This window comes from Paludibacterium yongneupense DSM 18731, from assembly GCF_000422925.1.
In the GTDB taxonomy this organism is placed as follows: Bacteria; Pseudomonadota; Gammaproteobacteria; order Burkholderiales; family Chromobacteriaceae; genus Paludibacterium; species Paludibacterium yongneupense.
On record NZ_KE383957.1, the window covers coordinates 197154 to 423544 of the forward strand.

The window sequence follows — 226391 nt, forward strand, 5'->3', positions numbered from 1 at the left end:
GACAGACACGATGGCAACAAGCAGGCTGCGCGCCAGTATCTGGACTGGGAGGTCGGGCTGCTCGCCCAGCTCGACGAGCGGGACCGCGCGGTGTTTCGTCCTGGCGATCTCGCCTGAATCAAGAACTTTTACTCTGGAATCCAACTTCATGTCCGAAGCGCCTCACCTTGCCACCCGCTTGATCCTGAATGGTCGCGATATGGCCATTGGCCCCGGCCGGCCGGTTAATCCACCTTTGGTCCGCGCGAGCACCATCCTGTTCGACAGCGTCGCTGCATTGCGCGACGCGCGTGCGCGCCGCGGCAACGAGCGCATTCTGACCTATGGTGCACGCGGTAACCCTAATGCGTTTGCGCTGGAGGATATGATCACCGATCTGGAGGGCGGCTATCGCACGCGCCTGTTTCCGACCGGCCTGGCGGCTATCGCTCAGACTCTGATTGCCTTTCTCCAGCCCGGCGATCATGTGTTGATCGCGGATTCGGTATACGAGCCCGTCCGTCACTTTGCGCGTGAGTTTTTTGATCGTTATCGTATCGATTACAGCTTCTTTGCCGCCGACGGCGAGGGAATGCCGGACGGCCTGCGTCCGAACACTCGTCTGGTCTATGCCGAATCGCCTGGCTCTCTCGTGTACGAAGTGCTCGACCTGCCGGCGCTGGCCCGGCTTGCCCATGCCCACGGCGCTTTGCTGGCGGTAGACAATACATGGGGGGCTGGCGTGCTGTACCGGCCGCTGGAGCTGGGGGCGGATATCGTCGTCTCGGCTCCGACCAAATATTTGTGCGGGCATTCTGATGTCGTGATGGGGGCGGTCACCACGAGCGAAGCGGTTTGGCCACGACTCAATGCTTCCGGCGACGCACACGGAATGACGGTCAGCCCGGACGACGCCTGGCTGGTTCTGCGCGGTGCCCGCACGCTGGCGGCGCGCCTGCCTGTGCATGCGGCGGGCGCCATCGCCGTTGCCGGCTGGCTCGCGTCGCACCCTGCCGTCGGCCGCGTCTATCACCCCGCCTTGCCTGACGATCCCGGTCATGCTCTGTGGCAGCGTGATTTTTACGGGAGCAACGGCTTGTTGTCGTTTGCCTTGCGCGATCAGCGCGAGGCCAGCGCCATTGCCGTGATCGACGCCTTGCGCTTGTTTGGCATCGGCGCATCGTGGGGAGGTTTCGAGAGTCTGGTCACGCTGGCCGATATGCGGCACGCCCGGAGCGTGACCGACTGGAGCGGTCGTTCTGCAGTCATCCGCTTGCATATCGGCCTCGAAGCCGTCGATTCTCTCATCGGGGATCTGGAGCAGGCACTGGCTTCCCTGACCGCGCGTTGAGCCGCTTGCCGGGTCGGCGCGAAGCGCGATGCAAGGCCCTGCGTTGTCAGAGGGCCTTCAGATGCTCGGGGTCGAGAATGCGGCGGCTATAGCTCTTGGCGGTATACAAGGCGGCGACCGGGTTATGACCGTTGACTCTGTCCTTGGTGACCAGAGCCTCCGAATATTTGGTGAACAGCGAGTCATGCCCGACGCACAAGCCCATTATCACGTTGAGGTGGGTTTTCTCCTCATTCAGCAGCTGTGCTTGCAAGACCGGATTGCAGCAGGCCTCGAAACTGCCGCAACGGATTTTGAGCGAGTCGGGAATGCCGACCTCGGTTTTGTCGACCGATCCGACTTTGCATAATACGGTGTAGGGTTCGAAACCGGCGGCGCGCAGGACTTTGACAAAAATCTTGGTCTCCTCGATCAGCCCCAGGCAAGAGGCTATGCCGATGCGTGTGGCATCGATCCGCTTGGCGAAGGCGACGATTTCTTCCACTCTCGATATTTTGCAGTAATACAGCCCCTCGACTTCGGCTGCCGCGCGCGATGCGCGCGCGTCGACCGAGTCGCCGCGGTAATGAGCCGTGCTGTCCGCGATTTGTTGCTCGCTGGTGGTTTCGGTCAGGCAATGGTCCGGGAACTTTTTGTCGCGCCGGCCGCAGTGCAGCTGCCCGCATTCGGAGCAAGACAGGTTTTCAATTTTCGCCATGGGTTAAAAGCCTCGTTGAATAGGGGTCAGATCAAGATGCCGACATTCTTCGTCGCAGACAACGAAGAAAGGAATCTATCCATAGTCATGCGAGCGGAGGGTCCGCTGTCGCCCGGTTGGCCTTGACCACGTCGCACAGCAGCGCCTTGTACACAGGAAAGCCCGAGATCGGATCGCGGTTGTCGGCATCCGTCAGTTCGTTGATATTTTGCTGCCACGCCGGAACCGCGTCGGGGCTGCCGCCTCCTGCATTGGCTTCAATCACGCCCCGGACGATGTCGGGGGTGATCGTGGCCACGTAGCGGACTTTGCCGCGAGGCGAAACGATTTCCACGACGTCGCCGTTGGCGATGCCGCGAGCGGCGGCGTCCTCGGGGTGCAGGCTGACCAGCGGGTGGGGCTGCAGCTTGAGCAGGGAGCCGATGTTATGGTGTTGCGAACGGAAATCGGAATGGATGCGTGCGCCCGAGTTGAAGACAAGCGGGTAGATGCGGGCCAGTTCCGGGGTGGAAATCGGGCTTTCGGCCGGTTCGACGTACTCCGGCAGCGCCGGATAGCCGTGCTGCACCAGCAGGCTGGAGGCGATTTCGAACTTGCCGGAGGGCGTGTCGAAGCCCGCTTGGCCATCGGGACGCAGCAGACCCGACTCCCATTTTCGATAGCGCAGCGGCGGCGCCGGGCGATGTATGCCGCTGCCTGCCCCACGCAGGTCGGCGGTGGTGACGCCACTGCCCGCCAGTGCGCGTTCGAGCATTTCATCGCTATTGGCCGGCAACAGCGCGCCGTAGCCGAGCCGTTCAGCGATGGCGCGGGCGATATCCCAGTCGGAGCGCGCCTCGCCCTGCGGTTCGATCACGCGGGCGCGCCAGTGCAGCGAGTCGGGGTAGAGTGAGTAGGACTCGTTCTCGAACAGGGTGGTCGAGGGCAGAATCAGGTCCGCATACTGAGAGTCGGCGGTGCGGAAGCGATCGATGACCGCCAGAAAGTCCAGAGCGGCGAAGCTGCGGCGCCATTGTTCCGGATTCGGGTAAGAAGTGATGATGGATGAGCCGGTAATCAGCATGCCCCTGACCGGGTAGGGGTCGCCGTGCAGAATGGCGCGCGGCAGTTCCATCGCATGCGCTTCCTTGCGGAAATGGTGATAGAGCGGATACCGGCTTTTGCCTATGGGGTCGACGCCGGTTGGCGCTTCCAGCCGCGTGGAACGATTGATGGCAACGGTGCTGGGCATCCTGACGACATTGCCGCCGGGGACGTCGAGATTGCCTGTGATCGCCCACAGCGTCAGTATCGCGCGGATATTCTGCGTGCCGCTATTGGTGTATTCCAGTCCGGTATAACTGACCAGAGCCGCACCGCGCGCGCCGGCGATGGCACGCGCGGTGCGCACGACTTCGTCGGCGGAGACGCCCGTGATCGCCTCAACCCGCTGCGGCGTGAATGGCTGTACATAGGTGCGCAGGGCGTCGAAACCGAGCGTCCAGCCGGCGACGAAGTCATGGTCGTAGCGTTCTTCTTCGATCACCACCCGGATCATGCCCAGTGCCAGTGCCCCGTCCGTTCCCGGCCGGATGCCGAGCCAGCGGCCAGCGGTCGCCTTGACGATGTCGATGCGGCGGTGGTCTATCGCCACGATCTCGGCACCCCGCTGCCGCGCCGCCTTGATGCGGGCCACATTCGAGGAGGGCGAGTCCGTGCTCGGATTGGCGCCCCAGATCACGACCAGGTCTGCCTGTTCGATATCGGCAAAGGTGTCGGCGGCGTAAACGCCATAAGTGGAAACGGGTGCGATCATGCCATGGGCGACATAGCAGATCGCCCCGACGCCGGTGGTGTTGGGCGACCCGAACGGGAATAGCAGGCTCCAGGCCGATGACAGGTGCACGCCCGCCGGAGTCAGCAGGTCGCATAGGGACTGTTCGAATGTGCCGCGCCCTGTGTACATGCAGACCGCCTCGGGACCGTGCGCGGAGGCAATGTCGCGCAAGCCTTGCGCGAGCAGATCGAGCGCCTCGTCCCACCCGATGCGCTCGAAGCGGCCGGCGCCTCTCGCGCCGATGCGCTTCATCGGATAGAGCACGCGGTCGGGAGAGTAGACGATCTCCGCCGCGCGTGAACCGCGCGGGCAGCAAATGCCCTTGGGATGGTCCTTGCGCGGCGACAAGCGGGCGATTTTGCCGTTGTCGAGTTGAATGTCGACGCCGCAGTCGGCCGGGCAGACTCCGCATATCGCCGCGAGGGTTCGGGTGGCGTGGCGGCTCATGGCAGCGTCTGCGCGAGCTCATCGTGCGCCCCCACCGCGGGTGCGCTCCCCTCATGACGCCAGCCGGTCAGTGTGCATTCGAGGTATTCGAAACCGCTGTCTACCGCGATGGCGAGCAGACCGACCAGTGATGCACCTTGTACGATATAGGCGGTGTTGAACCCATTGAGGCCGACGATGATGGGCGAACCCAGTGTCTTGGCGCCGGCGGCGGAGGCGACAGCGGCGGTGCCGATATTGATGATGATCGATGTCCGGATTCCCCCCAGCATGGCCGGCAGGGCGAGCGGCAGCTCGATTCGCCATAGGCTCTGGGCGGCGCTCATGCCCAGCCCGTCTGCAGCCTGGCGGATGTCATCGGGTACCGCGTCGAGCCCGGCCAGCGTGCCCTGCACTATTGGCAGGAGCCCGTATAGCGCCAGGGCGAGCACGGCGGCCGGCATGCCGAAGCCCAGCAGCGGCACGACGATCGCCAGCACCGCAACCGGCGGGATGGTCTGGCCGATGGCCACCACCCTTTCGAGCAAAGGGCGGAACTCGCTGCCGCCGCGCCGCGTGGCCGCGATGCCGGCGGCGACGCCGAGCAGCAACGCAAGCGAACTGGACAAGGCCACCAGTTCGATATGCGCAGCCAGCAGAGTCAGGAAGCTGTCGAGCGGGTAGAGCGGGCTTTGCAATTCGGGAAAGACCCGGGCAAACAGCGGTTCGAGTGCCGGCATGCCGGCGGCCAGCCCGAGCAGCAGCGCCCATATCGGCAGTGCCGGACCGCCGGGGAGGGCGGTGCGTTCACGCGATTTCATCATCCTGTCGTCCCCAGTAGATCGGCAAAGTGCAGTACGCCTGCCGGCTCACCCTTTGCGTCCACGACCGGCAGTGTCCGAACCTGACGGGTGACGAAGGCCGACAAGGCTTCGCGCAAGGTGGCACTCGCGGGCAAGGGGTCGCCGCCCGTCGTTTCGCCAGGACGCGCACGGTCGCGCACCACACCGAGTCCGAGCAATCTGATGCCGATATCGCTGCGCCCGATGAAATCGCGTACGAAGTCGTTGGCGGGAGCGGCAAGCAGGCTGGCCGGACTGCCCTGCTGCACCAGGTGGCCGCGGTCGAGCAGAACGATGCGCGAGCCCAGACGCAAGGCTTCGTCGATATCGTGCGTGACCATAACGATGGTCTTGCCGGACAGGCGGTGGATGCGCGTCAGTTCGGCTTGCAGCGCGAGACGGGTGACCGGGTCGAGTGCGCCGAACGGTTCGTCCATCAGCAGTACGTCCGGGTCGGCAGCCAGCGCCCGCGCTACGCCGACGCGTTGTTGCTGCCCGCCGGACAGCTGGTGCGGGTAGCGCGCGGCAAAGGCGTCCGCCGGCAGGTGCAAGAGTTCCAGCAACTCGTGCGTGCGTTCGCGGATGCGTGCTTTTGTCCAGCCGAGCAGGCTGGGGACCGTGCCGATGTTCTGTTCCACCGTCCAGTGCGGAAACAGCCCATGCGACTGGATCGCATAGCCCATGCGCCGGCGCAGCGCTTCCGGCCGGAATTCGCGGATGTTCTTGCCGCCGAACAGAATGCGACCGCCATCGTGCTCGATCAGGCGGTTGATCATCTTCAGCGTGGTGGTCTTGCCCGATCCGGACCGCCCTATCAGCACGGTGAATTCGCCGGCTTCAATGGTGAGGTCGAGTCGGTCGACGGCGGCGTCGCCGGCAAACGATTTGCTGACCGCTTCGAATCGAATCATGCGTGCGATGTCTCCAGAAAAGCGATGCCGACTTTGAACAAGGCATCGGCCACGATGGCCAGGGCGACGACGGGAATCACGCCGAGCAGCACCAGATCCAGCGCACTGCTGAGCAGTCCCTGGAACATCAGTGCGCCAAAACCGCCGGCGCCAATCAGCGCGGCGACCGAAGCCAGACCGATGGCCTGTACGGCGGTGACGCGCGCACCGGACAGCATTGACGGCAGGCAGAGGGGAAGTTCGATACGCCAGAAGATCTGGCGCGCCGTCATGCCCATGCCGGCGGCCGCTTCTTTTGCCGTCGCCGGAACCAACTGCATGCCGGCGCAGGTGCTGCGCGCGATCGGCAGCAAGGCATACAGCGTCAGAGCGATGACCGCCGGGGTCATGCCGACACCGGCGATGCCGAGTGCCGGCAGCCGCGCGGCCAGTGCGGCCAGCGGAGCGATCAGCAAGCCGAACAGGGCGATGGATGGAACCGTCTGGATCAGGTTGAGCACGGAGAAGATCGCGCGTCGCAACGAGGCGCGGCGAAAGGCGGCGAGCCCGAGCGGCACGCCTAGCAGCAGGGCGGGAACGACCGTCAGGACGACGATCTGCAGATGCTGGAGCAGTGCGTCATCGAACGCTTCTTTGCGGTTGGCGTATTCACGCAGGATCGATGTCTGATCCAGTTGCCCGCTCCACACCAGCCAGGCCGCGGGGAGCGATAGCAGCGAGAGCAGCAGTGTCCGCCGCGGGGTGGTGGCGGCGTAGCGGGCCGCGGCTTCGGCGCCGAGCAGACCGAGCAGGAGGATGGCCAGCCAGAACCCGCCACCGAACGAGGTGCGCCCGAATGGGGTGTCGGGGCCGACGCGGTGTGCGGCTTCGCTACCTGCGAGCGCCAGGAGCGAGAACAGTGCGAGCGCGACAGCCAGTAATGTCAGTCCGGCTCCGCGCCGGCCCGGGCGCAGCCAGGGAAGGAGCGGCAGAACAAGCAGCGGCAGGGCCAGCGCTGCCCGTTGTCCGTGCAGCAAGGAAATCAGGCTGATGCCATGTCCCGTCAGCAGGCGGTTAGGGGCATGCGAAAGCAGGGGCAGACCGGCCAGTGACAGTGACAGGGCTGCGACAAGAAACGCGGGCACCCGCTGCGGGTGACCGAGTCCTTGGGCGATCGTGGCGGAAGCGATGCTCACCGGATAAAGCCTTTGCTCTTCAGATAGTCGTGCGCCACCGTTTTTGCATCCTGCCCCTCGATCGCGATCTTCGCGTTCAGGGTTTGCAGGGTCGGGCCGTCCAGCGAGGCGAATACAGGTCTCAGCGCGGCCTGGATTGCGGGGTGGCGGGCCAGTGTGTCGGCGCGGATGATGGGGGTCGGCGCATAGATGGGCTGCACCCCTTTGGGATCGCTCAGGGTGACCAGCCCCAGGGCGGCCACCGGGCCGTCGGTGCCGTAGGCCATGGCGGCGTTGACACCCGACGTGCGTTCGGCTGCAGCCTTGATGGTGACGGTGGTGTCGCCGCCGGCCAGCGTCAGCAACTGGTCCTGCTTGAGAGAGAACCCGTAGGCCGTTTCGAAGGCCGGCAGGGCATCCGGACGTTCGACGAATTCGGCCGAGGCCGCCAGCTTGAATTCGCCGCCCGCGCTGACCCATTTGGCGAGGTCGGCCAGCGATTTGAGATGGTGGGCGTTTGCCACATCCTTGCGGACGGCTATCGACCAGGTGTTGTTGGCAGGGGCGGGGTCGAGCCAGACTATCCTGTTTTTTGCGAAATCCAGCGCTTTGACCCGGGCATAGCCGGCTTTGGCGCTTTTCCAGACCGGGTTCGATTCTTCGGAGAAGAAGAAAGCCCCGTTGCCGGTGTACTCGGGATAGATGTCGATTTCGCCGGCGGCGATGGCGCTGCGCACGACCTTGGTCGTGCCCAATTGCACCTTGCTGCTGGTTTTGATGCCTTTGCTCTCCAAAACTTGCTGAATGATGTTGCCGAGCAGCGCGCCTTCGGTATCGATTTTGGAACTGACCCGAACCGGAGTTTGTGTCGCGGCGTACGCGCTCGGGGTCAGCATCAATGATGACGCCAGCAGAAGAACTGCCAGCGGGCGTGTTCGTATGCTCATGAGATGCCTTTCGTTTGGAGCCGGGTCCGACCTGCGGCGGGACGAGTCGGCCCGGGATGATGGTCTCCGAGTCTAGTGGCGGCCTCTTTATTACTGCAAGTAAGATAAAATTATTCAAATAGCAGAAATTCGAATAACGAGACGAGCCGAATCCGGCCGCTTCGAGGCTGCCGCGCGTCATGTGCGATCGGTCGGGGGAAAGGGCGTCGCCGCCCGCGTCCCGATTCCGGCAGGGGGGGGCGATGAACATGCCTCTCTGCCGGGGGTGGGGCGAACGCGGAAACGAAACGATCTGTGATAGTATTTCGCGAAATCGCCGGGTGAGCAGTCCGACTCGCGGCGGCTTTGGGGGCGTGCCTCCGCGCGTTTCCCGACCATGATCACGCCATGCGGCGCCGGCCCGAAAACCGACTCCCTGTCTTCAGGAGTCTTTCGTGCCCGCGCGGCTCGCACGGGAAGGATATCTGCTTGTGTCGAATACGACTTCAGCCCGATTCGGTCGCTCCGGGGCCGACAATCGCCCAAGCGATCCGGTTGCCGGGAAATACCGGGTCCAGAATGCTATCTGGGAACAGGAATATGCGGTAAAAGTCCTGGATAAAAACGAGTGGCGCCATGCGGCGCTGGCGTTCTCTGTCTTTGTCTTGATTCTCATCGTCTCCGGCGTGCATTAAGCGCTTGGCGCGGGCCAGCTGCGTGTTCGTCCATCTGTCTTCCGATCTGTGCATACCGATGCGCGATTTTGCCTCCCAGCCACAGGCAGTGCGCGCCCAGCGCCGCGCTGGCAGCGGCAAACGGCAGCCGCAGGCTCTCCGGGGACAGGCACCATGCCGCACCGCACGCCAGCCAGATTGCGTGCGTCAGCCCCAGGCGCGCTTGCGCGTTTTCGGGCAGGAAACCGTGGGTCGACGGCAACATCCCGCGCGGCGGTTTACGCGCTTTCAGGTGCAACCAGGCCAGAAACGGCACGATCTTGCCCAGCATCGCCAGCATGACGCCGAGTCCCAGTCCGCCCAGCCACAATAGGCCGGCAAGCAACGGCAGGCTCTGCCGTTCGGGGGCGTAGCGGCTCGCCATCGCACACAGGGCGGCGACGATCAGATAGAGCATGGCCAGTCCCCATTGCCGTCGCGCCGGATCATCGGCACGGCGGCTCTGCCCGAGCAGGTGCAGGGTGAGGCCGGCATAGCCGCTCGCCGCCAGCCACAGCGCCCCGTCCAGGGCCGCGCCGACGAAGGGCGGCAGCCCATCCTGCAGGCTGTCGAGCCATAACAGCGGAAGCAAGGCGCCGGCAATCCAGGCGATCGGCCGTGGATAGGACGGTGTGATCAGGAACATCGGCACCACGGTCTGACTGATGGCTATCAGCAATAGCAGCAGCCAGCCGATGCCGGCCCAGATCACATGGGCAGAAAGGAGGGGGGTGAAGGGCAGGGCGACATGTCCGGCCAGAGTCGCGACCATGCACAGCCCCAGACCGACCGCCACGCCCAGCCCTGCGAGCGCGCGCGCCATGCCGCGGCTGCTGGCGTCGCGAGCCGGACTGCGCCATAGCCCGTTCAGACCGTGAGCGAGCAGTACGATCGCTGCCAGCGTCAGCAGGCCGGCCCCCGTCTGCAAGGCCACCGCGTCCATGCCATGGAAAAAGCCGCCGACCAGGGCGCCGGCCCCGATCTGCCACGGAACAAAGATACCCAGCATCAGCGCGCGCGGCCTTGCGATGGGAACGCCGGCCAGCACCGCCAGCAATTGCAGCAGGGCGCCCAGCATGATGTTGCCGAGCACGCCCAGAGCCAGCAGGTGCGTTGCCGCCAGGGCTTGCGGATGGAAACGCGCGGCCACGTTCATGTCGCCGGCGGCCAGCAATCCGGCCAGCGCGGCCAGCCACAGCATCGCCGCCAGAAAGAAGCCGCAGGGCAGCCAGATCGGCGGCGCATGCTCATATGACAACCAGCTTGGGCTCATGGCCGGGTGATATGGACAATGACCCCGCCATCGCCCGACAGTTCGCAGCGGTATTCAAGCTGCTGCGCGCTCAGCATGGGGAACAGCGGCGCCGGATGGTGGGGCAGCACATAGGCAAGGCTTTGCCCGCGGGGGAGCGATTCGGCAGCATCCAGAATCACTTCCATCGGCTGCGGCGGCGGCAGATGGCGCAGATCGATCGCGCTCATGCCGCGCTCGCCCGCGAGACCAGTGCATCGACATCGGCGACATGTTGCGCACACATCGGATACAGAATGTTTTCTTCTTTCATATTGTGCTGTTGCATCAGGATCAGCAGCGTTTCGCTGTGGCCGAGGTAGTCGGCGCCAGACTCGGCTTGCAGGGCATCGCGCAGGTCAAGAAAGGTTTCCCGCATTTCGGCGTGCTCGTTGCGCATCACGACGGTCGGGCCCATGCTCATTCCGGTCGCCGTTTCAAAGGCGGGGAAGAGCTGTTCCTCTTCCAGTGCGAAATGGGCGAGCATATCGTGTTCGAAGCGCTGAAAGGCCTGATTGGCCGCCAGCCAGTCGCCTTGGCGCACCGCGCGTTCGGCTTGCACCAAGCTCGTGTCGCAGTGGCGGTGTTGACGTGTCAGTTGTTCGATGGCATTCATGGCTTGCTTTCGCGTGTGAGTGTCCGTAAGGGGCGAGGGCCCGCTGTCAGGGAGCAGTATGGCGGCGCGCGCCAGGCGGTTTGAATGATTTGAATCAAGAAATCCGGGACGCGCCGCCGTGGGCGGCGCTGATGTCCGGGCATGAGGGAACAGGCGATGTCCAAGGTCGATATTCCGGCTTTTCTGCGTCACCAGCCGATGTTTCAGGAACTGGCGCCGCCGCAGATCGAAGCGCTGGCGCCGCATACGCGTGAAGTGCGCGGCGAGAAAGGGCAGATCGTCTTCCAGAAAGGCGACCCCTGCGCCGGGATGTTTCTCGTGGTATATGGCCGGGTCAAGCTGTCGTTGTTTTCCGCCCAGGGAACGGAAAAAGTGGTGGAGGTCATCGAGCCCGGGCAGAGTTTTGCCGAAGCGGTGATGTTTCTTGGCTACCCCTATCCGTTGACGGCACAGTTTCTGGAAGACGGCCTCTTGCTACAGGTCGGGGCGGAGGCTATTTTCCGGGCGCTGGACGAGGAGCCAGGATTCGCCCGCCGCCTGCTGGCCGGCATGTCGCTGCGCCTGCACGGCCTGGTGCGCGATGTCGAGCGCTACTCCATCGAGAGTTCGATGCAGAGGGTGTGCGGATACCTGTTGCAGGCGCAGGCCGGGCAGGATGGCGACGCAGCGGCGCTGACGCTGCCATTGAGCAAGAGCCTGATTGCCTCGCGCCTGAATCTGACGCCGGAGACCTTTTCGCGCGTGCTGCAGCGGCTGAGCGCGGCCGGCTTGATCCGCGTGGATGGGCGCGAAGTCGCGGTGCTGAATTCGGCGGGCCTGCTCGAATTCTCTCGCTGAGGGCGGGGTTGACATATAGGGTCTCTTTTTGTAACGTATCATTTTGATACGTTATGAGGAGGCCGGCATGCATTCCCGATTCGACCGTTTCCGCTCGACCCCGCTGGGGCGGCAGCTCGAAGCGCTGATCGACAGCCCTGAACGCTATATCGAGTTTGCCGCCTTGTCGCGGGTCGGCGTCGCGGCCATCGCGGCGGTGCAGGACGAGATCGGGAGCAAATTCCCCGAGATCGCGAACGATGCCACCGCCCGCCAGTTCTGCGGCGCCATGTCGGCCGAGATCATGCGCCGCCACGGGCACGAACTGGTGCAGGCTCGCGGGCGGGTCGCGGGACCCTTGTTCAGCTATGGGGCCGTCTTCAGCCCTGCGCCGAAAATTCTCAGCTTCGAACACATGCTGCTCGAGCTCGCTGCGATGCCCGGGCGACTCGCCGGCATCGTCGCGCGCACGCCAGCCGCCTTGTGGGGGCGGCGGGAGGAGGGGACCGGGTTTTCGCTGCTCGAGCATGCCTGCCACTTGCGCGATCTGGACGAGGTCTATCGGGAGAGGGTCCGTGCCGTGGCGACCTTGCCGCTGCCTTTGCTGGCTTCGGTCGACGGTTCCGCGCTGGCGGTGGCGCGCGACTACCCGCATCAGGACATGGAGGCAGCCTTGGCGGCATTCCGGTGCGGCCGCGAGGCCTTGTGCGCAGACCTCGCCGCGCTGGCGCCGGAGCAGTTGTCGCGCTGCGGTCTGCGCGACGGGGTCAGGCGCCAGACCTTGGCCGAGCTGGTCGGCGAGATGCTCGACCACGACCGGACCCATGCGCTGGAACTCGACGAGTTGCTGGCCGCCATCGGCGTGCCGCCCTGCGCGCGCCCGGACTGAGCGCCGCGGGCAGCGTTACTCCTGCTGCGCGTCGATGGCGAGCAAGACCTTGACAGCCGGCGGCTCGCTCAGCCAGTCGGCCATTTTGGCGCGGTAAGCGAGAAAATGGGCGCTGGTGCGGTGTGCATCGATGGCGGCCTGGTCGGCATAGGCTTCGAACAGATGAAAGCCCGCTTCGCCATCGGCCTGGCGGAACAGGTCGTAGCGGCGATTGCCGACCTCGGCGCGCGTTGCGGCGACCATGCGCTTCAGCTCGGCTTCGACGTCGGCCACATGCTCGGGTTTCGGTACTAGGCTGGCAAATACGGAAATCGTCATGTCGCATCCTTGAAATGGTGAGGATCAGCGCAGCTTGAACGCCCGTTCGGCCAGCGCTTCGCGCAGACGGTCGCGGCCGCCGAGTGACTGCGGGCCGCCGACTCGGTCGACAACGGTGGCGCTCCAGTGGTCTCCATTCGCGCCGCGTTCGCGCAGATAGTCTGCCACGCGCCTGTCGTAATCCGCAATCAGACCGGCTTCTTTGCCGCTGTCGTAGCGTTCGCGATGCAATACCGCGGCCAGCGGCAGGCGTGGCTTGATTCCGGTCAAGTGCGCCTGATCGGGGTAGCCGACGCACATGCCGAACAAGACCATGCTGCCGGGAGGGAGCGCGAGTTCCGCTGCAACCTGTTCCGGGTGGTTGCGCATGCCGCCGATGTAGACAATGCCGAGCCCGAAGGATTCGAAGGCGACGGCCGCGTTCTGTGCGGCCAGCGTGGTGTCGACGGCGCCGACGACGAAGGTTTCCAGATAGTCCAGACCCTCCGTGGGCTTGCCCTGAGCCTCGCCCAGGCGGCGCAGGCGCGACTGGTCGAGCACCCAGGCGAGAAACAAGGGCGCCTGTTCGATATGCTTCTGCCCGCCGGACAGGGCGGCAAGACGCGCCTTGCGCGCCGGATCCGCGATCGCGATCACGCTCCACATCTGCAGATTGGACGACGTCGACGCCGACTGTGCGGCGGCGAGTGCCGCGGCAAGAACGTTCTCGGGAACCTCCTCTGCGAGATAGGAGCGGATCGAGCGGTGGGCGAGCAGGCTGAGCACGGTTTCGTTGCCGGCCAGCTGCGCGTCCGGGCAGGCGTCGCGGTAGCGCGTGTTCCAGAGCTCGCGGATCGGGTCCTGACTGGAATCTGACATGAACTATCCCTTTCTGTGGTGGTGGCCGCTCCGGAGGCGGCTTCGCGATGATAGTCTCAATTAGACCGGTCGTCTAACTGACGGCCAGGCCGGAGAGGCGATTTGCGGTCACGCGACCCCTGCCGCTGTTGGGGGGGCGGCGCCGTCGGCGGGGCGTTTCGGGAGGGATTGCCGGCCTGCCCGGCCATTTGCCGCGACGGGCGGAGCGACGGGTGCCGGCCCGGCCGCATCGTACAACCGTGCAACTTTTCGTCGCGGGTGCCGTCGAAGCGATTCGCTTGTCCGTTCGTGATGTCTCCTGACGTCGGCAAGGGTCGACGCCGTGAGCGTCCCACAACGCGGAGACTGTCTGCCATGGATGCCTCGCTTTTTCCACCCGGCCTGACCTGGCCTTATGTCCTCCTGTTCGCCTGGCTGGCCGGGGAAGTGGCGCAGCGCGTATTGCACCTGCCGCGCCTCGCGGCTTATGCGACGGCCGGCTTCGCCCTTGGCGGGGCCCAGTTGGGCGTATTGCCCTGGCCCGGCAATACCGTGCTGTACTGGCTCGCCAATATGGCTTTCGGACTGATCGTGTTCGAGTTCGGCTACCGCGTCCACTTGCGCTGGCTGTGGAGCAACCGCTGGCTGGGCGCGAGCGGCGTCGCCGAGTCGTTCGTCACCTTTGGTGCGGTCTGCATCGCCATGCGCGCCTGCGGCCTGTCCGGCGCTACCGCGGTGCTGCTGGCCGCCATCGCGATCTCCACCTCGCCCGCCGTGATTCTGCGCGTCATCGACGAGCAGAAAAGCTCGGGCCAGGTCAGCGAGCGTGTCCTGCACCTCGCCGCGCTCAATGGCCTGATCGCCATCGTCGTGTACAAACTGGCCAGCGGCGCGATCGTGTGGCGCGACTCCGGCCGTATCGATCTCGCGCTCTATGTCGGTCCCGGCATCTTGCTCGGCTCGGCGGCGATGGGTGGGGTCGCCGGCGTACTGATGCCGGTGCTGATGCGGGCTCTGCGCCGCGTGACGACCGACGGCACGCTGGCGTTCTCGCTCGCGACGCTGTGCCTGGTGGCGCAGGCCCATGCCTGGGGAATGTCTCCGGCGCTGGCCGCCCTGTGCTTCGGGCTCACCGCCCGCCATCGTCGCATCGTGCTGAACCCGGCGCAACGCGGTTTCGGACCGCTCGGCGAGCTGCTGACCCTGTTTTTCTTCGTTTTCGCTGCGTCGACGCTGGATTGGCACCAGATGCGGGCCGGCCTCGCCGTCGGGGGCGTTTTGTTCGGTACCCGCTATGCGGTCAAAATCGCATGTGCGACGCTGTTTGCCCGCCGCGCCGGCCTGTCCCGGCGCAAGGGGGTGCTGACCGGCCTCGCGCAGGCCCCGCTGTCGGCCTTCGCCTTTCTGGCGCTGGAGCAGGTGACGGTGCCCGGCGCGGGTCTGGGAGCGCAGGTCGCCGCGTTGGCCGCCGCGCTGGTCGCACTGGAAATCCTCTCCGCGCTACCGACCCGGCTCGCGCTGGTCTGGGCGCGGGAGAACAATACCGGAGACTGATATGCCACTGGAACCATTCAAGACCTCGTCCGCGCTGAGCATGGGCGTGGAGCTGGAGCTGCAACTGGTCAGTCTCAGCGATCTCGATTTGACGGCGGCCAGCCCCGACCTGCTGGAACTGCTGCAGCACTCGCCGTTTCCCGGCAATGTGACCCCGGAAATCACGCAGAGCATGATCGAAATTTCGACCGGGATACACTTTCGTCACGACACCCTGCTCGATGAGCTCGGTCGGCAGCGCGATACCCTGGTGCGGGCCGGCGAGCGTCTGAATGTCGGCATCTGCGGCGGTGGCACCCATCCGTTCCAGTTCTGGTCCGAGCGCAAGATTTTCGCCAAGCCCCGCTTCGAAGAGGTCTCCGCCCTGTACGGCTATCTGGCCAAGCAGTTCACGGTGTTCGGGCAGCATGTCCACATCGGGTGCACGAGCGGTGACGACGCCTTGTACCTGCTGCACGCGCTCAACCGCTATGTGCCGCATTTCATTGCCTTGTCCGCCTCCTCGCCGTACATGCAGGGGCGCGATACCCTGTTTCACTCTGCGCGGCTGAACTCCGTGTCCGCCTTTCCGCTCAGCGGGCGGGCTCCGTTCCTGCTCGACTGGGGCGCTTTCGAACACGATTACTTCGCCAAGATGGAACGCACCGGCGTCGTGAGCAGCATGAAGGACTTCTACTGGGATATCCGGCCCAAGCCCGAGTTCGGCACGCTGGAACTGCGCGTCTGCGATACGCCGTTGAGCATTGAAACGGCCGCCGCGCTCGCCTGCTATCTGCAAGCGCTGTGCGGGTCGCTGTTGCGGCGGCGGGAGGCGCCGCCCGCGGAAGACGACTATCTGGTCTATAACTACAACCGTTTCCAGGCCTGCCGCTTCGGCCTGGATGGCGAGATCGTCCATCCCGCGACGTACGCGTCCCTGTCCTTGCGCGACGACATTCTGGATACGATTCATCGCCTGGCGGAGACGGCGGACGAACTGGGGGGCACACGGGCGCTCGACCTGCTCGTGCATCGCGTCCACTCCGGGAACGACGCGGTTTTCTTGCGGACCGAGTTCGAGGCCCGTGGCGGCATGGAGGGGGTGGTGGACGCGGCCCTTGAGCGCTTTCGCGGCAGCGGCGCCGTGTAGCGTGTCGCGGAATGCGCTTCGCCGTCACGGCGGCGCCATGCTACATTCCGGCCATGGCGTGCGGGACTGGTCCCGTATCGCATCGACCCTGCTCCAAGGAGAGTCATGGCTGGCCCCGGAATCATGCTTGCGCGTGCGCTTGCGAAACTGACTGCGCTTTTCGGGCGCGGTCTTGTCGTCTCTATTGCCGTCATCGTGGCCGTCAGTCTGGCGCTGGCGCTGGCGGTATCCCTGTTCGTCAATTCGGCCACGCCGGCGGCAATCACGATTGCCAGTGGGCCGAAAGGCAGTTTTTTTCAGAAAACAGCAGAGAAATACCGCGAAATCCTGGCAAAAGAAGGGGTGAAGGTGACCATTTTGCCCTCTCAAGGCGCGCTCGACAATCTCAGGAAACTGGCCGATCCCCGGCTCGAGGTGGACGTCGGTTTCGTTCTGGGTGGCGAGCTCGACGGCATGAAGACCGACAGGCTGATGTCGCTGGGGAGCGTGTCCTACCAGCCGCTGATGATTTTTTACCGCGGCGCGCCGAAAACGCTGCTGTCCGATTTCAAAGGGAGGCGGCTGGAGATCGGTGAACCGGGGAGCGGTACGCATATGCTGGCCCTGGCCTTGCTCAAACTCAACGGCATCGAGCCGGGCGCGGACACGGTGCTGCTCGATTCGCTCAAGGGGGATTCGGTGCGTGCCTTGCTCGAAAACCGGATCGACGCGATTTTTGTCATGGGCGACTCCACCTCCACCGATCTGATGCGGCAGTTGCTGCATACGCCGGATATTCACCTGTTCAGCTTTGCCCAGGCCGACGGCTATGTGCGCCGGGTCAGCTATCTGAGCAAGCTGGAATTGCCGCGAGGCGCGCTCGATTTCGGTCGCGACATTCCGCCGCAGGCGACGAATCTGGTCGGTCCGACGGTCGAACTGCTCGCCCGCGACAGTCTGCATCCTGCGCTGTCCGATCTGTTGCTGGATGCGGCGCGGCAGGTGCATGGCAAAGCCGGTATTTTCAAAAAGCGCGGCGAGTTCCCGTCGCCGACCGAACATGAAATCCCTCTCAGCCCGGATGCCAGTCGCTACTACACCTCGGGCAAGAGTTTTCTGTATCGGACCTTCCCCTTCTGGCTGGCCGGTCTGGTTGCCCGCGTGCTGGCCCTCATCGTGCCCTTCGCCCTGTTTTTGATCCCCGCTCTCAAGATGGCACCGGCCATTTATCGCTGGCGGGTCGAGTCGAGCATTCATCGCTGGTACCGGGTGTTGCTCGACCTGGAGAGCGAGGCGGCCAAGCATGCGGACGACCCGAAACGGCAGCGCGAGTTTTTGCGCCATCTGGATCACATCGAGAACACGGTCAGCAAAATCGTGGTGCCGGCTGCTTTCGGAGATTTGTTGTACGGCCTGCGCGGGCATATCGATTTCGTGCGCGACCGTCTGCTGGCCCGCCCGCACGAAGAACATGCCCCGGCCCCGGACGGGCGCTGAGCCGCTCTGGCGCGCACGCGGCCGCGACGAGAACGTCGCGGCCGCTCCTCCCCTGTCTCAGCCGTGCGCGGCTTCTGCGGCCAGCCAGCGGCGGAAAGCCTGGAATGCCGGTTTTTCTTCGACCTCGTGCGGAAAAATCAGGTAGTAGTACAGACAGAGTGAGACCTCCACCTCCAGCGGTTTGACCAGGCGGCCGGCGGCAATGTCGTATTCCACCAGCATTTCCTGTCCCAGCGCCACGCCTTGCCCATCGATCGCTGCCTGCATGGTCATCGTGGCATCGGAAAACCCGAGCGCCTTCTGAATTTCGACCCCACTGACATTGACTTCATCCAGCCACTGCTGCCAGGTGGGGTGGTGCGCGAGGCGCTGCGCGCCGCGTTCGTGCAGCAGGGTGAGCCGGGTCAGATCCTGGGGCGTCTGCAGGCGATGCTGCAATGCGGGGCTGCAGACGGGAAAAAAGCGGGTGCTGGCGAAGCGTTCGACCGTCAGATGTTTGTCGTTGAGGCGACGATCGTCGATCACGACATCGAAGTCGCGATACTCGACGACGCGTTCGGTCGAGACTTCGATCCGTATGTCGGGGTGCAGGTTGATGAAGCGGTATAGCCGCGGCACCAGCCATTTCGCCCCCAGCGTCTGCGGCACTGCCACGTGCAAGACCGCGCTTTTGTCGCCCAGCAGCATCTCGGTGGCCTGCTGCAGCGCGCGGAAGGCATCGCGTACGCGCGGCAGGTAGTTCTCGCCGGCGCTGCTCAGCTGCAGCTGGTTGTTGCGCCGCTCGAACAGCTTGAGATCGAGGTACTGCTCGAGCAGTTTGATCTGGTGGCTGACCGCCGCATTGGTCACGCACAGCTCGTTCGCCGCCTTGGTAAAACTCAGGTGACGGGCGGCGACTTCGAATACGCGAAGTGCATTTAGGGGTGGCAGGCGTCTTGTCATGGTCTTTCGTTAAATAAAACTTAACAACGAAGATAGAATATGTAGTTTGCCATAGTTTATGGCGGGAGGAACAATGCGTTAAACCAAACAGCGGCCCAGAACCATGAACATTCTGACAATTGATACCGGCACTACCAATACCCGCGTGACCGTGTGGAAGGACGAGATCGCCTGTGCTCATGCGGCGCGCCAGGTCGGTGTGCGCGATACGGCGATTACCGGAAATGTGTCTGCGCTGCAGGCCGGGGTGACCGCCACCATCGAAGCGGCGCTCGCCCGCGCCGGGATGACCATGGACGCCATCGATCTGGTGCTGGCTTCCGGCATGATTTCATCCAACGTCGGCCTGCGCGAAATCCCGCATCTGCTGGCGCCGGCCGGGCGTCGCGAACTCGCTGCCGGCATGCAGCCGGTGCAGATTCCCGAGGTTTGCAACAAGCTGATCTGGTTCGTGCCCGGTGTGCGCAACATGACCGGCGAGATCGGCCTGCACAACTGCGAGAGCATGGACATGATGCGCGGCGAGGAAGTGGAGACGATGGCCTTGATCGAGCGGCTGGCCATCACCGAGCCCGCGCTGGTGGTTCTGCCCGGTTCGCACTCCAAATTCGTGCATCTGGACGCGCGCCAGCGCATCACCGGCTGTGTGACCACACTGGCGGGCGAGCTGCTGCACGTCATTACTCACAACACGATTCTCGCCGGTGCGCTCGACAGCGATTTCGCGACCGAGATCGACGAGGAAATGCTGCTGGCCGGTGCGCGCTCGGCCAGCAAGATAGGGCTCGGCCGGGCGTGCTTCATCGTGCGCACGCTCGATCAGTTCACCATCTACGACCGCAGCGCGCGGGCCAACTTCCTACTCGGGGCCGTACTCGGAGCGGATCTGCTGACGTTGAAAAACAGCAGCGCGATTCGCATGAGTCCGGGCATTCAATATGTCGTTACCGGTAAACCCATCCTGCGGGAAGCCATTGGATTGCTCGTCCGGGGGGACGACTTTTTCTCGGGCAAGGTAACGATCGCCAGCAATGAAATCCAGGCCGATCTGGCGGGCTACGGCGCCATCGTCGTCGCCCGCGAACGCGGTCTGCTTGGATGACGTTATCGAAATCGGCGGCGCTCAGCCGCCGACAACGGGCCGCTGCCTATGAGCCCGCGACACCTCGCCCATGAGCGGGAACCTTCACAACGCAAGGAGAGACATTCATGAAACAACTTCACAAGGTAACGACGGCTGTCGGGCTTTTGCTCGCGCTCGCCGGCGGTGTTGCGCATGCAATGGATGAGATCAAGATCGGTTTTCTGGTCAAGCAGGCGGAAGAACCGTGGTTTCAGGACGAATGGAAGTTCGCGGATCAAGCCGCCAGGGAGAAGGGTTTCAAACTGGTCAAGATCGGCGTGCCGAACGGCGACAAGGTCCTGACTGCCATCGATAACCTGTCGGCGCAGCATGCGCAAGGCTTCATTATCTGTGCTCCGGACGTCAAGCTCGGCTCGGCCATCGTGGCCAAGGCCGCACAGTACAAGCTCAAGGTCATGAGCGTCGACGACCGTCTGGTCGACGGCGCGGGCAAACCCATCGATTCGGTGCCGCACATGGGCATCTCGGCTTACAAGATCGGCGAGCAGGTCGGTTCGGCCATGGCGCAGGAAATGAAAAAACGCGGCTGGAAAATGAGCGAGGTGGGCGCGATCCGTCTGTCCTTCGATCAGTTGCCGACGGCCAAGGATCGCACCGATGGCGCCATGGCGGCATTGGTCGCGGCGGGTTTCCCCAAGGCTAACTTCATCAATGCCCCGCAGGCCAAGACCGATACCGAAAACGCGTTCAACGCCGCCAATGTGGCGATCACCCAGAATCCGAAGTACAAGCACTGGCTCGCCTTCGGTCTGAACGATGAGGCGGTGCTGGGCGCGGTGCGTGCGGCCGAGGGGCGCGGCGTGAAGTCCGACAGCATCATCGGCATCGGCATCGGCGGCAGCCAGTCGGCGATGAACGAGTTCGCCAAGGCCGGCAAGACCGGATTCTTCGGTACCGTGCTGATCAGCCCGAAACGGCACGGCTATGAAACCACGCTCAATATGTACCAGTGGATCAAGGCCGGCAAGTCGCCCGACAAGCTGACGCTGACCACGGGGATGTTGATGACTCGCGATAATACCGCCGCCGTGCGCAAGGAAATGGGGCTGTAACGCTCGCATTCCCTGGTTTCGACCAGGCTCGTCACCCAGGTGGCGCAATGATGTCGAACATGCCGTCCGGCGGCGCCGGACGGCGCAGGAGCAGGAGTACTAGCGTGAGTTATCTCGAATTCAAGCAGATCGGCAAGGTCTTTCCCGGGGTTCGCGCCCTGTCGGACATCAGTTTTCAGGTCGATAGCGGTCGGGTGCATGGCTTGCTCGGCGAGAACGGCGCCGGCAAGTCGACGCTGATGAAGATTCTCGGCGGCGAGTATCGGCCCGAGGAAGGCGAACTGATCATCGACGGGCAGGTGCGCAGCTTCGGCCGCAGCCGCGAAGCCATCGACGCCGGCATCGCCATCATCCATCAAGAGCTGCAATACGTGCCGGATCTGAGTGTGATGGAAAACCTGCTGCTCGGGCACCTTCCCAGCCGCTTCGGCTTTGTCAGCAAGCGCGCGGCACTCAAGCAGGTCGGCGCGCAGTTGCAGCAGCTGGGGGTCGATATCGCCCCCGATGCCTTGCTCAAGGATCTGTCCATCGGCCAGCGGCAGATGGTTGAAATCTGCAAGGCCATTTTTCGCGATGCCAGGATCATCGCCCTGGACGAACCCACCAGTTCGTTGTCGCATCAGGAAAGCGAGATCCTGTTCCGGCTGGTGCGCGAACTGAAAGCCAAGGGCAAGGTATTGATCTATATCTCGCATCGCCTCGAAGAAGTCTTCGCCTTGTGCGACAGCGCGACCGTGTTCCGGGATGGCTGCAAAGTCGCCGACTACCCTCGTCTGGCCGATATTACGCGCGAGGAACTGGTGACGCGGATGGTCGGGCGCGAGATCAAGGATGTTTTCGGCTATCAGCCGCGAACGCAGGGCGAGACGCGACTGGAAGTCGAAGGCATGAGCGGCCGCAAATTATCCGAAGCAGCCAGCTTTTCAGTGCGCGGGGGCGAAATCGTCGGCTTCTTCGGTCTGGTGGGTGCCGGGCGCAGCGAACTGATGCAACTGGTATATGGCGCCGACCGGCGCGACGCCGGAGAAGTGCGCATCGACGGCCGGCCGCTGAAAGGGCGCGGCATACGCGATTCCATCGAGTCCGGGCTGGTGTTCTGTCCGGAAGACCGTAAGGAAAACGGCATCATCGGCTGCTTGTCGGTGTCGGAAAACATCAACATCAGTTGCCGCCGGCATTACCGGCAGGGGTATTTCTTCGTCAACGACAGCTCCGAGGCCAGAACGGCCGAAGGGTATATCAAGTTGCTGCGCATCAAGACCCCGGGGCGGCAGCAGAAGATCCGCTATCTGTCCGGCGGCAACCAACAGAAGGTGATTCTCAGCCGCTGGCTGGCCGAGCAAGACCTGCGCGTGCTGATCATCGACGAGCCGACGCGGGGCATCGATGTCGGCGCCAAGAACGAAATCTACTCCGTTCTCTTCGAAATGGCGGCCAAAGGCGTGGCCATCGTGATGGTGTCCAGCGAATTGCCCGAGGTGCTCGGCGTCTCCGACCGCGTCGTGGTCATGTGCCAGGGGCGCATTACCGGGGAACTGCGCCGTGGCGAGGCCAATGAACAAAACGTGCTGAGTCTGGCCCTGCCGGCAGGTAAAACTGCCGACCGCGCCGCCGCATAAGGAATCCGACAATGACGACCACTACCCAAAACGTTCCTGGAAAGACCATGGCGAAGAGCAAGACCGGAATCATCAAGTATCTCGACGAATACAGTCTGATTCTCATCTTCCTGGCCCTGTTCGCGTTGCTGAGTTTCAGCGTCGAGTACTTCTTCTCGCTGGACAATATGATAGGCCTTGCCTTGTCGGTGTCCCAGATCGGCATGGTGGCCTGCACCATGATGTTCTGTCTGGCCTCGCGCGACTTCGACCTCTCCATTGGCTCCACCGTGGCCTTTGCCGGGGTGTTGTGCGCGATGGTGATCAACCAGACCGGCAGCATCGTGACCGGCGTGGCCGTCAGTTTGCTGGCCGGCGCCGCCATCGGCTTCATCAACGGCGTCGTGATCGCCAAATTGCGCGTCAATGCGCTGATCACCACGCTGGCGACGATGGAGATGGTGCGCGGGATGGCCTTTATCGCCTCGGGCGGTCAGGCGGTCGGCGTCTCCAATACCGCGTTCTTCACGATCGGCAACACCATGATTCTGGGGATACCCAGCCCGGTATGGATCACCATCGTCTGCTTCGTCGTCTTCGGGATCATGCTCAACAAAACGGTATACGGCCGCAATACGCTGGCCGTGGGGGGGAATCCCTCCGCCTCGCGCCTGGCCGGTGTCAGCGTCGAGCGGACCCGTATCTATATCTTTTTGATCCAGGGGGCGATCGCTGCGCTCGCCGGCATCATTCTGGCCTCGCGTATTACCAGCGGCCAGCCCAACTCGGCGCAGGGCTTCGAGCTCAATGTCATCTCGGCCTGCGTTCTGGGAGGCGTCTCGCTGATGGGGGGGCGCGCGACGATCAGCGGAGTGATTGTCGGCGTCCTGATCATGGGGACGGTCCAGAACGCAATGAATCTGCTGAACATCGATGCGTTTTACCAATACCTGGTGCGCGGCGGCATCTTGCTGACAGCGGTATTGATCGACCAGTTGAAGCAGCGCGAAGAAAACGATTAACACGGGAAGAAAATAATGACTAACTTTGCTCGTTATCCCAGTCTGGATGGAAAAAGCGTCTTCGTCAGCGGAGGGACCACCGGCATCGGTGTGTATTTTGTCACGGCCTTTGCCCGTCAGGGTGCAAAAGTGACCTTCATCGGCCGTAATCGCGAGGCAGCGGCCGAGGTGATCGCCGAGGTGAGTGACGTCGCCCACCGTCCCCTGTTCATCGAATGCGACATTACCGATGTCGCCGCCTTGCAGGGCGCGATCGCACAAGGCCGCGCGGCACACGGCCCGATCACGGTGCTGGTCAATAATGCCGCCAACGACAAGCGGCATACCACGCAGGGCATGACCGTCGCCGAGTGGGATGCGGCCATCGCGGTCAATCTCAGGCATCAGTTCTTTGCCGCGCAGGCGGTGATCGAAGACATGAAATCGGCCGGCGGCGGCAGCATCATCAATCTCAGCTCGACCAGCTGGAAAATCAAATCGCCGGAATACCCGGCCTATGCGACCTGCAAGGCGGCGATCAACGGGCTGACGCGCAGTCTGGCGCGCGAATTCGGCATGCATCGCATCCGCGTCAATACGCTGACGCCGGGCTGGGTGATGACGGACAAGCAGTTGCGCATGTGGGTGGATGCGGCCGGGCTGGCCGAGCGCGACCACAATCAGTGCTTGCCCGGCGATCTGACCTCGATGGATTGCGCAAACCTCGCTCTCTTTCTCGCGGCCGATGATAGCCGCATGTGTACGGCACAGGAGTTTGTCGTCGACGGCGGCTGGACCTGAACCGTCGCGCGGGGGAAAGGGCGGCCCCGGACGGGGTCTTTCGGGCGGGCAGCATGGAGTCATGGCAATGCCGAATTTCGCAGGGATAAACACGTCGCGCTATACCCTGGGCGAATGTGCGATCTGGGATGAACGCGGGCAGTATCTGTGGTGGACCGACATTCTCGCGCGGCGACTGTTGCGCTTCGATCCGGCGACCGGGGACGGGCGCGAGTGGCCCATGCCGCAGCGGCTAGGCTGTTTTGCCCTCACGCAGCAAGAAGGGCTGCTGCTGCTGGGGCTGGAGAAAGGGCTGGCCCGTTTTGATTACCACTCGGGCGAGTTGACCCACCTGTGTGCGATCGAACCCGAGCGCCCGGGTACGCGCATCAACGACGGGCGCTGTGACCGTGCCGGCAACTTTGTGTTCGGCACACTGAACGAGGCCGGCGAGAGCGCGATCGGCTCATGGTATCGCTACAGTCGTGACGGCGTGTTATTGCGCCTCGACCTGCCTGCCTGCCGCATTCCCAACAGCCTGTGCTTCAGCCTCGATGGCGCCACGCTGTACTTTGCCGACTCGGCCAGCAAACGCATCATGTGCTGCGATTACGATGCCGGCAACGGCGCAACCCGCCATATCCGCCTGTTTCATGACTTGGCCGCGAGCGAGCCTGCCGGGGCGCCGGATCCCGATGGCTCCATCATCGATGCGGCAGGGGGGCTGTGGAACGCACAGTGGGGCGCGGGGCGCGTCGCCCGCTACTTCCCGGACGGGCGTCTCGACCAACGGTTCGACGTGGGGGCCGCGCAGCCAAGCTGCCCGACTTTCGGCGGCAGCGGGCTCGATACCATGTACCTGACGACGGCGCTGACGGGGCTCGGCGATGCGGTCGGACCCGCCGATGGCGCGGTACTGGCCTGGCAGGACAGCCCCTACCGCGGCGTGGCCGAATCCCGTTTCGGTTGAATCGTCTATCTGCGCGAGCGACTCATGACCCCGACTCCCATCACATTGCAAAACGAACACCTGCGCGTGCAACTGCTGCCCGAACTGGGGGGCGGCGTGGCCCGCTTCGATCATCTTGCGCACGGACGCGTGCACGCGATATTTCGTGCGCGTGCAGACAACGCTGGCGCGGATCCGAACACGCTGGCCTGTTATCCCTTGCTGCCCTGGTCCAACCGCATCGGCGGCGGCGGCTTCGACTTCGATGGACGCCGCCGCGAGGTCGGGCTGACGCGGCAGGACGAGCCCCTGCCCATTCACGGGTTTGGCGCCTTTTGCGCCTGGGACGGTATCGAAGCCGAAGACGCGTCGGCCATTCTGTCCTTGCGCTTGAATCGCGACGGCTGGGATTTTCATGCCTGGCAACATTTTCAGCTCGGTGACGACCGGCTGGTCGTCACCGCGACCGTGCATAACCACGGGCCGCGCATGCCGTTCGGGCTCGGCCTGCATCCGTTTCTGCCGCGCACGGGCTCGACCCGGCTTTGGGCTCCGGCGACCGGTGTCTGGCTGTCCGGCTCCGATAGCCTTCCAGTCCGGTTGCAGTCGCCGCAGGGCGAGCGCGATTTTGCGAGTCGCCGCACCTTGCCGTCCACTTTGACGCTGAACAACGGTTTCACTGGCTGGGATGGCCATGCGCAAATCGAATATGAAGACTGGCGGCTGGATATTCGCGCCGATGCCGGTTGTTATGTGCTGTACGCGCCGCAGGGCGAGGATTTTTTCTGTTTCGAACCGGTGGACCATCCGGTGGATGCATTTCATCTGAGCGGGGGTGCTGCCGCCAACGGCATGACGATACTGGAGACGGGGCAGACCCTGTCACGCCGTTACCAATTCGCGGTGCTGGCATCATGAGCGGCCGTCTGGCGGGTAAGGTGGCCCTGGTGACCGGGGGCGCGCAGGGCATCGGTGCGGCCATCGTCCGCCGCTTCGCCGCCGAAGGCGCCCGGGTGCTCATCAATGTCCGGCGACACGACCAGCGTGCTCAGACCCTGCTGGACGAAATCGGCGGGGGCGGGAGGGTTCTTGAGGCCGACGTCGCCGATCCGCTTGCGGTGGCCGGGATGGTGGCTGCCGGCGAGCGTGCTTTCGGCGCGCTCGACATTCTGGTCAATAACGCCGGCATCAATGTCTTCAACGATCCGCTGGCACTGTCCGACGACGAGTGGGAGCGCTGCTTCTCGGTCGATCTCAAGGGGGCGTGGCACTGTTGCAAGGCTGCGCTACCGCTGATGCTGGCGCGCGGCGCGGGCAGCATCGTCAATATTGCCTCGGTGCACGGGCACAAGATCATTCCCGGCGCTTTTCCCTATCCGGTCGCCAAGCACGGGCTGATCGGGCTGACGCGTGCGCTCGGCATTCAGTACGCCGCGGAGGGGATACGGGTGAATTCGATTTCTCCCGGGCTGATCCGCACCCCGCTGGCCGAAGACTGGCTGGCTACCCTGACGCCGGAACAACGCCAGCGCCAGATCGACATCTTGCCGTGCAAACGCATCGGCGAAGCGGACGAGGTCGCCTACACCGCGCTGTTTCTCGCCAGCGACGAGGCTCGCTTCATCAATGCCACCGATATATTGATCGATGGCGGTCGCAGTCAACTTTACCATGAGTGAAACCATGATGTGGCCCACTAAACTCCCTCTGATCGCCATCTTGCGCGGCATTCGTCCCGACGAAGTCCTGGACCATGTCGGCGCCCTGGTCGACGCCGGATTCGACGCGATCGAAATTCCGCTCAACTCGCCCGACTGGCAGGAGAGCATCCGCCTTGCTCTGGCCGAGTATGGCTCGCGCGCCTTGATCGGCGCGGGCACCGTGCTGCAGGCCGACGACGTCGACCTGCTGGCCGGTCTTGGCGCCCGCCTGCTGGTGTCGCCGAATACCGATGTCGATGTGATCCGGCGTGCGGTCGGCCACAAGCTGGTGACGTGCATCGGCTGCATGACGGCGACCGAAGCCTTTGTCGCGATCAAGGCCGGAGCCCGGAACCTGAAATTCTTTCCCGCCGGCGAACTCGGACCGAACTATCTCAAGGCGGTATTGACCGTATTGCCCAAGTCGGTTCCCGTTTTTGCCGTCGGGGGCGTCACGCCAGAAAACCTCGCGCAGTATCTTGCAGTCGGTTGCATCGGCGCGGGGCTGGGCAGCGATTTGTATCGGGCCGGGCAGCCGCTGGAGCGGACCCGGGAGAAGGCGCGCGCCTTTGTCGCCGCCTGGCACAACTTTCAGGAAGCCACGGTATGAAAATCACCAAACTCTCGACCTGGCGGGTTGCCCCGCGCTGGATGTTTCTGAAGATCGACACCGACGAGGGCATCAGCGGTTGGGGCGAACCCGTGCTGGAAGGCCACGCCCGCAGCGTGGAGGCTGCCGTGCACGAGATGTCGGCGCTGCTCGTCGGGCAGGACCCGCAGCGTATCAACGATCTGTGGCAGATGATGTATCGGAGCGGATTCTACCGCGGCGGCGGCGTCTTCATGAGTGCGATTTCCGGCGTGGATCAGGCCTTGTGGGACATCAAGGGCAAGGCGCTCGGCGTCCCGGTCTATCAGTTGCTGGGAGGATTGGTACGGGATCGCGTCAAAACCTATAGCTGGGTCGGCGGCGATCGTCCGGCCGACATCATTCGCGATATCCGGCTGCGGATGGAAGTCGGCTTCGATACGTTCAAGATGAATGGCTGCGAAGAAATGGCAATCATCGACAATAGCCGCGCCGTGGACGCTGCCGTGGCCAAAGTGGCCGAGATCCGTTCGGCCTTCGGCAATTCGATCGAGTTCGGTCTCGATTTTCACGGCCGGGTTTCGGCGCCGATGGCCAAGGTTCTGATCAAGGAGCTGGAGCCCTATCGGCCTCTGTTTATCGAGGAGCCGGTGCTGGCGGAACAGGCCGAATACTACCCGCGCCTCGCCGCGCAGACTGCGATTCCGATTGCCGCCGGCGAACGCATGTACTCCCGTTTCGAATTCAAGCGGGTGCTGGAGGCCGGCGGCCTGGCCATACTGCAACCGGACCTGTCGCATGCGGGAGGCATCAGCGAATGTTTCAAGATCGCGGCCATGGCCGAGGCCTACGATGTCGCGCTCGCACCGCATTGCCCGCTGGGACCGATCGCGCTGGCCTCGTGTCTGCATGTGGATTTCGTCAGCTGGAACGCCTTTATCCAGGAGCAGAGCATGAGCATCCACTACAACCAGGGAGCGGATGTCATGGACTATGTGCTGAACAAGGACGATTTCAAGCTCGACGACGGGTATATCCGGCCGTTCCCGAAACCGGGGCTCGGCGTCGAGGTCGACGAAGAACGGATCGTCGAGGCCTCGAAATCGGCGCCCGACTGGAAGAACCCCTTGTGGCGGCATGCGGACGGCAGCGTGGCCGAATGGTAGGGTCGGATCTGCCTGGGGGCGACGAAAAAAAACCCGCTCGTGGCGGGTGAGTAAGGAGATGGGAAATAAACCAAATGTAATGGGATCGCCATTTATTTGGTTGCGACAGCATAGCACGAAATCGTGTCGAATCAAGTCATTGATTTTATGGATAATCTTTATGTGAAGAATTATGATGTAGCTGTAATGAATACGCTTCCGACTGGTAGATTTAAATTAAATACCGGGTTGAAAGTTTCAATTGCCATGCTTATTTATTGGATTGATGCCAAATAAAGACGATTTTATAGGTTTGACGGTGATTTATTGCGTGGCAGTTGTAGTGCCGCCATGGCGCGAGCTGACGGTGTGCTCGGTCAAGGAGCGGCTAGAAGTGTAAAACGCACGCTAGCCGCCCGTGTGGGCGCGAACGTGGCCGATGGTGCACGTTTGCCGTGCCGGACAGTGATTTTGCCTTCCCGCGCGAGCGCAGGCATCGAGTCGAAGAGCGCTTCCCGGTGTCGTGCCGGGGCGCGCGCGGACGTCAATCCAGATGGTTGAGCAATTGCAGGGGGTGGTCGACGCGAAGGTCGGCTCCCCAGTTTTCGGCATGGTCGCTGGCGTCGAAATAGCCCCAGTTGACGAGGGCGGTACGCATGCCCGCGGCCCGGCCGGCCGCCATGTCGCGTTCGGCGTCGCCGACATACAGGCAGTCGGCGGCGGTCAGTGCGAGGCCGTGCGCGGCGTGGTGCATCGGCCGCGGATCCGGCTTGGCAACCCCGACGGTATCGCCGCTGACGACCACGGCAGGCGGAAGCGGGAAGGGCAGGGCTGGCACCAGGCGGTCGGTGAAACGGCTCGGTTTGTTGGTGACGATGCCCCAGGCGCATCCGCGTGCGTCCAGCGCGAGAATGAGTTCCGCGATGCCGTCGAACAAACGGGTCTCGTCGGCGAAGCCGCGCTCGTATTCGTCGAGGAAGCCCAGCCGCAAGGCTTCGAAGTCGGGGTGTTCGCGCCCGAAGCCGAGGCCGACCAGGCCGCGCGCGCCATGCGAGGCGAGCGGCCGGATCGCGCTATATGGCTGCGGTGGCAAACCGCGCGCGGCCAGCATGCGGTTGAGGGCGGCGCCCAGGTCGAGCGCGGTGTCGGCCAGGGTGCCATCCAGATCGAACAGTACGGCTTTGATCATGCGTTTTCCGGCGGGGTGGTGAGGGATTGCTTGCCAAGAAACAGCTTATACGCGGGGTTGTCGGTTTCTTCAATCCACGGGTAGCCCAGGTGCTCGAGGAAGTCGCTGAAGGAGCCGCCATCGGTCGCCGGCACCTGGATGCCGACCAGAACGCGTCCGTAATCGGTGCCGTGGTTACGGTAGTGGAACAGGCTGATGTTCCAGTCCGTGCGCATGGCTTCCAGGAAGCGCAGCAAGGCGCCCGGACGTTCCGGGAACTCGAAGCGCAGCACCCTCTCGTCGCGCAGCGCAGGTGCATGGCCGCCGACCAGATGGCGGATGTGCAGCTTGGCCAGCTCGTTGTCGGTCAGATCGATGGCCTCGAGCTTGTTGTCGCGCAACTCGGTCAACAGCCGGGTGAGGTCCTCGCGCCGCGCGATCTGCACCCCGACGAAGACATGCGCCGTCGCGGCATCGGCATAGCGGTAGTTGAATTCGGTGATATTGCGGCCGCCTATGACGGCACAGAAGGTCTTGAAGCTGCCCGGCGCTTCGGGAATGCTGACCGCGATCACCGCCTCGCGCCGTTCTCCGAGTTCGGAGCGCTCCGAAACATGGCGCAGGCGATCGAAATTCATGTTCGCGCCGCAGTTGATCGCCACCAGCGTTTCGCCGCGCAGATTTTCGCGTTCGACATAGGCCTTGGCGCCGGCTACCGCCAGTGCGCCGGCCGGCTCCACGATGGAACGCGTATCTTCAAAGATATCCTTGATCGCGGCACAGATGGCATCGGTGTCGACCAGAATGATTTCGTCCAGCAATTCGCGGCAAATGCGGAAAGTTTCTTCTCCGACCAATTTGACGGCAACGCCGTCGGCGAAAAGGCCGACCTCTTTCAGTTCGACGCGATGGCCGGCCTTGATCGACTGGTTCATGGCATCGGAGTCGACGCTCTGCACGCCGATCACCCGGATTTCAGGCTTCAGGCGCTTGATGTACGAGGCCACGCCGGCCGCCAGTCCGCCCCCGCCTATGGCGACGAAGACGGCATGCAGCGGAGCGGTGTGCTGACGCAGGATCTCCATCGCGATGGTGCCCTGGCCGGCGATGACATCCGGGTCGTCGAAAGGAGGAATGTAAGTGGCGCCACCGGCGGCGACCAGTTCCATGGCCTTCGCGTAAGCATCCGAGTAGGACTCGCCGGAAAGGACGACCTGACCGCCGCGGGTGGTGACGGCATCGATCTTGATCTGCGGCGTGGTGACCGGCATGACGATGGTCGCCTTGCAGCCGAGCTTGCGCGCCGACAGCGCCACGCCCTGGGCGTGGTTGCCGGCCGAGGCGGTAATCACGCCCAGGGCGAGTTCTTCCGCCGTCAGGCGCGACATCTTGTTATATGCGCCGCGCAACTTGAACGAAAACACCGGCTGCAGGTCTTCTCTTTTAAGCAGGATGGTGTTGCCGGTTCGGCGCGACAAATTGGGAGCGGGTTCCAGCGGTGTTTCCACCGCCACGTCGTAGACGCGCGACGTGAGGATGCGTTCTAGGTAGTCTTGATGCGGCATTCTTTTGTCCTGGTCGTTTTGTCTTTTCAGGCTATCAGCCCGGGACGCTCAAGGGAAGGGTTTGCATGCCGCGTTTTGTTGCGCCGCGCCATGCGAGTACTGCCGCGTCGGCGCCTCACGTGTAATCCATGCGGGCAGGCCGGGCGGGGCAGTGTATAATTGGCAACTTGTTTTTACCACGCCGCGTCGTGAATGCTATTGATCAAGACATGAAAAAAATGAACCGATTTGTTGTTGCCGCAGCGTTTGCGCTGCCCGCTGTTTCTTTTGCCGCCGCTTTTGTCCCCCCCGTCCCCCAGATCGCAGGCAAGGCCTATTACCTGCTCGACTACAACAGTGGCCAGCCGCTGGCCCAGCAGGACCCCGACGCGCGCGTCGAACCGGCGTCCCTGACCAAGCTGATGACCGCCTACCTGACGTTCAAGGCGCTGCGGGAGCATCGTCTGCGCCTCGACCAGCAACTGACGGTGTCCGAGCGCGGCTGGAAGACCGAAGGTTCGCGCATGTTCCTCGATCCCAAGCGTCCGGCCCCGGTGTCCGAGCTGATCAAGGGCATGATCGTGCAGTCCGGCAACGATGCCTGTGTCACGCTGGCCGAGGCGATTGCCGGCAGCGAAGACGTGTTTGCCCAGATGATGACTTCGCAAGCGCGTCAACTGGGCATGATGCATACCCAGTTCAAGAATGCGACCGGTTTACCGAACCCCGAGCATTATACGACGGTGCATGATCTGGCCATTCTGTCGGCCGCGATCATTCACGACTACCCCGAGTTCTATCCGACGTACTCGATCAAGTCCTTCACCTATAACAACATCACCCAGCCCAACCGCAACCTGTTGCTGTATCGCGATCCGAATGTCGACGGCATGAAGACCGGCTTCACCGACCGCGCCGGCTACAATATGATCGCCTCGTCGCACCGCGATGGCCGACGTGTCGTGTCGGTGGTGGTCGGGACCGCGAGCCCGGAGGCGCGGGCGGAAGAAAGCGCGAAGTTGTTGAATTACGGCTTGCAGTTTTTCGAGACGCCCAAACTCTATCAGGCGGGCAAGCCGCTCAGCGTGATCCCGGTCTACAAGGGCGCCAGCTCGAAGCTGGACATCGGCTTCGCCCGCGACGTCTACGCGACCGTGGTCAAGGGCGAGGCCGGGCGGATCAAAATCGATCTGAGCACGCGCCAGCCGGTGCTTGCTCCGGTCAAGGCCGGTCAGGTTGTCGGGCAGTTGACGGTTTCGCTCGACGGCAAGGTCCTCGAACAACAGCCCGTGGTGGCCTTGCAATCGGTGGACGAGGGCGGCTTCTTCAGCCGGTTGTGGGACAGCATCAAGTTGCTGTTGAAGTGGAAGTAAGATGAAGGGATTCCGCGCGGGTTTGCTCCCGCGCGGGCGCTAGCGAGGTGAGTCGTCGATGAGTGAAGATCGTAAGGACATAATGGAGTTCCCCTGCCGCTTTCCGCTGAAAGTGATGGGCGAACGGCATGAGGCGTTTGCCGCCACCATTATCGAGGTCGTGCGCGAGCATGCGCCCGACTTGGCGGAGCACGATGTGGTGGCGCGCGACAGTTCGGGGGGGCGCTATATTTCGTTGACGGTGACGGTGACGGCCGTGTCGCGCGAGCAGCTCGACCGCATCTATCTCGCATTGACTGGCCATGCCATGGTCAAGGTGGTGCTGTAGATGGACTGTCGGGTCAAGCATCTCGGGCGGGTGGCCTTCGAGCCGGTGTTCGACGCCATGCAGGCTTTCACGTCGGCACGCACGCCGCAGACGATCGATGAAATCTGGTTTCTCGAGCACGAACCGGTGTATACGCTGGGACTGGCCGGCAAGACCGAGCATGTCTTGCGCGAAACCGATATCCCGCTGGTGCGCACCGACCGCGGCGGGCAAGTGACCTACCATGGCCCGGGCCAGCTGATCAGCTACCTGCTGATCGATTTCAAGCGCATGCATATCGGTGTGCGCGAGCTCGTGCGCCGTATCGAACAATCGGTCATCGACCTGATGGCCGACTTCGAAATCGCCGCCCATGGCGACGTCGATGCGCCGGGAGTCTATGTCGGCAGCGCCAAGATCGCCTCGCTGGGGCTGCGCATCCGCAACGGGGCCGTCTATCATGGCCTGTCGCTGAATGTGGACATGGACTTGACGCCGTTCGACTGGATCAACCCCTGTGGTTATCCCAACCTGAAAGTAACGCAAATCAAGGATCTGGGGGTGTCGCTGAGTGTGAGCGAGGTCGCCGAACGGCTGCTGCCGCATCTGCGCGCCAACCTGTCCATGGCAAAGGAGACAAAATGAAGGTGGACAACCAGGCGGGTGTGAAACACAAGGGAGCGGCCAAGACGGCGCGCATCCCGATCAAGATCGTTCCGCTGGACGAAAAGCTGAAAAAGCCGGAATGGATACGCGCCAAGCTGCCGAACGGCCAGCGTTTCCAGGAAATCAAGAGCATCCTGCGCGAGCAGAAGCTGCACACGGTGTGCGAAGAAGCCACCTGTCCGAATATCGGCGAATGCTTCAGCAAAGGGACTGCGACCTTCATGATCATGGGCGATATCTGCACCCGTCGCTGCCCGTTCTGCGACGTCGGGCACGGTCGTCCCAATCCGCTGGACGCGGCCGAGCCGCGCAATCTGGCCGAGACGGTGGCTGCGCTCAAGCTGCGCTATGTGGTGATCACCTCGGTCGATCGCGACGACCTGCGCGATGGCGGTGCCGACCATTTCGCCGAGTGCATTCGCGAAGTGCGCACGCTGTCGCCGGGAACCCAGATCGAAGTCCTGGTCCCCGATTTCCGCGGCCGCGTCGAGATGGCGATCGGGATTCTTGGCGCGACCCGTCCCGACGTGATGAACCATAATCTGGAAACGGTGCCGCGCCTGTACAAGCAGGCGCGTCCGGGGGCCGATTACGAGCATTCGCTGGCCCTGCTCAAGGCCTACAAGGCGAGCAACCCCGAGGTGCTGACCAAGTCGGGTCTGATGGTGGGGCTGGGCGAGACCGACGAAGAGATCCTGGACGTCATGCGCGACATGCGCGCGAGCAATATCGACATGATCACCATCGGCCAGTATCTGCAGCCATCGGACGGTCACTTGCCGGTGCTGCGCTACGTCCATCCGGATACCTTCCGCATGTTCGAGGAGAAGGCGCTGGAAATGGGCTTCAAGCATGCGGCGGTCGGCGCGATGGTGCGTTCGAGCTACCATGCCGACGAGCAGGCGCATGGTGCGGGGGCGTGATGACGATTTCAGCGCAAAAATGGATTGATCAGCGCTGATTTGTGCGTAACATCGTTTAATTGCATTAAAAAGCCGCAGCAACGCTGTGGCTTTTTCTATTTGTCAGAATTCTCGCCCATCGCTTTTTCGAGAAGGGCCATTCCGGCCTCAATCTGACCTTTTCCACGAGCAGCCCGGACCTGAAAGCGGGTTTCTGCGTCGAATTCGGCCAGCATCAATGTGGCCATTTCATCTACCAGCCTGTTGACGCTGGTGCCGCGGGCATGGGCAAGTGCTTTCAGGCGTTGATACTTTTCATCGGCCAAACGAACGGTCAAAGCGGTCATCGATGTAACTCCTGCAAGATTACTTCCGGTCCGATGATTCGGAGGTGGGGGAAATTTAGTTCCATGTTCGCGACATCCCGCAGGTTTCGCGTCACGATGGCTTGAGCTGACCCGGCAATCGCAAGTTCCACCAAGTGATTGTCGCCTTCGTCGCGAAGATTGGGGCGCCACGCGTAGTAGATGCGCACCCATTCGCAGCACGACAGAAAAACATCCAGCAATATTTCGCGTTCGTCGGCATTCAAGCGGCTGCGCTGAAACAAGTCAGGCCGATGGAGTACGTCCTCGTACTCGTTAAACAGCGTCGTGCCTATCAGCGGGGTCAGTTCGCCGCGCAGGCAGGCTGCAACCGTCTGGTTGGCGGCGCCCAGGCCCAGGCAAGCGCCTAGAAAAATAGTGGTGTCCAGAACGACTCTCATGGTTTGATGGTAGCATATTTGCCACCAATGTGCGTTGTCGACCGTGCTTAAGGATAAGGGGTGGGTTCGCGCCATCACCTGATGTCGATGAGTGTGTGCCGAGTTTTTCGGGCAGATTTCCAATCTTGGTACACGTGATCCTTGTAAATGGCTATTCGGTACAAAGGATCGATGTATGACAGTACAAAATATTGGCTGATTTGTGCGTAATATCGTTTAATTGTATTAAAAAGCCGCAGCAACGCTGTGGCTTTTTCTATTTGTCAGAATTCTCGCCCATCGCTTTTTCGAGAAGTGCCATTCCGGCCTCAACCGCATGGAGCGAAACGCCGCCGAAAACGGCGCCATGGCCGCTGCCCGCGGCGGCAGCCCTGCCATGGCCACGATCCGGACGGGGGCGCCGTCGCGATGGGTGTGCTCGTGCGCGCTCAGACCAGCGTGCCCAGGGCCGTACGGTCGAAAGGCTTGAGTTCGTCGAAGCGGCCCGCGCCGACCTTGCGCGCCCAGTCCGGGTCGACGATCAGGGCGCGTCCGACGGCGATCAGGTCGAATTCTTTGCGCTCCAGGCGTTCGAGCAGCCCGTCGATCGAGGCGGGCGTCGAGCTTTCTCCGCCGAAGGCCGAAATGAAGTCGCCCGACAGTCCGACCGACCCGACGCTGATCGTCGGCTGGCCGGTGAGTTTCTTGGCCCAGCCGGCGAAATTGAGCTCCGAACCGCTGAACTCGGGTTCCCAGAAGCGGCGTTGCGAGCAGTGCAGGATGTCGGCGCCCGCCGCGACAAGCGGCGACAGCCAGCTTTCCAGTTCGTGCGGGGTATGCGCCATGCGGGCGGTGAAATCCTGCCCCTTCCACTGCGACAGACGCACGATGATGGCGAAGTCCGCCCCCACTTCCGCGCGTACGGCCTGGATGATTTCAGCGGCGAACCGTGTGCGCTCGCGCAGGGTCGCGCCACCAAAGCGGTCCTGGCGCGTGTTGGTGGCGTCCCAGAAGAATTCGTCGATCAGATAGCCGTGCGCACCGTGCAGTTCGACCGCGTCGAAGCCGAGCCGCTTGGCATCGCCGGCGGCGCGGGCAAAGGCCGCGATCGTGTCGGCGATGTCCGACTCCGACATCGGTTCGCCAACTTTCTTGCCGGCGAGCAACAAACCCGAAGGGCTGTCGATCGGGGTCGGCGCCCAGCCGGCGGTTTGCCCTGGAACGGCGCCCACATGCCAGAGCTGGGGCGCCATCACGCCGCCAGCGGCGTGTACGCGGTCTATCACCTGTTTCCAGGCGGCCAGTTCCGCTGCGCCGTGAAAGCGCGGAGCATTCGGTTCGTTGAGCGACGCCGCGCGCGCCACGCCGGTGCCTTCGGAAATGATCAGGCCCACGTCGCCTGCCGCGCGCAGGGCATAGTAGTCGGCCACCGCCTCGTTTGCCACCCCGCCCGGCGAGAACATGCGTGTCATCGGCGCCATCACGATGCGGTTTTTCAATGTCAGCGATTTATATTCGAATGGGGAAAACAGGGCTTGGGTCGGCATGCTTGGTGACTCCGAAAGGGTGGGGGGGCAGACGCGCTGTTACGGGTGATGCTCAGGCTGTATACTTTATGTAACGATCGTTACGATATTAACCGTCTGTCTGGAAGAATTCAAGAGTGACCGATACAGAAATAAACATGTCTCCCGGCCGCGGCCGGGGCCGTCCGCGCGCCTTCGATCGCGATCAGGCACTGGACACGGCCTTGCAGGTTTTCTGGCGACTTGGTTACGAAGGGGCCTCGATCAGCGACCTGACCCAGGCAATGTCCATTTCCCCGACCAGCCTTTATGCCGCCTTCGGTTCCAAATCCGGCTTGTATCGCGAAGCGCTCGAACGCTATGGCTCGGGCGAGGGGGCGTGTTCGGTCGGGCCTTTGCGACCGGACGGCAGCGTGCACGACGCGGTGTCCGCCGTGCTGCGCGAGTGTGCGGTCCGCTTTGTCGACCCGGCGCACCCGCCCGGGTGCATGATTTCGACGGCCGTACTTGCCTGCGCCGAGGAAAACGATGCCGTGGCCGACCATCTGGCCGAGTTGCGGCGGCGGGCAATGGCGGCATTTGTCGCACGGGTCGACAAGGGGAAGGTCACGGGCGAACTATCCGCCGCAACCGATTGCCTGGCGATTGCCCGTTTCTACGGCGCCATCATCCAGGGCATGTCGGTTCAGGCCAAGGATGGAGCGGGAGCGGACGAGCTCGCGCTTGTTGCCGAGATGGCGATCGGGGCCTGGGACGATGTCTGTGCCCGCGCCATGGCAGCGGGCAGTGTCTGAAGCGACACGTGCCGGCGCGCGGATGGTGCGCGCGCCGGCACGGGGAGCTGACGGGAAAGGGTTACGGCGTCTGTGTGGCGCGCGCGGGAGCCGGCTGTGCCTTGTTCTTCATATAGAAGCCGACCCAGAGCAGCAACACCCACAGCGGCAGCACGTAGACCGAGATCGCCGCCCCCGGCGTAAACAGCAGGATGCCGAGGATCATGATCATGAAGGCCAGGCAGATCCCGTTGGAGAGCGGGTACCAGAGCGCGGGGAAAACCAGCTTGGCGCCGCCCTTGGCCTGCCGGAACTTGAAGTGGGTGAGGCTGATCATCGCCCAGTTGGTCACGAGTGCTGCGACCACCAGCGACATCAGGATGCCCAACGCTTCGCCCGGCAGTACATAGTTGAGAATCACGCAGGTAAACGTGGCGAGTGCCGAGAATAGCGTGGCATTGGCCGGTACGCCGCGGCGGTCCAGTTTTTTCAGCGCGGCCGGTGCGTTGCCTTGTTCGGCCAGGCCGTACAGCATGCGGCTGTTGGCGTAGACGCAGCTGTTATATACCGACAGTGCCGCCGTCAGTACGACGAAATTGAGGACGTGGGCCGTTGCGCCGGCTCCGATTTGCCGGAAAATCATCACGAAGGGACTGCCGCCAGCGGCAACCTTGCTCCATGGGTAGAGCGACAGCAATACTACCAGCGAGCCGATGTAGAAAATCAGGATGCGATAGATCACTTGATTGACGGCCTTGGGAATCGCCTTCTGCGGATTGGCGGCTTCGGCCGCGGTCATGCCGATCAATTCCAGCCCGCCGAAAGAGAACATGATCACCGCCAGCATCATGAACAGGCCGCTGAAACCATGCGGGAAGAAACCGCCGTCGCGCCACAGATTGCTGACTGTTGCCTGCGGGCCGCCCGCGCCCGACCACAACAGATAGCCGCCGAACAGGATCATCGCCATGACGGCGACCACCTTGATCAAGGCGAACCAGAATTCGGCTTCGCCGTACGATTTGACGTTGGCGAGATTGATGCCATTGATGGCGATGAAGCAGACCAGTGCGGTTATCCAGGTCGGCACTTGCGGCCACCAGAACTGAACATACTGTCCTACCGCCGTCAGTTCGGCCATGCTGACCAGAACATAGAGCACCCAGTAGTTCCAGCCGGACAGAAAGCCGGCGAAACGCCCCCAGTAGCGATAGGCGAAGTGGCTGAACGAACCGGCGACCGGTTCTTCGGCGACCATCTCTCCGAGTTGGCGCATGATCAGGAAGGCGATGAAGCCGGCGATGGCGTAGCCAAGAATCATGGACGGGCCAGCCGCTTTCAGTACGCTGGCCGAGCCCAGAAACAAGCCGGTGCCGACGGCGCCGCCGAGGGCGATCAACTGGATATGCCGGTTTTTCAGCTCGCGCTTCAGTCCGGAGGAGGGGGGGGTGTCGCTCACGTTGGTTTCTCCATGTGTTGAGCTGCCCGCGCGGCTCGTACGCGCGACAGGCCGCCATCTAACCATCGTCGCCCGCAAGCGTCAAACGTGTTTTTGCAATATTAATTCTAAAAAATCCATTTTTATTTGTATTTTAACCAGATTTATCCGTTATATTTGGCACACAATTTCATTGTGTTGCCAAATGATGGCACCATGCCTCAAATTGCGCCTATGCACCAATTCGGATCGTGATTTGATGTGTATCAGGCGGGTTGACGGCTGGTGCTGATGGGCGTTTCTGCTTAGACTCAGAACGGGCTGGAGGTGCTCATGCGCAAATTGCCACGTGTTCTGCTGTTTGTCCTGGGACTGGCTGCTGCCGCTTGCCAGGCGGCGCCCCGCGTGCTCGACATCGTCTTGTCCAATCCCGAATATCCCCCCTATCTGGGCGAGTCTCTTCCCGGCTACGGGCTGCTGTCGCGTATCGTCAGCGCGGCATTCGGGCTCGAGCATGTCAGGGTGCGTTATGTCTTTTATCCTAACAACCGGGCTTTGCAGGCGGCCCGCAACGGTGTGGTGGATGGCAGCCTCGGCTGGGCGGTGACTGCCGAGCGCCAGCAGGATCTCTTGTATACCGACCCGGTCATGCGGTTGCGCATGGTTTTTTTCCAGCGCGCCGAGCGCTCGATTCCATGGAGGTCGTTGAATGATCTCGGCAGCTACCGCATCGGCGTGACGACGGGCAACAGCTATTCCGATGAGTTTGCCCGGCTGCAGGATATCGGGATGCTGCATACCGAAGCGGCGGCCGACGATCTTTCCAATTTCCGCAAACTTCTGGTCGGGCATATCGATCTGTTTCCCATCGATGCCGAAGTGGGGGAAATGCTGCTGGCACAGCATTTCAGCGCTGCGCAGCGCTTGCGGCTGACTTATTCGCCGCACTCGTTCTGGAGCGCCGATATGCATGTGGTCATATCGCGCAAGCAGGCGCAAGGCCCCGAATTGGTGCGCCGCTTCAATCTGGGTTTGAAGCGGTTGCGCGCGAGCGGCGAGGCGCAGCGCCTGGTCGAAAGCATGCGCCGGGAAATCGCACTCGCGGCCGGGCGCTGAAGGCCTGTCTGGTCGCAGGGTACCGTCCCTGGGGGCGATGCCGTGCCGCTGCGGTCTTGGTCGATGGGCCCGGCCGTCCGTGTCATCCCGGTCTCGTCTCTTGCCTGTCTGTCGGTAGCGGGAGCGGGCGTGTAGCGGGTATCCTTGAGCCGGGAGCACAAGGTGCCGTTTGTCAGAATTGATCGAAGCAGGCAGGAGTCGATACATGGTTGAAGCCGACCGCAATTTATTGCAACAGATCGGGCGTACCGGGCGCGCGTTGGTGGCCGCTTTCGAATTCAGGGTCGGGCACCCTCTGCCACGCTGGCGCATACTGCGCGCCATGTCGGCGGAAGACGGCATGACGCAGAAGTCGCTGGCGAAAATATTGATGATGGACCCGGGCTCGCTGACGCGGCAGATGAAGCTGCTCGAGGCCGAAGGCCTGGTGCGCCGGCGCACCGATCCGGACGACAACCGTCTGACCCGGGTGGCGTTGACCGAGGAGGGACGCGCCGTGATCGTGGAAGGCGAGCCATTGCGGCAGGCGTTTTTCAACGAAGCGCTGGGCTGCGTCGAGCCGGAGCAGCTCGAAGCGGCCATGTCGGTGCTGCAAACGCTGGAAGCGCATTTTGGCCATGTTGCCGTGGTGCAATGAGCGGCGCGGCGAACGAGGAGGGATGATGGAGGAGCGTGAAGTCACGGTATGGGATGTGCCGACCCGTCTGTTTCACTGGACGATGGTATTGCTGCTGGCGGTGATGGCGGCGACAGGGAAGATCGGCGGAGGCTGGCTGGCATTGCATCTGCGCTGCGGGGAGGCGCTGGCGGTGCTGGTGCTGTTCCGGCTGCTTTGGGGGGTGATCGGCAGCCAAAGCGCGCGCTTTGCCGATTTCGTCGGCGGCCCGTCGACCGTGCTGCGATACCTCAGAAGCGGCGACGCGCCGTCGGCTGGCCACAATCCGCTCGGGGGCTGGATGGTGCTGGTTCTGCTGGCCTTGCTGGGGGGGCAGATTTCGAGCGGCTTGTTCGCCGCCGATGTCGACAGCTATCTTTTCGACGGCCCGCTGGCGCATCGTATCGCACCGGCGCTGGCCGAGGCCGTGACTGGCTGGCATAAGCGCCTGTTCAATCTGCTGCTGCTGCTGTCCCTGTTGCATGTCGTCGCCATTGCCGGCTACCGCGTGCTGAAAAAGCAGAATCTGCTGTTGCCCATGGTGACCGGGCGCAAGCGCGTACCGGCCGCAGCCGGCGTGCCATTTCTCGCGTCATGGCGGCTGGCGCTGGCGAGCCTGCTTCTGGCCGTATTGCTGGTGGTGGGAGCCCTGCTGGCGCTGGGCTGACGGGGCGCGTCGCCGCTCAGCGTTCCGGGCCGCGGAAACTGTCGTGGCAGGATTTGCAGCTTTGGGCGACGACGGCGTAGCTTTTCTTGATCGCGGCGAGGTCGCCGCTTCTGGCGACGGTGTCCAGCGCGTCGACGGCGGCGAAGAAGCGGGTCTTCTCAGCAGCGAAGCGGGCGGGTTGGCTCCATATTTCCGGTTTGGCCCGGCTCTTGCCGTCGATGCTGTTCGGCGGAAACAGGGTGAAGGGCTGGCGGGCCGCCAGCTTGAGCGCATCGGCGTGCTGGATGAACGCGCCTTTTTTGTACGGGTCGCGTTCGCGAACCATCAAGCCCATCGGTTCGAAGTCGAGCAGGACCTGTTTGAAGGCGTGCTGGCGCTCCGCGCCGCCAGGCGCCGCCATGGCCGGCATGGCGACAAGGGCAGCGAGGCCGGCGGTCAGTATCAATTTCATCGTGGTTGTTTCCAGGCTTGTTGCCGCGCTCGGGAATCCGGGTCCCGTCTCGCGCAGGGCCGAATCAGAAATCGAGCATGTCGATATGGGCTGAGAACTTGGCCAGATCGTCGCGATCGCAAGACGCATCGCCACCGGCCGGCGAGCCGGAAGCCGCCGTCCATTGTTCATTGCTGGCCACGCAGGCGGAGGCGGATTCGGCGGCGAAACTTTGACTGGTCGCAAGGGCGGCCAGAATTGCTATGAGCATGTATTTCATGCAGATAATCCTCACGGCTTTATAGGAGTATATGGGGATGCTATCACAGTCTGAGAGGGAATCGGTACGGCGAGCTGTTAAGTCTTGTGAATGACTTATGTTATACTGTAACGCTAATCCAACATCGGAGTCCGGTATGGACGCTGTCAGCTATCTGTCTCAGGCCGAACGCCACTGCGCCCAACGCGGGTGCCGACTGACCGAGCTGCGCCGGCGTGTGCTGGAGCTGGTCCTGCGCCATGATGGTGTGGTCAAGGCGTATCAGGTGCTGGCGGATCTGCAGCGCGAGCGGGGACCGGCGGCGCCACCGACCGTCTATCGCGCCCTCGACTTTCTGGTTGAGCAGGGTCTGTTGCACCGGGTCGAAGCGCTCAACGGTTTTATCGTGTGCGAACATTTCGAATGCCATCACGATGGCCTGTTCCTCGTGTGCCAGGATTGTGGCCGCGTATTGGAGCTCGATGCGGCGCAAGGGCTGTCGTCCTTGTGCGCCGCCACGGCGCAGCTGGGGTTTACCATCGCGCCGCAAAACCTGGTGTTGACCGGTACCTGCAAGGCGTGTCTGGCATGATGAAAAAAACGGTAGTCAATCTGTTTTCGGGTTTTCTCGGGGTCGGGAAAACCACGGCGCTGCGACATCTGATCGCGCATCGGCGCCCGGGCGAAAAATGGGCGGTGATCGTCAACGAGTTCGGTGAAGTCGGTATCGACGGCGCGGCCCTGAGCGATGGCGAGCTGCCGGTGGCGGAAATCGCCGGCGGCTGCCTGTGCTGCGTCGCGGGTCCGCAGATGACTGCCACCGTGGCGACGCTGCTGCGACGCGAGCGGCCGGACCGCCTGCTGATCGAGGCCAGCGGCCTCGCACATGCCGCCGGCGTGGTCGACGAACTGCGGCGCAAGCCGCTTGGCGATGCCCTGACCCTGGGCGCGGTGCTGACGCTGGTCGATGCCCGCCAGTTCACCAATCCCGACTACTGGCGACAGCCGTTGTATCGCGATCAGGTCGCGCTGGCCGATGTTTTGATCGCCAACAAGATCGATCTGGCCGACGTGGCGACGCTGGAGGCATTCCGGTGCCAGGCGCAGGCGCTGTTCCCGGCCAAGGCCAGGATTGCGGAAGTCTGCCGTGGCGAAGTCGATGCGGACTGGCTCGATCTGGCGGTCGGCCGTGTCGATACGCGATATCGTCCGGCGCTTGAGCGTGCGGCCATCGCTCCCCATGCGGCGCAAGGCTGGGTATTTCCGCCTGAGACCGAATTCGAGGGCGAGGCGCTGGTGAGCTTTTTCGAGCGGCTGCCGGCGCTGGTGCCCGGCCTGGTGCGCGCCAAGGGCGTGTTTCGCGTACAAGACAGCTGGGTCTGGCTCAACTGGCTCGAAGGGCAGTGGAATGCGGTCGAGGTTGCCTGGCGGCGCGACAGCCGCTTCGAAGCGATAGCAGAGGGCGAGGTCGATGCCGTCGCGCTCGAGGCGGCGCTCTGCGCCTGTCGGCAACGGTAACCGTCTTAGAAGATGAATATGAACGATTTGCGAGAACGCCGCATCAGCCTGTTGGCGATGTCGGCCGGTCAGCGCCTCGCGCTGGCCCTCATTGCGGCCGGTGTGCTGTGGGCGCTGGTGGCTTGGGCGCTGGGAGCGCGGTCATGAACGTGATCCTGGATAATGTGACGGTGTCCTACCAGCGGCATCCGGCCGTGCATCATGTCTGCGGCGAGTTCGCCGCGGGCGAGGCCACCGCGATTTTCGGCCCCAATGGCGCCGGCAAGAGCACCTTGCTCAAAACCATGATCGGGGCGCTGGAGCCCGACTCCGGGCGTGTCTTGCTCAATGGGTTCAAGCGGCAGCAGATTGCGTATCTGCCGCAGCAGTCCGAGATTGACCGTAGCTTGCCGGTCAACGTGCTGGATCTGGTCAGCACCGGACTGTGGCAGCGCACCGGCCTGTTCGGCCGAGTCGGATCCGCCGGCTGGCGCGCAGCGCGCGCGGCCCTGGCGATGGTCGGCCTCGAAGATTTCGCCGAGCGGCCGATTTCCGCGCTGTCCAGCGGGCAGTTCCAGCGTGTGCTGTTCGCCCGCATCCTGGTGCAGGACGCGCGCCTGATTTTGCTCGATGAGCCGTTTAACGCCGTTGACGCGCGCACGACCTACGATTTGCTTGAACTGGTGCGCGCGTGGCGCGAACAGGGCCGTACCGTGATCGCCGTGCTGCACGACTACGAACAGGTGCGTGCCTTTTTCCCGCAGACCTTGCTGCTGGCACGTGAAGTGGTGGCCTGGGGGCCGACCGACAAGGTGTTGTGCGAAGCCAATCTGCGTCAGGCTGTCGACAAGGCGCACCATTGGCATGAGCATGCTGCGGTGTGCCATGTAAAAGCGGAGGCCGCATGATAGGGCATCTCTATGGCTTGCTGGTGCAGCCTTTCATCGAATTCGGCTTCATGCGCCGGGCGCTGGTCGGCTGTCTCGCCCTCGCGCTTGGCAGCGGCCCCATCGGCCTGTTCCTGATGATGCGCCGCATGAGCCTGGTTGGCGACGCGATGAGTCATGCCGTGCTGCCCGGGGCGGCGGTGGGGTTCATGCTGGCCGGTTTGAGCCTGCCCGCGATGAGCCTGGGCGGCTTTGTCGCCGGCGTCAGCGTCGCCTTGCTCGCCGGGCTCGCGACGCGCTTTACCACCATACGCGAAGACGCGAGCTTTGCCGCGTTCTACCTCGTCTCGTTGTCGCTTGGGGTGCTGATCGTATCCAAGAGCGGCAACAATATCGATTTGATGCATCTGCTGTTCGGTTCGGTGCTGGCCGTCGACGATGCCGCCCTCTACCTGGTGGCCGGCGTCGCCACTTTTACCTTGCTGGCGCTGGCGCTGATCTATCGGCCCTTGCTGCTTGAAAGCCTCGATCCTGTCTATCTGCGTGCGATCGGTGCCTATGGCGGTATCTGGCATATGGTGTTCCTGGTCCTGGTGGTGCTGAATCTGGTTTCCGGTTTCCAGGCGCTCGGCACGCTGATGGCCGTGGGTTTGATGATGGTGCCCGCCATTGCCGCCCGGCTGTGGGTCAATTCGGTCGGCGCGATGCTGGCCATGTCGGTGTCGGTGGCTTTCGTCTCCGGCCTGGGGGGCTTGTTGCTGTCCTATTATTTCGATCTGCCGTCGGGCCCCGCGATCATTCTGTTTGCCGGTGTGTTCTATCTGTTGTCCCTGCTGCTCGCGCGTCAGGGGGGGGCCTTGCCGCGCTACTGGCGCGCGCGTCATCTGGAGAGTTGATGAAAAGATCGATGCAATGGGGGCTGGCGGCGCTGCTGGCGTGTGCGCTGTCGACGGCGCTGGCCGGAAAGCTTCCGGTGGTGGCGAGCTTCAGCATGGTGGCGGATATGACGCGCCAGGTGGGGGGCGACAGGGTTGACGTGACTGCGCTGGTGGGGGCCGACCAAGATGCGCATGTGTTCCAGCCGGCTCCGGCCGATGTCCGGCGCCTGTCGCAGGCGCGCGTGTTCGTGGTCAACGGCCTCGGCCTCGAGGGCTGGCTCGGGCGGCTTACCGGTTCCGCCGGCTTCAAGGGGGTGACCATTGTGGCGAGCCGCGGCGTTACGTCGTTGAAGGCGAGCGGCGGCGATGAGGCCGGGGGCCTGGATCCCCATGCCTGGCAGGATCCGCAGCGGGTCCTGCGCTATATCGCCACGATCCGCGACGGTTTGATTGCCGCCGACCCGGACGGTCGCGCCGGCTATACTGCCCGCGCGGCGGCGTTTTCCGCGCGCGTGGCCGCGCTCGATCGCTGGGCCGCCGCCGCCTTTGCCGCCGTGCCGCCCGAGCGGCGCAAGGTGTTGACGTCGCACGATGCCTTCGCCTACCTCGGTGCGCGCTATCAGATCCGCTTCCTGGCGCCGCAAGGGGTCAGCACCGATGCCGAGGCCTCGGCGCGCAAGGTGGCTGAGCTGGTTCGCCAGATTCGGCGCGAACGGGTCAAGGCGGTCTACTTCGAAAACATGAGCGACCAGCGGGTGCTGCGCCAGATTGCCAACGAAGCCGGGGTCGCTGTCAATGACAAGCTGTATTCGGATGCCCTGTCCGATGCCCGCGGCCCGGCCGCGACATGGGAGGCGATGTTCCGCTACAACGTGTCGACCCTGCTCAAAGCGCTGAAGTAAGCGCCAATCGCGTCAGTTGCACCGCGCCGAGCGCGGCGACGGCCAGTCCCGCCAGCAGGCGGACTGGCCGTTTCTGCATCCACTGGCGCAGGGTCGTCGCGAAGGCGCCCATGGCCAGCAGATTGGGAAGCGTCCCCAGTCCGAAAGCGGCCATGCAAAGCGCCCCTTGCATGGCTCCGCCGCTGGCTAGCGCGGACAGGCTGGCGCTATAGACCAGGCCGCAAGGCAGCCAGCCCCATATGGCGCCGGCGCCGAGTGCGCGCCACGGCGAACGCAGCGGCAGCGAGCGGGCTGCCAGCGGCTGCAGCCGACGCCATAGCGGCCGTCCGGCGCTTTCCACCAGCCGCACCGCTGAAGACAATCCGGCCAGATACAGGCCGAGCGCGATGATCATGATGTTGGCCAGTGCAAACAGGACGATCTGTCCCGGTCGCGCCCACTGCGGCGTAAGTCCGAGCTGAGCCAGCCCGCCGAGCAGTGCGCCGATCGCGATATAGCTGGCGATGCGCCCGAGATTGTAGGCGAACAAGTAGGGCCAGCGCGACGAACCCTGCGGCAGGCCGAAGGTCAGGGCGGTGACGATGCCCCCGCACATGCCCACGCAATGGCCTCCGCCGAGCAGGCCGGTCACGAACAATACCCAAAAACTGGTTTCTATCATTATCGTCGCTTGCCATGCCACGGATTCGCGGCAGAGTCCCGCGTCACGCCGGATGGCATGCGCGCGCCCATTTTAGCAGCCCTTTCCGCATCGGCGTAGCCGGCATGCCTGTGGCAAGGCGGTGGTCGGTGCTTATTTTGTTGGCATTGTGGGACGCTCGGGGCTAGAACGGAACAGAGACGTCGGTACACGACGCGCGATGTTCGGGGTTGTTGTCAGGGAGCCATAATGGGCCAATTTTTGATGCAGGAGCAGTTGGGGCTGGCTGCGATCGTGACGTATCGGAATCCTCCGGGCAATGTGTGGGTGCTGGAGGCGGTATGCGAGCTGGCCGAAACGGTGACGGCGCTCGGCGCGCGCAGCGATATCCGCGCGCTGGTTCTGACCGGTGCAGGCGATGCCTGTTTCAGTGTCGGCAGCGATTGCGCGGCACTGAGCCTGGGCGGCGCCGCGTTTGCAGAACGCTGGGCGGCGGCCTGGGAGGCGGCGCTGGGCGCGCTCGATCGCTACCCCGGGGTGACGGTGGCCGCGCTCAATGGCGATGCCATGGGTGTCGGCCTCGGTTGCGCGCTCGCGTGCGACTTCATGGTCGTCGAACGCCGTATCAGACTGGGGATGCCGGAGACGCGGATGGGGCTCGTTCCCCTGGCCGGATGCAGCAAGCGCCTGGTCGACAAGGTCGGGCAGGCGTGGGCCAAGCGGATTTTGCTCGGTGGCGAAGAGGTGGATGCCGAGCTGGCCTGCCGCATCGGTTTGGCTGAGGAGCTGGTCGATCCCGGCTGCGCCAAGATCGTTGCCCTCAGCCTGGCGGGCAAGGCGGCGCGGCAGGGGGCTCAAGCGGTCGCGGCGACGCGCGGGCTGTTGCGCGAAGCGGCCTCTTCAACGCTTGCCCGGCAGGCGCAGCACGAGCACGAGTTGTATCTGCGCTTGCTGGCGGGCGAAGAGGCGCGCGAGGGGCTGGCGGCACTGGCGGCCGGTCGCGTGCCCGGGTGGGTTCCGGACGAGGATTGAAAACGGCGCAGCGCGGAAGTCGTGCTTCCGCGCTGCGCCGTCGTTTCCGCTGTCGCTTATTGCAGCTTGATGCTGGCTTTGGCCTTCAGGTCGGAAATGTACTTGTCGATGCGTTGTCCCAGGATGCGCTGCTCGAGCTGCGGGCGCAGCGAATCGAGAGACGGCGCTTCTTCGGTGCGGATGTCGTCAAGCTTGATCACATGCCAGCCGAACTGGGTCTTGATCGGTTGCGGCGTCACCTGGCCCTTGGACAATTTGACCATGGCCTGGCTGAATTCCGGGACGAAGCTTTCCGGGTCGTTCCAGCCCAGATCGCCGCCATTGGCCTTGCTGCCGGTATCCAGCGATTTTTCGCGAGCCAGGCGTTCGAACTGGCGGCCTTTCTTCAGCGCGACGATGATCGCGCGTGCTTCGGCTTCGGTCTTCACCAGAATATGCTCGGCATGGTAGCTTTTCTTGACCGGCATCTGGGCCTTCAGCTTGTCGTACTCGGCCTTGAGGTCGCTTTCGGTAACCGGGTTGGCCTTCTGGTAGTCCTGGATCAGGTGGCGGGCCAGCGTCATGGCCTGCAGGTTTTCAAGCTCGATGCGAACATCGGGCTGCTTGTCCAGACCCTTGCGTACCGCTTCCTGGCGCAGGACTTCGGCGGTGATCAGTTGATCGCGCGCCTGGTCTTGCGGCTTGCCGGCGCTTTCGTCCGCCTGGCCTTGACCCTGTTGTCCCTGCATCATGGCGGCGACGGCGTCGATCCGGGCCTGCGAAATGGTGGTCCCGTTTACCGTCGGATCCGCCGCCATCGAGGCGGAGGAGAGTACGGCGGCGACGAGCGTGCTGATCAGCAGCTTTTTATTCATGGTTGTCCTGTCGGTTGAAGTTTACTGAACCTGCGCCTTGCTGCGCAGTTCGGAAACGGCCTTGTTGATTTCCTCGTCCACCAGCTGACGCTGGAGTTGGGGCTTGACCTGCTCGTACGGCGGGATTTGCGCCGGGCGTACATCTTCGACCTTGAAGACATGCCAGCCGACATTGGTGCGTAACGGCGACGTCGATGCCTGGCCTTTCTTCAGGTCTTTCAGGGCATTGGCCAGGGCCGGCGGCACCATGTCCAGATTGTTCCAGCCGATATCGCCGCCACTCTGCTTGGCCGACGGGTCGAGCGAGCGCGTACGGGCAAGCTGGTCGAAGCGCGAGCCTTTCTTCAGGTCGGCGATGACTTTCTCGGCTTCGCCCTCGGTCGAGGTGACGATCTGGAAGGCGTGAACTTCACGCGAGTTCTTGTACTTGGCCACCAGGCTGTCGTAGCGCGCGCGGATGGCCGTTTCGGCGATCGGCTCGTGCTTGACGATGTCACCGAACAGGGCATCCTGCAGGATGTTCATGTTGGCTTCGGCGATTGCATTGATCACGTTCGCATCCTTGTCCAGGCCGCGACGGCGCGCTTCCTGCAGGATGACTTCGCGGTTGATCAGCCGGTTTTTCAGGTCTTCGCGCAGTTGCGGCGTGTCGGCGGTCTGGCCGTTGCTGCTCTGGATGACGGTGTTCACTGCACGGTCCAGCTCTTTCTTGTCGATGGAAGAGCCGTTGACGACGGCGATCGATTCGGCGGCGGCAAGCATGGGAAGTGCGGCGGCAAGACTGATGACGATCGTGGACAGACGGGAAATTCGCATAAGAGTCCCTTGGGTAAAATTAGATTTCTTCCGGAGATTTCACGTTGATGACCAGCGCGTGAATCCGGTTCGGCATGAGGTCGGCCAGGGCCTGGTGAACGAGGCGATGGCGGGCGACGCGGTTCAGCCCGGTAAAGCGCGGGCTGACGAGGGCAAGACGGTAGTGGCCGCCACCGGCGCGCGCGCCGGCATGTCCTGCGTGGGCGGCGCTGTCGTCGATCAGCTCGATGTGCGTGGCGTCCAGCGTGGTCAGGCGACTGAGGATTTCGTCCCGGATGTCGCTCATGCCGGATACACCTGCCGTATCGGCTTGACCTCGACGTCGGCATAGACGCCAGCCGCCCAGTACGGGTCGGCATGGGCCCATTCGCGCGCGGCCTCGAGCGACTCGAATTCGGCGACGATCAGGCTGCCGGTGAAACCGGCGGGACCCGGGTTGGCGGCGTCGATGGCGGGCAGAGGCCCCGCCAGCGCCAGCCGACCGTCGGCTTGCAGCGCGTCGAGCCGGGCCAGGTGTTCGGGGCGGACCGACAGGCGGCGCTCGAGCGAATCGGCGACGTCGCGGGCGTAGATGACGTAGAGCATCAGTTTTCTTCCTCGACAATATAACGTCCGAGCACCAGACTCTGCGCCACGGCAAAGACCACCATCAGTCCGAGTCCGCCAAACAGTTTGAACTTGACCCAGATGTCTTCGCTGAAGTGGTAGGCGACGTACAGGTTGAGCGCACCCATCAGCGCGAAAAAGACGATCCAGGCGTAGCACAGGCCGCGCCAGACCGGTTTCGGCAGCGCGATCTGCTTGCCCATCATGGCCTGTATGCCGTTTTTGCCCAGCCACTGTCCCACGAGCAGACCGCCGCCCATGATCCAGTAAAGCACGGTCGGCTTCCACATGATGAAATGCTTGTCATGCAGCAGCAGGGTCGCGCCGCCAAGCACCACGACCAGGCCCAAGCTGACCCATTGCATGGTATCGATGACGTGGCCGCGCAACCAGGCATATCCGACCTGGAGTACCGTCGCGACGATGGCGATCGCCGTCGCCAGGAAAATGTCCTGGCGAATGGAATAGACTGCGAAAAACAGCAGTACCGGGAAAAGGTCAGATAGAAATTTCATGCGGGTGATTATGCGGGCGAGTGGGCCGCAATTCAAGACACCATGCGCCAGTTGTCATTAACGGGAAACCTGTTTCACTACCGAGAGTGCACTGGCGACCAGGCTGCCCACGTCGGCGACGTTGGCGGGCAGGATCACCGTATTGCTCTCGCGTGCCAGGTTGGAGAAGGCGGCGACATACTGTTCGGCGACTTTCAGGTTGACGGCTTCGATGCCGCCTTCCTGCCGGATGGCGCCCGCCACGCGGGCCAGGGCATCGGCCGTGGCGTCGGCGACCAGACGCAGCGCATCGGCCTGTCCCTGGGCGCGGTTGACGGTGGCGAGCCGTTCGCCTTCGGACTGGTTGATATTGGCCCGCATCTCGCCTTCCGATTTCTGGATGGCGGCTTCGCGTGCGCCGTTGGCCAGATTGATCTGCTCCATGCGCCGCCCCTCGGATTCGGCGATGCGTGCGCGTTTCTCGCGTTCGGCGGTGATCTGCTGCTGCATCGAGTGCAGGATTTCCTGCGGCGGCACCAGGTCCTTGATCTCATAGCGCAGGACTTTCACGCCCCAGCTGACGCCTGCCTCGTCGAGCACCGCCACGACGGTGCGGTTTATCTCGTCGCGTTCTTCGAATGTCTTGTCCAGCTCCATCTTGCCCACGACCGAACGCAGGGTCGTCTGCGCGAGCTGGGTGATGGCGACGATGTAGTCGCTCGCGCCGTAGGACGCGCGTTGCGGATCGGTGACCTGAAAGTAGATGATGCCGTCGACCTTGAGCTGGGTGTTGTCCCGGGTAATGCAGATCTGGCTCGGCACGTCGAGCGGGATTTCCTTCAGTACATGGCGATAGGCGATACGGTCGATGAAAGGAATGATGATGCTCAATCCCGGCGGCAATGTGGCGTGATAGCGGCCGAGCCGCTCGACGACGAAGGCATGCTGCTGCGGCACGACCTTGACCGCCTGGATCACGAAAATCACGAAGGCGGCAAAAAACACGAGTGCAAATTCCATTATTCGTCCCTGTCCGGTTTGTCCAGCGTAAGCAGCAACAGATTGCCTTCCTTGCCCGCGATGAAGGCGGAGCCTCCCGGCAAGGGCGGGGTGCCTTCGAGGCGGGCGTCCCACTCTGTGCCGCGGAAGTGCACTCGCAGGCGGTCGCCGCCTTGTGTATAGAGAATGATCACGCGCTGGCCGATGTCGGCGTCGTCCGGCCCGGGCAAGGGCATGCGCTTCAATCGCCGCCGCCAGCGGGTGACGAGCAGCAGGGCGGCCAGACCGACTATCACCGCCGTCCCCAGCTGCAGCGGCAGCTGTTCGGTGTAGCGGGCGGCAAAGCCGCCGCCCGTCAGTGCGCTGGCCACGACCAACAGATAAAACGTCCCCGAAAGAAATTCCGCCGCCAGTGCGAGCACGGCAAGGACGAACCACAGGGTGGGGCTTGCGCTCATGAGCTCCGTTCCTTCGGATTGTGCGGCATAGGTGCCCATTGTGGGTCCAGTGCCGGATGATGACAAGTGGAAGCGCAATGCCATCGCCGCGGCTCGATTTGAGTCTGGGGGGCGGATGCCACACAATATATGCCTTCATACGACAGCGACTATTCGAAAATGTTCCAGCTGGACGCGCCGGTGATGGCCGAAATCGAAATCCGCAAGAGCCGCTTCATCGCCTTGCTCCACCCGGTTGCTTCGCGTGCCGAGGCCGAGACGCTGATTGCGGCCGCGCGGCGCGACTGGCCGGATGCGAGGCATTACTGTGTGGTGCTGCTGACGGCATCGGATTCGATGCTCAACGATGACGGCGAACCGGGCGGAACGGCCGCACGACCGATGTACAACGTGTTGCAGCACAAAGGTCTGGTCAATGTGCTGGCGGTGGTGGTGCGTTACTTCGGCGGGGTAAAGCTGGGCGCGGGCGGCCTCGCGCGCGCCTACGGGCAGGCGGTGAGCCAGGCGCTGGGCGAGGCCCGGCTCGTTGCGGTGACGCCGATGCGGGAGCAGCGGATCGGGGTGCCGTTCGCCATCGAGTCGGCGCTGCGGCGGCGCTGCCAGCAGGCCGGCATCGCCATCGGCGCCGTGGAGTACGGCGATGCGGTGACCGCGACGCTATCGCTGGAAGTCGCGCGCGCCGACGCGCAGCTTGCCGAACTGGCCGATGCCTTGAACGGGGCGCTGACGCTGCTGGCCGACCCCGACTGAACTCAGTGCCCGGCGCGGCGCGCGCGGGCGACGGCGGCGTGGATTTCGTCGCCGATGACGGACAGGGATTTCAGGCGACCTTCTTCGTCAAGGCAGCCTATCCGTGCCCAGCCGCGTTCGGCGGCCAGATGGCGGAAGTTTTCCAGCGCGATCTGCAAATGGTCTTTCGACGCTTCGTGCAGGTCGTGGCTCTTGTCCGTGTAGGCGCGCTTCTCCTTTTGCGCGACCAGTTCCTGTGATTTCTTGACGTCCATGTCGAGAAACACCACCAGATCGGGCGCGGGGATGTGCAAGATGTCTTCCTCGACTTCGACGATCCAGGATGTCAGCGCGGCGCGCTCGTCGGCCGGGACGCGCGCGGCCTGGTGCGCGATATTCGATCCGGTGTAGCGATCGCAGATCACGTCTTCGCCGCGGGCCAGCGCGGCGCTGATGCCTTGCAGTGCCTGATAGCGGTCGAGCGCATAGAGCAGGGACGAAAACTTGACCGGGACGGTGTCCAGAGAGCCGTAGTCGCCGTTCAGGTAGCGCCCGACTTCGCGCCCGAAGAAGGTGTCCTGATACTGGGGGAAACGGATCAGCGTGACCTGCCGCCCTTCGTTCTGCAGTTTTTCGGCCAGTGCGGCGGCCTGGGTGCCCTTGCCGCTGCCATCGATTCCTTCAATTGCTATCAGCACTATATTTCCTTGGATTGGACCCGGTCCGTGACGGTTCTCGCCGCCCGCGCCGGCGCGGGCGGCATCGTGCGCATTGTACACTGACTGCGGTCGACCCTGAACCGCGTCAGCCGGTCGGCCACAGGGGCTCGCGCATCGAATCGCGCATGGCATCGATGAAGCGGCGCAGTTTGGCCGGATAGAAGCGGGCGTAGGGATAGAGCAGGTATACCGGCAACGGCGCGGCGCGCCAGCCGGGCAGCACATGGATCAGATCGCCGCGTGCGACATCGTCCTCGACCAGCCAGCCGGAAACGACGGCCACGCCCAAGCCCTGCATGGCGGCATTGCGCAAGGCATAGACGCTGTCGGTATACAGGCGCGGGCGCAGCGTCAGCGTCTGTGTCGCACCGCTGGCGTCGCGCAGTTCGATCTCGTTGCGATAATACGTCGAGAAGGCGAGCCAGGGCAGGGCCGCGAGCGCGGCGGGCGAGGTGGGGGCGGGGACGCCCTGCAGCAGGGACGGCGAGGCGACCATGACCCGCGGCACGTCGGCGAGCTTGATCGCCACCAGCGCGGGGTCGACGCCCTCGCCGACGCGTATCTGGCAATCCAGCCCTTGTTCCACCAGATTGGGCGCACTGTCGGTCAATTGCCACTCCACCGACAGAGCGGGGTAGCGGCGCAGAAACTGCGCGAGCGGGGCGAGCAGGTGCTGCTGGCCGAATGCGTGCGGTACGACGACGCGCAGCAAGCCTTCCGGCTCGTCTATCGCCCCCCTCAGGTCGGACTCGAATGCGCCCCACTCATCGATGAAGGCGCGCGCCTGCTCGTAATAGCGCGCGCCGGCCTCGGTCAGTGTCATCGTGTGCGTCGAGCGTTGCAGCAGCCGCAGGCCGAGCGTGCGCTCCAGCGTTTGCAGCCGGCGGCTGACGGTCGGCTGCGTGGTGCCAAGCTGTTGGGCGGCAGCGGAGAGATTGCCGGCTTCGACGATGCGGATGAATGTTTGCATCAGTGCGAAGCGGTCGGGAGGCGGTGTTGTCATACGCTTAGTGTATAACCATTCTGTTCGCAGTGCGTCTACACGCGCCAAATGAAGAACGGCAAACTCAGTTCCGTTCTCCTACTGATTTTCGGGTACCTGTCATGACCACATTGTCCAATACTGTCGCCGACGACCAAGGCGGCTTGTCTTCCAGCCTCATCATGCTGCTTGCCGGTGGCGCCGGTCTTGCGGTGGCTTCGCTGTACTACGCGCAGCCGATGCTCGGCATTCTGGCGCACGACTTTCACGCCACGCCATCCGCGATCGGGCTGGTTCCGACTCTGACCCAGCTCGGATATGCGGCAGGTATATTACTGCTCGCGCCTCTCGGCGATCGCTACGACCGGCGCAGCATCATCGTAGGCAAGGCGCTGGCGCTGGCGTTCGCGCTGGCCCTGGCTGCGCTCGCGCCGGGCCTCGGCGTGCTGTGCATCGCCTCGGTCGCCATCGGTCTCGCCGCCACGCTGGCTCAGGACCTTGTCCCGGCCGCCGCCGCGCTGGCGCCCGAAGCCCGGCGCGGTAAAACGGTCGGCACGGTGATGACGGGGCTGCTGACCGGCATTCTGTTGTCGCGCGTGATCAGCGGAACCCTTGCGCAATCCTTCGGCTGGCGGATCACCTTCGTCGCGGCGGCGGCAAGCATCGCCGTGTTGGCGCTTCTGCTGGCCCGGCGTCTGCCGCGCTTTGCCGCGACCACGTCCCTGAGCTATACCGCCTTGCTCGGTTCTCTGCTGACGTTATGGCGGCGCTACCCGGCGCTGCGCCGCGCAGCGTGGGCGCAGGGCCTGCTCAGTGCCGCATTCAGCGCGTTCTGGTCGACGCTGGCGGTGATGCTGCAACATGCGCCTTATCACCTGGGCGCGGCGGCGGCCGGTGCTTTCGGTCTGGCCGGTGCGGCGGGTGCCCTGGCTGCGCCGCTGGCTGGCCATGTCGCGGACCGGCGCGGGTCGGAAGGGGTCGTGCGTGCCGGAGCGGCACTGGTGCTGGTCTCCTTCCTCGCGATGGCCTTCGGACCGCATGGCCTGTGGCTGATTGCCGCCGCCACCGTTCTGTTCGATCTTGGCATCCAGGCCTCGCTGATCGCCCATCAAAGCCAGATCTACGGGCTCGAACCCGCCGCCCGCAGCCGTCTCAACGCCGTTCTGGTCGGTGCGATGTTTGTCGGGATGGCTGCCGGCGCGGCGATAGGCAGCCAGGTGCTAGACCATGGGGGCTGGAGCGCGCTGTGCCTGTCGGCTGCGCTCGCCGCACTCGCCGCGCTCGGCGTCAGGCTGTGGCCGGGCAAGAACTGAAGCCCGGTGCGCAGCTCAGAGCTGGCGAATCATCTCGAGTGCCTGGTGCAGGTCGTCGCAGATGCGAAACGCCAGCGCCGCCTGCTCCGCGGACGGTGCGATCAGATCCGGAACCATGATGACGCGCATGCCGGCGGCGTGGCCTGCCATCACGCCGTAGGCGGAATCCTCCAGTACCAGGCAACGTGCGGGGTCGATGCCGAGCCGCCCGGCCGCGCCGAGAAACAGGTCAGGCGCCGGTTTGGTGGCCGCGACTTCGTCGCCGGCGACGACGGTGGAGAAATAAGGCGCCAACCCGCTCTTGTCGAGCTTGATCTCGGCTTGGGCACGTTTGGTCGACGTCGCGACCGCCCGCACGATACCCTGTCCGACCACCCAATCCAGCAGTTGAACAATGCCCGGCATCAAGCCGATGCGCCCCTGCTCGAGAGTCTGCATATAGTAGCTGTTGCAACGCTCGCGCAGGGCGTCGGCGCGTGCGACGTCGCCACCGAGATGTGCTGCGACGTAGTCGGTGCAACGGGCGGTGGCCAGCCCGACCATGCCCAGCAGAAAAGCCTCGTCGCAGGCGACGCCGAGATCGGCGCAGGCCATGCGCCAACATTCGATCGCAGCGGCCTCGCTGTTGATCATCAAACCGTCCATATCAAACAGGATGGCGTCAAAACTCCGTGTCATAGCATTCCTAATCTGTAGTGTTGGCGCGGGAGCTGGCCCATTATTCTGCAAGCGATGGCGCCTGTGCAATGGCGAAACCGGGCAGTAACAGGGGCGAGGTGACAGAAATGCCTTGAACCCGAAGGACGACAAGCCGGTTCGGAAGCAGAAAATTCATATTGGCGCGGACCCGGTGGTATTGCACCATGGTCCCGGATCATTTTCTCCGCCACGCGGAGGGGAAGGGCTCCCGTGACCGGGCGAAGCCGTTCTCGCCATGCCGAATGCCGGGAGGGGCTGCGATGAAAATATTGATGCATGTGGCGGTACGGGTCGTCTCTGTTGCCGGCAATCGATCGGGGCCGCACCCGTTCGGCCGCTACCTCGCGCACGGCATGCTGGCCACTGGAACCCTGGTCTTCTTTGCCCTGTCCGCTTTCGAAACCCTGCACACCGGCCGTTTCGACGAACTGCCTTTTGTCGAAGGCGTCCTCGGGCTGGCCTTCGGCCACGTCCTGGCCCGGCTCGACGCCCCGGCCGCCATCGCGAGGCCGCCCTCCGTCTGAATGTCGGTCCGTCGTCAGGCCGCCACTTGCAACGAGGCCCACAGGTGGGCCGCCACCAGCGCGCGCCAGGGGGCGAACGCTTGCAGCCAGAGTCGGGCTTCCCTGTCCGACAGGGGAGCGTCCTGCTTGAGTAGCTGTTGAATCCCGCGGCGCACGGCGACATCGCCATGTAAAGAGCCATCGAGCCAGGCATAGGCGCGCAGCAGGGTGTAGCTGATGGTCCACGGGCCTATGCCCTTGATCGAGGACAGCCGTTCACGCATGAGGGCGATCGGTGGTGCGGCCAGCCAGTCGTCGAGGGGGAGTTCCCCTGCCGATTGCATCCGGCTGATCGTCAGCAGGGTGTGCGCCTTGCCGGCGGAAAAGCCGCAGGCACGCAGATCGTCTTCGGTCAGTTCGGCCACTCGCGCGGCATCGGGGTGGCAGTACAAGCCGCCGCTGTGGCGAACGCCGCATCTCTGAATCAGCCGCCGCCGCAGGGATACCGCGACGGCGACGCTGATCTGTTGTCCGGTGACGGCCCAGGCGATGGCCTCGAAGGGCGAGGCCGTCTGGGCAACGCGCAAGCCGGACTGGCGGGCAATCAAGGCGCCAAGCTCGGGGTGGGGGCCGAAGGTGCGCTCGAATTCGTCTATCGGCTGGGTCAGTCCCAGCATCCTGCGCACTCTGTCCTCCAAAGCGGGGCGGTCATCGTCGCTGACGCTGCCATCCACCTCCAGCACGGCTTCGGCTCCGTCATCGCGGCAGAGTATCCCGAGCCGGGCCGGCGCCCCTTTCCATATCATGCCCTTGTCCAGGCGCGTGTCGTCGGCCCGTTCCGACAGTTGTTGCGTGTCGCGGCGGTGAAACGGCAGTATGACGTCGCGCCGGAAACGGGGCGGCAGATCGATGTGGCAAGATACGGCGGTGACGGGCATGCGCGGTTACCGGCAAGGGCGGACAAGGGAGAGCGAGTGTCACACGGGCGCTGCCCGGTCGGCAATCCGGATCTTGCTGTCGAAGTGCGGGTGCGGCCCGCGCCCGCCCAGTCAGATGGAAAAGCGCAAGGGCAAGCATGCCGCGACGGCCGGCGCCCGGGTGCGCTCGACCCGCACGCGGGCATTGCCGGCGACGGCTTGCACGAGCAGGCGCTCGCCGTGGCGGGCATCCTGGCTCCAGCTTTCGCCGGCGTGCAGCAGAATGTCTTCGCCGTCAAAGCTGATCCAAACCATGCCGGCTTCGCACAGCAAACGACGTGCCACGGCGCCGTCGAAGGATGAAAGTTGCTGGTCGTTCAAGGGGAGTGTGTACATGAGCGTTTTCCTTTTCTGCTGGGTACCCCGGTAGATTAGTTGTGCCCCCGACGGTGCAGTAGCCACACAGTTCACTTTTTTTGGGCGTAACAGCGCAGCTTTTCGAGCGACTGTACCGGTCGTGCGCCGGGTTAACTGTACATGGTGGCTTTGTCTGCATCGGTTATGATGGACTGATGAAGAACAACGATCTCCCCCTGTACCAGCAACTGGCCGATGCGATCGCGGTCCAGATCAAAGACGGCATCCTGCGTCCGGGCGAACGGCTGCCCTCTCTGCGCGAAATGCGCATGCGGCGCGGCTTGAGTCTGAGCACGGTGCAGGAGGCGTTCCGGCGTCTGGAAGACCGCGGTCTGGTCCAGGCGCGGCCGCAGTCCGGCTATTTCGTCAGCCCGCGCGCGGTGTTCGAGCCGGTGCCGCACCCGACCGCGCCGGGCGAAGTCGAGGTCGACGCGCTGCTGTGGAACTATGTGAAGGATCTGTACGAGGTGGCCCCGGGGCATGTCGACGGTTTTCGCAACGCGCATGTCCTGCCCGGGCTGTTGCCGGTGGCCGCCTTGCAGAAACTGACGATCGATTGCGTGCGCAGCCGGCCCGGGCTGTTGAGCGACTACGGTGTTCCGGCGGGCGATGCCGGTCTGCGCCGCCAGATCGCGCGTCAGGCATTGGAGTGGGACGGCCAGATCTCTCCCGATAATCTGATTATTACGCAAGGCACGATCGAGGCCCTGAATCTGGCCTTGCGCGCGTTGACCCGGCCCGGCGACGTGGTGGCGGTCGAGTCGCCCGCCTATTTCTCCTTGTTGTACTGTCTGAAGGCGCTCGGCCTGCGTGTGGTCGAAATTCCGACCGACCCGGTGTGCGGCATTTCAGTCGATGCGCTGGAGCTGGCCACGCGCGACGGCGCGGTGCAGGCGGTGATCCTGGTCGCCAATTTTTCCAATCCGCTCGGTTCGCTGATGCCGGACAGCGCCAAGCAGCGGGTTGCGGATCTGCTGGCCAGCCGCGATATTCCGCTGATCGAGGACGACGTCTACGGCGAGTTCTATTTCGGGAAGCACCGGCCGCGGCCGATCAAGGCCTTCGACCGAAGCGGCAATGTGCTGTACTGCTCATCCATGACCAAGAGCGTCGCCCCCGGGCTGCGTGTCGGCTGGATAGAGGCCGGGCGCCATCAGGCCAGCATCGAAGTCCAGAAGTACATCGGCACCCATTCGACGCCCCTGCTCAACCAGGTCGTGCTGGCGCGATTCCTGGAAGATGGCGGCTATGCCCGCCATATGCGTCGCATGCGCCGCACCCTGGCCGCACAGATGCGGGCGGTGGCGGCTGGCGTGGAGCGCTATTTTCCGGAAGACACCCGTTTTTCGCTGCCTGGCGGCGGTTGCGTGCTATGGCTGCAACTGCCGTCCCGCTTCGATAGCATCGCGTTTTACCTGCGTGCGCGCGAAGAAGGCATCGGTGTGGCGCCGGGCCCTCTTTTTTCTCCGCGCGGCGGTTATCGCAACTGTGTGCGCTTGTCTTACGCCGCGCCGTGCGATGCGGTGCAGCTGGCCCGCCTGGCCCGTCTCGGCGAGCTCGCGCGGATGCAGCTCGATGGCCGTCTCTGAGTCGGCCCATTCTCGTCATTCCTCCCGTTTTTCACCGATGCAGACCTGCCGCTATTTTGTCAGGCGGGCACCGGTGTTTTTATTCCCTATTCCAGATATTTCACTTTTCTATGGCTGTATTTTCAGAACGGCCTATTTAATAGGTGTCAGATATTTATTCGTTCGGATTTCTGGATAAAAACCCATTATTTCGTTCGGTTTTTCGGAAGCGGCGCATCCTGTGTTTGGCTCCCTTGTGGCATGCTTGTGCTGCCGTTAAATCCTTTTGTCATTTCCGTCGTGGCGCCAATTTATTGGATAATATATTGATATATATGCGTATTATTTCTGTTTCTCTACTTGGCGTGCCAGCGGGTGAGCCGTGCCCGGGCCGCCGGCAGCGGGCGGGAGTCATGATATGGCAAGGCGCGGCCGGATAGGCCGTTCGGTTTTTCGGATAAGGTGAAACGGATGTGAAATTTTGAATGGGGTGCAGTGTTATTTAAATGTTACAGCGGGCATTGTCGGGGTTTGATTGTTCTGGACGCTGGCTAAATTAATATTCTAGACTCGGCGCCATCATGGCTGGCTCAATTCGGCTTTGATGCTTTGTCTATCAATACGCTCGATGTGGAGATAATAATGAATAAAATGATCAAACCCTTGCTCGCCACGTGTGTCCTGGCTGTCGGACTCGCGCTCCCTGCCCAGGCGGCTCCCTTGCCGCATGTCGTGATTCTGGCCACTGGCGGTACGATAGCCGGTACCGGCGCCAATACCACGACCACGGTCGGCTATACCGCGGCCAAGCTGGGTGTCGACCAGATGATTGCGGCCGTACCCGAGTTGCAGAAAGTGGCGGAGGTGCGCGGCGAGCAGGTGGCGCAGGTAGCCAGCGAGAGCATGAATAATGCGGTCTGGCTCAAGCTGGCTCATCGCGTCAACCAGCTGCTCGCGCAAAAAGATGTCGACGGCATCGTCATCACCCACGGGTCGGATACGCTGGAAGAAACCGCCTATTTCCTCGATCTGGTCGTCAAAAGCAAGAAGCCGGTGGTGATGGTCGCCTCGATGCGTCCTTCCACCGCGATCAGCGCCGACGGCCCGATCAATCTCTACAACGGGGTCATCCTGGCCGGCAGCAAGGAGGCGATCGGCAAGGGGGTCATGATCGCGATGAACGATCAGATCAGTTCTGCGCGCGATGTGAGCAAGTCCAACACTTCGACCGTGGATACCTTCCGTAACCCGGACCTTGGCTTCCTCGGCTATATGCAGGATAACAAGGCGCACTTCTACCGCATGTCCACGCGCAAGAATACGGCCGATACCGAATTCAACGTCGATGCACTCGATGCCCTGCCGCGCGTGGACATCGTCTACGGCTATGCCAATATGGATCGCGTTGCGATGGATGCCGATATCGCCGCCGGCGCCCAGGGCGTGATACAGGCCAGCGTCGGCGACGGCAGCGTCCCGGCGCAGATGATGCCGGCGTATCGCGATGCGCGGCATCGCGGGGTGATCGTTGTGCGCAGTTCGCGCGTCGGCAGCGGCATTGTCGCCCGCAACGGCGAGGCGAACGACGACAAGGAAGACCTGGTTGTCAGCGACACGCTCAATCCGCAGAAGGCGCGCATTCTGTTGATGCTGGCCCTGACCCGTACCCGCGATACCCGGGAGATTCAGCGCATGTTCTATACCTACTGAGCCGACGCGCCGCCCGGCGCGTGTCGCGCCGGGCGGCTCAGACCGGCTCAGGCCGGATGTGCGGGCGGGGAGGACAGCCGGTCGGCAAAGCCGTGATTGACGTCGCGGTGGCCTGCCTCGTCGTCGCGTACGGCGAGGATGACCTCGCGCAGACGCGCATCGGGTGCGAGTCGCCAGTAGTCGATCGCGATCGCCGGCGCGGCGACATTGGCGTATATCCCGCTGTCGACGCCGGCCAGGTATTCGGTATAACTGTAGACTGCTTCTTCTTCGAAGTAGCCGACCAGGCGATGGGCGGTTTTGGGAGATAGCAGATACAGCATGAAGAAGAAATTATAAAAAACGCCCTGTGCAATCAGGATCAACAGCCTTTCCAGTGGCGACGGGTGCGCGATGTGGATGAACGTCATCAGATGCATGCGCTCGTTTTCGGCCTCTTCGAGCAGGGTCCGGATCCAGCCGCCGTCGGCCGAGAGGCGGCGCAGGGCGCGCAGATGCTGCAAGGTCGCGCCGACCATCCCGGGGACGGCGGCAACCGTTTCCAGAACGATCGCGCGATGACCGTAGCGGCGGGCGAAAAACAGATCGGCGAAGAAGCGAAGCGTTTTGCAGGTCGCGTAGGCGAAGCTGTCGGAGAAGCCCCGCGGGCGATGGTGTGGTGAGGATGTCATCGTATTTTTCCTGAGTGGACGCTTAGCGCAGGTGGTCGAGCAGTTCCGGCCCGAAAACCTCGCGCCGCATGCGCGCCGGACTGATTTTTTCCGTCAGCAGGCTCTGCCATTGCGCCTGCATGAAACCGAGGGGGCCGCATAGGTAAAAATCGCCGTCGCGGTCTCGTGCTTCGAGAATGCGTTGCATCTCTACGCGCCCGGCGATCTGGAAGTCGCGGCCGATGCGGTCGCTGTCTTGCGCACATTCGTATGCCACGATCACGCGCAGATCGGTGTGATGCGCGCGCGCGCGCTCAAGGTCGGCCCGCAGCGCGTGCCGACTGCCGTTGCGGGCAGCGTGCACGAACAGTACGGGCCGCCTCGAACCGGTCGCGAGCAGTGTATTGAGTGCGCTGATCATCGGCGTGACGCCGATGCCGGCCGATAGCAGGACCAGCGGCGTTTCGCCTTCCAGCTGCACCGTGAAATCCCCGAATGCCGGGCTGACCTGCAAGCTGTCGCCAGGTTTGACATTCGTGTGCAGCCAGTTTGAGACCCGTCCCTTCGGCTCGGCGCTTTCGCGCTTGACGCTGATGCGCCACCATGGTGCGGAGGGCGCATCCGACAGGCTGTACTGCCGACGCTGGCGCCAGCCGTCGGCACCGACCTCGACACTGATATATTGACCGGGTTGAAATCCCCCCGGACTGTTGCCATCCGCGGTTTGAAGCAGATAGGAGCGCACGTCCTCGCTTTCTTCGCGGACCTCGGCCACCCGTACCGCGATCAGTTCGCCGGCCTGGGTGCCTGTGCGCTGGTAGAGCCGGGCTTCGGCAGCGATCAACTCGCCGGCCAGCAGCCAGTAGGCTTCGTCCCAGGCGGCCAGCAGCCCGGGTGTGGCCGCATCGCCGAGAACCGCCGCGATGGCGCCGAGCAGATGGCGGCCGACGACAGGATAGTGTGCGGGTCCGATTCCGACCGCCGCGTGCTTATGGACAATGCGCTCGATCACCGGTGCCAGTGCCGCCGCATTGTCGATATTGGCCGCATACGCGAACACGGCGGCAGCCAATGACTGCTGCTGTGCCCCATTGGCCTGGTTGCCCATATTGAACAGGGTTGTCAGCTCGGGGTGGGCGCGGAACATGTCGGCGTAGAAGTGCCGGGTGATGGCCAGTCCGTGTTCGCGCAGCACCGGTACGCTGGCCGCGATGTAGGGACGGGAGGAGGGAGACAACGTGGCTTTTCCTTTTTTATGATGCATTTTAAATGCATTAATTTGGGTGCGACTCCGTGTCGCCGTCGCTCGCGCGCCCCCAGGCACGCGACGACACGGCATGTGCATCCAGTATACGAAAGATGTATATTAAATACAATTTACCGGGCAGGCACTCCAGCCTGCGCAGGAAGGCCCGGTCGGCAGCGGAAGAGCGCGCAGGCGCTAGCCGAGCGCGAGCCTGTCATGAACCTCGGCGAGGATGATCGCCGCGAGTTGCTTCACCGGCGCGGCGGGCTCGGATTCGGCCCGATGCAGCACGAGTCCTATTGCGGGCAGTTCGGGTAGCCCCTCCACGACGGCCAGATCCGCAGGGAGTTCCACTTTCGTCCGGACCGTAATGCCGAGGCCGGCACCCACGGCAGCCCATATTCCGCTCAGGCTCGGGCTGGTGAATGCCAGCCGCCATGGAATGGCCGCGCGGTCCAGCGCGTCGATCGCGGCGCTGCGCATCAGGCACGGCGCTTCGAAGGCCGCGAGGGGAAGGCGCTCGCCCGCGTCGATTGCCACTCCGGTTTTTCTCCCTATCCAGTACATCGGAAGCTCGGCGATGTACTGACTGTGCGGGGTCCGGTTGCCGGAATCCCAGGCCAGGGCAAGGTCGAGACGACCGCTGCCGACCCCCTCGAGCAACTCGGCGTTTCGCGCCACTCTGACCTCGACTTGAATGCGCGGATGGGCCCGGGCGAAAAGGCCTAGCGTCCCGGCAAGGAGATGAGCACCGAAATCTTCTTGCAGGCCGAGCCGCACACAGCCCTGAAGTTCATCGTCCCGTACGGCGGCCACGGCTTCGTCGTTGAGTGCGAGCAAGCGTTTGGCGTAACCGAATAAAACCTCGCCGCCAGGGGTGAGCGCCATGCCGCGTCCGGATTTGCGCAGGACCGGTGTGCCGGCCTGCTCCTCCAGTTTCTTGAGCTGCGCGCTGATCGCCGAGGTCGAGCGCCCGAGGCGATGGGCTGCTTTGGCAAAGCTGCCCAGTTCAATGCCCAGCACAAAGCCGCGCAGCACATCCAGATCAAGCACGATGCGTCGCATTGTTATCGTCCGTTTTTTTGGGATTGTATATTAAAAAAATCCTGATTTTCAGGATTATGTTTGCCTGTTATCGTGATGCCGTCAAGCCTGCTTTCACTAACGGAGGGTTTCATGAGTACAGAACAAAGCTATGGACAACGCGCGATGGGGCGGGATATGCCAAAGCTGGCCGAACTGACCGACACGGTGCTGTTCGGGGATATGTGGGAACGGGCCGAATTGTCGAAACGGGACCGCAGTCTTGTTACCGTGGCCGCCTTGCTTGCCCTGTACCGGCTGGAACAGCTGCCGTTCCATCTCGAGCGGGCTCTCGAAAACGGCGTAAGCAAGGACGAATTGACCGAACTCATCACCCATCTGGCCTTTTACGCCGGCTGGCCTGCCGCCGCCTCGGCCGCCAGCTTGCTGCAAGCCGCGACGCGCCGGGGCTGATCGATGGTCGTGACGTCCTTTTTTTACCTGGTCATGGAGTTTTCATCTTATGCCCTACGTCCGAATATCACTGCTTGAAGGGAAGTCCGCCGACTATCTGGGCTCCCTTTCCGACACGCTCCACCAGGCGATGGTGGAGACGTTCAACGTCCCGGCGAAGGATCGCTTCCATATCTTCCACCAACTGGCGTCGGAGGCGTTTGTGTTCGACCGCGAGTATATGTGCGGTCCGCGCAGCGACGACTTTGTGCTGATTGCCATTACGACCGGGCGGACTCGTGATGCGGCGACCCGACAAGCCTTTTTCCGACGGCTCGCCGACTTGCTGGAAATCGCGCCGGGAATTCGACGGCAGGATGTCATGGTGGTGATCACGAACAGCGAAATGGGGGAGTGGTCATTCGGCGATGGTGTTTCGGCCCTGCCTGTTGCGGTGTAACGAAGGAAACGGAGGCTCAGATGTTGGCAATGCAATACAGCTTTTCACTTCCGGCTGACTACGATATGTCGGTCATTCAAGATCGAATTGCAAAAAACGGGCACCTGATGGACGGGTTTCCCCTGCTGCTGTTCAAGACCTTCCTGTATGCGCGGCGGGACCCGACGCGGCGAGATGCTCGCGAGAACCTCTACGCGCCATTCTATCTATGGGAACGTAACGAGGGAATGAATGCCTTCCTTGGAGGGCAGGGCTTCGCCGCCCTGACCGAGGCTTTTGGCTGGCCTGCGATCAAAACCTGGTCGGTGTGGGATGCTATCGTGCCGTCGGCACTGGGCGCGGCGAGCTGCGCCACGCGCGAGATCCTCCCCATTGCACCCCATGCCTCTCTTGCGGAGCTTCAGAAACGGGAAACCGATGGCCTGCGCTTCGATATCGATACCCACGGCGCGCTGGCGGCGGTAGTCGGGTTCGATCCCGGCACTTGGAGCCTGGTGCGCTTCCGGCTCTGGCCAGCGCCGCGCATGCGCGCGGCGCGAGAGGGCGTACAGGTCTATGACATCGGCCATATCTCTACCGGCGTCGCCAGCCGCCTCCCGCAGTAGCGGGGAGGCTCAGGCCCTGGGCAGCCGGATCAGGCGCTGATTGGCCGAACCGCGCCAGGGCTCGCTGCTGGGCTTGTCCTGCTCGTACTTGCCATCGATCACGACGTCGACCAGGCCGAGTATGTCCAGTTCTGCGACGTCTTCGAAACGGTAGCCTGTCCACAACCAGATGTCTTTGTCCGGGTAGCGCTGCTTGAATGCGCGGCACAGAGCCAGTATTTCGCCGCGGTTGTGCGGGTGCAGAGGGTCGCCGCCGCTCAGGCTCAGCCCATCGTGTGTGGCGCAGGCATCCAGTATCCGTTCGCGGACGTCGGCAGTGAACGGGGTGCCGGCTTTGCGGTCCCAAGTCGAGCGGTTGTAGCAGCCCTCGCAGGCGTGCAGGCAGCCGGTCACGAACAAGGTGACGCGGATGCCTTCGCCGTTGACCAGATCGCAGGTGTAGAAACGATCGTAATTCATCGCATTCAGTGCGCGCTGTCGCCGAAGTGCTTGACGCGGCGCATCATCTCTTTCTGCTTGCCGGCGTTGAACGGGCGCGAGTTGGGGCTGCCGAGGTAACCGCACACGCGGCGGGTCACCGACAGCGAGCTACTGTCGGTATTGCCGCACTCGGGGCAAGTGAAACCGTCTTCTGTCGCTTTCGTTTCGCCCATGAAGCCGCACTTGCCGCAGGAGTCGACCGGCGTGTTGGTGCCGAAATAGGGGACGTGCGCGACCGCGTAATCCCAAATCTGCTCCAGCGCCTTCAGGTTGTGGCGCATATTCGGCAATTCCACATAGCTGATATGGCCGCCGCTCGCGTGGTCGGCGAATCCCGCCTCGAAATCGATCTTCTCGAAGGGATTGACCTTGCGGAACACGTCGAGGTGGAAGGAGTTGGTGTAATACCCCTTGTCGGTGACGTTCGCGATCGTGCCGAAACGTTCCTGGTCGAGTTTGCAGAAGCGGTTGCACAGCGATTCGCTCGGCGTCGAGTACAAAGAGAAGGCAAAGCCGGTTTCGCGGCTCCAGACCTTGGTTGCCGCACTCATGCGTTTGACGATCTCGTGCAGGAAAGTCTGGCATTCGGGGCTGTCGAACGGATGTTGACCGAACATCAGCACCCCGACTTCGTGCAAGCCGATATAACCGAGCGAGATCGAGGCGCGACCGTTCTTGAACAGCGCCATGATCTCGTCCTGCGGGTCGAGGCGGGCACCAAATGCCCCTTCGGAATACAGAATCGGCGCCACATTGGCCTTGACGCCTTCCAGGCGGTGGATACGGTTCATCAGCGCGCGGAAGCACAGTTCCAGTCTCTGCTCGAACAGGGTGTCGAAGCGTGCGCGATCTCCCCCCGATTCGATCGCAATGCGCGGCAGGTTCAAGCTGACCACCCCGAGATTATTGCGGCCATCCAGCACTTCCTTGCCGCTTTCGTCGTGCCAAACCGACAAAAAGCTGCGGCAGCCCATCGGCGACACCGGGGTGCTGGAGCCGGTGATCTTGCGATTGAGGCTGGCCGAAATGATGTCCGGGTACATGCGCTTGGAGGTACATTCCATCGCCAACTGCTTGATGTCGTAGTTCGGGTCTTCCGGCCGCAGATTGATGCCGGCTTCCAGGAACAGCACCAGCTTGGGGAAGACCGCGGTGATGCCGTCCCGTCCGAGCCCCTTGATGCGGATCTGGAGGATGGAGCGCTGGATCGCGCGCTCCTGCCAGCTGGTGCCCATGCCGAAGGAGAAGGTTACGAATGGCTGCTGGCCGTTAGAGCTGAACAGCGTATTGATTTCGTACTCGCACGCCTGCATCCCGTCATAGGTTTCTTTCTCGGTCCGCTCGCGGGCGTAATCGTCGGGTTTGGCGATGCCGTATTGGCGCGCGACCTCAAGATTTTTTTCGTACGTTTTCTGAACGTAGGGTGCCAGTGTCTGGTCGATATTGGGAATGGTGGTGCCGCCGTACTGGTGGCTGGCGACCTGGGCGATGATCTGCGAGGTGACCGCGCAGGCGACGCCGATCGAGCGCGGGCTTTCTATCTTGGCGTTGCCGAGGCGGAAGCCCTTGCCGAGCATGCCCTTCAGGTCGACCAGGCAGCAATTGGTGAACGGCAAGAAGGGGGAGTAATCGAGATCGTGGAAATGAATCTCGCCTTCGCGGTGCGCTTCCTGGATGTCCTTGGGCAGGAAGTTGCCCGCGAACTGCTTGGAGACGATGCCGGCCATCAGGTCGCGCATGACCGGAAAGACATTGGCGTCCTTGTTGGCGTTCTCTGTCGTGGCTTCCAGATCGGTCTTGTGCACGAGTCCCATCAGCTTGGCGTGCAGTTCGGAACCGCGCGCACGGATGGTGTCGCGGTCGTGCCGGTACTGAATATAAACCCGCGCCACTTCCGGGCAGTCCTTCATCAGGGCGTTTTCGACCATCTCCTGAATGGTGGGAATATCGAGCGCATCGCAGGAGCAGGCCAGACATTGTTGCTCGACTTGACGGGCGATGCTGCGCGCGAGATCGCGCGGCGCGGGGTAGCTCGCCGCGCGTGCCGCGCGTTCGCAGGCGGCCGCAATTTTCGCGCTGTTGTATTCGACGATGGCGCCATCGCGCTTGGTGACTTGCAGCATCAGGTACTCCTCTGTTCCGGGCCGGGTATGCTCCGCAGTGTCCGGGCTCCCCAAAACGAAAGGCGCCGCTGTGTCGGGGCGCCCCTGCCGTAATTCATGCCCGTAATGTATTCGATTCGCTGCATGCTGGGGGTGCTTTTTTTCGTAAATGTAGCGATGGAATTTGTCTTTCATCAATATCTAGTGTTTTTGCGCGAATGATACACCCTGTAGTGGCGGCAATTGCCTTGTGCTTCAATATCTTGTGTCACGACGGAAAGGCGGGGCTTGACAGGGCGGCGGGAGAGGCGGCCGGCAGGGGACCGGCCGCGCGAGTTTCGGGCTGCTGCGGCTCAGGCCGGCATCTTGCGGAAGGCGATGGCGAAACGGTTCCAGGCATTGATCGTGCCGATCAGCAAGGTCAGGTCGACGATCTGTTCCGGGCTGAAATGCGGGCTGACCGCGTCCCACACGGCATCGGGTACCCGGTCGGCCGCAATCAGGGTCAGTGCTTCCGTCCATTCAAGTGCCGCCCGCTCGCGCTCGGTGAAAAATGGCGTTTCGCGCCAGGCGACGACGGCGGCCAGCCGGCGCTCGCTTTCGCCGTTCTCACGCGCATCGCGGTGATGCATATCGACGCAGAAGGCGCAGCCGTTGATCTGCGAGGCGCGCAAGCGGACGAGCTCGGCTAGCGCCGGTTCGACCGTCGAGCGGGCAATTTGTTTTTCCAGTGCCCCCATGGCCGCATAGGCGGCAGGGCTGGCGGAGATGAAATCTAGGCGGGCTTGCATTGGGTTTTCTCTTTTCGGGCTGGGGCGCCTTATGGCGCGACATGGACAGAGTAAAACTGAAACTGGCCATATCATATGGCCAATTTATTCAATTTTTAGCTAGCCACTATGGTTGGCCTCCGTATCCGCCGACATGCGGCAGGATCGTCGCCAGTGTGCTCAGCGCCGCGTCGATTTCGTCGTCGGCCATGCCGCCATAGCCAAACAGCAGACCGGCTTGCGGCGGGCCGGCGCGGTAGAAGCCCGCAATGCCATACAGGCCAATCGACTGCGCGGCGGCGGCGGCGAGCAGGCCGCTTTCCGATATTCCGGGTTTCAGCATCGCACTCAGATGGATGCCGGCGATCGGAACGATGGGGGTCAGCCAAGGAGAAAGATCCTGCCGAAGGTGGCTCAACAGAATCTGTCTGCGCGTGCGATAGAGGCCATGCATGCGGCGCAGATGACGGGCAAAGTCCCCATCGAGCATGAATTTGGCCAGCGCCGTCTGTGTAAGGCTCGCGCTGTGCCAGTCGGCGAGTTGTTTGCTGCGGCGCAGGGAAGGATTCAGTGTGCGCGGCGGGACGAGATAGCCGATGCGCAACTCGGGGAAAATCGTCTTGGAAAAGGTGCCGACATAGACGACGCGGTCGGCGCGATCCAGATTTTTGAGCGCTTCCAGCGCCCGCCCCTCGAAGCGGAATTCGCCGTCATAGTCATCCTCTATGATGATGGCGTCCCGCTGCTGCGCCCACTCCAGCAGGGCGATGCGCCGCGGCAGGCTCAATGGCATGCCAAGCGGAAACTGGTGCGAGGGCGTGACGTAGACCAGGCGCGCCTGGGGGGGCAGATGGTCGACGACGATGCCCTCGTCGTCGACCGGGACGCCGACCACGGCGGCGCCGTGTGCTTCGTAGCAGGCACGGGCTGGCGGGTAGCCGGGGTCTTCCATCGCGACCACGTCGCCAGGACGCAGCACGATGCGGGCGATCAGGTCCAGCGCCTGCTGTGCGCCGTGAGTGATGATGATGTCATCGGGCGTGCAACTCAATGCCCGATGAAAGCCCAGATAGCGCGACACGGCCAGGCGCAGCTCGTCTTCGCCTGCCGGATCGCCGTAGTGGCCGCGGTCACGTGCCTGCACTCGCAAAGCGTGGTTGACGCAGCGCCGCCAGGCGGTAAATGGAAACACGCGCTTGTCGGTTACGCCGCCGCGAAACTCGAGCGAGTGCGCGGGGACGGCCTCCGGCTGCAGCCAGTCGCCGGCGCCATCCGCCGCGATGGCCGGATTCGGCACGGCGGTACGCGCGATCCCGGGGGCGACAAAAGTGCCGGCGCCCGGACGCGGGCACAAGAAGCCTTCTGCGCTCAGGCGCTCGAAGACGTCGAGCGTGGTCTGGCGCGATACGCCGAGCCGGTCCGCCAGTTCGCGTGACGACGGCAGACGCTCGCCCGCCGCCAGGCGGCCGTCGACGATTCCGGCGCGCAACTGGCGATAGATCTGGCCGCTCAGGTCGCGCCGACCCTCTAGTCGGAGATGAATGTCCATGCCGGTCTTCCTTGGCTGTGGCGTGGAAAGAAGCGCATCGTCTCAGCCATCCAGTGCCGTGTGCGAGGCGGCCGCCCCGCGTTTCCAGTAGCTGGCGACGCGGACGCGCGACTTGTCCAGGCCGCGCTCGTCGATCAGATGCGAGCGCAGTGCCTGCGCCAGTCCCAGTTCGCCGGCAGCCCAGGCATAGCCTTCGCCGGCGGGCAGATCGAGCTTGCGCAACGCGCAGAGCAGGGTGTCGGATGCGGCGTCCTGCGGGTCCCGGCAGACCCAGCGGATGTCGACGGCGGCGGCGCTGGGCAGGTCTATCCTGGCATCTTCGCTGTCGGTGTCGATCAGCACCAGAGCGCGCTTGCCTGCCGGCAGTTCCTCCAGACGGCGGGCTATGGCGGGCAAGGCGCTGAGGTCTCCCGCCAGCAGATGCCAGTCGAAAGCCGTCGGCACGATAAACGAACCGCGCGGGCCGCCGATACCGATGCAGTGGCCGGGCCGGGCTTGTGCGGCCCAGGTGGCGGCCGGGCCTTCGCCATGGAGCAGGAACTCGATGTCCAGTTCGCCGCTTTCCGCATCGAAACGGCGTGGCGTGTAGTCGCGGGCAATCGGGCGGGGGCCGTCGCCGCCGACGGCCGGGGTGCCGTCCGGGTTTTGCTCGGGCAGGTGCGGCATCGTCTCGCCCGGCAGGGGGAAAAAGATCTTGATGTGATCGTCGAAGGCATCCGATGCGAAGTCGGCCATATCCGTGCCGACGAAGGTGATGCGCAACTGGAGGGGGCTGAGCGCCCGGATGCGCAGCACGTGCACAAGGCGCAGTTTGAGTGGATGCCGTACCCGGCGCACGGCCAGCGTGTCAGTGCCGCCGCTCATGATGAAGCGCCTGTCTGGAAGGAGGAGGGCGAGCCGGATTCGATTTCGGCTGTTGCCCGCGCCAGGATGGCGGCAATGCGGCGCTGCTCGTCGGCAGGGGCATCGTCTCTAAGCAGCAAGGCCTTCTTTAACGCCCTGCGTGCGGCGACCAGTTCGGGCAGCCACGCCTCGGGATCGGCGGATGGGTCTTCGCCGGCATAGGCCCGGCGCACGCTATCCATCTTGCGCGCGATGTGGCTGAGTCGTGCCAGCATCAGTTGAGCGTGCTCGCGGTGAGCGGCCAGATAGTCGCGTCCAGCCGGCGCCAACCGGTAGCATTTGCGATTGCCGGTGGCTTCAACCGTGGCGTAGCCGACATCCTCCAGCCAGGTCAAGGCCGGGTAGACCATACCTGGACTCGGGCTGTAGAAGCCGTTCGAGCGGGCGGCAAGCAATTTGATGAGTTCATAACCGTGGCGCGGGGCCTCCTCCAGCAGCGCGAGCAGAAGCAACTGCAGATCGTCCGACGAAAACTTGCGTCCGCGGTGCATGCCCCCACCGTCGCCCATCCCGTCGCCGAAGCGGCCGTCGCCGAAAGGCATGCCGCCATCGTGGCGATGGTGGGATCCGGCCATCGCGTGCCGGCGGTCCGAATGGCGCCCATCTCCCGCGCGGCAGCGGTGGGCGGCGTGTTCATGATCGAACATGGTGAATCCTTATCTTAAGTTATGTCTTAAAATATATCTTAAGATAATATTCCGCTGAAAGCAAACGATAGCGGCAAGGGTGTCAGACCAGGCCGAGCAGCTCGCGCAGCACAAAAGGCAGAATGCCGCCGTGACGCAGGTAGTCGATCTCGACCGGGGTGTCGGCGCGAAGCCGCAGGCCGACCGCGTACCGCGAACCATCCGGTCTTGTCACGTGCAGGACCACATCCTGCTGTGGGTGCAACTCGCCGCTCAAGTCCGGGATGTCGAAGCGCTCGTCGCCGACGATGCCAAGCGAGGCCGCGCTGTCGCCATCCTTGAACTGCAGCGGCAACACCCCCATGCCAACCAGATTGGAGCGATGGATCCGTTCGAAGCTGACCGCGACGACGGCACGAACGCCGAGCAGGCGGGTGCCCTTGGCGGCCCAGTCGCGGCTGGAGCCGGTGCCGTATTCTGCGCCGGCAAAGATCAGCGTTGGCGTCCCTGCAGCCTGGTAACGACCCGCCGCATCATAGATGGGGAGTATCTCGCCGCCCGGCTGGTGGCAGGTCAAGCCGCCTTCGATGCGTGCCCCGTCGGCTGCCGGCGCGAGCATCAGATTCCGGATGCGGACGTTGGCGAAGGTGCCGCGCACCATCACTTCGTGGTTGCCGCGCCGCGATCCGTAGCTGTTGAAGTCGGTCTTGCCTACACCGTTCTCGCGCAGCCAGGCGCCGGCCGGCGAATTTTCGTCTATCGAGCCCGCCGGGCTGATATGGTCGGTCGTCACCGAATCGCCGAACAGGGCTAGCGCGCGCGCGTCCCGGATATCGTCCACGCCGGGGAGTTCCGGGACGAAGGCGTCGAAGAAAGGCGGCGCCGAGATATACGTTGATGGTGTCCACGCGTAGGTCGTGCCGATGACGGATGGAATCGCATTCCACAGCGGATTGCCTGTGGCGAAGTCCCGGTAGAGCGTGCGATAGGTCTCAGCATCGGTGGCGTCTGCCAGCGCGGCGCCGATTTCGTGGCTCGAAGGCCAGATGTCGGCAAGCATGACCGAGCTCCCGGCGCGGTCGGTGCCCAGCGCTTCTCGCGTCAAGTCGATGTCGACGTTTCCTGCGATGGCCAGGGCGACGACCAGGGGCGGACTCATCAGGAAATTGGCTTTGATGGCCGGGTGTATCCGCGCTTCGAAATTGCGATTGCCCGACAGCACGGCCGCGCACACCAGGTCGTGACGGGCGATGGCGTCCTCCAGCCCCGGGAGCAAGGGGCCGGAATTGCCGATGCAGGTGGTGCAGCCATAGGCGACGACATTGAAGCCCAGAGTCTCGAGGTCGCCCAGCAGGCCGGCACGTTCGAGATAGTTGCTGACGACGCGCGAGCCGGGGGCCAGCGATGTCTTGACGCGGGCGTTGACCGTCAGGCCAAGCGCGACAGCCTTGCGCGCAAGGAGACCGGCCGCCAGCATCACGCCGGGGTTGGAGGTGTTGGTGCACGAGGTGATGGCCGCGATCAGCACGTCGCCGTGTCCGATATCGCCGCCTGCCTGTTCCGGCAGCGGGTGCCGTTGTCCAGGCGAGTGCTCCGTCATGCCGTAACCGCCCGCGGAAAGCGGCAGTTGCAGCAAATGCTCGAAAGTACGCCCGAGTTCGGGCAGGGCGATACGGTCCTGCGGTCGCTTGGGACCGGCGACACTGGGCCGGACCGAAGCCAGGTCGAAGTCGATCACGGCACTGTAGTCGATCTCGCCTGTGCGCGGTATGCCGAACAGCCCCTGTGCCTTGAAGTAGGACGCAAAGGCATCGATGTCCGCCTCCTCGCGGCCGGTGGCGCTCAGATAGGCGACTGTCGCCTCGTCTACCGGGAAGAAGCCCATGGTCGCGCCATACTCGGGTGCCATATTGGCCAGTGTCGCGCGGTCGGGGACTGCCAGCGAGGCGGCGCCGTCACCGAAAAATTCGACGAACTTGCCGACGACCTGTGCCAGGCGCAGGCGCTCGGTGATGTGCAATACCAGGTCGGTGGCCGTACAGCCTTCTGACAACCTTCCGTGCAGATGAACGCCGACGACATCTGGCGTCAGCAGATAGAGCGGCTGCCCCAGCATGCCGGCTTCGGCTTCTATGCCGCCGACGCCCCAGCCGACCACGCCCAGCGCATTGATCATGGTGGTATGCGAGTCGGTGCCGACCAGGGTGTCGGGGTAGGCGACACCATCCTTGTGCAGGATGCCGCGCGCCAGATATTCGAGATTGACCTGGTGCACAATGCCGATGCCGGGAGGGACGACGCTGAAGGTGTCGAAAGCCTGCATGCCCCATTTGACGAAACGATAGCGTTCGGCATTGCGCCGGAACTCCAGTTTCATATTGAGATCGAGCGCATCGGCGGACTGTGCATGGTCGACTTGTACCGAATGGTCCACCACAAGCGCAACCGGGACGCGCGGCTCCACGATTTTCGGGTCCTTGCCGAAGCGCACGGCCGTGTCGCGCATGGCCGCGAGGTCGCAGAGCAGGGGGACTCCGGTGAAATCCTGCAGTACGATGCGGCCCGCGATGAAAGGAATCTCGGCGCTGCGTGGTGCATGGGGTTGCCAATTCGCGAGTTCGCGCACATGGTGTGGTGTGATCTTGTGTCCATCGCAGTTTCGCAACAACGATTCGAGGACGATGCGGATCGAAACCGGCAAGCGCGAGAGTCGGGGATTCTCCCTCTCCAGGGCCGACAGGGCGTAGTAACGCGACGTTGCGCCGCTGGCCAGGGTGAAGGATTGCAAGGCGCCGAACATATCATGAGACATGGTGACCTCCGATGCGATTGCGCGTCGCCGGTCGGCGGCGTGGGACGATGAGAATAAACCCGTCGCGACGGAAATGAGACAGCTGGGGTGCTCCCGGCCGCACGGGAGAATGATTCGCGTTTATGCTTGCCAGCATCGCACCGTATGAGGAGAAGATCAATGAAAACAATGAAGACGACCCGGACGGAACGGGATTCCTTCGGGCCTGTCGAGGTTCCGGTCGACAGGCTGTGGGGGGCGCAGACGCAGCGCTCGCTCGCTTACTTCTCCATCTCGCGCGAAACGATGCCGGAGGAGATCGTGCTGGCGCTGGCGATGGTCAAATCGGCTTGCGCGAGGGTCAATCTCGAATTGGGGCTGCTGCCCGCGGCCCTGGCGGACGTGATTGTCGCGGCTGCCGAAGAAGTGCGGGTGGGTTTGCACCGCGGCGAGTTTCCCTTGTCGGTCTGGCAGACGGGGTCCGGTACGCAGAGCAATATGAATATGAATGAGGTGCTGGCCAATCGCGCATCCGAGCTGCTGGGGGGCGAGCGTGGCGGCGGCAGGCTGATTCACCCGAACGATGATGTCAATATGGGGCAGTCGTCGAACGATGTCTTTCCCACGGCCATGCATCTGGCGACGGGGCTGGCGGTGGTGGGCACTCTGCTGCCCGCTCTGGACCGGCTGCAGGCGACGCTGCATCGCAAGGCGGAACAGTTCGCCGACATCGTCAAAATAGGGCGCACGCATTTGCAGGATGCGACGCCGCTGACACTGGGGCAGGAGTTTTCAGGCTATGCGGCGCAGCTGGAGCAGGCGCGGGCCTTGATTGATGCGGTTCTGCCTGCCATTTTCCCGCTGGCCATCGGGGGTACCGCCGTTGGAACGGGCCTCAACACCCATCCGCGCTTCGGGCAGGCGGTGGCCGAGCGGCTGGCCGAAGTCAGCGGCCTGCCTTTTGTCAGTGCTCGCAACAAATTCGCCGCCCTGGCCGCCAACGATGGGCTGGTTGCCGTGCACGGCGCCCTCAAGACGTTGGCGGTGGCGCTGATGAAGGTCGGCAACGATGTGCGCTGGCTGTCCTCTGGGCCGCGTTCGGGGCTGGGGGAGATCGCGATTCCGGAGAACGAGCCGGGGAGCTCCATCATGCCGGGAAAGGTCAATCCGACCCAGTGCGAGGCGCTGACCATGGTGTGCGCCCAGGTGATGGGCAACGATGTCGCTGTCGGTATCGGCGGCGCGAGCGGGAATTTCGAACTCAATGTGTTCAAACCGCTTATCGCGCACAATGTGTTGCAGAGTATTCGCCTGCTGGCGGACGGCATGAGCAGTTTCGAGGCGCATTGCGTGCGCGGTATCGTAGCGCGGCGCGAGCGCATCGCCGAGCAGCTGGAAAAATCCTTGATGCTGGTGACCGCGCTGGCCCCGCATATCGGCTATGACCATGCGGCCGAGATTGCGAAACAGGCTCACGCGACGGGCTCCACCCTGCGCGAAGCGGCGCTGGAATCGGGCTATGTGAGTGCCGCACAGTTCGATGGCTGGGTGCGGCCTGAGACCATGATTCACAGCGAGTAGGCGTGTTTTGTAGGGAGTGCTTGCACTCCTTTTCGCCGTGCCTTACGCTTACACCACTTATCACGGTTTCGCGGCGATTCGATGGCGAAATCCCGTGCGGCGGCAACGCTGAGCGGGGCAGGCCAAAGCCGTTTCGGCCGATGATCGTGGGGTAAGCGAAATTCCTTTATATATGTAGTAGTTGGTGTATACTATAGTAATGGACGTCAAAATCCATTGAGCGTTTGCTCATTTCAACACACAGGACAGATACGCAATGGCAACTGGTACCGTTAAGTGGTTCAACGACGCTAAAGGCTTCGGCTTCATTACCCCGGACGAAGGCGGTGAAGACCTGTTCGCGCACTTTTCCGCGATCAATTCTTCCGGCTTCAAATCCTTGCAAGAAGGCCAGAAGGTCAGCTTCGACGTGACCACCGGCCCGAAAGGCAAACAAGCTTCGAACATCAAGGTACTGTAAACCATACAGTTCTGGCCTTGAAAAACCCGGTGCATACCGGGTTTTTTTGCGTTCTGCCCCCCGCAATCCCTACTTTCCCAGTTCGTAGCTCAGAACCAGATTGCAATCCGCTCGGTGGTAAGCGTAGAGCGGGATGGTGGAATGCTGCTTTGATAGCGTCAATTGAGTGCGCAGGCTGAAGCCATAGCGCAATCCTACCGATATTCCCGTGCCAGCCGTATCCAGCGTATCTTGCCGCGTCCTCTGAAACGTGGGGTCGGGTTTGGCGTAGCGGCTGTTCATGCGTTCCACCCATGCATACCACTCGGCTTTGCCGAATACTTTGCCGTTGGCCGACAGGCGCAGGCTGACGACATCGCGATTGCCATCCGAATGATGCGGGCCGGTTTGATCGTGCCCGCCGAGCAGGGAGGCGCCGAAGGTGGTCCTGCCCAGCGGGACGGTCGCCGCCAGGGTAAGCAGCTGCTCGCTGAAATTGTCGTCGTCCGCCTTCGTTCGCAGGGTGTTGTAGCGCGTGACATTCCATGCCACGACGGGTTGCCAGGGCGAGATCGGCGCCGGTCTCCACTCGAGGCTTCCTCCGGTGGCGGTTCGCGTCATGTCTTTGCCTTGCATCAAACGGTCGGACAGCGCGCCCAGCGACCAGATGCCGAGTGCGCCTTCGTCGCGGTCGTATCGTGCCGTGACGGTGTATTCGTCGGTCGTCGCGATCGGCAAGCCGTCGTAGCGGCGCTCGTTCTTCGTTGCGGACAAGGACAGTGCCGACCTGGTCGACGTATCCCAGCGCCCTTCGGCGTGGAGCAGTCCGGAGCGATAGGAGGCGGATCGCTGTCGCGAAGCTGGACTCAGGGTGAAGAGGGTGTTGCCGAGCGATGGAACCGAAATCGTGCTGTCATAAGGGGCCAGCGTCGCATTGCTGTCATGGCCGACGCCGCTTTCGAGTGTCGTCTGCCAGTGAAATCCGGCTTCGGCGACGGGGAGGGGGGCGTACCGCTTGGCTGTCATCGCCTGGCGCGCCATGCGGGCAGCGTCGGGGTCGCCCAGCTCCCGCCATGCCTGCGACAAGGCGCGCCAGGCCGCCTGATCGTCCGGGTCCAGGGTTGTCGCCCGTTCCAGTGGCGCCAGCGCCGCTGCCGACTGGCCCGAGGCTAGCAGCGATTCGCCGAGCACGCGGTCGAAGCGCGGATTTGAAACGCAGGAAGCCTCGTGCGGTCGCAGGCCGGCGACGACCTGTGTCAGCCGCCCGAGACGCCAGTCCGCTTCGACCTCGTCCAGTGCGCTTGAGCAGACATCGGCATGGGCAGCGGCCGCCGACAAGGTTCCGCACAGTGCGAGCCAATACCGCAAGGGTGGCTGAAGCCGCCCATTCGTGCCGTGCTGCCCGCTTTGGGGCAGGCGCAAACTCATGGGCGCGCGACCACGGCCGCTCCCGCGGCCGATTGCCCGCTACCGGTCTGCAGGCCATAGCTGGTGATGATGCCTTTGCCGTTATTGCCGATAATGATGCCGGAAGCGGTGCCGGTTGCGCTGCCGCTGCCGCATCCCTCTCCCTGGCATGTCCCCGTCAACGCCATCTTGCCGGCGCGGAAAGCGGACAGACTGATTGCCCCGTTGAACTGCGCATCCCAGGTTCGCGATTGTGCATCTGTGGCATTGATCTGATACGAGGTAATGGCGGCGTTGCCGCCGAAGCGGACACCGATGCTCAGGGAGTTGACCTGGCCGCCGATACCGCCGCTTTCGTCGCTCAACATCGTGCCGCCGATCAGTTGCCCGAAGGTGGCGGTCCCGCTCAGGCTGGACAGTACCGAGCGCGGGGTTGCCCCCTGATCGGCATAGGCAAAATGGTGAAAGTCGTAGGATTTCACTGCACCGGAGTTCGGATCGACCACGGCGGTGGCACCGTACAGCCCCCATATCACATCGATGCCATCCACTGTGGCATAGCCCAGGTCATACAACGGCGAGTTGTCCTGACTCTGGAAGTTGAAGCCGTTGTGGGTGTCTGCGGCAGCGACCGGGATGCCCCAGTCGGGGTCCAGCACGATGAGCGAGCCATTGCGCTTGCGGCTGATGGCCCCCCCGGCAACAAGAATCGAATTGCCAATGTCCTGGCTGACGCCGACATAGGCCGAGCCTTCCGGCGCAACCGTGCTCAGATCGAAGTTCTTGTCTATGCTCTGCAGTGGCTTGAGATAGGTGGCGGCCTCTGTGTCGTCGACGGGTGCCACTGTATTCTTGTTGCCACTGCTCCAGGCCGGCGTTGTCATTTTGACCAGGGCCGACGGCAGATGCGGCAGGCGCATCGGTGCGCGGCCGATTGCGGGGACGAAGCCGATTTCCTGCGGCGCCAGCTCCAGGCGCTGGCCTGCGCCGAGCAATACGGTCCCGCCGGAGAGGACCCGGTTATAGGTTCCGGCCGGTACGCCCGGAAGCGGGTTCGGGATGTGGAACACTTCGTGCACCGTGCCGCGGATGCCGATATCGGTCACGGGGGTATGCAGTGCATACAGGGCTTTGTGCAGATGGCCGATCTCGCCAGTCGTTGCGCGTATGCTGCCCCAGTCCAGTGTCGCCGAAAAGCGTTCGCTGCCGTCCATCGTGCTCGGCAAGACGAAGGCATCCAGCTGCAGGCGGCTTTCCGCACGAATGCCTATCTGCCCGCCATCCGCCATGGTCAGCTGGGCGAGGCTGGCCTGTCGCGTCTCGATGGCATCGCCTGTGCAGACGGGGTCGCCGGCATTCAATGTGCGGCTGAAGCCGTCCGCGCGTTGCGCAAGTACGGTGCCATGGGCGAACAGAACACTGCCGGCCAGCGCGGGGCGTACCGCTGCGCCGGTGCCGCCGATTCCTCCGCTGCCGGTCGCGGCGACCTGCGACGCACGAAGCGCCTTGCCGGTGCCGCCGATTCCTCCGCTGCCGGTCGCGGCGGCCTGCGACTCGCGAAGCGCCTTGCCGGCGCCGCCGATTCCTCCGCTGCCGGTCGCGGTGGCCTGCGACTCGCGAAGCGCATCGCCTATGCCGCCTTTGCCCTGGACTACCGTCGACGAGCCGGCCGTCCGGGGGGGAGCACCGGTGCCGCCGATTCCGCCGCTGCCCGGCTCGCCGCGGATCAAGGTCACCGCATGCGTGCCCGGGGCGAATTCGCAAAAATCGGTGGCTGCCGCCTGCTTGCCGGCGGCCACCAGCCACAGCGCCAGGCTGGCGGCGCGGGCGAGGCGGCGCAAGTCAGCGTTCATCTTCATGTTCGGACTCGTGATAGAAATACATCCCGAAATTGAAGCGTTGGCTGTCTGCCGCGTTCGAGTCCGTGCGGGTTTCAAGCATCTCCCGGGCCAGCCGGTTGATTTCCACCAGGGCATCCATCGCGCGCTCTTGCGCGAGCGCGCGCAAGAGCGCGATCTGGTCCGGGCTCAATCCATCGTAGAACACGCAGCGTTCGATAAAAGGAGAGGGCGACTGGCGCAAGTTGGCGCCAATCGCGGCCAGGTGGTCATGGATGTTGCGGCCCATGAATTCCAGTTTATCGTCGCGCGCGGTGGAGGGCACCGCGCTCGCCACCTGCAGATGGACGTCGTCGTGCTCATCGAGCGTCACGATGCCGGCGTGCAGCCATTCATCGAGCAGGGAGCGCGGGCGGATGTCCTTGCCTGCCGACTGCACCAGCGTCTCGAACGATAAGGACTGACCTTCGCGTGGAAAGCGCGGCAGCGGCAGCGGCTGCCCGCACGCATCGCGGTAGCGTTCGTCGCCGGTCCAGCACCCGAGAACCTGGGCTGCCAGTGGCGTCTCGAACGTCATTTTCTGCTGGTTCATGCCGTCGCGCAGACGCTTGATATCCTTGCGGTGCACCCCGGTCAAAAGACTGATGCGGCTGTCAGTCTGTGCCTTGCCCTGCAGCTTGAAGTGGCGGTCTGCTACCTGGACATAGGTGGCCTTCAATAATTCGACCAGCGACGGCAGGCCGACGCCATGGTCCAGCAGGAGGCGGACCAGCGGGCGCAACATCCGTTCGAGTGTGACAACGAAGCGTTGTCTATCGGGTGGCGGGGACAGAGAGTCGGGCATCGATTGGCGTCGCTGACAGTATGGCAGTGAGTATATCACCGTACGGGGGAAAATTTCCCACCCTATCGCGCCAAAGTGTGGGAAAATTTCCCACGTCACGATGCGATGGAGGGAAGCATGCTGCGCACTATCTGGAATACGGCCCGTGTCTACGGGCAGGCACAGAGCGATGGCAAGAGATTCAGGCAGGCCAAGTTTCTGTTGCGTGCGTTGCTTCAGTATTCGCATTCGGCGCTCTGGTTCCGTTTTCTGGCCTCCGAGCCCGAACTGGCGACGGTAGTGCCCAGACAGCCGCAATGGCTGCACAAATTGCAGCGCCCGTATCTGTGCGTCGATTTCAATACCGCCGACAAGCTTTGCCTGCTGCGCCGTCACTACGTCTTGTTCCACTCGCTGTTCTCGCCGCCGTTGCGGCAGCATTTACTGGGCGAGCGAGCGGTACCGCTGGCGCGATTTGCGGGCAAGAGCGGCGAGTTCTATCTGATCGAGCTGGCACTGACGCACACGATGGACAAAGAGGGCGAGCTGATGCTGAATCTGGTCTGCGCCCGTTCGCAACAACGGCTGGTGACGCTGGCTTTCAGCCTCGGTTGCGACGACACCGGCGACAGCCGGGTTCTGCTCGGGTGCCTGCAAGGGCCGCAAGGGACGGACGGGCGCGAGCGCTTCCGCGAGGTGACCAGAGACCTCTACGGGATGATGCCCAAGATCCTGATGGTCAAAGCGCTGTGCATCATCTCTCGCCTGCTGGGAATCCGGCATCTGCTGGCGGTGAGCAATCGAGGCCATGTCCATAACCGCCGCGGCTACTCGGCGATCCGTTCAGACTACGACGCGGTGTGGAGGAGCTTGGGGGGCATGCCGGCGGGGCCGCATTTTTTTGCCCTCGACAGTCGCCTTCCCGCGCGCGATCCGGCCACGGTCCCGTCCGCCAAGCGCGCGCAATACCAGCGGCGCAAGGCGCTGGAAACCGAAATCGAAGCCCAGTTCGTTCTGAACGGCGGCTTTTGCACGATAGCGCCGCATCGGGCCTTTTCGCGTGCGGGCAGCGATGCTTCCCGTGTTTTGAACCCCGTTGCACCGGCATGCGTGTGATGGCGGGCTCACCGGCGAGCGAGTGTGCCGATCCGCCGAAGCGGGAGCCTCCGCTTGCCCGGGTACGCTTTCTGGCTGCCGCCCTGCTGTGCATCCTGGCGTTGTCGGCGTTGATCGTGTGCGGGTGCCATCCCCCTGCGCCGCATGGGCCGTCCGGCGTGCACGCCATCTGGCGGCTGGGTGTACGGCATTGGTCTGCGCCGCCGCCGCGGTGAATCCCGGAACGGCGGCCAGGAGGATGGGGGCGGTGTATCGCCTTGCATGCCGCGAGCGGATCGGGGCCGCCTTGACCACGCCCGGCTATTTTCGATCAGGGGCGTGCCCGACCGGGCGCGCTGCTGCGACGGGCCGAGCCGCCGTCATCGCCTCCTGTATCGAAGCCCCCGCGATTTCCACGATGTCGCCATCCACACGGCCCTGGCCGGCCAGCGTGCGCAGGAAGGCGAGGATTGCCTCGCCGTTCATGCCCTCGCGATACGGACGGTCTTGCGCCATGGCCTGGAAGATGTCGGCCACGCGCAGCAGGCGCGCTTCCAGCGGCAGTGCCGCGCGGGTGACGTGAAAGGGGTAGCCGTTTCCATCCGGTTCTTCGTGATGGTAGGCTGCCCAGCGCGCGATGTCTTCGAAGCCGCGAATCGGGCGCAGGATTTGGTAGGTTTCGAAGCTGTGGGCATTGATCAGCTTGCGTTCCCTGTCGTCAAGCGGTCCCGGTTTTTCCAATACCTCGTCCGGAACGCGCAGTTTGCCGAGATCATGCAGCAAGGCCGCAATTTCGAGCCGGTCGCAGCGCTCGGCATCCAGTCCCATGCGTTGCGCGAGCAAGCGGGCCAAGCGCGCGACACCCAGCGAGTGCTGCGCGGTGAACGGGCTCTTGGCATCGACGATGCGCGAAAAAATCGTGGCCAACTGCTTGAGTTCCGCCATCGTCGCGGCGCAGCGACGGCCCTGTGCCTGGCGCTCGAGCAGAATCGCCGCGATCCCTCGCGGCTCGAGCTGCAGCCAGAAGGCTTCGCAGGCCGACGCAGCGAGGAAGGCGTCGACCAGGGCGGGGGCGAAATAGGTTCCCGAGCGCTCGGCGATCGACTCGCGCAGTGCTGTCGCCTGCATCAGTATTCCCCCTGTCGCATAATACGGCGCGGCCTGAGCATCGACGCGGTCGACCAGATAGATCAGATTGGCTTGTTCCGCTTCCTGCGGTGTCACACCCGGCATGCATGCCAGTTTTTCCCAGCGCGTGTGGTGATGCAGGACCGGTGCGGCCAGCGAACTGAGCGGAGCGAAGCCGCGAAGCAGGGCAGCCCCTGTCGCGCAGTGGTCCTGCGAGCCTTCCCAGTCGAATTCTGCGACCAGATGCGCATGAACGCGCGTGGACGATACGCCGATATCGTGCAACAAGCCCAGATCGAACAAACGCTCCTGTTCGTCGCCAGAGCGCCCCAGTGCCCGCCCGCAACCGGCGGCCATGATGCCGACACGCTTGCCGTGGCCGACGTCGTCGACACCGACCAGATCGAGCGCGTCGGAGAGAGCGAAAATGACATGGCGCAGATCGACATCGATAAGAACCTCGTCAGAGGGGGAGGCGGTCATGGCGGTTCTCTCCTGCATGGCGGGTGGCGCTATCCGTTTGGATTCAGCCAACGTCTGGCAATAGGTTTCCGTCATTCAGTCTAGTCCAGTCTCTATCGTTTGCCGCGCATCGCGCCCGTTTCTCATGTGCCGTCAGGCATGCCATCGCAGGCGGCGGCAAGGTGAAATAGCGCGTTCTCTTGCCCGAGCTGCCGGGCCGTGGCCAGAAGATCCAGCGGCAGCGTTACGCTGAGGTGCGGATTCACGCGCCCCCCGGCGGTGCCGAAGGTAATGATGCCAAGATAGGGAGCCATGGCGGCGTGCGGGTGTTCGAGCGCTTCCAGCATGCTGTCCCGACCGAAGCGGATGGCGGGGTAGTCGAACTGGCTCCAGTTCGACGTCAATACAATGGACGGGTCGGACTGGATACGGTGAACGACGCGATCGGCGTTGTCAGTATGCTGTTCCAGCTGCCGATACCAGTTCAGTATGCGGCTCAAGTTGGATCGCCCTCGGCGCGCGACCAGGCGCCGTATGGCGATGGCGAGATCGAGGACTGTCATCTTGCGGATATCCGCACTGGCCATTTCACCTGTGGTGATCGACGCGATGATATTACCGATAGTGCTGTCGTCCAATCCAATGGCATGACGCATGTCGCATGCCATTTCGAGTCGACTGTAGTTTAGTGATCGGTCCTCGGCGTGGATTTTAAGCAGCACGGCATTAATGATGTCGTTGCTGGACACAGGGCTTGCTGCATTATTGCGAAGCACAGTGATGGCGGCGGCATCGAATTGAAGATCGCAGCCTTGCGCCGGCCGCACATTCCGCGCGTCGTGGTCATCCGCGCAGGAGAGGGGGCGGCACAGAAATCCGAGTTGTTCGCCCTGCGCGAGAAAGTCGTCTCGACAGTTGCAGTCGCATTTGTCCCCGTCTTCCAGCAAGGATAGGGTGTCGACCAGAACCGGCTCGGGCAGGCCGTCCGCCGCTTCGTTGTAATGGCGCGCCAACGATTTGAAAAAATACACCAGGCTGGACTGATCGATGAAAGCATGGTTGAAGAAATAGCCGATGGCGAATCCGCCCGGAAAGTGCGTGAGCTTCAGGTACAGCATCGGCAGGCCGTCGACGCTGCCATCCGGGTGCAGCACCCGGCTGTCGATGGTCTGCGGCAACAGTGCTGCTGTATTTTCGATCGCGCCTTGCGTCGATCGTTCGAGGCCGACATGGCTGTCTGCTTCGCCCCCGCGATACTCTGCATGGATGTTGCCTGAGCGCTCGCGTAGCGTGGAGAACAGAAAGTCGAAGGACTGTAGCGAACTCTCCAGCGCAACCAGGAAACGGGCCTCATCGATTACACCTGAAAATTTCAAGACACCCGACGGGTAGAACGTACTGAAATATTTATCATGGGAATTAAGCTTGCGGGTAAATTTATTTACAGCAGGTGAGTATATTTTATATGGCATATTTATCCAGTGCTATTAATTCTATATCGCGACCGATCGGATATTTTTATCGGCAATGAACGGGAATGTCGAAATGGGACTGCCGCCGATTTAAGGGGTTCCGCCATGGGGGGCATAAAGTGGGCATCCGGATTTATTTGTGTCTGGCATCGTAGAGAACGATGCTGGCTCTACCGCTTGACGACAGGCACGACAGGAAGGGCTTCGATCATGGCGATGCAGATCTGGATAGCGGGCTGAAACGGACCGCCAGGCGGCACAAGGAGAAGGTGGGGGGCGACCTTTGTCTCAGTCGCTAACGAGACAGGCGTCGAAGTTCCCGTCTCCTACCGTTTTAACTCCCCCCCGCGCAGTCAGTTGGCTGCCGGGGGGGCGTGTGGGCTCGTCGCCCAGGGTTCGCTTCATCCCGGCTTTGGGAGGAGGGATTGAACGACGGCACGGAACCAGATACACCGCTGAGGATTTTGCGCGATATGGGACGCCCTTTTCGCTTGTATGCCGGGATTGGCACTCCGCCTGGCGCAACTGCCCGGGCATCCGGAGTTGCCGGATTCATGCGCGACTGATGCCGGGGGCGCATGCCCCCGACGGGGTGGTCACATGACCGCCCCGTCAGGTCGAGTGCCGCACCGTGCACGGCCGGGGAGGTGCGCTTCCCCGGCCCTCGGTCAGGCCAGGTCGTGTCGTTCCAGGCTTTCATGCTCCTGTTTCTTGAATTGATTGAAGCGCGGCAGGAATTTGTCCCAGTCTATGATATGCGCGTCCAGTTCCGGGCCGTCGACACATGCATGCTTGCGCACCATCTTGCCGTCCACGGTCACCGGCACCATGCAGGCGCCGCACATGCCGGTCGCATCCACCATGATGGAGTTGAGGCTGGCCACGGTCCTGACGCCATAGGCGAGCGTCAGGTCGCTGACGGCACGCATCATCTGCGGCGGCCCTATGGTCACCACTTCGGCGACTTCGCGTCCCGAGCCCTGTGCATTGGCGTCCAGCATGTCTTTCAAGGGGCCGGTCACAAAGCCCTTGATGCCGAAACTGCCGTCATTGCTGGTGTAGACAAGATCCAGCTTGTCTCCGAACTCGGTCTTGAGGCGGCCCATGCGCTCGTCCGTGCCGGTCCAGAACTGCAAGCTGGCATTGCGGAAGCCCGAGATCAGCGTCGCATGGTTGCCGAGCCGCAAATGCTCGCGCAGGATCGGGTACACGGGTGGCAATCCGACGCCGCCGGCGGTGAAGACCACCGTTTTTTCGCCCTCGTAGCGGTGCAGTGCACTGGGAAGGCCCAGCGGTCCGGCGATGCCGGCGAAGGCCTCGCCGACGACCATCTTGTTGATCTCGATGCTGCTGCTGCCGACCCCCTGTATGACGAGACAGATGGTGCCGGCTTCTGCATCCCAGTCTGCCAGCGTCAGCGGGATCAACTCTCCGTTCGGCCAGGCCAGCAGGCGAACGAACTGGCCAGCGCGTGCCGTTCTGGCAATCAGCGGCGAATGTACGGTGAACTCCACGATGCCGCCCGCCAGCTCAACCTTGTTCAGGATGGTCTGCGGGGCCGCGCCGAGGTCGGTGTAATGCCCGGCGGCGGCGACGAGCGCACGGATTGCGTCGGGTGACAGATCGATATCGCCGACGATTTCGCGTGCGGCGGTCTGGCCGTCACCCGCCGCCCGGATGGCGGTCGAACCGCCACGGGTGGCATCGCCGCCCGAGAACACCCCTTCGACCGACGTGCGCTGCGAACCGCCGCCGACTTCGATGGTGCTCCATCTGGTCGTTTTGAGCGTGGGCTCCGAGTCCTTGATGATGGGGTTCGGCGTATTGCCGAGCGCCATGATCACCAGGTCCACGGCCATCGGTTCGGTTTTGCCCGTCGTTACCGGGCTGCGCCGACCCGAGGCGTCGGGCTCGCCTTGCGCCATGATGTCCAGCAAGGCGTGGGTGACGAAGTGGGTTTTTTCGTCGCCGACAAACTCGTATGGCGCGCGCAGCACTTTCAGTTCGATGCCTTCTTCCAATGCGTGATGCAACTCCTCGACCCGCACCGGCATTTCGGCCTGCGTGCGCCGGTAGACGATGGTGACCAGCCCGCCCAGACGGCGCGCAGTACGTGCCGAGTCCATGGCGGTGTTGCCGCCGCCTATCACGATGATGCGCTTGCCGCGCGTTTCCGGCAGCGGCGTTTCATAGTCTTCGCGCAGGCCTTGCATCAGATTGACCCGGGTCAGAAACTCGTTGGCCGACATGACATTGAGCAGGTGCTCGCCCGGCACGTTCATGAAGCGCGGCAGGCCGGCACCGGTGCCGACGAAAATACGCCAGAAGCCGGCCTGCTTGAGGTCCTGAATGGTCGCCGTCTTGCCGACCACGAAGTTGGACACGAACTTGCCGCCGAGCAGCTTGATCTTGGTGACGACATCGTCGATCAGTTCGTTGGGCAGCCGGAACTCGGGGATGCCATAGCGCAGGACGCCGCCGAGCGCATGGAATGCCTCGAAGACCGTGACCGGAAAACCTTCCGACGCCAGCAGGTAGGCATTGATCAAACCGGCTGGGCCGGAACCGACGACGGCGACCGGCGGCTTGTCCGCTTTTTGCCACGGATCGGGAAAGCCGGCATAGCGGGTGGCGAAAGCATCCGGGTTGTTCATTTTTTCGCGCTGCGGCAGATACCATTCGATCTGCCCGATCTCGATCGGCTGCTTCTGATGAGCGCAGACCCCCTGGCATTGCAGTTCCTGCGGACAGACGCGGCCGGTGACATTGGGCAAGGGGTTGCAGTTCTCTATCAACTCCATCGCCTGGCGGAAGCGGCCGGTGCCCAGCAGCTCCAGCATCTGCGGGATGTGGATCTTGACGGGGCAGCCGCCTTTGGGTTCGGCGCGTCCGGCGACGCGCAGCCCGAGCTCGCACGGCTTCTCGTCGCATTGCTTGTCGCGCAAGGCTTCCAGCCAGACGAACATCTCGACTTCGCGCGCGGTGAAGCCGAGGTTCATATAGCCGAGGTAGCCCTGATTCACCAGGCCGAAGTCGTGCGACCGCTCTTCCGCGTCGCGCATGTATGGCGGGATGCAATTCTCGGCCGGCCAGTTCTCCGACAGTCCTTTGAACAGCGGGTAACGATCCGACAGGTGCAGATCGATGGCGCGGATGAATTTGCGCTTGAGCTTGAGCGGAACGTCCCAGACAAAACGCATCAGCAGCTTGCTGGTGTCGTCGTCGCGCAGCATCAGGTCCCACATCGTGCCGATGAAGCCCGCGCTCAGTTCGTCCTGCTGAAACTCCCAGACGATCGCGTGCGTGCCATCGGCGATGAACATGTCGCGAAACGCGGCGGGCTCGTTCAGCAGGCGGCGGCGCAAAAGCGCGAGCTGCTTGTGAAAGATGCCGACCGCTTCGGACTGTTCCAGGTCTTCGATCTGCGAACGCGTGCTCTCCATCGCATTGCGCGCATCGAGATAGCGTTGAAGATCGTCCTGGTTGAAAGGCATGGATTCGGTGCTCATCGAATGATCTCCGCGTCGCAGTTGGCCGACACCCGCTTGATGCGTGCGAGCAGTTCCGGTGTGGCGACAATCCGCTCCAGCGCGCCGGGGATCAGCCGTGCGACTTCGCGGCTTTCTCCGTCAACGACGATGCGGGTCTTCTCGAACAGCTCCGGCAGGTCCTGATGGCAGGTGTTGCAATTGGTGCACTTCGCCTGATCCGCTTCATCGAAGATCACCAAGGGTCTTGCCGCACCCTTGTTCTCCGTAACGGGGGCGGAAGCGGGAGCGGAGCCGCCCGCCACAGGCTGAATGGGGATGGTGCCGGCGGTCGGCGCTTTGCTCGAAGCGGCCAGATCGGCCATCGCGCGGGCGATCGAGTCGAGAGATGCATCGCGTTGCTGCACCGAGTCCCGCAACTGGCTTTGCAGTGCGTCCAGGCTGGCGCGATGTTCGGCACTCAACCGGGCGACATGCTGGCCATCGAGGTATTGCAGCAGCTGCCAGTTGCGGCGGCGTTCCTCCACCAGTTCGACCACGTGGCTGGCCGGGGCCAGGCGTTGCAGCCGCTTTTTCGAATCGGTCGTGTAGATGAACGGCGTCTTGCCGCTGCGCGCCTCCGCGCTCAGATCGATGTACTCTTCGATCGGCACCAGACCGGCTTCGTCGCCGGCCAGCTTGCGGAACTGTTTCTTGAAGCGGTTTTCGCCGATGGCGAAGTGGGCCGGGGTCAGCGGTATTTCAAGCAACTGCAGCTTGCCGTCCGCGTCGATGTATTCGAGCGTGGTGCGGGTCCAGGTCTTGTCCGGATCGGGGTTGCCTTCGAGCGAGAACCACTCGTGCAGCGTCTTTCCGCGCCGCGGGTCGTGCACGAATACCGGGTTCATCCGGCTCTCTACCGCGAGTCGCGACTGGTGGGCCGAAGCGCGGTCCGCGATGCCATGCTCGCCCTGACAGGGGGTGTAAACGTCCAGTACCGCCGGCCCGTCGCTATAGCCGAGGAAGGCCATCGTGTTCTTGAGGAAGTGTCCCTGCAGCGCAGTGCTGGTGGAGCACACGAACACGTTGGGGTGGAAGGAGGCGATCACCCCGAGTTCCTTGCGCGACTCATGCTTGCCGTGGTGCGCGCTGCCAAAGCGCGCGAGGTCGGCATCCTGGCCGAGGAAGCTCGACGTGGAGGCCTGGCCGCCGGTGTTGGAATAGGCTCCGGTATTGAGCACGAGCACCTTGACCGGCGTGCCGCTCGCCATGATGCGCGACAGCGCGCCAAAGCCGATGTCATAGGTGGCGCCATCGCCGCCTATCGTCATGACCGTCGGCATCAGCCCGAGTTCTTTCTTGCTGAACTGGCCCCAGTTGAGATAGCGCAACTCCCTGTCGTGCACCTCGGGCTCGTAGGCATCGTCGAGTTCGAGCCGGGCGAGCCGCAGCGCACGCACATCGGGCACGGTCTGCGCCGAGATGCCTTCGAAGATGCCCTTGGCCAGCGGCTGCGCGTCCTGGAACAGGCTGTTGACCCAGGGGTCGTTGTAGGCGTTGAAAGGGAAGGTCGAGGCGTAAACGCTGCTGCAGCCGGTGCTGTTGGCTATCACGGTGCCGGAAGGTCCGTTGCCGGTCGGCCCGCTCTCGTACCGGTAGAGCCGCGATTCGAGCGTGGCGATGAAGCCGTCTATGCGGTGCGCGCGTTCGGTTTCCGTCGCCGCCAGTGCGGCGCGCTTGGCATTCAGCCCGGCGATCAGCGTTTCCAGTTCGGCGATGTGTTCTCGCCGCCGCTTGCTGGACAGCGCGTGACTGGTCGCCATGACCAGGCGGATCGCCGTCACTTCGCCGCAGCCGCGACAGCCGCCGTGGCCACCGGTGGTCGAGTAGTAGTTGTCGTGATCGAGCAGCAGGCGCTTGATCTCGCCTCCCGGCTCGATGGCGTCGTCGACGAAACGGGCGGGGGTGTTCGGCAGGGCGCTCATGAAGTCGAAGCGCCCCTGCAAGGTCGTCTGCAGCGTCGCGCTCTGCTCGTGGGCGACCAGTGCACCCGGCCCGCAGACATCGACGCATTCGAGACAGCCCGTGCATTTCCAGGGGTCGACGGTCACGGCATAGAGTCCGCCGCCGCCGACGCCCGTTTTTTCCATCGCATCGAAGAAGGGGCGGGTGCGGGCGACCGGGTAGGCGGCCAGCAAATCGACGAGGCGGCTGAAGTTGCCGAGCAGGGTGGCCGACGGGGCCGGGATGGAGGCGGCGGCCACGGCGACGCGTTCGTGGAAGGCCCCGCCATCCTTGCTATGGCGGTAGGACTCGCGCACGGCCTCGCCGATGCCGTAGACCCGTGCGCGCATCGCCTCGCGCTGGGCTTCGCCGATATCCAGTTTGCGAATGCCGGTCAGCAGTACGTCATGGATTTCATGCACCGTATTCGGTATCGCCGCATCCGGGCAGACCAGCGTGCACTCCATGCAACCCGTGCATTGCTCCGGGTCGAAGAGCGGGACCACGCGGCGGAACAGGCCCTTGTCCTTGGAGCCGGCCGTGCCGGCCGGCATGAACAGACCCGTGCCGGGCAATACCGGCGCTTCGCCCAGCGCCCCCTTGCGGAAGGGGGCCGCGACCATGTCTTCGTAGTAGTCGCGGTCGAACAGGCCGCCGCAGCTGGAAGAACCGGCGGTCTGGCACATGGCGGCCGAGAGCGACACAGTGGCGATGGGAATGGCGACCGGGCGGCTTTCCAGCCCGGCAAAGGCGGCGGATTCATAGTCGATGCGGCGGGTGGCTTCTATCCCTTCGCAGATGACTTCCATATTGCCTTCGATCACGGCAGCGCCCTTGGCGCCGAATTTCTTGCTGATCTGCTTGCGTACCTTGTCGAGGATGACCGCCGCATCTGCGCCGGCGGACACTTGCGGGACATGGCCCGCTACGGCCCCGATGAAGGCGATGCCCATCATGCGCGTGGCCAGCTCCGGCGTCGGTGCATGCTTGCTCGCGACGGCAAAGGCATCGATCACGAAGAAATTGATCTTCTTGTCGCGAATGGTTTTGCGCGCGGCTTCCGGCAGGTCCTGCCACACTTCTTCCGGGGTGGCGTTCGACTGCATGATGAAGGTGCCGCCGGCGGCCAGTCCGTGCAGCGGGTTGGTGTGGCTGAATGCCTTGTGGTCGGGCGAGATGACGATCTCGACGTCTTCGAGCTCGGCATTGGTGATCTTGATCGGCTCGGGACTCAGCGTGATGTAGTAGTTGGTCGGTGCGCCGCTTTTTTCGGAGCCGTATTTAGGCGCCGACTTCGAATGCATGCCGAGCACGCCGGCCAGAATGTCGGTCAGCAGCTTGCCCGAGGCGATGGTGCCGTAGCCGCCGACCGAATGAAAGCGGACGCGGAAAGCAGTGGGAGGCAGCAGGCGCGGATTATCTTCGGTATCCAGCGCCATCAGTTCTGTTTCGGGGTAGGCCGCCTTCAGGCGGGCTTGCAACTCGGCCATGCGCGGCGAGGCATCCCGGGAGAAAAACTGCGAACCGAGGTAGACCAGCGGTGCGCCCTTGCCGTCGACCATATTCCTGAACGCGGCGATCAGGTGCCGGGGCTGCAAGTCGTGGCCACCGAGACCGAAGATGGCCGTGGTGAGCCTGGGCATGGCTTCCAGGGCCGGAATGCCCGCATGACGCGGCTGATCGGCGTTTTCGCGGGCCTTGAACAGGGCCTGGGTGACGAAGCTGGTGAGCGCGGTCTGGTCCGAGCGTTCCAGCACGGTCACGGCCTGCTTGCCTTTCAGTGCGGCAACGAGCTCCGCTTCGGGGAAGGGCTGCAGCAGCTTGATCGCGACGAGGCCGACCTTCTGGCCTTTGCTGCGCAGATACGTGACCACGGCTTCGACATCGTCGGTCACCGAGCCCAGACCGACCATGACGGTTTCTGCATCATCGCACATGAAGGTATGCACCGGCGCGTAGCGGCGACCGGTCAGTTCCGAGTACTCGGCCATGGCCTCGCGCACCAGGGCGGGCACCGCGCTCGCGAAATGGGTGCGATGATCGACCGAACCTGCCTGGAAGTCGGGCTGGTTCTGTACCGGCCCGGTCAAGCCCGGGTTATTGATGTCGACCAGCGCCGGCACCCGCTGGCGGGTCCCTTTGGCATGGGCATTCTGCCATTGGCGCCGCCATGGCGCGTGCAACTCCGCAGGCAGCCACTCCAGCGTCGGCGCCAGGAGCGCACCGGCCGCGTCGTCCTCGATGGCGCTGTCATGGCTGTCCAGGTAGGCGTCCAGGCTGGTGCGTCCGGGCGCGGCGATGTCGTCGCCATGCCGCGCCAGATACGTCTTGAGCTGTGCCACGCGACCCTTGGAGCCGAACAGCATCTCTTGCGCCACCGTCGGCGCCTTGATATAGGCCGCCGGGTCGCCGATGAATTCGGCCAGCAGCTCGGGTTCCGGCATTCGCGCGCCGCTGAGCATGTGGCTGGTCGAGAAACCGTCCATCGCGTTGGCGACCGGGATCAGCGACAGCGCCGCCGTGCGGTAGGCGATGGCGGCCAGGTCGGCCGCTTCCTGCGGGTTGGCGCCGAACAGGATGGTGTAACCGGACGACAAGAGTGCGTAGACATCGTCGTGCCCGGCCATGACGTTGAGCGAATGCTTGGAGACGACGCGTGCCGCCACTTGCAGGACAAAGCCGCCGACTTTTTTGCCGACGGTGACGTAATGGGATTCGAGCGCGTACAGGATACCCTGGCTGGACGAGGCGTTCGAAATGTATTGGCCGCCGGTCAGCGCCGCACCCAGCGCCCCGCTTTGCGCCGAATGCTCGCCCTCCGGGCTGAAGAAAAACGGGTGCTTGCCCCAGACGTTCATGCTGCCGTCGGCCCGGGCGGCCTCGAACAACTCGGCGATCTCGGTGGAGGGGGTGATAGGGTAACCGATGACGCCGCCGCAGACATGATTCATGACATGGGCCACTGCGCCGTTGCCATGGATGACACAGGGGATGCCGGGGTATTTTGCTTGATCGACTTTCATTTGATGATGTGTCCGAAGGATGGGTAAAAACTGAACCGCACATCCTCGAAGACGCCCGGACCGCCAGCCCCCAGTCTGGTGCCGGTCGTATCCCCGAGTCTCTGGACCCGCATGCTTCCCTGTGGGCGGGGTTCCAGACGGCGATCATGGGTACACCTGTTCGCTTTGAACCGATACCGGGGAGGTTTGCCTCCCACAAATATAAAGCGCCCGCTGGCGGGATTGCCGCCGCGGTCGCCCAGGAGAGTTTGCGACCCCCTGATCTTTTGGCTACTGGCTACACCCGTAGTTTTCTCCATAAAAACTTCGTAAACGCTACCACGCACCCCGATTATTTTCAATTGAGTTTTTATAAGGGAATGCAGGGTTTTCAAACGATATGGACAGATGTGCTTTTGGGTTTGAAAAGCATGCTATGTCTTGTCGTCAGCCTTCTTGACCTATTTGCCTTGCAACGATTTTTCATGTTTTTTTCTGGTGCATTGAACCTGGCGGTGCGATGTTTTTTTTTAATTGAAATGGCCACTGCGAGATAAATAAATATACACCCACAAATTTTGTTTTTTTAATAAGTTTCAAGATAAAAATAAAAACATGCAATGCCTGCTTTGATGAGGTAAGGCTTGCGGAAGGGGGAGGTAAAGGGTAATTGTCCGTAGCCTTGTTCGGCGGGCTCAGCCCAGCTGATGCCTGGTCGTTCTTTGTGTGAAAAAGGACTTCATTTCTTAAAAAACCATTTCAACTATATGGTTATGGAGAATGGCAAGATGGTGGGGGGGGCTGGCGTCCCGGGTTTCGCGAACCGGGCGCGGCGCTGCAGCGGCCATTTTATTCGCAACCCATATCGCATGACCGGTCTGCTTCAATCCGCTGCGAACGCCCGCTCTGCCGTCCTGCCTGGGTTCTGCCATGCCTCCGGCGTGGGGACTCACGTTCGCTGCGGCGGCCTTTTTTGCAAAATGGCGGGGCTGGGTTTAATCGCCGCGGCCAACGGCGGGCATCGTCCACGGCTGCCGCGAGCCTGTCTGCTCGAGACCCGTCCCGCGATGGCCGGGTGTCAATACCGGTCTGGATATATATCAATGGGTGTCGCCTCGAAGCGACAGTCGTCGCTCGCGTCATGCGAAGCCGCTAATGTGGGCGTCCGGGGGACAAGGAACGGTTATTGCTCTGCCTGCCGGATGGACGCCATCGATACCGTTGCTGTCGGACACAGCACCAATCTTGTCGGCATTCCCACCGGATTGCTGGGCAGTATTGCATTCAACGAACACCCGCTGCCGCTGCATATCAGCGGCGCGAGAGACACCAGCCCGGCCTTGTGGAGCATGTTGGACGATTCCACCTGCATCGAGGGCTGCCTGGAGGCATTTCGTCTGTATATGGAGGCGGCCTTCGATATCGGTCCGACACCGAATGGGCAAGGGGTGCACCGTTACCGTTCGCATTACCGCTTGCTCTTGCAAGGTTGGGGCTTCGACTCGAACAGCCCGCAGGGCGCCGTGCTGAAGGGCTGGGTGGAGAGCCGGTTCGGCCTGATCCCGACTTTTCACAAGCAAACGCTCGGGCGTTACCCCTCGGCCGCATGGATGGGCTATCTGCAGGAAAAAATGTCGGGCCGCTATCACAATAATGCTATCCACTTACAACTAGATATGCTCTATGAGTTCTGCCAGTGGATGCTTGCCCGGAGGATCGCTCCGGGCGAGTCGCACATGACCCTGTATCGCGGCGTCAACGACTTCGAGGAGCATCACATCGTTTCACGTATCAGCAAGCGCGAGGCGGTCGTGCGTCAGAACAATCTGGTCTCGTTCAGCGCCCGGCGCGAAGTCGCCGAGCAGTTCGGCGATGTCATCCTCGAAGTCCGGGTTCCGCTGGTGAAAGTCGTATTCTTCGCCGGGTTGCTGTCGGGGTCCGTTCTGTCCAGCGAGGGTGAATACCTGGTGCTCGGCGGGGACTACCAAGTCAGGATGAGCTACTACTGAGGTTGAAGGCGAAAGGCGGGTCAGCCTGCGCCATCAGGAGAGAGGAGAGGAAGCATGATCATGCTACCCGCGGGGGGGGCAGGCGGGATCGGCTTGCGCGAGCGGGTGCTCGGCGCATACATCGGTTTCGCCGTCGGCGATGCGCTGGGAGCGCCGGTTGAGTTTCTTACCGAGCAGGAGATTCGCATGCTGCATGGCACGCTGTGCGACATGGTCGGCGGGGGGTGGTTGCGCTTGCGTCCGGGGCAGGTGACCGATGATACCCAGATGTGTCTGGCGCTCGGCGATGCGATAGAGCAGGCGGGTGGGTGGAATCTGTCTGTCGCCGCCGAACATTTCCTCGGCTGGTACCGCAGCAAACCGGTCGATATCGGGAACACCTGCCGCCGCGGCATTGCCCGCTATTTGCGGGATGGCAGCCTGGAGTCTCCGTTCAGCGAAGGCGATGCCGGCAATGGCGCGGTCATGCGCAACCTGCCGCTGGCCGTGCTGACTCTTGGCGACGACGAGGCCTTTGCCCGTTTTACGCTCGAACAGTGCCACTTCACCCATAACCATCCGCTGTCCGATGCGGCGGCGCTCGCCCTCGGGCACATGACGCGGACCCTGCTCGGCGGTCACAGCATGAGCCGCGCGCGGGCGATTGCCGATGGCTTGGTCTCGGAGCAGCGCCTTTTCAATTTCGAGCCGTACCCGAAAATGTGCACCGGTTATGTCGTCGACACCGTACAGACGGTATTCCATGTTTTTTTCAACAGCGACAGTTTTGAAGATTGCCTGCTGCAAGTGGTAAACCGCGGTGGTGATGCCGATACGAATGGCGCGTTGGCCGGCATGCTGGCCGGAGCGCGCGACGGAGTCGGCGCGATTCCCCGGCGCTGGCTGATGAAGCTGGAACGCCCCGTGCGGGACGCCATCGAGCGGCAGGTGGATGTATTGCTCGAACTGGCAGGCAAGAGCGAGTAGCGCGCCGTTCGGCCTGCGGCTAGTGCGCCGGCCCGTAATCCCCGAGCGCAACCGCTTTGGCCAGGCCGCCGGCCAGGGCGATTATGCCGAAGGAGCTGCCGTTATAGTCGAGTGAGGGATTGCTTGTGCCGGCGTCGATCTGTCTGAGCGTCGCATCGACGACATGAAGCATCGGCCACGAGTATTGAGCGAGCTGATTCCAGCCAAAGTAGATCGCGCCATTGCCCCAGGGCGGCCGCTCACGGAAACAGCGGTTATCGCCATTGCTGTAGTTGCTGAAGGCCGGACTCGACAGGGAGCCGTTCCAGATGGTGCCGACAAAACCAGCGGCAATGCCGCGCAGCATGGAGCGGTCGAAGGTAAAACCGGTCTCGTGAAAAGTCATCATGGCTGCCGGGTAGCGGTTGGCGTGGGCGGTGTCGATGGCTGTGGCGCCGCAGTCGCCATCGTCGGACCAGGTGACGCCGATGTCCATTCCCAGTCCGCTCCCCTGCGGGCTGAAACGCGGCTTGCCGCCGTCGTGGTCGAGCAGCCCGCGGGCCAGCTGCGAGGCGTACGAGGTCATGCGCACGCCGTCCTTCCATTCGGACGGTTGCGCGGCCGACGCGCGGGCCATATACGCCATGATCTCGCCTAGCATCAGTGTCTTGTCGTCGATGGCCTTGGCTTCGTCTTTCATGTCGGCGTAAAACCACTGCCAACTGTCGCGGTGGTCCAGCCATTTCGTCAGCCACTGTGCCTTGACGAAGCGGTAGATGTCTATCCCTTGCGCACGGAGATCGGCCAGCGCGGGGCGGGTCAGGATCAGGTACGCGAGGCGCGCGAGCTGCGTCATGCCTTGCACGTCGTCGAGCTGGTAGGCGATTTTGTCGGGAGCATCAAAAGAAACGGGCTGCCATGTGCCCGACCAGTTGCAATCTCCGAATGCATCGACGAGGGTGCAGGTGGCCATTTCCGCCCGGGCCCAGCTCAGTGCCTGGTACAGATAGCGGCGATCTCCGCTTGCCTCGTACAGGGAGAGGGCGCCCATCAACGCATACTGCAGCGTGTAATAATTTCTATCCTCGCCATTGCCTGCGGCCGCCATTCGGGCGAACTCATCGCCGTAGTGTGCGTACTCCCTGTCGTAGGTGCTTCTGTAATAGGCCAGCAGCGTCGGCTTCGGGGTCGTGTCGACAGGGGACGGTGCCCGATTCAGCATATTGTCATCCATTGTTCGTTCGTCGGCTTTGGCAGCCGGGGCAGGGCGCTCCGGTATTGGGTGCAGCAGAAGCAATATCGATATCAGTCCCGCCATCAGCGCTCGCCGATGACAGAATCGATGGAGCGGTGGCGCTTGTATTCTATGCTCGCTGTACACCGTATGTCCTGTCGAGAAACGCCGGCCGCGGCCATCCCGTGGGAGAACGGCGGCGCAGAGATATTAAACACAATATTATTTAAGTTATAGTTTTGTGTTTAATCATGTCAAGGAGGCGGGGGACGCAAGGGCTGAAATGAGAGCGGCACGACGTATCTGCCACTATCGTTTTTATGCTCCGTTTACGCGTCCGGGCAATGACGGGCGAGGGAAGGGCGGCTGAGAATCGAAGCGACTGCGGTTGGGGACGAGGAAAGCGTGTGGCAGGCGGTGCTCTGTGCGGGGGGCAAGGAATTCGATTTCATTCGCACGAACCCGGAAGCCCGTCCGGCGGATCGCTCCTTTGCGGCGCGCCGGGGCAGCGGCTGGCAGCCGTGCCACCGCCCGGATCAAGACTATCCGCCGCGTCGTCCTGTGCGAGAAGGCCGGCGCCGGAGGCTAAAGCGCGACACCCTATGCAGGGGGAACTGCTGCACGATTCATTCCGGGCGGAACGACAGGGCTACCGAGTTGATGCAGTAGCGCTCGCCGGTCGGCGCCGGGCCGTCGTCAAACACATGGCCCAGGTGGGCGTCGCAATTCGCGCAGCGCACTTCGGTGCGGCGCATGCCGTGGCTGGTGTCGGTGATGCGCACGATGCTGCCGGGGACGGCCTCCTGCCAGAAGCTCGGCCAGCCGCAGCCTGCATCGAATTTGGTGCCGGCGTCGAACAGCAGGGCGTCGCAGCATACGCAGTGGTAGGCGCCGTCTTCGCGCCGCAGGTAGTGCTCGCCGCTGAACGGGCGTTCGGTGCCGGCCTGGCGCGTGACACGGTACGCTTCGTCGCTGAGCCGGGCGCGCCATTGCGCGTCGCTCATATGTTTTAAATCGCTCATCGTCTCTCCTTGGTACGGACTTACAGCTCGTCGAGGCTGTCTTGCAAGTGCGTCTGGTCGGCCCAGCTGTCGAGCCGCCAGCCATTCTGGTTGTGACTGATCCAGTTCAGTGCCGCGTTGGGAATCGGAAAATCGCGCGTCTCTTCCAGCGGTTTGCCCGAAGCGAGGCGATAGGCCATGTCCAGGACGCCGCCATGGCTGACGATCAGCAGGGTCTGGCCCGGGTGGCGTACGACCAGATCGCCGAGAAAGGTGTTCACGCGGCGGTAGAAGTAACTCAGGCATTCCCCTTCGCTGGGCGCGAAGTCGGGTTCGCGCGCCTTGAAGCGCAGGTAGAGTTGCGGCATGCGAACGCGCGCTTCTTCGTAAGTCAGCCCCTGGAAGCAGCCGAAGTGGCGCTCGCGCAGGGCGGGGACGGACAGCCGCTCGAGTTCCAGGCGACGGGCGACGGCTGCCGCAGTCTCACGCGCGCGGCCGAGGTCGCTGCAGTAGCACCCGTCGAAGCGCATGCCGCGGCGTTGCAGCGCCTGCGCCAGTTGCTCGGCCTGTCGCAGGCCGTTGGCGTTGAGCGGAATATCGAGCTGGCCTTGCAGGCGCCCGGCCAGATTCCAGTCCGTTTCGCCGTGGCGGACCAGGCACAGCCTGGTTATGGGGGATGCGGTCATGGGCGAGGCTCGCTTAGATGATGCCGGTGCCGGAAATTTCCCGAGCCAGGTTGGCGGCGTAATTGTCTGTCATGGCGCCGGTGAAATCGAGAATCTTCATGTAAGCCTGGTAGAGCGACACGTCGGGGTAGCCCTGTCCGCCGAGCAGATTGAGGGCCAGGCGTTGCCGCGGACCGAGCGCGTCCGCGCCTAGCGTGTGCAGCGAATGCACGGCCGGCACCAGGATGTCGAGGATGCTGCCGAGGCAGGGAAAGGAGGCCAGTTCGGCTACCAGCTTGGTGCGGTGGCGGTAGACCTTGCGGCTGGCCAGTTCCTTCGCCTGTATCAGCGCGCCTTGTACCGCCGGGGCGCACAAATTGATCAGATCCTTGGCGGGGAACTCACCCGACAATAGCGAGTCGTGGTGCATCATGAATTTATCGGCGATTTCGGTCACGCAGCGCCCGACGGCGATGCCACGCAGCATGGCGCATTTCTGCCTGACATCGTTGACCTGCCACACCCGTTCGAATTCGGCGAAGCCCGCGAACAGGCTTTCGAATTCATTGACGTCCAGAATGCCGATTTCGACCGCATCCTCCAGGTCGAGTATGGCATAGCAGATGTCGTCGGCGGCCTCCATCAGGTAGGACAGCGGGTGGCGCGCCCAGCTCAGCGAGTCCAGGCGCTGCAGGCCGAGCTCGCTGGCGACAGCCTCGAAATAGGGCAGTTCGGTACGGTAGATGTTGAATTTGTCGTTGAGGCGCGCCGCGGGAGCATCCGAGGTCCACGGGTACTTGATCAGCGTGCCGATCGCGGCCGCGGTCAGGCGCATGCCTCCTTCGTTGGCATACATTTCCAGCGTCGCGACTGTGCGCAGACCATGGGCATTGCCCTCGTAGGTCTGTACGTCGCGGCGCTCGGACGGTGTCAGCGTTTCGAGTAGGGTGGCGTGCGCCGGCTGGCGGAACCAGTCGCGCAAGGCGTCTTCGCCGGTATGACCGAAGGGCGGGTTGCCGATGTCGTGGGCAAGGCAGGCGACCTGCACCACCGCACCGATGTCATAAGGGGTATAGCCGACCGGCAGATGCCCCGCATGCTGCAACATCATCCCGACCCGGTTGCCGAGGCTGCGCCCCACGCTGGCGACTTCGACGCTGTGCGTCAGGCGATTGTGCGTGTGATCGTTATGCGCCATCGGGTGGACCTGGGTCTTGCGTCCGAGGCGGCGGAAAGCGCTGGAGAAGACGACACGGTCGTGATCGATATGAAAATCCGTTCTCAACCCCGGTTCGCCTTCTTCCGTGGCCGGGGTGCGGGTGGTGCGGACCACGCCCTGATCCAGCTTGAAGCGGCGGGTGGACAGGAGCGAGTCCCATCGCATTTGCTGCGCTGTACTCATAGAGGTTCCACTTGTGTGCTGATTCATCATATCAGTGCCGGGTCATGGCGGCACCTGTCTTTTGGTGGGATTTAGCAACTATTTGGTATACTATGTATCCGGCGTGAAATCGGAGTTAAGAAAATGAGTACCGTGGATCGTTTGATGCATCTGCTGAAGACGCGCGGGCCACAACCGGCCCACGTGCTGGCCGGCTGGCTCGGGTTGACGTCGATGGGCGCGCGCAAGCACCTGTTGGCGCTGGAGGAGCGCGGTATGGTCCGTTCCGAAGACCGGCAGCAGGGGGTCGGACGACCGGCCCGGTACTGGGATCTGACCCATGCGGGGCAGGCGCGCTTTCCCGATCGCCACGCCGACTTGACCGTACAGTTGATCCGCCAGGTGCGCCAGGTTTTTGGCGACGAAGGGCTGGAGCGGCTGGTCGCGCAACGCGAACGCGAGACCCGTAGCAGCTACGATGCCGAATTGGCCAAGTCCCGCGGTGCGGCGGAGCGGGTCATGGCCCTGACCGAGTTGCGCAATCGCGACGGTTATATGGCAGAGCTGACGCCGCGTGACGAGGGTGGCTGGTTGCTGTCCGAAAATCATTGCCCCATCTGCTCCGCTGCCGGCGCCTGTCCTGATTTTTGCGCATCCGAGCTCAATGTGTTCCGTCATCTGCTCGGCCCCGGGGTTCAGGTCGAGCGCGAAGACCACGCGCTGGCCGGGGCGCGCCGCTGCAGCTATCGCATCGTGCCGGCTGTCGGGGCAGAGGGCTGACTCGCCGTGCCTGTCAGGTGGCTGGGCCAGTAGGCCGTGACGCGTTACACTAAGGGTCTGGCCCCGGACGGGGCGTGACTTGGAGAGTGGCGATGAACGATAAAACGGTGGCTTTTCTCGGCCTGGGCAGCATGGGCGTGCCGATGGCGCGCCAGTTGATCGAAGCCGGCTACGCGGTGACGGTTTTCAATCGCAGTCCGGGGCGGGACGCCGAACTGCTGGCGGCGGGAGCGATCAGGGCTGCGAGTCCGCAACAGGCTGTCACCCCTGGCGGCATTGCAGTGAGCATGCTCTCCAACGATGCGGCCCTGCTTGATGTCGCGCTCGGAGAACACGGGTTTCTGCCGCGGCTGGGTGTGGGCCTGCACCTCTCCATGAGTACCGTTGCTCCCGAAACCTCGCGACAGCTGGCGGCCGCTCAGGCGGCTCATGGCGGGCTATTTGTTGCCGCACCCGTTTTCGGTCGGCCCGACGCGGCGGCGGCGGCCAAATTGTGGATTGCACAATCCGGTGCGGCGGCAGCCAAACTAAGAGCGGCCCCCTTGCTGGCGGCCATGGGGCAGGGGGTACATGATTTCGGCGTCGAGCCGGGTGCGGCCAACATCATCAAGCTGAGCGGCAACTTCATGATTCTGGCGGCGGTCGAGGCCATGAGCGAAGCGTTGCTGCTGGCCGAGAAACAGGGGCTGGACCGCGAAACGGTGGCCGATTTCTTCGGCAAGACCGTCTTCCCTTGCCCGATCTACCAGAATTACGGCCGTCTGCTCGCCAGACGGCAGTATCGCCCGGCCGGCTTCAAGTTGGCGCTGGGCATGAAAGACATCCGCCTGGTGCGTGCGGTGGCAGAAGAACTGCAAGCCCCGATGCCGGTGGCCGATGTGCTGCACGGCAAGTTGCTGTCCGCCCTGGCGCGCGGCCGGTCCGAGTTCGACTGGACTGCGATCGAACTCGACGCAGCAGAGCAGGGCGGTGTCGATGTGCGTCAGTGAGCGTCGGTCAGGACCACGGCTTCGCGCGCCCGGACATCGATCCACTTGATGCTGCCGTTCGGGGCGTACCGCTGGCGCCCCGATGCCGGGTAGGCTGTTTTCCAGGTTCGGGTCGCGAGTTCGGGCTCCAGCGTGAAGCGTGCGCTGGTGCCCGAGTAGTTGATGGCGACCAGCGCCTGGCTATCGCCCCGGCTTCTGAGAAAAACCAGCATGGGCGCATCGGCTGCGCTCAGCAGTTTGAAGTCGCCCTCCGCCAGCGCCGCGACGTCGGCGCGCAAGCGAATCAGCGTCCGGTAATGAGAGAGCAGCGATGCCGGGTCGTTCTGCTCCTGCGCGACATTGTAGGTGGCCTTGTTGTCCGCCGGCGGGCGATAGGGGGCGTGCGACGAGAAACCGTTGCCGGCATCCCAGCTCATCGGTCCGCGTAAAGCCTGGTCGTCATAGTGCACCCCCGGTGACATCCCCTGTCCGATCTCTTCGCCATAATAGATGAATGGAATACCCGGCAAGGTCAGCAGCGTCGCCGCCGCCATCCGGTAATCGGCTTCGTCGCCGTCGAGCTGGCGGAAGACGCGTGCACCGGCGAAAGTGTCGTGGTTGGACAAGAAAGTGCCCATCTGCGCGACAGGGTGGGTTTTCAGGTAGTCGAGCAGCGCGGGCATCGCGCGGCCGTGGGTGACGCTTTCGATGATCGCGCTTTGCAGTCCGAAGGCGAAGGCGCTGCCGGCACTGTCGGGGGCCGAGAATTCGGACGGCGCACCCGGTGCTTCCGCTACCATGTAGCGCTTGCCGTACTGGGCGAGCAGGTTTTTGATCTGGTGGAGTATTGCGTGATTTTGCGGCTGGTTTTCCCACTCCAGCGGGCCGTTTTCCACCAGGGCGCCAGCGGCGTCGAAACGGAAGCCATCGACGCCGCGATTCAGCCAGAATTTCAGATTGTTGAGGTGAAAATCCAGGGCCTGCGGATTCTTGAAGTTGAAATCGGGCATCGAGGTGTCGAAGGCCGAGTAATACCAGGCGCCTGCCGCAGCGTGCCACGGGTCGCCGCCATAGGCGTTCCAGCCCTGGGGTTTGGCCGATTCCCAAACGTAGAGCGAACGCCACGGCGAGTCCGGGCGCTGCGAATCGATGAACAGCGGATGGGTCGCTGCGCTGTGGTTCATGACGTAGTCGAGAATCACGCCGATGCCGCGGCGATGTGCTTCGCGCAGCAAGGTGTCGAAATCGGCCAGGGTGCCGAAATCGGGGTCGATGCCGCGATAGTTGACCACGGCATAGCCGTGGTCGTGATCCGCGCTCGGGTAGATCGGCATCAGCCAGATTCCGCGTATGCCGAGCGCTTGCAGGTAGTCGAGGCGCGAGATCAGGCCGCGCAAGTCGCCGATGCCGTCGTTATTGCTGTCCTGGTAGGAGCGGACCAGGATCTCCATGAACGGTCCCTGGCGGAACCAGTCGGCGGCGAGGCCGCTGTCATTGCGGATGACGGCGACCGGGCCGACGTCGGGCGGCATGGCGCCGGATGAATCCGCAGGGGCTTCGGCGACGCAAAAGCTCAGGCAGGCGGCCAGGCCCATCCGTTGCAGGAAATTCCGACTGTCCATGTCGCGCACTCCGTAGTATGTGCCGGGTTGTTTCGCTTTATTATCGATTCAAACCGGTTTGGATGCAATGGCGGCATCGCCTTGCGGGGTGAGGCCGCCATGCCTGTTGACAAGGAAATGATCGTTTCCTATTATTGCTGCATGAAGATTCCCTTCGCGACGACAGGCGTGCGTGGCCGCGGCCGGCCGCGCGAGTTCGATATGGACGCGGCGCTCGACGGCGCCTTGCTGGTTTTTCGGGAGCGCGGTTACCACGCGGCCTCCATTGCCGAACTCGGCGCGAGCATGCAACTCACCGCCGGCAGCTTGTATAAGGCATTCAGCGACAAGCGTGCGATTTTTCTGGCGGCTTTCGACCGCTATATCCGTCTGCGCAGCGAAGGTTTGCAGCGCGAGCTCGATGCCGTGGCTAGCGGGCGCGACAAGCTGCGTGCGATGCTGATTTTCTATGCCGAGTCGGCATACGGGGTCGAAGGCCGGCGCGGCTGCCTGGTGGCGGGCAGTGCTAGCGAGCTGGCCACCTTCGACGCCGGGATGGCGGCACGTGTGGAGGCGGCCTTGCTGCGTATCGAGGCCGTGGTGCGCGAGTTGATCGAACTGGGGCGCCGCGATGGTTCGCTGCCTGCCGGTACCGACGCCGGTGTCTCTGCGCGAGCCGTGCTGTGCCTGTTGCAAGGGATGCGGGTGGTGGGCAAGACGGGGCCCGGACGCGAGGAAATGCTGGCGATCGTCGAGAACGGGCTGCGCTTGGTGGCCTGATTTTTTTTGATAAATTAGGAAATGAACATTTCCTAATTTGACGATACGGTCTCCCGGACAAGCGTTGCCCGGGAAGCGGCCGTCATCGATAGCCCGGGAGGTTTGACCATGATACAAGACAAAGCCCTGCCATCGGCCCCGCCGCTGGTCGCACAGGAATCCGCCATGTCAGGCTATCCGCTGCCGAGCGGCTTCGAACACCGCTTTGCCACTGTGGACGGGGTCGGCTTGCACTATGTTGCCGGGGGTAAAGCCGACGGCGATGTGGTGGTGCTGCTGGCCGGCTTCCCCGAGAGCGGGTATGCGTGGCGCAAGGTCATGCCGCTGCTGGCCGGGAGTTTTCGCGTCATTGCGCCGGATTTGCCGGGGCAGGGCGACTCCGATCATCCCGAGGGGGGCTACGATACGCAGTCTCTCGCTATCGCGGTTCATGGCCTGCTGCACCAGATCGGCGCAAGCCGCTATTTTCTGGCCGCACATGATATCGGGGCATGGGTGGCCTATCCGCTGGCGGCGATGTTCGGCACCGAGGTGAGGCGCCTGGCTTTGCTGGACGCCGCTATTCCCGGCATCACCCTGCCCGAAGCGTTGCCTATCGCAGCGGATCGGGCGTGGCGCACTTGGCATTTTGCCTTCCATGCTCTGCCCGATCTGCCTGAGACGCTCATCACCGGACGCGAGCGCGAGTATCTGGAATGGTTTCTGCGGCGCAAGGCTGCGGATCCTGAAGTCTTTACATCCGCCGACATCGATGAATACGTGCGGGTACTCAAGAAGGACGGTGGCTTGCGTGCAGGGCTTGCCTACTATCGCGCCGTCGAGCAGTCGGCGCAGCAGAATCGCGAGTTGAGCCGCGGAGGAAAGCTGGCCATGCCGGTGCTGGGCATGGGGTCGGATCAGGGGTCCCTGCCGGATATGGCGGCGCCGCTGCGGGTCTGTGCGCAAGACGTGCGCGGAATGCGTATCGCGCGCTGCGGTCATTTTCTGCCCGAAGAGCAGCCGTCGGCGGTGGCCGGGGCGTTGACGGCCTTTTTTGCCGGATCGACAGACTGACCCGGGCCGTTGCCGCCCTGGGAGGGGCGGATCCGCTGTCGCGACGTTTCGCGGCCCGAGCACGCCGGTGCACGGTTCGGTATGGCTCGAGCGGAGATGTCGCCGGGAGGCGGTGCGTTCGTTGCAGGCGATGGGGATGCCCGCGGCCGGGAACATCGTGAAATAAAAAAACCCGTGCCTTGGCACGGGTTTTTTGCCTTGAATTCGGACGCTTACAGCGGCTGAATGTCGGAAGCTTGCTTGCCCTTCGGGCCCATGGTCACTTCGAAGCTGACCTTCTGGTTTTCGGCCAGGGTCTTGAAACCGTTCGACTTGATTTGGGAGAAGTGAGCGAATACGTCTTCGCCGCCTTCGTCCGGGGTGATGAAGCCGAAGCCCTTAGCGTCGTTGAACCACTTTACGGTACCAGTTGCCATAATACGTTTCCCTTAATGGAAATGATGTTGAAGATTGCTTGAATATCAAGGGAAATGACGTACTGTGGTACGGACTTGGCGTCACTACTACAACTACACATCCACGACTTGAACATCCAGCGAGAGCATAATGCACACGGTTTTGCGCGGATGCAAGTATTATTTTTACCTGCCGTAAAAAAAGACGGGCGAAGAAATGCGCGTCGTCGCGAGCCGTCGCGGACGACCCGATATCCAGGCTGATAGCGTGACCGGGCGGGGCTTGTGGCGGAAGCGGGCTCCCGGGGCGGTCGCTGCGGGATGCGCGTATTTCAGATGGCGATGCCGGGCGAATAAACTTCGACTTTATAATCCCTTGTCGGCAGACAATAATGCTAGCGTGGGATGAATCAGCGTCTGCGGTTGATTGTCATCGCGGCGTGGGCCCGGCCTTGCGGGCGATGTTTATTCTTAACTAGCGGGGCGTGTCATGATTGCCGATATGCAAGACAGCCTGGTTGATATGAGCGGCTTCCAGGATTTCCGGGATGCCATGTCCGATTATGCCCCGCGTGTCGAAACCCTGGTGGCGGAGCTGCGCCGCGAACCGGGACGCGGCGACAGCATCGCCGATCTGTTCCGGACGTTCCATAATATCAAGGGCGATGCCGGTTTGTGCCGCCTGCATTTTGTCGTGCCGCTGATTCATGCGGCGGAAAATCTTCTGGTGCGGGTCCGGTCTCGCGAGCTGTCTTTCACGCCATCGCTGGCCGATGTATTGCTGTTCACGGTGGACAGGCTGGAAATGGCGATGGACGCCCTGGCCGCAGGGCAAGCGCTGGATAGTTTGAACCTGCCTGTTTTGGGCGACAATCTGGCTGCCGTGGCGGCCTTGCCGCCGCGTGAAGTCGAAGCCGGCTGCGATCGCATTTTGGGGCTGGGGACGGGGGGGAGGGACAAGGAGGCCGGAGTGGACGCCCTCTTCGCCGATGATGGCAAGCGCGCGGTCGCTCCAGCCGATGATCTGGCTTTTTTCCACGACCTGGCGCTGCAGATGGAGACCCATTCGCCCATTTTTTCCGGCCGCAGCGTCCGCAATCTGAAGCTGGCGCGGAGTCTGAACGAGATGGGCGGCATGCCGGTCCCGGCCGATCAGCTCGAAGCGGCTGTTTACATGCACGACATCGGAATGATGATGGTGCCGGGCGGTCTGTGGCTGGGCGGAGGGCGGCTGCGAACCCAGGATCTACCCGCCGTGCAGTCTCATGTCGCCTGGGCCGCCGGTCTGCTCGAGCGTATGCCTGGCTGGCGCGAGGCCGCGCTCATTGTGCGTCAGCATCACGAAAAGCCGGACGGCAGCGGTTATCCGGCCGGTCTCGTCGGGGAGGCGATCTGTCCGGGCGCCAGAATACTGGCTCTGGTCGATGCGTTCGAGGCCGTCTTGACCAAGCAGGGCGCACGCGGTCAAGTGCGCTCTCTGTTGAGAGCGGTCGCCGAGGTCAATGCCTGTGAATACCAATTCGATCGCGCCTGGGTCGAGGTTTTCAACCGTGCGATACGCGCGATGCACGATGCGCTGCCGGGCGCCGCGGTCGCAAAAATTCAATGTCGTTAATTGTTGATAAATGTTGCCATGTGCAATGGGTTTGATAAACTTTCTGCGCGTCCTGGGGTCGAAGCGAAGATAAACGTACGGCCCGGTGCGCGTTTTGCATTGTCGTGCGGCATTTAAATGCCGCTATGGGAAAGGCCCCTGGTCGTGCGCATCATGAAGCGAATTCATCCGCTACCGAGTCTTCCTTCTCCGGCACTCATCGTCGCCATGTCGATGGCCGTGGTATTGGGCTTGTCGTGGCTTGCCCATAGCGTGACGCTGGGACGCGACGAGGACGGACGCCTGTTCGAACGCGGCACGCTGACTCACGGTCAGGCGCTGGCGCTGGCCGGCAGCTACGGGACGCCGAGCCGGGCGCGGCTGGAGCGCCGCCACGGACACTGGGTGTATCGGGTCGACGTGCTGCGGGCGGGGCGCTTCATCGATGTGGAGGTGGACCCCTTCAGCGGCAAGGTGGTCCCCCATTTGAACGATGATGCGCGGCAATCGCCGACGCTGCCCACCGATAAACTGGAATGCTACGACTCAATCTATACCTGTTTCTGACTCTCAACGCCCCTGCCCATCCTTCCGCCCCGATTCTCTCCATCGCGATTTTTCTGGCCGAGTACCTGATCTGGCTGGTTCCGCTTCTGCTGTTGGGCGGGTGGTTTGCCGGCGGCCCCGGTTTGCGTCGCAGTCTGTTCGGTGCCGGCATCACCGCGTTGTGCGCCTTGGCGATCAGCCAATTCATCGGCTTGCTATGGCCCAACCCGAGGCCTTTTGTGCTCGGTCTCGGACACACCCTGATTCCTCATGCGGCCGACCCGTCGTTTCCCAGCGATCACCTGACCCTTTTCTGGAGCGTGGCATGCGCCCTGTCCCTGAACGCCGTCACGCGCAGGGCCGGTGTGTGCTTGTGCTTGCTGGGCCTGCCCATGGCCTGGTCGCGCGTCTATCTCGGCGTTCATTACCCGCTGGATATGCTCGGTGCCGCCATCGTATCGCTGGCGACCGGCCTGCTGGTTTTCCGGGCAGCCCGCTCCGCGGTCGAGCGCGCTTTCGTGTGCTTTGACGCCTTGCCCTTTCCACGGCGCGGCCACTAGGCATCCCGGCCGAATAACTCGCGCAGGCGTCGGGCCACGCCGCTATCGGCATTGCTGAGCACGCGCGTCGCTCCGGGCAGGCTCTGCTGGAGCCGGGGTTGCGCGTTGGCCATGAGCTGGGGGAAGCCGACCGCCTGCAACATCTCGATATCGTTTTGTCCATCGCCGAAAGCCACGCAGCGCTCGGGGGCGATTCCCATCGTATCGAGCAGTGTGCTCAGCGCACGGCCCTTGCTGACGCCACGGGCCATGACCTCCAGGCAGTGGCGGGAGGAAAAGGCCAGGGCGATCCCGCCGTCATAGCGTTGCAGGAGCTGCGCTTCCAGCTTGAGCAAGCGGCCGTAGCCGCCCATATACAGTATTTTGCTTATGCCGTTGCCGTCGTGATGGCGCAGATCGGCTACGCGATAACGGAAACCCGAATCGCGATGACCTGTCAGCAGCATGGGGAAAGGGCGCTCGATCAGCCATTCATCGTCGAGGTAGGCGCTGAGCAGGGTGCGCGTGCCGAGGCCGCGCGACAGCAGCTCGCGCGCGAGCCCGGGTTCAAGGTCGTGCCTGGCGATCAGTCTGTCGTCTTCGTCGTGCACGCGTGCGCCGTTGGCGGTGATCAGATGGGCGCGCACCCCGAGCCGCGCACGGATGGGGGCGGCGTCGAGATGATGGCGGCCGGTGGCCAGGACCAGGCGCACGCCTTGTGCATCGAGATCGCGCAAGGTGGCGACGGTCAGCGCGTCGACGGTATGCCGCCGGTTGAGCAAGGTGCCGTCGAGGTCGGAGGCAACCAGAGGAAAAGGCGGAGTCGGGGCATTCATGAGTGTGTTCGCACAAGGATTCTGTTGCTTGCGACGGCTAACATGGTGGAGCTCCCTTGGTCATGCCCGTCCGCTGCGCCGGCCAGTCCGGGCGGCTTGCCGGCGAGGCGCCTGTACCGAATGCGCTCGCTCGCCGATGCGAATCGGGCGTCCTGACGAGTTTACCCAAATGCCGCCTTCAATACCGGCAATATGATCGTGCCGCAGCCCTGGCCGTTGCGGTGGAGAGAGTCTGGCGCGACGGGCTACGCTTTCGCGTGGCCCGCCGGTACACTGTCTGGCGTTTCCCTCGAAAACCACTCTATGCGAATTCTTCACACCTCGGACTGGCATCTCGGCCAACACTTCATGGGCAAGACGCGCCAAGCCGAGCATCTGGCTTTTATCGACTGGCTGGTCGGGCAGATCCGGCAGCAAGGTGTTGACGTGGTGCTGCTCGCCGGGGACGTCTTCGATACCGGGGCCCCGCCCAGCTATGCACGCGAGCTGTTCAACCGGTGCGTCGTCGCTGTGCATGAAACCGGCGCGCAACTGGTCGTACTCGGCGGCAACCACGATTCGGTGGCGACGCTGGGGGAGGGGCGCGCCTTGCTGAGCTACCTGAATACCCATGTGATCCCCGGGGTCGACGAGGACATGCGACAGCAGGTATTGCCGCTGCTGGGGCGCGACGGCCGCATCGGTGCCATCCTGTGCGCGATACCGTTCATCCGTCCACGCGATGTGCTGCAAAGTCAGGCCGGACAGAGTGCCGAAGACAAACTGCAGTCGCTGCAGGATGCGATCCGTCACCACTATGACGCCGTTTTTCAGCTTGCCTGCGAACGCCGGGACGCGACGGACGGGACGCTCCCCATCGTCGCCAGCGGACATCTGCTCACCGTGGGGGCCAGTGCGAGCGAAGCGGTGCGCGAAATTTATGTCGGAACGCTGGACGCGTTTCCGACACAGGCCTTTCCCCCTGCCGACTATATCGCGCTTGGCCATATTCACCGCCCGCAGAAGGTGGGCGGCCAGGATTGCATCCGCTATTGCGGCTCGCCGATTCCCCTCGGTTTCGACGAGGCCGGGCAGGAGAAGCAGGTTTTGCTGGTTGATCTCGATCATGGCGGGTTGAAGGCGGTGACGCCGTTGCCGGTTCCCTGTTTTCAGGCCATGGCTTCGGTGCGCGGCACGCTCGCGCAACTGGCGACCGAAATCGCGGCCGCGGCCGCGGCGGGCCGCGCCGAGAGGCCGCTATGGCTCGAAGTCACGGTGCGCACCGACGACTATCTGGCCGACCTGCAACTCAGAGTGCAGGCCCTGTGCGAAGGCCTTCCCGTCGAATTGCTGCGGCTGCGCCGCGAACGCGGCACCGCCGCCGCTGCGCTGCAGGGGCGAGCCGGCGAAACGCTGGATGAATTGTCGCCGGATGAGGTTTTTGCGCGCCGACTCGAGAGCGAGGAGGTGGACGCCGGGGTCGGGGAGCGCCTGCGCGAGCGATACCGGTCCGTCGTTGCGGCCTTGCGCGAGGAGCGGGCATGAAGATTCTGTCGCTGAGGCTGAAAAACCTGAATTCGTTGAAGGGCGAATGGACGCTGGATTTCACCTCCGCGCCGTTCGCGAACAATGGACTGTTCGCCATCACCGGGCCGACCGGGGCGGGCAAGACGACCTTGCTCGATGCGATCTGCCTTGCGCTCTACCACGAGACGCCGCGCATCAAGTCGGTGTCGGCCGCAAGCAACGAACTGATGACGCGGCATACGGCCGATTGCCTGGCCGAAGTCGAATTTGAAGTCAAGGGCGCACGCTATCGAGCGTTCTGGAGCCAGCGTCGTGCGCGCGACCGCGCCGATGGCGCGCTGCAGGCGCCCAAGGTCGAGCTGGCCGACGCCGATGGCCGCATTCTGACGACCCATATCAACGACAAGCTCAAGCGTATCGAGGCGATAACCGGGCTCGATTTCGCCCGCTTCACCAAGTCCATGCTGCTCGCGCAAGGGGGGTTTGCCGCCTTTCTGAATGCGAGCGCCGGCGAGCGCGCCGAATTGCTGGAAGAGCTGACCGGCACCGAAATTTACGGACTGATCTCGCAGCGCGTGTTCGAGCACAGTCGCGACGCCGGCACGGCGCTCGCGCACTGGCAGGCGCAGGCGCAGGGCGTCGAGCGGCTCGACGATGAAGCGCGTCGGATCTTGAACGAGGAGGCCGCCGCCGCGCGCGAGCGCGAAGCGGCGATAGACGCCGAGCTTGCTGCGCTGCGGGCGCAACGGCAGGCCCGGCTGGATGGTGATCGTGCCTGCGCGGCGCTGTTGTCGGCGCAGGAGGGCTTGCACCGGGTGGGAGCGGACGAAGAAGCGGCCCGGGCACGCTTGCAGCGATTGGCGGCTGGCGAGCCGGCCCAGGCCTTGCGTCCGACCTACGATGTCTGGCGGGGCGCACAGCGGCTTTGTCATCAAAACGAGGTTGAACGGCAGGCCGTCGGCGTCGAGCTCGCGCAGGCCGAGGGCGAGGTCGCGCGGCAGGGAGGGGCGGCCTGGCAGTGCGCGCAAGCCGTCGCCGCCGCGGCAGAAGCGGACTGCGAACGGCTGGAAGCCGTTGCCGTCGAGCTGGACGCCCGCCTGGCGGCGACGCCCTTGCGAGCGAGGCTGGGCGAAAGCCTCGGCCTGTGGCGCGCGCAGTTTGCCGAGCGCGAACAGGCCCGGCGCGAGCTCATCGAGCAGGAACGGGCGCAGAGGGACGACGAGCGCCAGATGCAGGGCACGCGCGACGAGCTTGCCGCCGTGGCCGGGGCCATCGGTCCGGCCCGGGAGGCGTTCGATCGGGCGGAGCAAGCCGCTGCGCTCGCACTCGCCCTGCGCGACGAGACGCTGGCCGGGCGCGAAGCCGGGCAGCTCGGCATGCAGCGCCTGACGCTGGAGCAAGGTGCGCATGCGATCGATCGTCTTGTCGCCCTGGCCTCGGCATTCGAGAAGCGGGCGCAGGAGCAGGAGCGCTGGCATCGGGAGTCGGCGCGCCTGCACGCCGAGTTCGAACGCAAAGACCAGCAGCGTGCCGACTTGCGGCAGCGTTACAAAGACCTGCAGCAACAGGTGAAGGACAAGGAAACCCTGCTGGAGCAGGAAAGGCGGATCCAGAGCCTTGAGTCGCACCGCGCCGGGCTGCGCGAAGGCGAAGCCTGCCCGCTGTGCGGCTCGCCCAGCCATCCGGCCGTTGATCGCTACCGGGAACTGGACGTGTCCGAGACCAAACGCCGATGGGCGGAGAAGCGGGCCGAGCTGGATGCCTTGACGGCACAGGGGCAGGCTCTGAATGAAGAACTGGTCGCGCTTGCCACGCGTCAGGAAAACCTGGCGGGTCAACAGGCGGCAGCGACCGCGGAGCAGGAGGGTTTGCAGGACCAATGGCGCCGCGAGGCGCGGGAGTGGGGGCTGGCGGACGACGCCTGGCGGCAGGCGGATGCGCTATCCGCCTTGCGCGAGCGCCAGGCGCAGCGCATCGCGGACATGCAGCGGACCCTGCAGCGGCTTGAGGCGATGGAAGCGGAGCTGGGACGCGCAGAACGCACGCGGCTGGAGTGCGAGCATGCGGTTGCCGCGTTGGAGCAGCGGCAGGCGTTGCTCGCGCAAACGCTGCAGGCGCAGGAGCAGAGGCGGACCGAAAGCCTGCAGCGCCGGGAGGCCGTGCGCTCGCGGCTGGCCGGGTTGGAAACGGCCCTTGCCGCTTCTCTCGCTGAGCAGGCGTATCCGGATGTGCCGGTTCATGCCGGACCCTGGCTGGATGAGCGCGAACGCGAATGGCAAGACTGGCAGAGCTGCCGCGTACGGCAGCAGGAAGCCAGGCAGCAATTGCTGCTGCAGCGACAGCATAGCGGACAGATGGCGCGGCTGCGTCTGGACTGGCAACAGCGCTGGGAGGCCGTCGGCTGCCCCGGTTCGCCGGGCGGTTTGCCGCTCGACGATGCTGCAACCCTGCTGCAACGGTTCGCGCTTGAACTCGACGGCGCCTTGCGGCGCCGCGAGCGGCTGCAGGGGCGCAGCGCACAGCTGAGCGCCGATCGCGACGTGCATCAAGACGCGCTGCGGATCGCCGGGCGCGAGTGGGACGAGGCGCTGGCGGCCAGTCCGTTCGCCGGGGTGGATGACTTTGTCGCCGCCTTGCTGCCCGAGGACGAACGCGCCGGCCTGCTCGCTCTCAAGCAAAGGCTGGCGGCCGCACGGCTGGAAGCCGAGACCCTGCTGCAATCCGCGCGCGAAGGCGTCGCGGCGACGCAGGCACTGTCGGAAACGGCCGGGTCGCTGGAGGCGCTCGACGCACGGCTGCTAGAGTTGGGAACGTCGTTGCGCGCCGCCGCGCTGCGGCAGGGTGAAATCTCCTCCTTGCTCGATGCCGACGATGCCCGTCGCCAGACCCAGGCCGACTTGTATGTCCGCATCGATGCCATGGCCGACGATTGCGAGCTGTGGCAGCGCTTGAATGGCCTGATCGGCTCTGCCAGCGGCGATAAATACCGCAAATTCGCACAAGGGCTGACGCTCGATCATCTGGTTCATCTCGCCAACCGGCAGCTTGAACGGTTTCACGGACGGTATCAGCTGCTGCGCAAGGCGGGCGGCGAGCTGGAGCTCGAGATCGTCGACACCTGGCAAGGCGACGTGACGCGCGATACGCGCACCTTGTCGGGAGGCGAAAGTTTTCTGGTCAGTCTGGCGTTGGCGCTGGCGCTATCGGATCTGGTCAGCCACAAGACGTCGATCGACTCCCTGTTTCTGGATGAAGGCTTCGGCACGCTGGACGGCGAGACGCTGGATAGTGCGCTGGACGCGCTCGACAGTCTCAATGCGAGCGGCAAGATGATAGGCGTGATCAGTCATGTCGAAGCGATGAAGGAAAGGATTCCCGTGCAGATCCGTATTCACAAGGGCGTGGGCGCCGGCTTGAGCCGCATCGAGGTCAGCGGTGCGGGTGGCCGCCGCGACCGGGTCTCGCTGACGGAAGGTGGGGCATGATGAAGCGGCAGGCCAACGCGGCCTGGCCGAATATCTTGGATTATTGCTCGCTTCTATTGTCATGACCATCTACGATTCAATCGTATCTTAAGTTGTAATATTTATTTTGTAATGTTTATCACAGCAGGATTCACCCTGCGATCACGGAACGGCTCATAGCGGAGAGCAGTGATGCGTATTGCACAGAAACTGGTTCTTTCTTTTGTTCTGGTGCTGCTGTTGACTGCCATCGTCGGCGGTATCGGCATCACCGGCCTCGGGAGGGTGTCGGACACGCTGGACAGCATCAGCGATAGCTGGCTGCCGCGCGTGCAGCACTCGTTGGCGATGAAGGCGGCGCTGATCGATTTCCGCAACCGCGAAACCCAGTTATTGCTGGTGCGTACGCCGGACGATCTTGCCGACACCCTCAAGCGCCAGGGGCAGAACTTCAAGGACATGCAGGCCGAGCAACAGATCGTGAAGTCCTTGTTGCAGAGTCCGGCCGACAAGGCTCTGTATCAGGACTACGAACAGCGGCTCGATGCGTATCTTGTCGTGCATCGGCAGCTCGAAGCGCTGGTCACGGCCGGCCAGACCGACGCGGCGCTGACGCTGTTTCGCGGTAAGGCGCGCAAGGCGTTTCGCGAGTTGCTGCCCAGCCTGGATCGTCTCGTCGCCGCCAGCACCGACGGCGCCTCCGCCGCCAAGGGCCAAGCCCAGAGTCTGGCCCTTTTTGCCAATCGCCTGATGCAGGCGGGTACGCTGGCGGCGATTTTCGCTGCGGTAGGGCTGAGCGCCTGGTTGTTTCGTTCGACGATTCCGCCGCTGCGAAAAATCAGCGAGATCACCGGGCGCATGGCACGCGATTCCGATTTTACCTTGCACATCGATCTAGCCGGCCGTGACGAGGTGAGCGATACCGCAGGCTCGGTCAATCAGCTGGCGCAGTCCATCCGCGAGACCTTGCAGGAATTGCTGGCCGGAATCGCCCGCATCGCCGAAACGTCGGCGCGCCTGTCGCTGGCCGCGGGGCAGGTTTCCAGCAGCTCCGACAGACAATCCGAGGCGGCATCCAGCATGTCGGCCACCGTCGAGCAGCTGACGGTCAGCATCAATCAGGTCGCCGATAATGCGCGGCGTTCTTTTGATTTGTCGCACCAGTCGGGCGAGGCCGCCCGCGACGGCGAAGCGGTCATCGCCGAGTCGGTGCGGCATATGAAGGAAATCGCGGAGCGCATTCGCTCGACCGAGAGCGCTGTCGGACAACTGGGGGTATCCTCGCGCGAGATCACCGGCATCGTGCAGGTGATCCGCGATGTCGCCGATCAGACCAATCTGCTCGCGCTCAACGCCGCCATCGAGGCGGCGCGCGCGGGTGAACAGGGGCGTGGCTTCGCGGTCGTGGCCGACGAGGTGCGCAAGCTGGCCGAACGCACCGCGCTGGCGACACAGGATATCAGCGCCAGGATTGCCGGTATCCAGTCCGGTGTCGATGGCGCGACGGCAGGGATGGCCGAGGCCGTCGCCCTGGTGGATGCCGGTGTGGTGGTGTCCGACAGCGCGGGCGTCTCGGTCCGCCGCATCAACGATAGCACGGCGCTGGCCGAGGGCGAGGCGAACGCGATTTCCGCGACCCTGCGCGAACAGAGCGAGGCAAGCAATCAGATCGCCGCACATGTCGACCAGATTGCGCAGATGAGTCAACTCAACAGCCGTGGGGCGGAAGACACGGCCGATCTGTCGCGCAAACTCGCCGAACTGGCCTCCAGCATGCGCGAGGCCGTGCAGCGCCTGCGGGTGTGACGAAGCGGGCGGCCGGCACCGGCGCCGATCGGCGCGCAGGAGCGCCCCAAAGGGCGGGCAGAAGCGCCCGCCCGTCCGGTCAGGATTTCACCAGTTCCAGCGCCAGGGCTTCGGCGACCTTGATGCCATCGACGCCGGCCGAGAGAATGCCTCCGGCGTAGCCGGCGCCTTCTCCTGCCGGATAGAGCCCGCGTACATTGATGCTTTGCATGGTCTCGTCGCGTGTTACCCGAAGCGGCGAGCTGGTCCGTGTTTCCACGCCAGTCAGCACGGCGTCGGGCATGGCGAAACCGCGTATTTTCTTGTCGAAGGCAGGGATCGCCTCGCGTATCGCGGCGATCGCGTAGTCGGGCAGGGCACTGGACAGATCGGTCAGGTGGACGCCGGGTTTGTACGACGGCACGACCAAACCCAGCGCCTGCGAGGGGCGACCGGCGAGAAAATCGCCGACCAATTGTGCGGGAGCTTCGTAGCTGCTGCCGCCGAGCAGGTAGGCGTGGCTTTCCAGGTCCCGTTGCAACTGGACGCCGGCGAGCGGGCTGCCCGGATAGTCGGCTGGCGTGATGCCGACCACGATGCCTGCATTGGCGTTGCGTTCGTTGCGCGAATACTGGCTCATGCCGTTGGTCACCACGCGGCCCGGCTCGGAGGTCGCGGCAACGACCGTCCCGCCCGGGCACATGCAGAAGCTGTATACCGAGCGGCCGTTGGCGGCGTGATGCACCAGTTTGTAATCGGCCGCGCCCAGAATGTCGTTGCCCGCGTACTTGCCCCAGCGTGCCTTGTCGATCAGCGATTGCGGATGCTCGATACGGAAGCCGACCGAAAACGGTTTGGCTTCCATGAATACGCCGCGTTCATGCAGCATTTCGAAAGTGTCGCGGGCGCTGTGGCCGAGGGCCAGAACGACATGGTCGGCGCGGATGTGTTCGCCACTGGCCAGAATCAGCCCGCGCACATGGCCGTTTTCGATCTGGACATCGCTCACGCGCTGTTCGAAACGGATCTCGCCGCCGAGCGCTTCGATCTCGGCGCGCATTTTTTCGACCATGCTCACCAGGCGGAAGGTGCCTATGTGAGGCTTGGCAATATAAAGGATCTCTTCCGGCGCGCCGGCTTTGACAAATTCGGTCAGCACTTTGCGCCCGAGAAACTTGGGGTCCTTGATCTGGCTGTAGAGCTTGCCGTCGGAGAAGGTGCCGGCACCGCCTTCGCCGAATTGCACATTCGACTCGGGGTGCAGAATGTTCTTGCGCCACAGATCCCAGGTGTCCTTTGTCCGTTCGCGAACCTTCTTGCCCCGCTCCAGTACCAGCGGCTTGAAGCCCATTTGCGCGAGAATCAGCGCGGCAAAAATACCACAGGGGCCGAAACCGACCACGACCGGGCGATGTTCGAGCGTGGCGGGGGCGCCGGCCACGAAATGGTAGCCGGTGTCCGGCGTCGCCATGACATGGATGTCGGCGGCAAAGCGCTCAAGCAGGCTGGCTTCGTTGGCGACGTCCACGTCGACGATATAGGTGAGCACCATCATCGATTTGCGCGCATCGTAGCTGCGCTTGAAAACGGTGAACGTGCGCATGTCGGCGCTGACGATGCCGAGACGGGCGAGAATGGCGGCGGGGAGTTCTTCCGCCTTGTGTTCCAGCGGAAGCTTGAGTTCGGTGATACGAAGCATGAATCTTTCCAGACCGAGGTTGGTGTCTATTCAACAAACCCCGTATTGTAGCGGCGAGCGGCAGCAAGAGAAATGGCGGGGATCGAAAATGCGCGGCACCGGGGCCAAATAAAAAAACCGGCTGACGCAGAGAGGCGTAGCCGGCAGTGGGCGGTTCAGGCCGCCGCTTTTTTCAGAATCTGGTACAGCTCGTCTTTCAGCTTCAACTTTTCCTTCTTCAGTCCATCCACTCCGGCGCGCCCCTCGGGCTCGATGCGGTTCTCTATATTCTTGATCTGCTGATCCAGGTCGTTGTGCTTGTTGAACAGGCGCGAGAAGTGTTCGTCTTCTTTTTTCAGCTTGGAAATCAAATCGCGAAATTCAGGAAACATAGGCTGATCCTTGTTCGTTCGGTCGGGGCGACATCATGGATATGTCCAGTTCAGCTTAAGCCGATTGGCAGGCAAAACCTTGATTTAGAGCAGATCATTTCCGGGGCTTGTCTCTGTTTCCGGCATGCGCGCGGCCAGGAGCGCTCCGGCCGCCCCCGGCGGCGCACACGTTCACAGGATGCCGCCATTGGCCCTTCGCGGCCAGACGCGCGCTGATCGCTCGAGCAGCGAATGTAAATATGGCAATTCGGCATCGCTTGTTTCGCGGCAGGCGTATCATGTCGCAGCGAAAAATACGGCCGGCAGCGCTGGCGCTTGCTCGTCGCTGCCGTTTCCGTACCGCGCCCCGAATGGGGGGCGATGCTGTTTTATTTGGTACGGCTATCTTTATCATTTGAGGTACGACAATTGTCGCTGGCTGTCGCAGCACGCCGACGAAGACGGACCCGGAGTTCACGAGTCATGGAGTGGTTGTGTGATGTTGAGTCGTTTCGGCCTGCTGTTTCTGTTGCTAGCCTGTGCCCATGGCGCGCAAGCCTCCGCAATGCGCTGTATCGTTGCCAACCTGCAGTACCATTCGGCCCCCGGCGATGGCGAAGGCTATGCAGAAGCCGTGCTCAAGGCGGTCGCCAAGCGGGTGCATGTCGCTTGCCGGTTCGACGTGCAGCCGTTGAATCGCGCCTTGGCCTCGGCAGGGCATGACGCCTCAACGCTGACGTTTCCGGTTGCGCGCACGGCGCAGCGCGAGACCTCGTTTCTATGGTTGCTGCCGCTGCTGGAAGATGATTATGTGCTGGTGTCGACCGGGTCGATTCCTGCGCGGCCCCTGTCAGGGCTGACGGTGGGGGTGGTGCGGGGGTCGATGCTGGTCGATTTTGCCACCCGGGCCGGCTATGACCATCTCGATCTCAGTACCGACGAGGGCGAGAATTTGCGCAAGTTGATGGCTGGGCGTTTCAGAGTCTGGTTGACCGGACGGACGCGTGCGCTCGAGCAGATGCGCAAGCAGGGGCTGGACCCGGCGCGATTCCATTTTTCCGGCCCCTTGCACCATTTTGTCGTCTACGCCGCGGCGTCGCCGCACTTTGACCCGCTCCAGGCGCAGCGTTGGCGGCAGGCTTACGCGGCGATGCGGACCGATGGCACGCTGGCCGCGATCCGCCGCCGCTTCGGGATACAGGGAGCGACGCTGGCGCCGTGAGCGCTCAGGCGGTTTGGGATCTGAACGCCCACCAGCGGCTGCCGGTGAAGTTCCAGATCAGGCCGATGCCGGTGGTGAACAGTTGCGCAAGCCAGTAGTTCACGCCCCAGCGCTGCGCGAGCAGGGCCATCAGACCGGTATTGATGCTCCAGCCTACGCCGAGGACGGCATAGTACTTGGCTGCGGTGTGCATGTGCGATGCGCCGCTTTTAAACGTGAAGAAGTAGTTGAGTACATAGTTGACGATCGAACCGAGGATATAGCCTATCCCGGAGGAAAAGGCCGCAGGCGCATGCATCAGCTCGACGCCGGCCCACAGGGTCGCGTACTGCACCAGGGTTCCGGACGCGCCCACGGCGGCGAAACGCAGAAATTGGCGAAATAGTAGATTCATGACGCGGATTTTACGTCGGCTCGCGCCATCCTGTCTCGTTCAATTCGATGCCCGCCCCGTTATTTTTGATAGATATCAGGCTCATAGCGCTCCATCAGCGACTGTGGCCGCCGTGGCGCGGCGAATCCGAAACCGGCATACAAGCCGTGCGCGTCGCTGGTGGCCAGGGAGAAGCGGCGCAGTCCCTGCAGTTCGGAGTGATCCATCACCGATGCGAGCAGACGCCTGGCGTAGCCGCGCCCGCGATGTTCAGGCAGTACGAAAACATCGGCCAGATAGGCGAAGGTCGCGCAGTCGCTGACCACGCGGGCAAAAGCGATCTGCGTCCCCTCCAGATAGCCGCCGAAACACAGTGAATGCGCGATGGCGCGCGCAAGCGTCGCGCGCGGAATCCCGCGCGCCCAGTTCGACTGTTCCGACAAGAACCGATGGACGAGATCGAGGTCCAGCCGAGCCGGGTCGGTGTCGATCAAAAAGGCGGGCATGTCATTTTTCCTCTGTCTGTACCGGTCTGTTTTTCATTCGATCAACAGGCCGACCCAGGAGTCCGTGCCGTCCCCGCCGGGTGGGGCGCGCGGGGTTCATGCATCGGCGGGGGCGCTCCGGCTCGTCCTCGGCAGTTGTACCCATTGTTGTACCGAAGGGCGCAGCCACTGCCGCCGCGCGTAGTGCGCGAGTCGTTCCGGTACCGGGTCGCCGTTCAGTTGCAGGCGATTCAGCATCAGGGCAAGGTCGACGTCGGCGAGGCTCCACTCGGCAAACAGGGTGGTGGCGCCAGGGGCCAGCAGGGCGTCCGCCGCCGCATACAGCTTGCGCACGGCCGCCTGCGCCATTGCCGACAGGGGGGGCGCAACCTGACCGTAGAACACGACCATGGTCGAGCGCTCCTCGCGAATCGGCATCAGATCGCTGCGCAGCCAGGCTTGCACCTGCCGCGCGCGTGCGCGTTCGCGCGCCGCTTGCGGGTAGAGCGGCGTGCCGGGAAAGACTTCATCCAGGTATTCCGCGATCGCTGTCGATTCCGACAGGGCGAAGCCGGCGTGAACCAGGGCCGGTACGCGCCGGGTCAGCGACAGGGCGGCGAAATCCGGTGCGTGCTGGGCTTCGGCTTCGAGATCCAGCCGCCGCATGTCGAACGGCACGTTCTTTTCGGTCAGTGCGACGAAGACCGACATGGCATAGGGGCTGGCCAGTTGGTCATCGACATAGAGGCAGAGTTCGGCTTCAGTCACGGGGAGACTCCTGTCTGCTGTTCGGACAATCGTTGTCCAGGCTAGTCAAGTTAGCTAGTATGTGATCATCCGTCCAGTGTTGATGCAGATCAAGTCGCCGGTCCGCTTCCGGCGCCACCGTCACCGTCATCGGAGTCGCCGCCATGGCAAGCAGACCGCGTATCGCCCCCTATCCCTATCCTTCGGGGGGATGGGGCGCCCTCAAGCAAGTCGCCATCAACCTGGTCCGGGAGAAGGTGGCCGGCAGCAAGTACAAGGCCCTGTTCAAGCAGAATCAGCCCGACGGCTTCGACTGTCCCGGCTGCGCCTGGCCCGATCGCGATCATGCCTCGACGTTCGAATTTTGCGAAAACGGCGTCAAGGCCGTGGCGGCCGAGGCGACAGGGCGTCGCGCCGGCCCCGATTTTTTTGCCGCGCATAGTGTGACAGAGCTGATGGAGCAGAGCGATCATCAACTTGAGCAGCATGGACGGCTGACCGATCCGCTGCGCTACGATGCCGCCAGCGATCGCTATCGCCCTGTCGCCTGGGATGAGGCCTTCGCTCTGATCGCCCGCCACATCGGAGGGCTCGACGACCCGCGACGCGCGAGCTATTACACCTCGGGGCGTACCAGTAACGAGGCGGCTTTTCTGTTTCAGCTGATGGTGCGTCGGCTCGGCAGCAATAATTTCCCTGACTGCTCGAATATGTGCCACGAGCCCACCAGCCGCGGATTGCCGCTGACGGTCGGGGTGGGCAAGGGCACGGTGACGCTCGACGATTTCGAACACTGCGATACCTTGCTGCTGTTTGGCCAGAATCCGGCGACCAACCATCCGCGCATGGTGGGCGAATTGCGCGAGTGCTCGCGCCGCGGCGCGACCATCGTCGCGATCAATCCGCTGCGAGAGCGTGGTCTGGAGCGTTTTGCCAGCCCGCAGCACCCTCTCGAAATGCTGACGCTGGGCAGTAGCCGGATCGCGTCTGTTTTTTTCCGGCCGCGGCCGGGCGGAGATCTGGCCCTGATCAAGGGCGTGGCCAAACGGGTACTCGAACTGGATGATGCGGCGCTGGCAGCGGGGGGTGAACGGGTGCTCGATACCGCTTTCATCGCTGCGCATTGCACGGATTTCGATGCCTTTGCCGCCGATCTGCGCAGCGAGAGCTGGCCGATGCTGGTCGAAGAGTCCGGAGTGGCTCGCGACGACATCGAAGAGCTGGCGGCGATCTATGCCCGCGGTCGTGCCGTTATAGCGACCTGGGGCATGGGGCTCACGCAGCACAAAAACGCGGTGCAAACGATACGCTTGCTATCGAATCTGATGATGATGCGCGGCAATATCGGCCGCCGTGGCGCCGGCCTGTGCCCGGTGCGCGGCCACTCCAATGTCCAGGGCGATCGTACCGTCGGGATCGAAGAAAAACCGGACGAGGCCTTTCTGCGCCGGCTGGGTGAGGTCTACGATTTCACGCCGCCGCGCGAGCATGGGCTGGACGTGGTGGCGACGATAGAGGCTATGCGGCGCGGTGATGTGAAGGTGTTTGTCGGCCTGGGCGGAAACTTCGCCATGGCGACGCCGGATACGCCGCGCACCTGGGAGGGCTTGCGCGCCTGCGATCTGAGTGTGCATATCGCGACCAAGCTCAACCGCAGTCACCTCGTGCACGGACGCGAAGCTTTGATTCTGCCGACGCTCGGGCGTACCGAAATCGATTTGCAGGATGGCGTAGCCCAAGGCGTGACGGTGGAAGATTCGATGTCGATGGTTCATCTTTCGTTCGGAATGAATACGCCGGCGGGACCTAATCTTCGATCCGAAGTGGCGATTGTGGCTGGCATGGCGCAGGCGATGCTGGGTGCGGACACGGTCGACTGGGCAGGGTATGCGCGTCATTACGCGCGCATTCGCGACGACATCGCCCGCGTGATCGACGGCTTCGACGATTACAACCGGCGCGTGGCGGTGCCGGGGGGCTTTCACTTGCCGGTGGCGGCGCGCGAGCGGATCTGGAAGACGCCGAGCGGCAAGGCGCAGTTCCTGGTGCAGAGCATTGCCACCGATACGCCGCTGCACCGTGCCCGCGCCGCGCATGGCGCAAAGCTGCTGACATTGATGACCTTGCGTTCGCACGATCAGTTCAATACCACCATCTATGCGCTCGACGATCGCTATCGCGGGGTGTTCGGGCAGCGGCGGGGGGGTTTCATCCATAGGGACGACCTGGCCATGCTCGGCTTCGCGCCCGGCGCGCGCGTCGACATCCACGGCGTGGCCGAGGACGGTATCGAGCGGGTGGCCGTCGGCTTCGTCCTGGTGGAGTACGATATTCCGCGCGGCAGCCTCGGCGCCTACTATCCGGAAACCAATGTCCTGGTTCCGCTCGACAGCGTGGCCGATGGCGCCAATACCCCGACTTACAAATCGATCCCGGTGCTGTTGCGCCTGGCGTCCTGAGCGCTGGACCGGAAGCGTTCAGAGCGGGGCGTGCGGCCCGTCATCCCTGTGCCGGGGGATGACCCCTGAGGCGGCGAGTCGTGAACTGGCGTTTCCCGCAATGAAGTAGGGTGCGCCCGACCGCGGTAGCGGCGTCCGCCCGCGCACCCGGTCTGCGATTTTTTCGGCCAGCATGATGACTGCGGCGTTGAGGTTGCCCGTGATCACGCGCGGCATGATGGAGGCGTCGACCACGCGCAGACCCTCCAGTCCGTGTACTCGCCCGTCGGCATCCACCACGGCATCGGCGTCGTAACCCATTTTGCATGTGCATGACGGATGCAGCGCCGTCTCGGCGTGTTCGCGCACGAAGGCGTCGATTTCGGCATCGCTGCGGATAGCGGCCCCGGGCTGGATTTCCCGGCCGCGAAACGCGTCCAGCGCCTGCTGCCCGATGATGTCGCGCGTCAGGCGCACGGCAGCGCGGAACTCGCGCCGGTCGATCTCGTGCGTCATGTAATTGAACACGATGCGCGGCGGGTCGAAGGCGCTGCGCGTCGCCAGCTTGACGTGGCCTGTCGACGGGGACCGCATCGAGCCGACATGGCACTGGAATCCGTGCGCCTTGACCGGGTTGCTGCCGTCGTAGTTCATCGCCAGCGGGATGAAGTGGTACTGCAGATTCGGCCAGGCGCTGTGCTCGTCGCTGCGGATGAAGCCGCCGGCTTCGAAGTGGTTGCTGGCGCCGATGCCGCTGCCCTTGAAGTACCACTCGGCGCCGATGGCCGGCTTGTTCCACCATTGAAGCGCCGGATAGAGTGTGACGGCTTGCCGGCATTCGTACTGCAGATACATTTCCAGGTGATCCTGCAGGTTGGCGCCGACGCCAGGCAGGTCGCGCACGATAGGGATGCCGAGCGCGCGCAGTTCGTCCGCCGGACCGACGCCCGAGCGCAGCAGCAACTGCGGCGAGGCGATCGCGCCGTTGCAAACGATGACCTCGCGCATGGCGCGCGCGGTATGACTGCGACCGGCTTGCAAGTAGCAGACACCGGTGGCGCGCCCGTGTTCGAACAGCACCCGCTCGGTCAGCGCATGGGTGATCAGGGTGAAGTTGGAGCGCTTGCGGGCCGGATCGAGGTAGGCGAGCGAGGCGCTGCAGCGATGGCCGCCAGGCGTCGTCGTGCGGTCCATCGGACCGAAGCCTTCTTGGCGAAAACCGTTGAGATCGTCGGTGGCCGGATAACCGGCCTGTTCGCCTGCCGCGATGAAGGCGTGGTACAAGGGATTGTTGCCGGGCCGTGGGGTGGTGACGTGCAGCGGACCGCTGCTGCCGTGATAGTCGTCTGCGCCACGGTCGAAGTTTTCCGATTTGCGGAAGTAGGGCAGGCAGTCGTGATAGCTCCAGTTCTCCAGCCCCGCATTGGCAGCCCAGCCATCGTAGTCGAGCGCGTTGCCGCGAATATAGACCATCCCGTTGATCAACGACGAACCGCCGAGACCTTTGCCGCGTGCCTGCGTCATGCGCCGCCCGTTCATGCCGGGTTCTGCTTCGGTGACATAGGCCCAGTTATAAGTGGTGCCCTGCAAGGGATAGGCCAGCGCAGCCGGCATCTGCGTGCGCCAGTCCAGCCGCCAGTCGCGCCCGCCCGCTTCCAGCAGCAGCACACTGACGTCCTCTTCTTCGCTCAGACGGCTGGCCAGAACGCAGCCGGCCGAGCCCGCGCCCACGATGATGTAATCGAATTGTGCTTGCATCGGCTGTCTCCTCGGTCTCAGTCGTAAGGGCAGGCGACGCCGCCGAGTTCGACATATACGCTCTTGCGCTGGGTGTAGTGATCGATGGCGATCTGACTGTTCTCGCAGCCGAGTCCGGACGCCTTGAAGCCGCCGAAGGGCATTTCGACCGGTGTGACGTTGTAGTTATTGATCCAGCACACCCCTGCCTGCAATCGCGCCACCACACGATGCGCGCGCGCCAGGTCGCGGGTGAACACGCCCGCGGCCAGTCCCATGCGCGTGTCGTTGGCGCGGGCGATGACCTCGTCTTCGCTGTCGAAGACCAGGATCGACATCACCGGCCCGAAAATTTCTTCTCGCACGATACGCATATCGTCTTCGCAGTCGCCGAAGATGGTCGGCGCCACGAAGTGGCCGCCTTCGCAGCCGGGCACGTCCACGCGGCTCCCGCCGGCCAGCAGCGTCGCTCCCTCAGCGAGGCCGTGCTCGATATAGCCGAGCACGCGTGCCGTGTGCTCGGCCGAGATCAGTGCACCGACCTGAGTTTCTTCTTGCATCGGATCGCCCACCCGCAGCTTGCGGGTGCGGAAAAGCAGCCGTTCGAGAAAAGCGGCGTGGATGGAACGCGCGACGAAAACGCGGGTGCCGTTGGTACACACTTCACCCTGGGTGTAGAAATTGGCGAGCATCGCCGCCGATACCGCCTGGTCGAGATCGCTGTCCTCGAACACGATCAGAGGCGATTTTCCTCCCAGTTCCATGGTCACGCGCTTGAGCGTGGCGGCACTGTCTGCGACAACGGCGCGACCGGTGGCGACCGAGCCTGTCAACGAGACTTTGGCTACGCGCGGGTCTGCGATGAGCTGTCTGGCGAGTGCGCCATCCCCGTGCACGACATTGAAGACCCCATCGGGCACGCCGGCCTCGCTGTAGATCTCGGCCAGCTTCAATGCCGTCACTGGCGTCAGCGGCGAGGGCTTGAAAATCATCGCGTTTCCGCAGGCCAGCGCCGGCGCCGATTTCCAGCTGGCGATCTGCAGCGGGTAGTTCCAGGCGCCGATGCCGAGGCAGACGCCGAGCGGTTCGCGCCGGGTGTAGGCGAAGGCGTTTTTCAAGGTATGGTGCTCGCCGTGGATGGCGGCGGCCAGACCGGCGAAGTATTCGATACAGTCGGCTGCGGACAGGATGTCGACGGCGACGGCTTCCTGGATGGGCTTGCCGGTATCGGCGACTTCGAGTTCGGCCAATTCGCGATTGCGCGTCCGCAGCAGGCGTGCGGCGCGATTGAGGATGCGACCGCGTTCGGCGCCGCTCAACGCCGACCAGACGTCGAAGCCCGCTTGTGCGCTGGCGACGGCGAGTTCGGCTTCGTCGCGACCGGCCTGTTGCACGCTGTGCAAGCGCGCCCCTGTGGCGGGGTTGAAATCGTCGACAAGAGACAATGCGGGATTGTCGCGGTAGCGACCGCCCAGATAATTGCAGAGGATGTTGGCTTGCACGGGGGTTCTCCTGGCGATGGTGCGGCACGCAAGGCGTGCCGACTCTATTGCAGCGCAGTCTTGCGGTGCGCGCCTGTTCTGGCGCGACCGGAAGCGGCGCTGACGCGACATGGAACGCTCAGCGCAGTACCACGACGCGGCTGCCGCTGATGAAGACGCGACGTTCCAGGTGGTATCGCACGGCCCGTGCCAGCGCCTGGCATTCCATGTCGCGCCCCGCCGCTTGCAGGCGTTCGGGAGTGAAGGCGTGGTCGACGCGTTCGACGACCTGCTCGATGATGGGGCCTTCGTCCAGGTCGTCGGTCACGTAATGCGCGGTTGCACCGATCAGCTTGACCCCGCGCGCATGCGCCTGGTGATAGGGACGCGCACCTTTGAAGCCGGGCAGGAAAGAGTGGTGGATATTGATCGCGCGTCCCGCCAGCGCCTGGCTGGTCGGGTGCGACAGCACCTGCATATACCGCGCCAGGATCAGCAGCTCGCTGTCGCTATCCTGCATCAGCTGCAGGAGCCGCTCTTCCTGGCGCTCGCGCGTGCCAGCCTCGACGGGAAGGTGCAGGAAGGGCAGGCCGGCGGCGGTGGCGACCGGCTCCAACAGGGCATGGTTGGAGACGATGGCGGCGATTTCCATGTCGATGTCGCCGATACGCTGGCGATAGATCAGATCGTTGAGGCAATGATCCAGCCGCGACACCATGATCAGCACGCGCGGGCGGATGCCGGGTTCGAACAATTGCCAGTGCATGTCGAAGCCGTCGTCGGCATCGGACCCGACCAGGGCGTGGCGCAGCTGCGAGGGATCGATGACCGCATGCCGGGCATGGAAGACGCAGCGCATGAAGAAGCGGCCGTTGCCGGTGTCGTCGAAGACCGACATCTCGTCGATATAGCAGCCGAGCTTGGCCAGGCGTGTACTGGCGCGGGCGATCTGCCCCGTGCCGCCGCGGCAGGCGAGTGTCAAGGTGTAGCGGGGGGCGGTGCTTGGCATGGCGGGATTCCGTGTTCTGTCCAGTCGCCACCATATGCGCGTCCGTCGGCCTGCGCTGTCCACAATCCGTCGCATCCCTGCGTATTTCGGACATGATGCCATGTCGAAAATGGGCAAAACGCCGTCCTTTCCAATCAATTGCCCGGTGCGTACGGCCACGACAATGACTGCACCCTGCCTCATCAGTGTGGAGCCATCAATGGCAAACCGATATTCGTTCTGGAGTCTGTTGCGACACGGACTCAAGCATCACCAGAGCTGGCAGCCCGCCTGGAAAAGCCCGCGCCCCAAGGATCGCTACGATGTCATCATCGTCGGCGGCGGCGGACACGGTCTGGCTGCCGCCTATTACCTGGCGCGCGAGCACGGAGTCAAGAATATCGCCGTGCTGGAAAAAGGCTGGCTCGGCAGCGGCAATTCGGCGCGCAATACCACCATCATCCGCTCCAATTATCTATGGGACGAGTCCGCGTTCCTGTTCGAGCACTCTCTCAAGTTGTGGGAAGGTTTGTCGCAGGATCTCAACTTCAATGTGCTGTTCAGCCAGCGCGGAGTGATGAATGTCGGCCATACCCTGCAGGACATGCGCGATATCGAGCGTCGGGTCAATGCCAATCTCCTCAACGGCGTCGACGCCGTCATCCTGACGCCTCGCCAGATCAAGGAGCGGGTGCCGCTGATCGATATCGGGCCCGGGGCGCGCTATCCGGTGATGGGCGCGAGTTTTCAGCCGCGCGGCGGCGTCGCACGTCACGACGCGGTGGTGTGGGGGTTCGCCCGCGCAGCAAGCGATCTGGGCGTCGACTTGATCGAACAGTGCGAGGTGCATGACTTCATTGTCGAAAACGGGTGCATCAAAGGGGTCAACACCTCGCAAGGCCCGATTCTGGCCGAGCGTGTCGGCTGTTCCGCCTCCGGGCACAACAGCGTGCTGGCCGCGACTGCCGGCATACGCCTGCCGCTGGAAAGCCACCCTTTGCAGGCGCTGGTGTCCGAGTCGCTCAAGCCCGCGCTTGATACCGTCGTGATGTCCAACGCGGTGCATGCTTATATCAGCCAGTCGGACAAAGGCGAATTCGTGATCGGGGCCGGTATCGACGGCTATGTCGGTTACGGTCAGCGCGGCAGTCCGCATGTGATCGAGCACACCTTGTCGGCCATCGTGGAGATGTTCCCGACGCTGTCGCGCGTGCGCATGAACCGGCAGTGGGGCGGCATCGTCGATGTGACCCCCGATGCCAATCCGATCATCGGCAAGACCCGGGTCAAGGGGCTGTACTTCAATTGCGGCTGGGGTACCGGCGGCTTCAAGGCCACGCCCGGGGCCGGTCATCTGTTCGCGCATACCATCGCCCACGACGCGCCGCACCCGATCAATGCCCCGTTTTCTATCGAGCGCTTCCTCACCGGCCGTCTGGTCGACGAGCATGGCGCGTCCGCCGTGGCCCACTAGGGAGAACGCCATGTTCCTGATCTATTGTCCGTATTGCAAGGCGACCCGCGAAGAAGAGGAGTTTCATAATGCGGGCGAGGCTTTCATCGCCCGTCCGGCCGACCCGGAGGCCGCCAGCGACGAGGAATGGGGCGACTACCTCTTCATGCGCAAGAACCCCAAGGGCTGGCACTGGGAGCAATGGCAGCACGCCGCCGGTTGCGGTCGCGTGTTCGCGGTCAAGCGGCATACTCTCAGCTACCGGATCGCCGGCAGCTGGACCCTTGCCGCAGGCAAGGCCCTGTTTCTGCAGGAGGGCGGAGTATGAGCGGCTATCGCGTAAGCCGCCCGAGCCAGCGCATCGACCGCGATCAGACCGTGCGGTTCCGCTTTAACGGCCGCGACTACAGCGGGTTTGCCGGCGATACGCTGGCGTCGGCCCTGATCGCCAACGGCGTCACACTGCTCGGGCGCAGTTTCAAATACGGCCGGCCGCGCGGCATTGTCGGTGCCGGCCCCGAGGAGCCCAATGCCCTGGTCCAACTCGAGGACGGCGCACGCACCGTGCCGGACGTGAAGGCGACCCAGATCGAACTGTACCCCGGGCTCAGCGCAAGAAGCTGCAGCGGCTGGCCGTCGCTGGCTCTGGATCTGAAAAGCCTGCTTGGGCGCTGCGGTCGCTTCATGCCACCCGGCTTCTATTACAAGACCTTCATGGCTCCGGTCAGGGCGTGGCCGGTGTATGAAAAAATCATTCGCAAAGCCGCCGGATTCGGAACGGCGCCGACCGCAAACGATCCCGATTTTTACGATCACCTGCATCATCATGTCGATGTTCTGGTGGTGGGCGGTGGCGCCTGCGGACTGTGGGCCGCCCTGCTGGCTGGACGGGCGGGCCTGAAGACCCTGCTCGTCGACGATCAGAACGAAGCGGGCGGCTGGCTGTTGTCCGAGGCCAGCGCCCGTATCGATGGGCTTGCCGCCATCGACTGGGTTGCGTCGCGGCGGGCCGAACTCGACGCATTGCCCAATGTAGCGGTGTTGACGCGCACCACGGCCTTCGCCCACCACGACCTGAATCTGGTGCAAGCGGTCGAGCGTCTGCAAGACCATTTGCCCGCGGAGGCACGGCGTGCCGATCAACCGCGCGAGCGTCTGCATCGCATCCGAGCCGGGCATGTGATTCTGGCGGCCGGAGCGATCGAGCGGCCGCTGGTGTTCGGCAACAACGATCTGCCGGGCGTGCTGACGGCCGCCGCGGCGCAGACCTATCTCAATCGCTATGGCGTGGTCGTCGGCCGCACGATTCTGCTGCTCACACACAATGATGCCGCTTACGATACGGCACGCGACCTCGCTCTCGCTGGCAGCCGGGTGACCGTGATCGATGTGCGGCAGCGTGGCGCGGCGCCTGCGCGCCACGCTGCGGTCATCGCCGCCGGGGCGACGGTGCTGACCGGTTTCGGCATCGCCGAAGTGCGCGGCGGGAACCGGGTGCGCGCCGCGCGCCTGGTTCGGCTCGACCCCTTGAGCCTGAAGGCGACGGGCAAGGGACCGGTCCTTAACGCCGACTGCGTGCTGTCGTCGGGCGGGCTGACCGCCACGGTCCACCTCTATTGTCACAATGGCGGTCGTCCGCTGTGGGACGAAGAGCGCCTGTCCTTTGTCGCACCGGCCGGGGGGCGCGACGACATGTGCTGCGTCGGCGCCGTCGCCGGTTACTGGGGCCTGGGCGAAGCCCTGCGTCAGACGCATGAGACGCTGGGCGCCTGGCTGGCGGCACGGGGGCTGGGTGCCGCCGGCCAGGCGCCGCAGGCGGACGACATCCCTGCCGCACCGACGCGCCGCGTGTTCCGCATTCCTGACGGGCGCCGGCCCGGCGCCGGCGCCAAGGCTTTCGTCGATTTCCAGAACGATGTGACCGCCGCCGACATCCATATTGCCGTGCTGGAAAATTACCGTTCGGTGGAGCATGTCAAACGCTATACCGCACTCGGCTTCGGGACCGATCAGGGGAAGCTGTCCAATATCAACGGCTTCGCCATCGCCGCCGAGGCGCTGGGCAAACCCATCGCCTCGGTCGGAACGACGACCTATCGGCCGGCTTATACACCGGTCAGTTTCGGTGCGCTGGCCGGGCCGCACGCTCGCGAAACCTTCGACCCCGAGCGCCATACCGCAATGCATGCGCGCCATGTCGCCGCCGGGGCCGCATTCGAGCGGGTCGGACAATGGATGCGCCCGCATTACTTTCCACGGCCCGGGGAAGATCTGCATGCGGCCGTCGCGCGCGAGTGTCTGGCCGCGCGTCAGGGCGTGGCGGTGATGGATGCCACCACGCTGGGCAAGATCGACGTCAAGGGGCCGGATGCGCGCGAGTTTCTCAATCGCGTCTATTCCAATGCGTGGAGCAAACTCGAACCCGGCAAATGCCGCTACGGGTTGATGCTGGACGAAAACGGCATGGTGATGGACGACGGGGTGACCGCCTGCCTGGCGGACGACCATTTTCATATGACCACCACAACCGGTGGCGCAGCCCGGGTGCTGAGCTGGCTGGAGCGCTGGCATCAGACCGAGTGGCCCGATCTCAAGGTGTTTTTCACCTCGACGACCGACCATTGGTGCACGACGGCCGTGGTCGGCCCCAAGAGTCGCGATGTGCTGATGCGCTTGTGCTCCGACATCGATTTTGCCATGGACGCGTTCAAATTCATGGATTGGCGTGATGGCACCGTCGCCGGTTTGCCGGCACGCGTGTTCCGCATCAGTTTTTCCGGCGAGGTGGCGTATGAAATCAACGTCGAGGCCAGCTATGGCGACTATGTGTGGCAGAGCGTACTGGCCGCCGGCAAGGATTTCGGCATTACGCCCTACGGTACCGAGAGCATGCATGTGCTGCGAGCAGAGAAAGGTTTCATCATCGTCGGCCAGGATTCGGATGGATCGATGACACCGTTCGATCTCGGGATGGCCTGGGCCGTCGGAATGAAAAAACCGTTCAGTTTTCTTGGCCGTCGCTCGCTGACCCGTTCCGATACCGTGCGCGACGATCGCAAGCAACTGGTCGGCCTGCTGACCGACGATCCGGCCGCCGTGCTGACCGAAGGCGCACAACTGCTCTCGTCGCCGCAAGTGACGATTCCGGCGGATATGCGCGGACATGTCACCTCCAGTTACTTCAGCGCCTATCTCGGTCGTTCGATCGCTCTGGCAGTGGTCAAGGGCGGCGCCGCATCGGGTGGCGAGACGGTCTATGCCTGGTCTGGCGGGCAAGTGACCGCGGCCCGAATCGTATCGTCCGTTTTTGTCGATCCACAAGGAGAACGCCAGCATGTCTGATGCCCTGTTCCAGCCTTACGCGCGCTCGCCGCTCGATCCTCTGGATCTGGCGGGCCAGGCCGTCCGGCCTTCGCCGGAGAATGGCGCCTGGGCCAATGAAGTGCGCTTGCTCGCCTATCTGACCCTGCGCGGCGATAGTGCCGACCCGGCCTATGCCCGGGCGGTGCGTACGGTCTGTGGTTTGTCCTTGCCCGACGCCGGCCGCTATGTATCGGGCGTGGCGGGGGTGTTGCTGTGGCGCTCGCCAAACGAATGCCTGTTGCTGACTTCGCGCCGGCAGGCGGCCTCGCTGCGTGTGGCACTGGTGGAGGCTTTCGCTGGCTTGCTGGCCGAAGTCGTCGATCAGAGCGGCGGTCTGACAACGGTATATCTGGCTGGCGCGGAGCAGGTCACTGTGCTTCGGCACATGGGGGGCTACGATTTCGGGAGCCTTGAGCCGGGGCAGGCGATCGCGACCGTCTTTGGCAAAACCGCCGCCGTCGTCATGCGTGCCGACGCCCATGGGGTTCATCTGATCGTGCGGCGCAGCTTTGCCGCCTATTTATGGGCCTTGCTCGCGCGTAGCGCCCGACCCTATGCCTTCACTGTCGGGCGTCTCCCTGCCGCAGGGACGGACCCAGTTCTGTGCTTGCAGGAGGGGGCGACGGTGCTCGATCGGCAGGACCGCGTGGCCGTCTGAGTGCGTCTCATAAAATCTGTAGCAGGAGTCCGACTATGGCATTACATGAAGATTCTATCGTGATCGATGGTTTGGTCATTGCCAACTGGAGCCGTTCCGTATTCGACGACATGCGGCGCGGCGGGCTGACAGCGGCCAACTGCACCGTGTCGGTGTGGGAAGGCTTTGCGGCGACGGTGAATAACATCGCGGCCATCAAGGCGCAGATTCGCGACTATAGCGATATTCTGACCCTGGTGCGCAAGGTCGATGACATCGCGCAGGCCAAACGTGATAACAAGACTGGTCTGATCCTCGGTTTCCAGAATGCCTACGCCTTCGAAGACAATCTCGGTTATATCGAAGCCTTTGCCGACATGGGGGTGCGGGTCGTCCAGTTGTGCTACAACACCCAGAACCTGGTCGGTACCGGTTGTTACGAACGCGATGGCGGGCTCTCGGGTTTCGGCCGCGAAGTGATCGCCGAAATGAATCGGGTCGGCATCATGGTCGATCTGTCGCATGTGGGCGGCAAGACATCGGAAGAGGCGATTCTCGAATCGAAAAAACCGGTGTGCTATTCGCATTGCCTACCGACCGGCCTCAAGGAACATCCGCGCAACAAGAGTGACGCCGAGCTGCGGTTCATTGCCGACCATGGCGGTTTCATCGGCGTCACCATGTTCGCGCCTTTTCTCAAGCGCGGCATCGACGCCACGGTCGACGATTATATCGAAGCGATCGACTACATCATCGATCGGGTCGGCGAGGACTGCGTGGGAATCGGAACCGACTTTACCCAGGGCTACGATACCGAGTTCTTCGACTGGCTCACGCATGACAAGGGTCGTTATCGTCGTCTGACGAATTTCGGAACCGTTATTAACCCGCTCGGCATCCGTACACTGGGTGAAATGCCGAATCTGACTACGGCGATGACGCGCGCCGGCTGGGGAGAGGCCAAGATTCGCAAGGTGTTGGGAGAAAACTGGCTGCGCATCTTCCGTGAAGTGTGGAAAGACTGAACGCAACGGCCCGCTGCCACAGCAAACGCCGGCTTGTCCACCTGCCCCGGGCCTGCGATCGACGCCGCATCGGTCGACGCGGCCCGTTCCTGTATCCTCCGCCGTTCCCGCTTGGCCGTGCGTGCGACCGCGATCGCTTCCCGCGTCGGTCGGGGGGGCGGTCCCTTGTCGGCGCCCTGGATCCGGCACGCTTCTTTCTCCACTCCCGTGTCGGGCGACGGCAAGAACCGGTCGCCCGGACGGCGTCCTGCCGCGGGCGGCTGCGGCACCATGCGTTTGACAGCGGCCCTCGCCGCGATAACGCTGGAGAAAGCGCATGCAAGCTCGTGTTCCCATCGAAGTCGATAGCCAGACCGGCGTCTGGACTACCGACGGCCTGCCCATGTTGTATGTGCCGCGTCATTTCTTTATCAATAATCATCTCGCCATCGAGGCCGCTCTCGGGCGCCCGGTCTACGCCGAGTCTTTGTACGATGCCGGTTTCCGCTCCGCTTATTACTGGTGCGGCGCCGAGGCGGCGACGCATGGCATCCGGGGCATGGCGGTATTCGAGCACTATCTTCAGCGGCTGTCGCAGCGTGGCTGGGGCGTGTTCTCCTTCATGGAGGCGGATGCCGGCCGCGGCTATGCGCGCATCCGCCTAGATCACTCCTGCTTTGTTCTCGGGCAAGGCGTGGCCGGCGCCCCGCACAGCGAGGAGATGGCGTGCTATCTGTTTGCCGGCTGGTTTGCCGGCGCCATGGACTGGGTCGCCGCCGATCTGGGATTGCAGCATGCGACCCGAAGCAGGGAGACGCAGTGTGCCGGGCTGGGTGCGCCCTATTGCGTCTTCACGGTCGAGCCTAAGTAAGCGGAGCGAAACCATGCGCTATCCTCATCTGTTTGCTCCCATCACGCTCAACCGGCTGACGCTGCGAAACCGGGTGGTCAGTACCGCGCATGCCGAAGTCTATGCCGAACCCGGGGGGCTGCCCGGCGAACGGTATATCCGTTACTACGAAGAAAAGGCCAAGGGCGGGCTCGGACTCGCGATCTGTGGGGGGTCGAGCCCGGTGTCGGCCGATAGTCCGCAAGGCTGGTGGAAATCGGTCAACCTTGCCACCGACCGCGTGATCGACCCTCTGGCGCTGCTGGCGGAAACCATGCACAAGCATGGCGCACGCATCATGATCCAGGCGACGCATATGGGGCGGCGCAACAGCTACTATGGCGAGCACTGGCCGCATCTGGTCAGCCCGTCCGGCATTCGCGAACCGGTGCATCGCGGCAATGCCAAGGCGATAGAAAGAGAGGAAATCCGCCGCATCGTGGCCGATTTTGCCTCCGCTGCGCGCCGGGTGCAGCGCGCGGGGATGGATGGCATCGAAATTTCCGCCGCGCACCAGCAACTGATCGATCAATTCTGGAGTCCGCGCACCAATTTTCGCAGCGACGAGTATGGCGGCTCGCTACCTAACCGCATGCGCTTCGGGATCGAGGTGCTGACCGCCGTGCGCGAGGCGGTGGGGGAGGACTTCTGCGTCGGTTTGCGCATGTGCGGCGACGAATTCCATGAAGATGGCCTGTCGCATCAGGTGTTGCAGGAGATCGCGGCGGCGATGTCGGGGAGCGGGCTCATCGACTATCTGTCGGTGGTCGGTTCGGGGGCCGATACGCATAACACGCTGGCCAATTGCATGCCGCCCATGGCCTTGCCCCCCGAGCCCTTCGTGCATCTTGCCGCCGGCATCAAATCGGTGTCCTCAGTGCCAGTCATGCATGCCCAAAGCATACGCGATCCGGTGCAGGCCGAGCGCATCCTGGCGTCGGGTCTGGTCGACATGGTCGGCATGACGCGCGCGCATATTGCCGATCCGCACTTCATGATCAAGGTGCGCGATGGTCGTGAAGACCAGATACGCCAATGCGTCGGCGCCAACTATTGCATAGATCGGCAATACCATGGCCAGGATGTGCTCTGCATTCAGAATGCGGCGACCAGCCGCGAATCCACCATGCCGCATGTCATTGTTCCGAGCACCGGTCCCGTGCGCAGGGTTGTTGTTGTCGGTGCCGGCCCTGCGGGGTTGGAAGCGGCGCGGGTGGCCCGGCTGCGCGGACATGAGGTCGTGCTGTTCGAGCGTGACGACCATGTCGGCGGGCAGGTTGCACTGGCGGCGAAGGCGCCGCAACGCGAACAGATGGCCGGCATCGTCCGCTGGCTGGATATGGAGACCATCCGCCTCGGCGTCGATCGCCGCCTCGGCGTTGCGGCCCGAGTCGACACGATCCTGGACGAGCAGCCCGATATCGTGGTGCTGGCTACCGGTGGCCAGCCCAATGTCGGCTACCCCGCCTGGGGCGTTGCCGAGGGGCTCGCCGTCTGCGCCCGGGATGTGCTGGCCGGGCGTGTCGAACCGGGCGCCAATGTGCTGGTGTACGACGGCATCAGCGGACACGCGGGCTTTGGCGTGGCCGACTACCTGGCCAGTCGCGGCAGCCTGGTGGAAATCGCGACCCCGGACGTCAAGATCGCCGATGACGTCGGCGGCACCACTTTCCCCGTTTTCTATCGCAGATTGTACGCGCAGGGCATGATTCCGACCCCGAATGTCTGGCTGGAGCGGGTCTACGCCGAGAACGGAAAAATCATTGCCGTGCTGCGCAACGAGTACACCGAGCAGTTGGAAGAGCGTGCGGTGGACCTGGTGGTGATCGAAAACGGCATTGTGCCGGCCGATGAACTGTACTGGCAGTTGAAGGCCCGCTCGCGCAATCTCGGCCAGACCGATATCGATGCCCTGTACGCGGCGCGGCCCCAGCCCTGCTTGAGCGAATCGCTGTCGACGGACGAGTTTCTGTTGTTCCGGGTCGGCGACTGCGTTTCGATGCACAACGTACATGGCGCCTTGTACGACGCTTTGCGCCTGGTAAAGGATTTCTGATATGGCGCTCAGATTGGATTGGGCCTTGAGCGTGGTGGTCTGGCTCGGTGCGCTGCTGCTGGCCGCCGGTTTGGCGCGGCGGCTCGCCTTGTGGCGCCAGGGGCAGCCGGCGCCCGTCGCCTGGAGCGGGTTGCTGGCCATGCCGCGCCGCTACTTTGTCGACATCCATCATGTGGTGGCGCGCGAGCCGGCCATTGCCCGTGCGCATGTGATGACGGCGGGCGGAGCCGTCGCCATCCTGCTGGCACTGGGCGTCAACTATGGCTTGATGCGGTATTGGCCGGTGCTGGACGTTGTCACGCTGGCCTGCGCGGTCGCGATGTTCGCCGGCGCCTGGCAGGTGCGCGCACGGCGGCGCGCGCCACCTGCCAGGCTGTCGCGCGGCAGTTGGAACCGCCTGCCCTACAGTCTGTTGCTGTTCGCTGCCGGCATCGCCCTGATCATGGCCTTGTTCCTGCTCGGACCGTTCGCGCTGAGCAGGATGTTCGGACGCGCACTGGCGGCGTTGGCCGGAATCGGGCTGCTGCTGGGCGGGGCGGAACTGGTTTTGGGCATCGGCATCGCCGGCCCGATGAAGCATGCATTGGCGGGGCTGGCGCATCTGGCTTTTCACCCGCGTCCCGAACGTTTCGGCGGTCGCTCGACCGGCCTGCGACCGCTCGATCTGCGCCGCCCTGGCCTCGGAGTGGCGCGTGCGGCCGACTTTGCCTGGAACCGGCTGCTGTCGTTCGATGCCTGTGTGCAGTGCGGCAAGTGCGAAGCGGTCTGCCCTGCCTATGCCGCGGGCCAGCCGCTCAATCCCAAGGCGCTGATCCAGGGCATGGTCGCCGCTTTCGCTCCCGGAGGTCCCGAGTATGCCGGCAACCCTCATCCCGGCCAGCCGCAGTCATCGGCTGGCGCCGTGCACGCCGACATCGTCGGCAGTGTACTGGCGGCCGAAACCTTGTGGTCGTGCACCACGTGCCGGGCCTGCGTCGAAGCGTGCCCGATGTTGATCGAACATGTCGATACGGTGATCGACTTGCGGCGCCATATCGCCTTGAACCGCGGTGATGTGCCGGGCAAGGGGAGCGAGGCGCTCGCCAACTTGCGCTATACCGATACCGTCGGCGGCCACGCCCTGGCGGCACGCCATCATTGGGCGGTCGATCTCGACATCCGCGTGCTGGGTGAAGGGATGAACGCGGACTGGCTGTTGCTGGTCGGGGAGGGCGGTTTCGATATGCGTTACCAGCGCGCCTTGCGTGCCCTGGTCACCGTGATGCGCCGTGCCGGACTGGATGTGGCCCTGCTCGGTGCGGCCGAGACCGACTGCGGCGATCTGGCGCGCCGTCTCGGCGACGAGGCCGGTTTTCAGCGTCTTGCCGCGACGCTGATCGCGACACTGAACCGGTACCGGTTTGCGCATATCGTCACGCCGGATCCTCACCTGTTCCATTGTCTTAAAAACGAGTATCCGGCCTTTGGCGGGAACTTCGATGTGCATCACCACAGCCAGTTGCTGGCCGAGTTGATTGATCGGGGCGCCTTGTCCTTGACGGCCCCCGCGTCGGGCGGAGGGTCGGTGACTTTCCACGATCCGTGCTATCTGGGGCGCTATAACGGCGGGTTCGATGCGCCACGGCGCGTGCTCAGAGGCATCGGCGTCACCGTGGTCGAGATGCCGCGTTCGCGCGAGGATTCCCGCTGCTGCGGCTGGGGCGGTGGGGCGGCGTTTACCGATATTCCCGGCGCGCGGCGGATACCCGACATGCGGATGGATGATATTCGAGCGAGCGGGGCCGGGCGAGTCGTCGTTGCCTGCCCGAATTGCAGTGCCATGCTCGAGGCGGTGGTCGGGCCGCGCCCGGAGGTAATCGAACTGGCGGAGTGGGTCGCCGAGCGCTTGGCCGTCGACGTGCCGTAAACAAGGAGAGTGTGATGGAGCAGGCTGTTTCCGTGCGGCGGGTCGATCCCCGGCGCCCCTGGGTGCCCGGCCCCGGTGGTATCAAGCGCATCGTACTGGGGCGGGATGACGGGTGTCGCGATCCCCGGACGACATCCCGCCAGGAGCGCGTTCTGTCGCCGCGCAGCATGGGGCCGTTCTCGCAGTCGCGCTGGGTGATCTGCCATGCCCGGCGCGGCGCCTTGACCGCGGTCGCCATCGAGGCGCTGGCGGCCGCAGCCATCCTCAGTGCATCCGACACGGAAGTCGCCGCACTGATTTTCGGCGCGGGTGTCGATATCGTCTCCGCCGCATCGTGTGCTGGAGCCGACCGGGTGCTGTGGCTGGACGGGACGGAGTGGGCGCCGGAACGCAAGCTGGCTTTTCTGATGGAGCGTTTCCTGCCGGCGCCGCCCATGCAGATCATCATGCCCGACGAGGGCGACGATGCCGATCTCGGCAGACGGCTAGCCTGTCGCCTGGGGATGAGCGTGGTGACCGATGTGGTCGAAGTCGGCGGCGGGATCGCGCGCCGCCGTATCGCCGGCGCGCGTTTTGCCGCACATGCGGCGACGGCGGGGCTGTTGTTGCTGGCTCCCGGGGCGGCGGATGCTCATTTGCCGTTTGTCGGGTTGGGCGTGGCCGAAGCGGCAGTATTGCCGATGATAGCGGAGTCCGCACGCGAACTCGGGCGCTCGACGCCGCCCGCCGCGCATCAGGCGCTGGAGGAGGCCGACCTGATCGTATCGGCCGGCAACGGGGTCGGCGATGTTGCGGCTTTCCGCGTATTGGCCGATGTCATGGGCGCCGCGACCGGCGCATCGCGGGTCGCCGTGGACGACGGGCGCTTCACGCGCGACCGGCAAGTCGGTGCCAGCGGCAAAACCGTGGCGGCAAGCGTTTATATCGCCTTGGGGATCTCCGGCGCGATCCAGCATCTGCAGGGCATTCGCCAGTGCCGGCATGTGATCGCTGTCAACCTCGATGCGGCTGCGCCGATCACGCGTCGTGCGGATCTGACGGTGGTCGACGATTGCCAGTCATTCATTCCTGCCTTGACCACCCTGATCCGCGCGGCGCGCGAGGAGTCGGAAAATGTCCGGAAACGTTGAACGTCCCCGCATTGCGGTGCTGGTCAGTCCTGCCGTACATCCCGTCAGTGGCCGGGCTTGCGCCGGCGCCGCCGATCTGGCCGCGCTGGCACTCGGGCAGGCACTGGTCGCCAGCGGCGCACCCGATGTGTTCTATGCCGGCGCGGCCCCGGATTCGGCACTGGCCGATTACCTGGCTCACGGCTGCCGGCGCTTGCTTGTATTGCGGCATGAGCCGGATCAGGACGTGAGCGCGAGCCTCGCGGCGGCGGTGCGCCCATACGATTTGGTGATCTGCGGCATCCGTTCCGGTGGCGGCATGAGCAGCGGGCTGCTGCCCTATCAACTGGCCGAGCTGCTGGGGCGGCCGCTGCTGCCCGGGTTGGCGGAGTTGAGCCTGGACAGCGGTACGGTGCGCGGCGCGCAGTCCCTGCCGCAGGGCGAGCAACGCCTGCTCGAGGCCGGTTTTCCCGTGCTGGCCAGTGTCCATCCGCGCGCGGCAACGGCGCGGCCGTGGCGCTTCGCCGGTCTCGCGCAGGGGCGGATCGAGGTGACGCCCGCGACCGGATGCGGCCTGACCGAATGTGCATTCGAGCCGGAACGCCGTGCGTTGCCGTTGCGCGCAGCCCGTGCCGAGCGAGGCCACGAGCGCATGTTGCAGGCGATTGCAGCCGGGGATGGCCAAGCTGCCGGGCTGGTCGTAAATCAAGGAGATTCCGTCGAAAAAGCGCAAGTTGTCCTCGACTACCTGCGGCACCATCAACTCGTCGACTATTGAGGGTCGCGACCGGCGGCGGACGGCATGTCTGGCGTCGGGTTCGAAGTTCTGTCGCAGGGGAGTGTGAAATGAATCATCGAGACCTTGCCGCGCCGTTCGCACAATCGGAAAATCTGGCCGGACTCGTGGCGCGGCGCCGGCCCGGATACAGCCTCGAAGCGCCGTTCTACCTGTCCGATGCGATCTTCCAGGCCGATATGGAGGCGATTTTCAGTCGCCATTGGCTCTATGTCGGCGTCGCAGCCGAAGTCGCCGAAGCCGGGGATTACCTGACGGTCGATGTCGGCGGCAAGCCGGTGCTGATCGTTCGCGACGACGATGGTGCGATTCGTGCCTTTCACAATGTCTGTCGTCACCGCGGTTCGCGTTTGTGTGCTGAAGAAAAAGGGACGCTGGGCAATATTGTCTGCCCCTATCATCAATGGACTTACACGCTCTCGGGCAAGCTGATTTTCGCCGATCACATGGCGGATGGCTTCGATCTCGAGCATCACAGTCTGAAAGCGGTACATCTGAAAAATCTGGCCGGGCTGCTGTTTGTCTGTCTCTCCGACGACCCTCCGGCCGATTTCGACGACATGGCTGCCATCATGACGCCCTATCTGGCGCCGCACCGGCTGGAAGAATGCAAGGTGGCGGCGACGGTCGATATTGTCGAGGCGGGCAACTGGAAGCTCACGATGGAGAATAATCGCGAGTGCTATCACTGCGTTGCCAATCACCCCGAACTGACCCGTTCGCTATACGCTTATAGCTACGGGTTTTCACCCGAGTCGGAGCTGGCTCGCGGCGTGGCCGAGTACGATGCCATCGTCAAGGACAGTCATGCGCGCTGGGAGGCGGACGGCCTGCCTTCGGGCGAGTGCGAGCGCCTCTCCGATGTGACCGGTTTTCGAACGATGCGCATGCCGCTGATCGACTCCGGACAGTCGCAGACCATGAACACCGAGGCGGCGTGCACGCGCCTGCTCGGCGATATCCGCGAGGCGGCGTCGGGAGGCTTGTCATTCTGGACCCAGCCCAATTCCTGGCATCACTTCATGGCCGACCATATCGTCTCGTTCTCGGTGCTGCCGCTGACGGCGGGAAGCACACTGGTACGCACGCGCTGGCTGGTGCACCGGGATGCGGTGGAGGGAGTGGATTACAAGGTCGAAAATCTGACCCGTGTCTGGAACGCAACCAACGACCAGGATCGCCGGCTGGTCGAGGAAAGTCAGCTTGGCGTCGCCAGCCCGGCCTATCGGCCCGGCCCGTATTCGCCGCATACCGAGATGCTGGTCGAGAAATTCAGCCAGTGGTATATCGATCGCCTGGCCGAAACGCTGGACGGCGCTTGAACGGCGGGGATGCGATATGACCGGAAATCATGGCGCCGACGTCATCTCCGCGTTACCGCTGTGGCGGGCGGAAGAAGACGATATGCTGGAATGCGTGCAGATTCGCGCCGAAGCCCGCGATGTAAAGACCTTCGTGTTTCGCGCGCAACCTGCACGGCGGTTCGCCTATTTGCCCGGGCAGTTCCTGACTCTGGAACTGCCTGTGGCCGGGGAGACGGTCCGCCGCTGTTATACCCTCTCGTCCTCGCCGACACGGCCGGACAGGGTGGCCATCACGGTCAAGCGCGTGCCGGGGGGGCTGGTGTCCAACCTCTTGCACGATACGCTGCGCCCGGGCATGCGGCTTCGCGTCATCGGGCCGGCCGGCGATTTCAGCTGCGCGGGTCGGCCCGACGCGGGTCGGCTGTTTCTATCGGCCGGTAGCGGCATTACCCCGCTGATGTCCATGTGCCGCTGGCTGGGCGACCTGGGTGGCCCCTTCGATCTGGTGTTCGTGCATAGCGCGCGTTCGCCGCTTGATCTGATCTTCCGCGACGAACTGGCCGGTCTTGCGCGCGAGCATCCGGGCTTGCGCTTGCAATACCTGTGCGAAAGCCGGGACGGCGATGCCGGGTGGTCAGGAGTGCTCGGACGTCTGGATGCCGGCCTGCTGACCCGCCTGGTCCCCGATGCCGGGCAGCGCCAGATCTACTGCTGCGGGCCGGCGCCATATATGGCCGCGGTCCGCGCGGCCTTGGCCGATCTCGGTTGCGACCCGGACAGCTATCACGAGGAGAGTTTCGACTTCACGGCATCGCCGGCGCCGGCGGCAGGCCCTGTCGCGGCCTCTGCCGTCGGCGCCGGCTACAAGCTCGATTTTACCGTTTCGGGTAAAAACGCCGTGGCGGCCCCCGGGCAGACGGTGCTCTCCGCGGCAGCAGAATGCGGAATGCGGATACCGTCCTCGTGCTCGCGCGGCGTGTGCGGAACGTGCAAGTCCAGACTGGCGCAAGGGCGGGTCGACATGAAGCATGGCGGCGGGATCCGCCAGCGAGAGATCGATCAAGGCTTTTTCCTGCCTTGTTGCAGCACCCCCCTGAGCGACCTCGTCATCGAACGCTGATTCCCCTGTACGGAAGGTCCTGCCAGGTTTTTCCGTCGTTCGCGACAGAAAAACCTGGTTTTTTTTCATCGCTGGCTGGCAGCGGCCAGCCCCCCCTCTGTTCAATCCCCTCGCGCCCGTTCCCCTATGGATGGCGTCCTCGGAACGTTTTTCCGTTGGCATGCAATATGCATTGCAGTTCCGGAGTTGACGAAAATCAATGACAGTTTTATTTGTGCGGCAGCCTAACGCCTAAACCTTATCCGATTTGTGGTTTTTTTCCGACATGAAACGCATGAAAACGGCTGCCGACATGGTGCAAACTGCCCCATGTCCGTTCGAACCCCTCCCGTCTTGGTGCGTGGCGGAGGAATGTCGGCTCATGGCAAGAGTTTGTCGGGATCGCGTTATTTTCGGATAAGCAAACTCCCTATCTTTGGTCTTGACCTGCATCAAGAAAGACTATGAGCAACGTCACTACGGAGACCGTTCATGAAGCCATCCAAGATTGTGGTGCAGAACCTGTACAAGGTATTCGGCGACCAGCCGCAGGAGGCGATGCGTCTGCTCAAGCTGGGCGAAAGCAAGGAGTCGGTGTTCCATAACCTGGGTCAGGTGGTGGGTGTCAACAACGTTTCTTTTGCTGTGAATGAGGGCGAGATCTTCGTTCTCATGGGGTTGTCGGGCTCCGGCAAGTCGACGCTGATCCGCTTGATCAACCGCTTGGTCGATCCCACATCGGGCGACATCCTGCTCGATGGGCAAAGCATTACCCGGCTATCGGCCAAAGAACTCGTCGATCTGCGTCGGCGCGATATGAGCATGGTATTCCAGAGCTTTGCCCTGATGCCGCATCGTACTGTGCTGGACAACGCCGCTTTCGGGCTCGAAATCGCGGGAGTCGGGCGCCGTGCACGAGAGTCGGCAGCGATGAAGGTGCTCGAACAGGTCGGGCTCGCGCCGTTCGCCAGAAAGTACCCGCATCAGTTGTCGGGCGGCATGCAGCAGCGGGTGGGGCTTGCGCGCGCGCTGGCGGTGAATCCTTCGCTGATTCTGATGGATGAAGCCTTTTCGGCGCTGGACCCGCTCAAGCGCGCCGAGATGCAGGACATCCTGCTCGACTTGCAGCGCGAGCAGCGGCGCACGATCTTCTTCGTTTCTCACGATCTGGAAGAAGCGTTACGCATCGGAACCCGGATCGCCATCATGGAGGGCGGGCGCCTGGTACAGGTCGGCACTCCACAGGAAATCATCGAAAAACCGGCCGACGACTATGTCCGCCGCTTTTTCCGTAGTGTGGATACCTCGCGTTATCTGCTGGCGCGCGACCTGATCGACCCGGGACTCTCGCCATCGTTCGCCGCAACGCGCAGTGTGCCACCCTCGGCCAGTCTCAACGACGTACTGCATTCGCTGCTTGGCGAGCACGATCCGCTGACGGTCGCCGAACAAGGCGGTTCAAGCCTCGGCGTCATAACCTCCAGCAGCGCCTTGCGCAAGCTGGCCGAGCATCGCTTGCGCGACACGGTCTGATGATGCGCGCGCACCCCTCCTTTTTACCGGTTTAGTCCGGACAGCCGCAGGAGTAATACTCATGTCGGAATTATGGCAACGCTTGATGACGACCCCTCAGGGGGCCTTGCCTCTGGGCGACTGGGTCAATGCCCTGATCCGTATGCTGATGGATCATAACGGCGGTGCTTTCGATGCGATAGGCAGTGTCGTCGAAGGCCTGGCCGCGTCGGTTGAGGCCATGCTGCTGGCACTGCCGGTCTGGATGTTGATGGGGGTGTTCGTGGCCCTCGGCTTGTGGCGCCTGAGCTGGCGCTTCGCCGTGTTCGTATTGGGGGCTTTCGGGCTGATCTATGTCATGGGCTTCTGGCACCAGACGGTGTCGACGCTGGCGCTGACGCTGTCGGCGACCTGTCTGAGCCTGCTGCTGGGCGTGCCGGTCGGCATTTGGTGTGCACGCAGCAATGTGGCCAATGTGATGGTCCGTCCGGTTCTGGATTTCATGCAGACCATGCCTGCATTCGTCTATCTGATTCCCGCTGCGATGTTCTTCGGCCTCGGTCGCGTCCCCGGCATCCTGGCGACCGTCGTCTTCGCCATTCCGCCTGCCGTGCGCCTGACCAGCCTCGGCATCCGCCAAGTCAATACCGAGCAGGTCGAGGCCGGTCAGGCCTTCGGCTGCTCGGCTTGGCAGCTGCTATTGAAGGTGCAATTGCCCATCGCCCTGCCTGCCATCATGGCCGGTGTCAATCAGACCATCATGATGGCCCTGTCCATGGTGATCATCGCCTCGATGGTAGGGGCGGGAGGGCTGGGCAATGACGTTTTGTCCAGCATCCAGCGTCTGGATGTGGGGCTGGGCTATGAAAGCGGTCTGGCCGTCGTGCTGCTGGCCATCGTGCTGGATCGTATAACCGAGAGCTTTGGCAAGGGCATGGCCGCTCGCCAGAGCAGGGCCGACTAAGCGAAGCACCGGCGGCCTGGTCGCCGGAAGCCACTTCATTTCACCACCAATACAAGTCCTATAGAGGTGATTTTATGAGCCGCGTATCCCTGGAGTCCCTGTCTCATATCGGCTTTTTGCTGCTGCCGAATTTTTCGATGATCGCACTGACCAATGCGCTCGAAGCCCTGCGCATGGCGAATCAGCTCTCGCGCAAGCGTCTGTACCGCTGGACCCTGCTGACGACCGATGGCGAGAGCGTGGCGGCGAGCAATGGCATGTGTCTCAATCCGGTTTCCGCTCCATCGGCGACACCTGACTACGATCTGGTTCTGGTTTGCGGCGGTATTCATGTGCGCGAGTCGACCGAGGATGCGCATCTGGCCATCATTCGCCGGTTCGCGGCGCAGAATGTGGCGCTCGGCTCCATCTGTACCGGCGCCTTCGCGCTGGCACGGGCGGGGGCGATCAACGGTTACCGCTGCGCGATCCATTGGGAAAACCTGACCTCGATCAGCGAAGAGTTTCCCAAGACCCAGTTCACCACCGACCTCTTTGTCATCGACCGCGACCGTTTCACCTGTACCGGCGGCACCGCGACGCTCGACTTCATGTGCCACCTGATCCGGCACAAGGGCGGAAAGAGCCTGGCTGCCGACGTCTCGGAGCAGTTCATCCTCGACCGCATCCGCGACAATGGCGACAAGCAGCATGTGCCTTTGCTGACCCGAATCGGAACCGGGCACGAGGCGCTGTTAGAAGCGGCACTGGCGATGGAAACCAATATCGAGAACCCGCTGCCGCTGGATGCGCTGGCACTCGATCTCGGCGTATCGCTCCGACATCTGGAGCGTCTGTTCAAGCGCTGCTTGGGCACGACTCCGGCGCAGTACTATCTCGATCTGCGCTTGCGACGCGCGCGCGAGTTGCTGTTACAGACCAATATGAGTGTCATGGGTGTGACCGTGGCGTGCGGCTTCCTGTCTTCGTCCCACTTCTCCAAATCGTATCGCGGCTTGTTTGGCTATCCGCCCAGCCACGAGCGACGTCACTATATGCATGAGGAGGCCGTCGCGGCCTGATCGCCTGCGTCGGCGCGGCCGTTTCTGTCGCGAGGCGGTGCTCGGCCCGCTGTGCCATTTCGAATGGTATGCGGGCCGTATCCTTTTGATAATTAAAATGATTCGTGCCGTTGGCTACATCGCGACGGCGACGGTTTCAGGCAAGTGCGCGTCGCTCCGGGGCAAGCGACTGCCGGACGGCATGGCACTCTGAAGCTGGACGACCGGGCCTGTTTCCCGGCCGGATTTCCTTCTCTGGATCGATGAAAGGGTTCGCCATGAATTTGAAGCAACTCGTCCTGGCCACCGTGCTGGGCTGTAGCGCCAACCTGGTCCTTGCCCAGGAGAATGCCTCGTGTCAGGTCGTGCGCTTTGCCGATGTCGGCTGGACCGACATCGCTGCGACGACCGGCATGGCGACAGTGGTGCTGCAAGGTCTGGGTTATAAGCCGAGCACGACCATCGCGTCCGTGCCCATCACCTTTGCCGGGATCAAGACTCGCCAGATCGACGCCTTTCTCGGCTATTGGAATCCGAGCATGACGCCGATGATAGAGCCCTTTGTCAAGGCAGGGCAGATCCGGGTACTGGAGACACCCAATCTGGTCGGCGCCAAATACACTTTGGCCGTTCCCGATTACGAAGCCGCAGCCGGTCTGAAGTCATTCGCCGATATCAGCAAATTCAAGGACAAGCTCGACGGCAAGATCTACGGCATCGAACCCGGCAATGATGGCAATGCCCTTGTACTGGAAATGATCAAGAAAAACCAGTTCGGTCTCGGTGGCTTCAAGCTGATCGAATCGAGCGAAGCCGGCATGCTGGCGGAAGTCGAGCGTGCGGTACGCCAGAAGAAATGGCTGGTTTTCCTCGGCTGGGATCCGCATCCGATGAACGTCAAGTTCAAGATGACATACCTGTCCGGGGGGGACGATGTGTTCGGTCCCAACTTCGGCGAGGCGAAAGTGTATACCGCGACGGCGGTCGGGTATGCCGAGCGTTGTCCCAACGTCAACCGGCTGCTGGTTAATCTGCATTACACCACCGATATGGAAAATCGTGTGATGGGGCCGATCATGAACAAGGTCAAACCGGAAGTCGCCGCGCATGACTTCCTGAAAAAGAACCCGGCCGTGCTGAAGGCCTGGCTGGCCGGCGTAACCACCTTCGACGGCAAGGACGGACTGGCGGCCGTGAACAAGTCTCTGCACTGATACGTCTGCATAGGTGCAATACGGAAGCGTGCCGGCCAGCGACCGGCACGTCCGTCAAGAAAGGACTCCCATGTTTGACTCCAGCATGCGAATCGCCGGTTACGATGATGCGCTGTGGGCCGCGCTCGCGGCCGAGCAGCAGCGCCAGGAAGACCATATCGAACTGATCGCATCCGAAAACTATGCAAGCCCGCGCGTGATGCAGGCGCAGGGGACGGTGCTCACCAACAAGTACGCCGAAGGCTATCCGGGCAAGCGCTATTACGGTGGCTGCGAGGCCGTCGATGAGGTCGAACGCCTGGCCGTGGAACGTGCCTGTCGGCTGTTCGGCGCCGACTATGCCAATGTGCAGCCTCATTCTGGCAGTAGTGCCAATATGGCGGTGTATATGGCTCTGCTGGAACCGGGCGACACCGTGCTCGGGATGAGCCTTGCGCATGGCGGCCATCTGACCCATGGTGCCGGTGTCAGCTTCTCCGGCACGCTTTACCACGCAGTGCAATACGGGCTCGATGTCGCCAGCGGCGAGATCGATTACGATGAGCTTGCCCGTCTGGCCCTTCAGCACCGTCCCAGGATGCTGGTTGCCGGCTTTTCCGCCTATGCTCTGGTGGTCGATTGGGAACGCATGCGTGCGATCGCCGACTCGGTGGGCGCCTGGCTGCTGGTTGATATGGCCCATGTCGCCGGCCTGGTGGCCGCTGGCTTGTATCCGAACCCGCTGCCTTGGGCCGATGTGGTCACCACGACGACGCACAAAACGTTGCGCGGTCCGCGCGGTGGGCTGATTCTGTGCCGCGCCCGACCCGAACTCGAGAAAAAATTGAATTCAGTCGTTTTCCCCGGCATACAAGGCGGGCCGCTGATGCACGTCATCGCCGCCAAGGCGGTGGCGTTCAAGGAGGCGTCGGAGCCGGCCTTCGTCGTCTATCAGAGGCAGGTTCTGGCCAATGCGCGTGCGATGGTCGATGTGTTTCTGCGCCGCGGCTATAGCGTGGTATCGGGACGCACGGACGATCATTTGTTCCTGTTGTCGCTGATCGACAAGGGACTGACCGGCAAGGCGGCCGACGCGGCGCTCGGCGCAGCGCATATTACCGTCAACAAGAATGCGGTGCCTGACGACCCGCAATCCCCATTCGTGACCAGCGGTCTGCGCATCGGCACGCCTGCGATCACCAGCCGCGGTTTCGGCTGCGGCGAGGCCGGCTTGGTGGCGGGCTGGATCTGCGATATCCTCGACGCCATCGATAATCTGGATGTGATCGCCCGCGTGCGCGACCAGGTTGGCGCCCTGTGCCGGGATTTTCCCGTCTATCGCTAGGCGCCGTTCTCTTTCTCTCGCTTCCGGTCTGCGCCGCTGCGCAAGCCGGGGGTGTTCATTCGGGGTTTACATGGCGTTAAGCGTTTTCGACCTGTTCAAAATCGGCATCGGCCCTTCCAGCTCGCACACCGTCGGCCCGATGCGTGCGGCTCGCCTGTTCGCCATGCGGCTCGACCGCGAGGGTTTGCTGCCATCCGTCTATCGCATTCGCGCCGAATTGTTCGGCTCGCTGGGGGCGACGGGAAAAGGGCATGGCAGCGACGTGGCCGTCATGCTCGGCCTGCTGGGCGAACAGCCCGATCTGGTCGATACCGATGCCGTGCCCGGCATGGTGGAAGCCATCCGCGAGAAGCAGAAACTGCAACTGCTCGCTTGCCATGAGATCGATTTCGTCGAAGGCAGCGACCTGGTCCTGCACAAGCGGAAAAGCCTGAGTTTTCACCCCAACGGTATGATCCTCGAAGCGTTCGACGCCGATGGCGCGAGTCTGGACAAGCGTGCCTATTATTCGGTAGGAGGCGGTTTCGTGGTCGACGAACAGGCGATCGAGGCCGGTTTTGCCCCGCCGACGGTGGATGCCTTGCCGTTTCCTTTCCGCTCTGCGGCTGAATTGCTCGCTTTGTGCCGCGAGCATGGCAAGTCCATCAGTCAGATCATGCTGGAAAACGAGCTCAGCTGGCGCAGCGAGGCCGACATCCGCGCGGGCCTGCTGCATATCTGGGCCGTCATGCAGGCCTGTGTCGAGCGTGGCTGCCGTCACGAGGGCGTGCTGCCCGGCGGTATGAAGGTACGGCGCCGCGCGGCGGATATGCATCGCAAGCTGCTGGCCTCTCCCGAGGCCGCGCTGCGCGATCCGCTGACGGTGATCGACTGGGTCAATCTGTATGCGCTGGCGGTGAACGAGGAAAACGCCGGCGGCGGGCGCGTGGTCACCGCTCCGACCAATGGCGCGGCCGGCATCATCCCGGCGGTGTTGCATTACTACACGCGCTTCGTGCCGCAGTCCGACGAGGACGGCGTGGTGCGTTTCCTGCTGACGGCCGGTGCGATAGGTATTCTATTCAAACTCAATGCCTCCATTTCGGGAGCCGAGGTCGGCTGCCAGGGGGAGGTCGGTTCCGCTTGCTCGATGGCGGCCGGCGGGCTGGCCGAGGTGATGGGGGGGACGCCGGAACAAGTGGAAAACGCTGCCGAGATCGCGATGGAACATAACCTCGGGCTGACGTGCGATCCGGTCGGCGGTCTGGTGCAAGTTCCTTGCATCGAACGCAATGCGATGGCGTCGGTCAAGGCGATCAATGCGGTGCGCATGGCCTTGCGCGGCGACGGCCAGCACTGCGTGTCGCTCGATCGCGTGATCAAGACCATGCGTGATACCGGCCGCGACATGAGCACCAAGTACAAGGAAACGGCGCGCGGCGGGCTGGCGATCAATGTGATCGAGTTGCCGGTCAATATCGTCGAATGCTAGCGGGATGGCGGGTGCTCGCGCTGTCCGCTGTCCGCCGGCGGGTGTGCCGGTTGCCGCGGCGCAGCGCCGGCATGGATTTCGCGTTGTCGTCCGTGTCCGGCTATCCTGAGCGATCCTGTGCGAGCTTCCGGAAAATCCCCCATGTTATTCGAAGACCGGTTGCGTGAGCTGATACGGGCCGATGCGCGCAGGATGCGGCTGTTGCGCGCCCTGCGCGCGCTGTCGCTCGCCGATGGCTGGATCGGCGCCGGCTGTGTCCGCAATGCGGTCTGGGATGCGCTGCACGGCCGGCCGCCGTCCTCGCCCGCCGGCGATGTCGATGTCGTCTGGTTCGACCGCGCCCGCACGTGTCCGGGGCGCGATCTCGCATTGGAGAGGCGCTTGCGCGTACTCGCTCCCGGTATCGTCTGGTCGGTCAAGAATCAGAGCCGCATGCATGAGGGCAACGGCGATGCGCCGTATCGCGATGTCTGCGAAGCCATGCGCTTCTGGCCGGAGACGGCGACCGCCGTCGCGGTCAGGCTGCGCGCGGACGATGTCCTGGAGGTCGCGGCACCGTTCGGGCTGACCGATCTTTTTGCCGGCGTCGTGCGGCCGACTGCGCGATTCCGCCGCGAAAAAAGGGGGCTTTTCGACGCACGCGTTCAGAGCAAGCGCTGGCTCGAACACTGGCCATTGCTTCGCGTCGATGACCGGCTGCCGGCTTGAGGCGGTCTGGCGGGTGGCTCGTGTCGCGCGGCCCGTCGCGCCGGGCAGGGGACGGTGAGGGCATGGCGCGACCTTCGTGCCGGAGCCGGTGGGGACTCATTCGCTCCCCGCCTTTTTCTGTGGCAAAGGGGGGCAGGGTAGGGCATGCGCGTGCATCACGATAAGACGAAACCGGATGGACTCGGTTAATATGGGCGATTGACCGTGATTGATGCAGAACGAGGAATTCCGATGCGCTGGATGTTGGCTGTGATGATCTCCGTGGTCGTGCTGTTGTCCGGCTGCGCCACATTTTCCCAGCAAAGCGCGGCGCCGTTGGCCGCCAAGGTACTGGGGGCCGATACGATTACCTATTGGGTCGATGCGCCGGGCAACCCGGTTTCGCTTGCCATGCTACGCGCTGCGCTCGCTTCGCATACCCCGTCCACTCTGGTTTCCGATTTGAGCGGGCTGATCGCCACGTCGCTCAAGGAACCGACCCGGATCGCGGTGGCGGGCCGTAACAGCGGCCTGACGGCCCAGGTGGTCGAGCTGGCGCTGGCCGATGTGCCGGCGGCCGAGCTGCCCGGCCTGCAGCTCCTGTTCATCGGCGATCGAGCCGATGCAGAGGCCGTTCGCGCGGCGGTCGAGGCAAAGAAAGCCCGCTTCGTCTTCCAGGCTGCGCCCGCGGCCAGATAACGGCGCGGGCGGCAGCGCTCAGGCGGAGGGCATCAGGTCGGCCAGCACCGTGCGCAATAAGCCAAGGCCGCGATCCAGGCTGTCCGTGCCGGTGTTCAGCGCCGGCATGAAGCGCAGACAGTGCGGGCGCGGCGCATTGATCAGCAGCCCCGATTCCATGGCCCGTGCCACCACGTCGTGTGCGCAGTCTTTTCCCAGTTCCAGCGCCAGCAACATACCGCTGCCGCGAACGTTCCCGAGCCCGAATTCATGTGCGAGCGCACGCAGGCCCGAGGCCAGGTGGCGGCCGGCATGTTCCGCCCTCGCGAGGAAGCCCTCTTCGAGCAGGGCGCCGAATACGGCAACGCCCGCTGCGCAAGCCAGCGGATTGCCGCAGAAGGTCCCCCCCTGATCGCCGGGTTCGAAGCAGGAGACTGACTTTTTTGCCAACAAGGCTGCCAGGGCGATGCCCCCGCCTATGCCCTTGCCCAGTGTCATGATGTCCGGTTCGATATCGTGGGCCTGATAGGCAAAAAGGGGACCGGTGCGTCCGCAGCCCGTCTGGACTTCGTCCACGATCAAAAGCACGCCCTCGCGTGTGCATAGCTCGCGCAGCGCGCGCATGAACCCGTGCTCGGCCGCGATGACGCCGGCCTCGCCCTGCACCGGTTCCAGCATGACGGCTGCCGTGGCCGGTCCGATCAAGGCGCGCACCGATTCCAGATCGTTCAGGGTCGCCTTGGGGAACCCGTCCACTTGTGGCGGAAATTTGCTGCCCCAGCCGGGTTTGCCGCTGGCCGACATCGTTGCCAGCGTCCGTCCGTGAAAAGCGTCATGAAAGGTGATGATCTCGAAAGCGCCCTGCTTGTGCCGTTGGCCCCATTTCCGCGCGAGTTTGATCGCGCCTTCGTTGGCTTCTGCGCCCGAGTTGGCGAAAAAAACATGGTCGAAACAGCTGTTTTCGGTCAGCAGGGTCGACAGTTGCAGTGCCGGGCGATTATAAAATGCCGGGCTGGGGTTGAGCAGCAGGGCCGCTTGCCGGCACAGTGCATCGACGACGACCGCAGGCGAGTGTCCGAGGCTGTTGACGGCCCAACCTTGAACCCAGTCCAGATAGACGCGGCCGTCCGAGTCGAAAAGTTCGTCCCCCTGTCCGCGGACGAATACGGTTTCTGGTCGCGCAATGATAGGCATGAGGCTGGCGTGGGACAGGGGGGGCTTGCATTGCATCGGTTTTCTCCTGGGTGGGGCAAACAAAAAGGCCACGGTATGAGCCGTGGCCTTGATCGGGTTCTCTTCGTGGAAGAGGCGGGGGGATTCAGTCCCTCCGCGACACTGAGCAAGCGCAACACGGCATTCCCGATCGGCGTCGGGTGACGGTGAGGCGTCGCGAGGTGCGGGGGCTGGAAACCATGTCTGCAATAATGCGATTGCCGATGGATACTGTCAACGACCAGGCGAAAGGTCGGAATCTGAGAAAGGGGAGGGGCATGGGGTGGGGAGAGATCTGCCGTGCGGCGCGCGGCCTTGCATTCTGGGGAATGTGTTGTACGCTCCCGGTCGCTGCCTGTTCGTGGGCGGGAGCCGCTGAGGCGCTTGCGCCGACGGGCGCGATGCTGGAGCAGAACGCGTCGATTCCGGTGTCCGGTATCGGGATCTTCGGCGGCGAGGTGAACATGGTGACGCGCGTGTTTCTGCCGGAAGGGCCCGGACCGTTCCCGGTCGTGCTCTTTTCGCATGGGCGCGCTCCAGATCAAGCCGGCCGGGCACGGTTGAGGCAACCGCTCGCTCGTGATCATGCCCGCTTCTGGGTAGAGAAAGGCTTTGCCGTAGTCGCTCCGATTCGTCCCGGCTATGGCGAGACGGGAGGGGAGGATCGCGAGTCCAGTCGCTTCGGCTACCGGGCTCCCGGCGCCTGTGCCAGCAGCAGCGGCTACCGTCATGTCGCGCAATCCGCCAGCGAGGCCATTGCGGCGGCGCTGGCCTGGATCCGGCTTCAGCCCTGGGCGCGCGCGCATGACATTCTGCTGGAGGGACAGTCGGTCGGCGGTCTGGCGACTGTTGCCGCCATCGCCACGAAACCGGATGGTGTCCGCGCCTATATCAATTTTGCCGGCGGGACGGGCGGGGACCCCGTGCACCACCCGGGCAACAGCTGCGATCCGGAGCAGCTGGCCGCCCTGTATGCCGATTTTGGCAAGACGACCGTCGCGCCCGGTCTATGGGTGTATGCCCTCAACGATCAATTCTGGGGGGCGGATGTTCCGGTCGTCTGGTTCGACAGTTTCGCGGCAGGGGGGAGTCCTGCCCGGTTTTTGCATGCCCCGGCGGTGCCGGATGGCGACGGACATGGCCTGAGCCGTCACGAGCGGGCCTACTGGGCGCCTTATATCGATGCGTTTTTGCGGCAGTTGGCCACGGATTATCGGGTGCGCTTCGACGAGTGAGCCGCGCACCGGGGGGCGGTGCGCGGCCGGTCTCAGGCGCGCGGGTTCTTGATCTTGAAGCGGGCAATCAGGCTGTAGACTTGCGCCGCCTGCTGCGTCAGTTCCTTGGCGGCGACGGCACAGGTCTGGGCGTTGCTGCTGGTATGTTGCGTGACGCCGTCTATCTGCCCCAGCCCCGCGCTGACCTCGTTGATCCCGTTCGACTGTTCTTCGGACGAGGCGGCGATGTCGGCCACCAGGGTGGAGACCTCGGATGTGCTGGCAAGTATGGTTTTCAGTGACTGTGCCGTTCTTTCCGCGATTTCAACGCCGGCATGGGTCTTCTTCGCCGATTCGTCTATCAGTACGGCAACCTGGCGTGCGGCCTCTGCGCTACGGATCGCCAGGGTGCGCACTTCGTCCGCCACCACGGCGAAGCCGCGGCCGCTCTCGCCCGCGCGCGCGGCTTCGATGGCGGCGTTGAGTGCCAGCAAGTTGGTCTGGGTCGTAATGGCGTCGATGGTATTGATGATTGCATGGATGCGTTCGCCTGCATTGCGAATCTCTTCCATCGACTGCATCATCTCGTCCATGTTCTGACTGCCGAGGTTGGCGGCGCTCTGCGATTCGTGCGAAAAGCGGTTGGCCTGGGAGGCGTTGGCGGCGTTGTTCTTGGTCTGGGCCGAAATCTCGGTCATCGCCGAACTGATTTCGGTGATCGACTCGGCCGAACGGCTCGACCCGTCCGATAACTCCTGGCTCAGATCGGCGACTTGATCTGCGTTGGCCGAGATCAGGCCTGCGCCCGATTGAAGTTCTCCGACCAGGGTGTTGAGCGTGTCGACCATGCGCTGCAAGGCGCGGCCGAGCTGGTCGTCGCTGGAGGCCAGTTCCACCTCGACGTCGAGGTCGCCATCGCTGATGCGCTCCGCCAGTTTGGCCTTGCTCTGCAAGGTGTGGGACATATTATTCAGCGCCTGGGACAGAATGCCGACTTCGCCTTGCGCGTTCTGTTCCAGGCGCTGACTGAAGTCGCCGCGCTCTATGGCTTCGGCCAGTTGCGCCGCCGCCCGCACCGGGCGTGAGATTCCTCCGGCTGCAAACCACAGTGCCGTCGTCGCTACGGCCGTGATGGCCAGCCCGATAATGACCTGCCAAATCATGTTGGATGTGGCCTGGGAGTGCAGATCATGATCGAGCTGGTTGGCTTGCGCCAGCACCACGCCCGTGGGGACCTTGATGATGACCGACCAGGGTTTGCCGGTGCGACCGAGCGTGATCGGTGCGATGGCATTCATGGTGCCCGTGCTTTCATCGAGCCAGGCGCTGACCTTGCCCGCCTGGATGTCGGACAGCAAGGTTGCGGCATTCTGCTCGCCGACTTCGCTGGTGAATGGCTTGCCTATCAGTTCGGGCTGGGCGCTGTCGGCGACCACCAGCCCCATATTGCTGACGATCAGGACCTTGCCCTTGCCGTCATATAGCGTCGAGTTGGTCTGCTCGCTGATTTTTTGCACAAAGTCCAGGTTATAGTCCGAACCGGCCACGCCGAGGAATTTGCCGTTCGCCATGATTGGAACAGACAGTGTCGTCAGCCAGACGTGCCGACCTTGCACGATGTAAGGAAACGGGTCGAGCACGCTTTCCTTGTGATTCTCGCGCGGACCGATATACCAGCCGCCTTTGAGCACTCCGTTAGGGTGCCTGTCCATTGTGTCGTACTCAACCAAGGGTTGCACCGCGATCTTGCCTTCGGGACTGCGCGTCCAGTAGGGGGTGAACCGTCCGGTCTGGGCATTGTTGCCATTGCCGCTGCCTCGGGCGGCCTGATCCGCGCCGTCAATCGCGTTGGGTTCCCAGCAGGAATAGGTGCCGTTGAAGTCGGGGTTGTTGACCAGGACATTGTGCAGGATGGCGTTGACTTGCGAACGTCCGAGGTTGACCGAACTGTTTTCCATCTTGCTCAGTTCGAAGGTGTGCGCCATGGTTCTGGCCGCGTCGAGCGCAAGGTCGAACTTGGCCTGAATGATTCCGGCGTGAGCCCAGGCGAGATTTTTCAGCCGTTCTGCCGTATCCGCCTGAACCAGGGCGCCGACTCTGCTCGACACCATGTTTTGTGTGCTGCGGGCGAATAGCAGTCCCCCCGCCACCAGCATGAAGGCGGCGCCAAGCAGGCAGGCGCCAGCCACCGTGGCAATCTTCCCCTGGATGGAATTCATCTCGAATTTCATAACCACTCTCCCCCGATATTTACTTCGTGTTATTCATACCTTCTGGCTGGCATTCTGGCTCGCCGCGCTGTCGAGCGTGCTCGTCTTTTTGTGTTGTTTGCCGGTCGCTATGTGCGCGTTGTTATAGTTTTAAGTTATAGCGCTATTTTTGTCACCTGTCTCAAAATGGGTATAAGCGATATAAATAATAAAAAAAAGTAAAGGTATTTGACTGTGTTACGATTTTCGGGTCGATTTGAGCCCGGGAGCCCGGGAGCCCGGGAGCCCGGGAGCCCGGGAGCCCGGGAGCCGGGAGCCGGGAGCCGGGAGCCGGAGAAGCCACATGCATTGAAATGACATCGCGCTGTGCACGTCGTTGCCGTTTTTGGGAAGGACTGGGTCATGAAGCAGGGCGAGCCTGTATGTCAGACGAAGCAAGGTAGTGCGCGCGCCTTGTCGCTTGCTCTGAGCTTGCGCGATCGTCTGACCCAACTGCATTCGGAACGTGTGCTGGGTCTGTCCGCCCTCATCGGGCGACGCTGCGCCCTGGAGCCAGCGGCGATGGCGGTGCTGCGTCTGGCCGCCTGTTTTCACGATATCGGCAAGATTGGCGTTCCGGACCATATTTTGCTCAAGCCGGCCCGGTTCGATCCTGAAGAGTGGGATGTCATGAAAGGACATGCCGAGATGGGGCAGCGCATCATCGCCGAAACCGGGCTGGCAGGGGCGGATGAAGCCGCGCGCGTGATTCGGCATCACCACGAGCATTACGATGGTAGCGGCTATCCGGATGGCTTGGCCGGCGAGGCGATTCCCTTTTGCTCGCGCATCATTTCCATCGCCGACAGTTACGATGCTATGGCGGAAAGCCGCCCCTATCATCCGCTCAGGTCGCATTCGCAAATCATGGACATCCTGCAGCAGGAAAGCGGAGGCAAGCACGATCCGGATCTCATGCGCCTGTTCTGCCAACTCATCGAGTCAAGCGATTTCAAACCGCACGCGCTGTATCCCTCTGCTGAAGGGCGGGAAACCGGCCTCTTGCCCTGATTTCAGACGACCCTTTGGCGGAGACGGCAGCTTCGCCGCCATCCTTGCCTGACCAGCCCCTGCTGCGGACCCGTCCCGATACATTGCAGGATGTGCCCTTGCCGCAGATGGCCGTGCGCGGGCGAAGGCGCGTCATCCGGTTGCGGTGGCAAGGCGCCAGTGAGCCGCCACTTTGCCGCCAGTGCGCCACGGAGCCTGAAATAGGGCGTTCCTCCGCGTTGCGGGTGCCAGAATGGCGCGGCTAGAATGGCCGGGTCCGGTTTTGCCGCTCGATCCTGTCCAGCTTGCGACGCCAGTCGGGTTTACTTTCTGTCGTTCACTGTTTTTAATGCTTGTAAATATTATACATTCGTATAAAATCTAGTTGAAAATTTGACTATCAACTTCGGATGACGAGGTCGGGTGAGGCGGAACCTCCGTGCGGGAAGGTCATTTCTGGATAGTACATAGTGTTTTTATGTGACATTCAGATGGGCTTAAATATACTTTTTACTTCCCTTAACGCATGGGGTCGCGGTTAGAATGGCCACGTACCGCCTTCGCCCCCTCCCTGAATGTGCTCGCGAATGGCGGCCACCGGATGCGCGCTGACACACGGGAGCCGATCCGGTGATCGATGAAATTCATTCTGAACGTGCAACGTGCCGGATGGACCGCGGCACGGACGATCTATCCGAACCCACTCTATAGCGCGTGTCGCGAGAATTTTGTACTTGCTTTGCTGTCGCGCCCTGGTGCCGGTCGCTTGCTGTCCGCGACCCGCTTGTGTGGCTGCTGTGCCGGGGCTTGAAGATTGAGAAACGACGATCCGCCGTCTGGCGGGCAAAATGATTAGGAGTTCTAGGTGCATTCAAACCGGCACGATGCAGGGGCGGCGCAAGCTCCCCGCAGCGCCAGCGACACGCTGGCACCTGGGTCCGGGAACAACGGATCCCGTCATCCTTTGCGCTGGCCCGGACGGCTCGGTCTGGGGCTGGCGGTCACACTGGCACTGGCTGGCTGTGCCGTTGGACCCGACTTCAGCGCGCCAAAACTTCCGGCGCAGGCCAATGCCTATAGTGACACCGCATTGCCGACAACCACGGCTGCGGCACCCGCAGCCGGCCCCACCGGGGCCGCGCAGCGGCTGGTCTATGGCCAGGATTTGCCGGCGCAGTGGTGGGATTTGTTTCATTCCGAGCCGCTGAACCAGCTGATTCGCCGTGCGCTCGAACAGAATCCGACGCTCGCATCGGCACAGGCGTCCTTGCGCGAGGCGCGCGAGAACTTCAACGCGACAGCGGGAACGCTGGATTATCCGTCTGTCAGCGGGCAACTCGGCGCCACGCGCGAGCGTTCCACTTCGCTGTCGGCCACGCCCAGTGTGTTCAATCTCTACAATGCGTCGGTCAACGTCTCCTATACCCTGGATGTTTTCGGCGGCTCGCGCCGCCAACTCGAAGGCATGAAGGCGGCGGTCGACTATCAGCGCTATGAAGTCGAGGCCACCTATCAATCGTTGGTATCCAATGTGGTGACCACCGCCATCCAGGAAGCGTCCTTGCGCGCCCAGATCGATGCGACTCAAGCCGTTCTTGCTGCGCAGCAACGACAGCTCGACGTCGTCAGGAAACAACTGGCGCTTGGAGCCGTCTCCTCATCGGCCGTCCTGTCGCAGGCCACCTTGGTCGCGCAGACCCGGGCGCAGCTGCCGCCTCTCGAAAAATCTCTTGCGCAGGCGCGGCATCAACTGGCGGTCTATGTCGGAGCCTTTCCAGGCGAGGGCGGCCTGCCGGAGTTCCGGCTCGACAGCTTGCAATTGCCGCCGGAGCTTCCGGTTTCCCTGCCGTCGGAGCTCGCTCGCCAGCGTCCCGACATCCAGGCGAGCGAGGCTCTGTTGCATCAGGCCAGCGCCCAGGTCGGCGTCGCGACGGCGAATCTTTATCCGCAGATCAGTCTGAGCGGAAGCTATAGCCTGAACCGGGTAGACATGAGCGTCGGTGGAGCCAGTAGCACCTTGTGGAGCCTGGGGGCCGGGATTACGCAGCCCTTGTTCAACGGCGGTTCGCTGCGTGCCAAGCGCCGTGCGGCCGACGCCGCCTACGATCAGGCCGCGGCGGCCTATCGCGAGACGGTGCTGAAAGCTTTTCAGAATGTCGCCGATGCCTTGCGCGCGGTCGATGCCGATGCGACGGCGCTCAATGCGCAGGCCGATGCGGTGGGGCAGGCGAAGAAATCGCTGGATATCAGTACCCGTCAGTACGCTCTGGGCAGCATCAGCTACGTGTCGCTGCTCGATTCCGAGCGCAGCTACCAGCAGGCGCAGGTCGCGTTTGCCACGGCCAGGGCAGCACGCCTGGCCGATAGTGCGGCCCTGTTCGTGGCACTTGGAGGCGGCTGGTGGAACCGTACGGAGCAGGGTGCCGCAGCGGTAGCGCCCCCCGCGAGGTTCTAGGCGGTTGCGCGGTATGAATATTGGCTCGGATGGTGAGCCGCTGCCGCTTGTTCGGCTGCGGCGTCTCCCGAGATAGTCAATCTGGATTGAAAGACGAATTATGACCAAAAGAATGTTGATCATGCTGGGCGGCGTTGTGTTGCTGGTCGTCGTACTGGGGCTGGGCTTTTTTCTGCATATCAAGAAATTGATGGCGGCCGCGCCCAAACCCGGCGCCCAGACCGTGACCGCCACGGTCGTCAAGGGCCTGGAGTGGCAGCCGCAACTGGTGTCGGTCGGGACCCTGACCGCGGTGCACGGGGTGGATATCAGCAGCGAAGTGGCGGGCCAGGTCCGCAGCGTCGATTTCAAGTCCGGCCAGGACGTAAAGGCGGGTGCGGTGCTGTTGCAACTCAATGCCGACTCGGATATCGCGCAGCTGCATTCGCTGCAGGCCGCCGCCGAACTGTCGGCGACGACGCTGAAGCGCGACCAGGCGCAGCTGGCGGTGCAAGGTGTGAGCCAGGCCCAGGTCGATAGCGATACCGCCGACCTCAAGAGCAAGAATGCACTGGTTGCGCAGCAGGCAGCGCTCGTCGCCAAAAAAACCATCCATGCCCCTTTCTCCGGTCGGCTGGGCATTACCACGGTTAATCCCGGTCAATACCTGAATCCGGGCGACAAGATTGTGACCTTGCAGGCGATCGATCCGATCTACGTCGATTTTTATCTGCCGCAACGCAAGGTAGGCGAGCTGTCGGTCGGGCAAACCGTCAGTGCGCGTAGCGATTCGTTCGCCGGGCTCGTCTTCAGCGGCAAAATCAGCGCGATCAGCCCGAAAGTGGATCCGTCGACGCGTAATGTGCAAGTTGAAGCGACGGTCGCCAACCCCAAGCGTCAGTTGTTGCCGGGCATGTTTGCCAATGCCAGCGTCGACGTGGGCAGCAAGCAGCGGTATCTGACGCTTCCGCAGACGGCGGTGACCTACAACCCGTATGGTTCGACCGTGTTTGTGGTCAAGCCGTCCAAGGCCGATCCGAAGACGGGTGCCGTTGACGGCGGGCTGGAAGTGCAGCAGGTTTTCGTCGTGACCGGCGAGACCCGCGGCGACCAGGTCGCCATCGTCAAGGGCTTGCAAGAAGGTCAGCAGGTCGTTACCAGCGGGCAGATCAAGCTGAAAAACGGTACGCCGGTGGTGATCGATAATTCGGTGCTTCCCTCCAATAGTCCCAATCCCGCTCCGCAAGAACAGTGAGGCAGTGACACATGAACTTCACCGACATATTCATTCGCCGGCCGGTCCTGGCGATGACGGTGAGCTTGCTCATCGTCGTGCTCGGCCTGCGTTCGCTATTCAATTTGCCGATCAACCAGTATCCGCGAACGCAGAATGCCGTGGTCACCGTATCGACCACCTACTATGGTGCCGATGCCAAGACCGTGGCCGGCTTCATTACTCAGCCGCTGGAGTCCGCCATCGCACAGGCGCAGGGTATCGATTACCTGTCTTCGTCCAGCAATAACGGGGTTTCCACGATTACCGCGACACTGCGTCTGAACTACGATGCCAACCGCGCGCTGACGGAAATCAACACCCAGGTCAATTCGGTCAAGAACCAGTTGCCGGCCCAGGCACAGCAGCCGGTGCTGACGGTACAGACCGGGCAGACGACCGATGCGATGTACCTTGGCTTCTATAGCAATCAGTTGCCGACCAATAATGTGACCGACTATCTGGTGCGTGTGGTCAAGCCGAAGCTGGATTCGGTCACCGGGGTGCAGACGGCCGAATTGCTCGGTGCCCGGCAGTTTGCCTTGCGCGCGTGGCTGGACTCGAACAAGATGGCCGCCCACGGCGTGACCGCCTCCGATGTCAGCACCGCGCTGGCTAGCAACAACGTGCTGGCCGGTCTCGGTTCGAGCAAGGGGCAGATGGTGACGGTGCCGTTGACCGCCGCCACCGACCTGCATTCGGTCGAGGAATTCAAGCAATTGGCCGTCAAGCAGAGCGGGGACTCCATTGTCCGTCTCGAGGATATCGCGACGGTGTCCCTGGGGTCGGAGAACTATGACTTCAACGTGGCATTCAGCGGCGTGCGCTCTGTGTTTATCGGGATCAAGGTTGCTCCCGAGGCCAATATTCTCGATGTGGCCAAACGCGTACGTGCTGCATTCCCCGATATCCGCTCGCAATTGCCTGCCGGGCTGACCGGGCAAATCGTCTACGATTCGACCGATTTCATCAATACCTCGATTTCCGAAGTGATCAAGACGCTGGTCGAGGCGCTGCTTATCGTCACGGTTGTCATCTACTTCTTCCTCGGCAGCTTCCGCGCGGTGCTGGTGCCTGTCATTGCGATGCCGCTGTCGCTGGTCGGGACCTTCTTCATCATGCTGATGCTCGGCTATTCGATCAATCTGCTGACCTTGCTGGCGCTGGTGCTGGCTATCGGTCTTGTGGTCGACGACGCCATCATCGTGGTCGAAAACGTAGATCGTCACATGCGGCAGGGGATGACGCCGCTGGATGCGGCTTTGGTCGGTGCGCGCGAATTGGGCAGCCCGATTCTGGCGATGACGGTCGTGCTGGTCGCTGTGTATGTGCCCATCGGCTTTCAGGGCGGGCTGACCGGCGCGCTGTTCACCGAGTTCGCCTTCACGCTGGCGGCCGCGGTGACCGTGTCCGGCGTCGTCGCGCTGACGCTGTCGCCCATGATGTGTTCGCGCTTTTTCAACCACGACCAGGATAACGGCCGGCTGGCCCGCGCCATCGACTCGATCTTCGAGAAAGTACGTCGCGGCTATGGGCGGCTGTTGCACAGCCTGCTGGAAACCTGGCCGGTTCTGATCGTGATGGGGGCTTTGCTGATCGGTCTTCTGGTGCTGATGTTCAAGATGTCGCAGTCGGAACTGGCGCCGGAAGAAGACCAGGGCATCGTACTGTCCCAGGTGGTGGGGGCGCCGACCGCGACGGCGGAGCAGATGCTGACCTATGCCGATCAGGTGTACAAGGTTGGCAAGAGCATGCCCGAGTATTCGCAGATGTTCCAGATTACCGGGACGCCGACGATCAACGCCGGTATCGGTGGTGTGATGCTGCAGCCGTGGGACCAGCGCACGCGCAGCGCGCACACGATTCAGCAAGAATTGCAGGCCCGCTGGAACAAGATCGCCGGCGCTCGCGTGGCGGCCTTCCAGTTCCCGCCGTTGCCGGGCTCGTCCGGTCTGCCGGTGCAGTTCGTGATTTCTAGCACCGAGCCCTTCCAGAACCTGAACACCGTGGCACAGCAGGTGGTGGACAAGGCCAGGGCCTCGGGCAAGTTCTACTTCCTCGATACCGATCTCAAGATCGACAAGCCGCAGGCGACCGTGGTCGTCGATCGCGACAAGGTCAGCGCGCTGGGCATGACGCAACAGGATGTCGCCGGTGCGATGAGTTCGGCACTGGGGGGCGGCTATGTCAATTACTTCTCGATCGACGGCCGCTCGTACAAGGTCATTCCGCAGGTGCTGCAGACCGATCGCCTGAACCCGGGGCAGGTGCTCGATTACTATATCAGGACGCCGAGTGCGGGCCTGATCCCCTTGCGCACCGTGGCCAGCATCAAGTACGACGTGGTGCCGGAATCCATTACCCGCTTCCAGCAGTTGAATTCGGTGACGATATCCGGGGTGTCGGGCGCATCGCAGGGCGAAGTACTGCAGTTCTTGCGCGACACCCTGCACCAGGTTGCCCCGAGCGGCTATAGCGTCGACTATTCCGGCCAGTCCCGGCAGTATATGCAAGAGTCGGGCGGTTTCCTGGTCACCATGCTGTTCGCGGTTGTTATCGTTTTCCTTGCGCTATCGGCGCTGTTCGAAAGCTTCCGCGATCCGGTGGTGATTCTGGTCTCGGTGCCGCTGGCTCTGTTCGGGGCGATGATTTTCATCTTCCTGGGCTTTTCATCCATGAATATTTATACCGAGGTCGGATTGGTTACCCTGATGGGGCTGATCAGCAAGCACGGTATTCTTATCGTGGAAGTCGCCAACGAACAGCGTCAGCGTGGCTTGAACAAACGGGAGGCCATCGAAGCCGCCACCGCGATTCGGCTGCGTCCTATCCTGATGACGACGGCGGCCATGGTGTTCGGCGTGGTTCCGCTGGTTATTGCATCCGGAGCCGGCGCGGCCGGGCGCTATGCGATGGGCTTGGTGATTTTCACGGGTCTGTCGATCGGGACCCTGTTCACTTTGTTCATGGTGCCGGCGATGTATATGTTGCTGGCGTCCAATCGCAGTGTGACGCCGAGCGTGGAGCCGGATGCCGTGCCCGAGGCGGGCAGCGGGCACTGACTACAGATTCTCGCGTCTGATCCGAACCCCGCCGGGATGCCGGCGGGGTTTTTGTTTGTCGTCGACAGCGCGGCGCCAGTGGCCAAGGCGTGGCAGTGCTTGCAGCGACGAAGGCCGGGGCGCTGACGATAACGCGTGTCCTGCATCCACGGCTTGTCTGCGCTATCTCATCGTCGTGCTTGAGCGTACTGCAGATAGAGACGTGCAAGGAAGAGCGGAGACCTTGTGTCGCGACGGCCACCGGGAGATTTTCGGGGCGGCGACAGATCCGCGGTTTCGTGGCGAAGCCGACGTGCGTGTTCTGTGCGCGTGTTGTCGACATCCCTGCTTCGTGCATGACCGGCTCTCGCGTCTGCTATCGCCCGGCATGGACCGGGGGCTATTCCGGCTGCGGCCCGATTGCGTTCGCGCGCGGCGGTCAGCCGGTCTTCGCTTCGCCTTCGAGGTAGGCATCGACCATGGCGCGGGCGCGGGCCAGCATGGTCCGCCCGCAGGTCATGGCACCATTGAGCGTCTGATTGTCGGATTTCGGCGAGACCTCGCTGAGGCGCTGAAAGGCCTGGTCGGGAATCAGGGTCTTGCCATCGCTCTTGCCGATTTCGACCGAGACCTTCCAGTTGTTCTGCACCTCTTCGATCGCGAGTTCGAGCGCGTAGGCACGATAGGAAATGATTTGTGTCACCAGTGTCACCTTATTGGGGATGGCCCCTGCGTGTCATCACGGCGATTGGCGCCGCTCATGGGCGGCTCGCGGCTCGGTATGCGGCATGCGGGGGTGGAACCGTCGGGCTGCAATGCGTTGGTAATCGCGAAGCCGTCTCGGTGCGGCGTCGCAGGGGTGTCGACAGGCTCCGCGGCGGGTGGGGCGCCATGGCGGAGGGGTGGGACTCGTCTGGCCGGGTCACGGCCAGCGCTCTTGTACTATACGCTCTTCGCGGGCGCTTCGCTGCTCCTTGATATCGGCCCCGTCCGGACGCTACGCGGGCTTGTTGCAGAATAGGCGGCGACCTAACATGGATTAGGAGGGGCGCCCGGAGGATTCCGGAGAGGCGGACAGGCAGGACGATAACAGGCGGGCTGTGCCGCATGCGCATGAGGTGCGACGCTGGCAGCCCCCATCAAGGGAGGGTGATCATGCTTATTGTCGATGGTTTCGATCAATCGGTCGAGCAGGTCTACGACCTGATACGCGCGGTGTACCGCGAAAGCGATATGCCCGCCTTCTTTCCGGACGGCGGCTTTCCCGAGCCCACGGCCTTCGGGGCCTGGCTGGCGGCGCTCAAGCGCCGCAGCGGCTCGATCATGCTGGTGGTCAAGCACGATTCCGCGCTGGTCGGTTATCTGATTCTCGATCCGTCCGCAGATGACGGCGACCGGTGTGCCGATCTCAAGCTCGGCCTTCTGAGCGCCTATCAGCGCCAGGGTGCCGGCGCCCGCCTGCTGGAGCATGCGTTCTCGCTGGCGCGGGAAGAGGGGTGGGTCGATACCGTCTATCTCGCGATCCGGCACGATAATGAAGGCGCGTTGCGCCTGTTCGAACAAACCGGGATGCTGCGCGAGGCGGATCGGGATCGGGATGCCCTGCGCTCCGTTGAGTCGGCGGACGAAATGCGCCTCGCGCTCGACCTCGCTAAATACGTGCCGGTCAGCGATTTCGCCGGCGGCTTGCAGATGGGCGATCGCGCAAGACTGCAGCCGCGGTCGATCTAGCCTGGCGCTCGGCGCTGTCCTTGTCACGGTTTGGTACAGTGCGGGGCGATGTTCGCGTGCAGGCGTTGCTGTGCTGGCGGCGCGGTCTGATACTCGAGTCGGCGGGCGGAACATGCCCGTGGGAGACAGCATCATGCGCGACAGCGGGCAGGACGGCATAGCCGCCTATTACGGCGAAGTATTACAGGGTAGGCACGAGCTGCAGACGGGGGCCTGCTGTGCGCCCGAGGATCTGTCCGCAAGGCGGAAAAAGCTGCTCGACCTGATCGTTCCTGAAATCCGCAGCCGCTTCTACGGCTGCGGTTCACCGCTGCCGCCGGCTATCAAGGGTTGCCGTGTCCTTGATCTCGGCTGTGGCAGCGGTCGCGATGTCTATCTCGCTTCGGCGCTGGTCGGCGCGCAGGGCTCGGTCATCGGAGTCGACATGAGCGAGGGGCAACTGGCGGTAGCGCAGCGCCATCGCCGGTTTCAGGCCTGGCGTTTCGGTTACGACGAATCGAATGTGAGCTTCCGGCTGGGGCGGATGGAAGACCTGGCGGCGCTGGGCATTGCAGACGGGAGCCAGGACGTGGTGATTTCAAACTGCGTCATCAATTTGTCGCCGCAGAAAGAGCGGGTTCTGGCCGAGATAGCGCGTGTTCTCAAACCCGGCGGGGAGTTGTTGTTCTCCGATGTCTTCGCCGACCGGCGGGTGTCGGCGTCCTGGTCCGCGAACCCCGTCCTGCGCAATGAATGTCTGGCCGGTGCGCTCTACTATCAGGATTTCAGGCGGATGATGGCGCAGGCAGGCTGGCCCGACTTTCGCGTCGTTTCCCGCCGCCGCGCGATGATAGACAATGCCGGAATCGAAGCGCAAATCGGCGCGGTGGTGTTCGAGTCCCTGACTGTGCGCGCCTTCAAATTGACGCAGCTGGAAGACCGGTGCGAAAACTACGGGCAGAGGGCGGTCTATCTCGGTACGCTGGACGAGCACCCCGACCGCTTCGCGCTCGATGCCGATCATGTTTTTGCCGCCGGCGAGGAGGTGCCCGTCTGCGGCAATACGGCAGCCATGTTGAGCGAGACCCGGTTCGGGCGGTATTTCGATATTGTCGGCGACCGCTCGCACCACTACGGGCTGTTCGACTGCCAGCCGAGCCCGCAGGCGGCGGTCGCGCGCGCGTGTTGCTGAGCGGCAGCCGGGATTGTCGCCGGGCGTATTGAACCGCATAATCGTCCCGTCTTTGTCCATACGGCGACGGTCATGACGCAGCAATTCTCGCGCGACCCCGAACTGCCTTTTTTCGAGTCCCGCCGCGCCTGGCGCAGCCGGGCCTGCTATCGGCCCCACACTCATCCGACTCTCTCCATCGGAGCCGTCGATGCCGGCGCGTCCACGCTCGTCGTCGAAGGTGCGGCGCCGGTTCGGCTGGCGGCCGGCGATGTCGTGCTCATCGCGCCGCAGCGGGTTCATTCCTGTAATCCCGAGCCGGACGAAGAATGGAGCTATCAGATGCTCTATCTGGATCCGGACTGGGTGGAGACGTTGCTGCGGGAGATCCATGACGGCGAGCCCGGGCGACAGGCCGTTTTCCCGGCCTGGCAGCGCAGCCCGGCACTGTACCGTGGGCTGACGCGCTTGACCGACGCCTTGCATTCGCCACTGGATAACGAACACAAGGAGAGTCTGCTCGTCGATTTTGTCGGCGGCCTGTTGACGCGGGCCTCCACCGCCGTTGCCGCGCCCGGCCGGCCGGAGTGGCTTTCCGCAACGTTGCACTGCCTGGATCTCCAGTGCGAGCGCGTCTGGCCGCTGGAGCGTCTGGCCGCCGCCGCCGGACTCAGCCGCTATCACTTCATTCGCGCGTTCCGTTCCAGCACGGGAATGACGCCGCATGCCTTTCAGCTCGATTGCCGCATCAACCGCGCGCGCGCCGGTCTGCGCACGGGCGCCGGATTGGCTGAGCTCGCACTCGCTCTCGGGTTTGCCGATCAGAGCCATTTTCAGCATGCGTTCAAACAGCGGGTGGCGGTAACCCCGTTTCAATACCGCGACCTCAGCCGCGGCTGAGCGCATTTTTTTGCAAGATTCCGCCGTCGGATGGCCCCGATACTGTCGTCTTTCCCGCAACAAGGAGACGATACACGTGGAATGGCATCGCTTTGCCCTGATCGCAGGGGCGCATTTTCTGGCTCTGTTGAGTCCGGGCCCCGACTTTTTCCTGATCGTCCGTTCTTCGCTGGTGCAGGGGGCGCGTGCCGGCGCCATCGCCAGCCTCGGCGTCGCCTTGGCGAACGGCATGTTCATCGTGGCGGCGATTTCGGGCCTGACCGTGTTGCGCGATCAGCCCGCCGCCTACGCCGTGCTGTACTGGAGCGGTTGCGTCTACCTGGCCTGGCTGGGATGGCGCTTTTGGCAAGCCGCGCAAGCGCACGGGTCCGAGTCCGTCGCCGGCGGCGCCCGGGTCACGCATCGCGCATTGTTGCTGACCGGGTTTCTGTCGGGGGCGCTCAATCCGAAGAATGCCTTGTTCTATCTGGCCCTGTTCACGCTCATGCTCGATCGAACGACGGGGACCGCCTGGCAGATCGCTTGCGGGGCGTGGATGTTCTGCGCCGTTCTGGCCTGGGACTGCGCTGTGGCTCGTGCCGTCGGGCACCCGCGCGTCATGGCGGCATTCGTCGGCTGTCTGGGACGGGTTCACCGCACGGGCGCCTTGCTGTTGTGGGCCATTTGCGGCAGCCTGCTCGGTAGCGGACTTCTGCATCTGTTCGGCTGAGAGCCTTGCTCTGCCGCGTTGCGGCAGGCAGTATGATCTGCCGTCGCTGCCCGCGGCGCCAACCCGGAGGATCGATTCACCATGAATTCACTGACGACGCCACATGCCGGCACGGCGGCGGTCGACTATCGCCGCATCGTATCCGGTGACGTCGAACTGCTGGCCGATCTGCATGCAAGGAGCTGGCGCAATGCCTATCGCGGCATCATGAGCCCCGACTATCTCGATGGCGATATCGCCGGTGAACGCCTCGCCGTGTGGCAGCGCAAGCTGGCGGGTGCTCAAGCCGACGCTTCCTTCGGCGTGCTGGCCTTTGCGGCCGGGGAGGCGCTAGGCTTTGCCTATGTCTATCCCGGGGCCGATCCACGCTGGGGCGCCCTGCTCGACAATTTGCATGTTCTGCCTGCAGGCCGAGGACGGGGCATAGGCCGCGCCTTGCTGCGCGAGGTGGCGTCCGACCTGCTCGAAAAAGGGGAGGCGGGAGGGATTCAGCTGTGGGTGTTCGAGGCAAACCGCGCCGCCCGCGACATCTACCATCATCTCGGCGCCGTCGCGGTCGAGCGCGATGTGGTGGCCGTTCCCGGCGGCGGGCGGGCGCCGGCCTGGCGCTATGTCTGGCCGTCGTTGTCCGTCGCTGGGCAAGACACGGGGGCGTGACGCTTCATCGGGCCTGTCTCTGCAAGAAATCGACGAAAGCCCGCAGGGGAGGGGGCATGAGTGCGCGACTCGGGTAGTAGAGCGAGGGACCGCTGAAACTTTGCCACCAGTCGCTCAGAACGGGGCGCAGACTGCCGTCGTCCAGAGCGGGACGCAGAAACTCTTCGAAGGTATAGATCAGCCCCAGGCCCGCGCGCGCGGTCTCGACCTCGAGATCGATGGCCGCTGCGATCAGCGGACCGCCGGGGACTATCCTGAAGCGGTGGTCGCCGCGCACGAATTCCCACGCGGGCTTCACGCCGCTTTCAAAACGATGACCGATACAAGCGTGGTGCAGCAAGTCTTGCGGGTGAAGCGGTTCGCCGTGTAGTGCCAGATAGGATGGTGCCGCCGCCGCGACAAAGCGTTGACGGCGCGGTCCTATCGGGATGGCGATCATGTCGCGCTCAATTCTCTCTTCATAGCGTATGCCTGCATCGAAGCCGGCGGCGAGCATGTCGATAAAAGTGTCGCTGCTGACGACTTCGAGCGTGATGCCGGGGTGTTCTGCCAGAAAACGCGGCACCACATGCGGCAGGATGTGGCGCGCGGCGATAGAGGGCACGTTGAGGCGCAAGGTACCGCTAGGGCCGTCGCGAAAGCGGCTGACGGCGTCGAGCGCTCCCGCGATATCGGCAAAAGCGGGCCCCAGCCGTTCCAGCAGCCGTTGGCCGGCTTCGGTCGGCGTGACGCTGCGCGTCGTGCGATTGAGCAGCCTGACGCCAAGCTGCCGTTCCAGCCTGCGTATCGCCTCGCTCAGCGACGATGCGGAGACGCCGCCGAGCGAGGCCGCATGACGGAAGCCGCGTGCCCTGCTGACGGCGACAAAGGCGCTCAGGTCCGTGAGATTGGGAGAGTTCATTGTGCGTTTTTGCGAACGGCTCGTGCATATTTGGTCGGATTATCATACACAGGATTCCCCTTCATAATCCATATCGACCGCTAGTCATCGCTGGCGGATTATCGATTTCGGGAGGTTTATGAAACAGCTTCGATTAGGCAAGACCGGCCCGGTCGGCTCCGCTCTGGGGCTCGGCTGCATGGGCATGTCCGGCATGTACGGTCCCGCGGATCGCAGCGAGAGTATCGCCACGATTCATGCGGCGCTCGAAGCCGGCGTCACCTTGCTCGACACCGGCGATTTTTATGGCTGCGGCCATAACGAACTCTTGATTGCCGAGGCGCTGAAGACAGCGCCCGCCTCGCGCCGCGACGCGGCGCGGATCAGCGTCAAATTCGGTGCGATGCGCGATCCGGCCGGCGCATGGTCGCTGTACGACGGTCGTCCCGCCGCGGTAAAGAATTTTCTCGCCTACAGCCTGCAGCGGCTCGGTGTGGATCATATCGACATCTATCGCCCCGCCCGTCTTGATCCGGTCGTGCCGATCGAAGAGACGGTAGGTGCCATTGCGGACATGATTACGGCCGGTTATGTGAGACATGTCGGCTTGTCCGAAGTCGGCGCCGCGACCATTCGGCGTGCTGCCAGCGTGCACCCGATTTGCGATCTCCAGATCGAGTATTCGCTGATCTCGCGCGGCATAGAGGACGAGATCCTGCCATTGTGCCGCGAGTTGGGTGTCGGTATCACGGCCTACGGAGTATTGTCGCGCGGCCTGCTCAGCGGCCATTGGCAGAGGGGCGGGGTCGGCCCCGGCGATTTTCGGACCTACAGTCCACGCTTTCTGGATGGCAATGTCGAGCATAATCTGACGCTGGTCGAGGCGCTGCGCGAGGTGGCCGTCGCGCGCGGTGTGACCGTGGCGCAAATCGCGATCGCCTGGGTGGTGGCACGCGGACCGCACGATATCATGCCGTTGATCGGTGCCCGTCGCCGCGATCAGCTAGCAGAAGCGCTGGCGGCGCTGGATGTGCAACTGGATGCGGGCGATCTGGCCGCAATCGAAGCGGCCGTGCCGAAGGGGGCGGCGTCAGGCCAGCGTTACGCTGCTGCGCAGATGGCGCATCTCGACAGCGAGAACGGGAGCTGAGTACGGTGGCGTGCAAGCCGGCGACACGGTGTATGATCGGGTCTCCCCTAGCAACAGGAGTCAGCGCATGTCCCTTACCCTGTATCAAGCCTCCGTTCCGGTGTTTATCCGCGGGTTGAAAAATCTGGCGGCCATCCTCGATAAGGCCGTAGTCAACGCCGAGGCACGCAAAATAGAACCCGCCGTCTTCATCGAGAGCCGGCTCGCGCCCGATATGTTTCCCCTGCGCCGCCAGGTGCAGAGCGTCTCCGACGTAGCCAAGGGCTGTGCCGCGCGTCTGGCTGGCATCGAGGTGCCGAGTTTCGCCGATACCGAGACCACGTTTCCGGAGCTTCAGGAGCGCATTGCCCGGACGGTCGCGTTTCTGGAAAGTGTGAGCGCTGCGCAGATCGATGGCGGCGAAGAGCGTCCGGTCGTCCTCAAGGTGCGCGGGCAGGAGATCACCTTTAGCGGGCAGAGTTACCTGTCCGGCTTTGCCTTGCCGAATTTCTACTTTCACCTGACGACCGCTTACAACATTCTGCGGCATCAGGGCGTGGACATCGGCAAGATGGATTTTCTCGGCGCGATCTGAGGGGGCGCCGGCACGAGGGGGCGGCAGTGCCGCCTCCTTTCTTTGTCAACCGGCCTTGTTTTAATGATAATGGCGTATTGTCTTGCGCGTGCACGTTCGCGAGGCGCGAACGGCGGCGGCGTCAATCAGCGACAAGGGGATCGATCATGAAATCAGGGTGTACCGGCCGGCTGGCGGCGTTGCTGTTGCTGGCGGCCGCGTCGGCTTATGCCGAAGCGCCGGTCGTCGTCATCGATTCGGGAGCGGTGCAGGGGAGTCAGCAAGCAGGCGTGCAGGCGTTCAAGGGGATTCCCTATGCCCGTCCTCCTGTCGGTGAATTACGCTGGCGGGCGCCGCAGGCGGTGCCGGCATGGCAGGGCGTGCGCGCCGCGGTGGAGTATGGCGCCGATTGCATGCAGCAGCCGTTTCCGGGGGATGCGGCACCGAATACGGCGCCTTTGAGCGAAAACTGTCTGTTCGTCAATGTATGGCGGCCGGCGGGAGCGGTGGGCGCAAAACGCCCGGTCATGGTCTGGATCTATGGCGGCGGCTTCGTCAACGGCGGCTCGTCGCCCGCCGTTTATTCCGGTAGCGAATTCGCGCGCGACGGTATTGTCTTCGTCAGCTTCAACTACCGCGTGGGACGCTTCGGGTTTTTCGCCCATCCGGCGCTCAGTCACGAGAATCCGGATAAGGGAATGCTCGGCAACTATGGTCTGATGGACCAACTCGCGGCCTTGCGCTGGGTACGCAATAATATTGCCGCTTTCGGCGGAGACCCGGGCAATGTCACGGTGTTCGGCGAGTCGGCCGGAGGGTTTTCCGTCGGCAGTCTGCTGACCTCGCCACTGGCCGCCGGACTGTTTCACAAAGCCATCATCGAATCCGGGTCCGGCCGGCATAATCTGGTGCCGGGACAGACCCTCGCCCAGGCCGAACAGGCCGGGCTGGCCTTCGCGGCATCGGTACGCGTGCACGGGACGGATGCCGCGGCGCTCGCGTCCTTGCGGCGTTTGCCGGCGGCGGACCTTGTCGCCGGGCTGAATATGGCGACGATGCGCGTGGCGAGCTACTCCGGCCCCATGGTGGACGGAACCCTGATCACGGGCGAGCCGCAGGATATCTATCGTAGCGGCCGTTTCAACCGCGTGCCGCTGATCGTGGGGGCAAACGAGGCCGATCTCGGTTTCCCGCCGCCGGCGGCCTCCGTCGCGCAAGCGATCGCGCCGCTGGGCGCCGCACACCGGGCGGCCGCTTTGCGCGCCTACGACCCGGCAGGCACTGCGACAGCCGGTGACGTCGCACAGGCGATCGCCAGCGATGCCTTCATGCTGGAACCGCCGCGCTTCATCGCGCGTACCGTCGCCGCCCTTGGCGTGCCGGTATGGCAATACCGTTTCGGCTACGTCGCCGATTCGATGCATGGTGAATGGGCGGGGGCCGTGCATGCAAGCGAGATTCCCTACGTATTCGATACCTTGCCTGCGCGCTACGGTGCGGCGACGACTGCACGCGACCGTGCCGTTGCCAGCCTCATGCATCGCTACTGGATCAACTTCGCCAGCAGCGGCAAGCCCGATGGAGCGGACCTGCCTGCCTGGTTGCCATATACGCCGCAGCGGGACAATCTGATGCGTATCGCACCGCAAGGCGTGCAGGACAGCGGCGACGTTGCGGACCCGTGGAGAGCGCGGCTGGACCTGGTCCGCATCCTGAACGAAAACCGCTGACGCTGCCCAGGCCGTGCTCATCACCCTGCGCATGCGCCGCCGCCGCCATGTCCACGGCGGTCAGCGGTCGGCGTGAAATCGTCCGGATCGATAAACAGCGGCGCCGCCTGGCATGGGATCCTGTCGGGGGAGGGCCGCGCTGAATGCATAGGCGGGCCTGATCGCCCCTCTGCGCTCAGTTCCTTCCTTTCACCGGGGCGATGTCATTCATGGTTGTCCGATTTGCGCGGCCCGCAGCGACTGCCGGGGGGCTGCGTTCGTTATCGCACAGACTCCCGCTCCTTCACCCGTCATCCTCTGCCTGGACTCGTCGCTGCAGGCAGCAGTCTTTTCTCTTGGCCGCGCTTGCACTGGCCATGGTGTTCGCGGATGTCGGCGGCACGTCGGCCATCGCTTGACAGAGCTGCAGGAACGATGCGGGCCTCCTCGCCGCCGCCTGCGGCTAAAGTCGGCCTGTCAGCAGCAGCACGACCATGATGAGCAGTACCAATCCCAGTCCGCCGCTGGGGATATAGCCCCAAGACCGGCTGTGCGGCCAGGCAGGCAAGACGCCGATCAGTATCAGAAATAGCACGATCAACAGTATTGTTCCGAGACTCATGATGTATCCTCTCTCGCGGCGGAGAAGTGCCGCCGGGGTCTGATGACCTATTTGCGGTCGCGGTGATGGTCTTTGCCTGCATGCTCGCGACCGATATCCCTGGGCGCGAAATCATGAGTGTCCGCTGCTGGCGCTGTCGGGTGCGTGTCATGCTGCACCTCCGCAGACGGAAGGCGCTCCCCGGGTGATACGGCTTCGCCCGCTCTCGGCGGATGGTGCTTGTCGCGATGCTTGCCCATGGTATTTCTCCGGCTTGATGCCGGGCGAACGGGTTTGCTCGTCCCGGCAAGGCAACCATGCGGCGAATTTCGGGCCCCGTATGTCTGCAAGCGCACTTAAGACGCTTTACTTCATCAGCCGTGCGTGTCGCACCGTGCACGCGCTGCTCCTCATGCCCTGTAGCCCTGGAAAAAAAGCCGATGAAACGACCTTCGCTGTTCGCCGCTGTGTTTCGCCGTGCAAGGCCGGCGCTGTCCTCTTTGCTGGTGTTTGCCCTTGTTGCGTGTTCCTGTGTCCCCAGTCGGCAGCAAAGCGATGCCCTGGCGCTGCAGCAACGGCAGATCGAGCAGGACGCAGCGCAAATCGCTCGCCTGCAAGCCCGGCTCCAAAGCCTCGGGGCGCAGCAGCCTCCCCCGGAGGCGAGGCTGTGCCTGATCGCGTTTCGGAGCGGCCGCGCGACACTGAGCGCCGACGCGTTCCGCACGCTGCGCCTGATGGCGAGCGAGTTGAAGCGGCATCCGGAATTTATGATTTCGATCAATGGCTACAGTGACAACATCGGCGATGAGGGGGGCAATACCGATCTGTCGCAGCGACGCGCCAACTCGGTCGAGCGCGTTCTGATCGATGGTGGTGTGCCGGCAGGCCATCTGAATACGCACGCTTTCGGTAGTGAAAACCCGGTAGCGGTCAATTCGAGTGCCGCCGGCCGCCGTCACAATCGTCGGGTCGAGTGCGTGTTGCGCCAGACAGAAAATAGCACCGGGCCGTGAATCGCCCGCCTGCTGTCTGCTACCGTACAGACGGCTCGGCCGGCAACGGCCAGAGTCGTTCAGGCGTTGTCTTGATTCTTTGCGGGCAGCGCAATCCACACACGGGCCGTCCCACATGAAGAAACCCACCAAAACGCGCGATCAGCAGCGAAAACAGCATTCTGCGCAAGTCGCTGCCCCCGCGCCAGATTCGAAGCCATCCCCACCCCTGCCACCTGTCGTACCGTCCCCGTCCCTCGGGGGTGGGAAAGATCATGAGCCGTCCCCTGGCTGAAGTGATCAGAGTCCGCTGCGCCCGACGATTGGAAGAGGCGTGGTACGCCTGCTCCCGCCTGAGTGTCCGTGCCGCGCGACAGTCGGCGGACAAGAGCTTGAGCGTATCCGGCGTGCTGGTCGGTCTTTATCGCAAAGCGCACACCGCCGTCGTCAGCGCATTCCGGCGTCTGCACGGTCGTCCTTGAATCCGTCCGGCGAGGTAGGGCCAGAGTCGCGCGGCACGCTTGCCCGCGGCCGAGCCGCGGATGAAAGAATGGCCGCGTCCATCGTCCGCGCGAAAGCCGGCGCGAGCGCAAGCGGGACCACAATGAGGGCCGAAGCGCCCCCTCGGGCAAGGCTGCCGACGGGGCTGTCCTTTTGTCCCTACGCTGCCGCTTGTATGCGCTAACGTACCGAATGGACGCAAGAGAGAGGCCCGTTTCGCTTGTCAGACCGCTGGCGAGTGTTGGCAGACGGGCGCTGGAATCCTCGCTGCCGCGCTGGCCGAATGTCAGCGAGTCGCGGGTGCTTGCGCGCAAGATGACGCGCCTGGCGCAGCACGACTTTCTGGCCGGCCTGCCCAACCGGGGGCTGCTCAAGGAGAAGCTGACGCAGGCGATCGGACTCGCGCAGGCAGCGTCACCGCAAGCAAGAGGGGCTGCTGTGTCTCGATCTCGATGACTTCGAGAGGATAAATGACTCGCTCGGGCATGCGATCGGCGACCCGTTGCCGCAGTCGGCCTCGGGCCGGCTGCTGGCCAATGTGCGGGCGGCCGACGCCGTGTGCCGTCCGGGCGGCGACGAGTTCGTGGTCCCGCTGGCCGAAATCGGGAACCGCCGCGATTGAAAAGGCGGCAGACGCCGGCGACGAATCGCCCTGACTCGTGCCGACGCATCTGGATCGTGCCGCTTTATCCGGCTTATTGTTGCGCTGACAGTTGCAGGGCGGAGATGTCGAGGTATTTGACTCCTCTGACGCTTTCAGCCAGGTCCTTGACGCGCTTGATCGCACCCTCGCTGTCTAGCCGAGCCTCCAGTGTCACGACGCCATCCTGGGTTGCAACGTTGACGGCAAAGTCCTTGGTGACACTGTCGGCCATCAGTTCGGATTTTACCTTGGACGTGATCCAGCTGTCTGCTGTCGTCATTTCGCTCTTGGCGGCGGCCTGGCGCGCCGGCGTACGGGATGGGGAGATGGCGAGACTGTCGGTGACGTGCCTGACGCCGTCGATGTTGCGCGCCGCGGCCAGGGCCATCGCTTTGGCGTGCGGGCTGCGGACGGTGCCGCTGAGCTCGACGGTGCCGTCGGTCGTGACGATCTGGATGTCGGTGCTGCTGAGCCCCTTCATGCGCATCAGCCGGGTTTTCAGTTCGGTGGTGATGGTGGCGTCGCTGACCGCGATGGCCATGCTGCTGCTCGTGGCTGCCGGTGCGGCGTCGTCGGCAAAAGCGCTGCCGCTGCCGAAGCCGGCGCAGAGCCCGCCGATGATGAGTGCAGTGCGTATCGATCTAGTGCAGTTGAGGGTCAAGGTCATGATGATTCTCCAGAATATGTCGTTGTGCGGCAGGGTGCCGGCGTTGAACCGCGATGGGGCTGACCGGGTGAGGCACAGGGCCGCCGGCTGAGAGTGAGGGGCATGAAGGAGGGCGCACGAATCGCCGCTGGGCGCGATCTCGGTCGTGGCAGGAAAACATGACCGATGCCTGAGCCTGGACCGCCCATTGCGCGGAGTCTGTGCGGTGACGTACATACTCATGCGTGTCGCAAGGGCGGCACGATCCTCTACTGCAGGACGGATACGTCCTGCGGGCATCTGTCCGTCAAGATAAAGGCGTGGCGTAACGGCGATAGTGGAGTAGACTCGGATTTCATGGCTTGCCGGGGCACTCGACCCTGTTGCAACCATGGGTCGGCTCTCCTTGGCGCAAGGAGGTCGCAATGCCCCGGAGTACGCTCCCTTGCCCCGCATTGAAAATCACCTGATCGAGCTGCTTGCGCCCGATGACCGTCTTCGACTTCTTTCATGCTGCGAGCCTGTTGAACTCGCTCTGTCGGACGTGCTGTGCGAGCATGGCAATCCAACGTGCCATGCGTATTTTCCCACCCGCAGTTTTATTTCCTTGATCGCCTCGGCCCCCGGGCATCCCGGACTCGAAGTCGGAATGGTCGGATCGGAAGGCATGCTCGGCGTGCAACTCGCTCTGGGTGTGGAAACCGCCCCGCTGCACGTGCTGGTGCAGGGAGGCGGCGCCGCATGGCGTATCGGATCGGATGCGTTCCTCGCGGAGCTCGCGCAGAATGCATCGTTGGAGCGGGTGTTGAACCGTTATATCTACGTATTGATGGCGCAGCTGGTCTCGGCGGCGAGTTGTCTGCGTTTTCACTTGATCACCCCCCGGCTCGCGCGCTGGCTGCTGATGAGCCAGGACCGGGCCCATTCTGACCAATTCTATGTCACGCATGAATTTCTGGCCTATATGCTCGGCGTGAGGCGGGTCGGCATCACGACGGCCGCCGGGGTTTTGCAGCGCGCGGGTTTGATCGAGTATCACCGCGGCGAACTCACCGTGCTCGACCGGACCGGGCTCGAAGCGGCAGCCTGCAGCTGCTATGCCGCCACGGCTCGCGTCTATGCGGCCGTGATGGGCTGAGGCTGTTGCCGGGTCGCTCCGGCTACAACCCGGCCAGCTCCGCTATGTGCGGCTTGCCGTGCGACTCCAGAAAGTCGAGCAGTGCGCGCGGGCTGCGATTCAGCACCCGTTCGGCCGGAAAGTCGGCGGCATCGAGAATCTGCAGACTCTGCTCGAATTCGCCGATGCCGAAAGCGATGTGGGCATCCGATCCGAGGCTGACCAGGCCGCCTGCGTCGCGAACCGCGCGGGCGATCGCCAGACAGTTGGGCGCGCTGCCGACGCGGGAATAGTGAAACGACGAGTTGTTGATTTCCAGCGCCACATTACATTCCGCCGCTGCGGCAGCGACGGCCGGGATATCGATCGGATATCTGGGGTTGCCCGGGTGGGTGATGACATGCACCCGCCCGCTTCTGATGGTATTGATCAGCGCCCGGGTATTGACCACGCTGTCCTGCGGTTCGAACACTTGATCGTGAAATCCCGCCAGCACGATGTCCAGGCATCCCCACATTCTGTCGTCGCAGTCTATCGTGCCGGCCTCGTCCCTGATATTGGCTTCGATTCCACGCAGAATGGCCACGCCATTGACGATGCGCGGGATCAGCATCGAGTTGGTAAAGTGCCAGGGGTGGGGGGCGTCGTCCAGATCCGGGCCGTGGTCGGTGGTGGCGAACAGCAGGATGCCTTTGCGTCGGGCCGCGGCGATATTGTCGTGGAGGGTGCTGAAAGCGTGGGTGCTGGCGAGGGTGTGGGTGTGGGTGTCTACCTGATAGGGCATGGTCTGTGGGCTTCCATTCTGGCAACAGGGCTAGCATAGCATAGGGGGCGGAGGCGCATGCACGGGTACGCCTTACCGGTGCGAGACGGTTGCTGTCTGCGTTCGCTACACTGGAAAGCGGATGCATCGCTCGTATGTGCCGAGCTGGGGAGGCGGAAAAGAAAATGGCAACGGAACCTATCCGGAAGCAGGGCGCGCTGACCTTGCGCGTCGAGATACAAGGGCGGGTGCAGGGGGTCGGGTACCGGTGGTGGACGCTGGAGCAGGCCACGGCCCGGGGGCTTGCGGGCTGGGTGCGCAATCGCGAGGACGGCAGCGTCGAGGCCTTGTTCAGTGGCGAGGCGGCAGCCGTCGAGGAGATGGTCGAAGCGTGTCGCCGTGGTCCGGGATATGCCCGGGTCAGCTTTGTCGGTGCCGAACCTGCCGCGGCGCCAGACAGGGACGGCTTTCATCTGTTGTCGACGCACTGAAGGGGGTAACGGCCCCGGATCAGGCTGGGGTTTGTGCGCGGCCCGGTTCTGCTTGATATTTGACCGACGGTCATGTTTAAATAATGACCGTTGGTCAATTTATTGGAGGTCGATATGAAATCGGGAAAATGGGCAGTGGTCAGCGGAGCGTCCAGCGGCCTGGGCGTGGATTTCTCCCGTCAACTGGCGGCACAGGGATACCGTCTGGTGCTGGTCGCCCGCAGCGAAGCGCCGATGCGGGAGTTGGCGGACGAACTCGCGCGGAAGTACGGCAGTGACGTTCGCGTGTTTCCGCTGGATCTGGCGGCAGCCGGTGCGGTGCGCGCCCTGAGCCTGGGGCTGGCGGAGCAGGGCATCGAGCCCGAGCTGTTGGTCAATAACGCCGGGTTCGGGCTGTACGGCGATTTCTCCGAGCAGCCGCTGGAGCGCATCCGTAGCATGCTACAGCTCAATATTATCGCGCTGACCGAGCTGACCCATGTGCTTGCTGCCGGAATGAAGGCGCGCGGGCGCGGGCAGATCTTGCTGGTCGCGTCCATCGGGGGGTATCAGGCCACGCCCGGTTATGCGGCCTACTGCGCGAGCAAGGCCTATGTGCTTCTGTTCGGCGAGGCGCTGCATAACGAGCTCGGCGCATTCGGCGTCAACGTGACCGTGGTGTCCCCCGGGGTGACGGCAACCCGTTTTCTGCAGGTGGCCGGGCAACAGCCCACCCGCTAACAGCGGGCGGCGATGATGGACAGTGCACGGGTGGTGCGCATCGCCCTGCGCGCGTTGCATCGGCGGCGCGGCTCTATCGTGGCGGGCTGGCTGAACGCACTCACCGTGTTCGGAAATCGCTTGTCTCCGCGTTGCGCCCAGCGGGCCCTGGCCGGCATGTTGATGAGAAATGGCTGAAATGCGGGCAGGGTGATGTCGTGCCGCGGGGAGTCGCGGCGCGGCGGGGCTGGGCAAAGCCGCGCCGACACGGTATCGTGCCGCTAGCGACAGGCCGTACGCCACGGCCGTGTCGAATGATGCCCCGGCTGCGAGCCAGGGCGTACGGATAAACGAATCCCCGCCGCCGACCCGACATGCCGAGAATTGCCCTTAGCGAACAAGAACGCCAGCAACGCCGTCAGCACCTGCTCGCCACCGCGCGCACGATCTACCGTGAGACGCGCACGCTGCCCACGGTGGCCGATATCGCCGCCCGCGCCGGAGTCGCGAAAGGTTCGGTATACAGCTCGTTCACGACCAAGGAAGAAATCTTCGTCGCGCTGCTGGCCGATAGCTTCGCGACCTTGCTGGCCGGCCTCGCGCACGATATCGAGGCGTGGCCGGTACCGGCCGAGCCGGTCGTCGAGTTGCCGCGTGCGCTGGTGCGGCAGGTGCTGCAGCAGCCCGACCTGCTGCCCTTGGCCGCGATGACCCATGCCGTGCTGGAAAAAAATCTGCCGGAAGAGGCCATGGCGAGTTTCAAACACGGGCTGGCCGACGGCCTGCGCCTGCTGGGCGTGCAACTTTCGGGCAAGGTGGGCGTGGACGCCGCCATCGCCACCACTTGTCTCATGCGCAGCTGGGCGCTCACGCTGGGCCTGTGGCAGGCGCTGGACTGTCCCGCCGCGCTGCTCGATGTACTCCAACAGCCGGGGCTGGAAGTCTTCCGCGGCGATTTCGCCCTCGAGCTGGAGGCGGCGCAGCGCGAGTACTGGTTGGGGGCTTTGCCGCCGCAGGCCTGAATGGCGCACGGCAGTGTGCCCGCCGTTGCGCCTAAAGCTGGGTCATGCCGCCGTCGAGCCGCAATTCGCCGCCCAGCATATAAGCCGCTGCCGGACTCGCCAGAAAGAGTACGGCCTGAGCCATTTCTTCCGCGCTGGCGATCCGGCCCAGTGGAATCCCCGCGCGCAGGGATTCGAGGCCTTCGGCGCGCTGCGCTGCGGTCTGGTCCTGCCATTGCAGAATGGGAGTGTCGGTTACGCCGGGCACGAGTGCATTTACGCGGATGCCCCTGCCGTGGAGCTCGGACGAAAAGCTGCGGGCGAGCGAGCGAACCGCGGCTTTGCCTGCCGCGTAGACGCTGCATCCCGGCCAGCCGGCGTCATGCACCATCGAGCTGGTCAGGATGATGCTCGCGCCGTCGTTCAAGTAAGGGAGCGCTTTCTGTACCGTGAAGTACAGTCCTTTGACGTTGATGTCGAACTGCCCGTCGAAGAAGGACTCTGTCACCTCGGCGACAGGTTTGCTTTGAAAGACCCCCGCATTGGCAAAGAGAATGTCCAGTTTGCCGTAGGTGTCGGCCACGGTGGCGTACAGGCGATCGATGTCGGGCAGCCTGGAGACATCCGCTTCGATCGCCAGGACCCCCAGTTCTTCTGCCGCCGAATCCAGACTCGAGCGATCGCGCCCGCAGATGGCGACCCGAGCCCCTTGCTGGCGTAGCCGCTTGGCGCTGGCCAGACCGATGCCGCTGTTGCCGCCGGTTATGACGGCCACTTTCCCCTCGAAGTCATTCATGCCTGTTCCTTGATAAAAGGTTGCCGATGCAACGGAGTAAAGAGTATCGTGCCGTTCAATTCCGCCGATAAGCGGGAAGGGCCGCATGATACTTATTCGGTATGAGAATGAATGGGAGGACAGATGGATACCCTGCAGGCGATGCGAACCCTGGTCAGGGTCATCGAACGCGGCAGCTTCTCGGCGGTCGCGCGTGAATTGAATGTGTCCCAGCCGACAGTGAGCAAGCAGATCCAGTGGCTGGAGCAGCATCTGGGTGGAACCCTGCTTGCCCGCAGTACGCGCCAGCTCGCTCCCACGCAGGAAGGATGGCATTACTATGAGCAATGCCGGGCGATACTGCAGTCGATCGATGGACTTGAGCACCGCTTTCGCGAGGGGCGGGATGCGCTGGCCGGCGTACTGCGAGTCGCCGCTCCTGCGGCGTTCGGACGGCTGGAACTGGTGCCCGGCATCGCCGGTTTTCTGGAAGAGCATCCCGGGCTGCAGATCGAGCTGGTGCTGAGCGATGATATCCACGATCTGCGCCGCGAAGGCATCGATGTGGCTTTTCGCTGCGGAGCGATCAAACAGCCTGGCGTGGTTGCGCGCCGGATGGGAGAGATCCCCTGCCAGTTGTTTGCTTCGGCCGCGTATTTACAGAAGGCGGGGGTTCCGGTCTCGCCGACGGAGCTGTCGCAGCACCGCTGCATCGGTTATCAAAGCGAATCCCTCGCTCGGCCGGCCTGGCTGCTGCGCAAAGGCGAGCAGTGGTTTACGGTTCCCGTCGGCGGGCCATTGCGCTGCAATAGCTCGGACGGCTTGCGCTCGGCCGTGCTCGCCGATATCGGGATCAGCTTTGCCCAACCCTGGTTGTTCCGCTCCGAGTTGGAGTCGGGCCGGGTTCTGGCGGTATTGCCGGATTATCATTTGCCCGCGATGCCCGTCCATGCCGTCTATCTGCCGGATCGCCGCGGCCAGCGCAGGGTGCGGGCTCTTGTTCGGCATATGCAGCAGTTCTGGCAGTCGACCCGGCTCTTTGCGCCCGAACCGTGACCCGCCTCCGGCGCGGGCTCGAGGGCGGCCAGGCTCAGGGGGCCGCCGCGAGCCCGGCCAGTGTCTCGCGTATCCAGCGCTGCCCCGGATGTCCATGCGTGCGATCGTGCCACAGCATTGCCACGGCAAACCCTGCTACCGGGACCGGGGCTTCCAGCTGTTTGAATGCATCGCTCCGATCGCGTACCAGACGTCGCGGCACCAGCGCGACGAAGTCGGAGCGGGAAACCATCTCGGGGACCATCAGGAAGGAGGCGGCGGACAGCACCACATTGCGCGTGTAGCCGAACTTGGCCAGCGTCGTGTCGACCGGGGTCAGGAAGCCGCCTCCGCTCAAGGAAACGACGATATGTTCCAGCCGGGCATAGTCTTCCATGCTGATCCCGTCGCGTAGCTGCGGATGATCGCGTCGCCCTATCAGCACGTAGCGTTCGTCAAACAGATGGCGGGCATGCAGTCCGGGCGGGGCGTCCTGTGGCGTCATCAAGGCAAGGTCGACATCGCCGTGCTCCATCCGGTCCGCCAGTTGCGTCGGGTCCATATTGCGTAGAGCGATACGCACCCCGGGGGCCGTGCGGCGCAGCGTCTTTGCCAGCGGCAGGGCCAGGGCGGCCTGTAAATAGTCGCTGCAGCATATGCCCACCGTCAAGGCGGCGGTGGCCGGTTCAAAGTCGCGATGGGTCGAGAGCGTGGCGCGAACGTTATTCAGCGCTTGATGCAGCGGCTCTTGCAACTGAAGCGCCTTGGCCGTCGCCGTCATCCCGCGATGAGCTGGAATGAGCAACGGGTCGTCGAACAGGGTCCGCAGGCGGGCGAGTTGGGCGCTGACCGCCGGTTGGCTCAGGTGGAGGCGGGCAGCCGCCTTCGTGACATTTTGCTCCTGCAGCAATGCCTCCAGCGTCAGCAGCAGATTGAGGTCCATGCGCATGCTATCCATCCGGTGAATACTAACAAATAAATACGGCGATTTCACTTATGGATGCAGCGATATGACACTGTCCGCTTCCGGTCCTTGCGTCTGCGTGAAGAGGCGGTGCCGGAGACGCGCGACCCGCGGGGGGCGCGCGTCCAACCCGGGAGGAAGGCAAGCGTGAAGAAAAAAACAGTGTTGATCGTCCATGCCCAGCCGGAGCCGAGCTCTTTGACCTGCCAGTTTCAGGCGCTGGCGATGCAGGTTCTTCGCGAGCGGGGGCATGAAGTCATCGTGTCCGATCTGTACGGCATGCGATGGAAGGCCGTGTACGATGAGCTGGATTTTCCACATCGGGTCGATTCGCGGCGCTTGTCCTTCGTCGAAGAGTCGGGGCAGGCATACGCAAGCGGACGGCAGACGGCCGATGTCGCCCATGAGCAGCAGAAGCTGCTCGCGGCCGATGCGGTGATCGTCATGTTCCCGCTTTGGTGGTTCGGCATGCCGGCCATCCTCAAGGGGTGGGTGGATCGCGTGTTCGCGTATGGGTTTGCCTATGGTTACCGGAGGGAAGGTAATCGTTATCGCTACGGCGATGGCATTCTAAAGGGTAAAAGAGCGTTGCTGTCCGTGATGGTGGGTGGTCCGGCCGCCGATTATTCGCCACGCGGCATCAACGGGCCGCTGGACCAACTGCTGTTTCCCGTCATGCACGGAACTTTCTTTTTCGCCGGCATGGACATGCTGCCCGTTCATGCGGTCTACGGAACGGGACGCCTGACGGCCGCCGGAGTGGAAGAGGCCAAATCAGTCTGGCGCTCGCGTGTCGAGCGCTTGTTCGATGACGAGCCCATCCCCTTCCGGCGTCAAAATGGGGGCGACTACCCCGACCTTCACACCCTGGCCGCCGCCGTCGCCCCCGGCCAGACCGGCTTGATGGTTCATGTTGCCACGGAGGCGGTCGCCCTTGCGCCCGATGGAGTGCATCGCTTGCCCGATACAGAACAGCCCGAAGGTCTGTAAGACGATCGGGCATGGGGCAACAGATGCAGCGGTCTCGCAGTGTGTCGCGATGACGGCCATGCGAGCGACCGTCCGCCCGTCAGCGGGCATCGGTTCTGGCGGACGGGGAGTGGATGTCCATCAAGAAGAAGACGATCGGGAGGGCGGGAGCCGGCAGTCAAGGCGATGGGCCGGGTTTTGAACGACATCGATCACTTGTCATCCTTCCTGTTCCGCATGGCCAGGGCGCAGTGCGCTTCGCTTGACGCGTAGCGCACTGCGAGCGGCCCCATCCTCGCGACGCGACGGCTCAGAGGAGTTCGCCGTCGCGGGCCGGCAGCGTTTTGCCCTTGGGTTTGTGATCCTTGCGGACGGTGCCTATTTTGCCGTCCAGCGAATAGCGGACCGTGTAGCCGACGATTTTCTGGATGGGGACGTCCTCATTGTGGCAGATCGTGCGTGTGCCGGTGACCTGGTCGCGCTGTTGCAGATTCTGCTGTACATGATTGCCGGCATAGCCTCCCGCCAGTGCGCCGACGACGGTTGCCGCCGTCTTGCCATTGCCGCCGCCGACCTGATGTCCGAGCACGCCGCCGAGCACGCCGCCGACTACGGAGCCGGTGACGCGGTTGCTGTCCTGTACCGGCGCCTGCTGCTGATACTGTTCCTGATGGCAGACCTGCCTGGTTTCGGTGGAGGTCTCCTTGATCGGAACCACGCTCATTATCCTGGCATGACGGGAATGAACCGGCGCCGGTGCGCCGGTCGGCGACGAGGACGCCGCGGCCGTTTGCGGTGCCGCGGCGAGCGCCGGGGCACTCGCCGGCACGACGGGGGCGGCGGAGGCGACGCTGGGCACGGATGCGGCGAGCGCTTGCGGCGCGCTGCTCGTTGCCTGCGTCGGGGCCGATGGCGCCGATTTCAACTTCTGGACGAGGACAACGCCGGCTGCGCCGGCTAGTGCGCCGCCGACGAGTACGCTGGCGATCAGGCTGGATTGTTTCATTGCAAGGCTTCCCGGTGTTTTCTGTCTTGGACGGCTGTTTGAGTAAAGACACGCTAATGAATGCAAAGTTGCATATTCTGGATATTATTTATAGCGAAGATGGCAGCCGCCTCTGCCTTCTCATCCGTCAGGCCTGCCGCGCAGTCCGAGTCCGGTAGCGGGTCGGTCTGCGCCCGCTATCCGCTCAGCATTTCTCTGCTCCTCGTGCGCGGCGCTCCCGCCGGGCTTTCATTCGCGGTCGATGCCGGGCTGCAGGCTGCGCTGTCATGGAAAAAGGCTGGCCGCCCGCCTGAATTTCGAGCCGCTTTTTTTTGTCATGTCGAGAATGCCGCAATTTCCGACAGGATCCGGGGGCGTCTTTCGCGCATAGTACGGCGTGTGAAACAGGGAGTGAAGATGAACGAAAGCAAGCAAAGTGCGTACGCCAAGCGATTCAACAAGGTGCTCGATTATATAGAGCGACACCTCGACGATCCGTTAAGTGTCGCACAGCTTTGCCAGGTCGCCCATTTTTCCAAATTCCATTTTCATCGCCAGTTTGCCGACTACATCGGCATCAACGTCGCGCGCTACATCGTACTGCTCAGATTGAAACAGGCGTCGTATCGCATTGCGTTCGATCCGAAGGTGAAGATTGTCGACATCGCGTTGAATGCCGGTTTTGAAACGCCGGAATCGTTTGCCCGCGCATTTCGCCACAGTTTTGGCCAGTCGCCTTCGGAGTTCAGAAAAAACCCCGACTGGAGTCGTTGGCACGCTGTTTACCAATTTCGCTTGCCTGAAAGGAATACTGTTGTGAACGTCGATCTCGTTGATTTCGAAACCACCCGCATCGCCGTGAAAGAACATCGCGGTCCGGTGGAGCAGCTTAATGCCGCGATTGGATGCTTTATCGAATGGCGAAAGGAGACGGGTTTGTCACCCAAGGATAGTCGCCGTACATTCGGTATCGTGTATGACAATCCGGATACGACCGAACCCTCTCTATTTCGTTTCGACATTGCCGGTGAAATCAGGGAAACGATCCCGGATAATGCATACGGAATAATTGAAAAAAACATCCCGGGCGGGCGTTGTGCCCGAGTTCGCCATCTCGGTTCTCACTCCCGCATCGCGGAGAGCATCTATCCGCTTTACCGTGACTGGCTGCCCGCTAGCGGCGAAGAGTTACGGGACTATCCGCTGTTCTTTCATTACCTCAATCTGCTGCCGGCAACCCCGGAGGCCGAGCTGGTCACGGATATCTATTTGCCCCTGGCATAGCCGCTGTCCCGATGTCCTTCTGCGCCTTGTGCGGCCAAACCGTTTTCGCGATGAAGGCGGGGGCGCATCACTACCCGGCCGTGCGGGCGCAATAGAGGGGCGACTGCCGGCTTTCAGTTTTGAGCAAGGGTGATCTGCCCGGTTGCGAACGAGGCTTTTTGTATGAGTCCATCGCGCGTCTCGTACACGCAAAGCATCTCGATTGTCCCGCGCCCCTCCGGGAAATTGCGGGTGACGAGTTCGAGGTCGACGACAATGGAACCCATGACCGTTCTGTTCATCAGCCTTGCCTCAAGGTCGGGCTCGGAAAAGCGGGTCATCATGCGCGAACGCATTTCGCCATGCCCGCGCGCAAAGCGTTCTCCATGAAGGGTGTAGTGCTCGGCATCCGGAGCATACGTCGCCAGCCAGGCTTCAATATCCCTGGCGTTGTATGCATCGAGCTGCTTTTGGATAAGGGCTGCTGGCGATTGGTCCGGCATGAATCGAAATCCCTTGCATGTATGGAGGCCTGCGCCTCAACGCCGGTGTTCATTGGGCCGGCACCCAGAGCCGGCGCCGCCTGTCCATGACTCCCGTGCCAAGCCGCTCATGCGTGTCCGGGCATCCATTGCCATCGCCGGTCTCGGTCGGCGGCAACAAGAGGGGGCATGCTCTGTCGAAATGGCGCTGGCGGTGTTCGCTGAAGGCGCACGTTCCCTACGGTTGAATGAATGGGGTAGCGGGCGGGCCTCATTTTCATGCCCGAAAACCTCCGCGGTTGAAGGGATCATACTGACTCGACCCGGTTTCGCCCATTTTTTTTGGCCCGATAGAGAGCATCGTCCGCCCGTTTCATGATACGGGCAGGGGTGTCCCCGTTCCTGTAGCCGGATACGCCAAAACTCAAGGTCTTGTTTCCGACGACAGCAAAGGCATGCGCGTCAATTTTCCGCCGCAATGTCTCGGCCAATGCCGCCGCTTCTCCGGCATCCATGTCCGGGCATATGATCAGGTACTCTTCACCTCCCCAGCGGCCGACACAATCCGCCTCGCGCACCCCTTCAAGCAAAAGACGGGCGACTTCGATCAGCACCTGATCTCCGATCGGATGTCCGTAGGTGTCGTTGACCGACTTGAACGCGTCTATGTCGATAAGCACCAGCGAAAAGAGGCTGGAATGGTGCCGACTTCGATTCAACTCATCCTCGATGACCTGTTCCAGTTTCAATCGGTTACTGAGCCCCGTCAGCTTGTCGGTCACAGACAGGTGTTCCAGTTTTTTGTTGCTCTCGGATAATTCTTTCGTGCGTATTTCGACCAGCCATTCCAGATTCGAATTCAGTTGTGCCTGGGCTTCGATCGTTTCTCTCTGAGCGCGGTCTTTTTCCTGACGAAACTGCTTGTATCGATCGGCTAAGGCAAAGGCCAGCATTATCATCTCGAAGACGGCCCCTCCCTCGGTCAGGGTCTCTGGCGGAATGTCTATCGGCATGAGGCCGGAAGCATGGGAGCTATTCACGATCGCCCCGGCAATGGGGCCGATGAATGCCGCAAGAAAATAAATCGCGCCGCGCTCCTTTTTGAGGATGCCCAGCAAGGCGGCCACGAGCGCTGCCGTCATCACGACAGGCACCAGCAGGTTGAACAGGCCGAAAATCCGATAGGAACAGACGACGGCAATCAGCACGAAAAAATGGATATACCAGATGACTACGAGCACGCGGTCATAGCGTGGCATGATCCTGGCCGTATCGACCATGCGCCGCAGGAGAGAAATCAGGGCCAGGTGCGATGACAGCACCAGCGCAGGCATAGCCAGAAAGTCTGCACGAGGCGAGTCCCGCCATAAAAATTGAAACCCCATCCCCGTTTCGGCCGCCGCCTGGAGCGTCACGCAGAAGACGAAGCCGACATACTGCAAATAGACCGTGTCGCGGAGGATCAGCGCGAGCAGCAGATTGAAAACAATCATCGCGCATGCCATGCCGAAAAACCAGGCGTGGCCAAGGTAGTCCCTTACCTCGTACTCATGGAACGCTGTCGACGTCAAAATGCGCATGCGTACGGGGATTCGAACCGGGTCGGCACTCTGAAGCCGAAAATAATACGTCTGGGCGCGGTGCGCGGCCAGCGTTACCGGAAAGACCAGATTTCGATGGTTGTAGGGACGTGTTTCAAATGGCAGCGATATGCCGGTCGTGACGCTGCGCGACACCCCGTTTTCATCTTCATAATAAAAAACGACGGTGCCGATCTTTGATTTTCCAAAGTCGATAACGCTTTCCGTGGAATGACTGGCGTTGTTGCGCAGTGTCAGTCGTAGCCAGAAAGCCGAACACGAGTCGCCAAAGTCGACGCCCGATGCTGACGCGGGCTCGGCCTTGAACCGCGATGCGATTTCCGGCTTTTGCACATCAAGCAAAGACAGGGCGGCTTTCGGGTCTTCCAGAACGGCGAAGTACTCCGTAAGCGAAACCGGCTTTTCCCCGAGCTGGCCGACGTCCAGTCCTTTGCCGGCAGCCACTGCGCATCCCGCCCATACACTCAGCCCGAGCAGCAGCAGGGCGAGCAACAGGCGATTCGTTCTGTGTGCCGTCATGGCGGCGCTAATAAATTCAGTCACATCACCGGGCCCGGGGCAATGGGATTCGCTAAAGGAGCACGGCGCGCGACGGGCGTATCAACGCTCGCCGTCCGCGGGCATGACAAAGGCCCTGCAGCGCAGGGCCTTTGCTTGCTCGGGCTATGGAAACCCGCAAACGTTGGTTGCAAGATTTCAAGTTTTCCGGGTTCCGGCAGCCATCAATCCCAACTCAGGGCCCCGCCGGTCTGGTATTCGGTGACGCGGGTTTCGAAGAAGTTCTTTTCCTTCTTCAGATCTATCATCTCGCTCATCCACGGGAAGGGATTGTCGACGCCGGGAAAGAGCGGGTCAAGTCCGATCTGCTGCATGCGGCGATTGGCGATGAAGCGCAGATACTCCTTGAACATGGCGGCATTCAGACCGAGCACGCCGCGCGGCATGGTGTCCTCGGCGTAGGCATATTCGAGCTCGACGGCATGGCTGAACAGGTCGGTGATCTCGGCCTTGAAGGCGTCGGTCCACAGCTGCGGGTTTTCCAGCTTGACGGTATTGATCAGGTCGATGCCGAAATTGCAGTGCATGGACTCGTCGCGCAGGATGTACTGGTACTGCTCGGCGGCGCCGGTCATCTTGTTCTGGCGGCCCAGCGCCAGAATCTGCACGAAGCCGACGTAGAAGAACAGGCCTTCCATGATGCAGGCGAACACGATCAGCGAGCGCAGCAGGGTCTGGTCGGTCTCGGTGGTGCCGGTCTTGAACTGCGGATCGGTCAGCACGTTGATGAAGGGGATCAGGAAGGCATCCTTGTCGCGGATCGACTTGATCTCGTTGTAGGCGTTGAACACTTCGCCCTCATCCAGGCCCAGGCTTTCCACGATGTACTGGTAGGCGTGGGTGTGGATCGCTTCGTCGAAGGCCTGGCGCAGCAGGAACTGGCGGCATTCGGGGGCGGTGATCTGACGGTAGGTGCCGAGGACGATGTTGTTGGCGGCCAGGCTGTCGGCGGTGACGAAAAAGCCGAGGTTGCGCTTGACCAGGCGCATCTCGTCCTCGCTGAGCTGGCCGGTCTTCCATTGCTCGATGTCGCGCTGCATATTCACTTCTTGCGGCATCCAGTGGTTTGCGCACTGCGACAAGTATTTTTCCCAGGCCCATTTGTATTTGAACGGGACCAGCTGGTTGACGTCGGTCTGGCCGTTGATGATGCGCTTGTCTGCCACGTTGACGCGGGACTCGGTGGCGTCCGCGGCGACTTCGGCGCGCGGATCTTCGAAATTCAGCATGGGGCTAAGGCTCCGGTAGGGGCGTCCGTTCAGGACGGTGCGGATTCGGTTTCACGCGTCTCGACCGCCGCGTCGGCGCGCGCGCGCAAGGCGCCCGGCACGACGGCGGTCTGACGGAGGATGAGCACGGGCGCCGACGCGCGCGGCGGGCTATCGCCGCGCGGCAAAGGCTGTATGGCATTGAGAGAGCAATACACGCTGGCGCTCATGGTCTTTCCTCGGGGGTTGGGGATGGCGGGCTGCCTTACTGGCAGGCTTCGCAATCGGGGTTGTCGATGCTGCAGAAGCGGGCGTCGGTGGCCGGGATGCCAGCTTCGGCCGCTGCCGCGGCTTCCGCCACCGGTACGGCGTTGAGTTCGCCGCCGCGTCCGGTCGATTTTTCGGCATTGGACGCCGCCAGCGTGCGCAGGTAGTAGCTGGTTTTCAGGCCGCGCGTCCAGGCAAATTTGTACAGCTCGTCCAGCTTCTTGCCCGATGCGCCTGCCATGTACAGATTCAGCGACTGCGCCTGGTCTATCCACTTTTGTCGACGCGATGCGCACTCGACCAGCCACATCGGATCCAGTTCGAAGGCGGTCGCGTATATGGCCTTCAATTCGGCCGGCACCCGGTCGATGCGCGCAAGATTGCCATCGAAGTATTTGAGATCGGACACCATCACTTCGTCCCAGATGCCGAGTTTCTTCAGGTCGCGCACCAGGTATTCGTTGCTGATGGTGAACTCGCCCGACAGATTGGATTTGACGAACAGGTTCTGGAACGTCGGCTCGATCGACGCCGAGACGCCGACGATGTTGGCGATGGTGGCTGTCGGTGCGATGGCCAGGCAGTTCGAGTTGCGCATGCCGTGAGTGCGTACGCGCTCGCGCAGTGCGGCCCAGTCCAGGCGTTCGCTGCGGTCGATGTCCAGGTAGCCGCCGCGTTCCGCCGCCAGCAGGTTGATGCTGTCGTGCGGCAGAATTCCGCGATCCCACAGACTGCCCTTGTACGAGGGGTAGCGCCCGCGCTCGGCGGCCAGCTCGGTCGACGCCCAATAAGCGTGGTAGGCGACCTGTTCCATCGAGATGTCGGCGAACTCGACGGCTTCTTGCGAGCCGTAGGCGACGCGCATCTGGTGCAGGCAGTCCTGGAAGCCCATGATGCCGAGCCCTACCGGGCGGTGCTTGAGGTTGGAGTTGCGCGCCTTCTTCACCGGGTAGAAATTGATATCGATCACATTGTCGAGCATGCGCATCGCCGTGCGCACGGTGCGGCCGAGTTTTGCGCCGTCGAGTTGCCCGTCCTTCATGTGGCGCGCGAGGTTGACGGAGCCCAGGTTGCAGACTGCGATTTCGTCGGCATTGGTGTTCAGCGTGATCTCGGTGCACAGGTTCGAGCTGTGCACGACGCCGATATGATTCTGCGGGCTGCGGATGTTGCACGGGTCCTTGAACGTGATCCACGGGTGCCCGGTTTCGAACAGCATGGTCAGCATCTTACGCCACAGGCTGAGAGCGGGCAGGCGCTTGCTGACGGCCATTTCTCCGCGCTCGGCCATCGCCTCGTATTCGCGGTAGCGCTTCTCGAAGGCGGCACCGTAGAGGTCGTGCAGGTCGGGGCACTCGGACGGCGAGAACAGGGTCCAGTCGCCGCCTTCCATCACCCGTTTCATGAACAGGTCCGGAATCCAGTTGGCGGTGTTCATGTCGTGCGTGCGGCGGCGGTCGTCGCCGGTGTTCTTGCGCAGCTCGAGAAACTCTTCGATGTCGGCGTGCCAGGTTTCCAGGTAGGCGCAGACCGCGCCCTTGCGCTTGCCGCCCTGGTTGACTGCGACGGCGGTGTCGTTGACGACCTTGAGGAAGGGGACGACGCCTTGCGATTTGCCGTTGGTGCCCTTGATATGCGAGCCCATCGCGCGCACCGGGGTCCAGTCGTTGCCGAGGCCGCCCGCAAACTTGGACAGCAGGGCGTTTTCCTTGATGCCTTCGTAGATGCCGTCGAGATCGTCGGCAATGGTCGTCAGATAGCAGCTAGACAGCTGGCTGCGACGCGTTCCGGCGTTGAATAGTGTCGGGGTCGACGACATGAAGTCGAAGGAGGATAGCAGTGCGTAGAACTCGATGGCACGGGTCTCGCGGTCGACTTCGTCCAGGGCGAGGCCCATGGCCACGCGCATGAAAAACGCTTGCGGCAATTCGATGCGCTGGCCGTCGATGTGCAGAAAATAGCGGTCGTACAGCGTCTGCAGGCCGATATAGCCGAACTGCAGGTCGCGGCTGGCGTCGAGCGCGGCGCCAAGGCGGGCGAGATCGTATTCGCCAAGTCGTTCGTCGAGCAGTTCGGCGGCGATGCCCTTTTTGACGTAGTCGGCGAAGTGGCGCGCGTAGCAGGTCGCCATTTCCTCGTGGCTGACGTCCTCGCCGAGGATTTCCAGGCGCACATTGTCGAGCAGCAGGCGAGCGGTCACATAGTCGTAGGCCGGATCCTGTTCTATCATCGCGCGCGCGGCCAGGATGGCCGACTTGTTCAATTCTTCGACCGGGACGCCGTCGTAGATGTTTTTCAGTGTTTCGCCGAGGATGGCGTCGACATCGGTGCCGGGCAGGGCCTGGCAGGCCGAGGCGATCCGGGCGCGCAGGCGGGCGACGTCGAGGAGCCGCAGCGCGCCGTCCTTGCCGCGGATGTGAAGGTCGGTGCGTGCGAGTTCTTCGCCGCGCGCCGCGCGTTCGCGGCTGCGCTGCTCGCGATAGAGCACGTAGGCTCGCGCCACGTCATGTTCGCCGGCGCGCATCAGGCACAGTTCGACCTGGTCCTGGATTTCTTCGATGTGGATCGCCCCGCCGGCCGGTTTGCGTCGCATCAATGCGCCGACGACCTGCTCGGTCAGCTGGGCGACCTTGTCGCGGATGCTGGTGCTGACGGTGCCCTGCTGTCCCGCCAGGGCGAGGAAGGCCTTGGACATGGCGACCGAAATTTTGGCGGGTTCGAATGCCACAACCGCGCCGTTGCGGCGAATGGTCTGGTAGTGGGTGACGTCGCTCGTCGTGATGCCGGCGGACAGCCCTGCGGGATGGTTCTGGGACATGGTTTCCTCTTCGTTTTTACGGCATTCCCTTGCCCGCGAACGGTGCATGGGTGCAATCCATTAGTGCAGTGATGGCATGGGTGACCACAACATCTATTGTTGTTATTGCAATTCGGGACAAATTCTAGGGGTGAAGTCGTGCGAGGGCAAGTCTTGACACAATATAAAATTGCATGGGGATGTCGGGTGCCGCAGCGGCGGTGCAGAGGGGTGAGTCTTCGGCGCAACAGGGGCGGCCCGCATGGGCCGCCCGCCCTCAGTCGGCCAGCCAGATCAGGCTGGCCATCCGTCCGGTACGACCATCGCGGCGGTAGGAAAAGAAACGGTTGCGCTCGATAACGGTGCAGCTGTCGCCGCCCCATACCGCCTCGATGCCCAGTGCCGCCAGGCGCAGGCGCGCAAGCCGGTAGATGTCGGCCAGATACTTGTCCGCGCCGATGGCGGTGAACGCGACCGCGCAGGCCGGGTCGCGTTCCACAAAGGCCGCACGGACTTCGGCGCCGACTTCGAAGGCGTCGGGGCCGATGGCCGGACCGAGCCAGACCATGATTTCGCCGGTCGGACGCTCCATCGCGGCGACGGTTGCCTCGATCACGCCTTCGCACAGCCCGCGCCAGCCGGCGTGGGCGCCGGCAACGATGCTGCCCGAGCGGTCGCAGAGCAATAGCGGCAGGCAGTCTGCCGTCATGATCGCGCAAACGCGGCCGGCGCGGCGTGCGACGACGCCATCGGCGTCGGGCGCGCTCTCATGGTCGAGATCGGCATCGGCCACGGTGGTGCCGTGTGTCTGCTTGAGCCACAGCGGCGGCGCCGGCAGGCGCTCTGCGAGGCGGGCGCGGTTGGCGGCGACGCAGAGCGGGTCGTCGCCGACGTGGTCGCCGAGGTTGAGGCTGGCGTAGGGGGCGGCGCTGACGCCGCCTGCGCGCGTGGTGATCAGGGTGCGGACGCGCGCGGGAGCCGGCCAGTCGGCCTGAAACGCCTCAATCGCGGACATAATGCACCTCGACGTCGAAATCGTCGTCGTTCCAGTCGTCGTCGTCCTCGTCCGGGCCGACCTCGCCCGCGACATAGGCGCGTTCGGGCGCGTCGCCGCGCAGGGCGGACAACAGCGTGCGCATATCGTCCGGCAGGCGCGCGCACCAGCTCATTTCTTCGCCGCTGGCCGGGTGCCTGAGCGACAGGCGATAGGCGTGCAGCGCTTGCCGGTTCAACTGGCGGATGGCTGTCAGCACGTTCTCGGGCATGGCATTGGCGCGCAGCTTGCCGTAAAGTGAATCGCCGGCCAGCGGATGGTTTGCTTCGCGCATGTGGACGCGGATCTGGTGGGTGCGCCCGGTTTCAAGCCTGCACTCGATATAGCTGTGGCTCGCGTAGCGTTCGAGTACCCGCAGGTGGGTGATCGCCGGCTTGCCGCCAAACTTGAGCACCGCCATGCGCAGGCGGTTGCGCGGATCGCGGCCGATGTTGGCGTCGATGGTGCCGTCGAAGGGCACCACGCCATCGGCCACCGCGCGGTAGATCCGGCTGACGGTCCGCGCCTGCAACTGGCGGACAAGCTCGGTCTGGGCGGGCAAGGTTTTGGCGACGACCATCAAACCGCTGGTATCCTTGTCGAGCCGGTGTACGATGCCGGCGCGCGGCAGCTGTCCGAGTGCGGGGCAGTGGTGCAGCAAGCCGTTGAGCAGGGTGCCGCTCCAGTTGCCTGCCGCCGGGTGCACGACCAGCCCGGCCGGTTTGTTGACTACCAGGATGTGCTCATCTTCGTAGATAATCGGCAGGTCCATCGCCTCGGGTTCGAACGCCATCTGTTCGTTGCCGGTGATGGCGTCGACCTTGAGCTTTTCGCCGCCCTGCAGTCTGAGCTTGGGTTGGGCGGGTTTGCCGTCGACGAGAACATGTCCGTCGCGGATCCATTGGGCAAGGCGGCTGCGCGAAAATTCGGGCAGCAGCCGGGCCAGCGCGGCGTCGAGCCGTTCGCTGCCCAAAGACAGGGGGATGTCCAACTCGTGAGGAGTGGATATCTCGTTTTCCGAGATGTCGCTATAATCCTCGGAATCAAAATAAGGATCGGTCATGAAAAGATACGTGGTTGCAATGCTGGTTGTGCTTGGACTATCCGCCTGCGCCACCCCGGACACCTACGACGAAACGCGTGGTTGGACCGTGGAGCGGCTGTATGCAGAAGCCCATGATGAGTTGAACAGCGGTAATTATACCCGTGCTGTCAAGCTCTACGAAACGCTGGAGGCCCGTTTCCCCTATGGCCGATACGCGCAGCAGGCGCAGATGGACATCGCCTACACCGAATATCGGGACAATGAGCCGGAATTGGCGGTGGCGGCTTGTGATCGTTTCATCAAGCTGCACCCCACGCATCCGAACATCGACTACATCTACTACCTCAAAGGTCTGGTCTACTTCAACGACGGCAACGGCGGCGCGCTGGCGAAGTGGGGCGGCCAGGACATGAGCGAACGCGACCCGAAGGCGCAGCGCGAATCCTTTCTCGCCTTTAGCGAACTGGTTCGCCGTTTCCCCGACAGCAAATACTACGACGATGCCAAGGCCAAACTGCTTGAGCTGGTCACCGCCATGGGCGGGCACGAAATGCACGTGGCGCGTTACTACATGAAGCGCGGCGATTACATCGCGGCTGCCAATCGCGCCCAGGCCGTCTTGCGCGACTATCCGAATACGCGCTACCCGGAAGAAGCGCTGGCCTTGATGACGTCGGCCTATCACGAACTGGGCATGATCAAACTGTCGGACGACTCCCGCCGCGTGCTCGCGCTGAACTATCCGAAGAGTGCCTATCTGAACCGGCCGTGGACTGTGGAAAGCTTGCCGTGGTGGAAGTTCTGGAACTGACGCGAGTCAGCGATCCGACTGCGACGCCGCCCCGAAGGGCGGCGTTTTTGTTTAGATGGCGGCTTCGTCGGTCTCGCCGGTGCGGATGCGGACCACCTGCTCGACCGGGGTGACAAAAATCTTGCCATCCCCGATTTTTCCGGTGCGTGCGGCGGCGATGATGGTTTCGATCGCGCGCTCGACCTGATCGTCGGCCAGCACGACTTCGACCTTTACCTTAGGCAGGAAGTCGACGACATATTCGGCGCCGCGATACAGTTCGGTATGTCCCTTCTGTCGGCCGAAGCCTTTGACCTCGGTGACGGTGAGTCCATTGACGCCTATGTCCGACAGGGCTTCCCGCACCTGATCGAGTTTGAATGGCTTGATGACGGCTTCGATCTTTTTCATGCTGGGCTCCTAGCGAGTGTGGCGGAATGCCGGTAAGGTTTACAGGGCACTGCCGGATCAGGATAACTGATTTGTTACGCACGGAATACGGGCGCGTCTTAAAATTGAAGCGGTTTTCCTGTATTATGACGCGCTTTCCTGATACTTTTGTCGCGGGTGCTGAATGTCTCACGTTCTCAAGCTGCGGGGCGGTGTTGCCCTGTCACAGTTCCGATTGGAAAAACTCCTTGCCGCAGCAAACGACGCCGGCCTCGGCGGGCTCTCCCTGGTCGCCGAATTCTGGCACTTTGTCGAGAGCGCTGCGCCGCTGAGCACGGGAGAGGAAGACATCCTGGCGCGGTTGCTGACGTATGGCGAGGCGCCCGCCGTGCCGGCGCCGCAAGGCGAGTTGTTCCTGGTGACGCCGCGGCTCGGAACCTTGTCGCCGTGGGCGTCCAAGGCCAGCGATATCGCCCGCCACTGCGGCCTTCCCGGCATCGAGCGCATCGAGCGCGGCACGGCCTACTGGGTCAGCCGTTCGACGCCGCTTTCTCCGGACGAGCGGCGCCGCCTGTCGGCGCTGCTGTGCGATCGCATGACCGAGACGGTGATGTCTTCTCTGGACGACGCCGAACGGTTGTTTTCGCATCTCGCCCCCGCGAGTCTGGCCACGGTCGATATCCTCGAAGGCGGTCGCGCCGCACTGGAGACGGCCAATACGACCCTTGGTCTGGCGCTGTCCGAAGACGAAATCGAGTATCTGCTTGCCAGTTTTACGCGTATGGGGCGCAATCCCAGCGATGTCGAACTGATGATGTTTGCGCAGGCCAACTCCGAACATTGTCGCCACAAGATTTTTAATGCCCGATTCATCGTCGACGGCAGCGAGCGCGACAGCTCGCTGTTCGGCATGATCCGCGCCACGCACAAGGCGCACCCGCAAGGCACCCTGGTCGCCTACGACGATAACGCCTCGGTGATCGAGGGGGCGACCATCGGTCGTTTCTACCCCGAGAGCGACAGCCACCGTTACGCCTTCCACAGCGAGCCGACGCATATCCTGATGAAGGTGGAGACGCATAATCACCCGACCGCGATTTCGCCCTTTGCCGGCGCCGCCACCGGCTCCGGTGGCGAAATCCGCGACGAAGGCGCCACCGGCCGCGGTTCGCGGCCCAAGGCAGGCCTGACCGGGTTCACCGTATCCAACCTGAATATCCCGGGTTTTGTCCAGCCGTGGGAGGTCTTCAGCGCCGATCGCGCCGAATACGGTCGGCCGGGCCGCATCGCGTCGCCGCTGCAGATCATGCTGGAAGGCCCTATCGGCGGCGCCGCCTTCAACAACGAATTCGGCCGCCCGAATCTGGCCGGGTATTTCCGCACTTTCGAGCACATGGTCGACGGCGAGATGCGCGGTTACCACAAGCCGATCATGATCGCCGGCGGCATGGGCAACATCCAGGGCCGGCAGCTTAAGAAAGATGTGATTCCCGAAGGCGCACTGCTGGTGCAGTTGGGCGGTCCCGGCCTGCTGATCGGTCTGGGAGGCGGGGCGGCATCGAGCATGGATACCGGTGCCAACAGCGAAAATCTCGATTTCGATTCGGTGCAGCGCGGCAACCCCGAAATCCAGCGCCGGTGCCAGGAGGTGATCGACCGTTGCTGGCAGATGGGCGAGAACAATCCCATTGTGTCGATTCACGACGTGGGTGCCGGCGGTCTGTCCAATGCGTTCCCGGAACTGGTCAACGATGCGGGCCGCGGCGCGGTGTTCCAGCTGCGCGAGGTGAATCTCGAGCAGAGCGGCATGAGCCCGCTGCAGATCTGGTCGAACGAGGCGCAGGAACGCTATGTGCTCGCCATCCTGCCGCAGGATCGCGAGCGCTTCGATGCCTTGTGCCAGCGTGAGCGGTGCCCGTATGCGGTGCTCGGCGTCGCCACCGATGATGGTCGTCTGCGCGTGCATGACAGCCATTTCGATAACGATCCTGTCGATATGCCGCTGGACGTGCTGCTGGGCAAGCCGCCGCGCATGGTGCGCAATGTGACCCATCAGGAGCCCGAGTGCCGCCTGTTCGATGCTTCGCGCCATCCGCTGCAAGAGTCGGCAATGCGCGTGTTGCGTCACCCGACCGTGGCCGACAAGTCTTTCCTGATCACGATCGGCGATCGCTCGGTGGGGGGCATGACGGCGCGCGACCAGATGGTCGGCCGCTGGCAGGTGCCGGTGGCGGACGTGGCGGTGACGACGATGGGTTTCGACGGTTATCGCGGCGAGGCGATGGCCATGGGCGAGCGTTCGCCGACGGCGCTGTTCAATGCCGCCGGGTCCGGGCGCATGGCGGTCGGCGAAGCGCTGACCAATATTGCCGCCGCCAGCGTTGGCCGCATCGACGCGATCAAACTGTCCGCCAACTGGATGGCCCCGGCCGGACACCCGGGCGAGGAAGCCCGCTTGTACGATACGGTCGATGCCGTGTCGCGGCTGTGCATCGATCTCGGCGTCAGCATCCCCGTGGGCAAGGATTCGCTGTCCATGAAGACGGTATGGCAGGATGGCGGCGAACAGAAATCGGTTACCGCACCGCTGTCGCTGGTCGTTACGGCATTTGCCGCCGTCGACGACGTGCGGCGCACGGTAACGCCCGCGCTGACCGAAAACAAGGACTCCGACCTGATTTTCATCGATCTCGGCCATGGACGCTGCCGTCTGGGCGGGTCGATTTTCGGCCAGGTCTGGGGTGTGATGAATGGTCGTGCGCCGGACGTGGAGAGCCCCGAGCAATTGGTGGCTTTCTTCAATATCGTCCAGTCGCTGGTGAGCGAGGGGTTGTTGCTCGCCTATCACGACCGCTCCGATGGCGGTCTGTTCGCCGCGCTGGCCGAGATGATGTTCGCCGGCCATGTCGGCGTCAGCGTCGACTTGCATGAAATGGTCATCGACCGTCAGAAGACGCAGCGTTTTGTCGACGACTATGTGCAGTCGACCGACGAGGCGGCGCTTCACGGCCGCATCATGCGCGTGCTGTTCAATGAAGAACTGGGCGCGGTATTGCAGGTGCGCAAGGCGAATACCGCCGATGTGATCGCGCGCTTCATGAAGGCCGGCATCGGCCGCGAGCTGTTCGTGCTGGGCCGCGTCGACGGCCGCGACCGCCTGGTCATCAAGCACCGCGGCGAAGAACTGTTCAACGTTTCGCGCGGCGAGCTGCAGCGCACCTGGTCGGAAACCAGCTACCGCATGCAGCGTCTGCGCGACAATCCGGCCTGCGCCGACAGTGAGTACCTGCTGCTGTCGGACACCAGGGCGCGCGGCTTGTATGCCGACCTCAGCTTCGACGTCCACGATAACCCGGCCGCGCCTTTCATCAATGTCGGTGCGCGGCCGCGCGTCGCGATTCTGCGCGAGCAGGGCGTTAACGGGCAGCTCGAGATGGGGGCCGCATTCGATCGCGCGGGCTTCGATGCCTTCGACGTGCATATGAGCGATATCATCTCCGGGCGCGTCGCGCTGGAGACGTTCCAGGGTTTGGCTGCCTGCGGCGGTTTCAGCTATGGCGACGTGCTGGGTGCGGGCGAGGGCTGGGCCAAGAGCGTATTGTTCAACTCGCGCGCGCGCGAGGCTTTCGAGCGCTTCTTTGGCCGCGGCGATACCTTCGCGCTGGGGGTGTGCAATGGTTGCCAGATGATGTCCAATTTGTCTGCCATCATTCCGGGAGCGGAAGCCTGGCCGCGCTTCCACCGCAATGCGTCCGAGCAGTTCGAGGCGCGTTTCAGCATGGTCGAAGTCATGCCGTCGCCGTCCATCTTCCTGTCCGACATGGTGGGCAGCCAGTTGCCGGTGGTCGTCAGTCATGGGGAAGGGCGCGCGGTGTTGTCTTCCGGCGCGTCACCGATTCCAGCGCTGCGCTTCATCGACTTCGAAGGTCGCCCGACCGAAACCTACCCGCTCAACCCGAACGGTTCGCCCGCCGGTCTGACCGGCGTGACGACGGCGGATGGCCGTTTCACCATCATGATGCCGCATCCGGAACGGGTGTTCCGTACCGTGCAGAACTCGTGGCATCCCGAGGGCTGGGGCGAAAACGGAGCATGGTTCCGGATGTTCGCCACCGCCCGCAGGTGGGTGGGCTGACGCTTACTCCGAGCGTGCCCGGTGTTCGGCCATGTTTTTCGGGCCGAACGCGCCGGGCAGCAGGGTGTCCAGTGTGGTATCGATGACAGCGTCGCCGTCGCAGATCAGGCGCACCCGCATTGCCGGGCCGAACTCGTTGAGTACCTGGCGGCACGCGCCGCAGGGCGTGGTCGGCTCGGGGGTCGGGGTGTAGACGCAGACGGCGGCGATTTCTTCCATGCCGCCTTGTGCGCGCGCCGTAAAAATCGCGGTGCGCTCGGCGCAGTTTGTCAGGCCGAACGAGGCGTTCTCGACGTTGCAGCCGCTGTAGAGCGTGCCGTCTGCCGTCAGGATGGCCGCGCCCACGGCAAAATGGCTGTAGGGAACATAGGCATTCTTTGCTGCCTGGCGCGCTGCGCGTTCCAGTGCAGTCCAGTCGGACAAGTTCGCTGTCATGGCCGGTATCCGGTTAAGTGCGGGCTGAAGATATTCCATCTGGAGAAAGTTTCTGTCAAGCGCCGGCGAGAGACCGTCAGCGCCAAACGAAAAGACACCCGCCATCCGGCGGGTGTTTTTTTAAAGCAAGTGCGAGTACTGGCAGCCGCGGGTGGCCAGCCGGATATGGTAGAGCGAACGGGTCGCCGTAATGAAGAGTTCATCCTGCTCCGGGCCGCCGAATGTGCAGTTGGAGACGCGCTCGGGGACCGGAATCTTGCCCAGCCGTCGTCCGTCGGGGGCGAGAACGACGATACCGTCTTCGCAACTGCAGAACACGCGGCCCGCGTGATCGACACGGAAGCCGTCCGGAATGCCCGGCTCGATCCGCGCGAAAAACCGTTGCCCGGCAAGCCTGCTGCCGTCCACGACATCATAGGCCAGCAGGTGGCGTCGTCCGTGCCTAGGGAAATCGACGATAGACATGTCCGCGACGTATAGCAGGCTTTCGTCGGGCGAAAACGCCAGCCCATTGGGTCGTTGCGTGTCGGTTGCCACCGCGGTGAGTTCGTCGCTCTGCGGATCGTAGCGGTAAACATAACAGCCTATGATCTGGCTTTCCGCGCGGAAGCCTTCCTCGTCGCCGATAATGCCGTAGGGTGGGTCGGTGAACCAGATGCTGCCGTCGGATTTGACGACGATATCATTGGGCGAATTGAGGCGCTTGCCATCGAAGCGGTCGACCAGCAGGGTGATGCTGCCATCGTGCTCGGTGCGGCTGATCCCGCGGCGTCCATGTTCGCAGCTGACCAGCCGGCCCTGACGGTCGAGCGTGTTGCCGTTGCTGAAGTTCGATGCCGGACGCCACAGCCTGATGCTGCCGTCGCGCGACCAGCGAAACAGACGGCAGCCTTTGACATCGCTGAAGACGACGGCGTCCTCGCGTGGCAGCCAGACGGGTCCTTCCGCCCAGATGGCGGGCGACCCCAGGCAACTGAGGCGGCTGTCGTCGCGCAGCAAGACCGCGAACCCGGGGTCGTCGATCTGAATGCTCATGTTTTCTCCCGTGGCGGCCCGCCGCGCGATGGTCTGCACAGTGGGCCGGGTGTCTTATTTCACGCCCCAGATGGCCTTGTAGTGGCCTTGGTAATTATTCTGCGGATCGTACACATTACTGCTGCCGCCATCGAAGGCGACGTTGTCGTGCGTGACCAGATGGGGGGCGGTGACATAGCCGGACGGGGCGGCCTTGCTCAGCGCACGGTTCATCTCGTCGAGCAGTTGCCAGCCGTGCAGGTGCAAAGGCTCCGGGACGGTGGCCAGCTGATGGTCGCCGTTGCGGATGCGCTGATAGGCGGTGACCGAGCCATCTCCGGCCGAAATATTGTACGGCGTCCCCCCCTTGGCCTTGCCTGCCGTTTGCAGCGAGGCGCTCATGAAGTCGAAGTAGAGGTCGTTGATGGCCAGCGAGTACTGGTAGTCGTCATGGTATTTCTGCAGCAGGCTGAACGTCATCTGCGGCATGCGGTTCGAGGTGTCGGCCAGCGGGGTGTCTATCATCTCCAGCACCTTGCAGTCGCGACACTTCTCGATGATCGCTTTCATTGCATTGGCTTTGTCCATCGCGATCTGGTAGAGCGAGTCGGTGAAGATCAGGACCTTGGCCTTGCCGTTGGACTTGGCGACGGCGAACATGGCCGCTGTCCGGGCGACCTGGTTCGAATCCGACGTCACGTTATAGCTGATGCCATACTCCGGGACCGGACCCGGCTTCGGTACGGCGTGCCAGCCTATCAGTACGATGCCCTGGCTGGCGGCTTTCTTGAGTGCGATCCTGGCGACGTTAGGGTTCCAGCCGCCGATGATGATGCCGGCCGGCTTTTTGGCGATAGCCTGGTTCAAGGCGGCCAACTGGTCCTTGACCGAGCCGCCGCCGTCAAGAACGTCCAGCTTCCATCCCGCGACCTTGGCGGCTTCTGCCAGTCCCTGTTCGACCCCCAGGACGCCACCGTTTTTCATATCGGAGGCGATATAGATGACGGAGACGCCGTGGCGCAGCGTCGGTCCGCTGGTCGGCCCGTCCCAGGTTTTGGCCGGGGCGGTGGCCTTGGCCACAACGGCACGCGCCTGGTCCAGAAAGGCGTCGGCATGTGCGGCCTGTCCGAGAAACAAACCTGCGACGAGTGATGTCAGTACGAGCGAGCGTTGCATGGTGTCATTCCTTATTCTGTGGTGTGGGGGGTGGAATTGTTTGACGGATTGCTTTTCCTGGTCGTGGCTTTCTGTACGGACTTCTGACTCAGCAGGCGGCGCCGTTGGGCGTAGCCGGCAAAGGTGATCGACAACAACAGGGTGGCACCGTTGAACAACGGCTCGACCCAGAAGGCGCCGCCGAATTGCTGGATGCCTGCGATGCCGATGGCGAGGATGGCGACGCCGACCACGGTGCCCCATACATTGACGCGCCCCGGCTTGATGGTGGTGCTGCCAAGGAAGGCGCCGACCAGGGCCGGCAGCAGGAAATCCATGCCGACGCTGGCCTGTCCCACGCCTTGTTCGGCGGCGACAAGCACGCCGGTGATGCCCGTCAGCACGCTCGATGCGATGAAACTGCCGATGATGTAGCGGGTGACCGGGATGCCGTTCAGGTGGGCGGCGGTCGGGTTTCCCCCGATGGCGTACATGCAGCGCCCGAGCGGGGTGTGCTCCGTCACTAACCATAGGCCTACTGCAGCGAACAAGACGTAGAACGCCGCTACCGGAATGCCGGCGATTTCGGTATGGTGCAGAGCCACGAAGGCATCCGGCAGATTGCCGACGATCTGGCTGCCGCCCGAGTACCACAGGGCGACGGCATATAGCGCCGTCCCGGAGCCCAGGGTCGCGACGAAGCTGTCGATGTCGGCCAGCGCGACCAGAATGCCGTTGAGCAGCCCGTAGACGGCAGACAGGGCCACGACGATGGCGATCGCCAGCGGCCAGCTCAGCCCGTATTTGACCTGTAGACTGATCGCCAGGATATGCCACAGTACGATGCCGAAGCCGACATTGAGGTCGATCTTGCCGACGATCATCGGGATGGTGGCCGCGAGCGCCAGCAAGGCGATCTTGGATTTGCTGGCGAGAATGGCCTGCATCGTCAGCATCGAAGCGAAGGATGGGGTGGTGAGTGCGAACAGCAACAGCAAGATGACGGATAGCAGCAGCAAGCTGTAGCGCGAGGCCATTTCACTGGCCCATGGCATCCAGCCATCCCGTGCCGGGATGACGTTTTTCTCGAGTGCTGTCGATTTGACCGATGTTTTTGACACCTTGAACTCCTCTTGCAATGGGGCGAAGCACGCCTGGTCCGTTTACATGTCCTACGCGGCCTCGGCGGCGGCAACGCCGCCGGCGCAGGCCAGCTCGAGCAGATTGGCGAAGCTGACGTCGTCGCCGCACAGCTCCCCCACCACGTGTCCGCGATTGAATACCAGCGCATGGTCGCAAATCAGTGCGATTTCCTCGAAGTCGGAGGACACGACGATGATGGAGATGCCGTTGTCCAGTGCCTGATTCAGGATCGCGTAGATGTCGCTGCGCGCGCCGACGTCGACTCCCGCCGTCGGATCCTCGAGGATCAGCAAGGGCGTGGCCATATTCAGCCAGCGTGCCATGACGACTTTCTGCTGGTTGCCGCCGGACAGGGCGCTGACATCGATCTCGACATTGCGCGGGCGGACGTCGAAGCGCTCCGCCATCTCTGTCGCCGAACGCGCTTCCTGCTTCGTGCCGTAGGCGGACAGGGCGGGGTGCCCGAGGGTGCAGGGGTTCAGCACCAGGTTTTCACGTACCGACATCGACATCACCAGGCTCTCTCCGAGACGGTCGCCGGCGACGAGCGAGATGCCGGCCTGTATCGCTTCGTGTGGCGAATGCAGGGAGAGGCGACGCTCGTCCAGAACGATGTTGCCGTGCGCGGCGGTACGCATGCCGAACAGGCAGCGTCCTATTTCTTCCTGCCCTGCGCCACGCAATCCGGCCAGGGCCAGCATCTCGCCACGGCGCAAGGAAAACGAAACGGGGCCGGTGTCGCCGACCACGAGTCGCTCCAGCCGCAGTAGAGTGGGGGCGCGTTCGGGGGTCGGGCGGCGCAGATCGGCGGGGGGCTCGCCGCCGACGATGGCGCCGACAAGGGTCTGCATGGTGTATTGGGAGATGGCTCCGCCTGCGACGCGAAAACCGTCGCGCATCACGCATATTTCATCGGCGATTTCCATGACTTCGTCGAGGCGGTGGGTCACGTAGATCATGCCCACTTTGCGCTCGCGCAGCCGTTGCAGAACGGTGAACAAGTGCCGTACGTCGTCGGCGGGCAGGGAGGCGGTTGGCTCGTCCAGTACCAGCACTTCGGCGTCTACCGCAATGGCGCGGGCAATGGCCAGCAAGGATTTCTCCGAGCGCGACAATTCGAAGACCCGCGCCTGCGGATCCAGGTCGATGCCGACTTCGGCCAATGCCTCGCTAGCCTTGCGCGACACGGTTGCCCAGTCTATGAGTCCGAAGCGGCGCGGAAAGCCCATGATCAGGGCCATGTTCTCGGCGACCGTCATCCACTCGATCAGGCCGAGATCTTGATGAATGAAGGAGATCGGCTGTTCGCCGCGGGTGTGCAGCGCGGCGGCAGAGGCGATTTCGCGTCCTTTGAACAGGATTCGGCCGCCGTCGTTTTTGTAAACGCCGGCCAGAACCTTGATGAAAGTCGATTTTCCGGCTCCGTTTTCGCCGAGCAGGGCGACGATTTTTCCTGCGGGCAGGTCGAGACTGACGTCGTTGACGACGGTCTGGCTGCCGAAGCGTTTGACGATGCCTTCCATCTTGAGCAAAGTCGGTGACGGGGTATTCGGGTCCATCATTGTTCTGTCCTGTCAGTTCGCGACATGATCGGGTGTACGGGGAATAAATCGCACTAAATTCCACATAATGAAAGGCGATTTCAAAATTCATGCTATGCCGCGTCGGTTAGACTGTCAATTCGAGGTTCCGGCCGCGCGTAGCCCGGGTGCCAAAAGGCGCTCCCATCGCCGGGGTCGTGGCGACTATAGGCGTGCCCGATCGCCGACAAACGATCAAGTGCAGCGCAGCATTGATCGGTTGCCGCTACTTTTGATTGCATTTGTTGTCAATGCGGTGATTTTGTGTGCGTTTTGTGTCAAATCGCGCCGTCGCCGAGCAAGGCTTGCGGTGTCTCACTTCGGCATCAAGCGTGCGCAGAGGCGGGGGGAAGCGGAGCGTTTCGTGTCCAACTCGCGCTCGGAGGGGAGGGACGCACGGCCGTGTACGTCCGGATCAAACTTTTATTAGAAAATAGTTATCAAAGACCATAATCAATATGGCAATCAATCTGCCAATCTGATAGCCTTTGTTGCAATAATTTCAGGCGGCCGGATGTCTTGCTTTCGGTCGCGGCAGCAGGCGCCAGCGTGACTGGCGACGACAATAATGGTGCCACACGGGCTAGTTTTTAATGTCTAAGGGAAATGCCGAGCTTCTCGCTCCGTTGTGCCGCTTTGTAGGGGTCGGCCCCGAGCATTTTGCTGTTTTGTCACGGTACGCGCCGCGTCTGCTTATCCGACGCTCCGTTCTCGGCAAGCAGCTGTATTGGCATTTGCTGCACCATCCCGATAGCAGCGATGTTCTTGCCGCCCGTTCCGGTAGTCGCACCGACCGATTGATCGATAGCCAGCTGACCTACTTCGAGCGCATGCTGACCCGCGCTCCGGATTCGCGCGATGTCAAGCGTGCGATGGCGCAAGGCCGCCGCTGTCATCGGCTTGGCATCAGCCTGGTGTGGCTGGGAGGTGCCTACGAACACTTCTTGTCGCATATGCTGGAGGCGGTCGAGGCGCTTGGTGCGATCAGTCATGTCAGCAAGGCGCTGGAAGAGGCCTTGCGCAAGCGCGTTTCACTCGATTTGTTGCTACAGTTGCAGGGCTATCAGGACGCGGTGGCGGCTTCGGGTCCGGCGCGTGCGACCGCACGTCTGTACGCGACCCTCAGCGGCGTCAGCCTGGCCTTGATTCATGCCACCGACCGCTCTCTGCTGTTTCAATCCATCTGCCGCATCTGTGTCGAAGAAGGCGGTTTCGGCCATGCCTGGATAGGCTGGATCGATCAAGACAGCAAGCAGGTTCGCAAAGTGGCGATGGCGGGGCAGACCTCTTGTGCGTTTCTCGAAAAACTCGATGTCTCTGTCGATGTCGCCCTGGCGTCGGGACGCGGCCCGACCGGACGCGCGATCCGTTCGTTGGCGCCGCAGGTCATCAATAACGTCAGCCAGAGCGAGAGTCTTGCGCCCTGGCATGAGCTGTTGTTGAACGAGCATATCCAGAGCGTGCTGTCCACCCCGTTGACGATTCAGGGCCGGGCCGTTGGCGTGTTGGTGCTGTATGCCTACGAGCGCAATTTCTTCGATGATGCCAAGGTCGGTCTGGTGCGCACCATGGGCAGCGAGATCAGTCATGCTCTCGAGCGCCAGGAAGCGCTGGAGCGCAGCCAGAAGGCCGAGACCGAGCTTGCGTTCCTGATTCAGCACGACCCGCTGACAGGACTGCCTAACCGTATGCTGATGCAGGAGCGCATCGGTCTGCAGATGATGCGCAGCGGCGAGGGCGCGCGCATCGGGGTCGTGACGCTGGCCATCGATGGCTTCCACGAAATCAACGCCCGGCTGGGCCACGAATCGGGCGATGTCATTTTGCGCGAAGTTGCCTTGCGCATGAGCCATCTGGCCTTGCCGCTGGGGAGCATGGGCCGGGTCGGTGCGGCGCGCTTCGTTGCCTGCACCGATAATGTCGGCGAAATCGAGCGCTTGGTCATCGATCTGCTTGCCGCGATGAACGAGCCCGTGCTGTGCAAGAGTGAGCGAGTGAGTTTCAAGGCCAGCATCGGCATTGCACTGGAAGGTGCCAACGTTGTCGACGCATCGACCCTGATGCGGCGCAGCGACCTCGCGCTGATCCGGGCGCGCGATGCCGGCGGCGGGCAGCACTGCTATTACGACGAGACGATGGACCAGGAAATCCATCGTCTGTACCAATTGCGAGCTGCATTCGCCGATGCGCTGGCCAATGATGAGCTGGAACTGTTTTACCAGCCCAAGATCAATCTCAAGAGCCATCGCATCAGCGGAGTGGAAGCCTTGGTGCGCTGGCGGCGCGACGGCAAGTTGATGGCGCCCGGGCAGTTCTTCCCTGCGATCGAGCAGACCGATCTGATGCGCGAACTGGATTGGTGGGTGCTGGGCGAAGCCCTGCGTCATTGTCATGAATGGATGACGCTCGGGCATTCGATCCCTGTCAGCGTCAATTTGTCTGCGGTGACCTTGCAGCACGGAACCTTCCTGCCCCGGCTGCAATCGCTGATCATGCGCTACCCGTTGCCGGACGGCCATCTGGAACTCGAGGTACTGGAGTCGGTTTCGCTCAAGCAGGCCGAGGATATCGTGTACAAGCTCGAGTGCTGTCGCGATATCGGCATTTCGATCGCGCTGGACGATTTCGGTACCGGCGCATCGTCGCTGGTTCATCTGCAACAATTGCCGTTCGATACCATCAAGATCGATCAGCGCTTCGTGCGCATGCTGCTGGAGGCGCCTGGCAACGAGGCCATCATTCGCAGCATGATCTCCTTTGCGCACTACAGCGGTCGCACCCTGGTGGTGGAAGGCGTGGAAAGCCAGCCGATCTGGGATCGCTTGCTGGAAATCGGCTGCTCGTCGGGGCAGGGGTATGCGATTTCGCCCCCGGTGTCATCCAAGCACTTGCTTGACTGGGTGGACGAGCAGGTTCCCTGCCTGCCGCTTTGAACGCGGGTCGCGTGCGCGACCCGCGGTGCATCAGTCGACCAGGTCCTCGCGGGTAAGCAGGAACACGAAGCCGTCTCCGCCGCTGGTTTCCAGCCAGACGAAGGGCAGGTGCGGGAAGGCGGCCTCCAGTACATCGCGGTTATGCCCGATTTCGACCAGCAGCACCCCGTGCTCGTTCAGAAATTCCGGCGCCCGGCGCAATATTTCGCGCGTCGCATCGAGGCCGTCTTCTCCGGAACCCAGTGCCAGCTCCGGCTCGTGCAGGTATTCCGCCGGTAATTCATCCACCGAATCTGCATCGACGTAAGGCGGGTTGGAAATGATCAAGTCATAGCGTTCTTCCAGGCCGCTGAACATATCGGTATGGATCAGTTCGATGCGGTCCTCCAGCCCGTAGTTTTCGACGTTGAGCGCGGCGACTTCAAGCGCATCGAGCGAGATGTCGACCGCGTCGATATGCGCATCCGGGTAGTGGTGCGCCATCTGTATGGCCAGGCAGCCAGAGCCGGTGCACAGATCGAGTGCCCTGTGTATCAGTTCGGGATGCTCTATCCATGGCGACAGTGGAGCGCCCAGCAGCTCGAAAATGAACGAACGCGGGACGAGTACCCGCTCATCGACGTAGAAGCTGAATTCGCCCTGCCAGGCCTCGTGCGTCAGATAGGCAGTCGGAATGCGCTGCTCGGCGCGCTTCTCTATCATGTCGACCGCATCGTGTATCTCGTCCGGCAGCAGGCGTGCGTCGAGGTAGGGGTCCAGCTGGTCTATGGGCAGCTTCAGCGTGGATAGCAGCAGGTAGGCGGCCTCGTCATAGGCGTTGCTGGTGCCGTGACCGTAGCTGAGCTGGGCGTCGTTGAAGCGCGACACGGCAAAGCGCAGCAGGTCGCGCAGGGTGGTAAACGTGCTGGCGGCTTGTGCGTACATCGAAATCCTTTCGTCATGAAAACGGCCGACGAGGGTCCGGAATCACTTCCGGGCCCTCGTCGGCGACCGTGCGTGAGCGTCGTATGCTCAGAACGGCAGTTTGGCGTCGGTCACGGCCGACAGCGCCGTGCGAAAATCCGCCTTGATGCGCTCGATCGCTTCTTCGTTATCGGCTTCGAAGCGCAGTACGATCACCGGGGTGGTATTGGAGGCGCGCATCAGCCCGAATCCGTCGGCGTATTCTACGCGCAGGCCGTCGATGGTGATGATTTCCTCGGCCTTTTCGAAGCGGGCGCTCTTCTGCAGTTCGGCGATCAGGGTGTGGTTCTCGCCTTCGCGCGTCTTGATATTGAGTTCGGGTGTCGAAATCGCGTTCGGCAGGGCGTTGAGCAGCGCGCTCGGGTCTTCAACGCGGGACAGGATTTCCAATAGACGTGCGCCGGTGTACAGGCCGTCGTCGAAACCGTACCAGCGTTCCTTGAAGAAGACGTGGCCGCTCATCTCGCCGGCGAGCAGGGCGCCCGTTTCCTTGATTTTGGCCTTGATATAGCTGTGGCCCGTGCGGGACATGACCGGCACCCCCTTGTTTTGCTTGATCCAGGGCTTGAGCAGGCGCGTCGATTTGACGTCGTAGATGATCTTGGCCTTGGGGTTGCGCTCCAGCACATCGGCCGCGTAGAGCATCAGTTGACGGTCGGGCCAGATGATGGTGCCATCCTTGGTGACCACGCCCAGGCGGTCGCCGTCGCCGTCGAAGGCGAGGCCGATTTCAGCGTCGGTCTTGGACAGCGCCTCGATCACGTCCTGCAGGTTTTCCGGCTTGGCCGGATCCGGATGGTGGTTGGGGAAGTTGCCGTCGACGTCGCAGAATAGTTCGCGCACGCGGCAGCCGAGACGGCGAAACAGGACGGGAGCATAGGCGCCTGCGACACCGTTTCCACTGTCGATCACGATATTCATCGAACGTTCGAGCTTGATATCGCCGGTGATGCGGTCGAAATAGGCTTCGGCGATGTCGCGGCTACTGATCTTGCCGGCTCCGCTGCTGAAATCTTCGCTCAGAATGCGCTGGTACAGGGCCTGGATGTCGTCGCCGGCCAGCGTGTCGCCGGCCAGTACCATCTTGAAGCCGTTGTAGTCGGGCGGGTTGTGGCTGCCGGTCACCATGACGCCGGACAGGGTGCCGAGTTCGTGCGTGGCGAAGTACAGCATGGGTGTGGCGACGCGACCGATATCGATCACATCAACGCCGGCTTCGGTGAGACCCGCTGCCAGCGCATCGGACAGTTCCGGCCCGGACAGACGGCCATCCCGGCCGATAACGACGGTGTCGACCTTGCGCGCAACGGCTTCGGAGCCGACCGCGCGACCGATAAGGCGCGCCGTGTCGGCGGTCAGCGTCTTGCCGACGATGCCGCGGATGTCGTACGCCTTGAAAATATCTTTCGAGAGTTTGTTCATTGTCTTTGGCACATTCAAAAGAATGGAAAGGACTCCGGTCGCCACGGCGGCCGGAAACGGCTTATTCGGTTTCCGCCAGGCGGCGGCTCAGCTGAACCAGTTCGTCCAGCTTGTTACGGGCGGCTCCGCTTTCGATGGCGGCGGCGGCGGCCTTGATGCCATCCTGCAGCGAATCGGCTACACCCGCGGTGTAAATGGCAGCCCCTGCGTTGATGAGCACGATATCGCGTGCCGGTCCGGGCCTGCCCTCCAGGACCTCGCGCATGATCGTCGCCGAAGCCTCGGCATTGTCGGCGCGCAAGGCGGACAGATCGCAACGCGGCAGGCCGAAGTCGGCCGGGTCGATTTCATACTCGCGTATGCGTCCTTCGCGCAGCTCGGCCACCCGGCTGGGGCCGGACAGCGTGATTTCGTCGAGACCGTCGCAACCGTGCACGACCATGACATGGCGGCTGCCGAGCTCTTTCAGTACCCGGGATTGTATGCCAACCAGATCGGGATGGAATACCCCCATGACCTGATTGTCGGCCTGCGCCGGGTTGGTGAGCGGACCGAGGATGTTGAACAGGGTGCGAACGCCGAGTTCCTTGCGGATAGGGACCACATGGCGCATCGCGCTGTGGTGGTTGGGGGCGAACATGAAGCCGAGCCCGATGCGGTCTATGCACTGTCCGACCTGGGGCGCGGACAGGTTCAAGGCGACGCCCAGATGTTCGAGCACATCGGCGCTGCCGCTTTTGGATGATACCGAACGCCCGCCATGCTTGGCGACGCGGGCACCGGCCGCCGCCGCGACAAAGGCGGAGGTGGTCGAAATGTTGAAGCTGTGCGAGTGGTCGCCCCCTGTGCCGCAGGTGTCGACCAGATGCTCGCGCCGGGCGACGGGCACCAGCGTCGCGAATTCGCGCATTACGGTCGCCGCTGCCGCGATTTCCTGCACGCTTTCAACCTTGACCCTCAGCCCGACCAGGATGCCTGCCACCAGGGTGGGGGGGACTTCGCCGCGCATGATCTGACGCATCAGATCCAGCATTTCATCGAAAAAAAGTTCGTTGGAGTCTATCAGCCGGTTAAGCGCGGCTTGCGGGGTAATCATGGTGGTGACGGCCTCATGCATGCGCGTGCTGGCGCAGGAAATTGTCGAGCATCGCATGTCCGTGCTCGGTCAATATCGATTCGGGATGGAACTGGACGCCTTCGATCGGCAATGTCGTGTGCCGCAGGCCCATGATTTCGCCGTCGTCGGTCCAGGCGGTGATTTCCAGGCATTCGGGCAGGGTGTCGCGCTCGACGACAAGCGAGTGGTAGCGGGTGCAGGTGACCGGATCGGGCAGGCCTGCGAAAACGCCGGAGTTCTTGTGCGCAACCGGCGACACCTTGCCGTGCATCAGTTGACGGGCGTGGACGACTTTGCCGCCGAAAGCCTGACCAATGCTCTGGTGGCCGAGGCAGACGCCCAGAATCGGTATTTTTCCGGCGAAGTGGGCGATGGCCGCCAGGGATATCCCGGCCTGATCCGGCGTGCAGGGGCCGGGCGAAAGAACCAGGTAGTCCGGCGCCAGGTCTTCGATCTGCTGCAGCGTGATCTCGTCGTTGCGAAAGACTTTCACCTCTTGCCCGAGTTCGCCGAAGTATTGAACCAGGTTGTAGGTAAAGCTGTCGTAGTTGTCGATCATCAGTAGCATGGTGCGTCTATGAGCCTTTTTTTAACGTGTGACGGTGGCGGGAGCCCGCCGCGTTACTCACAATCGTACTCACCCGTTCGTTTGATGAGCTGCGCCCGGAATCCGGACATGCGTTTCCGGACAGTACGCCGGGGTCCCGTTCGGGATGGGGCGCAACTCGAGCTGTCGGATTGTGCGTTAACTCGTGAAGGGATAATACCCCGTAAGCCCCGCGCTGTCTTTCCCTGATGCGATCCGGTGGAGTGCGATCACGCTGGCCGGTGCCAGGGCGGCCCGTTTCCGCGTCGGCTTGTCCGGCCTCGCTGGCGGGCGCGCGTTACGGAAACATCTCCACGTGCCTGAAGACGCGGATGGTGAGCAGGGCGAGCACGCCGATGGCGGTGGCGAGGATGGCCATGCCCCAGCGCGAGGACTGCAGCAGTCCGAGCATGAGCAGGGGCAGTATGCTGGAACCCAGCGAATAGGTCATGTTGTAGGTGAGTGATATGCCGGTCACTTTCCAGCGGGTCGGGAACAACTGCACGATGACTGCGGGCACCGCGCCGATCACCCCGCTGAACAGGCAGGCGATCATATAGCTGGCCAGCACGAGGTGCAGGCTGGCACTCAGGGACGCGCATAACAGGGTGGTTCCCAGTGCCAGCAGCACGCTGTAGAGCGCGACCGTTCTCCAGGCTCCGAACCGGTCGGATAGCCGGCCGGCGAGGATGCAGCCGATATTCAACGCCAGGATGGCTGCGCAACTGATGCGGAATGTCGTGGCGGGATCCTGCCCGTAGAGTTTTTGCAAGGCGATCGGCATGACGACGACCATCGTGATGACGGCCGAGGTCAGAATGAGCGTGAGCACGACAGAGGGGATGGCCGATGCGCGGTGGTGGCGGATGATGCCCGCGACCGGCAGTTTGCGGGCCAGTTCCTGCCTCTCCCTGAGCGCGAGGAATACCGGCGTTTCACGCAGCCAGCGCCGCAAGCCTATGGCGATAAAGCCGAACACTCCGCCGATGAAGAAGGGGATGCGCCAGGCCCAGGCCCGCAACTCGGCGCTGCTGTAGAGGCTGGTGAGCAAGGCTGTCGTGAGCGCGGCCAGCAGGTAGCCGAAAGTCAGCCCGGCCTGCAACAAGCCCAGCGCATAGCCCCGCCGTTCGGGCGGTACGTGCTCGGAGACGAAGACCCAGGCGTTGGGAACCTCGCCCCCGAGCGCGGCGCCCTGGATCAGCCTGGCGAGCAGCAGCAGCAAGGGGGCGTAGTAGCCGATCTGCGCATAGCCCGGCAGCAGGCCTATGCACAGGCAGGGGATGGCCATGAACAGCAAGGTGAAATTGAACATGAGCTTGCGGCCGGAGCGGTCGGCGTAATGCGCGAGCAACAGACCGCCTAGCGGGCGGGCCAGGTAGCCGACTGAAAAAATCGCCAGGCTTTGCAACATGCGCAGCCATTCGGGAACATCGGGAGGAAAGAAAACGTCGGCTATCGTTACGGACAGAAAGACAAAAATGATGAAGTCATAAACCTCGAGCGCGCCGCCAAGGACCGAGAGAAAAATGGTCTTGTAGTCGCTCAAGCTCAATAATGCGGATTTACTCGACGTCGGCATGGGTGCTTTTTCGGCCGTGTGATCGGAAAGGAAGGCAGCATACGCCAAATCCCGCCGCACTGTTTGTCGAGTGCGCGTTTCACAACAATTCGCCCCTGTGCGACTTGCCTCAAGCGGAGGGCTGTCGTCGCGCACGGCAGCTACGCGCCCGCTGCGGCAAACCCGGTCCCCTTTCCGGGGCTTTGCGGGGCCGCGCCAGGACTGGCGATCGCCTGATACGCGACGGTTGCAAATAAACGCCCAGGGCGCCGTCAGTGAGGCGCGTGCCGCCGGCGCAGGGGCGGCATCCGGAACGGGCGGGCATCGATTGCCGTCCATGGCATGGGATGCCGGGGCCCGTCTTGCGCTTGCCGATGGCCTGCGCATCCTGCCGCCGTTGTCCCGTTGCGCCCTTGTAGGGGGATGTCGTTTGTGTTTAGACTGATTGCGCCATTTGAAGCGGGAAATCTGATATGACTGACGCACGCTGGCGGGCTGCGCCCCTGAGCTGGGGCCGCGGGCCGCGGGTACTGGACGTTTTTCTCGAACCCACCTGCCCGTTTTCCGTCCGGGCTTTCGGCAAGCTGGGCCCGCTGCTGGCGCAGGCGGGAGAGGACCGCATCACGATCAGAATATGGCTGCTGTCCCAGCCTTGGCATCTGTACTCGGGAGTCGTGGTGCGCTGCGTTCTTGCCGCATCCACATTGCCGCAAGGCAAAGAAGCTGCGCGCATCGTGCTGGGCGCCGTCGCGGCGCACCGAGAAGAATTCGAGTTTGACCACCACTGTGACGGGGCGAATATGGACGCCACGCCGCGGCAGATCATCGAGCGCCTGGAGCGCTACAGTGGGATTGCTCTGCAGGAGGCGTTTGCGATTCCCGATCTCGATCGCGAAGTCAAGCGGCATGCCAGGTATGGGCGCCAGAACGGTATCCACGTTTCTCCGAGTTTCATGATCGATGGCCTGCTGCAAGCGGACATGGGCAGTGGCGATGCGGTCGCGGACTGGGTCGGGCGCCTGCTGGACTAAGCGTTGACAACGCGGCATTGCGACCCGCCCGTGCGCGGCAATGCTCCCCCTTTCATGGACGTCGATACGGCCCGTTTCGGCCCGCGTGGCCATGGCCCGAGCGGTCGCCATGCCGAAGCCGCCTGCCGTCGCTGCCCGTCCTGTTTCATAAGGAGCCCTGCAAGTTGAATATCGATAATGGCGCGTCGCATTCCCGGCGCTCGGTCGTGCTTCGGGGGATACGGCACAGGCCGAGACTGCTTGCGTCGACCCTGATCGGCATCGTTGCCGCCTTTTTTCTGCCTCCCTCGCTCGCTTCGCACGAGATCACCCGCATCATCATCGCCTGGAATATCGGGACCTGTCTTTATCTCGTTCTGGCCGCGCGCATGATGTTCTGGTCCAGTCATGATACGATGCGCTGGCGCGCCAGGCGACAGGACGAAGGGCGTATCGTCGTGCTGACCTTCGTGGTTCTGGCGGCCTTGGCCATTATCGGGGCCATCGTGACCGAACTGGCCGTGGCCAAGGATATGCATGGGGTGCTACGCTCCGCCCACATCGGTCTGGCGGCGCTGACCCTCGCATCCTCCTGGTGCTTCACTCATGTCATGTTCGCCCTGCACTATGCCCATGATTACTACGCCGCCCTGGGCCGGGAAAAGGTTGCAGGACTGGCGTTCCCGGGCGAGGAGCAGCCTGACTATGGCGACTTTCTTTACTTCGCCTGCATCATCGGCACGTCGGGCCAGACAGCGGATGTGAGCTTTACCTCGCGTCAGATGCGGCGGACAGGCCTCGTGCATTGCGTGCTGGCTTTTGTCTTCAATACGACCCTGCTGGCCCTGACCATCAATATCGCTTCGGGCCTGTTCTGATGGAAGGGTGTCGCAGTGCTTGAATTTTTGTTCCGGAAAGGACGGTATGGACGCCCGGCAGTTCGAATCCCTGGTGGAGGTACGCCTTGAAATCGATCGCATCGATAGGATGATGATGGTCCTGCTTGCGCAACGCGGCCACTGTGTCAGACAGGCCGCGCGGTTCAAGAAGACGGCCGCGGAGGTGCCCGCGCCGGATCGGGTTGCCCGGGTGATCGAGAACGTGACCCGGCAGGCCGCGGAGACGGGGGCCGACCCCACTGTGGCGGCGGCCGTGTGGCGTGCCATGATTGCTGCTTTTATCGATAGCGAGCTGGCCGAGCATGCCGCCCTGCAAAGCGGAGAGACGGGGGGCGGACTGCCCGATCCGCAACGGGGAAGGTAGGGGTCAGGCGCTTGTGTTGACGTTGCTGCCTACGCTATCGGCAGAGGACGAACTGCCGTTGTGCAAGTATTCGTAGGCTTCATACCCGATCGCGATGGCCGCGATTGCGGGGTGCGCTTCGACGACCGACGCCACTTCGCTGACTACCGAAGAGCCGGCCTTGAGGATGGCCCCTCCCGAAGTGCTGATGAATGAGCCCACCGCGCCGAGAATCATGCTTCCACTCCAAATTGACGAGCGAGATCGTTTTTGCATCTGCTGACTGGCAGGTGCTTGTTGTCCGGGGTAGTAGCAATTGGCATGCCCGGCGAAAAGGGGGTGTTTTGGCGGTTGGGCCGGTCCCCGGTGCCTGCGCGGCTGGCAAGTTTTTCCAGACAGTGGCAAATGTTGCCGCCGCGGCGTCGACGGCCAGGGCGGCCGTGCCCCGAACCGCGCTGCAAAGCGGATGACGACAAAAAGAGCTCATGATATTGTCGTATGGGGATGAAACCAACCGAGGGTACCCGCTTGCGACTGCGCCTTATCCTTCTGCTGGCCGCTGCCTATGGGCTGATCGGTGTCGCGTCTTTGCGGACGGCCATACCTCCTGGCTATACCGCACCGATGTTCCCGTCTGCCGGCATCGCACTCGTTGGCCTGTTGTTATGGCGCAAGGGCTGGCCCGGTGTCCTGCTGGGTTCGCTGATCGTGCAGCTGGTGGCAGGGTGGCAATCCGGGGTTCAGGGGGCGGGGTGGGTGGGGGCGCTGGTGGTTCCCGTCGGCTCGACCTTGCAGGCTCTGGCCGGAGTGCGCCTGGTGCGCGCCTGGGTGGGCTGGCCGAACCGCCTGGACACGCCGCTGGCCATCGTGCGCCTGTTCCTTGGCGTCGTACCGGTGTCCTGCCTGCTGTGTGCCGCCGTCAGCGTGCCGGTGTTGACCCTGGTCGGTGTGATTCCGGCCCAGGACGCGGTGTTCAACGGCTGGTGCTGGTGGCTGGGCGATACGCTGGGCACCCTGATCGCGCTGCCGCTGATGTTGGCCTGGTTTGGGCGCCCGCATATCGAGTGGCGGGCCAGGCGCTGGTCGATCAGCGTGCCGCTGCTGTTTTTTGCCGTGGCCCTGTTTATTCTCGGCATGCTCGTACACCGCTGGGAAACGCTGCGGGTGCAAAGCCAGTTCACGCGCGATGCAGGCCAGATCGAGCAGATGGTACGCCGAAGGCTGGACGCGCAGCTGGATGTATTGCTGGCTCTGCAGCAGGTCCAGTCGATCTCGCCGGCTGCCGATGGCGACGCGTGGCGGCGGGTGACGCAGCCCTGGCGCAGCCGCTTTCCCGGGACGCAGAATCTGGGCTGGAGCCCACGCGTGACGGATGCCGGGCGTCCGGATTTCGAAAGCAGGGCGCTCGGCGGCGCCCCCATCCTATCCCGCAACGAGCGGGGCGGACTGTCTGTGTCGCCACGGCGGGCGGAGTACTTTCCCATCCGCTTTATCGAACCCCTGGAGAGCAACCGCAAGGCCTTCGGTCTGGATGTCGCATCCTGGCCGGTACTGGCACGCGCGGTCGCACTGGCGGTCAAGGGCGAAACGCCGGTGGCCAGCGCTTCGTTGCGACTGGTGCAGGAGAGTGGGCGACAACGCAGTATCGTGTTGTATCAGGCCGTACGCGGCCCCGGCCGGCAGTCTGAGCTGCTGGGCGTCGTGTCCAGCGTGTTTCGTATGGACGATGTTCTCGATTCTTTACTGCCCCGCGCGGCGCGTCACGATGTCGACATCTGCCTGCTCGACATGGATGCGGCCATCGGGTCGGATCGTCTGTCCGGTGAGGCCGGTTGCGAGCGACCCGAGTGGCTGCAGCGCCATCCCTCGCAGATTGCACGTATCGATTTTGCCGGCCGGCACTGGTCGCTGCGCCAGCGCGCCAGCGCGGCCTACCTTGCTGGAATGCGCAGCTGGCTGGAGTGGGCCACCGTTGTGGTCGGGCTGGCCATGAGCGGCTTGTTCGGGGGATTTCTGTTGTTGCTGACCGGTTACACGCGCAGGGTAGAGACCGAGGTGACGGACCGGACAATCGCGCTGGCACATGCCAATTCGCTGCTGCAGGATCAACTCGATGCGACGCGCCGGGCCGAACTCCGGGTCGAATTCATGGCCCTGCATGATAGTCTGACCGGTCTGCCCAACCGTGGGCGCTGGTTGGCGGCGGCACGGCAGGCGCTCCTGGACGCACAACGCGAGCAGCGGCACCTGGCTGTGCTGTTCCTCGATATCGACGAATTCAAGACCGTCAACGACAGTCTTGGCCACCCGGTCGGCGATCTTTTGCTCGTCGAGATTGCGCGCCGTCTGGTCATTCCCCTGCCCGCACTGGCTTTGTTGGCGCGCCATGGCGGCGACGAATTCGTCGCGCTACTGCCTTATGACGATATTGGCGAGGTCAACGGCATTGCGCGCCGTCTGTTGGAGGTCTTCCTGGCCCCTGTCGTGGTCGGCGAGCATGAGTTGCATACCACGGTGAGCATCGGTGTCGCCTTGTATCCGGAGCACGGTGCGGATCCCGATACCTTGTTGCGCCACGCCGATCTCGCCATGTACGCGGCGAAGGCGGCCGGCCGCGACAATGTGTGCATCTATACGCCGGAAATGAATGCGAATGCGCTGGAGCGATTGACGCTTGAGCAGGATTTGCGGCGTGCGCTCGCCGACGACAGCGCGCAGCTGCTATTGCACTTCCAGCCCCAGGTCGACGCCGTCAGCGGACGCTGCGTGGGGTGCGAGGCGCTGGTGCGCTGGCAGCACCCGCAGCGCGGCTTGCTGATGCCGGGCGAATTCATTGCTTTGGCCGAACGTTCCGGGCTGATCATTCCGCTCGGGCAGTGGGTCCTGGCCGAAGCGTGCCGCCAGCACCAGCGCTGGAGCGATGCGGGACGGGCCATTCCGATCTCGGTCAACCTGTCGCCGCTGCAGCTGGGGCGGCGCGACCTGCCTGCGCATGTCCAGTCCCTGTTCGAACGGTATGCGATTCCGCCCGGCGGCATCGAGCTGGAGCTGACCGAGAGCACGTTGATGGACGACAGTCTGGAAAATCTCGGGCGTTTCCACGCCCTGCTTGCGCACGGGTGCCGTTTCGCACTCGACGATTTCGGCACCGGTTACTCCTCGCTATCGAGGCTGACGCGGTATCCGATCAGCCGGCTCAAAATCGATCAGTCTTTTGTCCAGCGCCTGCCCGGTACGGCCGAAGACGCCGCCATCGTCAAGGCGACCCTGTCACTGGCTCGCGATCTATGGATGGAAGTGGTTGCCGAGGGGGTCGAAACACGCGAGCAGCGCGATTCGCTGCTCGCGATGGGCTGCCATATCATGCAAGGGTACTGGTTCGGACGGCCGATGCCGGCACGGGAATTCGCCGTGTTTGCCAGTGGGGAAACGAACGGGGTGGGGGCTGCGCAGCCGGATTGATACGGCACTGTTTTTTTGTCATATTTATTTGATGTTGGTGGGCGAGTATCGGCTATTGCCATTTCCCTATGACAGGATGAAGCCATGCCGGTCTTGCCACGTTTTGTCCGACGCCCTCTGCTCGTGTCCGCCATCGGCTTCGCGCTGGCAACGCAAGCCGGCAATGCGCTTGCCGCCGCCGTCCCGACGCACCATGTTCTGTTGATCAGCATCGATGGCCTGCACGAGCGCGATCTGGAACGATTCATCGATTCGAGGCCCGATTCTGCGCTGGCCGCACTGGCCGGCCGCAGCGTGCGCTACCGGCAGGCCATGACGGTCGCTCCATCCGATTCCTTTCCCGGCCTTGCCGCACTGCTGACGGGGGGGACGCCACGGTCGACCGGTCTTTATTACGACGATACCTATAGCCGGACGCTCGCAGGGGCCGATTGCAAGCCCGGTAGCGAGGTCGTGCTGGACGAGTCGGTCGACATCGATCCGGATGCGATCGATGGCGGTGGCGGCATTCGCGTTACCGCCTTGCCGCGCGACCCTGCACGCGGATGCGCGCCGGTTTTTCCGCATGCCTACCTGCGCGTCAATACGGTGTTTGAGGTGGTCAAGGCTGCCGGCGGGCGCACGGCCTGGGCAGACAAACATCTGGCCTACGATTGGGTCAACGGCCCTTCCGGTCGCGGCGTCGACGATCTGTACACCCCCGAAATTGCGGCCGGCAATGCCGATGGCAGCGTCGAGAAGGCCGAAGTCAACGATGACCTGAAAGTGACGGCCATACTCGAACACATTGCCGGTCACGACCATGCCGGCCGTGCGGCGCCGGGGGTGCCTGCCTTGTTCGGCATGAATTTCCAGGCGGTCAGCGTAGGGCAGAAGACCGCCGGCTATCGCGATGCGCAAGCGACGCCAAGCGACGGGCTCGCGCAGGCTCTGCAGCATACTGACGCTTCGCTGCATCGCATCCTGCTCGCACTCTCGCATGCCCATCTCGACGCCGATACGCTGCTCGTCGTCACGGCCAAGCACGGGCAGTCGCCGATCGATCCCGCGCTGCGCCGCATCGTCGACGGCAAGCTGATTCCTTCCATCGTGAATGGCGTTCAGGCCGGCTTGCTCGCGCATGCGACCCAGGATGATGTGGCCTTGCTGTGGCTGCGCGACGGCAGCAAGACCGCGGAAGTGGTCACGGCGCTCAATGCGCGCCGCAGCGAGGCGCATATCGGGGACATCCTCAGCGGTAGGCGGCTGGCGGCCTTGTTCAACGATCCGATGCAGGATGACCGGGTGCCTGATATCGTGGTTCTGCCGGAGCCCGGCGTGATCTATACCAAGCCTGCGGCGAGCAAACGGGCCGAACACGGCGGTTTTTCCGAAGACGACCGCCACGTGGCCCTGCTGGTGGCGATGCCGGGGATGGCGGCGGGAAAAACCGTCGATACGCCGGTCAGTGCCACCCAGGTGGCGCCGACGATGCTCAAGGCGCTCGGTCTGTCTCCCGCCGATCTGCAGTCGGTTCGGCGCGAGGGCACCCCGGTCTTGCCCGGTCTCGGCTGGTAGTTGCGGCGGGCCGCGCGCTCAGTCGACGCGGACGTTGCGAAATTGCCATGGGTCATCCGTGATCATCTCCTCGCGAAACAGTTCGCCGCGTCCGCTCAGAGGGGTCCAGTCGGTATATACGCCGATGATCTCGCCGAGATAGGGCGCGGCGGCCGCGAGCACTTCGCCGTGGTCCATGTCTTCTGGCTCCACCAGGCCGCGTCCGGGGTGGGCGAGTGCCCACAGCATGCCGGAAACGACGCCGGCCGCCACCTGCAGCGTGGTGGCGTTGTTGTACGGGGCGGCCGCTCTCGCCGCGGCAATCGTGAGCCTGGAACCATACCAGTAGGCGTTTCTGCCGTGACCGGCCAGCAGAACGCCCAGCGTGTCGGCCCCGGTGGTGATTTCATCGAACAGAATGCGCTGGCGAGCGGGGGGCGCCCAGTTGCGCCCTGCCATGTCGTGCAGGCTCGCCAGAGCCGCGTCGCAGGGCCGGTAGACATAGTGGACGGTGGGACGGTACAGGACTCCATCGCGGTCTCGCAGCGTGAAGTAGTCGGCCAGCGAAACAGACTCGCCGTGCGTGATCAGAAAGCCGTGGTAGGGACCGCTGGCCGGAGACCAGCTGCGTGCCCTGACCGAGGCGCCCGGGCGTTCCAGATAGATCGACGCGCGGCAACCGTGGCGGTGTCCGTGACCATCCCTCGGCATCGAACGCTCGTGCGATCCCCAGCCGAGCTCGGCGGGTTGGCGGCTTTCGGCCACGAAGCCGTCGACTGACCAGGTGTTGCCGAATTCCTCCGTGACGGGCGCCGCCACGGCCTGATTGTCCTGTTCGGCTATATGCAGGGTGCTGACTCCGAGGTTTTGCGCAAGCAGGGCCCAGTCGCGCCGCCGGGCGGGCGGCGTGGTGCCGGGCAGGAGTTCGGCCGCCAGATCGAGCAGCGCCTGTTTGACAAAGTGGTTGACCAGGCCCGGGTTGGCGCCGTGGGTGACGACGGCGGTCGGCCCCCCTTTGCCGCGCAAGGGACGGATCTGTTCGCGCAGCGCGTAGTTGCTGCGCTCGGCCGCCGTCATGCCGGGTACGTCCCAGTCTTCGTCCCAGGCGTCGAGGCCGGTGTCGAGGTAGCCCGCGCCGCGGGCTTGCGCGAGCCGGATCAGGTCCGCGCTTGAGACACCTGTCGCCAGGTTGAGCAGGAAATCGCCGGGGGCCAGCAGGGGCGTCAGTATCGGCCGGTATGTGGCGCGGTCGAGCGCGTGGAGGATCGGACGGCCGAAGGTTTCCGGGCCGATGCCGGGGATGGCGTCGGGGGTCACGATGGTGATGCGGTCACGGTCGATGCCGAGGTGGTGTCCTATCAGGGGCAGACTGGCGCGCGCGATGCTGCCGAAACCGATAATGACAAGCTTGCCGTCGAAACGAGGGCTGGCATTCATCTCTTGTCTCCTTTCGCTTGCACACGGAAATCCAGTTGGACCGTCGCAATGCGGAATTGTCGCGAAAGAAATACCAAGAGGCGGAGTATCTGTCCACCGGGCGCGGCGTCGCGGCATGGGCTCGGACGCGCATCTTTGATTGTGGCGCCGGCGCGGTTACACTGCGCGTTCTGTCACTTTTCTTGCAAAGGAAGCCTCGCATGTCGCAGTTCGATAACGTTAGCGTCGTCAAGAAGGGGAATGTGTATTTTGACGGCAAATGCGTGAGCCATACGGTGTTGCTGGCCGACGGCAGCCGCAAGACGCTGGGAGTCATTTTGCCTGCTCGCCTGACCTTTACCACCGGCGCGCCCGAGGTCATGGATGTCGTCGACGGGCATTGCACGGTGACGCTGTCGGGCGGGGCCGCGAGAGCTTACGGCCCCGGAGAGTCCTTCAGCGTGCCGGGGAATAGCGCTTTCGATATCGACGTGACGGAAACGCTGCATTACGTCTGCCACTACGGCTGAGAACGGTTCCGGCCTGGGGCGGCGGGTCTCGGGCTGGCGAGCAGCCCGGCCAGGCCCTGGCTGACGTCCAGATTCGCCCGTTCCATCCGTTCCAGTGCATCCAGCGCTTCGTCCAGTTTGCCCGCACGCCAGGCGTCGATGGCGTGGCGCGCCTGCTGGTGCATGGCCCGATGCGGCGCTTCCAGTTGCGTAAAGCGGCTGTCGCTCTGATAGCGCTGCTTCGCTTCCCCGTAATACCAGCGACCGAGTCGGCATTGCGTCTCGTCGGGCAGCTCGGACGACAGGCGCGGCGACTGACCGAGAAGCACCAGATAGACCTCGAGCTTCAATAGCAATTCTTCGACATTGGCCAGTTCCACCCCGGATAATTTG

209 protein-coding genes (2 of these 209 cut by a window edge) are annotated in these 226391 nt (G+C 63.2%); 113 read left to right on the top strand and 96 right to left on the bottom strand.

What is annotated here, in order from left to right:
- Together G520_RS0115370 and metC are read left to right on the top strand one after the other, a co-directional pair.
- Window positions 1-117 carry the 3' portion of a rhodanese-like domain-containing protein gene (locus tag G520_RS0115370; RefSeq protein WP_028536422.1) on the top strand. The gene continues 1449 nt to the left of window position 1, outside the view, so 117 of the gene's 1566 nt are visible here — the last part of the coding sequence; the start codon falls outside the window, past its left edge; it ends in the stop codon at window positions 115-117.
- A 31-nt stretch (window positions 118-148) separates the two neighbouring features.
- Window positions 149-1330, top strand: a complete 1182-nt coding sequence (gene metC, locus G520_RS0115375) for a cystathionine beta-lyase (protein WP_028536423.1) — start codon at window positions 149-151, stop codon at window positions 1328-1330.
- A 46-nt stretch (window positions 1331-1376) separates the two neighbouring features.
- Here the strand turns inward: metC and G520_RS0115380 are convergent, their stop codons facing one another.
- The 6 genes from G520_RS0115380 to osmF form a co-directional block, all read right to left on the bottom strand.
- Entirely contained in the window at window positions 1377-2027 is a 651-nt protein-coding gene (locus G520_RS0115380) for a DUF1847 domain-containing protein (protein WP_028536424.1), read from the bottom strand.
- Window positions 2028-2112: 85 nt separating this feature from the next.
- Window positions 2113-4290 carry a molybdopterin-containing oxidoreductase family protein gene (locus G520_RS23075; RefSeq protein ID WP_036666389.1) on the bottom strand — a complete coding sequence of 726 codons (2178 nt, stop codon included), beginning with the start codon at window positions 4288-4290 and terminating at the stop codon, window positions 2113-2115.
- Window positions 4287-5093, bottom strand: a complete 807-nt coding sequence (locus tag G520_RS23080) for an ABC transporter permease (protein WP_211222848.1) — start codon at window positions 5091-5093, stop codon at window positions 4287-4289. The genes G520_RS23075 and G520_RS23080 overlap by 4 nt, the downstream gene beginning before the upstream one ends.
- Window positions 5090-6022, bottom strand: coding sequence for an ABC transporter ATP-binding protein (locus G520_RS0115395; protein ID WP_028536425.1), 933 nt, complete (start codon window positions 6020-6022; stop codon window positions 5090-5092). Before G520_RS0115395 ends, G520_RS23080 begins: the two co-directional genes overlap by 4 nt.
- Window positions 6019-7197, bottom strand: a complete 1179-nt coding sequence (locus G520_RS0115400; RefSeq protein WP_246542759.1) for an ABC transporter permease — start codon at window positions 7195-7197, stop codon at window positions 6019-6021. Before G520_RS0115400 ends, G520_RS0115395 begins: the two co-directional genes overlap by 4 nt.
- Entirely contained in the window at window positions 7194-8123 is a 930-nt protein-coding gene (osmF, locus tag G520_RS0115405) for a glycine betaine ABC transporter substrate-binding protein OsmF (protein WP_028536427.1), read from the bottom strand. The genes G520_RS0115400 and osmF overlap by 4 nt, the downstream gene beginning before the upstream one ends.
- A gap of 470 nt (window positions 8124-8593) precedes the next feature.
- Between osmF and G520_RS25075 the strand changes: the two genes are divergently transcribed.
- A complete protein-coding gene (locus G520_RS25075; protein WP_169449853.1) occupies window positions 8594-8797 on the top strand; it encodes a hypothetical protein in 204 nt (67 codons plus the stop codon).
- Here G520_RS25075 and G520_RS0115415 read toward each other — a convergent pair.
- From G520_RS0115415 to G520_RS0115425, 3 genes are read right to left on the bottom strand one after another with little or no spacing between them, the layout of a single operon-like run.
- On the bottom strand, window positions 8775-10088 hold the full coding sequence (locus G520_RS0115415) for a hypothetical protein (protein WP_156876983.1): 1314 nt from the start codon (window positions 10086-10088) through the stop codon (window positions 8775-8777). The genes G520_RS25075 and G520_RS0115415 overlap by 23 nt on opposite strands.
- Window positions 10085-10297: a DUF2249 domain-containing protein gene (locus G520_RS0115420; protein WP_028536430.1), complete on the bottom strand. Its 213-nt coding sequence runs from the start codon at window positions 10295-10297 to the stop codon at window positions 10085-10087. Before G520_RS0115420 ends, G520_RS0115415 begins: the two co-directional genes overlap by 4 nt.
- The gene (locus G520_RS0115425; protein WP_028536431.1) at window positions 10294-10722 is read right to left on the bottom strand and encodes a hemerythrin domain-containing protein; all 429 of its coding nucleotides are present in this window, start codon (window positions 10720-10722) and stop codon (window positions 10294-10296) included. Before G520_RS0115425 ends, G520_RS0115420 begins: the two co-directional genes overlap by 4 nt.
- 156 nt (window positions 10723-10878) lie before the next feature.
- Here G520_RS0115425 and G520_RS0115430 point away from each other — a divergent pair, with 156 nt between their 5' ends.
- Together G520_RS0115430 and G520_RS0115435 are read left to right on the top strand one after the other, a co-directional pair.
- Window positions 10879-11559 (top strand): Crp/Fnr family transcriptional regulator, encoded by a 681-nt coding sequence (locus G520_RS0115430; protein ID WP_028536432.1) that lies wholly within the window; start codon window positions 10879-10881, stop codon window positions 11557-11559.
- A 67-nt stretch (window positions 11560-11626) separates the two neighbouring features.
- Window positions 11627-12427: a DinB family protein gene (locus G520_RS0115435; protein WP_028536433.1), complete on the top strand. Its 801-nt coding sequence runs from the start codon at window positions 11627-11629 to the stop codon at window positions 12425-12427.
- Between the two features lie 15 nt (window positions 12428-12442).
- Here the strand turns inward: G520_RS0115435 and G520_RS0115440 are convergent, their stop codons facing one another.
- Both G520_RS0115440 and G520_RS0115445 read right to left on the bottom strand, forming a co-directional pair.
- The gene (locus G520_RS0115440; protein WP_028536434.1) at window positions 12443-12745 is read right to left on the bottom strand and encodes a putative quinol monooxygenase; all 303 of its coding nucleotides are present in this window, start codon (window positions 12743-12745) and stop codon (window positions 12443-12445) included.
- A 24-nt stretch (window positions 12746-12769) separates the two neighbouring features.
- Window positions 12770-13603 (bottom strand): NADPH-dependent oxidoreductase, encoded by an 834-nt coding sequence (locus G520_RS0115445; RefSeq protein WP_028536435.1) that lies wholly within the window; start codon window positions 13601-13603, stop codon window positions 12770-12772.
- Between the two features lie 354 nt (window positions 13604-13957).
- Between G520_RS0115445 and G520_RS0115450 the strand changes: the two genes are divergently transcribed.
- The 3 genes from G520_RS0115450 (at window position 13958) to G520_RS0115460 (ending at window position 17741) form a co-directional block, all read left to right on the top strand.
- Entirely contained in the window at window positions 13958-15136 is a 1179-nt protein-coding gene (locus G520_RS0115450; RefSeq protein WP_028536436.1) for a cation:proton antiporter, read from the top strand.
- 1 nt (window position 15137) lies between these two features.
- The gene (locus G520_RS0115455; RefSeq protein WP_028536437.1) at window positions 15138-16265 is read left to right on the top strand and encodes a YbdK family carboxylate-amine ligase; all 1128 of its coding nucleotides are present in this window, start codon (window positions 15138-15140) and stop codon (window positions 16263-16265) included.
- Between the two features lie 105 nt (window positions 16266-16370).
- Window positions 16371-17741 (top strand): TAXI family TRAP transporter solute-binding subunit, encoded by a 1371-nt coding sequence (locus G520_RS0115460; RefSeq protein WP_051229445.1) that lies wholly within the window; start codon window positions 16371-16373, stop codon window positions 17739-17741.
- A gap of 57 nt (window positions 17742-17798) precedes the next feature.
- On the opposite strand, the gene gcvA is transcribed toward G520_RS0115460, so the two are convergent.
- On the bottom strand, window positions 17799-18683 hold the full coding sequence (gene gcvA / locus G520_RS23085; RefSeq protein WP_036666390.1) for a transcriptional regulator GcvA: 885 nt from the start codon (window positions 18681-18683) through the stop codon (window positions 17799-17801).
- Window positions 18684-18786: 103 nt separating this feature from the next.
- On the opposite strand from gcvA, the gene G520_RS0115470 reads away from it, so the two are divergent.
- The 10 genes from G520_RS0115470 to dgoD all read left to right on the top strand — a co-directional run bounded on the left by G520_RS0115470 (window position 18787) and on the right by dgoD (window position 28662).
- Entirely contained in the window at window positions 18787-19785 is a 999-nt protein-coding gene (locus tag G520_RS0115470) for a 2-dehydro-3-deoxygalactonokinase (protein WP_028536439.1), read from the top strand.
- A 107-nt stretch (window positions 19786-19892) separates the two neighbouring features.
- Window positions 19893-20879, top strand: a complete 987-nt coding sequence (locus G520_RS0115475; protein WP_028536440.1) for an arabinose ABC transporter substrate-binding protein — start codon at window positions 19893-19895, stop codon at window positions 20877-20879.
- 104 nt (window positions 20880-20983) lie between these two features.
- Entirely contained in the window at window positions 20984-22498 is a 1515-nt protein-coding gene (gene araG / locus G520_RS0115480; RefSeq protein ID WP_028536441.1) for an L-arabinose ABC transporter ATP-binding protein AraG, read from the top strand.
- Between the two features lie 11 nt (window positions 22499-22509).
- Complete coding sequence (araH, locus tag G520_RS0115485) at window positions 22510-23499, top strand: L-arabinose ABC transporter permease AraH (protein ID WP_028536442.1); 990 nt, start codon at window positions 22510-22512, stop codon at window positions 23497-23499.
- Window positions 23500-23514: 15 nt separating this feature from the next.
- Window positions 23515-24279, top strand: a complete 765-nt coding sequence (locus G520_RS0115490) for an SDR family NAD(P)-dependent oxidoreductase (protein ID WP_028536443.1) — start codon at window positions 23515-23517, stop codon at window positions 24277-24279.
- A gap of 67 nt (window positions 24280-24346) precedes the next feature.
- Window positions 24347-25228: an SMP-30/gluconolactonase/LRE family protein gene (locus G520_RS23090; protein ID WP_036666392.1), complete on the top strand. Its 882-nt coding sequence runs from the start codon at window positions 24347-24349 to the stop codon at window positions 25226-25228.
- 24 nt (window positions 25229-25252) lie between these two features.
- Window positions 25253-26125, top strand: coding sequence for an aldose 1-epimerase (locus tag G520_RS23095; protein WP_084637666.1), 873 nt, complete (start codon window positions 25253-25255; stop codon window positions 26123-26125).
- Complete coding sequence (locus G520_RS0115505) at window positions 26122-26886, top strand: SDR family oxidoreductase (RefSeq protein ID WP_028536444.1); 765 nt, start codon at window positions 26122-26124, stop codon at window positions 26884-26886. The genes G520_RS23095 and G520_RS0115505 overlap by 4 nt, the downstream gene beginning before the upstream one ends.
- A 4-nt stretch (window positions 26887-26890) precedes the next feature.
- Window positions 26891-27517, top strand: coding sequence for a 2-dehydro-3-deoxy-6-phosphogalactonate aldolase (locus G520_RS0115510; protein ID WP_028536445.1), 627 nt, complete (start codon window positions 26891-26893; stop codon window positions 27515-27517).
- Window positions 27514-28662: a galactonate dehydratase gene (dgoD, locus tag G520_RS0115515; RefSeq protein ID WP_028536446.1), complete on the top strand. Its 1149-nt coding sequence runs from the start codon at window positions 27514-27516 to the stop codon at window positions 28660-28662. Before G520_RS0115510 ends, dgoD begins: the two co-directional genes overlap by 4 nt.
- Window positions 28663-29185: 523 nt before the next feature.
- Here the strand turns inward: dgoD and G520_RS0115520 are convergent.
- Together G520_RS0115520 and ilvA are read right to left on the bottom strand one after the other, a co-directional pair.
- Window positions 29186-29830, bottom strand: coding sequence for an HAD family hydrolase (locus G520_RS0115520; protein ID WP_028536447.1), 645 nt, complete (start codon window positions 29828-29830; stop codon window positions 29186-29188).
- A complete protein-coding gene (gene ilvA, locus G520_RS0115525) occupies window positions 29827-31404 on the bottom strand; it encodes a threonine ammonia-lyase, biosynthetic (protein ID WP_281424765.1) in 1578 nt (525 codons plus the stop codon). Before ilvA ends, G520_RS0115520 begins: the two co-directional genes overlap by 4 nt.
- Window positions 31405-31592: 188 nt before the next feature.
- Between ilvA and G520_RS0115530 the strand changes: the two genes are divergently transcribed.
- Genes G520_RS0115530 through lipA form a run of 4 tightly spaced genes read left to right on the top strand, consistent with a single transcriptional unit; the run spans window position 31593 to window position 34622 of the window.
- Window positions 31593-32726, top strand: a complete 1134-nt coding sequence (locus G520_RS0115530) for a D-alanyl-D-alanine carboxypeptidase family protein (RefSeq protein WP_425516762.1) — start codon at window positions 31593-31595, stop codon at window positions 32724-32726.
- A 58-nt stretch (window positions 32727-32784) separates the two neighbouring features.
- A complete protein-coding gene (locus G520_RS0115535; protein ID WP_028536450.1) occupies window positions 32785-33054 on the top strand; it encodes an HP0495 family protein in 270 nt (89 codons plus the stop codon).
- Window positions 33055-33678, top strand: a complete 624-nt coding sequence (gene lipB, locus G520_RS0115540) for a lipoyl(octanoyl) transferase LipB (RefSeq protein ID WP_028536451.1) — start codon at window positions 33055-33057, stop codon at window positions 33676-33678.
- Window positions 33675-34622: a lipoyl synthase gene (gene lipA / locus G520_RS0115545; RefSeq protein WP_028536452.1), complete on the top strand. Its 948-nt coding sequence runs from the start codon at window positions 33675-33677 to the stop codon at window positions 34620-34622. The genes lipB and lipA overlap by 4 nt, the downstream gene beginning before the upstream one ends.
- A 95-nt stretch (window positions 34623-34717) precedes the next feature.
- Here lipA and G520_RS0115550 read toward each other — a convergent pair whose 3' ends face one another.
- From G520_RS0115550 to G520_RS0115560, 3 genes are all read right to left on the bottom strand, one after another.
- The gene (locus tag G520_RS0115550) at window positions 34718-34948 is read right to left on the bottom strand and encodes a hypothetical protein (protein ID WP_036666393.1); all 231 of its coding nucleotides are present in this window, start codon (window positions 34946-34948) and stop codon (window positions 34718-34720) included.
- Window positions 34945-35367: a putative toxin-antitoxin system toxin component, PIN family gene (locus G520_RS0115555; RefSeq protein WP_028536454.1), complete on the bottom strand. Its 423-nt coding sequence runs from the start codon at window positions 35365-35367 to the stop codon at window positions 34945-34947. Before G520_RS0115555 ends, G520_RS0115550 begins: the two co-directional genes overlap by 4 nt.
- 428 nt (window positions 35368-35795) lie before the next feature.
- Window positions 35796-36893: an NADH:flavin oxidoreductase gene (locus G520_RS0115560; RefSeq protein WP_028536455.1), complete on the bottom strand. Its 1098-nt coding sequence runs from the start codon at window positions 36891-36893 to the stop codon at window positions 35796-35798.
- Between the two features lie 137 nt (window positions 36894-37030).
- Between G520_RS0115560 and G520_RS23100 the strand changes: the two genes are divergently transcribed.
- Entirely contained in the window at window positions 37031-37666 is a 636-nt protein-coding gene (locus tag G520_RS23100; protein WP_051229447.1) for a TetR/AcrR family transcriptional regulator, read from the top strand.
- 61 nt (window positions 37667-37727) lie between these two features.
- Here the strand turns inward: G520_RS23100 and G520_RS0115570 are convergent, their stop codons facing one another.
- Window positions 37728-39104: an amino acid permease gene (locus G520_RS0115570; protein WP_028536456.1), complete on the bottom strand. Its 1377-nt coding sequence runs from the start codon at window positions 39102-39104 to the stop codon at window positions 37728-37730.
- Window positions 39105-39416: 312 nt separating this feature from the next.
- Between G520_RS0115570 and G520_RS23105 the strand changes: the two genes are divergently transcribed.
- The 3 genes from G520_RS23105 (at window position 39417) to G520_RS23115 (ending at window position 41521) form a co-directional block, all read left to right on the top strand.
- On the top strand, window positions 39417-40199 hold the full coding sequence (locus G520_RS23105) for a substrate-binding periplasmic protein (protein ID WP_051229448.1): 783 nt from the start codon (window positions 39417-39419) through the stop codon (window positions 40197-40199).
- 205 nt (window positions 40200-40404) lie between these two features.
- Window positions 40405-40836 carry a MarR family winged helix-turn-helix transcriptional regulator gene (locus G520_RS23110; RefSeq protein WP_036666394.1) on the top strand — a complete coding sequence of 144 codons (432 nt, stop codon included), beginning with the start codon at window positions 40405-40407 and terminating at the stop codon, window positions 40834-40836.
- Between the two features lie 22 nt (window positions 40837-40858).
- Window positions 40859-41521 carry a cytochrome b/b6 domain-containing protein gene (locus G520_RS23115; protein WP_036666395.1) on the top strand — a complete coding sequence of 221 codons (663 nt, stop codon included), beginning with the start codon at window positions 40859-40861 and terminating at the stop codon, window positions 41519-41521.
- 16 nt (window positions 41522-41537) lie between these two features.
- Here G520_RS23115 and G520_RS0115590 read toward each other — a convergent pair whose 3' ends face one another.
- Entirely contained in the window at window positions 41538-41972 is a 435-nt protein-coding gene (locus G520_RS0115590) for a c-type cytochrome (RefSeq protein WP_028536457.1), read from the bottom strand.
- Between the two features lie 64 nt (window positions 41973-42036).
- Window positions 42037-42231 carry a hypothetical protein gene (locus G520_RS0115595; protein WP_028536458.1) on the bottom strand — a complete coding sequence of 65 codons (195 nt, stop codon included), beginning with the start codon at window positions 42229-42231 and terminating at the stop codon, window positions 42037-42039.
- A gap of 136 nt (window positions 42232-42367) precedes the next feature.
- On the opposite strand from G520_RS0115595, the gene G520_RS0115600 reads away from it, so the two are divergent.
- The 6 genes from G520_RS0115600 to G520_RS0115625 are packed head-to-tail and all read left to right on the top strand — an operon-like array spanning window position 42368 to window position 46374.
- Window positions 42368-42802, top strand: coding sequence for a Fur family transcriptional regulator (locus tag G520_RS0115600; protein ID WP_028536459.1), 435 nt, complete (start codon window positions 42368-42370; stop codon window positions 42800-42802).
- The gene (locus G520_RS0115605; protein WP_028536460.1) at window positions 42802-43728 is read left to right on the top strand and encodes a CobW family GTP-binding protein; all 927 of its coding nucleotides are present in this window, start codon (window positions 42802-42804) and stop codon (window positions 43726-43728) included. Before G520_RS0115600 ends, G520_RS0115605 begins: the two co-directional genes overlap by 1 nt.
- 18 nt (window positions 43729-43746) lie before the next feature.
- Window positions 43747-43875 carry a hypothetical protein gene (locus G520_RS25720; protein ID WP_281424746.1) on the top strand — a complete coding sequence of 43 codons (129 nt, stop codon included), beginning with the start codon at window positions 43747-43749 and terminating at the stop codon, window positions 43873-43875.
- Window positions 43872-44615 carry a metal ABC transporter ATP-binding protein gene (locus tag G520_RS0115615; RefSeq protein ID WP_028536461.1) on the top strand — a complete coding sequence of 248 codons (744 nt, stop codon included), beginning with the start codon at window positions 43872-43874 and terminating at the stop codon, window positions 44613-44615. The genes G520_RS25720 and G520_RS0115615 overlap by 4 nt, the downstream gene beginning before the upstream one ends.
- Window positions 44612-45490 carry a metal ABC transporter permease gene (locus G520_RS0115620; protein ID WP_211222849.1) on the top strand — a complete coding sequence of 293 codons (879 nt, stop codon included), beginning with the start codon at window positions 44612-44614 and terminating at the stop codon, window positions 45488-45490. The genes G520_RS0115615 and G520_RS0115620 overlap by 4 nt, the downstream gene beginning before the upstream one ends.
- Window positions 45490-46374 carry a metal ABC transporter solute-binding protein, Zn/Mn family gene (locus G520_RS0115625; protein ID WP_028536463.1) on the top strand — a complete coding sequence of 295 codons (885 nt, stop codon included), beginning with the start codon at window positions 45490-45492 and terminating at the stop codon, window positions 46372-46374. The genes G520_RS0115620 and G520_RS0115625 overlap by 1 nt, the downstream gene beginning before the upstream one ends.
- Here G520_RS0115625 and G520_RS0115630 read toward each other — a convergent pair.
- Window positions 46358-47035 carry a sulfite exporter TauE/SafE family protein gene (locus G520_RS0115630; protein ID WP_028536464.1) on the bottom strand — a complete coding sequence of 226 codons (678 nt, stop codon included), beginning with the start codon at window positions 47033-47035 and terminating at the stop codon, window positions 46358-46360. The two genes, G520_RS0115625 and G520_RS0115630, sit on opposite strands and share 17 nt — an antisense overlap.
- Before the next feature lie 228 nt (window positions 47036-47263).
- Here G520_RS0115630 and G520_RS0115635 point away from each other — a divergent pair, with 228 nt between their 5' ends.
- On the top strand, window positions 47264-48046 hold the full coding sequence (locus tag G520_RS0115635; protein WP_028536465.1) for an enoyl-CoA hydratase-related protein: 783 nt from the start codon (window positions 47264-47266) through the stop codon (window positions 48044-48046).
- Between the two features lie 56 nt (window positions 48047-48102).
- Here G520_RS0115635 and G520_RS0115640 read toward each other — a convergent pair whose 3' ends face one another.
- Genes G520_RS0115640 through G520_RS0115670 form a run of 7 tightly spaced genes read right to left on the bottom strand, consistent with a single transcriptional unit; the run spans window position 48103 to window position 52273 of the window.
- Window positions 48103-48900, bottom strand: a complete 798-nt coding sequence (locus G520_RS0115640) for a peptidylprolyl isomerase (protein WP_028536466.1) — start codon at window positions 48898-48900, stop codon at window positions 48103-48105.
- Window positions 48901-48921: 21 nt separating this feature from the next.
- On the bottom strand, window positions 48922-49716 hold the full coding sequence (locus tag G520_RS0115645; protein ID WP_028536467.1) for a peptidylprolyl isomerase: 795 nt from the start codon (window positions 49714-49716) through the stop codon (window positions 48922-48924).
- Between the two features lie 19 nt (window positions 49717-49735).
- Entirely contained in the window at window positions 49736-50002 is a 267-nt protein-coding gene (locus G520_RS0115650; protein ID WP_028536468.1) for a BolA family protein, read from the bottom strand.
- A complete protein-coding gene (locus G520_RS0115655; RefSeq protein ID WP_425516766.1) occupies window positions 49999-50304 on the bottom strand; it encodes a YciI family protein in 306 nt (101 codons plus the stop codon). Before G520_RS0115655 ends, G520_RS0115650 begins: the two co-directional genes overlap by 4 nt.
- Window positions 50301-50837, bottom strand: coding sequence for a septation protein A (locus G520_RS0115660; RefSeq protein WP_028536470.1), 537 nt, complete (start codon window positions 50835-50837; stop codon window positions 50301-50303). Before G520_RS0115660 ends, G520_RS0115655 begins: the two co-directional genes overlap by 4 nt.
- 57 nt (window positions 50838-50894) lie before the next feature.
- The gene (locus G520_RS0115665) at window positions 50895-51836 is read right to left on the bottom strand and encodes an SPFH domain-containing protein (RefSeq protein ID WP_028536471.1); all 942 of its coding nucleotides are present in this window, start codon (window positions 51834-51836) and stop codon (window positions 50895-50897) included.
- Window positions 51836-52273, bottom strand: coding sequence for an NfeD family protein (locus tag G520_RS0115670; RefSeq protein ID WP_028536472.1), 438 nt, complete (start codon window positions 52271-52273; stop codon window positions 51836-51838). The genes G520_RS0115665 and G520_RS0115670 overlap by 1 nt, the downstream gene beginning before the upstream one ends.
- A 129-nt stretch (window positions 52274-52402) precedes the next feature.
- On the opposite strand from G520_RS0115670, the gene G520_RS0115675 reads away from it, so the two are divergent.
- Window positions 52403-53023 (top strand): IMPACT family protein, encoded by a 621-nt coding sequence (locus G520_RS0115675; RefSeq protein WP_246542760.1) that lies wholly within the window; start codon window positions 52403-52405, stop codon window positions 53021-53023.
- A 2-nt stretch (window positions 53024-53025) separates the two neighbouring features.
- Here the strand turns inward: G520_RS0115675 and tmk are convergent, their stop codons facing one another.
- Both tmk and G520_RS0115685 read right to left on the bottom strand, forming a co-directional pair.
- A complete protein-coding gene (tmk, locus tag G520_RS0115680; protein WP_051229449.1) occupies window positions 53026-53700 on the bottom strand; it encodes a dTMP kinase in 675 nt (224 codons plus the stop codon).
- A gap of 106 nt (window positions 53701-53806) precedes the next feature.
- Window positions 53807-54691 carry a LysR family transcriptional regulator gene (locus G520_RS0115685; protein ID WP_211222850.1) on the bottom strand — a complete coding sequence of 295 codons (885 nt, stop codon included), beginning with the start codon at window positions 54689-54691 and terminating at the stop codon, window positions 53807-53809.
- A gap of 134 nt (window positions 54692-54825) precedes the next feature.
- Here G520_RS0115685 and G520_RS0115690 point away from each other — a divergent pair, with 134 nt between their 5' ends.
- Window positions 54826-56016: an MFS transporter gene (locus G520_RS0115690; RefSeq protein ID WP_028536476.1), complete on the top strand. Its 1191-nt coding sequence runs from the start codon at window positions 54826-54828 to the stop codon at window positions 56014-56016.
- 15 nt (window positions 56017-56031) lie between these two features.
- On the opposite strand, the gene G520_RS0115695 is transcribed toward G520_RS0115690, so the two are convergent.
- Complete coding sequence (locus G520_RS0115695) at window positions 56032-56694, bottom strand: HAD family hydrolase (protein WP_028536477.1); 663 nt, start codon at window positions 56692-56694, stop codon at window positions 56032-56034.
- A 281-nt stretch (window positions 56695-56975) separates the two neighbouring features.
- Between G520_RS0115695 and G520_RS0115705 the strand changes: the two genes are divergently transcribed.
- A complete protein-coding gene (locus tag G520_RS0115705) occupies window positions 56976-57239 on the top strand; it encodes a hypothetical protein (protein WP_028536478.1) in 264 nt (87 codons plus the stop codon).
- A gap of 14 nt (window positions 57240-57253) precedes the next feature.
- Here G520_RS0115705 and G520_RS0115710 read toward each other — a convergent pair whose 3' ends face one another.
- Window positions 57254-58156 (bottom strand): DNA-3-methyladenine glycosylase family protein, encoded by a 903-nt coding sequence (locus tag G520_RS0115710; protein ID WP_028536479.1) that lies wholly within the window; start codon window positions 58154-58156, stop codon window positions 57254-57256.
- Between the two features lie 111 nt (window positions 58157-58267).
- Window positions 58268-58531 (bottom strand): hypothetical protein, encoded by a 264-nt coding sequence (locus G520_RS0115715; RefSeq protein WP_028536480.1) that lies wholly within the window; start codon window positions 58529-58531, stop codon window positions 58268-58270.
- 176 nt (window positions 58532-58707) lie between these two features.
- Between G520_RS0115715 and G520_RS23120 the strand changes: the two genes are divergently transcribed.
- Window positions 58708-60141, top strand: coding sequence for an aminotransferase-like domain-containing protein (locus G520_RS23120; protein WP_036666396.1), 1434 nt, complete (start codon window positions 58708-58710; stop codon window positions 60139-60141).
- A 621-nt stretch (window positions 60142-60762) separates the two neighbouring features.
- Window positions 60763-61830, top strand: a complete 1068-nt coding sequence (locus G520_RS0115725) for a type II asparaginase (RefSeq protein ID WP_084637670.1) — start codon at window positions 60763-60765, stop codon at window positions 61828-61830.
- A 47-nt stretch (window positions 61831-61877) separates the two neighbouring features.
- On the opposite strand, the gene G520_RS0115730 is transcribed toward G520_RS0115725, so the two are convergent.
- The 3 genes from G520_RS0115730 to G520_RS0115740 all read right to left on the bottom strand — a co-directional run bounded on the left by G520_RS0115730 (window position 61878) and on the right by G520_RS0115740 (window position 64791).
- Window positions 61878-62501 carry an alternative oxidase gene (locus tag G520_RS0115730; protein WP_028536482.1) on the bottom strand — a complete coding sequence of 208 codons (624 nt, stop codon included), beginning with the start codon at window positions 62499-62501 and terminating at the stop codon, window positions 61878-61880.
- 22 nt (window positions 62502-62523) lie between these two features.
- Window positions 62524-63717 carry a globin domain-containing protein gene (locus G520_RS0115735; protein ID WP_246542761.1) on the bottom strand — a complete coding sequence of 398 codons (1194 nt, stop codon included), beginning with the start codon at window positions 63715-63717 and terminating at the stop codon, window positions 62524-62526.
- A gap of 204 nt (window positions 63718-63921) precedes the next feature.
- The gene (locus G520_RS0115740) at window positions 63922-64791 is read right to left on the bottom strand and encodes a LysR substrate-binding domain-containing protein (protein ID WP_028536484.1); all 870 of its coding nucleotides are present in this window, start codon (window positions 64789-64791) and stop codon (window positions 63922-63924) included.
- 111 nt (window positions 64792-64902) lie between these two features.
- Between G520_RS0115740 and G520_RS0115745 the strand changes: the two genes are divergently transcribed.
- From G520_RS0115745 to G520_RS0115755, 3 genes are read left to right on the top strand one after another with little or no spacing between them, the layout of a single operon-like run.
- Window positions 64903-65223 carry a carboxymuconolactone decarboxylase family protein gene (locus G520_RS0115745; protein ID WP_028536485.1) on the top strand — a complete coding sequence of 107 codons (321 nt, stop codon included), beginning with the start codon at window positions 64903-64905 and terminating at the stop codon, window positions 65221-65223.
- 49 nt (window positions 65224-65272) lie between these two features.
- Window positions 65273-65662 carry a tautomerase family protein gene (locus G520_RS0115750; RefSeq protein ID WP_028536486.1) on the top strand — a complete coding sequence of 130 codons (390 nt, stop codon included), beginning with the start codon at window positions 65273-65275 and terminating at the stop codon, window positions 65660-65662.
- Window positions 65663-65682: 20 nt separating this feature from the next.
- Window positions 65683-66267, top strand: coding sequence for a DUF4865 family protein (locus tag G520_RS0115755; protein WP_028536487.1), 585 nt, complete (start codon window positions 65683-65685; stop codon window positions 66265-66267).
- A gap of 9 nt (window positions 66268-66276) precedes the next feature.
- Here the strand turns inward: G520_RS0115755 and nrdG are convergent, their stop codons facing one another.
- The 7 genes from nrdG to acnA form a co-directional block, all read right to left on the bottom strand.
- Window positions 66277-66726, bottom strand: a complete 450-nt coding sequence (gene nrdG / locus G520_RS0115760; protein WP_028536488.1) for an anaerobic ribonucleoside-triphosphate reductase activating protein — start codon at window positions 66724-66726, stop codon at window positions 66277-66279.
- Window positions 66727-66731: 5 nt separating this feature from the next.
- On the bottom strand, window positions 66732-68870 hold the full coding sequence (nrdD, locus tag G520_RS0115765) for an anaerobic ribonucleoside-triphosphate reductase (protein WP_036666397.1): 2139 nt from the start codon (window positions 68868-68870) through the stop codon (window positions 66732-66734).
- 332 nt (window positions 68871-69202) lie between these two features.
- Window positions 69203-69640: a carboxymuconolactone decarboxylase family protein gene (locus tag G520_RS0115770; RefSeq protein ID WP_028536490.1), complete on the bottom strand. Its 438-nt coding sequence runs from the start codon at window positions 69638-69640 to the stop codon at window positions 69203-69205.
- 106 nt (window positions 69641-69746) lie between these two features.
- Complete coding sequence (gene pdxR, locus G520_RS0115775; RefSeq protein WP_028536491.1) at window positions 69747-71168, bottom strand: MocR-like pyridoxine biosynthesis transcription factor PdxR; 1422 nt, start codon at window positions 71166-71168, stop codon at window positions 69747-69749.
- A 42-nt stretch (window positions 71169-71210) separates the two neighbouring features.
- A complete protein-coding gene (locus tag G520_RS0115780) occupies window positions 71211-72032 on the bottom strand; it encodes a siderophore-interacting protein (RefSeq protein ID WP_036666398.1) in 822 nt (273 codons plus the stop codon).
- Window positions 72029-72718 (bottom strand): PadR family transcriptional regulator, encoded by a 690-nt coding sequence (locus G520_RS23125; RefSeq protein WP_084637671.1) that lies wholly within the window; start codon window positions 72716-72718, stop codon window positions 72029-72031. Before G520_RS23125 ends, G520_RS0115780 begins: the two co-directional genes overlap by 4 nt.
- 82 nt (window positions 72719-72800) lie before the next feature.
- Window positions 72801-75509: an aconitate hydratase AcnA gene (gene acnA / locus G520_RS0115790; protein WP_028536493.1), complete on the bottom strand. Its 2709-nt coding sequence runs from the start codon at window positions 75507-75509 to the stop codon at window positions 72801-72803.
- Between the two features lie 168 nt (window positions 75510-75677).
- Between acnA and fumC the strand changes: the two genes are divergently transcribed.
- Window positions 75678-77069, top strand: coding sequence for a class II fumarate hydratase (gene fumC, locus G520_RS0115795; protein ID WP_028536494.1), 1392 nt, complete (start codon window positions 75678-75680; stop codon window positions 77067-77069).
- Window positions 77070-77325: 256 nt separating this feature from the next.
- Window positions 77326-77529, top strand: a complete 204-nt coding sequence (locus G520_RS0115800; protein WP_028536495.1) for a cold-shock protein — start codon at window positions 77326-77328, stop codon at window positions 77527-77529.
- 69 nt (window positions 77530-77598) lie between these two features.
- Here G520_RS0115800 and G520_RS0115805 read toward each other — a convergent pair whose 3' ends face one another.
- From G520_RS0115805 to G520_RS23130, 3 genes are read right to left on the bottom strand one after another with little or no spacing between them, the layout of a single operon-like run.
- A complete protein-coding gene (locus tag G520_RS0115805) occupies window positions 77599-78936 on the bottom strand; it encodes a tetratricopeptide repeat protein (RefSeq protein WP_028536496.1) in 1338 nt (445 codons plus the stop codon).
- Window positions 78933-80774, bottom strand: coding sequence for a FecR family protein (locus G520_RS0115810; RefSeq protein ID WP_028536497.1), 1842 nt, complete (start codon window positions 80772-80774; stop codon window positions 78933-78935). Before G520_RS0115810 ends, G520_RS0115805 begins: the two co-directional genes overlap by 4 nt.
- Window positions 80758-81597 (bottom strand): DUF6502 family protein, encoded by an 840-nt coding sequence (locus tag G520_RS23130; protein WP_036666399.1) that lies wholly within the window; start codon window positions 81595-81597, stop codon window positions 80758-80760. Before G520_RS23130 ends, G520_RS0115810 begins: the two co-directional genes overlap by 17 nt.
- Window positions 81598-81714: 117 nt before the next feature.
- On the opposite strand from G520_RS23130, the gene G520_RS0115820 reads away from it, so the two are divergent.
- A complete protein-coding gene (locus tag G520_RS0115820) occupies window positions 81715-82692 on the top strand; it encodes a VirK/YbjX family protein (protein ID WP_028536498.1) in 978 nt (325 codons plus the stop codon).
- A gap of 300 nt (window positions 82693-82992) precedes the next feature.
- On the opposite strand, the gene G520_RS23135 is transcribed toward G520_RS0115820, so the two are convergent.
- From G520_RS23135 to G520_RS0115845, 4 genes are all read right to left on the bottom strand, one after another.
- Window positions 82993-84282 carry an HD-GYP domain-containing protein gene (locus G520_RS23135; protein WP_156876988.1) on the bottom strand — a complete coding sequence of 430 codons (1290 nt, stop codon included), beginning with the start codon at window positions 84280-84282 and terminating at the stop codon, window positions 82993-82995.
- Between the two features lie 122 nt (window positions 84283-84404).
- Window positions 84405-85637 carry an acyltransferase gene (locus tag G520_RS0115830; RefSeq protein ID WP_028536499.1) on the bottom strand — a complete coding sequence of 411 codons (1233 nt, stop codon included), beginning with the start codon at window positions 85635-85637 and terminating at the stop codon, window positions 84405-84407.
- Between the two features lie 764 nt (window positions 85638-86401).
- Complete coding sequence (locus G520_RS0115840) at window positions 86402-89242, bottom strand: sulfide/dihydroorotate dehydrogenase-like FAD/NAD-binding protein (protein WP_028536500.1); 2841 nt, start codon at window positions 89240-89242, stop codon at window positions 86402-86404.
- On the bottom strand, window positions 89239-94227 hold the full coding sequence (locus tag G520_RS0115845) for a 2-oxoacid:acceptor oxidoreductase family protein (protein WP_028536501.1): 4989 nt from the start codon (window positions 94225-94227) through the stop codon (window positions 89239-89241). Before G520_RS0115845 ends, G520_RS0115840 begins: the two co-directional genes overlap by 4 nt.
- Here G520_RS0115845 and G520_RS0115850 point away from each other — a divergent pair.
- The 3 genes from G520_RS0115850 (at window position 94209) to draG (ending at window position 97181) form a co-directional block, all read left to right on the top strand.
- The gene (locus G520_RS0115850; protein WP_156876990.1) at window positions 94209-94763 is read left to right on the top strand and encodes a hypothetical protein; all 555 of its coding nucleotides are present in this window, start codon (window positions 94209-94211) and stop codon (window positions 94761-94763) included. The two genes, G520_RS0115845 and G520_RS0115850, sit on opposite strands and share 19 nt — an antisense overlap.
- Before the next feature lie 645 nt (window positions 94764-95408).
- On the top strand, window positions 95409-96215 hold the full coding sequence (locus G520_RS0115855; protein ID WP_028536503.1) for an NAD(+)--dinitrogen-reductase ADP-D-ribosyltransferase: 807 nt from the start codon (window positions 95409-95411) through the stop codon (window positions 96213-96215).
- Between the two features lie 54 nt (window positions 96216-96269).
- The gene (gene draG / locus G520_RS0115860) at window positions 96270-97181 is read left to right on the top strand and encodes an ADP-ribosyl-[dinitrogen reductase] hydrolase (RefSeq protein WP_211222851.1); all 912 of its coding nucleotides are present in this window, start codon (window positions 96270-96272) and stop codon (window positions 97179-97181) included.
- A gap of 19 nt (window positions 97182-97200) precedes the next feature.
- On the opposite strand, the gene G520_RS0115865 is transcribed toward draG, so the two are convergent.
- The 4 genes from G520_RS0115865 to G520_RS0115880 all read right to left on the bottom strand — a co-directional run bounded on the left by G520_RS0115865 (window position 97201) and on the right by G520_RS0115880 (window position 101462).
- Complete coding sequence (locus G520_RS0115865; protein ID WP_156876991.1) at window positions 97201-98382, bottom strand: hypothetical protein; 1182 nt, start codon at window positions 98380-98382, stop codon at window positions 97201-97203.
- Between the two features lie 638 nt (window positions 98383-99020).
- Complete coding sequence (msrB, locus tag G520_RS0115870; RefSeq protein ID WP_028536506.1) at window positions 99021-99416, bottom strand: peptide-methionine (R)-S-oxide reductase MsrB; 396 nt, start codon at window positions 99414-99416, stop codon at window positions 99021-99023.
- A gap of 20 nt (window positions 99417-99436) precedes the next feature.
- Window positions 99437-100081, bottom strand: a complete 645-nt coding sequence (locus tag G520_RS0115875) for a histidine phosphatase family protein (protein ID WP_028536507.1) — start codon at window positions 100079-100081, stop codon at window positions 99437-99439.
- Between the two features lie 13 nt (window positions 100082-100094).
- Window positions 100095-101462 (bottom strand): deoxyguanosinetriphosphate triphosphohydrolase, encoded by a 1368-nt coding sequence (locus G520_RS0115880; RefSeq protein ID WP_028536508.1) that lies wholly within the window; start codon window positions 101460-101462, stop codon window positions 100095-100097.
- A gap of 123 nt (window positions 101463-101585) precedes the next feature.
- On the opposite strand from G520_RS0115880, the gene G520_RS0115885 reads away from it, so the two are divergent.
- Together G520_RS0115885 and G520_RS0115890 are read left to right on the top strand one after the other, a co-directional pair.
- Window positions 101586-102221 carry a helix-turn-helix transcriptional regulator gene (locus tag G520_RS0115885; RefSeq protein ID WP_028536509.1) on the top strand — a complete coding sequence of 212 codons (636 nt, stop codon included), beginning with the start codon at window positions 101586-101588 and terminating at the stop codon, window positions 102219-102221.
- A 92-nt stretch (window positions 102222-102313) separates the two neighbouring features.
- The gene (locus tag G520_RS0115890) at window positions 102314-103210 is read left to right on the top strand and encodes an NAD(P)-dependent oxidoreductase (RefSeq protein WP_028536510.1); all 897 of its coding nucleotides are present in this window, start codon (window positions 102314-102316) and stop codon (window positions 103208-103210) included.
- On the opposite strand, the gene G520_RS23140 is transcribed toward G520_RS0115890, so the two are convergent.
- Entirely contained in the window at window positions 103204-104811 is a 1608-nt protein-coding gene (locus G520_RS23140) for an alpha-amylase family glycosyl hydrolase (protein WP_051229453.1), read from the bottom strand. The two genes, G520_RS0115890 and G520_RS23140, sit on opposite strands and share 7 nt — an antisense overlap.
- A 99-nt stretch (window positions 104812-104910) precedes the next feature.
- Here G520_RS23140 and G520_RS0115900 point away from each other — a divergent pair, with 99 nt between their 5' ends.
- Window positions 104911-105570: a TetR/AcrR family transcriptional regulator gene (locus tag G520_RS0115900; protein ID WP_211222852.1), complete on the top strand. Its 660-nt coding sequence runs from the start codon at window positions 104911-104913 to the stop codon at window positions 105568-105570.
- 108 nt (window positions 105571-105678) lie between these two features.
- Window positions 105679-106623, top strand: a complete 945-nt coding sequence (locus G520_RS0115905) for an alpha/beta fold hydrolase (protein ID WP_036666400.1) — start codon at window positions 105679-105681, stop codon at window positions 106621-106623.
- Window positions 106624-106835: 212 nt separating this feature from the next.
- Here G520_RS0115905 and G520_RS0115910 read toward each other — a convergent pair whose 3' ends face one another.
- The gene (locus G520_RS0115910) at window positions 106836-107039 is read right to left on the bottom strand and encodes a cold-shock protein (RefSeq protein ID WP_028536513.1); all 204 of its coding nucleotides are present in this window, start codon (window positions 107037-107039) and stop codon (window positions 106836-106838) included.
- 469 nt (window positions 107040-107508) lie between these two features.
- Here G520_RS0115910 and G520_RS23145 point away from each other — a divergent pair, with 469 nt between their 5' ends.
- The 3 genes from G520_RS23145 to G520_RS23155 all read left to right on the top strand — a co-directional run bounded on the left by G520_RS23145 (window position 107509) and on the right by G520_RS23155 (window position 109718).
- Complete coding sequence (locus G520_RS23145; protein WP_051229454.1) at window positions 107509-108633, top strand: HD-GYP domain-containing protein; 1125 nt, start codon at window positions 107509-107511, stop codon at window positions 108631-108633.
- A gap of 153 nt (window positions 108634-108786) precedes the next feature.
- On the top strand, window positions 108787-109179 hold the full coding sequence (locus G520_RS23150; RefSeq protein WP_169449854.1) for a PepSY domain-containing protein: 393 nt from the start codon (window positions 108787-108789) through the stop codon (window positions 109177-109179).
- Window positions 109149-109718 carry an undecaprenyl-diphosphatase gene (locus tag G520_RS23155; RefSeq protein ID WP_051229455.1) on the top strand — a complete coding sequence of 190 codons (570 nt, stop codon included), beginning with the start codon at window positions 109149-109151 and terminating at the stop codon, window positions 109716-109718. Before G520_RS23150 ends, G520_RS23155 begins: the two co-directional genes overlap by 31 nt.
- Here the strand turns inward: G520_RS23155 and G520_RS0115930 are convergent.
- The gene (locus G520_RS0115930; protein ID WP_028536514.1) at window positions 109715-110533 is read right to left on the bottom strand and encodes a Cof-type HAD-IIB family hydrolase; all 819 of its coding nucleotides are present in this window, start codon (window positions 110531-110533) and stop codon (window positions 109715-109717) included. The two genes, G520_RS23155 and G520_RS0115930, sit on opposite strands and share 4 nt — an antisense overlap.
- A 303-nt stretch (window positions 110534-110836) precedes the next feature.
- Between G520_RS0115930 and sbcD the strand changes: the two genes are divergently transcribed.
- The 3 genes from sbcD to G520_RS24100 all read left to right on the top strand — a co-directional run bounded on the left by sbcD (window position 110837) and on the right by G520_RS24100 (window position 117309).
- Complete coding sequence (gene sbcD, locus G520_RS0115935; protein ID WP_028536515.1) at window positions 110837-112057, top strand: exonuclease subunit SbcD; 1221 nt, start codon at window positions 110837-110839, stop codon at window positions 112055-112057.
- Window positions 112054-115524, top strand: a complete 3471-nt coding sequence (locus G520_RS23160; protein WP_051229456.1) for an AAA family ATPase — start codon at window positions 112054-112056, stop codon at window positions 115522-115524. The genes sbcD and G520_RS23160 overlap by 4 nt, the downstream gene beginning before the upstream one ends.
- A 171-nt stretch (window positions 115525-115695) precedes the next feature.
- Window positions 115696-117309, top strand: coding sequence for a methyl-accepting chemotaxis protein (locus G520_RS24100; protein WP_051229457.1), 1614 nt, complete (start codon window positions 115696-115698; stop codon window positions 117307-117309).
- A 79-nt stretch (window positions 117310-117388) separates the two neighbouring features.
- Here G520_RS24100 and G520_RS0115950 read toward each other — a convergent pair whose 3' ends face one another.
- Window positions 117389-118987 carry an NAD(P)/FAD-dependent oxidoreductase gene (locus G520_RS0115950; protein ID WP_028536516.1) on the bottom strand — a complete coding sequence of 533 codons (1599 nt, stop codon included), beginning with the start codon at window positions 118985-118987 and terminating at the stop codon, window positions 117389-117391.
- A 155-nt stretch (window positions 118988-119142) separates the two neighbouring features.
- Window positions 119143-119358 carry an HP1242/YdcH family protein gene (locus G520_RS0115955; protein WP_028536517.1) on the bottom strand — a complete coding sequence of 72 codons (216 nt, stop codon included), beginning with the start codon at window positions 119356-119358 and terminating at the stop codon, window positions 119143-119145.
- Window positions 119359-119836: 478 nt separating this feature from the next.
- Here G520_RS0115955 and G520_RS0115960 point away from each other — a divergent pair, with 478 nt between their 5' ends.
- Entirely contained in the window at window positions 119837-120559 is a 723-nt protein-coding gene (locus tag G520_RS0115960) for a substrate-binding periplasmic protein (RefSeq protein ID WP_028536518.1), read from the top strand.
- A gap of 4 nt (window positions 120560-120563) precedes the next feature.
- Here G520_RS0115960 and G520_RS0115965 read toward each other — a convergent pair whose 3' ends face one another.
- The 3 genes from G520_RS0115965 to yfcF all read right to left on the bottom strand — a co-directional run bounded on the left by G520_RS0115965 (window position 120564) and on the right by yfcF (window position 122185).
- A complete protein-coding gene (locus G520_RS0115965; RefSeq protein WP_036666402.1) occupies window positions 120564-120953 on the bottom strand; it encodes a GtrA family protein in 390 nt (129 codons plus the stop codon).
- 59 nt (window positions 120954-121012) lie between these two features.
- Window positions 121013-121438 carry a GNAT family N-acetyltransferase gene (locus G520_RS0115970; protein WP_028536520.1) on the bottom strand — a complete coding sequence of 142 codons (426 nt, stop codon included), beginning with the start codon at window positions 121436-121438 and terminating at the stop codon, window positions 121013-121015.
- Between the two features lie 96 nt (window positions 121439-121534).
- Window positions 121535-122185, bottom strand: coding sequence for a glutathione transferase (gene yfcF, locus G520_RS0115975; RefSeq protein WP_028536521.1), 651 nt, complete (start codon window positions 122183-122185; stop codon window positions 121535-121537).
- A 143-nt stretch (window positions 122186-122328) separates the two neighbouring features.
- Between yfcF and G520_RS0115980 the strand changes: the two genes are divergently transcribed.
- Complete coding sequence (locus G520_RS0115980) at window positions 122329-124623, top strand: FdhF/YdeP family oxidoreductase (protein ID WP_036666403.1); 2295 nt, start codon at window positions 122329-122331, stop codon at window positions 124621-124623.
- An 18-nt stretch (window positions 124624-124641) separates the two neighbouring features.
- Here the strand turns inward: G520_RS0115980 and betA are convergent, their stop codons facing one another.
- The 3 genes from betA to G520_RS0115995 all read right to left on the bottom strand — a co-directional run bounded on the left by betA (window position 124642) and on the right by G520_RS0115995 (window position 128829).
- Window positions 124642-126360, bottom strand: coding sequence for a choline dehydrogenase (gene betA, locus G520_RS23170; RefSeq protein WP_051229458.1), 1719 nt, complete (start codon window positions 126358-126360; stop codon window positions 124642-124644).
- Between the two features lie 17 nt (window positions 126361-126377).
- The gene (betB, locus tag G520_RS0115990) at window positions 126378-127841 is read right to left on the bottom strand and encodes a betaine-aldehyde dehydrogenase (protein WP_028536523.1); all 1464 of its coding nucleotides are present in this window, start codon (window positions 127839-127841) and stop codon (window positions 126378-126380) included.
- Window positions 127842-127959: 118 nt separating this feature from the next.
- The gene (locus tag G520_RS0115995; protein ID WP_028536524.1) at window positions 127960-128829 is read right to left on the bottom strand and encodes a formyltetrahydrofolate deformylase; all 870 of its coding nucleotides are present in this window, start codon (window positions 128827-128829) and stop codon (window positions 127960-127962) included.
- 199 nt (window positions 128830-129028) lie between these two features.
- Between G520_RS0115995 and G520_RS0116000 the strand changes: the two genes are divergently transcribed.
- From G520_RS0116000 to G520_RS0116095, 20 genes are all read left to right on the top strand, one after another.
- Window positions 129029-130282: a sarcosine oxidase subunit beta family protein gene (locus tag G520_RS0116000; protein WP_028536525.1), complete on the top strand. Its 1254-nt coding sequence runs from the start codon at window positions 129029-129031 to the stop codon at window positions 130280-130282.
- A gap of 10 nt (window positions 130283-130292) precedes the next feature.
- The gene (locus tag G520_RS0116005) at window positions 130293-130589 is read left to right on the top strand and encodes a sarcosine oxidase subunit delta (protein WP_028536526.1); all 297 of its coding nucleotides are present in this window, start codon (window positions 130293-130295) and stop codon (window positions 130587-130589) included.
- Entirely contained in the window at window positions 130586-133603 is a 3018-nt protein-coding gene (locus tag G520_RS0116010; protein WP_028536527.1) for a sarcosine oxidase subunit alpha family protein, read from the top strand. The genes G520_RS0116005 and G520_RS0116010 overlap by 4 nt, the downstream gene beginning before the upstream one ends.
- A complete protein-coding gene (locus tag G520_RS23175) occupies window positions 133596-134282 on the top strand; it encodes a sarcosine oxidase subunit gamma (protein WP_051229459.1) in 687 nt (228 codons plus the stop codon). The genes G520_RS0116010 and G520_RS23175 overlap by 8 nt, the downstream gene beginning before the upstream one ends.
- Window positions 134283-134317: 35 nt before the next feature.
- Window positions 134318-135286, top strand: coding sequence for a dipeptidase (locus G520_RS0116020; protein WP_028536528.1), 969 nt, complete (start codon window positions 134318-134320; stop codon window positions 135284-135286).
- A gap of 316 nt (window positions 135287-135602) precedes the next feature.
- Window positions 135603-136136, top strand: coding sequence for a 4-vinyl reductase (locus G520_RS0116025; protein ID WP_028536529.1), 534 nt, complete (start codon window positions 135603-135605; stop codon window positions 136134-136136).
- A 13-nt stretch (window positions 136137-136149) separates the two neighbouring features.
- Window positions 136150-138210 carry an NADH:flavin oxidoreductase gene (locus tag G520_RS0116030; protein WP_028536530.1) on the top strand — a complete coding sequence of 687 codons (2061 nt, stop codon included), beginning with the start codon at window positions 136150-136152 and terminating at the stop codon, window positions 138208-138210.
- 1 nt (window position 138211) lies between these two features.
- Complete coding sequence (locus tag G520_RS0116035; RefSeq protein ID WP_028536531.1) at window positions 138212-140116, top strand: DUF3483 domain-containing protein; 1905 nt, start codon at window positions 138212-138214, stop codon at window positions 140114-140116.
- Between the two features lie 14 nt (window positions 140117-140130).
- Window positions 140131-141246 (top strand): electron transfer flavoprotein subunit alpha/FixB family protein, encoded by a 1116-nt coding sequence (locus tag G520_RS0116040; protein WP_028536532.1) that lies wholly within the window; start codon window positions 140131-140133, stop codon window positions 141244-141246.
- Entirely contained in the window at window positions 141230-142003 is a 774-nt protein-coding gene (locus G520_RS0116045) for a hypothetical protein (protein WP_028536533.1), read from the top strand. Before G520_RS0116040 ends, G520_RS0116045 begins: the two co-directional genes overlap by 17 nt.
- Window positions 142004-142071: 68 nt before the next feature.
- Entirely contained in the window at window positions 142072-143343 is a 1272-nt protein-coding gene (locus G520_RS0116050) for an aromatic ring-hydroxylating oxygenase subunit alpha (protein WP_028536534.1), read from the top strand.
- Between the two features lie 16 nt (window positions 143344-143359).
- Entirely contained in the window at window positions 143360-144445 is a 1086-nt protein-coding gene (locus tag G520_RS0116055) for an FAD-binding oxidoreductase (RefSeq protein WP_028536535.1), read from the top strand.
- A gap of 471 nt (window positions 144446-144916) precedes the next feature.
- Window positions 144917-145957: a quaternary amine ABC transporter ATP-binding protein gene (locus tag G520_RS0116060; protein ID WP_028536536.1), complete on the top strand. Its 1041-nt coding sequence runs from the start codon at window positions 144917-144919 to the stop codon at window positions 145955-145957.
- A gap of 61 nt (window positions 145958-146018) precedes the next feature.
- On the top strand, window positions 146019-146900 hold the full coding sequence (locus G520_RS0116065) for an ABC transporter permease (RefSeq protein WP_028536537.1): 882 nt from the start codon (window positions 146019-146021) through the stop codon (window positions 146898-146900).
- Window positions 146901-146974: 74 nt separating this feature from the next.
- Entirely contained in the window at window positions 146975-147961 is a 987-nt protein-coding gene (locus G520_RS0116070) for a GlxA family transcriptional regulator (protein WP_028536538.1), read from the top strand.
- Window positions 147962-148218: 257 nt separating this feature from the next.
- Window positions 148219-149154, top strand: coding sequence for a choline ABC transporter substrate-binding protein (locus G520_RS0116075; protein WP_036666456.1), 936 nt, complete (start codon window positions 148219-148221; stop codon window positions 149152-149154).
- Window positions 149155-149224: 70 nt separating this feature from the next.
- Complete coding sequence (glyA, locus tag G520_RS0116080) at window positions 149225-150478, top strand: serine hydroxymethyltransferase (protein WP_028536540.1); 1254 nt, start codon at window positions 149225-149227, stop codon at window positions 150476-150478.
- A 70-nt stretch (window positions 150479-150548) separates the two neighbouring features.
- Window positions 150549-151949: an L-serine ammonia-lyase gene (locus tag G520_RS0116085; protein WP_028536541.1), complete on the top strand. Its 1401-nt coding sequence runs from the start codon at window positions 150549-150551 to the stop codon at window positions 151947-151949.
- A gap of 141 nt (window positions 151950-152090) precedes the next feature.
- Complete coding sequence (locus G520_RS0116090; protein WP_028536542.1) at window positions 152091-152657, top strand: nucleotidyltransferase family protein; 567 nt, start codon at window positions 152091-152093, stop codon at window positions 152655-152657.
- Between the two features lie 231 nt (window positions 152658-152888).
- Window positions 152889-153335 carry a hypothetical protein gene (locus G520_RS0116095; protein ID WP_028536543.1) on the top strand — a complete coding sequence of 149 codons (447 nt, stop codon included), beginning with the start codon at window positions 152889-152891 and terminating at the stop codon, window positions 153333-153335.
- An 18-nt stretch (window positions 153336-153353) separates the two neighbouring features.
- On the opposite strand, the gene G520_RS0116100 is transcribed toward G520_RS0116095, so the two are convergent.
- A complete protein-coding gene (locus G520_RS0116100; RefSeq protein WP_028536544.1) occupies window positions 153354-154544 on the bottom strand; it encodes an acetylornithine transaminase in 1191 nt (396 codons plus the stop codon).
- Window positions 154545-154927: 383 nt separating this feature from the next.
- On the opposite strand from G520_RS0116100, the gene G520_RS0116105 reads away from it, so the two are divergent.
- Window positions 154928-155761, top strand: coding sequence for an alpha/beta hydrolase family protein (locus tag G520_RS0116105; RefSeq protein WP_051229460.1), 834 nt, complete (start codon window positions 154928-154930; stop codon window positions 155759-155761).
- A gap of 32 nt (window positions 155762-155793) precedes the next feature.
- Here G520_RS0116105 and G520_RS0116110 read toward each other — a convergent pair whose 3' ends face one another.
- The gene (locus tag G520_RS0116110) at window positions 155794-157971 is read right to left on the bottom strand and encodes a methyl-accepting chemotaxis protein (protein ID WP_028536546.1); all 2178 of its coding nucleotides are present in this window, start codon (window positions 157969-157971) and stop codon (window positions 155794-155796) included.
- Window positions 157972-158352: 381 nt separating this feature from the next.
- Here G520_RS0116110 and G520_RS23180 point away from each other — a divergent pair, with 381 nt between their 5' ends.
- The 4 genes from G520_RS23180 to G520_RS0116130 all read left to right on the top strand — a co-directional run bounded on the left by G520_RS23180 (window position 158353) and on the right by G520_RS0116130 (window position 165748).
- On the top strand, window positions 158353-159000 hold the full coding sequence (locus tag G520_RS23180) for an HD-GYP domain-containing protein (protein WP_051229461.1): 648 nt from the start codon (window positions 158353-158355) through the stop codon (window positions 158998-159000).
- 844 nt (window positions 159001-159844) lie between these two features.
- The gene (locus G520_RS0116120; protein WP_246542762.1) at window positions 159845-161434 is read left to right on the top strand and encodes an efflux transporter outer membrane subunit; all 1590 of its coding nucleotides are present in this window, start codon (window positions 159845-159847) and stop codon (window positions 161432-161434) included.
- A gap of 100 nt (window positions 161435-161534) precedes the next feature.
- On the top strand, window positions 161535-162668 hold the full coding sequence (locus G520_RS0116125; protein WP_028536548.1) for an efflux RND transporter periplasmic adaptor subunit: 1134 nt from the start codon (window positions 161535-161537) through the stop codon (window positions 162666-162668).
- An 11-nt stretch (window positions 162669-162679) separates the two neighbouring features.
- Window positions 162680-165748, top strand: a complete 3069-nt coding sequence (locus G520_RS0116130) for an efflux RND transporter permease subunit (protein ID WP_028536549.1) — start codon at window positions 162680-162682, stop codon at window positions 165746-165748.
- 418 nt (window positions 165749-166166) lie between these two features.
- On the opposite strand, the gene G520_RS0116135 is transcribed toward G520_RS0116130, so the two are convergent.
- Window positions 166167-166430, bottom strand: a complete 264-nt coding sequence (locus G520_RS0116135; RefSeq protein ID WP_156876994.1) for a hypothetical protein — start codon at window positions 166428-166430, stop codon at window positions 166167-166169.
- A 452-nt stretch (window positions 166431-166882) separates the two neighbouring features.
- On the opposite strand from G520_RS0116135, the gene G520_RS0116140 reads away from it, so the two are divergent.
- From G520_RS0116140 to G520_RS23190, 5 genes are all read left to right on the top strand, one after another.
- Window positions 166883-167458, top strand: coding sequence for a GNAT family N-acetyltransferase (locus G520_RS0116140; RefSeq protein WP_028536551.1), 576 nt, complete (start codon window positions 166883-166885; stop codon window positions 167456-167458).
- Between the two features lie 118 nt (window positions 167459-167576).
- Window positions 167577-168629 carry a methyltransferase domain-containing protein gene (locus G520_RS0116145; protein ID WP_211222853.1) on the top strand — a complete coding sequence of 351 codons (1053 nt, stop codon included), beginning with the start codon at window positions 167577-167579 and terminating at the stop codon, window positions 168627-168629.
- A gap of 72 nt (window positions 168630-168701) precedes the next feature.
- Window positions 168702-169508: an AraC family transcriptional regulator gene (locus G520_RS0116150; protein ID WP_028536553.1), complete on the top strand. Its 807-nt coding sequence runs from the start codon at window positions 168702-168704 to the stop codon at window positions 169506-169508.
- Between the two features lie 76 nt (window positions 169509-169584).
- Window positions 169585-170217 (top strand): LysE family translocator, encoded by a 633-nt coding sequence (locus G520_RS23185; RefSeq protein WP_036666404.1) that lies wholly within the window; start codon window positions 169585-169587, stop codon window positions 170215-170217.
- Window positions 170218-170298: 81 nt separating this feature from the next.
- Window positions 170299-170874 (top strand): GNAT family N-acetyltransferase, encoded by a 576-nt coding sequence (locus tag G520_RS23190; RefSeq protein WP_051229462.1) that lies wholly within the window; start codon window positions 170299-170301, stop codon window positions 170872-170874.
- Between the two features lie 4 nt (window positions 170875-170878).
- Here the strand turns inward: G520_RS23190 and G520_RS0116165 are convergent, their stop codons facing one another.
- Entirely contained in the window at window positions 170879-171775 is an 897-nt protein-coding gene (locus G520_RS0116165; protein ID WP_028536554.1) for a LysR family transcriptional regulator, read from the bottom strand.
- A gap of 118 nt (window positions 171776-171893) precedes the next feature.
- Here G520_RS0116165 and G520_RS0116170 point away from each other — a divergent pair, with 118 nt between their 5' ends.
- From G520_RS0116170 to G520_RS0116180, 3 genes are all read left to right on the top strand, one after another.
- On the top strand, window positions 171894-172904 hold the full coding sequence (locus G520_RS0116170) for an aldo/keto reductase (protein ID WP_028536555.1): 1011 nt from the start codon (window positions 171894-171896) through the stop codon (window positions 172902-172904).
- A gap of 67 nt (window positions 172905-172971) precedes the next feature.
- Window positions 172972-173478, top strand: coding sequence for a DUF1993 domain-containing protein (locus G520_RS0116175; protein ID WP_028536556.1), 507 nt, complete (start codon window positions 172972-172974; stop codon window positions 173476-173478).
- Window positions 173479-173624: 146 nt separating this feature from the next.
- A complete protein-coding gene (locus G520_RS0116180) occupies window positions 173625-175187 on the top strand; it encodes a carboxylesterase/lipase family protein (RefSeq protein WP_028536557.1) in 1563 nt (520 codons plus the stop codon).
- 442 nt (window positions 175188-175629) lie between these two features.
- Here the strand turns inward: G520_RS0116180 and G520_RS24600 are convergent, their stop codons facing one another.
- On the bottom strand, window positions 175630-175788 hold the full coding sequence (locus G520_RS24600; RefSeq protein WP_036666405.1) for a DUF3309 family protein: 159 nt from the start codon (window positions 175786-175788) through the stop codon (window positions 175630-175632).
- 419 nt (window positions 175789-176207) lie between these two features.
- Between G520_RS24600 and G520_RS23200 the strand changes: the two genes are divergently transcribed.
- From G520_RS23200 to G520_RS25845, 4 genes are all read left to right on the top strand, one after another.
- Window positions 176208-176780, top strand: coding sequence for an OmpA family protein (locus G520_RS23200; protein ID WP_051229463.1), 573 nt, complete (start codon window positions 176208-176210; stop codon window positions 176778-176780).
- Between the two features lie 254 nt (window positions 176781-177034).
- Window positions 177035-177241, top strand: a complete 207-nt coding sequence (locus G520_RS25080) for a hypothetical protein (protein WP_156876996.1) — start codon at window positions 177035-177037, stop codon at window positions 177239-177241.
- A 211-nt stretch (window positions 177242-177452) separates the two neighbouring features.
- Window positions 177453-177716 (top strand): hypothetical protein, encoded by a 264-nt coding sequence (locus G520_RS25410; protein WP_211222854.1) that lies wholly within the window; start codon window positions 177453-177455, stop codon window positions 177714-177716.
- Complete coding sequence (locus tag G520_RS25845; RefSeq protein ID WP_425516767.1) at window positions 177697-177882, top strand: diguanylate cyclase; 186 nt, start codon at window positions 177697-177699, stop codon at window positions 177880-177882. The genes G520_RS25410 and G520_RS25845 overlap by 20 nt, the downstream gene beginning before the upstream one ends.
- Window positions 177883-177955: 73 nt before the next feature.
- Here G520_RS25845 and G520_RS25250 read toward each other — a convergent pair whose 3' ends face one another.
- Window positions 177956-178570, bottom strand: a complete 615-nt coding sequence (locus G520_RS25250; RefSeq protein ID WP_028536558.1) for a BON domain-containing protein — start codon at window positions 178568-178570, stop codon at window positions 177956-177958.
- Between the two features lie 424 nt (window positions 178571-178994).
- On the opposite strand from G520_RS25250, the gene G520_RS0116205 reads away from it, so the two are divergent.
- Entirely contained in the window at window positions 178995-179687 is a 693-nt protein-coding gene (locus tag G520_RS0116205; RefSeq protein ID WP_036666406.1) for a Crp/Fnr family transcriptional regulator, read from the top strand.
- Window positions 179688-179709: 22 nt separating this feature from the next.
- Here G520_RS0116205 and G520_RS0116210 read toward each other — a convergent pair whose 3' ends face one another.
- Complete coding sequence (locus tag G520_RS0116210; RefSeq protein ID WP_028536560.1) at window positions 179710-180450, bottom strand: phosphatase; 741 nt, start codon at window positions 180448-180450, stop codon at window positions 179710-179712.
- A gap of 164 nt (window positions 180451-180614) precedes the next feature.
- On the opposite strand from G520_RS0116210, the gene G520_RS0116215 reads away from it, so the two are divergent.
- The 4 genes from G520_RS0116215 to G520_RS0116225 all read left to right on the top strand — a co-directional run bounded on the left by G520_RS0116215 (window position 180615) and on the right by G520_RS0116225 (window position 182641).
- Window positions 180615-180920 (top strand): acylphosphatase, encoded by a 306-nt coding sequence (locus G520_RS0116215; RefSeq protein WP_051229489.1) that lies wholly within the window; start codon window positions 180615-180617, stop codon window positions 180918-180920.
- Window positions 180921-181034: 114 nt separating this feature from the next.
- Window positions 181035-181640: an SDR family NAD(P)-dependent oxidoreductase gene (locus G520_RS23205; protein ID WP_211222855.1), complete on the top strand. Its 606-nt coding sequence runs from the start codon at window positions 181035-181037 to the stop codon at window positions 181638-181640.
- A gap of 12 nt (window positions 181641-181652) precedes the next feature.
- A complete protein-coding gene (locus G520_RS25420) occupies window positions 181653-181817 on the top strand; it encodes a hypothetical protein (RefSeq protein WP_211222856.1) in 165 nt (54 codons plus the stop codon).
- Window positions 181818-181993: 176 nt separating this feature from the next.
- Complete coding sequence (locus G520_RS0116225) at window positions 181994-182641, top strand: TetR/AcrR family transcriptional regulator (protein ID WP_028536562.1); 648 nt, start codon at window positions 181994-181996, stop codon at window positions 182639-182641.
- A 31-nt stretch (window positions 182642-182672) separates the two neighbouring features.
- On the opposite strand, the gene G520_RS0116230 is transcribed toward G520_RS0116225, so the two are convergent.
- The gene (locus G520_RS0116230) at window positions 182673-183416 is read right to left on the bottom strand and encodes an SDR family oxidoreductase (protein WP_028536563.1); all 744 of its coding nucleotides are present in this window, start codon (window positions 183414-183416) and stop codon (window positions 182673-182675) included.
- 123 nt (window positions 183417-183539) lie between these two features.
- Between G520_RS0116230 and G520_RS0116235 the strand changes: the two genes are divergently transcribed.
- Window positions 183540-184451 carry a LysR family transcriptional regulator gene (locus tag G520_RS0116235; RefSeq protein ID WP_036666407.1) on the top strand — a complete coding sequence of 304 codons (912 nt, stop codon included), beginning with the start codon at window positions 183540-183542 and terminating at the stop codon, window positions 184449-184451.
- 34 nt (window positions 184452-184485) lie between these two features.
- On the opposite strand, the gene G520_RS0116240 is transcribed toward G520_RS0116235, so the two are convergent.
- Window positions 184486-185373 carry a LysR family transcriptional regulator gene (locus tag G520_RS0116240; RefSeq protein ID WP_211222857.1) on the bottom strand — a complete coding sequence of 296 codons (888 nt, stop codon included), beginning with the start codon at window positions 185371-185373 and terminating at the stop codon, window positions 184486-184488.
- A 168-nt stretch (window positions 185374-185541) separates the two neighbouring features.
- On the opposite strand from G520_RS0116240, the gene G520_RS23210 reads away from it, so the two are divergent.
- A complete protein-coding gene (locus G520_RS23210; protein WP_051229465.1) occupies window positions 185542-186384 on the top strand; it encodes an NAD(P)H-dependent oxidoreductase in 843 nt (280 codons plus the stop codon).
- Between the two features lie 289 nt (window positions 186385-186673).
- On the opposite strand, the gene G520_RS24105 is transcribed toward G520_RS23210, so the two are convergent.
- A complete protein-coding gene (locus G520_RS24105) occupies window positions 186674-187369 on the bottom strand; it encodes a glycine zipper 2TM domain-containing protein (protein ID WP_051229466.1) in 696 nt (231 codons plus the stop codon).
- A 99-nt stretch (window positions 187370-187468) separates the two neighbouring features.
- Between G520_RS24105 and G520_RS0116255 the strand changes: the two genes are divergently transcribed.
- Window positions 187469-188632 carry an AraC family transcriptional regulator gene (locus G520_RS0116255; protein ID WP_246542763.1) on the top strand — a complete coding sequence of 388 codons (1164 nt, stop codon included), beginning with the start codon at window positions 187469-187471 and terminating at the stop codon, window positions 188630-188632.
- 113 nt (window positions 188633-188745) lie between these two features.
- Here G520_RS0116255 and G520_RS0116260 read toward each other — a convergent pair whose 3' ends face one another.
- The 7 genes from G520_RS0116260 to rluD form a co-directional block, all read right to left on the bottom strand.
- Window positions 188746-189114 (bottom strand): nuclear transport factor 2 family protein, encoded by a 369-nt coding sequence (locus G520_RS0116260; RefSeq protein ID WP_028536567.1) that lies wholly within the window; start codon window positions 189112-189114, stop codon window positions 188746-188748.
- A 287-nt stretch (window positions 189115-189401) separates the two neighbouring features.
- A complete protein-coding gene (locus G520_RS23220) occupies window positions 189402-191237 on the bottom strand; it encodes a sensor domain-containing diguanylate cyclase (protein WP_156876998.1) in 1836 nt (611 codons plus the stop codon).
- Window positions 191238-191416: 179 nt separating this feature from the next.
- Window positions 191417-192481 carry a ribonucleotide-diphosphate reductase subunit beta gene (locus tag G520_RS0116270; RefSeq protein WP_028536568.1) on the bottom strand — a complete coding sequence of 355 codons (1065 nt, stop codon included), beginning with the start codon at window positions 192479-192481 and terminating at the stop codon, window positions 191417-191419.
- Between the two features lie 29 nt (window positions 192482-192510).
- Window positions 192511-192690: a hypothetical protein gene (locus tag G520_RS0116275; protein ID WP_028536569.1), complete on the bottom strand. Its 180-nt coding sequence runs from the start codon at window positions 192688-192690 to the stop codon at window positions 192511-192513.
- A 35-nt stretch (window positions 192691-192725) separates the two neighbouring features.
- Window positions 192726-195545: a ribonucleoside-diphosphate reductase subunit alpha gene (locus tag G520_RS0116280; protein ID WP_028536570.1), complete on the bottom strand. Its 2820-nt coding sequence runs from the start codon at window positions 195543-195545 to the stop codon at window positions 192726-192728.
- Between the two features lie 256 nt (window positions 195546-195801).
- Window positions 195802-196539, bottom strand: a complete 738-nt coding sequence (gene pgeF, locus G520_RS0116285) for a peptidoglycan editing factor PgeF (protein ID WP_028536571.1) — start codon at window positions 196537-196539, stop codon at window positions 195802-195804.
- Window positions 196526-197620, bottom strand: coding sequence for a 23S rRNA pseudouridine(1911/1915/1917) synthase RluD (rluD, locus tag G520_RS0116290; protein ID WP_028536572.1), 1095 nt, complete (start codon window positions 197618-197620; stop codon window positions 196526-196528). Before rluD ends, pgeF begins: the two co-directional genes overlap by 14 nt.
- Here rluD and G520_RS0116295 point away from each other — a divergent pair.
- A complete protein-coding gene (locus tag G520_RS0116295) occupies window positions 197619-198413 on the top strand; it encodes an outer membrane protein assembly factor BamD (RefSeq protein ID WP_028536573.1) in 795 nt (264 codons plus the stop codon). The genes rluD and G520_RS0116295 overlap by 2 nt on opposite strands.
- A gap of 51 nt (window positions 198414-198464) precedes the next feature.
- On the opposite strand, the gene G520_RS0116300 is transcribed toward G520_RS0116295, so the two are convergent.
- On the bottom strand, window positions 198465-198803 hold the full coding sequence (locus G520_RS0116300; protein ID WP_028536574.1) for a P-II family nitrogen regulator: 339 nt from the start codon (window positions 198801-198803) through the stop codon (window positions 198465-198467).
- 163 nt (window positions 198804-198966) lie between these two features.
- On the opposite strand from G520_RS0116300, the gene purL reads away from it, so the two are divergent.
- Entirely contained in the window at window positions 198967-202917 is a 3951-nt protein-coding gene (gene purL, locus G520_RS0116305) for a phosphoribosylformylglycinamidine synthase (RefSeq protein WP_028536575.1), read from the top strand.
- Window positions 202918-202920: 3 nt separating this feature from the next.
- Here purL and G520_RS23225 read toward each other — a convergent pair whose 3' ends face one another.
- The 5 genes from G520_RS23225 to G520_RS0116330 form a co-directional block, all read right to left on the bottom strand.
- Window positions 202921-203352, bottom strand: a complete 432-nt coding sequence (locus G520_RS23225; RefSeq protein WP_051229468.1) for a cytidine deaminase — start codon at window positions 203350-203352, stop codon at window positions 202921-202923.
- 120 nt (window positions 203353-203472) lie between these two features.
- Complete coding sequence (locus tag G520_RS0116315) at window positions 203473-204387, bottom strand: SMP-30/gluconolactonase/LRE family protein (RefSeq protein WP_051229469.1); 915 nt, start codon at window positions 204385-204387, stop codon at window positions 203473-203475.
- Window positions 204388-204441: 54 nt separating this feature from the next.
- Window positions 204442-205542, bottom strand: coding sequence for an ABC transporter substrate-binding protein (locus G520_RS0116320; protein WP_028536577.1), 1101 nt, complete (start codon window positions 205540-205542; stop codon window positions 204442-204444).
- 11 nt (window positions 205543-205553) lie between these two features.
- Window positions 205554-206642, bottom strand: coding sequence for an ABC transporter permease (locus G520_RS0116325; protein ID WP_028536578.1), 1089 nt, complete (start codon window positions 206640-206642; stop codon window positions 205554-205556).
- A gap of 51 nt (window positions 206643-206693) precedes the next feature.
- A complete protein-coding gene (locus tag G520_RS0116330) occupies window positions 206694-208226 on the bottom strand; it encodes a sugar ABC transporter ATP-binding protein (RefSeq protein ID WP_211222859.1) in 1533 nt (510 codons plus the stop codon).
- A 611-nt stretch (window positions 208227-208837) separates the two neighbouring features.
- Here G520_RS0116330 and G520_RS23230 point away from each other — a divergent pair.
- Window positions 208838-211177 (top strand): EAL domain-containing protein, encoded by a 2340-nt coding sequence (locus G520_RS23230; RefSeq protein ID WP_084637679.1) that lies wholly within the window; start codon window positions 208838-208840, stop codon window positions 211175-211177.
- Between the two features lie 30 nt (window positions 211178-211207).
- On the opposite strand, the gene prmB is transcribed toward G520_RS23230, so the two are convergent.
- The 5 genes from prmB to G520_RS0116360 form a co-directional block, all read right to left on the bottom strand.
- Window positions 211208-212101, bottom strand: a complete 894-nt coding sequence (gene prmB / locus G520_RS0116340) for a 50S ribosomal protein L3 N(5)-glutamine methyltransferase (RefSeq protein ID WP_028536580.1) — start codon at window positions 212099-212101, stop codon at window positions 211208-211210.
- Window positions 212102-212188: 87 nt separating this feature from the next.
- Complete coding sequence (locus tag G520_RS0116345) at window positions 212189-213562, bottom strand: phosphomannomutase/phosphoglucomutase (protein ID WP_028536581.1); 1374 nt, start codon at window positions 213560-213562, stop codon at window positions 212189-212191.
- Window positions 213563-213623: 61 nt separating this feature from the next.
- Window positions 213624-214658 (bottom strand): anthranilate phosphoribosyltransferase, encoded by a 1035-nt coding sequence (gene trpD / locus G520_RS0116350; RefSeq protein ID WP_028536582.1) that lies wholly within the window; start codon window positions 214656-214658, stop codon window positions 213624-213626.
- A gap of 13 nt (window positions 214659-214671) precedes the next feature.
- Window positions 214672-215247 (bottom strand): aminodeoxychorismate/anthranilate synthase component II, encoded by a 576-nt coding sequence (locus G520_RS0116355; protein ID WP_028536583.1) that lies wholly within the window; start codon window positions 215245-215247, stop codon window positions 214672-214674.
- A 316-nt stretch (window positions 215248-215563) separates the two neighbouring features.
- Window positions 215564-216844 carry an MFS transporter gene (locus G520_RS0116360; protein ID WP_028536584.1) on the bottom strand — a complete coding sequence of 427 codons (1281 nt, stop codon included), beginning with the start codon at window positions 216842-216844 and terminating at the stop codon, window positions 215564-215566.
- Between the two features lie 452 nt (window positions 216845-217296).
- Between G520_RS0116360 and G520_RS0116365 the strand changes: the two genes are divergently transcribed.
- The 3 genes from G520_RS0116365 to G520_RS23235 all read left to right on the top strand — a co-directional run bounded on the left by G520_RS0116365 (window position 217297) and on the right by G520_RS23235 (window position 219096).
- The gene (locus tag G520_RS0116365) at window positions 217297-217854 is read left to right on the top strand and encodes a DsbA family protein (protein ID WP_028536585.1); all 558 of its coding nucleotides are present in this window, start codon (window positions 217297-217299) and stop codon (window positions 217852-217854) included.
- A 164-nt stretch (window positions 217855-218018) separates the two neighbouring features.
- Window positions 218019-218711: a DUF1345 domain-containing protein gene (locus G520_RS0116370; protein ID WP_211222860.1), complete on the top strand. Its 693-nt coding sequence runs from the start codon at window positions 218019-218021 to the stop codon at window positions 218709-218711.
- Between the two features lie 46 nt (window positions 218712-218757).
- The gene (locus G520_RS23235) at window positions 218758-219096 is read left to right on the top strand and encodes a chorismate mutase (protein ID WP_051229471.1); all 339 of its coding nucleotides are present in this window, start codon (window positions 218758-218760) and stop codon (window positions 219094-219096) included.
- A gap of 3 nt (window positions 219097-219099) precedes the next feature.
- On the opposite strand, the gene G520_RS0116380 is transcribed toward G520_RS23235, so the two are convergent.
- Entirely contained in the window at window positions 219100-219312 is a 213-nt protein-coding gene (locus tag G520_RS0116380) for a hypothetical protein (protein WP_028536587.1), read from the bottom strand.
- A 261-nt stretch (window positions 219313-219573) separates the two neighbouring features.
- Between G520_RS0116380 and G520_RS23240 the strand changes: the two genes are divergently transcribed.
- Both G520_RS23240 and G520_RS0116390 read left to right on the top strand, forming a co-directional pair.
- Window positions 219574-222537 (top strand): bifunctional diguanylate cyclase/phosphodiesterase, encoded by a 2964-nt coding sequence (locus tag G520_RS23240; RefSeq protein WP_051229472.1) that lies wholly within the window; start codon window positions 219574-219576, stop codon window positions 222535-222537.
- 84 nt (window positions 222538-222621) lie between these two features.
- Window positions 222622-224094, top strand: a complete 1473-nt coding sequence (locus tag G520_RS0116390) for an alkaline phosphatase family protein (RefSeq protein WP_036666408.1) — start codon at window positions 222622-222624, stop codon at window positions 224092-224094.
- 18 nt (window positions 224095-224112) lie between these two features.
- On the opposite strand, the gene G520_RS0116395 is transcribed toward G520_RS0116390, so the two are convergent.
- Complete coding sequence (locus G520_RS0116395) at window positions 224113-225510, bottom strand: saccharopine dehydrogenase C-terminal domain-containing protein (RefSeq protein ID WP_028536589.1); 1398 nt, start codon at window positions 225508-225510, stop codon at window positions 224113-224115.
- A gap of 200 nt (window positions 225511-225710) precedes the next feature.
- Between G520_RS0116395 and ppnP the strand changes: the two genes are divergently transcribed.
- Entirely contained in the window at window positions 225711-226019 is a 309-nt protein-coding gene (ppnP, locus tag G520_RS0116400) for a pyrimidine/purine nucleoside phosphorylase (protein ID WP_028536590.1), read from the top strand.
- On the opposite strand, the gene G520_RS25850 is transcribed toward ppnP, so the two are convergent.
- Window positions 226010-226391: the 3' portion of a CZB domain-containing protein gene (locus G520_RS25850; protein WP_428829240.1), read on the bottom strand. Its footprint extends 65 nt past the window's final position; only the last 382 of its 447 coding nucleotides appear in the window; its start codon lies off the right edge, out of view; its stop codon occupies window positions 226010-226012. The genes ppnP and G520_RS25850 overlap by 10 nt on opposite strands.

What these genes read in the sequence shown, in the direction of transcription:
- G520_RS0116020 (WP_028536528.1), top strand. Translation starts at nt 134,318, where the DNA reads ATGGCATTACATGAAGATTCTATCGTGATCGATGGTTTGGTCATTGCC.
- G520_RS0115620 (WP_211222849.1), top strand. Translation starts at nt 44,612, where the DNA reads ATGATAGGGCATCTCTATGGCTTGCTGGTGCAGCCTTTCATCGAATTC.
- G520_RS0115710 (WP_028536479.1), bottom strand. Translation starts at nt 58,156, where the DNA reads ATGCCCGTCACCGCCGTATCTTGCCACATCGATCTGCCGCCCCGTTTC.
- G520_RS0115780 (WP_036666398.1), bottom strand. Translation starts at nt 72,032, where the DNA reads ATGAGCGGCGGCACTGACACGCTGGCCGTGCGCCGGGTACGGCATCCA.
- G520_RS0115745 (WP_028536485.1), top strand. Translation starts at nt 64,903, where the DNA reads ATGAGTACAGAACAAAGCTATGGACAACGCGCGATGGGGCGGGATATG.
- G520_RS0116315 (WP_051229469.1), bottom strand. Translation starts at nt 204,387, where the DNA reads ATGAGCATTCAGATCGACGACCCCGGGTTCGCGGTCTTGCTGCGCGAC.
- G520_RS23235 (WP_051229471.1), top strand. Translation starts at nt 218,758, where the DNA reads ATGGACGCCCGGCAGTTCGAATCCCTGGTGGAGGTACGCCTTGAAATC.
- G520_RS23080 (WP_211222848.1), bottom strand. Translation starts at nt 5,093, where the DNA reads ATGATGAAATCGCGTGAACGCACCGCCCTCCCCGGCGGTCCGGCACTG.
- G520_RS0116130 (WP_028536549.1), top strand. Translation starts at nt 162,680, where the DNA reads ATGAACTTCACCGACATATTCATTCGCCGGCCGGTCCTGGCGATGACG.
- osmF (WP_028536427.1), bottom strand. Translation starts at nt 8,123, where the DNA reads ATGAGCATACGAACACGCCCGCTGGCAGTTCTTCTGCTGGCGTCATCA.
- G520_RS0115590 (WP_028536457.1), bottom strand. Translation starts at nt 41,972, where the DNA reads ATGAAATTGATACTGACCGCCGGCCTCGCTGCCCTTGTCGCCATGCCG.
- G520_RS0116365 (WP_028536585.1), top strand. Translation starts at nt 217,297, where the DNA reads ATGACTGACGCACGCTGGCGGGCTGCGCCCCTGAGCTGGGGCCGCGGG.
- G520_RS0115510 (WP_028536445.1), top strand. Translation starts at nt 26,891, where the DNA reads ATGATGTGGCCCACTAAACTCCCTCTGATCGCCATCTTGCGCGGCATT.
- G520_RS0115475 (WP_028536440.1), top strand. Translation starts at nt 19,893, where the DNA reads ATGAAACAACTTCACAAGGTAACGACGGCTGTCGGGCTTTTGCTCGCG.
- G520_RS0115670 (WP_028536472.1), bottom strand. Translation starts at nt 52,273, where the DNA reads ATGAGCGCAAGCCCCACCCTGTGGTTCGTCCTTGCCGTGCTCGCACTG.
- G520_RS0115965 (WP_036666402.1), bottom strand. Translation starts at nt 120,953, where the DNA reads ATGAATCTACTATTTCGCCAATTTCTGCGTTTCGCCGCCGTGGGCGCG.
- G520_RS0116090 (WP_028536542.1), top strand. Translation starts at nt 152,091, where the DNA reads ATGTTATTCGAAGACCGGTTGCGTGAGCTGATACGGGCCGATGCGCGC.
- G520_RS24105 (WP_051229466.1), bottom strand. Translation starts at nt 187,369, where the DNA reads ATGAAACAATCCAGCCTGATCGCCAGCGTACTCGTCGGCGGCGCACTA.
- trpD (WP_028536582.1), bottom strand. Translation starts at nt 214,658, where the DNA reads ATGATTACCCCGCAAGCCGCGCTTAACCGGCTGATAGACTCCAACGAA.
- G520_RS0116105 (WP_051229460.1), top strand. Translation starts at nt 154,928, where the DNA reads ATGCTGGAGCAGAACGCGTCGATTCCGGTGTCCGGTATCGGGATCTTC.
- G520_RS0116240 (WP_211222857.1), bottom strand. Translation starts at nt 185,373, where the DNA reads ATGGACCTCAATCTGCTGCTGACGCTGGAGGCATTGCTGCAGGAGCAA.
- G520_RS0115435 (WP_028536433.1), top strand. Translation starts at nt 11,627, where the DNA reads ATGCATTCCCGATTCGACCGTTTCCGCTCGACCCCGCTGGGGCGGCAG.
- G520_RS0115740 (WP_028536484.1), bottom strand. Translation starts at nt 64,791, where the DNA reads ATGCGACGCATCGTGCTTGATCTGGATGTGCTGCGCGGCTTTGTGCTG.
- G520_RS0115380 (WP_028536424.1), bottom strand. Translation starts at nt 2,027, where the DNA reads ATGGCGAAAATTGAAAACCTGTCTTGCTCCGAATGCGGGCAGCTGCAC.
- G520_RS0115530 (WP_425516762.1), top strand. Translation starts at nt 31,593, where the DNA reads ATGAACCGATTTGTTGTTGCCGCAGCGTTTGCGCTGCCCGCTGTTTCT.
- G520_RS0115420 (WP_028536430.1), bottom strand. Translation starts at nt 10,297, where the DNA reads ATGAGCGCGATCGATCTGCGCCATCTGCCGCCGCCGCAGCCGATGGAA.
- draG (WP_211222851.1), top strand. Translation starts at nt 96,270, where the DNA reads ATGATCATGCTACCCGCGGGGGGGGCAGGCGGGATCGGCTTGCGCGAG.
- G520_RS0115880 (WP_028536508.1), bottom strand. Translation starts at nt 101,462, where the DNA reads ATGAGTACAGCGCAGCAAATGCGATGGGACTCGCTCCTGTCCACCCGC.
- G520_RS0115650 (WP_028536468.1), bottom strand. Translation starts at nt 50,002, where the DNA reads ATGAGCGACATCCGGGACGAAATCCTCAGTCGCCTGACCACGCTGGAC.
- G520_RS0115770 (WP_028536490.1), bottom strand. Translation starts at nt 69,640, where the DNA reads ATGCAAGCCCGCCTAGATTTCATCTCCGCCAGCCCTGCCGCCTATGCG.
- G520_RS0115450 (WP_028536436.1), top strand. Translation starts at nt 13,958, where the DNA reads ATGGATGCCTCGCTTTTTCCACCCGGCCTGACCTGGCCTTATGTCCTC.
- G520_RS0115445 (WP_028536435.1), bottom strand. Translation starts at nt 13,603, where the DNA reads ATGTCAGATTCCAGTCAGGACCCGATCCGCGAGCTCTGGAACACGCGC.
- G520_RS0115605 (WP_028536460.1), top strand. Translation starts at nt 42,802, where the DNA reads ATGAAAAAAACGGTAGTCAATCTGTTTTCGGGTTTTCTCGGGGTCGGG.
- dgoD (WP_028536446.1), top strand. Translation starts at nt 27,514, where the DNA reads ATGAAAATCACCAAACTCTCGACCTGGCGGGTTGCCCCGCGCTGGATG.
- G520_RS0115695 (WP_028536477.1), bottom strand. Translation starts at nt 56,694, where the DNA reads ATGACACGGAGTTTTGACGCCATCCTGTTTGATATGGACGGTTTGATG.
- G520_RS0116275 (WP_028536569.1), bottom strand. Translation starts at nt 192,690, where the DNA reads ATGAGCGCCAGCGTGTATTGCTCTCTCAATGCCATACAGCCTTTGCCG.
- G520_RS0116045 (WP_028536533.1), top strand. Translation starts at nt 141,230, where the DNA reads ATGTCCGGAAACGTTGAACGTCCCCGCATTGCGGTGCTGGTCAGTCCT.
- G520_RS23115 (WP_036666395.1), top strand. Translation starts at nt 40,859, where the DNA reads ATGATGGAGGAGCGTGAAGTCACGGTATGGGATGTGCCGACCCGTCTG.
- G520_RS0115455 (WP_028536437.1), top strand. Translation starts at nt 15,138, where the DNA reads ATGCCACTGGAACCATTCAAGACCTCGTCCGCGCTGAGCATGGGCGTG.
- G520_RS0115995 (WP_028536524.1), bottom strand. Translation starts at nt 128,829, where the DNA reads ATGCCAAGCACCGCCCCCCGCTACACCTTGACACTCGCCTGCCGCGGC.
- G520_RS25080 (WP_156876996.1), top strand. Translation starts at nt 177,035, where the DNA reads ATGAGCCGTCCCCTGGCTGAAGTGATCAGAGTCCGCTGCGCCCGACGA.
- G520_RS0115980 (WP_036666403.1), top strand. Translation starts at nt 122,329, where the DNA reads ATGGCAAGCAGACCGCGTATCGCCCCCTATCCCTATCCTTCGGGGGGA.
- nrdD (WP_036666397.1), bottom strand. Translation starts at nt 68,870, where the DNA reads ATGCTGCAAGTCACCAAGCGCGATGGCGCCATCGTCGAATACAACAGC.
- G520_RS0116225 (WP_028536562.1), top strand. Translation starts at nt 181,994, where the DNA reads ATGCCGAGAATTGCCCTTAGCGAACAAGAACGCCAGCAACGCCGTCAG.
- G520_RS0116095 (WP_028536543.1), top strand. Translation starts at nt 152,889, where the DNA reads ATGCGCTGGATGTTGGCTGTGATGATCTCCGTGGTCGTGCTGTTGTCC.
- G520_RS0115840 (WP_028536500.1), bottom strand. Translation starts at nt 89,242, where the DNA reads ATGAGCACCGAATCCATGCCTTTCAACCAGGACGATCTTCAACGCTAT.
- G520_RS23160 (WP_051229456.1), top strand. Translation starts at nt 112,054, where the DNA reads ATGAAGATTCTGTCGCTGAGGCTGAAAAACCTGAATTCGTTGAAGGGC.
- G520_RS0116055 (WP_028536535.1), top strand. Translation starts at nt 143,360, where the DNA reads ATGACCGGAAATCATGGCGCCGACGTCATCTCCGCGTTACCGCTGTGG.
- G520_RS0115600 (WP_028536459.1), top strand. Translation starts at nt 42,368, where the DNA reads ATGGACGCTGTCAGCTATCTGTCTCAGGCCGAACGCCACTGCGCCCAA.
- G520_RS0116395 (WP_028536589.1), bottom strand. Translation starts at nt 225,510, where the DNA reads ATGAATGCCAGCCCTCGTTTCGACGGCAAGCTTGTCATTATCGGTTTC.
- G520_RS23225 (WP_051229468.1), bottom strand. Translation starts at nt 203,352, where the DNA reads ATGACAGCGAACTTGTCCGACTGGACTGCACTGGAACGCGCAGCGCGC.
- G520_RS23175 (WP_051229459.1), top strand. Translation starts at nt 133,596, where the DNA reads ATGTCTGATGCCCTGTTCCAGCCTTACGCGCGCTCGCCGCTCGATCCT.
- G520_RS0115725 (WP_084637670.1), top strand. Translation starts at nt 60,763, where the DNA reads ATGAATAAAATGATCAAACCCTTGCTCGCCACGTGTGTCCTGGCTGTC.
- G520_RS0115520 (WP_028536447.1), bottom strand. Translation starts at nt 29,830, where the DNA reads ATGATCAAAGCCGTACTGTTCGATCTGGATGGCACCCTGGCCGACACC.
- G520_RS23140 (WP_051229453.1), bottom strand. Translation starts at nt 104,811, where the DNA reads ATGGACAGTCGGAATTTCCTGCAACGGATGGGCCTGGCCGCCTGCCTG.
- G520_RS0116050 (WP_028536534.1), top strand. Translation starts at nt 142,072, where the DNA reads ATGAATCATCGAGACCTTGCCGCGCCGTTCGCACAATCGGAAAATCTG.
- G520_RS25250 (WP_028536558.1), bottom strand. Translation starts at nt 178,570, where the DNA reads ATGACCTTGACCCTCAACTGCACTAGATCGATACGCACTGCACTCATC.
- G520_RS23125 (WP_084637671.1), bottom strand. Translation starts at nt 72,718, where the DNA reads ATGTTCGATCATGAACACGCCGCCCACCGCTGCCGCGCGGGAGATGGG.
- G520_RS0116005 (WP_028536526.1), top strand. Translation starts at nt 130,293, where the DNA reads ATGTTCCTGATCTATTGTCCGTATTGCAAGGCGACCCGCGAAGAAGAG.
- G520_RS0115470 (WP_028536439.1), top strand. Translation starts at nt 18,787, where the DNA reads ATGAACATTCTGACAATTGATACCGGCACTACCAATACCCGCGTGACC.
- G520_RS0115555 (WP_028536454.1), bottom strand. Translation starts at nt 35,367, where the DNA reads ATGAGAGTCGTTCTGGACACCACTATTTTTCTAGGCGCTTGCCTGGGC.
- G520_RS0115800 (WP_028536495.1), top strand. Translation starts at nt 77,326, where the DNA reads ATGGCAACTGGTACCGTTAAGTGGTTCAACGACGCTAAAGGCTTCGGC.
- G520_RS0115865 (WP_156876991.1), bottom strand. Translation starts at nt 98,382, where the DNA reads ATGCTGAATCGGGCACCGTCCCCTGTCGACACGACCCCGAAGCCGACG.
- G520_RS0115875 (WP_028536507.1), bottom strand. Translation starts at nt 100,081, where the DNA reads ATGACCGCATCCCCCATAACCAGGCTGTGCCTGGTCCGCCACGGCGAA.
- G520_RS23145 (WP_051229454.1), top strand. Translation starts at nt 107,509, where the DNA reads ATGATTGCCGATATGCAAGACAGCCTGGTTGATATGAGCGGCTTCCAG.
- G520_RS25420 (WP_211222856.1), top strand. Translation starts at nt 181,653, where the DNA reads ATGATGGACAGTGCACGGGTGGTGCGCATCGCCCTGCGCGCGTTGCAT.
- G520_RS0115675 (WP_246542760.1), top strand. Translation starts at nt 52,403, where the DNA reads ATGCCTTCATACGACAGCGACTATTCGAAAATGTTCCAGCTGGACGCG.
- G520_RS0116000 (WP_028536525.1), top strand. Translation starts at nt 129,029, where the DNA reads ATGGCAAACCGATATTCGTTCTGGAGTCTGTTGCGACACGGACTCAAG.
- G520_RS0115930 (WP_028536514.1), bottom strand. Translation starts at nt 110,533, where the DNA reads ATGAATGCCCCGACTCCGCCTTTTCCTCTGGTTGCCTCCGACCTCGAC.
- G520_RS0115970 (WP_028536520.1), bottom strand. Translation starts at nt 121,438, where the DNA reads ATGCCCGCCTTTTTGATCGACACCGACCCGGCTCGGCTGGACCTCGAT.
- sbcD (WP_028536515.1), top strand. Translation starts at nt 110,837, where the DNA reads ATGCGAATTCTTCACACCTCGGACTGGCATCTCGGCCAACACTTCATG.
- G520_RS0115750 (WP_028536486.1), top strand. Translation starts at nt 65,273, where the DNA reads ATGCCCTACGTCCGAATATCACTGCTTGAAGGGAAGTCCGCCGACTAT.
- G520_RS0116060 (WP_028536536.1), top strand. Translation starts at nt 144,917, where the DNA reads ATGAAGCCATCCAAGATTGTGGTGCAGAACCTGTACAAGGTATTCGGC.
- G520_RS0116010 (WP_028536527.1), top strand. Translation starts at nt 130,586, where the DNA reads ATGAGCGGCTATCGCGTAAGCCGCCCGAGCCAGCGCATCGACCGCGAT.
- glyA (WP_028536540.1), top strand. Translation starts at nt 149,225, where the DNA reads ATGTTTGACTCCAGCATGCGAATCGCCGGTTACGATGATGCGCTGTGG.
- nrdG (WP_028536488.1), bottom strand. Translation starts at nt 66,726, where the DNA reads ATGAATTACGATCGTTTCTACACCTGCGATCTGGTCAACGGCGAAGGC.
- G520_RS23130 (WP_036666399.1), bottom strand. Translation starts at nt 81,597, where the DNA reads ATGCCCGACTCTCTGTCCCCGCCACCCGATAGACAACGCTTCGTTGTC.
- G520_RS25410 (WP_211222854.1), top strand. Translation starts at nt 177,453, where the DNA reads ATGGACGCAAGAGAGAGGCCCGTTTCGCTTGTCAGACCGCTGGCGAGT.
- G520_RS0116140 (WP_028536551.1), top strand. Translation starts at nt 166,883, where the DNA reads ATGCTTATTGTCGATGGTTTCGATCAATCGGTCGAGCAGGTCTACGAC.
- G520_RS0116210 (WP_028536560.1), bottom strand. Translation starts at nt 180,450, where the DNA reads ATGCCCTATCAGGTAGACACCCACACCCACACCCTCGCCAGCACCCAC.
- G520_RS0116070 (WP_028536538.1), top strand. Translation starts at nt 146,975, where the DNA reads ATGAGCCGCGTATCCCTGGAGTCCCTGTCTCATATCGGCTTTTTGCTG.
- G520_RS0116300 (WP_028536574.1), bottom strand. Translation starts at nt 198,803, where the DNA reads ATGAAAAAGATCGAAGCCGTCATCAAGCCATTCAAACTCGATCAGGTG.
- G520_RS0115885 (WP_028536509.1), top strand. Translation starts at nt 101,586, where the DNA reads ATGAGTACCGTGGATCGTTTGATGCATCTGCTGAAGACGCGCGGGCCA.
- G520_RS0116360 (WP_028536584.1), bottom strand. Translation starts at nt 216,844, where the DNA reads ATGCCGACGTCGAGTAAATCCGCATTATTGAGCTTGAGCGACTACAAG.
- G520_RS0115430 (WP_028536432.1), top strand. Translation starts at nt 10,879, where the DNA reads ATGTCCAAGGTCGATATTCCGGCTTTTCTGCGTCACCAGCCGATGTTT.
- prmB (WP_028536580.1), bottom strand. Translation starts at nt 212,101, where the DNA reads ATGTACGCACAAGCCGCCAGCACGTTTACCACCCTGCGCGACCTGCTG.
- ppnP (WP_028536590.1), top strand. Translation starts at nt 225,711, where the DNA reads ATGTCGCAGTTCGATAACGTTAGCGTCGTCAAGAAGGGGAATGTGTAT.
- G520_RS0116345 (WP_028536581.1), bottom strand. Translation starts at nt 213,562, where the DNA reads ATGAACAAACTCTCGAAAGATATTTTCAAGGCGTACGACATCCGCGGC.
- G520_RS0116230 (WP_028536563.1), bottom strand. Translation starts at nt 183,416, where the DNA reads ATGAATGACTTCGAGGGGAAAGTGGCCGTCATAACCGGCGGCAACAGC.
- betA (WP_051229458.1), bottom strand. Translation starts at nt 126,360, where the DNA reads ATGCAAGCACAATTCGATTACATCATCGTGGGCGCGGGCTCGGCCGGC.
- G520_RS0116025 (WP_028536529.1), top strand. Translation starts at nt 135,603, where the DNA reads ATGCAAGCTCGTGTTCCCATCGAAGTCGATAGCCAGACCGGCGTCTGG.
- G520_RS0116165 (WP_028536554.1), bottom strand. Translation starts at nt 171,775, where the DNA reads ATGAACTCTCCCAATCTCACGGACCTGAGCGCCTTTGTCGCCGTCAGC.
- G520_RS0116330 (WP_211222859.1), bottom strand. Translation starts at nt 208,226, where the DNA reads ATGATGGACCCGAATACCCCGTCACCGACTTTGCTCAAGATGGAAGGC.
- G520_RS0116170 (WP_028536555.1), top strand. Translation starts at nt 171,894, where the DNA reads ATGAAACAGCTTCGATTAGGCAAGACCGGCCCGGTCGGCTCCGCTCTG.
- G520_RS0115560 (WP_028536455.1), bottom strand. Translation starts at nt 36,893, where the DNA reads ATGCCGACCCAAGCCCTGTTTTCCCCATTCGAATATAAATCGCTGACA.
- G520_RS0116175 (WP_028536556.1), top strand. Translation starts at nt 172,972, where the DNA reads ATGTCCCTTACCCTGTATCAAGCCTCCGTTCCGGTGTTTATCCGCGGG.
- G520_RS0115490 (WP_028536443.1), top strand. Translation starts at nt 23,515, where the DNA reads ATGACTAACTTTGCTCGTTATCCCAGTCTGGATGGAAAAAGCGTCTTC.
- G520_RS23200 (WP_051229463.1), top strand. Translation starts at nt 176,208, where the DNA reads ATGAAACGACCTTCGCTGTTCGCCGCTGTGTTTCGCCGTGCAAGGCCG.
- G520_RS23105 (WP_051229448.1), top strand. Translation starts at nt 39,417, where the DNA reads ATGCGCAAATTGCCACGTGTTCTGCTGTTTGTCCTGGGACTGGCTGCT.
- G520_RS0116030 (WP_028536530.1), top strand. Translation starts at nt 136,150, where the DNA reads ATGCGCTATCCTCATCTGTTTGCTCCCATCACGCTCAACCGGCTGACG.
- G520_RS0115425 (WP_028536431.1), bottom strand. Translation starts at nt 10,722, where the DNA reads ATGAATGCCATCGAACAACTGACACGTCAACACCGCCACTGCGACACG.
- G520_RS0115660 (WP_028536470.1), bottom strand. Translation starts at nt 50,837, where the DNA reads ATGAAATTTCTATCTGACCTTTTCCCGGTACTGCTGTTTTTCGCAGTC.
- G520_RS0116110 (WP_028536546.1), bottom strand. Translation starts at nt 157,971, where the DNA reads ATGAAATTCGAGATGAATTCCATCCAGGGGAAGATTGCCACGGTGGCT.
- gcvA (WP_036666390.1), bottom strand. Translation starts at nt 18,683, where the DNA reads ATGACAAGACGCCTGCCACCCCTAAATGCACTTCGCGTATTCGAAGTC.
- G520_RS0115615 (WP_028536461.1), top strand. Translation starts at nt 43,872, where the DNA reads ATGAACGTGATCCTGGATAATGTGACGGTGTCCTACCAGCGGCATCCG.
- G520_RS0115820 (WP_028536498.1), top strand. Translation starts at nt 81,715, where the DNA reads ATGCTGCGCACTATCTGGAATACGGCCCGTGTCTACGGGCAGGCACAG.
- G520_RS0116035 (WP_028536531.1), top strand. Translation starts at nt 138,212, where the DNA reads ATGGCGCTCAGATTGGATTGGGCCTTGAGCGTGGTGGTCTGGCTCGGT.
- G520_RS0115890 (WP_028536510.1), top strand. Translation starts at nt 102,314, where the DNA reads ATGAACGATAAAACGGTGGCTTTTCTCGGCCTGGGCAGCATGGGCGTG.
- G520_RS0116085 (WP_028536541.1), top strand. Translation starts at nt 150,549, where the DNA reads ATGGCGTTAAGCGTTTTCGACCTGTTCAAAATCGGCATCGGCCCTTCC.
- lipB (WP_028536451.1), top strand. Translation starts at nt 33,055, where the DNA reads ATGGACTGTCGGGTCAAGCATCTCGGGCGGGTGGCCTTCGAGCCGGTG.
- G520_RS0115900 (WP_211222852.1), top strand. Translation starts at nt 104,911, where the DNA reads ATGCCTGTTGACAAGGAAATGATCGTTTCCTATTATTGCTGCATGAAG.
- pdxR (WP_028536491.1), bottom strand. Translation starts at nt 71,168, where the DNA reads ATGGACATTCATCTCCGACTAGAGGGTCGGCGCGACCTGAGCGGCCAG.
- G520_RS0115635 (WP_028536465.1), top strand. Translation starts at nt 47,264, where the DNA reads ATGGGCCAATTTTTGATGCAGGAGCAGTTGGGGCTGGCTGCGATCGTG.
- G520_RS0116075 (WP_036666456.1), top strand. Translation starts at nt 148,219, where the DNA reads ATGAATTTGAAGCAACTCGTCCTGGCCACCGTGCTGGGCTGTAGCGCC.
- G520_RS23090 (WP_036666392.1), top strand. Translation starts at nt 24,347, where the DNA reads ATGCCGAATTTCGCAGGGATAAACACGTCGCGCTATACCCTGGGCGAA.
- msrB (WP_028536506.1), bottom strand. Translation starts at nt 99,416, where the DNA reads ATGAGCGATTTAAAACATATGAGCGACGCGCAATGGCGCGCCCGGCTC.
- G520_RS0115690 (WP_028536476.1), top strand. Translation starts at nt 54,826, where the DNA reads ATGACCACATTGTCCAATACTGTCGCCGACGACCAAGGCGGCTTGTCT.
- G520_RS0116255 (WP_246542763.1), top strand. Translation starts at nt 187,469, where the DNA reads ATGGCAGCCGCCTCTGCCTTCTCATCCGTCAGGCCTGCCGCGCAGTCC.
- purL (WP_028536575.1), top strand. Translation starts at nt 198,967, where the DNA reads ATGTCTCACGTTCTCAAGCTGCGGGGCGGTGTTGCCCTGTCACAGTTC.
- G520_RS23205 (WP_211222855.1), top strand. Translation starts at nt 181,035, where the DNA reads ATGAAATCGGGAAAATGGGCAGTGGTCAGCGGAGCGTCCAGCGGCCTG.
- G520_RS0116390 (WP_036666408.1), top strand. Translation starts at nt 222,622, where the DNA reads ATGCCGGTCTTGCCACGTTTTGTCCGACGCCCTCTGCTCGTGTCCGCC.
- G520_RS0115755 (WP_028536487.1), top strand. Translation starts at nt 65,683, where the DNA reads ATGTTGGCAATGCAATACAGCTTTTCACTTCCGGCTGACTACGATATG.
- G520_RS0116270 (WP_028536568.1), bottom strand. Translation starts at nt 192,481, where the DNA reads ATGCTGAATTTCGAAGATCCGCGCGCCGAAGTCGCCGCGGACGCCACC.
- G520_RS25720 (WP_281424746.1), top strand. Translation starts at nt 43,747, where the DNA reads ATGAACGATTTGCGAGAACGCCGCATCAGCCTGTTGGCGATGTCGGCC.
- G520_RS0115440 (WP_028536434.1), bottom strand. Translation starts at nt 12,745, where the DNA reads ATGACGATTTCCGTATTTGCCAGCCTAGTACCGAAACCCGAGCATGTG.
- G520_RS24600 (WP_036666405.1), bottom strand. Translation starts at nt 175,788, where the DNA reads ATGAGTCTCGGAACAATACTGTTGATCGTGCTATTTCTGATACTGATC.
- G520_RS23120 (WP_036666396.1), top strand. Translation starts at nt 58,708, where the DNA reads ATGAAGAACAACGATCTCCCCCTGTACCAGCAACTGGCCGATGCGATC.
- G520_RS0116065 (WP_028536537.1), top strand. Translation starts at nt 146,019, where the DNA reads ATGTCGGAATTATGGCAACGCTTGATGACGACCCCTCAGGGGGCCTTG.
- G520_RS23110 (WP_036666394.1), top strand. Translation starts at nt 40,405, where the DNA reads ATGGTTGAAGCCGACCGCAATTTATTGCAACAGATCGGGCGTACCGGG.
- G520_RS0116280 (WP_028536570.1), bottom strand. Translation starts at nt 195,545, where the DNA reads ATGTCCCAGAACCATCCCGCAGGGCTGTCCGCCGGCATCACGACGAGC.
- G520_RS0116380 (WP_028536587.1), bottom strand. Translation starts at nt 219,312, where the DNA reads ATGATTCTCGGCGCGGTGGGCTCATTCATCAGCACTTCGGGAGGGGCC.
- G520_RS0115955 (WP_028536517.1), bottom strand. Translation starts at nt 119,358, where the DNA reads ATGTTTCCTGAATTTCGCGATTTGATTTCCAAGCTGAAAAAAGAAGAC.
- G520_RS0115460 (WP_051229445.1), top strand. Translation starts at nt 16,371, where the DNA reads ATGGCTGGCCCCGGAATCATGCTTGCGCGTGCGCTTGCGAAACTGACT.
- lipA (WP_028536452.1), top strand. Translation starts at nt 33,675, where the DNA reads ATGAAGGTGGACAACCAGGCGGGTGTGAAACACAAGGGAGCGGCCAAG.
- G520_RS0116355 (WP_028536583.1), bottom strand. Translation starts at nt 215,247, where the DNA reads ATGCTACTGATGATCGACAACTACGACAGCTTTACCTACAACCTGGTT.
- pgeF (WP_028536571.1), bottom strand. Translation starts at nt 196,539, where the DNA reads ATGTCCGCGATTGAGGCGTTTCAGGCCGACTGGCCGGCTCCCGCGCGC.
- G520_RS0115535 (WP_028536450.1), top strand. Translation starts at nt 32,785, where the DNA reads ATGAGTGAAGATCGTAAGGACATAATGGAGTTCCCCTGCCGCTTTCCG.
- G520_RS0115805 (WP_028536496.1), bottom strand. Translation starts at nt 78,936, where the DNA reads ATGAGTTTGCGCCTGCCCCAAAGCGGGCAGCACGGCACGAATGGGCGG.
- G520_RS23135 (WP_156876988.1), bottom strand. Translation starts at nt 84,282, where the DNA reads ATGACCGCCTCCCCCTCTGACGAGGTTCTTATCGATGTCGATCTGCGC.
- G520_RS0116320 (WP_028536577.1), bottom strand. Translation starts at nt 205,542, where the DNA reads ATGCAACGCTCGCTCGTACTGACATCACTCGTCGCAGGTTTGTTTCTC.
- G520_RS0116215 (WP_051229489.1), top strand. Translation starts at nt 180,615, where the DNA reads ATGGCAACGGAACCTATCCGGAAGCAGGGCGCGCTGACCTTGCGCGTC.
- G520_RS0116180 (WP_028536557.1), top strand. Translation starts at nt 173,625, where the DNA reads ATGAAATCAGGGTGTACCGGCCGGCTGGCGGCGTTGCTGTTGCTGGCG.
- G520_RS23150 (WP_169449854.1), top strand. Translation starts at nt 108,787, where the DNA reads ATGAAGCGAATTCATCCGCTACCGAGTCTTCCTTCTCCGGCACTCATC.
- G520_RS0115415 (WP_156876983.1), bottom strand. Translation starts at nt 10,088, where the DNA reads ATGAGCCCAAGCTGGTTGTCATATGAGCATGCGCCGCCGATCTGGCTG.
- G520_RS0115685 (WP_211222850.1), bottom strand. Translation starts at nt 54,691, where the DNA reads ATGCAAACATTCATCCGCATCGTCGAAGCCGGCAATCTCTCCGCTGCC.
- G520_RS0115845 (WP_028536501.1), bottom strand. Translation starts at nt 94,227, where the DNA reads ATGAAAGTCGATCAAGCAAAATACCCCGGCATCCCCTGTGTCATCCAT.
- G520_RS0115730 (WP_028536482.1), bottom strand. Translation starts at nt 62,501, where the DNA reads ATGACATCCTCACCACACCATCGCCCGCGGGGCTTCTCCGACAGCTTC.
- G520_RS0115810 (WP_028536497.1), bottom strand. Translation starts at nt 80,774, where the DNA reads ATGAAGATGAACGCTGACTTGCGCCGCCTCGCCCGCGCCGCCAGCCTG.
- G520_RS0115665 (WP_028536471.1), bottom strand. Translation starts at nt 51,836, where the DNA reads ATGGAATTTGCACTCGTGTTTTTTGCCGCCTTCGTGATTTTCGTGATC.
- G520_RS23155 (WP_051229455.1), top strand. Translation starts at nt 109,149, where the DNA reads ATGCTACGACTCAATCTATACCTGTTTCTGACTCTCAACGCCCCTGCC.
- G520_RS0115395 (WP_028536425.1), bottom strand. Translation starts at nt 6,022, where the DNA reads ATGATTCGATTCGAAGCGGTCAGCAAATCGTTTGCCGGCGACGCCGCC.
- G520_RS23095 (WP_084637666.1), top strand. Translation starts at nt 25,253, where the DNA reads ATGACCCCGACTCCCATCACATTGCAAAACGAACACCTGCGCGTGCAA.
- G520_RS23100 (WP_051229447.1), top strand. Translation starts at nt 37,031, where the DNA reads ATGTCTCCCGGCCGCGGCCGGGGCCGTCCGCGCGCCTTCGATCGCGAT.
- G520_RS0116295 (WP_028536573.1), top strand. Translation starts at nt 197,619, where the DNA reads ATGAAAAGATACGTGGTTGCAATGCTGGTTGTGCTTGGACTATCCGCC.
- G520_RS0115630 (WP_028536464.1), bottom strand. Translation starts at nt 47,035, where the DNA reads ATGATAGAAACCAGTTTTTGGGTATTGTTCGTGACCGGCCTGCTCGGC.
- G520_RS23075 (WP_036666389.1), bottom strand. Translation starts at nt 4,290, where the DNA reads ATGAGCCGCCACGCCACCCGAACCCTCGCGGCGATATGCGGAGTCTGC.
- G520_RS23180 (WP_051229461.1), top strand. Translation starts at nt 158,353, where the DNA reads ATGAAGCAGGGCGAGCCTGTATGTCAGACGAAGCAAGGTAGTGCGCGC.
- G520_RS0116260 (WP_028536567.1), bottom strand. Translation starts at nt 189,114, where the DNA reads ATGCCGGACCAATCGCCAGCAGCCCTTATCCAAAAGCAGCTCGATGCA.
- G520_RS0116100 (WP_028536544.1), bottom strand. Translation starts at nt 154,544, where the DNA reads ATGCAATGCAAGCCCCCCCTGTCCCACGCCAGCCTCATGCCTATCATT.
- G520_RS0115705 (WP_028536478.1), top strand. Translation starts at nt 56,976, where the DNA reads ATGAAAATATTGATGCATGTGGCGGTACGGGTCGTCTCTGTTGCCGGC.
- G520_RS0115855 (WP_028536503.1), top strand. Translation starts at nt 95,409, where the DNA reads ATGGACGCCATCGATACCGTTGCTGTCGGACACAGCACCAATCTTGTC.
- G520_RS0115910 (WP_028536513.1), bottom strand. Translation starts at nt 107,039, where the DNA reads ATGGCAACTGGTACCGTAAAGTGGTTCAACGACGCTAAGGGCTTCGGC.
- G520_RS0115960 (WP_028536518.1), top strand. Translation starts at nt 119,837, where the DNA reads ATGTTGAGTCGTTTCGGCCTGCTGTTTCTGTTGCTAGCCTGTGCCCAT.
- G520_RS0115645 (WP_028536467.1), bottom strand. Translation starts at nt 49,716, where the DNA reads ATGCGAATTTCCCGTCTGTCCACGATCGTCATCAGTCTTGCCGCCGCA.
- G520_RS0115505 (WP_028536444.1), top strand. Translation starts at nt 26,122, where the DNA reads ATGAGCGGCCGTCTGGCGGGTAAGGTGGCCCTGGTGACCGGGGGCGCG.
- G520_RS0115550 (WP_036666393.1), bottom strand. Translation starts at nt 34,948, where the DNA reads ATGACCGCTTTGACCGTTCGTTTGGCCGATGAAAAGTATCAACGCCTG.
- G520_RS0116040 (WP_028536532.1), top strand. Translation starts at nt 140,131, where the DNA reads ATGGAGCAGGCTGTTTCCGTGCGGCGGGTCGATCCCCGGCGCCCCTGG.
- rluD (WP_028536572.1), bottom strand. Translation starts at nt 197,620, where the DNA reads ATGACCGATCCTTATTTTGATTCCGAGGATTATAGCGACATCTCGGAA.
- G520_RS0116150 (WP_028536553.1), top strand. Translation starts at nt 168,702, where the DNA reads ATGACGCAGCAATTCTCGCGCGACCCCGAACTGCCTTTTTTCGAGTCC.
- G520_RS24100 (WP_051229457.1), top strand. Translation starts at nt 115,696, where the DNA reads ATGCGTATTGCACAGAAACTGGTTCTTTCTTTTGTTCTGGTGCTGCTG.
- G520_RS23190 (WP_051229462.1), top strand. Translation starts at nt 170,299, where the DNA reads ATGAATTCACTGACGACGCCACATGCCGGCACGGCGGCGGTCGACTAT.
- araH (WP_028536442.1), top strand. Translation starts at nt 22,510, where the DNA reads ATGACGACCACTACCCAAAACGTTCCTGGAAAGACCATGGCGAAGAGC.
- G520_RS23230 (WP_084637679.1), top strand. Translation starts at nt 208,838, where the DNA reads ATGTCTAAGGGAAATGCCGAGCTTCTCGCTCCGTTGTGCCGCTTTGTA.
- G520_RS0115715 (WP_028536480.1), bottom strand. Translation starts at nt 58,531, where the DNA reads ATGTACACACTCCCCTTGAACGACCAGCAACTTTCATCCTTCGACGGC.
- G520_RS0116235 (WP_036666407.1), top strand. Translation starts at nt 183,540, where the DNA reads ATGGATACCCTGCAGGCGATGCGAACCCTGGTCAGGGTCATCGAACGC.
- metC (WP_028536423.1), top strand. Translation starts at nt 149, where the DNA reads ATGTCCGAAGCGCCTCACCTTGCCACCCGCTTGATCCTGAATGGTCGC.
- G520_RS0115905 (WP_036666400.1), top strand. Translation starts at nt 105,679, where the DNA reads ATGATACAAGACAAAGCCCTGCCATCGGCCCCGCCGCTGGTCGCACAG.
- G520_RS0115595 (WP_028536458.1), bottom strand. Translation starts at nt 42,231, where the DNA reads ATGAAATACATGCTCATAGCAATTCTGGCCGCCCTTGCGACCAGTCAA.
- acnA (WP_028536493.1), bottom strand. Translation starts at nt 75,509, where the DNA reads ATGTCTCATGATATGTTCGGCGCCTTGCAATCCTTCACCCTGGCCAGC.
- G520_RS0115640 (WP_028536466.1), bottom strand. Translation starts at nt 48,900, where the DNA reads ATGAATAAAAAGCTGCTGATCAGCACGCTCGTCGCCGCCGTACTCTCC.
- fumC (WP_028536494.1), top strand. Translation starts at nt 75,678, where the DNA reads ATGAAGACGACCCGGACGGAACGGGATTCCTTCGGGCCTGTCGAGGTT.
- G520_RS0116125 (WP_028536548.1), top strand. Translation starts at nt 161,535, where the DNA reads ATGACCAAAAGAATGTTGATCATGCTGGGCGGCGTTGTGTTGCTGGTC.
- G520_RS23240 (WP_051229472.1), top strand. Translation starts at nt 219,574, where the DNA reads ATGGGGATGAAACCAACCGAGGGTACCCGCTTGCGACTGCGCCTTATC.
- G520_RS0115625 (WP_028536463.1), top strand. Translation starts at nt 45,490, where the DNA reads ATGAAAAGATCGATGCAATGGGGGCTGGCGGCGCTGCTGGCGTGTGCG.
- G520_RS0115950 (WP_028536516.1), bottom strand. Translation starts at nt 118,987, where the DNA reads ATGCTTCGTATCACCGAACTCAAGCTTCCGCTGGAACACAAGGCGGAA.